At 60.1% G+C, this 230,686-nt stretch carries 196 protein-coding genes, 1 tRNA gene and 2 pseudogenes (1 of these 199 cut by a window edge); 126 read left to right on the top strand and 73 right to left on the bottom strand.

Annotation, left to right across the window (positions count from 1 at the left end):
• On the top strand, window positions 1–797 hold the 3' portion of the coding sequence (locus M0814_RS16260) for a TonB-dependent receptor (RefSeq protein ID WP_247868509.1). The gene continues 1,444 nt to the left of window position 1, outside the view; only the last 797 of its 2,241 coding nucleotides appear in the window; its start codon lies off the left edge, out of view; the stop codon is at window positions 795–797.
• 26 nt (window positions 798–823) lie between these two features.
• On the opposite strand, the gene M0814_RS16255 is transcribed toward M0814_RS16260, so the two are convergent.
• Window positions 824–1,573, bottom strand: coding sequence for an SDR family oxidoreductase (locus tag M0814_RS16255; protein ID WP_003224937.1), 750 nt, complete (start codon window positions 1,571–1,573; stop codon window positions 824–826).
• 100 nt (window positions 1,574–1,673) lie between these two features.
• Here M0814_RS16255 and M0814_RS16250 point away from each other — a divergent pair, with 100 nt between their 5' ends.
• Entirely contained in the window at window positions 1,674–2,054 is a 381-nt protein-coding gene (locus tag M0814_RS16250; protein ID WP_103483455.1) for a helix-turn-helix domain-containing protein, read from the top strand.
• A gap of 16 nt (window positions 2,055–2,070) precedes the next feature.
• On the opposite strand, the gene M0814_RS16245 is transcribed toward M0814_RS16250, so the two are convergent.
• Window positions 2,071–3,366, bottom strand: a complete 1,296-nt coding sequence (locus M0814_RS16245; RefSeq protein WP_103483454.1) for a divalent metal cation transporter — start codon at window positions 3,364–3,366, stop codon at window positions 2,071–2,073.
• Window positions 3,367–3,730: 364 nt separating this feature from the next.
• Between M0814_RS16245 and M0814_RS16240 the strand changes: the two genes are divergently transcribed.
• The 16 genes from M0814_RS16240 (at window position 3,731) to M0814_RS16165 (ending at window position 24,441) form a co-directional block, all read left to right on the top strand.
• On the top strand, window positions 3,731–4,264 hold the full coding sequence (locus M0814_RS16240) for a fimbrial protein (RefSeq protein WP_103483453.1): 534 nt from the start codon (window positions 3,731–3,733) through the stop codon (window positions 4,262–4,264).
• An 82-nt stretch (window positions 4,265–4,346) separates the two neighbouring features.
• A complete protein-coding gene (locus tag M0814_RS16235) occupies window positions 4,347–6,794 on the top strand; it encodes a fimbria/pilus outer membrane usher protein (RefSeq protein ID WP_247868498.1) in 2,448 nt (815 codons plus the stop codon).
• A 30-nt stretch (window positions 6,795–6,824) separates the two neighbouring features.
• Window positions 6,825–7,562 carry a molecular chaperone gene (locus M0814_RS16230; protein ID WP_226499326.1) on the top strand — a complete coding sequence of 246 codons (738 nt, stop codon included), beginning with the start codon at window positions 6,825–6,827 and terminating at the stop codon, window positions 7,560–7,562.
• The gene (locus M0814_RS16225; RefSeq protein ID WP_103483452.1) at window positions 7,559–8,596 is read left to right on the top strand and encodes a fimbrial protein; all 1,038 of its coding nucleotides are present in this window, start codon (window positions 7,559–7,561) and stop codon (window positions 8,594–8,596) included. The genes M0814_RS16230 and M0814_RS16225 overlap by 4 nt, the downstream gene beginning before the upstream one ends.
• A 139-nt stretch (window positions 8,597–8,735) precedes the next feature.
• Window positions 8,736–9,941, top strand: coding sequence for an EAL domain-containing protein (locus M0814_RS16220; protein WP_247868497.1), 1,206 nt, complete (start codon window positions 8,736–8,738; stop codon window positions 9,939–9,941).
• Between the two features lie 139 nt (window positions 9,942–10,080).
• Window positions 10,081–10,707 (top strand): response regulator transcription factor, encoded by a 627-nt coding sequence (locus M0814_RS16215; RefSeq protein WP_103483451.1) that lies wholly within the window; start codon window positions 10,081–10,083, stop codon window positions 10,705–10,707.
• Complete coding sequence (locus M0814_RS16210; protein ID WP_103483450.1) at window positions 10,708–14,349, top strand: transporter substrate-binding domain-containing protein; 3,642 nt, start codon at window positions 10,708–10,710, stop codon at window positions 14,347–14,349. It abuts the gene before it with no gap.
• 281 nt (window positions 14,350–14,630) lie between these two features.
• Window positions 14,631–15,038 carry a DUF4398 domain-containing protein gene (locus M0814_RS16205; protein WP_103483449.1) on the top strand — a complete coding sequence of 136 codons (408 nt, stop codon included), beginning with the start codon at window positions 14,631–14,633 and terminating at the stop codon, window positions 15,036–15,038.
• 10 nt (window positions 15,039–15,048) lie between these two features.
• Complete coding sequence (locus M0814_RS16200) at window positions 15,049–15,822, top strand: OmpA family protein (protein WP_103483448.1); 774 nt, start codon at window positions 15,049–15,051, stop codon at window positions 15,820–15,822.
• Window positions 15,823–16,064: 242 nt separating this feature from the next.
• A complete protein-coding gene (locus M0814_RS16195; protein ID WP_103483447.1) occupies window positions 16,065–16,613 on the top strand; it encodes a fimbrial protein in 549 nt (182 codons plus the stop codon).
• An 87-nt stretch (window positions 16,614–16,700) separates the two neighbouring features.
• Window positions 16,701–17,441, top strand: coding sequence for a molecular chaperone (locus tag M0814_RS16190; RefSeq protein WP_103483446.1), 741 nt, complete (start codon window positions 16,701–16,703; stop codon window positions 17,439–17,441).
• A gap of 75 nt (window positions 17,442–17,516) precedes the next feature.
• Window positions 17,517–20,033 carry a fimbria/pilus outer membrane usher protein gene (locus M0814_RS16185; protein WP_103483445.1) on the top strand — a complete coding sequence of 839 codons (2,517 nt, stop codon included), beginning with the start codon at window positions 17,517–17,519 and terminating at the stop codon, window positions 20,031–20,033.
• Complete coding sequence (locus tag M0814_RS16180; protein ID WP_103483444.1) at window positions 20,030–21,112, top strand: fimbrial protein; 1,083 nt, start codon at window positions 20,030–20,032, stop codon at window positions 21,110–21,112. Before M0814_RS16185 ends, M0814_RS16180 begins: the two co-directional genes overlap by 4 nt.
• A 100-nt stretch (window positions 21,113–21,212) precedes the next feature.
• Entirely contained in the window at window positions 21,213–22,502 is a 1,290-nt protein-coding gene (locus M0814_RS16175; protein WP_103483443.1) for an FAD-binding oxidoreductase, read from the top strand.
• Between the two features lie 13 nt (window positions 22,503–22,515).
• The gene (locus M0814_RS16170; protein WP_103483442.1) at window positions 22,516–23,073 is read left to right on the top strand and encodes a cupin domain-containing protein; all 558 of its coding nucleotides are present in this window, start codon (window positions 22,516–22,518) and stop codon (window positions 23,071–23,073) included.
• Window positions 23,074–23,094: 21 nt separating this feature from the next.
• Window positions 23,095–24,441, top strand: a complete 1,347-nt coding sequence (locus M0814_RS16165) for a glutamine synthetase family protein (protein ID WP_103483441.1) — start codon at window positions 23,095–23,097, stop codon at window positions 24,439–24,441.
• Between the two features lie 114 nt (window positions 24,442–24,555).
• Here the strand turns inward: M0814_RS16165 and M0814_RS16160 are convergent.
• Window positions 24,556–24,666, bottom strand: a pseudogene (locus M0814_RS16160) (phenazine biosynthesis protein PhzF); the annotation flags it as partial.
• A 156-nt stretch (window positions 24,667–24,822) separates the two neighbouring features.
• On the opposite strand from M0814_RS16160, the gene M0814_RS16155 reads away from it, so the two are divergent.
• Together M0814_RS16155 and M0814_RS16150 are read left to right on the top strand one after the other, a co-directional pair.
• Complete coding sequence (locus M0814_RS16155) at window positions 24,823–25,647, top strand: AraC family transcriptional regulator (RefSeq protein ID WP_103483440.1); 825 nt, start codon at window positions 24,823–24,825, stop codon at window positions 25,645–25,647.
• A gap of 72 nt (window positions 25,648–25,719) precedes the next feature.
• The gene (locus M0814_RS16150; RefSeq protein ID WP_103483439.1) at window positions 25,720–26,106 is read left to right on the top strand and encodes a cupin domain-containing protein; all 387 of its coding nucleotides are present in this window, start codon (window positions 25,720–25,722) and stop codon (window positions 26,104–26,106) included.
• A 125-nt stretch (window positions 26,107–26,231) separates the two neighbouring features.
• Here the strand turns inward: M0814_RS16150 and M0814_RS16145 are convergent, their stop codons facing one another.
• Window positions 26,232–26,582, bottom strand: coding sequence for a hypothetical protein (locus tag M0814_RS16145; protein WP_112997816.1), 351 nt, complete (start codon window positions 26,580–26,582; stop codon window positions 26,232–26,234).
• A gap of 283 nt (window positions 26,583–26,865) precedes the next feature.
• Here M0814_RS16145 and yfcF point away from each other — a divergent pair, with 283 nt between their 5' ends.
• Together yfcF and M0814_RS16135 are read left to right on the top strand one after the other, a co-directional pair.
• The gene (gene yfcF, locus M0814_RS16140; RefSeq protein ID WP_103483437.1) at window positions 26,866–27,498 is read left to right on the top strand and encodes a glutathione transferase; all 633 of its coding nucleotides are present in this window, start codon (window positions 26,866–26,868) and stop codon (window positions 27,496–27,498) included.
• A gap of 270 nt (window positions 27,499–27,768) precedes the next feature.
• A complete protein-coding gene (locus tag M0814_RS16135; RefSeq protein WP_103367118.1) occupies window positions 27,769–28,161 on the top strand; it encodes a VOC family protein in 393 nt (130 codons plus the stop codon).
• 129 nt (window positions 28,162–28,290) lie between these two features.
• On the opposite strand, the gene M0814_RS16130 is transcribed toward M0814_RS16135, so the two are convergent.
• The gene (locus M0814_RS16130) at window positions 28,291–28,734 is read right to left on the bottom strand and encodes a GNAT family acetyltransferase (RefSeq protein WP_103483436.1); all 444 of its coding nucleotides are present in this window, start codon (window positions 28,732–28,734) and stop codon (window positions 28,291–28,293) included.
• 227 nt (window positions 28,735–28,961) lie between these two features.
• Between M0814_RS16130 and M0814_RS16125 the strand changes: the two genes are divergently transcribed.
• Complete coding sequence (locus M0814_RS16125) at window positions 28,962–29,498, top strand: AAA family ATPase (RefSeq protein WP_103483435.1); 537 nt, start codon at window positions 28,962–28,964, stop codon at window positions 29,496–29,498.
• A gap of 339 nt (window positions 29,499–29,837) precedes the next feature.
• On the opposite strand, the gene M0814_RS16120 is transcribed toward M0814_RS16125, so the two are convergent.
• From M0814_RS16120 to M0814_RS16095, 6 genes are all read right to left on the bottom strand, one after another.
• A complete protein-coding gene (locus M0814_RS16120; protein WP_103483434.1) occupies window positions 29,838–31,148 on the bottom strand; it encodes a glycosyltransferase family 39 protein in 1,311 nt (436 codons plus the stop codon).
• Window positions 31,149–31,497: 349 nt separating this feature from the next.
• The gene (locus M0814_RS16115) at window positions 31,498–34,119 is read right to left on the bottom strand and encodes an EAL domain-containing protein (protein ID WP_103483433.1); all 2,622 of its coding nucleotides are present in this window, start codon (window positions 34,117–34,119) and stop codon (window positions 31,498–31,500) included.
• A gap of 168 nt (window positions 34,120–34,287) precedes the next feature.
• A complete protein-coding gene (locus tag M0814_RS16110; RefSeq protein ID WP_103483432.1) occupies window positions 34,288–35,226 on the bottom strand; it encodes an AraC family transcriptional regulator in 939 nt (312 codons plus the stop codon).
• Between the two features lie 24 nt (window positions 35,227–35,250).
• Complete coding sequence (locus M0814_RS16105) at window positions 35,251–36,084, bottom strand: oxidoreductase (protein WP_103483431.1); 834 nt, start codon at window positions 36,082–36,084, stop codon at window positions 35,251–35,253.
• A gap of 145 nt (window positions 36,085–36,229) precedes the next feature.
• On the bottom strand, window positions 36,230–36,973 hold the full coding sequence (locus tag M0814_RS16100; RefSeq protein ID WP_103483430.1) for an anti-sigma factor: 744 nt from the start codon (window positions 36,971–36,973) through the stop codon (window positions 36,230–36,232).
• Window positions 36,966–37,478, bottom strand: coding sequence for a sigma-70 family RNA polymerase sigma factor (locus M0814_RS16095; RefSeq protein ID WP_103483429.1), 513 nt, complete (start codon window positions 37,476–37,478; stop codon window positions 36,966–36,968). Before M0814_RS16095 ends, M0814_RS16100 begins: the two co-directional genes overlap by 8 nt.
• A 153-nt stretch (window positions 37,479–37,631) precedes the next feature.
• Here M0814_RS16095 and M0814_RS16090 point away from each other — a divergent pair, with 153 nt between their 5' ends.
• The 8 genes from M0814_RS16090 (at window position 37,632) to M0814_RS16055 (ending at window position 46,062) form a co-directional block, all read left to right on the top strand.
• Window positions 37,632–38,600, top strand: coding sequence for a metallophosphoesterase (locus M0814_RS16090; RefSeq protein WP_103483428.1), 969 nt, complete (start codon window positions 37,632–37,634; stop codon window positions 38,598–38,600).
• A gap of 14 nt (window positions 38,601–38,614) precedes the next feature.
• A complete protein-coding gene (locus tag M0814_RS16085) occupies window positions 38,615–38,923 on the top strand; it encodes a plastocyanin/azurin family copper-binding protein (protein WP_103483427.1) in 309 nt (102 codons plus the stop codon).
• Between the two features lie 267 nt (window positions 38,924–39,190).
• On the top strand, window positions 39,191–39,859 hold the full coding sequence (locus M0814_RS16080) for a GntR family transcriptional regulator (RefSeq protein WP_103483426.1): 669 nt from the start codon (window positions 39,191–39,193) through the stop codon (window positions 39,857–39,859).
• Window positions 39,860–39,938: 79 nt separating this feature from the next.
• Entirely contained in the window at window positions 39,939–40,745 is an 807-nt protein-coding gene (locus tag M0814_RS16075; RefSeq protein WP_103483425.1) for an ABC transporter substrate-binding protein, read from the top strand.
• Window positions 40,746–40,756: 11 nt separating this feature from the next.
• A complete protein-coding gene (locus M0814_RS16070; RefSeq protein WP_003224911.1) occupies window positions 40,757–41,533 on the top strand; it encodes an amino acid ABC transporter permease in 777 nt (258 codons plus the stop codon).
• Window positions 41,534–41,535: 2 nt separating this feature from the next.
• Window positions 41,536–42,315 carry an amino acid ABC transporter ATP-binding protein gene (locus M0814_RS16065; RefSeq protein WP_103483424.1) on the top strand — a complete coding sequence of 260 codons (780 nt, stop codon included), beginning with the start codon at window positions 41,536–41,538 and terminating at the stop codon, window positions 42,313–42,315.
• A gap of 170 nt (window positions 42,316–42,485) precedes the next feature.
• Window positions 42,486–44,096: a gamma-glutamyltransferase family protein gene (locus tag M0814_RS16060; RefSeq protein ID WP_103483423.1), complete on the top strand. Its 1,611-nt coding sequence runs from the start codon at window positions 42,486–42,488 to the stop codon at window positions 44,094–44,096.
• Window positions 44,097–44,202: 106 nt separating this feature from the next.
• Complete coding sequence (locus tag M0814_RS16055) at window positions 44,203–46,062, top strand: ABC transporter ATP-binding protein (protein ID WP_103483422.1); 1,860 nt, start codon at window positions 44,203–44,205, stop codon at window positions 46,060–46,062.
• Here M0814_RS16055 and M0814_RS16050 read toward each other — a convergent pair.
• Both M0814_RS16050 and M0814_RS16045 read right to left on the bottom strand, forming a co-directional pair.
• Window positions 46,053–47,459: an amino acid permease gene (locus M0814_RS16050; protein ID WP_103483421.1), complete on the bottom strand. Its 1,407-nt coding sequence runs from the start codon at window positions 47,457–47,459 to the stop codon at window positions 46,053–46,055. The two genes, M0814_RS16055 and M0814_RS16050, sit on opposite strands and share 10 nt — an antisense overlap.
• A 372-nt stretch (window positions 47,460–47,831) precedes the next feature.
• Window positions 47,832–48,119, bottom strand: a complete 288-nt coding sequence (locus tag M0814_RS16045; protein WP_256616700.1) for a GGDEF domain-containing protein — start codon at window positions 48,117–48,119, stop codon at window positions 47,832–47,834.
• A gap of 153 nt (window positions 48,120–48,272) precedes the next feature.
• Here M0814_RS16045 and M0814_RS16040 point away from each other — a divergent pair, with 153 nt between their 5' ends.
• On the top strand, window positions 48,273–48,728 hold the full coding sequence (locus M0814_RS16040) for a VOC family protein (RefSeq protein ID WP_103483420.1): 456 nt from the start codon (window positions 48,273–48,275) through the stop codon (window positions 48,726–48,728).
• A gap of 116 nt (window positions 48,729–48,844) precedes the next feature.
• Here the strand turns inward: M0814_RS16040 and M0814_RS16035 are convergent, their stop codons facing one another.
• A complete protein-coding gene (locus tag M0814_RS16035; protein ID WP_226499356.1) occupies window positions 48,845–49,102 on the bottom strand; it encodes a hypothetical protein in 258 nt (85 codons plus the stop codon).
• A gap of 984 nt (window positions 49,103–50,086) precedes the next feature.
• Here M0814_RS16035 and M0814_RS16030 point away from each other — a divergent pair.
• On the top strand, window positions 50,087–50,326 hold the full coding sequence (locus tag M0814_RS16030) for a hypothetical protein (protein ID WP_103483556.1): 240 nt from the start codon (window positions 50,087–50,089) through the stop codon (window positions 50,324–50,326).
• A 51-nt stretch (window positions 50,327–50,377) separates the two neighbouring features.
• Here the strand turns inward: M0814_RS16030 and M0814_RS16025 are convergent, their stop codons facing one another.
• The 12 genes from M0814_RS16025 to M0814_RS15970 all read right to left on the bottom strand — a co-directional run bounded on the left by M0814_RS16025 (window position 50,378) and on the right by M0814_RS15970 (window position 64,232).
• The gene (locus M0814_RS16025) at window positions 50,378–51,280 is read right to left on the bottom strand and encodes a bestrophin family ion channel (protein ID WP_103483419.1); all 903 of its coding nucleotides are present in this window, start codon (window positions 51,278–51,280) and stop codon (window positions 50,378–50,380) included.
• Window positions 51,281–51,446: 166 nt separating this feature from the next.
• Entirely contained in the window at window positions 51,447–52,733 is a 1,287-nt protein-coding gene (locus tag M0814_RS16020; RefSeq protein WP_103483418.1) for a carbohydrate porin, read from the bottom strand.
• Window positions 52,734–52,838: 105 nt separating this feature from the next.
• Window positions 52,839–55,244 (bottom strand): glucose/quinate/shikimate family membrane-bound PQQ-dependent dehydrogenase, encoded by a 2,406-nt coding sequence (locus M0814_RS16015; RefSeq protein ID WP_103483417.1) that lies wholly within the window; start codon window positions 55,242–55,244, stop codon window positions 52,839–52,841.
• A 206-nt stretch (window positions 55,245–55,450) separates the two neighbouring features.
• A complete protein-coding gene (locus M0814_RS16010; RefSeq protein ID WP_103483555.1) occupies window positions 55,451–55,894 on the bottom strand; it encodes a TspO/MBR family protein in 444 nt (147 codons plus the stop codon).
• Window positions 55,895–55,953: 59 nt separating this feature from the next.
• Complete coding sequence (locus M0814_RS16005; RefSeq protein WP_103483416.1) at window positions 55,954–58,143, bottom strand: hybrid sensor histidine kinase/response regulator; 2,190 nt, start codon at window positions 58,141–58,143, stop codon at window positions 55,954–55,956.
• A gap of 159 nt (window positions 58,144–58,302) precedes the next feature.
• On the bottom strand, window positions 58,303–59,841 hold the full coding sequence (locus M0814_RS16000) for a cryptochrome/photolyase family protein (RefSeq protein ID WP_103483415.1): 1,539 nt from the start codon (window positions 59,839–59,841) through the stop codon (window positions 58,303–58,305).
• Window positions 59,842–59,855: 14 nt separating this feature from the next.
• Window positions 59,856–60,161 (bottom strand): DUF6482 family protein, encoded by a 306-nt coding sequence (locus M0814_RS15995; protein ID WP_047597295.1) that lies wholly within the window; start codon window positions 60,159–60,161, stop codon window positions 59,856–59,858.
• Window positions 60,162–60,175: 14 nt separating this feature from the next.
• Window positions 60,176–60,886 carry an SDR family NAD(P)-dependent oxidoreductase gene (locus M0814_RS15990; RefSeq protein WP_103483414.1) on the bottom strand — a complete coding sequence of 237 codons (711 nt, stop codon included), beginning with the start codon at window positions 60,884–60,886 and terminating at the stop codon, window positions 60,176–60,178.
• Window positions 60,883–61,425: a DUF3833 domain-containing protein gene (locus M0814_RS15985; RefSeq protein WP_103483413.1), complete on the bottom strand. Its 543-nt coding sequence runs from the start codon at window positions 61,423–61,425 to the stop codon at window positions 60,883–60,885. The genes M0814_RS15990 and M0814_RS15985 overlap by 4 nt, the downstream gene beginning before the upstream one ends.
• A 107-nt stretch (window positions 61,426–61,532) precedes the next feature.
• A complete protein-coding gene (folE, locus tag M0814_RS15980; protein WP_103483412.1) occupies window positions 61,533–62,093 on the bottom strand; it encodes a GTP cyclohydrolase I FolE in 561 nt (186 codons plus the stop codon).
• Between the two features lie 241 nt (window positions 62,094–62,334).
• The gene (locus M0814_RS15975) at window positions 62,335–63,459 is read right to left on the bottom strand and encodes an alkene reductase (RefSeq protein WP_103483411.1); all 1,125 of its coding nucleotides are present in this window, start codon (window positions 63,457–63,459) and stop codon (window positions 62,335–62,337) included.
• A gap of 95 nt (window positions 63,460–63,554) precedes the next feature.
• Window positions 63,555–64,232 carry a type 1 glutamine amidotransferase domain-containing protein gene (locus M0814_RS15970; protein WP_103483410.1) on the bottom strand — a complete coding sequence of 226 codons (678 nt, stop codon included), beginning with the start codon at window positions 64,230–64,232 and terminating at the stop codon, window positions 63,555–63,557.
• A gap of 196 nt (window positions 64,233–64,428) precedes the next feature.
• Between M0814_RS15970 and M0814_RS15965 the strand changes: the two genes are divergently transcribed.
• The gene (locus M0814_RS15965; RefSeq protein WP_103483554.1) at window positions 64,429–65,013 is read left to right on the top strand and encodes a TetR/AcrR family transcriptional regulator; all 585 of its coding nucleotides are present in this window, start codon (window positions 64,429–64,431) and stop codon (window positions 65,011–65,013) included.
• Window positions 65,014–65,060: 47 nt separating this feature from the next.
• Here the strand turns inward: M0814_RS15965 and M0814_RS15960 are convergent, their stop codons facing one another.
• A complete protein-coding gene (locus tag M0814_RS15960) occupies window positions 65,061–65,702 on the bottom strand; it encodes a recombinase family protein (protein ID WP_247868494.1) in 642 nt (213 codons plus the stop codon).
• A gap of 318 nt (window positions 65,703–66,020) precedes the next feature.
• Here M0814_RS15960 and M0814_RS15955 point away from each other — a divergent pair, with 318 nt between their 5' ends.
• Both M0814_RS15955 and M0814_RS15950 read left to right on the top strand, forming a co-directional pair.
• The gene (locus M0814_RS15955; protein WP_103483409.1) at window positions 66,021–67,088 is read left to right on the top strand and encodes a fatty acid desaturase; all 1,068 of its coding nucleotides are present in this window, start codon (window positions 66,021–66,023) and stop codon (window positions 67,086–67,088) included.
• Window positions 67,089–67,142: 54 nt separating this feature from the next.
• On the top strand, window positions 67,143–68,288 hold the full coding sequence (locus tag M0814_RS15950) for a serine hydrolase domain-containing protein (RefSeq protein WP_103483408.1): 1,146 nt from the start codon (window positions 67,143–67,145) through the stop codon (window positions 68,286–68,288).
• 50 nt (window positions 68,289–68,338) lie between these two features.
• On the opposite strand, the gene M0814_RS15945 is transcribed toward M0814_RS15950, so the two are convergent.
• The 6 genes from M0814_RS15945 to kdpF are packed head-to-tail and all read right to left on the bottom strand — an operon-like array spanning window position 68,339 to window position 76,285.
• A complete protein-coding gene (locus M0814_RS15945) occupies window positions 68,339–69,028 on the bottom strand; it encodes a response regulator (protein ID WP_103483407.1) in 690 nt (229 codons plus the stop codon).
• Window positions 69,025–71,724, bottom strand: coding sequence for a two-component system sensor histidine kinase KdpD (kdpD, locus tag M0814_RS15940; RefSeq protein WP_103483406.1), 2,700 nt, complete (start codon window positions 71,722–71,724; stop codon window positions 69,025–69,027). The genes M0814_RS15945 and kdpD overlap by 4 nt, the downstream gene beginning before the upstream one ends.
• 22 nt (window positions 71,725–71,746) lie before the next feature.
• Entirely contained in the window at window positions 71,747–72,319 is a 573-nt protein-coding gene (gene kdpC, locus M0814_RS15935; protein ID WP_103483405.1) for a potassium-transporting ATPase subunit KdpC, read from the bottom strand.
• 15 nt (window positions 72,320–72,334) lie between these two features.
• Window positions 72,335–74,413 (bottom strand): potassium-transporting ATPase subunit KdpB, encoded by a 2,079-nt coding sequence (gene kdpB / locus M0814_RS15930; RefSeq protein WP_103483404.1) that lies wholly within the window; start codon window positions 74,411–74,413, stop codon window positions 72,335–72,337.
• A gap of 10 nt (window positions 74,414–74,423) precedes the next feature.
• Window positions 74,424–76,196: a potassium-transporting ATPase subunit KdpA gene (gene kdpA / locus M0814_RS15925; protein WP_103483403.1), complete on the bottom strand. Its 1,773-nt coding sequence runs from the start codon at window positions 76,194–76,196 to the stop codon at window positions 74,424–74,426.
• The gene (kdpF, locus tag M0814_RS15920; RefSeq protein ID WP_003224886.1) at window positions 76,193–76,285 is read right to left on the bottom strand and encodes a K(+)-transporting ATPase subunit F; all 93 of its coding nucleotides are present in this window, start codon (window positions 76,283–76,285) and stop codon (window positions 76,193–76,195) included. The genes kdpA and kdpF overlap by 4 nt, the downstream gene beginning before the upstream one ends.
• A gap of 274 nt (window positions 76,286–76,559) precedes the next feature.
• Between kdpF and M0814_RS15915 the strand changes: the two genes are divergently transcribed.
• From M0814_RS15915 to M0814_RS15905, 3 genes are all read left to right on the top strand, one after another.
• On the top strand, window positions 76,560–77,687 hold the full coding sequence (locus tag M0814_RS15915) for a diguanylate cyclase (protein ID WP_103483402.1): 1,128 nt from the start codon (window positions 76,560–76,562) through the stop codon (window positions 77,685–77,687).
• A gap of 137 nt (window positions 77,688–77,824) precedes the next feature.
• The gene (locus tag M0814_RS15910; RefSeq protein WP_003224883.1) at window positions 77,825–78,004 is read left to right on the top strand and encodes a CsbD family protein; all 180 of its coding nucleotides are present in this window, start codon (window positions 77,825–77,827) and stop codon (window positions 78,002–78,004) included.
• Between the two features lie 87 nt (window positions 78,005–78,091).
• Window positions 78,092–78,340 (top strand): CsbD family protein, encoded by a 249-nt coding sequence (locus tag M0814_RS15905; protein WP_103483401.1) that lies wholly within the window; start codon window positions 78,092–78,094, stop codon window positions 78,338–78,340.
• Between the two features lie 98 nt (window positions 78,341–78,438).
• Here M0814_RS15905 and M0814_RS15900 read toward each other — a convergent pair whose 3' ends face one another.
• Entirely contained in the window at window positions 78,439–79,098 is a 660-nt protein-coding gene (locus M0814_RS15900) for a carbonic anhydrase (protein ID WP_003224876.1), read from the bottom strand.
• Between the two features lie 390 nt (window positions 79,099–79,488).
• On the opposite strand from M0814_RS15900, the gene M0814_RS15895 reads away from it, so the two are divergent.
• The 3 genes from M0814_RS15895 to M0814_RS15885 all read left to right on the top strand — a co-directional run bounded on the left by M0814_RS15895 (window position 79,489) and on the right by M0814_RS15885 (window position 82,864).
• Window positions 79,489–80,100, top strand: a complete 612-nt coding sequence (locus M0814_RS15895) for a dTMP kinase (RefSeq protein WP_103483400.1) — start codon at window positions 79,489–79,491, stop codon at window positions 80,098–80,100.
• 345 nt (window positions 80,101–80,445) lie between these two features.
• Window positions 80,446–80,520: transfer RNA gene (locus tag M0814_RS15890), tRNA-Lys, on the top strand.
• Window positions 80,521–80,575: 55 nt separating this feature from the next.
• Window positions 80,576–82,864 (top strand): hypothetical protein, encoded by a 2,289-nt coding sequence (locus tag M0814_RS15885; protein WP_103483399.1) that lies wholly within the window; start codon window positions 80,576–80,578, stop codon window positions 82,862–82,864.
• 353 nt (window positions 82,865–83,217) lie between these two features.
• On the opposite strand, the gene M0814_RS15880 is transcribed toward M0814_RS15885, so the two are convergent.
• On the bottom strand, window positions 83,218–83,733 hold the full coding sequence (locus M0814_RS15880; RefSeq protein WP_103483398.1) for a cupin domain-containing protein: 516 nt from the start codon (window positions 83,731–83,733) through the stop codon (window positions 83,218–83,220).
• A 177-nt stretch (window positions 83,734–83,910) separates the two neighbouring features.
• Window positions 83,911–84,819: a helix-turn-helix domain-containing protein gene (locus M0814_RS15875; protein WP_103483397.1), complete on the bottom strand. Its 909-nt coding sequence runs from the start codon at window positions 84,817–84,819 to the stop codon at window positions 83,911–83,913.
• 161 nt (window positions 84,820–84,980) lie between these two features.
• Between M0814_RS15875 and M0814_RS15870 the strand changes: the two genes are divergently transcribed.
• The 5 genes from M0814_RS15870 to M0814_RS15850 all read left to right on the top strand — a co-directional run bounded on the left by M0814_RS15870 (window position 84,981) and on the right by M0814_RS15850 (window position 91,351).
• Window positions 84,981–86,339: a glutamine synthetase family protein gene (locus M0814_RS15870; protein ID WP_103483396.1), complete on the top strand. Its 1,359-nt coding sequence runs from the start codon at window positions 84,981–84,983 to the stop codon at window positions 86,337–86,339.
• 204 nt (window positions 86,340–86,543) lie between these two features.
• Entirely contained in the window at window positions 86,544–87,632 is a 1,089-nt protein-coding gene (locus M0814_RS15865; protein WP_003224753.1) for a polyamine ABC transporter substrate-binding protein, read from the top strand.
• Complete coding sequence (locus tag M0814_RS15860; RefSeq protein ID WP_103483395.1) at window positions 87,629–88,930, top strand: FAD-binding oxidoreductase; 1,302 nt, start codon at window positions 87,629–87,631, stop codon at window positions 88,928–88,930. Before M0814_RS15865 ends, M0814_RS15860 begins: the two co-directional genes overlap by 4 nt.
• A gap of 197 nt (window positions 88,931–89,127) precedes the next feature.
• Complete coding sequence (locus tag M0814_RS15855) at window positions 89,128–90,783, top strand: MlaD family protein (protein ID WP_103483394.1); 1,656 nt, start codon at window positions 89,128–89,130, stop codon at window positions 90,781–90,783.
• Between the two features lie 16 nt (window positions 90,784–90,799).
• Window positions 90,800–91,351: a PqiC family protein gene (locus tag M0814_RS15850; protein WP_103483393.1), complete on the top strand. Its 552-nt coding sequence runs from the start codon at window positions 90,800–90,802 to the stop codon at window positions 91,349–91,351.
• Here the strand turns inward: M0814_RS15850 and M0814_RS15845 are convergent.
• Window positions 91,309–92,622, bottom strand: coding sequence for a HAMP domain-containing sensor histidine kinase (locus M0814_RS15845; RefSeq protein ID WP_103483392.1), 1,314 nt, complete (start codon window positions 92,620–92,622; stop codon window positions 91,309–91,311). The two genes, M0814_RS15850 and M0814_RS15845, sit on opposite strands and share 43 nt — an antisense overlap.
• 424 nt (window positions 92,623–93,046) lie before the next feature.
• Between M0814_RS15845 and M0814_RS15840 the strand changes: the two genes are divergently transcribed.
• The 6 genes from M0814_RS15840 to M0814_RS15815 all read left to right on the top strand — a co-directional run bounded on the left by M0814_RS15840 (window position 93,047) and on the right by M0814_RS15815 (window position 101,005).
• Window positions 93,047–93,619 carry a histidine phosphatase family protein gene (locus M0814_RS15840; RefSeq protein WP_247868493.1) on the top strand — a complete coding sequence of 191 codons (573 nt, stop codon included), beginning with the start codon at window positions 93,047–93,049 and terminating at the stop codon, window positions 93,617–93,619.
• A gap of 296 nt (window positions 93,620–93,915) precedes the next feature.
• Entirely contained in the window at window positions 93,916–95,637 is a 1,722-nt protein-coding gene (arnT, locus tag M0814_RS15835) for a lipid IV(A) 4-amino-4-deoxy-L-arabinosyltransferase (protein WP_103483390.1), read from the top strand.
• On the top strand, window positions 95,634–97,151 hold the full coding sequence (locus M0814_RS15830) for a glycosyltransferase family 39 protein (RefSeq protein WP_103483389.1): 1,518 nt from the start codon (window positions 95,634–95,636) through the stop codon (window positions 97,149–97,151). Before arnT (M0814_RS15835) ends, M0814_RS15830 begins: the two co-directional genes overlap by 4 nt.
• Before the next feature lie 186 nt (window positions 97,152–97,337).
• Window positions 97,338–98,351, top strand: coding sequence for an iron ABC transporter substrate-binding protein (locus M0814_RS15825; RefSeq protein WP_103483388.1), 1,014 nt, complete (start codon window positions 97,338–97,340; stop codon window positions 98,349–98,351).
• Window positions 98,352–98,354: 3 nt separating this feature from the next.
• Entirely contained in the window at window positions 98,355–99,950 is a 1,596-nt protein-coding gene (locus M0814_RS15820) for an iron ABC transporter permease (protein WP_103483553.1), read from the top strand.
• Window positions 99,947–101,005, top strand: coding sequence for an ABC transporter ATP-binding protein (locus M0814_RS15815; RefSeq protein WP_103483387.1), 1,059 nt, complete (start codon window positions 99,947–99,949; stop codon window positions 101,003–101,005). The genes M0814_RS15820 and M0814_RS15815 overlap by 4 nt, the downstream gene beginning before the upstream one ends.
• On the opposite strand, the gene M0814_RS15810 is transcribed toward M0814_RS15815, so the two are convergent.
• Entirely contained in the window at window positions 101,006–101,896 is an 891-nt protein-coding gene (locus M0814_RS15810) for a tyrosine-type recombinase/integrase (RefSeq protein ID WP_103483386.1), read from the bottom strand. It abuts the gene before it with no gap.
• Window positions 101,897–102,329: 433 nt separating this feature from the next.
• Here M0814_RS15810 and arnB point away from each other — a divergent pair, with 433 nt between their 5' ends.
• The 14 genes and pseudogenes from arnB to M0814_RS15740 all read left to right on the top strand — a co-directional run bounded on the left by arnB (window position 102,330) and on the right by M0814_RS15740 (window position 117,971).
• Complete coding sequence (gene arnB / locus M0814_RS15805) at window positions 102,330–103,478, top strand: UDP-4-amino-4-deoxy-L-arabinose aminotransferase (RefSeq protein ID WP_103483385.1); 1,149 nt, start codon at window positions 102,330–102,332, stop codon at window positions 103,476–103,478.
• The gene (arnC, locus tag M0814_RS15800) at window positions 103,475–104,506 is read left to right on the top strand and encodes an undecaprenyl-phosphate 4-deoxy-4-formamido-L-arabinose transferase (RefSeq protein WP_003224732.1); all 1,032 of its coding nucleotides are present in this window, start codon (window positions 103,475–103,477) and stop codon (window positions 104,504–104,506) included. Before arnB ends, arnC begins: the two co-directional genes overlap by 4 nt.
• Entirely contained in the window at window positions 104,503–106,494 is a 1,992-nt protein-coding gene (gene arnA / locus M0814_RS15795) for a bifunctional UDP-4-amino-4-deoxy-L-arabinose formyltransferase/UDP-glucuronic acid oxidase ArnA (protein ID WP_003224731.1), read from the top strand. Before arnC ends, arnA begins: the two co-directional genes overlap by 4 nt.
• Window positions 106,494–107,378 carry a 4-deoxy-4-formamido-L-arabinose-phosphoundecaprenol deformylase gene (arnD, locus tag M0814_RS15790; RefSeq protein WP_103483384.1) on the top strand — a complete coding sequence of 295 codons (885 nt, stop codon included), beginning with the start codon at window positions 106,494–106,496 and terminating at the stop codon, window positions 107,376–107,378. The genes arnA and arnD overlap by 1 nt, the downstream gene beginning before the upstream one ends.
• On the top strand, window positions 107,375–109,024 hold the full coding sequence (arnT, locus tag M0814_RS15785; RefSeq protein ID WP_103483383.1) for a lipid IV(A) 4-amino-4-deoxy-L-arabinosyltransferase: 1,650 nt from the start codon (window positions 107,375–107,377) through the stop codon (window positions 109,022–109,024). The genes arnD and arnT (M0814_RS15785) overlap by 4 nt, the downstream gene beginning before the upstream one ends.
• Window positions 109,021–109,365: a 4-amino-4-deoxy-L-arabinose-phosphoundecaprenol flippase subunit ArnE gene (arnE, locus tag M0814_RS15780; protein WP_003224726.1), complete on the top strand. Its 345-nt coding sequence runs from the start codon at window positions 109,021–109,023 to the stop codon at window positions 109,363–109,365. Before arnT (M0814_RS15785) ends, arnE begins: the two co-directional genes overlap by 4 nt.
• On the top strand, window positions 109,362–109,775 hold the full coding sequence (gene arnF / locus M0814_RS15775) for a 4-amino-4-deoxy-L-arabinose-phosphoundecaprenol flippase subunit ArnF (protein WP_003224724.1): 414 nt from the start codon (window positions 109,362–109,364) through the stop codon (window positions 109,773–109,775). The genes arnE and arnF overlap by 4 nt, the downstream gene beginning before the upstream one ends.
• Window positions 109,772–111,132, top strand: a pseudogene (locus M0814_RS15770) (UDP-glucose/GDP-mannose dehydrogenase family protein). The gene arnF and the pseudogene M0814_RS15770 overlap by 4 nt, the downstream one beginning before the upstream one ends.
• A gap of 15 nt (window positions 111,133–111,147) precedes the next feature.
• A complete protein-coding gene (locus tag M0814_RS15765) occupies window positions 111,148–112,746 on the top strand; it encodes a glycosyltransferase family 39 protein (protein WP_103483382.1) in 1,599 nt (532 codons plus the stop codon).
• Window positions 112,747–112,818: 72 nt separating this feature from the next.
• On the top strand, window positions 112,819–113,337 hold the full coding sequence (locus tag M0814_RS15760; protein WP_103483381.1) for a GNAT family N-acetyltransferase: 519 nt from the start codon (window positions 112,819–112,821) through the stop codon (window positions 113,335–113,337).
• A gap of 116 nt (window positions 113,338–113,453) precedes the next feature.
• On the top strand, window positions 113,454–114,632 hold the full coding sequence (locus M0814_RS15755) for an MFS transporter (RefSeq protein WP_103483380.1): 1,179 nt from the start codon (window positions 113,454–113,456) through the stop codon (window positions 114,630–114,632).
• A gap of 154 nt (window positions 114,633–114,786) precedes the next feature.
• A complete protein-coding gene (locus tag M0814_RS15750) occupies window positions 114,787–115,473 on the top strand; it encodes an HPP family protein (RefSeq protein ID WP_103483379.1) in 687 nt (228 codons plus the stop codon).
• Window positions 115,474–115,709: 236 nt separating this feature from the next.
• Window positions 115,710–116,816: an enoyl-CoA hydratase/isomerase family protein gene (locus M0814_RS15745; protein WP_103483378.1), complete on the top strand. Its 1,107-nt coding sequence runs from the start codon at window positions 115,710–115,712 to the stop codon at window positions 116,814–116,816.
• Window positions 116,817–116,819: 3 nt separating this feature from the next.
• On the top strand, window positions 116,820–117,971 hold the full coding sequence (locus tag M0814_RS15740) for an acyl-CoA dehydrogenase family protein (protein ID WP_103483377.1): 1,152 nt from the start codon (window positions 116,820–116,822) through the stop codon (window positions 117,969–117,971).
• A 106-nt stretch (window positions 117,972–118,077) separates the two neighbouring features.
• Here M0814_RS15740 and M0814_RS15735 read toward each other — a convergent pair whose 3' ends face one another.
• From M0814_RS15735 to M0814_RS15710, 6 genes are all read right to left on the bottom strand, one after another.
• Window positions 118,078–118,851, bottom strand: coding sequence for an enoyl-CoA hydratase (locus tag M0814_RS15735; protein ID WP_103483376.1), 774 nt, complete (start codon window positions 118,849–118,851; stop codon window positions 118,078–118,080).
• A gap of 15 nt (window positions 118,852–118,866) precedes the next feature.
• Window positions 118,867–119,994, bottom strand: coding sequence for an acyl-CoA dehydrogenase (locus M0814_RS15730; RefSeq protein ID WP_103483375.1), 1,128 nt, complete (start codon window positions 119,992–119,994; stop codon window positions 118,867–118,869).
• 145 nt (window positions 119,995–120,139) lie between these two features.
• Window positions 120,140–121,333 (bottom strand): acetyl-CoA C-acyltransferase, encoded by a 1,194-nt coding sequence (locus M0814_RS15725; RefSeq protein WP_103483374.1) that lies wholly within the window; start codon window positions 121,331–121,333, stop codon window positions 120,140–120,142.
• A 12-nt stretch (window positions 121,334–121,345) separates the two neighbouring features.
• The gene (locus tag M0814_RS15720; protein WP_103483373.1) at window positions 121,346–122,107 is read right to left on the bottom strand and encodes an SDR family NAD(P)-dependent oxidoreductase; all 762 of its coding nucleotides are present in this window, start codon (window positions 122,105–122,107) and stop codon (window positions 121,346–121,348) included.
• A gap of 15 nt (window positions 122,108–122,122) precedes the next feature.
• Window positions 122,123–123,787, bottom strand: a complete 1,665-nt coding sequence (locus M0814_RS15715; protein WP_103483372.1) for an AMP-binding protein — start codon at window positions 123,785–123,787, stop codon at window positions 122,123–122,125.
• A gap of 275 nt (window positions 123,788–124,062) precedes the next feature.
• Window positions 124,063–125,079, bottom strand: a complete 1,017-nt coding sequence (locus M0814_RS15710) for an AraC family transcriptional regulator (RefSeq protein ID WP_103483371.1) — start codon at window positions 125,077–125,079, stop codon at window positions 124,063–124,065.
• Window positions 125,080–125,374: 295 nt separating this feature from the next.
• On the opposite strand from M0814_RS15710, the gene efeU reads away from it, so the two are divergent.
• The 4 genes from efeU to efeO (M0814_RS15690) are packed head-to-tail and all read left to right on the top strand — an operon-like array spanning window position 125,375 to window position 129,600.
• The gene (gene efeU / locus M0814_RS15705; RefSeq protein ID WP_103483370.1) at window positions 125,375–126,226 is read left to right on the top strand and encodes an iron uptake transporter permease EfeU; all 852 of its coding nucleotides are present in this window, start codon (window positions 125,375–125,377) and stop codon (window positions 126,224–126,226) included.
• An 8-nt stretch (window positions 126,227–126,234) separates the two neighbouring features.
• Window positions 126,235–127,434 (top strand): iron uptake system protein EfeO, encoded by a 1,200-nt coding sequence (gene efeO, locus M0814_RS15700; protein ID WP_103483369.1) that lies wholly within the window; start codon window positions 126,235–126,237, stop codon window positions 127,432–127,434.
• Between the two features lie 17 nt (window positions 127,435–127,451).
• Complete coding sequence (gene efeB, locus M0814_RS15695) at window positions 127,452–128,750, top strand: iron uptake transporter deferrochelatase/peroxidase subunit (protein ID WP_103483368.1); 1,299 nt, start codon at window positions 127,452–127,454, stop codon at window positions 128,748–128,750.
• Window positions 128,751–128,775: 25 nt separating this feature from the next.
• Complete coding sequence (gene efeO / locus M0814_RS15690; RefSeq protein WP_003224689.1) at window positions 128,776–129,600, top strand: iron uptake system protein EfeO; 825 nt, start codon at window positions 128,776–128,778, stop codon at window positions 129,598–129,600.
• Window positions 129,601–129,751: 151 nt separating this feature from the next.
• On the opposite strand, the gene pssA is transcribed toward efeO (M0814_RS15690), so the two are convergent.
• Window positions 129,752–131,095: a CDP-diacylglycerol--serine O-phosphatidyltransferase gene (gene pssA / locus M0814_RS15685; RefSeq protein WP_003224687.1), complete on the bottom strand. Its 1,344-nt coding sequence runs from the start codon at window positions 131,093–131,095 to the stop codon at window positions 129,752–129,754.
• 205 nt (window positions 131,096–131,300) lie between these two features.
• On the opposite strand from pssA, the gene M0814_RS15680 reads away from it, so the two are divergent.
• Both M0814_RS15680 and M0814_RS15675 read left to right on the top strand, forming a co-directional pair.
• Window positions 131,301–131,864, top strand: coding sequence for a TetR family transcriptional regulator (locus tag M0814_RS15680; RefSeq protein WP_096796073.1), 564 nt, complete (start codon window positions 131,301–131,303; stop codon window positions 131,862–131,864).
• 55 nt (window positions 131,865–131,919) lie between these two features.
• Window positions 131,920–132,399, top strand: coding sequence for a nuclear transport factor 2 family protein (locus tag M0814_RS15675; RefSeq protein ID WP_103483367.1), 480 nt, complete (start codon window positions 131,920–131,922; stop codon window positions 132,397–132,399).
• 122 nt (window positions 132,400–132,521) lie between these two features.
• Here M0814_RS15675 and sfnG read toward each other — a convergent pair whose 3' ends face one another.
• Entirely contained in the window at window positions 132,522–133,622 is a 1,101-nt protein-coding gene (gene sfnG / locus M0814_RS15670) for a dimethylsulfone monooxygenase SfnG (RefSeq protein WP_177434728.1), read from the bottom strand.
• 314 nt (window positions 133,623–133,936) lie between these two features.
• On the opposite strand from sfnG, the gene M0814_RS15665 reads away from it, so the two are divergent.
• Entirely contained in the window at window positions 133,937–134,716 is a 780-nt protein-coding gene (locus M0814_RS15665) for a TSUP family transporter (protein ID WP_103483364.1), read from the top strand.
• Here the strand turns inward: M0814_RS15665 and nudC are convergent.
• The 3 genes from nudC to M0814_RS15650 all read right to left on the bottom strand — a co-directional run bounded on the left by nudC (window position 134,684) and on the right by M0814_RS15650 (window position 137,363).
• Window positions 134,684–135,514: an NAD(+) diphosphatase gene (gene nudC / locus M0814_RS15660; RefSeq protein ID WP_103483363.1), complete on the bottom strand. Its 831-nt coding sequence runs from the start codon at window positions 135,512–135,514 to the stop codon at window positions 134,684–134,686. The two genes, M0814_RS15665 and nudC, sit on opposite strands and share 33 nt — an antisense overlap.
• A gap of 6 nt (window positions 135,515–135,520) precedes the next feature.
• A complete protein-coding gene (locus M0814_RS15655; protein WP_003224676.1) occupies window positions 135,521–136,333 on the bottom strand; it encodes a crotonase/enoyl-CoA hydratase family protein in 813 nt (270 codons plus the stop codon).
• Window positions 136,334–136,589: 256 nt separating this feature from the next.
• Window positions 136,590–137,363 (bottom strand): class I SAM-dependent methyltransferase, encoded by a 774-nt coding sequence (locus M0814_RS15650; RefSeq protein WP_003224674.1) that lies wholly within the window; start codon window positions 137,361–137,363, stop codon window positions 136,590–136,592.
• Window positions 137,364–137,538: 175 nt separating this feature from the next.
• On the opposite strand from M0814_RS15650, the gene M0814_RS15645 reads away from it, so the two are divergent.
• From M0814_RS15645 to pncA, 4 genes are all read left to right on the top strand, one after another.
• Window positions 137,539–138,072 carry a tetratricopeptide repeat protein gene (locus tag M0814_RS15645; RefSeq protein WP_103483362.1) on the top strand — a complete coding sequence of 178 codons (534 nt, stop codon included), beginning with the start codon at window positions 137,539–137,541 and terminating at the stop codon, window positions 138,070–138,072.
• Window positions 138,073–138,162: 90 nt separating this feature from the next.
• On the top strand, window positions 138,163–138,621 hold the full coding sequence (locus M0814_RS15640) for a sigma-70 family RNA polymerase sigma factor (protein WP_247868508.1): 459 nt from the start codon (window positions 138,163–138,165) through the stop codon (window positions 138,619–138,621).
• Complete coding sequence (locus tag M0814_RS15635; protein WP_103483360.1) at window positions 138,618–139,376, top strand: transcriptional regulator; 759 nt, start codon at window positions 138,618–138,620, stop codon at window positions 139,374–139,376. The genes M0814_RS15640 and M0814_RS15635 overlap by 4 nt, the downstream gene beginning before the upstream one ends.
• A 50-nt stretch (window positions 139,377–139,426) precedes the next feature.
• Window positions 139,427–140,053, top strand: a complete 627-nt coding sequence (gene pncA / locus M0814_RS15630; protein ID WP_103483359.1) for a bifunctional nicotinamidase/pyrazinamidase — start codon at window positions 139,427–139,429, stop codon at window positions 140,051–140,053.
• A gap of 158 nt (window positions 140,054–140,211) precedes the next feature.
• Here pncA and M0814_RS15625 read toward each other — a convergent pair whose 3' ends face one another.
• Together M0814_RS15625 and M0814_RS15620 are read right to left on the bottom strand one after the other, a co-directional pair.
• A complete protein-coding gene (locus M0814_RS15625; RefSeq protein ID WP_103483358.1) occupies window positions 140,212–141,513 on the bottom strand; it encodes an ATP-binding protein in 1,302 nt (433 codons plus the stop codon).
• A 4-nt stretch (window positions 141,514–141,517) separates the two neighbouring features.
• Window positions 141,518–142,219 (bottom strand): response regulator transcription factor, encoded by a 702-nt coding sequence (locus M0814_RS15620; protein ID WP_003224662.1) that lies wholly within the window; start codon window positions 142,217–142,219, stop codon window positions 141,518–141,520.
• A 276-nt stretch (window positions 142,220–142,495) separates the two neighbouring features.
• Here M0814_RS15620 and M0814_RS15615 point away from each other — a divergent pair, with 276 nt between their 5' ends.
• From M0814_RS15615 to M0814_RS15580, 8 genes are all read left to right on the top strand, one after another.
• Complete coding sequence (locus tag M0814_RS15615) at window positions 142,496–143,653, top strand: efflux RND transporter periplasmic adaptor subunit (protein ID WP_003224660.1); 1,158 nt, start codon at window positions 142,496–142,498, stop codon at window positions 143,651–143,653.
• Between the two features lie 15 nt (window positions 143,654–143,668).
• Window positions 143,669–146,767 carry an efflux RND transporter permease subunit gene (locus M0814_RS15610; protein WP_103483357.1) on the top strand — a complete coding sequence of 1,033 codons (3,099 nt, stop codon included), beginning with the start codon at window positions 143,669–143,671 and terminating at the stop codon, window positions 146,765–146,767.
• Between the two features lie 176 nt (window positions 146,768–146,943).
• Window positions 146,944–147,585, top strand: a complete 642-nt coding sequence (locus M0814_RS15605) for a DUF1345 domain-containing protein (protein WP_103483356.1) — start codon at window positions 146,944–146,946, stop codon at window positions 147,583–147,585.
• A 166-nt stretch (window positions 147,586–147,751) separates the two neighbouring features.
• The gene (locus M0814_RS15600; RefSeq protein WP_103483355.1) at window positions 147,752–148,777 is read left to right on the top strand and encodes a LacI family DNA-binding transcriptional regulator; all 1,026 of its coding nucleotides are present in this window, start codon (window positions 147,752–147,754) and stop codon (window positions 148,775–148,777) included.
• A gap of 155 nt (window positions 148,778–148,932) precedes the next feature.
• A complete protein-coding gene (locus M0814_RS15595; protein ID WP_103483354.1) occupies window positions 148,933–149,715 on the top strand; it encodes an AP endonuclease in 783 nt (260 codons plus the stop codon).
• Window positions 149,708–150,727, top strand: a complete 1,020-nt coding sequence (locus M0814_RS15590) for a sugar kinase (RefSeq protein ID WP_103483353.1) — start codon at window positions 149,708–149,710, stop codon at window positions 150,725–150,727. Before M0814_RS15595 ends, M0814_RS15590 begins: the two co-directional genes overlap by 8 nt.
• Before the next feature lie 56 nt (window positions 150,728–150,783).
• Entirely contained in the window at window positions 150,784–152,082 is a 1,299-nt protein-coding gene (locus tag M0814_RS15585) for an MFS transporter (protein ID WP_103521730.1), read from the top strand.
• Between the two features lie 14 nt (window positions 152,083–152,096).
• A complete protein-coding gene (locus M0814_RS15580) occupies window positions 152,097–153,074 on the top strand; it encodes a D-glycerate dehydrogenase (protein ID WP_103483351.1) in 978 nt (325 codons plus the stop codon).
• Between the two features lie 143 nt (window positions 153,075–153,217).
• Here M0814_RS15580 and M0814_RS15575 read toward each other — a convergent pair whose 3' ends face one another.
• A complete protein-coding gene (locus M0814_RS15575) occupies window positions 153,218–154,405 on the bottom strand; it encodes an aminotransferase class I/II-fold pyridoxal phosphate-dependent enzyme (protein WP_103483350.1) in 1,188 nt (395 codons plus the stop codon).
• Between the two features lie 232 nt (window positions 154,406–154,637).
• Between M0814_RS15575 and M0814_RS15570 the strand changes: the two genes are divergently transcribed.
• Window positions 154,638–155,369 carry a hypothetical protein gene (locus tag M0814_RS15570; protein WP_103483349.1) on the top strand — a complete coding sequence of 244 codons (732 nt, stop codon included), beginning with the start codon at window positions 154,638–154,640 and terminating at the stop codon, window positions 155,367–155,369.
• 68 nt (window positions 155,370–155,437) lie between these two features.
• On the opposite strand, the gene M0814_RS15565 is transcribed toward M0814_RS15570, so the two are convergent.
• The 3 genes from M0814_RS15565 to M0814_RS15555 all read right to left on the bottom strand — a co-directional run bounded on the left by M0814_RS15565 (window position 155,438) and on the right by M0814_RS15555 (window position 159,842).
• Window positions 155,438–157,063 (bottom strand): methyl-accepting chemotaxis protein, encoded by a 1,626-nt coding sequence (locus M0814_RS15565; protein WP_103483348.1) that lies wholly within the window; start codon window positions 157,061–157,063, stop codon window positions 155,438–155,440.
• Window positions 157,064–157,358: 295 nt separating this feature from the next.
• Window positions 157,359–158,498: a glycerate kinase gene (locus M0814_RS15560; protein WP_103483347.1), complete on the bottom strand. Its 1,140-nt coding sequence runs from the start codon at window positions 158,496–158,498 to the stop codon at window positions 157,359–157,361.
• A 225-nt stretch (window positions 158,499–158,723) separates the two neighbouring features.
• Window positions 158,724–159,842 carry a sugar diacid recognition domain-containing protein gene (locus M0814_RS15555; RefSeq protein WP_103483346.1) on the bottom strand — a complete coding sequence of 373 codons (1,119 nt, stop codon included), beginning with the start codon at window positions 159,840–159,842 and terminating at the stop codon, window positions 158,724–158,726.
• Between the two features lie 171 nt (window positions 159,843–160,013).
• On the opposite strand from M0814_RS15555, the gene M0814_RS15550 reads away from it, so the two are divergent.
• The 4 genes from M0814_RS15550 to rarD all read left to right on the top strand — a co-directional run bounded on the left by M0814_RS15550 (window position 160,014) and on the right by rarD (window position 165,746).
• Complete coding sequence (locus M0814_RS15550) at window positions 160,014–161,324, top strand: MFS transporter (protein WP_103483345.1); 1,311 nt, start codon at window positions 160,014–160,016, stop codon at window positions 161,322–161,324.
• A 124-nt stretch (window positions 161,325–161,448) separates the two neighbouring features.
• The gene (locus M0814_RS15545) at window positions 161,449–162,462 is read left to right on the top strand and encodes an aldo/keto reductase (protein ID WP_103483344.1); all 1,014 of its coding nucleotides are present in this window, start codon (window positions 161,449–161,451) and stop codon (window positions 162,460–162,462) included.
• A 158-nt stretch (window positions 162,463–162,620) separates the two neighbouring features.
• Window positions 162,621–164,696 carry an acyltransferase family protein gene (locus M0814_RS15540; RefSeq protein ID WP_247868492.1) on the top strand — a complete coding sequence of 692 codons (2,076 nt, stop codon included), beginning with the start codon at window positions 162,621–162,623 and terminating at the stop codon, window positions 164,694–164,696.
• 168 nt (window positions 164,697–164,864) lie between these two features.
• Window positions 164,865–165,746 (top strand): EamA family transporter RarD, encoded by an 882-nt coding sequence (rarD, locus tag M0814_RS15535; protein ID WP_003224636.1) that lies wholly within the window; start codon window positions 164,865–164,867, stop codon window positions 165,744–165,746.
• 177 nt (window positions 165,747–165,923) lie between these two features.
• Here the strand turns inward: rarD and hppD are convergent, their stop codons facing one another.
• Both hppD and M0814_RS15520 read right to left on the bottom strand, forming a co-directional pair.
• Window positions 165,924–167,000: a 4-hydroxyphenylpyruvate dioxygenase gene (hppD, locus tag M0814_RS15525; protein ID WP_003224634.1), complete on the bottom strand. Its 1,077-nt coding sequence runs from the start codon at window positions 166,998–167,000 to the stop codon at window positions 165,924–165,926.
• A 245-nt stretch (window positions 167,001–167,245) separates the two neighbouring features.
• The gene (locus M0814_RS15520) at window positions 167,246–168,193 is read right to left on the bottom strand and encodes an EamA family transporter (RefSeq protein ID WP_103483342.1); all 948 of its coding nucleotides are present in this window, start codon (window positions 168,191–168,193) and stop codon (window positions 167,246–167,248) included.
• Between the two features lie 78 nt (window positions 168,194–168,271).
• Between M0814_RS15520 and M0814_RS15515 the strand changes: the two genes are divergently transcribed.
• From M0814_RS15515 to M0814_RS15505, 3 genes are all read left to right on the top strand, one after another.
• Window positions 168,272–169,144 carry a LysR family transcriptional regulator gene (locus tag M0814_RS15515; protein ID WP_103483341.1) on the top strand — a complete coding sequence of 291 codons (873 nt, stop codon included), beginning with the start codon at window positions 168,272–168,274 and terminating at the stop codon, window positions 169,142–169,144.
• Between the two features lie 117 nt (window positions 169,145–169,261).
• Window positions 169,262–170,797, top strand: coding sequence for an EAL domain-containing protein (locus M0814_RS15510; protein WP_103483340.1), 1,536 nt, complete (start codon window positions 169,262–169,264; stop codon window positions 170,795–170,797).
• A gap of 234 nt (window positions 170,798–171,031) precedes the next feature.
• Entirely contained in the window at window positions 171,032–171,397 is a 366-nt protein-coding gene (locus tag M0814_RS15505; RefSeq protein WP_003224630.1) for a histone-like nucleoid-structuring protein, MvaT/MvaU family, read from the top strand.
• A 218-nt stretch (window positions 171,398–171,615) separates the two neighbouring features.
• Here M0814_RS15505 and M0814_RS15500 read toward each other — a convergent pair whose 3' ends face one another.
• Complete coding sequence (locus M0814_RS15500) at window positions 171,616–172,134, bottom strand: DUF4946 domain-containing protein (protein WP_045122752.1); 519 nt, start codon at window positions 172,132–172,134, stop codon at window positions 171,616–171,618.
• 139 nt (window positions 172,135–172,273) lie between these two features.
• On the opposite strand from M0814_RS15500, the gene gloA reads away from it, so the two are divergent.
• Window positions 172,274–172,795 carry a lactoylglutathione lyase gene (gene gloA, locus M0814_RS15495; protein ID WP_003224626.1) on the top strand — a complete coding sequence of 174 codons (522 nt, stop codon included), beginning with the start codon at window positions 172,274–172,276 and terminating at the stop codon, window positions 172,793–172,795.
• Between the two features lie 179 nt (window positions 172,796–172,974).
• Here the strand turns inward: gloA and ahpF are convergent, their stop codons facing one another.
• The 3 genes from ahpF to M0814_RS15480 all read right to left on the bottom strand — a co-directional run bounded on the left by ahpF (window position 172,975) and on the right by M0814_RS15480 (window position 176,308).
• Window positions 172,975–174,537, bottom strand: a complete 1,563-nt coding sequence (gene ahpF, locus M0814_RS15490; protein WP_103483339.1) for an alkyl hydroperoxide reductase subunit F — start codon at window positions 174,535–174,537, stop codon at window positions 172,975–172,977.
• 132 nt (window positions 174,538–174,669) lie between these two features.
• Window positions 174,670–175,233, bottom strand: coding sequence for an alkyl hydroperoxide reductase subunit C (gene ahpC, locus M0814_RS15485; RefSeq protein WP_003224621.1), 564 nt, complete (start codon window positions 175,231–175,233; stop codon window positions 174,670–174,672).
• Between the two features lie 136 nt (window positions 175,234–175,369).
• Window positions 175,370–176,308 carry a site-specific integrase gene (locus M0814_RS15480; RefSeq protein ID WP_103483338.1) on the bottom strand — a complete coding sequence of 313 codons (939 nt, stop codon included), beginning with the start codon at window positions 176,306–176,308 and terminating at the stop codon, window positions 175,370–175,372.
• A 177-nt stretch (window positions 176,309–176,485) separates the two neighbouring features.
• Between M0814_RS15480 and M0814_RS15475 the strand changes: the two genes are divergently transcribed.
• Entirely contained in the window at window positions 176,486–177,502 is a 1,017-nt protein-coding gene (locus M0814_RS15475) for a DNA-binding protein (protein WP_103483337.1), read from the top strand.
• On the opposite strand, the gene gorA is transcribed toward M0814_RS15475, so the two are convergent.
• Window positions 177,499–178,857, bottom strand: coding sequence for a glutathione-disulfide reductase (gene gorA, locus M0814_RS15470; RefSeq protein ID WP_103483336.1), 1,359 nt, complete (start codon window positions 178,855–178,857; stop codon window positions 177,499–177,501). The genes M0814_RS15475 and gorA overlap by 4 nt on opposite strands.
• Window positions 178,858–179,088: 231 nt before the next feature.
• Here gorA and M0814_RS15465 point away from each other — a divergent pair, with 231 nt between their 5' ends.
• Window positions 179,089–179,298, top strand: coding sequence for a hypothetical protein (locus M0814_RS15465; protein ID WP_003224613.1), 210 nt, complete (start codon window positions 179,089–179,091; stop codon window positions 179,296–179,298).
• Between the two features lie 83 nt (window positions 179,299–179,381).
• Here M0814_RS15465 and M0814_RS15460 read toward each other — a convergent pair whose 3' ends face one another.
• The 4 genes from M0814_RS15460 to M0814_RS15445 form a co-directional block, all read right to left on the bottom strand.
• Window positions 179,382–179,879: a GNAT family N-acetyltransferase gene (locus tag M0814_RS15460; RefSeq protein WP_003224610.1), complete on the bottom strand. Its 498-nt coding sequence runs from the start codon at window positions 179,877–179,879 to the stop codon at window positions 179,382–179,384.
• 174 nt (window positions 179,880–180,053) lie between these two features.
• On the bottom strand, window positions 180,054–181,172 hold the full coding sequence (gene zapE / locus M0814_RS15455) for a cell division protein ZapE (protein ID WP_103483335.1): 1,119 nt from the start codon (window positions 181,170–181,172) through the stop codon (window positions 180,054–180,056).
• A gap of 572 nt (window positions 181,173–181,744) precedes the next feature.
• Window positions 181,745–182,704, bottom strand: a complete 960-nt coding sequence (gene speB / locus M0814_RS15450; protein ID WP_103483333.1) for an agmatinase — start codon at window positions 182,702–182,704, stop codon at window positions 181,745–181,747.
• A gap of 16 nt (window positions 182,705–182,720) precedes the next feature.
• Entirely contained in the window at window positions 182,721–183,812 is a 1,092-nt protein-coding gene (locus M0814_RS15445; protein WP_103483552.1) for a polyamine ABC transporter substrate-binding protein, read from the bottom strand.
• A 99-nt stretch (window positions 183,813–183,911) separates the two neighbouring features.
• Between M0814_RS15445 and M0814_RS15440 the strand changes: the two genes are divergently transcribed.
• The 3 genes from M0814_RS15440 (at window position 183,912) to M0814_RS15430 (ending at window position 187,083) form a co-directional block, all read left to right on the top strand.
• Window positions 183,912–184,805: a LysR family transcriptional regulator gene (locus M0814_RS15440; protein ID WP_103483332.1), complete on the top strand. Its 894-nt coding sequence runs from the start codon at window positions 183,912–183,914 to the stop codon at window positions 184,803–184,805.
• A 273-nt stretch (window positions 184,806–185,078) separates the two neighbouring features.
• Window positions 185,079–186,545 (top strand): nucleobase:cation symporter-2 family protein, encoded by a 1,467-nt coding sequence (locus tag M0814_RS15435; RefSeq protein WP_103483331.1) that lies wholly within the window; start codon window positions 185,079–185,081, stop codon window positions 186,543–186,545.
• 64 nt (window positions 186,546–186,609) lie between these two features.
• Window positions 186,610–187,083 (top strand): LEA type 2 family protein, encoded by a 474-nt coding sequence (locus M0814_RS15430; protein WP_103483330.1) that lies wholly within the window; start codon window positions 186,610–186,612, stop codon window positions 187,081–187,083.
• A 135-nt stretch (window positions 187,084–187,218) separates the two neighbouring features.
• Here M0814_RS15430 and M0814_RS15425 read toward each other — a convergent pair whose 3' ends face one another.
• Window positions 187,219–188,142, bottom strand: a complete 924-nt coding sequence (locus M0814_RS15425) for a carbon-nitrogen hydrolase family protein (protein WP_103483329.1) — start codon at window positions 188,140–188,142, stop codon at window positions 187,219–187,221.
• Window positions 188,143–188,226: 84 nt separating this feature from the next.
• Here M0814_RS15425 and M0814_RS15420 point away from each other — a divergent pair, with 84 nt between their 5' ends.
• Window positions 188,227–189,141 carry a LysR substrate-binding domain-containing protein gene (locus M0814_RS15420; protein ID WP_103483328.1) on the top strand — a complete coding sequence of 305 codons (915 nt, stop codon included), beginning with the start codon at window positions 188,227–188,229 and terminating at the stop codon, window positions 189,139–189,141.
• A gap of 7 nt (window positions 189,142–189,148) precedes the next feature.
• On the opposite strand, the gene M0814_RS15415 is transcribed toward M0814_RS15420, so the two are convergent.
• On the bottom strand, window positions 189,149–189,403 hold the full coding sequence (locus M0814_RS15415) for a hypothetical protein (protein ID WP_003224595.1): 255 nt from the start codon (window positions 189,401–189,403) through the stop codon (window positions 189,149–189,151).
• Window positions 189,404–189,556: 153 nt separating this feature from the next.
• On the opposite strand from M0814_RS15415, the gene M0814_RS15410 reads away from it, so the two are divergent.
• Window positions 189,557–189,874: a DUF883 family protein gene (locus M0814_RS15410; protein WP_003224594.1), complete on the top strand. Its 318-nt coding sequence runs from the start codon at window positions 189,557–189,559 to the stop codon at window positions 189,872–189,874.
• 87 nt (window positions 189,875–189,961) lie between these two features.
• On the opposite strand, the gene M0814_RS15405 is transcribed toward M0814_RS15410, so the two are convergent.
• Entirely contained in the window at window positions 189,962–190,999 is a 1,038-nt protein-coding gene (locus tag M0814_RS15405) for an Ldh family oxidoreductase (protein ID WP_103483327.1), read from the bottom strand.
• A gap of 228 nt (window positions 191,000–191,227) precedes the next feature.
• Here M0814_RS15405 and M0814_RS15400 point away from each other — a divergent pair, with 228 nt between their 5' ends.
• Complete coding sequence (locus M0814_RS15400; protein WP_103483326.1) at window positions 191,228–196,033, top strand: DUF6543 domain-containing protein; 4,806 nt, start codon at window positions 191,228–191,230, stop codon at window positions 196,031–196,033.
• Window positions 196,034–196,088: 55 nt separating this feature from the next.
• Here M0814_RS15400 and M0814_RS15395 read toward each other — a convergent pair whose 3' ends face one another.
• On the bottom strand, window positions 196,089–196,358 hold the full coding sequence (locus M0814_RS15395; RefSeq protein ID WP_103483325.1) for a PepSY domain-containing protein: 270 nt from the start codon (window positions 196,356–196,358) through the stop codon (window positions 196,089–196,091).
• A gap of 152 nt (window positions 196,359–196,510) precedes the next feature.
• On the opposite strand from M0814_RS15395, the gene M0814_RS15390 reads away from it, so the two are divergent.
• Window positions 196,511–197,512 carry a FecR family protein gene (locus M0814_RS15390; RefSeq protein WP_103483324.1) on the top strand — a complete coding sequence of 334 codons (1,002 nt, stop codon included), beginning with the start codon at window positions 196,511–196,513 and terminating at the stop codon, window positions 197,510–197,512.
• Window positions 197,513–197,592: 80 nt separating this feature from the next.
• Here the strand turns inward: M0814_RS15390 and M0814_RS15385 are convergent, their stop codons facing one another.
• Window positions 197,593–199,938, bottom strand: a complete 2,346-nt coding sequence (locus tag M0814_RS15385) for an acylase (protein ID WP_103483323.1) — start codon at window positions 199,936–199,938, stop codon at window positions 197,593–197,595.
• 287 nt (window positions 199,939–200,225) lie between these two features.
• Between M0814_RS15385 and M0814_RS15380 the strand changes: the two genes are divergently transcribed.
• Window positions 200,226–200,603, top strand: a complete 378-nt coding sequence (locus M0814_RS15380) for a fe2+ zn2+ uptake regulation protein (protein WP_045122427.1) — start codon at window positions 200,226–200,228, stop codon at window positions 200,601–200,603.
• A gap of 18 nt (window positions 200,604–200,621) precedes the next feature.
• On the opposite strand, the gene M0814_RS15375 is transcribed toward M0814_RS15380, so the two are convergent.
• Window positions 200,622–200,810, bottom strand: a complete 189-nt coding sequence (locus M0814_RS15375) for a hypothetical protein (RefSeq protein ID WP_003224577.1) — start codon at window positions 200,808–200,810, stop codon at window positions 200,622–200,624.
• Window positions 200,811–201,365: 555 nt separating this feature from the next.
• On the opposite strand from M0814_RS15375, the gene M0814_RS15370 reads away from it, so the two are divergent.
• From M0814_RS15370 to M0814_RS15350, 5 genes are read left to right on the top strand one after another with little or no spacing between them, the layout of a single operon-like run.
• The gene (locus M0814_RS15370; protein ID WP_103483551.1) at window positions 201,366–202,622 is read left to right on the top strand and encodes an MdfA family multidrug efflux MFS transporter; all 1,257 of its coding nucleotides are present in this window, start codon (window positions 201,366–201,368) and stop codon (window positions 202,620–202,622) included.
• Window positions 202,623–202,631: 9 nt separating this feature from the next.
• Window positions 202,632–203,762, top strand: coding sequence for an acyl-protein synthase (locus M0814_RS15365; protein ID WP_103483322.1), 1,131 nt, complete (start codon window positions 202,632–202,634; stop codon window positions 203,760–203,762).
• Window position 203,763: 1 nt separating this feature from the next.
• Window positions 203,764–206,166: an aldehyde dehydrogenase family protein gene (locus M0814_RS15360; protein ID WP_103483321.1), complete on the top strand. Its 2,403-nt coding sequence runs from the start codon at window positions 203,764–203,766 to the stop codon at window positions 206,164–206,166.
• A 48-nt stretch (window positions 206,167–206,214) separates the two neighbouring features.
• Complete coding sequence (locus tag M0814_RS15355) at window positions 206,215–207,504, top strand: AMP-binding protein (RefSeq protein WP_103483320.1); 1,290 nt, start codon at window positions 206,215–206,217, stop codon at window positions 207,502–207,504.
• On the top strand, window positions 207,504–208,427 hold the full coding sequence (locus M0814_RS15350) for a GNAT family N-acetyltransferase (RefSeq protein WP_103483319.1): 924 nt from the start codon (window positions 207,504–207,506) through the stop codon (window positions 208,425–208,427). Before M0814_RS15355 ends, M0814_RS15350 begins: the two co-directional genes overlap by 1 nt.
• Window positions 208,428–208,475: 48 nt before the next feature.
• Here the strand turns inward: M0814_RS15350 and M0814_RS15345 are convergent, their stop codons facing one another.
• Entirely contained in the window at window positions 208,476–209,003 is a 528-nt protein-coding gene (locus M0814_RS15345) for a hypothetical protein (RefSeq protein ID WP_003224565.1), read from the bottom strand.
• Window positions 209,004–209,383: 380 nt separating this feature from the next.
• Here M0814_RS15345 and M0814_RS15340 point away from each other — a divergent pair, with 380 nt between their 5' ends.
• The 16 genes from M0814_RS15340 (at window position 209,384) to M0814_RS15265 (ending at window position 230,282) form a co-directional block, all read left to right on the top strand.
• Window positions 209,384–211,375 carry a methyl-accepting chemotaxis protein gene (locus M0814_RS15340; RefSeq protein ID WP_103483318.1) on the top strand — a complete coding sequence of 664 codons (1,992 nt, stop codon included), beginning with the start codon at window positions 209,384–209,386 and terminating at the stop codon, window positions 211,373–211,375.
• Between the two features lie 328 nt (window positions 211,376–211,703).
• Window positions 211,704–212,150, top strand: a complete 447-nt coding sequence (locus tag M0814_RS15335) for a DUF411 domain-containing protein (RefSeq protein ID WP_103483317.1) — start codon at window positions 211,704–211,706, stop codon at window positions 212,148–212,150.
• Entirely contained in the window at window positions 212,150–212,584 is a 435-nt protein-coding gene (locus M0814_RS15330) for a YqaA family protein (RefSeq protein WP_103483316.1), read from the top strand. The genes M0814_RS15335 and M0814_RS15330 overlap by 1 nt, the downstream gene beginning before the upstream one ends.
• A gap of 86 nt (window positions 212,585–212,670) precedes the next feature.
• Window positions 212,671–213,747 (top strand): alpha/beta hydrolase, encoded by a 1,077-nt coding sequence (locus M0814_RS15325; RefSeq protein WP_103483315.1) that lies wholly within the window; start codon window positions 212,671–212,673, stop codon window positions 213,745–213,747.
• Between the two features lie 13 nt (window positions 213,748–213,760).
• Window positions 213,761–214,714, top strand: a complete 954-nt coding sequence (locus M0814_RS15320) for a D-2-hydroxyacid dehydrogenase family protein (protein ID WP_103483314.1) — start codon at window positions 213,761–213,763, stop codon at window positions 214,712–214,714.
• Window positions 214,715–215,309: 595 nt separating this feature from the next.
• Window positions 215,310–216,896 carry a glycogen synthase GlgA gene (gene glgA / locus M0814_RS15315; RefSeq protein ID WP_103483313.1) on the top strand — a complete coding sequence of 529 codons (1,587 nt, stop codon included), beginning with the start codon at window positions 215,310–215,312 and terminating at the stop codon, window positions 216,894–216,896.
• 18 nt (window positions 216,897–216,914) lie between these two features.
• Entirely contained in the window at window positions 216,915–218,717 is a 1,803-nt protein-coding gene (gene treZ / locus M0814_RS15310; protein WP_103483312.1) for a malto-oligosyltrehalose trehalohydrolase, read from the top strand.
• Complete coding sequence (gene malQ / locus M0814_RS15305; RefSeq protein ID WP_103483311.1) at window positions 218,714–220,792, top strand: 4-alpha-glucanotransferase; 2,079 nt, start codon at window positions 218,714–218,716, stop codon at window positions 220,790–220,792. The genes treZ and malQ overlap by 4 nt, the downstream gene beginning before the upstream one ends.
• A complete protein-coding gene (locus M0814_RS15300; RefSeq protein WP_103483310.1) occupies window positions 220,789–223,557 on the top strand; it encodes a malto-oligosyltrehalose synthase in 2,769 nt (922 codons plus the stop codon). The genes malQ and M0814_RS15300 overlap by 4 nt, the downstream gene beginning before the upstream one ends.
• A gap of 27 nt (window positions 223,558–223,584) precedes the next feature.
• Window positions 223,585–223,905: a DUF2934 domain-containing protein gene (locus M0814_RS15295; RefSeq protein WP_103483309.1), complete on the top strand. Its 321-nt coding sequence runs from the start codon at window positions 223,585–223,587 to the stop codon at window positions 223,903–223,905.
• Window positions 223,906–224,154: 249 nt separating this feature from the next.
• The gene (glgX, locus tag M0814_RS15290; protein WP_003224541.1) at window positions 224,155–226,317 is read left to right on the top strand and encodes a glycogen debranching protein GlgX; all 2,163 of its coding nucleotides are present in this window, start codon (window positions 224,155–224,157) and stop codon (window positions 226,315–226,317) included.
• Between the two features lies 1 nt (window position 226,318).
• Window positions 226,319–227,317, top strand: coding sequence for an acyl-CoA dehydrogenase family protein (locus M0814_RS15285; RefSeq protein ID WP_103483308.1), 999 nt, complete (start codon window positions 226,319–226,321; stop codon window positions 227,315–227,317).
• The gene (locus tag M0814_RS15280; RefSeq protein WP_103483307.1) at window positions 227,314–228,087 is read left to right on the top strand and encodes a PIG-L deacetylase family protein; all 774 of its coding nucleotides are present in this window, start codon (window positions 227,314–227,316) and stop codon (window positions 228,085–228,087) included. The genes M0814_RS15285 and M0814_RS15280 overlap by 4 nt, the downstream gene beginning before the upstream one ends.
• Entirely contained in the window at window positions 228,084–228,683 is a 600-nt protein-coding gene (locus M0814_RS15275) for an SAM-dependent methyltransferase (RefSeq protein WP_003224537.1), read from the top strand. Before M0814_RS15280 ends, M0814_RS15275 begins: the two co-directional genes overlap by 4 nt.
• Window positions 228,680–229,366, top strand: a complete 687-nt coding sequence (locus M0814_RS15270; RefSeq protein ID WP_003224535.1) for a glycosyltransferase — start codon at window positions 228,680–228,682, stop codon at window positions 229,364–229,366. Before M0814_RS15275 ends, M0814_RS15270 begins: the two co-directional genes overlap by 4 nt.
• A 157-nt stretch (window positions 229,367–229,523) precedes the next feature.
• Window positions 229,524–230,282 carry a PIG-L family deacetylase gene (locus tag M0814_RS15265; RefSeq protein ID WP_003224533.1) on the top strand — a complete coding sequence of 253 codons (759 nt, stop codon included), beginning with the start codon at window positions 229,524–229,526 and terminating at the stop codon, window positions 230,280–230,282.
• The last annotated feature ends 404 nt before the right edge of the window (window positions 230,283–230,686 follow it).

Raw genomic sequence — 230,686 nt, 5'->3', positions numbered from 1 at the left:
ATGTGAACGATCAGGTGCTGGGCTATGCGTCGCTGTCCCACGGCGAAAAGTCGGGTGGTGTGAACCTCAGCGTCGCCAGTGCCCCGGTCGCCGGTGCCGACTCATTGTTGATCGGCAGCGAAAGGGCCAACGACGCCGAGCTGGGCATCAAAACCACGTTGCTCGATCAACACCTGTTGCTCAACGCCAACCTGTTCTGGACGGTGGTGCATGGCTATCAGACCAATGCCTACGACGACGTCAATCTGACCAGCTATCTGACCAATGCCGGCTCGGTACGCAGTCGCGGGCTGGAACTCGACAGCAGTTGGCGCCCGCTGCGGGGCCTGACGATCAACCTCAATGGATCATGGAACGATGTGCGTTATCTGTCTTACGAGGATGCCCCATGCCCGGCCGAGATCGCCTTGCGTCCGGGGGCGCCGGCGGCCTGCGATCTGAGCGGGCATGCCGTGGTGGGCGCGTCGAAATGGATCTTCAACAGCAACGCCGCGTACCAGTGGAATCTGGACGACGGCTTGCAGCCCTACGTCAGCGGTAGCTACGCGTGGCGTTCCCATGCAGTCGGTACGGTGGATGACTCTGCGCAAGGTCAGTTGCCGGGATACGGCCTGGTGAACGTCGCCACCGGTGTGCGTGGCGACTGGGGCAGGGGGCAGTGGGACGTTTCGCTGTGGCTGAAAAACGCCTTCGACAAGACGTACTACACGACGCTGTGGAACTCACCCAACGGTGCGTATACCGGCGTGCTGGGTACGCCGCGAACCCTGGGAATGACCGCGCGATATGATTTCTGAATGACGTCTGCTGGCGCTGGTTTCAATCACAAATTGCCGACGCCGCCGTCCACCAGCAATTCGGTCCCGACCACGTAAGCCGATTCATCAGAGGCCAGGTAAACGGCAGCTTTTGCCAGTTCCCACGGGGTTCCCATACGGCCGATCGGCACCAGTTGGCGAATCCGCTCGCGCAACGCCTGCTGCTCGGCGGCAGGCAAGCCGAGTTTGTCCAGCGCCGCCGTTTCAGTAGGGCCGGGGCTGAGGCCATTGACGCGAATGCCTCGCTGGATCAGTTCGCCGGAAAGCGTGCGCGCCAGCGACAGCAGCCCGGCCTTGCTGGCGGCATACGCACTGCTTTGCGCGAGACCAATCCTGGCACTGACGGAACCGCAGAGGATCACCGACGACGGATTGGCCAGCAGCGGCATCAGCGCCTGGATCAGGAAGAACGGGCCTTTGAGATTGGTCTGCATGAGCTGATCCCATGCCGCTTCGTCCCAATCTTCGATAGAGCGGTGAGTGACGTCACCGGCGTTGACGAACAGCACGTCCAGCCGCGGCCAGACCCCGGCGAGTTTGCGCGCCAGCGTCTGTTGGCCAACGCTGTCACCCGCATCGCTCTGGATCGCGAGAACGGCATCGCCCAGTTCGTGCCTGACAGCCTGCAAGGCACTTGCGCTGCGTCCAGTGACTGCGACTGTCGCGCCTTCCAGCACAAACTGGCGTGCGGTTTCCAGGCCGATGCCGGAGGTGCCGCCAGTGATCAACGCGAATTTGTTTTTCAGCCTCGACATGTCTTTCGCCTCTGCAACGGGTTGGATAGCCATTCTCAGAGCATTAGTATCCTTTGACCAGTAGGCACCTTTTGCATACCAAGGGACGGACTTGATCCTCATGAACACTCAACAACCGCTGCCAGACACCACGGATTTGCCGCTGAAACCGCTCGCGGGTTGCCCGATGGTCGATTTCGTCAATCTGATTTCCGGCAAGTGGGCCATTCCGATCCTGTACCGGCTGATCGTGCTGGATTGCCCTGTGCGCTTCAGTGATCTGCAGCGTGCGGTGGCGCCCATCACCCAGAAGGAACTGACGCGCCAGTTGCGCCTGTTTGAACAACGCGGGCTGGTGACGCGGACGGTCTATGCGCAGGTGCCGCCCCGGGTGGAATACCGGATCACGGCTCTGGGGAGCACTCTGCAAGGGACGCTGGACTCGCTGGCGCAATGGATGCGCATCAATGCCAATCAGCTTCGCCATCCCCAGTGCGAATAACGCGGATACCCAGGCGCTACGCTGCAAACAGGCCCCAGAACATGCCGATGACCACGACCGCCATCGCCGCTGTGCAACTCCAGCCCAGAACTTTAAGCCCGGGCGCAATGACAAAGGAGCCCATGATCTTCGGGTGCGATGCCATCAACATCATGATGAACATGATCGGCACTGCAATCACACCATTGACGACAGCGCTCCACAGCAACGCCTTGATCGGGTCAATCGGCGCAAAGCAGATCAACACACCCAATAAGGTCGACGCCGCGATGATGCTGTAAAACGCTTTGTCGGCCAGGGGTTTGGCCGACAGGCTGTTGCGCCAGTGAAATGTTCCGGCGACGGCATACGCCGCAGAACCTGCCAGGACGGGAACCGCCAGTAGTCCTGTGCCAATGATGCCGGCGCTGAACAACCAGAAGGCGAACTCGCCGGCAATCGGTCGCAAGGCACTCGCGGCCTGCTCGGACGTCTGGATGTCCGTGAGGCCATGCAGGTTCAGGGTGACAGCGGTGGTCAGCATGATGAAAAACGCGACGATATTCGAGATCCCCATGCCGATCAGGGTGTCGGTGTTGATGCGGGTGAAGTTGGCTTTTGCCTGGTTTGGCGCATCGATCAGTGACTGCGCCTGCGGATCGGCCTCCAGTTCTTCGACTTCCTGGGATGCCTGCCAGAAAAACAGATAAGGGCTGATGGTCGTGCCAAAAATGGCCACCACGATGGTGATGTACGCCGGTTTCCACGACAGCTGAGGCCAGGCGGTGTGCTCAACGACCTGGCCCCAGGGAATGTGCACAGCAAACACGATCCCCACATAGGCCAGCAGCACCAGGGTCAGCCACTTGAGTACGCGCACGTAACGCTTATAGGGAATGAACACCTGCAGCAGCAGGGACACGATGCCGAAGCCAACGGCATAGAAGTGCGGCGATCCACCGATCAACAGCTTCAGTGCCGCCCCCATCGCGGCGATGTCCGCTGCAATATTGATGGTATTGGCAAACATCAACAGCGCGACGATCCCGAACAACAACGGGCGAGGGTAATGCCTTCGAATATTGGTCGCCAGCCCATGCCCGCTGACGCGACCGATCCTGGCACTGATGATCTGAATGCCGACCATCAACGGAAACGTCAAAAACAGGGTCCAGAGGGTATTCAAGCCGAATTGTGCGCCGGCTTGCGAGTAGGTGGCGATCCCGCTGGGATCATCATCCGCCGCACCCGTGATAAGCCCGGGCCCGAGTTTTTTTACCCATGAACCGTGGCTGACAACCGCAGGCTTCTCGAAGGGCGTTTTATTGTTCATTTTTTTCTCAGGGAGAAGGACTGCCACACCTGTTTTGAATGACGTTTTTTTCAACAGGATTCAGAAACGCCTGAAGAGGCGTTGCCACGGGTTTGACTATAGACAGGACGTGCACCGGCCCGGGCAGGTTAAGCGGGAAATTTCCTACAGTTTGCAGTGACGAATCCTACATGTTCGCCAGTGGCTGTCAGCGATCATTTTCAGCGGAACGAAGTACTCGTCATTTCGTCGCCCTGAAAGATTCGCTGTCAGCATCGACCGTTACAAGTCAAACAATCGACGGTGTGTTTTCAATGTATTTCAGGTGCGAACTCAGAAGGGCGAGTAGTTGTTTCAAAAATAACTATCCCATCGAGATTCAGTCATGAAAAAGATTGTCGTTGTTACTGCCGCTACCGTTGTAATGGGTCTGGCTTCCCTGGCGAACGCCGCCACTCCGCCTACTGGCAACCCGGGCACTATTCGCTTCACCGGTGAGATCGTTTCCGGCGCGTGCGGTATCGATGCCAACTCCCTGGACCAGACCGTTCCACTGGGTCAGGTACCTGCCAACACCTTCAAGGCAATCGGCGATCGTTCGAGCCCTGAGAAGTTCGACATCGTTCTGACCGAGTGCGATACCTCGACTCAGAAAAACGCCCGTTTCACCTTCACCGGTGTGCAGGATCCAACCGTTCCAGAGCTGTTCGCTACTACCGGTCTGGCGCAGAACGTCGGCATCCGCCTGCAGGCCAGCGCCGGCGAAATGCTCGACAACGGTAAAGAGCAAGTGGCTCCGGTAGTTCTGCAGAACGGTAACAACACCGTTTCGTTTGCTGCCATGTACGAAGCCACTGCGGCCACCGTCACTACCGGTGAAGCCGACAGCGTTGCCAACTTCACCGTGGCTTACAACTGATACGCCCGTATCAGTGAGGTAAGAGAAAGGGGTGCAAACCCCTTTTTTTATTGCGCTTGAATCATTCGATAGGGTTTCTCCCTTGTATCGTCGCACTTTCATTCTGTCCTCTCTTTGGTTGGCAATCAGCCAGGCACAGGCTGTCGAGTTCAATTCGGACTTTCTGAATATTGATAACGACAAGAATGTCAGCCTCGGGCAGTTTGTGCATGCCGACTACACCGTGCCCGGCACATACTTGCTCGACATTGCTGTCAACCAACGGTACTTCGGCACGCGCTCGATTGAATTCAAACCCGGCGCTGACCCACAGCAGAGTTATGCCTGTCTGACGCTGGATCTGGTGCAGACCTTCGGCCTCAAGCCGCCACTGCTGGAAAGCTTGCCGCGTACGGCGAACGGGCAGTGCGTGGATCTGGCCAGCGTGCCCGGCGTGAGCATCAAATACCTGAAGAACCTGGCACGCCTGGCAATCAGCATTCCCCAGGCATCGTTCGAGTACGACGACCCCAACTACATTCCGCCGGCAGCCTGGAGCAATGGCTTGAATGGCGCGCTGCTCGATTACCGGGTGATCGCCAACTCGCGTCAGTCATCGGCGTCTGGCAATTCCACTCGTTCGAATTCGGTGCAGAGCTACGGCACGGCCGGTCTGAACTTCGATACCTGGCGCGTGCGTGCGGACTATCAGGCTCAAGTACGCAACGACAGCCAGGGTGATGACATCGGCGACAAGCCGTTTCAGCTGAACCGCTTGTACGCCTATCGCGCGCTGCCCTCGATCCGCTCGAAGCTGTCGGTGGGCGAGGACTACCTGAACTCGGACGTGTTCGATACCTTCGCCCTGCGTGGCGCGACCCTGAGCAGTGACGACCGTATGTTGCCGCCCAATCTGCGCGGCTATGCACCGTTGATCAGTGGTCTGGCACGCACCAATGCCACCGTCACGGTTTCCCAGCAGGGGCGCGTGCTGTATTCCACCACCGTGACCCCGGGCGCGTTCAGCATTCAGGACTTGAACAGCAGCGCCCAGGGCACGCTGGACGTCACTGTGCGCGAAGAGGACGGTACCGAGCAGAAATTTACCGTATCCACCGCAGCGGTGCCGTTCCTCGCCCGTGAAGGCGAGTTGCGCTACAAGCTGTCCGGCGGCCAGCCACGGCTGGACGGCGCGCGCGGGATCGAACCGGGTTTTGTCGCCTTGGAACTGGCGTACGGCTTGCCCCATGACTGGACCGCGTATGGCGGCGTCCTCGCTTCCTCGGGTTATCTGGCTCATGCCGTCGGGCTGGGCAAGGATCTGGGCGCGTTCGGCGCCTTGTCGGCCGACGTCACCACCTCCCGCGCCAAGTTGCGCTGGAACGGTGAGCAAGTCACCGGTAACTCGTACCGCATCAACTATTCCAAGCACTTCGATGGCATTGGCACCGATCTGCGCTTCCTCGGTTATCGCTTTTCCGACAAGACCTTCACCAACTTTTCGCAGTTTATCGGTGACCCCGACTCCTACTCGATGAACGCCGGCAAGCAGCGCTATTCGGTGATCCTCGCCAAGAGTTTCCCGTGGTTGTCCACCAGCCTGTCCTTCGACCATTCCACCTATTGGGATGCGCCGGATGCCGATCGGGTTGGCGTGTCGCTGGCGCGCAGTTTTTCCCTGGGCAACGTCAAGAACATCAACGTCAACCTGTCGGCGTACCAGACGCGCAATGCCTTGCAGAACGACTCGCAGATCTACCTCGGAGTGACCATTCCGCTGGGCGGCAATTCGACGATGTCGAGCAACATCCAGCACAGCGGTTCCGGTGGCTATGCCGGCAATGTCGGTTACAGCCACGACACTGGCGAGGGCGTGAACTATCAGGTTTACGGCGGCGTCGGCGACAACCGCTACGTCAATGCCTACGTCGGCAAACGCACCTCGACGTATCGCGCCAATGCCTCGGTCACCACCGATGGCAGTACCTACAGCTCGGCCACCGGTGAAATTGATAGCTCGCTGGTGGTGACCCGCTATGGCGTGGCGGCCCACGGCAACGGCTCGAACGGCGATACCCGATTGCTGGTGTCCACCGACGGCGTGCCGGACGTGGCGTTTGCCGGTCGTGCCCGAACCAACCAGGACGGTTACGCCGTCATGGATGGCCTGCCGTCGTTTCAGGCCTACGAGGCCCGGGTCAACATGGAAAAGCTGCCGCTCAACACTGAAGTCAGCAACCCTATTCAACGGCTGGCGCTGACCGAAGGCGCGATCGGCTACGTGAATTTCCCCGCGGGGCAGGGGCACAACGCGTTCGTCACGCTGCTGTTGGCAGATGGCAGTGCAGTGCCGTTCGGGGCCTCGATTCAGGACAGCAATACCAACAAGGAAGTGGGCATCGTCGGCGAGGACGGAGTGACGTACCTCTTGGGCGTGAAAACCGACGCTCGCCTTGTGGCGCGTTGGGACGACAGCAAAAGCTGCGCCCTGGCCGAACTGCCCGTCGAAGACATCGTGACCAATGTCTCGCATCCCTTGCGCTGCCTGTAGGGCGGCGCCCTGACTTTCTGGAGATTTCTTATGAATTGCCAACCCAACTTGCAGCGCTGTAAATCGCTGCTCCTGACGCTGTCCATGAGTCTGCCGCTACTGGCCAACGCCGCGGTGGTGCCGGATCGGACCCGGGTGATTTTCGAAGAAGGCGCGCCGTCGGTGAGTGTCACCGTCGGTAATCGCAGCCCGGAACTGCCCTTCGTCATTCAGTCATGGATCGAGGATGAAAGCGGCAAGAAAATCAGCTCGCCATTCATGGTGCTGCCGCCGCTGCAACGGATCGAGGCCAAGGAAAGCACCATTCTGCGCATCGTCAAACTGCCCGATACAGTGTTGCCCACGGATCGCGAATCGGTGTTCTACCTGAACATCCGCGAGATTCCGCCCAAGACTCAGGCGGTCAACGCGATGCAGATTGCGCTGCAATCGAAAATCAAACTGTTCTACCGTCCCAGCGGGGTGAAGAGAGAGCGGGGCGCCGATCTGGCGTTGGGGCTGAACATCAGGATCGACCCGGCCGCCAAGGCGTTGCTGGTGGATAATCCGACGCCGTTTCACATCACCATCGTCGGATTGCAGGCTGGCCCCGAGAAGACCGCGATGCCGATCGATACAGTGATGCTCAAACCGATGAGCAATACCCGTTTTGCGCTGAGTCAAACCGGGTTCAACACCTTGCGTGTGCTGAACATGAACGACTTCGGTGGTCAGACTGATTCGCTGTTCCAGTGCGCCGCCAACGTGTGCAAGGGCGTGCAGAAATGACGGGCTGGCTGCGCCGGCATCGACGCAAGGCGCTGCAAGTGTGCGTCGCGTCGTTGCTGTTGGGGTTTTCCCAGGCGTCGATGGCGCTGTTCTGCAAGTCGATGACCAATGGCGACTATCTGAGCGAATACATCGGTCCGGTCTCGGTGCCCGACAGTGTGCCAGACGGCACGATCATCTGGCGTTCAAGAACCCAGGTGGTGCCGGCGCAGTGCTGGAAGCCGCGCGATATACACTTTGCCGAAGATGATCCGATCTATTTCTACGGCAACCCGGCGCGCCTGGACGCCACGCCATGGGGCATCGAGTTCGGTCTGGTGTACCGAGGCGTCACGGCGTGGGACGGCGACTGGAGTTCCAACCCGGCGATGGGCGTCAACACCGGGTTCGTCTCTCCGGGATGTCCGACGGCGGGCACCGCCGATGAGGTTAAAGCCTGTTCGATGGTCTACCCCAACATCGCGTTTCAGGTGGTGATCCGCAAACGCGGACTGCTACCGTTGCAGCGTCCGACGCAGGATACCTACGACGTGTTCCAGTTCGACGGTCTATACGGTCTGAACGGCGGGCCGTCCAACCCGTTCGGCAACTTCCGTTATCAGCTCAGCGGTTTGCAGAACATCGTCGGCACTGCCTGCACGGTTGATGTCACCGTGACGCCGGAGCCGGGCATCGTCGACTTCGGCGTGGTGCAGAAAACCAGCACCGGTTTCTCGCCGCCCAACCCGACCAAACCGTTCAGCCTGGCGCTGGACAAGCATTGCAGCACGCCGGTCAATATCGGTGCGACGTTCGTGACGGCCAACCAGCAGGGCGCATACAACATTCTGCCCGCGGCGGACAGCCAGTTCGCGATCCAGATCCGCGATGCGAAAAACAACTTGCTGCCGATCAACGAACCGTTCGACCTGGCCAGTTTTGCCGCGGACGTGAGCCATATCGACGTGCCATTGAGCGCGTCCATGGTGTCGCTGGGTGACCCGCAGGTCGGGCCGTTCAATGCCATCGTGGTGGTGCAGGTCGTGTATCACTGATCGCGACGGCTCGGGCACAGAGGACGCCGGAACAAGTCTTGGGAAATTTCCTACATGACGCAGAGATAAATCCTTCCTCGAAAGGCCCGCCTAACCGCCATCATTGTGCCTTCAGGTTTGCAAAATAATGGAGGTGACGATGACCACCCCACGTGTTCTGGTGATGGAAAAACATGGGTTCGAGCGCAATATTCTGGGCAGGATGTTGCGCCAACTCGGCATACATGACGTGCTGCAAGCCGAAGATGCCGAGCAGGCGATGATCGCCATGCAACGCAGCGGCGGCGTCGATATCGTTCTGTGTGACCTCGGGGGCAAGGGGCTCGACTGCCTGGAGCTGTTGCGTTATGCCAGTCCGATCGGACTGGTCAAAGCCGTGGCCCTGTTCAGCGAACACCAGCCGGAATTGCGTCGTGCGGTGGGGCAGATGGCGAGTCTGTCGGGCCTGCAATTGCTCGGTGTTCTCGATGTGCCGTTGCAATTGGGTGTGTTGAGCCGGCTGCTCAAGCGTTACCGTTGTCCGCCGCCGCCTCTATTGCAGGCGTTGGCCGTCACCGAGTTGCCCAGCGAGGAAGAGGTGCGCCGGGGCCTGGCCATGGGCGAGTTCCGTGGCTGGTTCCAGCCCAAGCGTGTGATGAGGGACGGCCGACTTGCCGGTGCCGAGGCATTGGTGCGCTGGGAACATCCTGAAAAAGGACTGTTGTTACCCAAGGACTTTCTCGCTGCGGTGCTGGCCTACGACTTGATTGACGAGATGTTCAAGCAGTTGTTCGAGCAGGGGCTGAACATTCTCGGCATTTTGCGCCGACAGGGAATTGCCCTGGAAATGGCGTTCAACCTGCACGCTTCGCAATTGTCCAGCCCGAGTCTGATCGAGCACATTCAGCGCACCTTGCAGCGTCATGGCATTTGCGGGTCGGCCCTGATGTTCGAGCTGGCGGAGAACGGTCTGCTGGATCTGCATACCCAGGTTCAGGAGAACCTGCTGCACATGCGCATGCTGGGGTGTGGTCTGTCGATCGATGATTTCGGCTCGGGTTTCTCGTCACTGAAGCTGTTGTGCCAACTGCCATTCAACCAGATCAAGCTCGATGGCCAGTTCGTGCATAACTTGAGTGAACCGCGAAATCGCGCCATGGTGGCCAGCACACTGGCACTGGCCCGGTCGCTGGACATGACCCTGGTGATCGAAGGTGTCAGCAGCCGGCAAATTCGTGATGCACTGGTCGCCATGGGCTGCCAGATTGGCCAGGGTTTTTACCTGGCCAGGCCGATGTCCGGGCACGACCTGCTGCAATGGTTGCACCAGGCAGCATTCGAGGCGCAGAACGTGCCCTCAGATTAGGCGGACGCTTTCCAGAAATTTCCTACAATTCAGTCGGGTTCGTGTACTTTTGTTGAGCTATCGACTGGCCGACGGGTTCATCGTTGCACCATGGACGTCTTGTCACCGGAGTCATCCGGCGTGTCTTACAGGGGTTTACATGTATAAAGCTTTGATTGTGGATGACCATCCGTTCATTCGCTCTTCGGTCAAGATGCTGTTGCAGCATGAGCAGTTCGAAGTGGTCGCCGAGGCTGACAACGGTGCCGACGCCGTGCAACTGGCCCGCGAACACTTGCCGGATCTGATTATTCTCGACATCGCCATCCCAAGGCTCGATGGGCTTGAAGTGCTCAGCCGTATCGCCGCATTGCGCCTGCCCAGCAAGATTCTGGTGCTGACCTCGCAGTCAGCGCTGTTCTATTCGATGCGCTGCATGAAGGCCGGCGCCGCCGGTTTCATTTCCAAGACCAATGAGCTGGATGAGTTGGTCAAGGCGATCAAGACTGTGATGGACGGCTACACCTTCTTCCCCAATCTGGCCAACAGCTCGGTGCGCCGCAGCGATGTCGAAGCGACCGATCTGGAGTTGATCCAAAGTCTGTCGGACCGCGAGCTGGTGATTCTGCAGCAACTCTCCATGGGGCTGACCAACAAGGAAATAGGTGACGCGATGCTGATCAGCAACAAGACCGTGAGCACTTACAAAACCCGCCTGATCGAAAAGCTCAACGTCAAGTCGGTGGTGTACCTGGCTGACTTCGCCAAGCGTAACAACCTCATCTGAATGAACAGACTTCTGAAACGTTGCCTGGCAGGTGCGGTGCTGTTCTGTTCGCTGGCCGGCGGCCTGGCCTGGGCAGATCCGCCACAAACCCTGCACCTGCTCGGACGCTCCAGCGTGGACGATTACAGCGTAGGCCTGGATGAGGCCGACTGGAGCTGGCTGCGCAGCAAAGGCGTATTGGTGTTGGGGTCAGCCGCGCCGGATTATCTGCCCTTCAGCATCACCAGCAACGGTCGTGATTACGAAGGCGTCACGGCCGACTATGCGCATCTGCTCGGCGAGCTGTTGCACGTCAAGGTCAAAGTCCAGCGCTACAAATCCCGGGCCGAGGTGTTGGCGGCGCTCAAGTCAGGCGAGATCGATCTGCTGGGCAACTCCAACGAATTTGAAGCCGCCGACCCCGAACTGGTGCTGTCCGAGGCCTACGCCGAAGATCAGCCGACGCTGGTCACCCGGGTGGGCGATAGCCAGAACCTTGATCCGGAACTGGCCGACAAGCGTGTCGCCATGCTCTATCACTACTTGCCGCCAGAGACCGTCGAAGCCTTTTATCCAAAAGCGAAGCTGCAGCTGTATCCGTCAACGCTCAGCGCTCTTGGCGCGGTGGCATTCGGGCAGGCTGATGTGTACCTCGGCGATGCGATCAGTGCCAATTACCTGATCAACAAGAACTACCTGAACAACGTGCAACTGGCTGACTTTTCGCGGATGGAAGTGAGCAACTTCTCGTTCGCCCTGAGCCGCAACAATCCGCGTCTGCTGCGCATCATCAACGCCGCGCTGCTGGAGATTCCGGTCACCGAACGCATGACCATTCTGCGCCGCTGGAGCGCCGGCGGCGCAAGCATGCCGGGCCAGCATCAGTTGCATTTCAGCGTCAGCGAACAGCGCTGGCTGGACAAGCATCCACGGCTGCGCGTGGTCGTCGACGACAGTTTTCTGCCGTTGTCCTTTTACACCGATGAGGGCGAGTTTCGCGGGATCAGCGCTGACGTGCTGTCCAAGGTTTCGTTGCGCACCGGGTTGAAGTTCGATGTGCAGCGGGTGAACTCGGTCGGCGAAATGATCGAGTCTGTGGTCAGCAACAAGGCTGACCTGCTGATTACCTTGACGCCCAGCGCCGAGCGCGAAAATATCCTGCGTTTCACCCGACCGTATCTGGCCACGCCATTTGTGCTTGTCAGCCGCACGACGCCCGGCAGCCCGAGCACCCTGGATGACATGGCGGGCAAACGTCTGGCGGTGATCACCGGTAATGCCACGCGCGACATGCTTACCGAGCAATACCCGAACATCCACCTGGTCGATGCCGATAACGCTCAGGACGCGATGGCCATGGTGGTCAACGGCGAGGCCGACGCGGCCGTCAATTCGCTGATTACCGCGCGTTACATGATTTCCCGCCAGTACCGTGATCGCCTGCGCATTACCAGCACCGTGGGGGTGATCAATGCCCGCGTGTCCTTCGCTACCGCCCGCGGTTCACTGGAGCTGTATTCGATTCTGGACAAGGCCCTGTTGAGCATCGCCCCGGAAGAAATGGACGAATTGACCAACCGCTGGCGCAGTGAAGTGGTGGTGGGCGACAGCTATTGGCTGCGTAATCGCACGGCGATCATTCAGGGCTTTGTCGCGGCTGCCGCACTGTTGTTGATTGCGCTGGGCTGGATCGCCTACCTGCGGATGCTGATGCGCAAGCGCAAGCAGGCCGAGCAGGCGTTGAACGATCAGGTCGAGTTCATGCGGGTACTGATCGACGGCACGCCGCATCCGATTTATGTGCGCGATCGTGAAGGGCGCTTGTTGATCTGCAACACCGGTTATCTGCAGGTGTTCGGTGTCGAGCGCGAGCAGGTGATCGGCAAGACGGTACTTGAAGGCGTGCTGGGCAATCCGGATGAAGCGGCGACCTATCACCGCGATTACCAGCAGGTCATGCAGGATGGCTTGCCGCAGATTCAGGATCGTAGCCTGAGCATGGTCGACGGTCGGGTGCTGACCATTTACCACTGGATGCTGCCGTATCGCAGCAGCAATGGCGACGTCAGCGGAATGATTGCCGGCTGGATCGACGTCAGCGAGCGCCAGCGTCTGCTCGCCGAGTTGCGCGAAGCCAAGGAGGGGGCCGATGACGCCAACCGCGCCAAGACTACGTTCCTCGCGACCATGAGCCATGAAATCCGTACACCAATGAATGCGGTGATCGGCATGCTGGAACTGGCGCTGAAAAAAGCCGATCAAGGGGTGATGGATCGCTTTGCCATCGAAGTCGCCTCCGGCGCCGCTCGCGGCTTGCTCGATTTGATCGGCGATATCCTCGACATTGCCCGCATCGAATCCGGGCGCCTGTCGCTGGCGCCGGAGCGCGCCAACTTGCGCGAGTTGCTCGAATCGGTGGTGCGCATTTTCGAAGGGCTGGCGCGGCAGAAGCATCTGCAACTGCAACTGGATCTGGATGCGCGGGCCAATCGTGATGTGCTGGTCGATCCCTTGCGCTTCAAGCAGATCATTTCCAACCTGTTGAGCAACGCCATCAAGTTCACCGCCGAAGGGCAGGTGCGCCTGAGCGTGCGGGTCGAGCCTCAAGCCGATGATCAGCACCTGAGTGTGGTCATCCGGGTCGAAGATACTGGGCACGGGATCAGTGAAGAGGATCAGAAACGCCTGTTCAGTCCGTTCACCCAGGCCGCCAACCACAACCAGTCCGTACGCAGCGGTTCCGGCCTGGGCCTGATGATCAGCCGCACGCTGTGCGAAATGATGGGCGGCCAGTTGACGCTGACCAGTGTGTTGCACAAGGGCACGCAGATCGAAGTCACGCTGGATCTGACCACCCTCGAACCGCTGGCGGAACTGCCGCCGGCAGAAACCGAGAACCGTGGATCCGGGCAAAGCCTGAATATTCTGGTGATCGACGATTACCCGGCCAACCGTCTGTTGCTGTCACAGCAATTGAGTTATCTGGGGCATCGGGTGGTTGACGCCGAAGACGGTGCTCACGGTCTTCGGGCGTGGCGCAACGGCAACTTCGATGTGGTCATCACTGACTGCAACATGCCGATCATGAATGGCTACGACCTGGCCCGGGCCATCCGTGACGATGAAGCCGCGCGCGGGTTAAAGCCAAAATTGATTCTCGGTTTCACGGCTAATGCACAGCCGGAGGAAAAGGATCGCTGCCGCGAGGCGGGGATGGATGATTGCCTGTTCAAACCCATCAGCCTGAAGAACCTCACTGCGCGGCTGAGCCAGGTGATGGGCGCCGAAACGCCGGTGGAGGTCAGTGCCGAGCCGGTTCCCGAATCCACCGAGGTGATGGATCTTGCCAGCCTGGAGCAACTGACCCGTGGCGATGTAGCGTCGATCAAGAGTCTGTTGGGCGACCTGGCCAGCAGCAACAGCGAAGACATGGCGCGACTGATGCAGTTGTTCAGCAAACATGATTTGCCGGGGCTGGCCGACCTGGCCCATCGGGTCAAGGGCGGGGCACGCATTATCAAGGCCCACGCGCTGATCCACAGTTGCGAGGCGCTGGAAACCGCCTGCAACGGCGCGGACTCTGTGCAGGTGACCGAGGCCGTGGATGCATTACATCAACACATGGATCGCCTGGCCGAGCACCTCGAAGACTATCTCGCCTGATCCATCGTAACGCCAAGGGCGGCGGGCCATTGCCTGTCGCCCGCGCTCTGTACTTCCCAGCACTTTCCCCTCAAAACACCGGCCTTATGCCTGAGGCCGTTTGCTGGCAGTCCTGCGTGCAAATTTTTTGTTTTTCAAAGCGTTGCTTGGGAAACGTCCTACAGAGCGGCTTGCAGCCTTCGGATAGTTTGTCGGCACTGACTGTGCACAGGCAGTTCCACAAGCATCAATCCGCAGGGGAGAGGTTGCCCCGGGATTACTTTTTCAGGCTGGAGCAGTAGATGACGAATACACAACGGGTAGGTACGTGGGCAGCGTTGCTGGCACTGGTCGCTGCGCTGAGTGCCTGCGCCAGCGCGCCGGCACCGGACGATCAGATTGTCCTGGCGAAAAACGCTGTCAATCGTGCCGTTTCGGCAGACGCCACGCAGTACGCGCCGCTGCAAATGAAAGCCGCTCAGGACAAGCTGTTCCTGATGGAACGGGCCATGGGCGAACGTAACTTCGTACAGGCGCGGACTCTGGCCGAACAGATTGAGGTCGACGCCAACCTGGCTGAACGCCAGGCACGTGCAGTGAAGTGGCAGCAACAATTGCAGCAGTCCCGCGCCGGCATCCAGGTGCTCAAACAGGAAATGCTGCAGGCCCCGGATACGGGTTTCACCCCATCGGCCAATGCCGGCGAATAAGGAAAAAAACATGCGACATTCAGTACGTATTCCTGCCGTTTCGCTTTTCGCAGTCTTGATGGCCGGTTGCGCCGCACCACCGCTCAACAGTCATCTGCAACAGGCGCACGCGCAGTTCAGCGCGCTGCAAGCGAAGCCGCAATCGAACACGTTGGCCGCACTGGAAACCAAAGACGCGTTCATCGCCCTGAACAAGGCGGACGCCGCGTCGAACAACGATCGTCGTGATCCGGCCATTGATCAGTTGGCGTATCTGGCCAGTCAGAAAATCGAGTTGGCCGAGCAGACCATCCTCGGTCGCGAAGCCGAAGCGAGCCTGAAGAACATCGCCGCCGAGCGCACTCAGGTGCAGCTGGACGTGCGCACCCAACAACTCAAGGCGTTGCAGGCGCTGAAGGCGAAGCCCACCGAACGTGGCCAGGTCATCACTTTCGGCGATGTGCTGTTCGATACCGGCAAGGCTGATCTGAAGTACGGCAGCCAGCGCAACTTCCAGCAGTTGGCGGATTTTCTCGCGGCCAACCCGGAGCGCAAGGTGCGCGTCGAAGGCTTCACTGACACGGTCGGCAGCGATGAGCTGAACCTGCGTCTGTCCGAGCGCCGTGCTAACTCGGTGGCTTCGGCCTTGGCGCAATTGGGCGTCGACAGCCACCGCATCATCACCGCCGGTTACGGCAAGCAGTATCCGATTGCCGATAACAACAGCAGCCATGGCCGCCAGTTGAACCGTCGGGTTGAAGTGATCGTGTCGAATAGCGCCGCAGTGGTCGGCACTCGCAATTAAGGCTGGATTCAGCCGCTGAAACGCCCGCTTTCCGCCTGTCGGTCAGCGGGTTTTTTGTGCGTGAAGCCAGCGCTCACGCAAGGAAATTTCCTACAACGCGACGGGCGTGTTCCTACAGGGTTTGTCCTGTCGCATCTCGATAATGAACCTCGTTGAAAGGCAAACCGCAACCCGGTGAGCCATTCACCAGTGGATGAAGCCCGAGCGGGTTTCCCAAGCCTCCTCATTATCTGGATAACGTTATGAACAAGTTTGCGCTCAAAAGTCTGGTTGCTGCTGTCGTTCTCGCCGCGGGTTCTCAAGCTGCCATGGCGGCTGACGGCGAAATCAATTTCGTCGGCACCGTGACCGACAACACCTGCCCGGTGGTCGTGACTGACCTCAACGGCTCGGCCGGTGCCGGCGATGTTGGCCTGGGCAACGTACCGAAAACCGCACTGGCCAATGTCGGCGACGTCGCTGGCGGCGGTGCCTTCACCCTGACCATTGACACCAACGCCCCAGGCTGCAGCGTCACCGGTAAAAGCGCCACGGTGAAGTTCCTGTCCCTGAGCGGCAACGCCGGTTCCAGCGGTCAGTGGATCGGCATCACCCCGGACGCCGGCGCCGCGACCAACGTCGCCGTACAGATCAAGGACGCCACTGGCAAAGACGTGCAGTTGGGCCTTGAGTCGGCTCCGTACCTGGACCTGACCCAGCCGCTGCGTTTCACCGCCAACTACATCGCCACCGGTGCTGCGACTTCCGGTCCGGCCAACGCCAAAGCGGCGTTCACCGTCGACTACGAGTAAGCCCTGTTGATGCGCCGCTGCTGTCCTGGATGGCAGCGGCCATCCCCTCGCTCGTGCCAGTGGCCGGGCGGCCAGAGGATGATCGAAATGAAAAAACTGACTTCCCCCTTCAAAACCGCATCGGCCATCGCGCTGCTGCTGGGCAGCACATTGCTGAGCAGCGTCAGTCAGGCCGGTGTGATGCTCGGCGGCACGCGGATCGTGTTCGACGGCAGCAAGCGTGATGCGTCCATCACTGTCAGCAACACCACCTCGCAACCGTACATGGTGCAGACCTGGGTCAACACCGAGGCGGATGACATGACCACGGCGACGCCGTTTGTCTCGACGCCACCGTTGTTTCGCCTTGATCCGCGCAAAGAACAGATGGTGCGGATCCAGAAAGTCGCGGGCAATCTGCCGACGGATCGCGAATCGGTCTTTTACTTCAACGCCCAGGAAATTCCGGTGGCCAGTGAGGGCAATGCCAACACGTTGAAGATCGCCATGCGCACCCGGGTCAAGCTGTTCTATCGCCCGACGGGCCTCAAGGGCACCGCGCTGGATGCCGCGTCGCAGTTGCAATGGAGCCTGACGCAGGAGCAGGGCCAGGCCGTACTGGTGGTCAACAACCCTTCGCCGTACCACGTGTCGTTCATTGGTGTGACAGCCAAGTCGGGTGCACAGAGCGTTGAAGTCGCCGAACCGAAAATGGTCGCACCGATGAGCAGCCAGCGTTATCCGCTGCCGGGCTTCAAGGGCACCAGCGGCGAAGTGGTGTACTCCGCGATCAACGACTACGGCGGCTACACCGATCCCAAGAGCGTTGCGCTGAGCGGCGCCCGCTGACGCTTCATCCCTTTTCCCTGCGATTGAATCGGCGTGCCACACCTGTGGCGCGGCGGCAGAGTAGTGAGTATTGCCATGCGAATCGAAGCCTCCTCCAGCTCCCGTTTTTCCGTGCCGTTTGCGCCGCTGCCGTTGTGGGTGGCCGTCGTGGCCGCGTGCCTGAGCAACGTCGCCCACGCCGGTGAACCGGCGAAGTTCGATGCAGGTTTCATGCAGTCGTTTGGCGGTGCCAGTGCCGGTCCGAACCTGGACCTGGACGCCATCGGCAACAGCGGCAGCATCGGCCCGGGCACCTACCCGGTGGTGATTCGCCTGAACCAGAGCTTCTTTGATCGTCGCGACATGACGTTCGCCAAAGACGAGGCCAGCGGCGAAGTGCGCGCGTGCCTGTCGCCTGCATTTCTGCAGGAGCTGGGGGTGAAGATCGAAGCCTTCCAGGTGCCCGGCGAAATCCTGCCTGACTGCATGGATCTGGCGGCGCTGATCGACGGTGCGTCGGTGAGCTTCGATGCCGGTCACCTGGCGCTGGACATCAGCGTGCCGCAGATCGCCTTGCGCCGCGATGCGGCCGGCTATGTCGCACCTTCGGAGTGGGATCGCGGGATCAATGCAGCGATGCTCAATTACCAGTTTTCGGCCGCACAGACCCACAGCGATGCGCGCGGTAGCGGCAACCAGTACAACCTCTATGCCAACGGTGGCTTCAACCTCGGCGACTGGCGCTTTCGCTCCAGCTCTTCGTTCCGTCAGGACAAGGAGGGTGGCAGTGACTGGCAGCGCAGCAACACCTATGCGCAGCGCGATATCACCTCGCTCAAGGGCACCTTGACCCTCGGCGAAAGCTTTACCCCGGGCGATGTGTTCGACAGCGTTCCGTTTCGTGGCGTGCAACTGGCCTCGGACATGGGCATGTTGCCGGACTCGATGCAGGGCTATGCGCCGATCATTCGCGGCATTGCCGAAACCCAGGCCAAGGTCGAAGTGCGCCAGAATGGCTATTCGCTCTACACCACCTACGTGGCGCCGGGTGCCTTCGAGATCGACGACCTCAACGCCGCCTCGGGCAGCGGTGATCTGGAAGTGATCATCACCGAAGCCGACGGCCGCGAGCGGCGCTTTACCCAGCCGTACGCGACGCTGGCCAACATGTTGCGCGAGAAAACCTGGCGCTACAGCGTCACGGCCGGTGAGTACAACGCGGCCAACGGCGGCGAGCGCCCGATGTTCGGCCAGGCCACGGCGGCGTACGGTTTGCCGTTCGACCTGACGTTGTACGGTGGTTTGCTGGGTGCCGACTTTTATCGCGCCGGCACCGCCGGTATCGGCAAGAGCCTGGGCAGCCTCGGTGCGGTCTCGGTGGACGTGACGCAGGCGCAGACCGATGTGCCGACGTCGGTCTCGGCCAAGGGTGAAAGCAAGAAAGGCCAAAGCGTCGGCTTGCGCTATGGCAAGGCATTCGAAACCGGCACGTCGGTGCGTTTCGCCGGTTATCGCTACTCCACCGAAGGTTATCGGGATTTCGCCGAGGCCGTGGATCTGCAGCAACCCAACGAATACAGCCAGTTCTCCAAGCGCAGCAAGGTCGAGGCCAGCATCAACCAGGCGCTGGACAACTATGGCTCGTTCTACCTGAACATGAGCAAGCAGAACTACTGGGGCACCTCGCGCGAAGACAAGCAGATGCAACTGGGCTTCAACACCCAGTACAAGGGCGTGACCTATGGCGTGTATGCCAGCAAGACCCTGACCGACTCGTTCGGTGACAACAACCAGTTGGTGTTCACCGTCTCGATGCAGCTGGGCCAGTCGCGCAACACCGGTACGTTCAGCGTGACCCGCAACAACGATGGCAGCCTCGATCAGCGTGCCGGTCTGAGCGGACGCGACGGCAACCTCAACTACAGCGTCAACGCCAACCGCGTCGAGAACACCGGCAACAACGGCTCGGCGATGGTCGGCTATCGCGCACCGTTTGCCCAGTTGGGCGCGGGGGTCAGCGTCGGTCAGGGTTACAAGCAGACGTCGGTCAGTGCCGCCGGTTCGGTGCTGGCGCACAGCGATGGCCTCGAGTTTGGCCAGACCCTCGGTGAAACCGTGGCGCTCGTCGAGGTCAAGGACACGCCTAAGGTCGGCGTGCTCAACGCGCCGGGCACCCTGACCAACGACAAGGGCTACGCGCTGGTGCCGTACGTCACGCCGTACCGCAAAAACCGCGTGGCAGTCGACACCAGCGAGCTGGACACCAGCGTCGACATCGCCGAAGGCGTGACCAACGTGGTGCCGCGTCGCGGCGCGGTGGTCAAGGCGACGTTCGCTGCGAGCCGTTCGGAAAAAATCCTGCTCAACGTGCGTTTGCAGGACGGCAAGTTGCTGCCGTTCGGCACCACGGTACATGACGAGCAGGGCGCCAGCGTCGGTGTGGTCGGTCAGGCCGGTCAGGTGCTGCTGTCCGCCGGCAGCGGCAAGACCTACACCATGAAGTGGGGCGAGAAAGCCGCACAAACCTGTGAAATTCAACTGGATATCGGCAACACCCCGGCTACTGATGGTTACCGGGTGATGGATGCCGTGTGTCGAGGAATTCGTCCATGAAAAACCTGAAGCAAACATCGGCCCGTCGTGACATCCGCCGGCAAGTGGTTCTGAGTGTGCTGGCGCTGGCGACTGCGGCACTTTCGCAGATCGCCTCGGCGGATTGCTCGGCAATGGCGCCGACTCAGAGCGTGCACTCGGTGGGTGAGCTGTTCATTCCTCAGGATGCCCCAGTAGGCTCGACCATCGGCCTGGTGAAGTACACCCGCTATCCGTTGATCACTTGCACCACCACATCACCTTTTACTGTGCAGTTCACCATGCTCGGCGCCAAGAGTCCGACGATCCGTGCAGCCATTGGCGCGACGCAAGGTGGAGCACTTTATACAACCAATGTACCGGGTGTCGGCGTGGCGGTGATCAACGAATCGCGTCCGTCCTACATTTGTCGCACGTCTGCCGACTGGTTCTTTCCGCTGACTTTCACCGGCTGCAATAGCGGCGGTTATACGCAGCAACTGAACAACAGCCTGATGCTGATCAAGACCGGACCGATTCCGGCGGGGACCAACGATTTCGGCGATCTGCAGGTCTACACCGCGGACACCAACAACAACGGCGTGATTCGTAACTGGATCACCGGCCGCCTGACCGGCAGCGTGACCGTGGCCGGGTGCAGCATGCCCGAAGGCGTGGGCAGCATCATCGACGTGCCGATGAAAAACTGGGAGCGCCGCGTATTCAACGGGCCCGGCAGTGTGACCGAGACCCAGGGCTTCAACATCACGCTGAACAACTGCATCGCTGGCACCTACACCGGTAACCCGAGCTGGAACTATTTCAGCGGCAACAACGCCAACATCCGCCTCGACGGCGCCAAAGGTTCGATGATTGTCAACGGCACCCAAGGCGTACTCGGGCTCAACTCCGAAGCCACCGCCAGCGGCGTTGCCGTGCAGGTGTTGAAGAAGGACGGCACGCCGATGCCGCTGGGCGTCGATGTGCCGGTGATGCCGGTGCAGGATGGCAACACCGTGCTGGAGTTTGGCGCACGCTACATCCAGACCGCTGGCAATTCCACTGGCCCACAGCCTGGCAGTGCGACGGCCACGGCAAACTTCACCATTACCTACAAATGAAGGCGTAGAACCTGCGCAGATTCATGTCAGGGTTGTTGGCGTGAAATTATTCGTATAGATTTTCATGAAATTATAAAAACATAATTTCATGAGGCGCCGAATGTTTCAGCAGTCCCAGCAGCATGTCGCCAGCTATTACGCCCACAGTTGCGCCGATATTCTCAGCACACGGCCCGTTCTGGAAGGTGAGCACGACACCGAAGTGGTGATCATCGGTGCCGGTTTCAGTGGGCTGCACACCGCGTTGCGCCTGGCCTTGGCCGGCAAGCGTGTCACCGTGCTGGAAGCCAGTCGTGTGGCGTGGGCCGCGTCGGGGCGTAATGGCGGGCAGGCGATTCTGGGCTGGTCGTGCGACATGCCGCCGCTGGAAGCCGCGCTCGGTCATGAGCGCGCCCGGCGTCTGTGGGACGGCATGCGTTGGGCCGCGCAGGAACTGCGTGAACTGCCCGGGCGGCATGGCTTCGATTGCGACTATCGCCCCGGCCATTTGTGGACGTCGGTGATGCCGCGTCGCGTCAGCCTGCTGACTGAATGGCAACACGAGGCCAGTCACAAATGGGGCCACGACGACCTGCAGTTCATTCCCCGCGAAGACCTGCCGCAATGGGTCGCCAGTGAACGCTATCAGGCCGGCCTCTACGACGCCGAAGGTGCGCACCTCAATCCGCTGAAACTCGCCCTCGGGCTGGCTGCCGCCATCGAGCGTGCCGGCGGGCGTATTCATGAGCAAAGCAAAGCATTGAGTTATCAGCAGGAGGGCAACGGTTTCCGGGTCAATACCGAGCGCGGTTCGGTGAAGGCCGACGTGCTGGTGCTGGCCTGCAACGCCTATCTCGATCAACTCGACCCGCAACTCTCCAGCTGCATCCTGCCGGTCGGCACCTACCAAGTCGCCACCGCACCGCTGACGCCGGAGCAAGCCACTGCGCTGCTGCCGAGCAACGTCTGTGTGACCGACAACCAGTTCGTCCTCGATTACTTCCGCCGCACACCCGACAACCGCTTGTTGTTCGGTGGCGGCTGCACTTATCTGGGCGGTATGCCCAAGGACATTGCGGCGGCGACTCGGCCGTTTCTTGAACGGGTGTTTCCGCAGCTTAAAGGCGTCGAACTGCCATTCGCCTGGGGCGGGCACATCGACCTGACAATCAAACGCACGCCTGACGTTGGCCGCGAAGGCGATCGCTATTGGCTGCAGGGCTACTCGGGCCACGGCGTGCTACCGACGCTGGCCGCCGCCCGCGCCGTGTCCGAGGCGATTCTCGGCAAGCAGGATGAATTGGCGTTGTATCAAGGCCTGAGCAATGGCCGTTTCCCCGGCGGCAAATACTTCGCCGCACCGCTGGAAGCGGTCGGCAAGGCCTGGTATCGGCTGCGCGACAGCATTTGATGAGATTTTGACCATGAACAAGCAAGAAGAAATCGCTGCGCTGGCGATCCTGATCCACGACCTGCGCAAGCACAAGAAATACACCCTCAAAGAGCTGGCCGACAAAATCGGCCGTTCGGTGGGGTTTCTCTCGCAAGTCGAACGCGGCCTGTCGCGCCCGACCGTGGCCGACCTCACGGCGATCAGCGAAACCCTCGGCGTGCCGACCACCTATTTCTACAGCCTGCCCAAAGCCAGGCAAGTGCCATGGGTCACCCGTCCGGACGAGCGCCGCACGCTGTATTACGCCAACGGCATCACCGACATTCTGGTGTCGCCGCAGATGCGTGCCTCGTTCTCCATGCTCGAAAGTCATCTGGAACCGGGCTCAAGCAGTGGCGACCGGCACATGAGCGACAGCTCGGAGCAGGGCGGCTATGTGCTCGAAGGCGAATTGACTTTGTGGCTGGGCAATGACGGCGAGCCGGTGACGTTAAGGGCCGGCGACAGTTTTCAATTCGACAGTCACACCCATTGTCGCTACGGCAACCTCACCGGGCAGCTCACCCGTGTGCTCTGGGTCTACACCTGATAACAACAAAGGATGAACACGATGGACGCTGTCTGCTCTGACCTGCTCGCCGAAGTGCGCGCGTTTCGCCAACGCTACCCCGAGGTGCGTTATGTCGACCTGATTGCCCTGGACATTCCGGGGCACTTCTACGGCAAGCGCTATCCGGTGGACATGCTCGAAAAAGTCGCGGCGGGCAGTGCACTGAAACTGCCGCAAAACTGCGTGCTGCTGGGCGTGCAGGGCGGTCTGTTCAAGATTGGCGATTACTGTTTCAACGACGGCGACCCGGACGCCGTGCGCCGGTTGGTCCCGGGAACGCTCAAGCCCGTGACCTGGGAAGCGCAGCCCCTGGGGCAGATGCTGATTACCTCCGACGGCACCGCCAAACCCATCGAGTTCGAACCCCGCGAAGTGCTGGCACAAGTGCTGAATCGACTGGCCGGCAAGGGCATTCACCCGGTGGTGGCCTTCGAACTGGAGTTCTATCTGTTCGACAAAAAACTGCGCGACGGCCTGCCGCAATTCCCTCGGGACGCGCTGACCGACGACGCCGATGATCAGCCGAACATGCACATCGAGCGCCTGTCGCGCTTTGCCCCGGTGCTTGATGAAATGGTTGAGGCGACAAGGGCTCAGGGTATCGACGCCACGGTGATTACCGCCGAGCTGGGGCCGGGCCAGTTCGAGATCAATTTCGGCCATCTGGACGACGGCTTGCGTGCCGCCGACTGGGCGGCGCTGTTCTGTCGCAGCACCCGTGGGGTTGCGCTCAAGCACGGCTATCGCGCCAGTTTCATGGCCAAGCCGTACGCGGAGCATCCGGGCAGTGGCATGCACGTGCATGTCAGCCTGTATGACGCGGCCGGCAACAACCTGCTGGCCGCCAATCACCAGCAAGCGCTGCGTCATGCGGTGGCCGGCTGCCTGGACTTGCTGCCGCACAGCATGCCGATCTTCGCCCCGAACCAGAACGCCATGCGCCGCTTGAGCGGCACGGTGAACACCGCGACCCAGGCGAGCTGGGGTTACGAGGATCGTGACGCCTGCCTGCGCATTCCCGAATCGGACACGAAAAACCTGCGCATCGAATACCGGCTGGCCGGCGCCGACGCCAACCCGTATCTGGTGCTGGCGGCGATTCTGGTGGGCCTGGAACATGGTCTGGAATCAGGCAAGGAACCGATCCCGCCACTCAACGACGACCGCAACAGCGGCATCGCTTTCCCCACGGAAATTCTCGAAGCGGTGCGCGCTCTGCAGCATCAGCCGCAACTGCGGGCGGGACTGGGCGCCGAGTTTGTCGACGTGTATTGCGAGAACAAACGTCAGGATCACCTGGCATTCATGCAGGAGATCAGTGCGCGGGAGTATCGCTGGTATTTGTGATTGCTGTTTCAACACACCACTCGAATCGGGTGCAGGGGCCCGCGATGACCGGATGGAATTCAGCGCCGGTGAATTCCATGGTTCATCAAAAGACCACCCGGCCCGAGACACAGTGCTTGCATTGAGGCTGCCAGTGACCGAGTCCTCGTTGCATTCTTCCCCCACGAAGGCTCTGACTTCCACGTCGGTTTCGGCCTGCGGGCCGTTCCATGGCGCGATAACCCCGCTAGTCGTTGCACGGTAATAATTAAAGAATGCGTGGATTCTGGGGATGTCCACCGCAGATGGGTTTCGGCCAAAAGCAGACATCCAAATACTGCACTTGTATATTCCCGACAGGGTCTTCATCAGCACCGTGCAGAATCGGGAGGCGACAAATTCATGGATCAGAAAAAAGGCCAGCCTGGCGGCGCCGACTGGATCATCCGCAGTGTTCAATCCGAAGGGATCGAGTGTATTGAAGCGTGGTTCGGCAGCCACGGCTACGATCCCCATCGACACGACACCTACTCGATCGGCCGTACTTTAGCGGGCGTCCAGAGTTTCCACTACGCAGGCTCGCTGCGCCATGGCGTTCCCGGCAACACACTGGTGCTTCACCCCGATGAACTCCACGATGGTATGGCCGGCACCGATGCAGGCTTTCGTTACCGTATGGCCTACGTTGATCCGGCATTAATCCAGAACATCCTGGGGGGAGAACCGTTGCCCTTTATCGCGGGGGGAATTTCCAGTGATCCGCGTCTGTTCCATGCTAGTGCGGCGTTCGTACAAGCAGTGGATCATCGACTGGAAACACTGGAGCAGCAGGACGCGCTCTATGACTTGGCAATGGCATTGCGTGCCGTCGGTGGTAAGCCGCGCGGGCGCAAGCGCCTGGATTACCGCGCGGCCGAGCGCGCCAGAGCGTTTATTCTGGAACATCTGCATTCATCCATTACGCTGGAGATGCTGGAGCATGCCAGTGGACGCGAATGCTGGAGCCTGTCACGCGACTTCAGAACGCTTTACGGCACCAGCCCATACCGATTTGTCACCCTGCGCCGCCTGGATCGGTTCCGCGCCTTGGTGCTTGAAGGGTTCACCCTCGTGGATGCGGCCCTCGTCGCGGGTTTCCACGATCAAAGTCATATGACGCGACACTTCACCCGCTGCTACGGAATACCGCCCATGCGCTGGCTGGAACGTTTGCGAGCTGCGCGCTGACTTGCAGGATCGTACAAGAACCCTCTGCTCAATGCTCTATAGGCTGACGACTTCAACCACAGAGGATCCGTCATGTCAGAGCTGCGTCATCAACACTCATCGTTTCCTGTAAACCTGGCACATAAGGCTTCGCTCATCGAACAGCAATGGAGCCCCAGAGTTGTTGCGGAAATGAATGACTACCAGTTCAAGGTTGTGCGAATCGAAGGCGAATTCATCTGGCACTCACATCCTGAGACCGACGAAGCATTTCTTGTCCTGGAAGGCACCTTGCGCATCGACCTGCCGGAAGGCTGCGTCTATGTGAATCCGGGTGAACTGTATGTGGTGCCCCGTGGCGTTAAACATCGCACGGCTGCCAAAGGTGAAGCAAAACTGATGATGATCGAGCCACGAGGTATTTTGAACACCGGGCATGAAGAGGGCGAAAGAACAGCGTTGAACGACGTCTGGATATAAACCAGCGCCATCCCGTGCAATGTCTGCGTCGAGTTGAAAATGGTGGGCTTTGGCTGGCTGCTATCGGCCAAAAGCAGCCCTTAGGGAGAGGCGGACCTCCAACGCAGGCACCGCCTGCCATCGGATCACGTTCGCTTGAGTTGAAACGCAATCTTAATCGCGGCTCCAGCTTGCCCAGCGAGCAAAGCTATTTGCGCGGGGATGAGAACCTCACCCCAAGACAAATTCGTCGCGACGGACACTATCAAATGCAGCTCGTAATGGCGCCCGTTTAACTCGGTTTTGACCCAAGCAAGAGTGCTACCTAGAGTGCCAACTGTTACTGGGATAGAGATAAACCTGCTTTGGTCCGTCGGTCGCACACCGCCGCGACGACATTCAAAGTGAACAGCCATCCGTTCATAGGTTTGAGCGTCAATGCCATGCACGACGACGAAATAGTCTGAGCAATCATCTTGATCCACCGTCGTAATCATAAATTTACAGTCCATTGCAGAGACCAATCTGCTGTTGAGATCTAAGCAGCTAAAGTTTTCTTGGGGCTGGTTTCTGCCATTATCCATTATTGACCGACTGCGTTGGATCCGTAAGCAGCCGACCGCGAACGACTGCTTTTGGCCGAAAGCAGACGTCCAGTTTTCGCCGAAGGACTGTCTTCAACTTGGTATTCCGGTCAGGAATACGCCCATGAAAATCATGAATTTTATTTATAGCTTTCGATCTCGTAGCGTGTCTCCTTCTGCATAAGGAGATGGCCCTGTGAATAATTCCCGCCTGCGCTTGTATGTCGACGCTCAATTTTCCAGCCCCTATGCCATGTCGGCTTTCGTGGTACTCCGCGAAAAGGGCATCGAGTTTGAAATGAGCCCGCTAGACCTCGACGCATATGAAAACCAGTCAGAGGGCTATGCCAGCCTCTCTCAGACCCAGCGGGTACCCACACTTGTCCACGGGGACTTCGCCTTGTCTGAATCGTCGGCGATCACTGAGTACCTGGAAGACGTTTTCCCTCAGGTGCCGGTGTACCCACAAGACCTTCGGCTGCATGCAAAGGCACGACAAGTCCAGGCATGGGTGCGCAGTGATCTGTTGCCCATTCGGCAGGAGCGATCCACATTGGTTGTGTTTTATGGACTCAAATCAAAGCCCTTGTCGCCAGCTGCCGAGTCGGCAGCGCGCAAGCTGTTTGATGGCGCACTGACGCTGCTTGCCGACAATCCCGAATACCTGTTCGGCCAATGGTCGATCGCCGATGTGGATCTGGCTTTGATACTCAACCGGCTGATACTCAATGGTGACTCCGTACCCCCCATGCTGGTGGAGTATGCGCAGCGTCAATGGCTACGACCGACCGTACAGGAGTGGGTCAAATTGCAACGTTCCCCGATGTAGTCGGCACACGTATTATTTTAGGGAGAGTGGCGTGTTTTTAGAGAGGGGGTCAGGCTCGCTTAAGAAAATAGGCCTGGGACCCTTCTCGATCGCCGGATGTCATGCCAGCAGCTTCGGGCATAGGTACAAAGCGCCGATCGAAAAACGCTTTCGATCGGCGGTATGTAAAAACAGCTTCCAGGATCGACGGAGTCTGTATAAGGCAGGCGTTGAAAACAGACTGGAAATTCTTGGTATGGTGCGAGAAGGCTTCCAATTTTCAGGACAAAAATGATTTCGCATGTATTCATCGCAGTGAATGACTTCAATAGAGCACTGGTGTTTTATCAAGGGCTCATGCGGATACTCGGACTTGATCTCAAGTTCATAGACGATAAACGCCCATGGGCTGGCTGGAAACACCCCGACACTGCGCGCCCTCTTTTCGTGGTGGGCAAACCGTTCGACGGCGAATCTGCGACGCTGGGCAATGGCCAAATGATTGCTCTGCTGGCACCTAATCGACAGATCGTACACAACGCCCATGCTTTGGCGTTGGTCTTGGATGGAACATGCGAAGGCGCTCCGGGCCTACGACCCGAATACCATCCACATTTTTATGGGGCGTACTTTCGAGACCCTGAAGGAAACAAACTTTGCGTCTGTTGTCACGATCCGGAATGACTTAAGTGTAAGGTCTATTTTTGGCTGAACTCGTGAGAAAACATTGTCGAGAAACGAAATCAAATTACCGTTTTTGGCCGGCTGCCGCCCTTTGTGATAGTCAGCAACCAGCCAGCGGACGCTCTTTAACTACCGCTCTAGTGTCGCGATATTCGATTCGACCTTTTTCCCCATGCTAATGCGCGGTTCGGTCGAATAGCCAAGAGATTCGTAGAAGGTTTTGACGCTTTCATTGGTGCTGACGATTTGCAGGTTGATTTTCATGCAGCCGCGCAAGGTCAAGGCGCGCTCAGCATGATTAACGAGTTGTGCGCCCAAACCCTTTCTGCGATGTGCAGGGTGCACAGCAACTGAATATAACCAGCCACGATGACCGTCATATCCCGCGAGAACGGTACCGACTACGTCATTTTTGGACAGTGCGACAAAAAAGAGGCCGTCCTCGACAGCCAGTTTCTTGTCGATAGCAAGGCTCGGCGTGTTGTGCGCGGTTTCGTAACCGAAGACGGTTTCCCACAGCGCCATGACAGGAATTCGATGGTGTTCGTTTGAGTAATCGGCAATAACATCCATGGAGCAGCCTCTTGATTAAAGGACGACGCTAACGCCGTGTGAAGGTCGTTGTCCACTGACTGCTCCTGGCCGCAAGCAACCGCTTAACGACGGCGACACGTTGCCCCGGCCTGCAAATAGCAAAACAGCCTGCAAAAACTTACGTCGATGGCGCGGTTGTCCATCAGTCTTTAACTGACCCTGCAAAAACCGCACAATTGCCGGCTTTTTCTCGACAGGGAGTTCCCATGCAACGGATTGTAATTCTTGGCAATGCCGGTAGCGGCAAATCTACCCTTGCCCGTGCCTTGGGCAGGCGTCTCGGTCTGCCGGTGGTGCATCTGGACACCCTGTTTTGGGAACCCGGCTGGATCGAGCCAGACGCCGAGCAGTTTCGCGCACGCGTCAGAGAAGCGATATCAGCGGATGCCTGGATCTGTGAAGGCAACTATGCCCGTCGCACATTCGACCTGCGCCTGCCTCGTGCCGATCTGATCATTTGGCTCGATACGCCGCGGCTCACCTGCTTCACTCGGGTGATCCTGCGCAGCGTATTGAATCGACCTCGTGCAGACCTTGCTGCAGGTTGTTCAGAGAAGCTTGATCGGGCGTACCTGACATTCCTGAACTTCGTATGGAATTTCGATCGTGGCTATCGCCCTGGTATCGAGGCGGTGCGTCAGGCCATTGGCCCGCAGATCCCGACGGTGCACTTGCGATGCAAGCGCCAGATTGGCGCATTTCTGGATAGCTTGCCCGCATCACCTGAAGTCTGCCTGATGTGACAGCGGCTGCACTGCCAGGTGTGGTGTTTCACCGAAGTACTCGATCAGCAGTTCAGTGAGCACACGAATCGGCCTTTCTGGGCGTATTCGAGAACTTCGACGGGTTCAACGCTGAAAAAGCGCTGGAAGAGGCGAGCAAGATGGCCTGATTAGCGGGCAGTGGATGAAGGTGTCGTTCGCGAAAGCGGGCGCCACCTTTATTTTTTTCCTGCTGCAAACGACTGCTTTTGTGCCGGCCCCGCCGCCGATTCAGTACCCTGAATGCGTCATGACCCTGTCAGATAGCAACATATGGATACTGGACAGTCGTGTCGCTGACTCATGAATCAGGAAGAGGCTTCACCAAAACCAATACGGCAGAAACTTCGGCGTGGGTTCGATCATGAGTTCCAAGTGGTAGGTGATTGGGTTGAAGAAAAACATATCCAGTATCAGAAATGCCGCTACCCCAAACGAAAGCGTCAAGAACTCGCGATAGGGATGTGCGACGAAGTACTCCTGTTTAACATGATAGAAGCTCAACAACGCGGACAGCCCCAAGCCTGCGCCGAGGTAGTTGGGCTGTAACGGGACATTGGCGAAGTTGTTGTAGACCAGCACCGCCACCAGCATCCCCAACCCCAGCATGGGCAACTTCAGGCAGAAGTTCAGCAGGCCGTTTCTGGCGCGTACGAAGACGGCTTCCTTGCTGACGAAGAGGTACGCGGCCAACAGCGAAATGGCCGGGGTGATTGCCAGGATGTAGCGCGCTTTCTTGGAACTGGGAACAGTGAACAGCACCAGCAGCACCAACAGCCACCCGCTCAGATAGAGCAGCAGGTCGATGTCTTTATCGCGGGTTGGGCGAAAGAACAGTTTGTACTTCCTGAGAATCACGTTGATGGCGTAAAACACCGTGATGCCGTAGGTCAGCAGGCCTGCGGAGAAGTAGAAGTAATAGCGTGGCGCGTGGTCGGAACCGAAGCGTCCGATGCCTTGCATGTTCAGCACTTCCTCGAGGAACGCTTGCCCCCCTTGCAAGTAGGCCGCCCATGCCAGCAACACAACCCCCACCGCCAGAATCACGCCCGAGAGCAATGAAAACAGCAGCAACAGGCGCCACTGCCGGCTCAGCAAGTAATAAGCGCCAATGACACTCGCAGGTCCGATCAAGCCAATAGGCCCGCGAAACGCGAATCCCAGCGCCAGGCCGAGGTACAGAAACACCAGGCGCCGCGGGTCCTTTTTCATTTCCGCCGAATAGGCAAAATAGAAGCACATCACCGTTAACAACGCCGGATAGATATCCAGTGCCAGCGAGTTGACGCCGTCAAGAAAGGCCCAGGTCAGCAGGCTGAAAAGAACGCCATACGCACCCCATTTTTTGCTGTGCAGCGCCCCCAGCCGATAAATGAATACCAGCATCAGCGACGCGGCCACGCAGGACGGAAAACCCATGGAAAGAACGGACACCCGGCCGAACGGCAAGGAAACCAGATAGACCAACAACGTATTGAGGACCGTGTAGTCGGGATAAGGCTTGAGGTCGTCGGCAATCGGGAACAGCGTGACACCGTGCTGCAACATGTACTCGGCAAAGTCGACAAAGCGTGTTGTGTAGTTGAGGACAGCGGGTTTGTACTGCAATGCCATGAACACGGCCAGTGTCATGAAAAAAATGCTCAGGCAGGGATTTCTCGTAATCAGTCCCGTCAACATTCCAGCCCGCGAAGTGCGCTCTACAACAAGCGGGGCATCATATCGATCCATCGTTAACCCTTTAGTGAAGTTGTTCTTTTGACCGCAATCCTGACAGTCCGGTGACGCTTGCATTGAACTTGAGTGTGGCGCGAGATTAACTTCGAGCCTAGCCCGCAACGAGGACTATTCAAGCATGACGGCCCTAAACACACCCTGAACAGAACCGATTAAAGTCAACAGGAAAACCGCATTAACGAAGCGTGTTGAAACGGGCTTTGTGCATTTCAATGATTGAATATTGACAGTGATGTACGGCCGGCTAAATGACGCGTCCTTTCTTGGGTGACGGATGATCGGCCGGCTCGGTCCTGACGCTTTTCAACAACTGTGCAAACGCGGTCTTGTCGATCGGCCGACTCATGAAGTAGCCCTGCACCTCGTTGCATTGATCCTTGCCGAGAATCTCCAGTTGTTCCTCAGTCTCGACGCCCTCGGCGGTCACGGTCAGGCCCATGGCTTTGCCCAGACCGATGATCGCCTGCACCACCGCGCGATCATTGGCGCCGAGGCTGATCGAGGCGATGAAACGCTTGTCGATCTTGATCCCGTCGAACGGGTAGGCGCGCAGGTAACCGAGGGACGAGTAGCCGGTGCCGAAGTCATCCATGTTCAGACGCACGCCGAGTTGCTTGAGCGCATTCATGGTGGCCAGCGCGCCGTCGGTGTCGACCAGCATCACGTTTTCGGTGATTTCCAATTCCAGGCGACTGGCCGGCAAACGCGTCTGCACCAGCACTTCGCGCACGTCTTCGACGACATCGCTGAGGGCAAACTGCGCCGGCGACAGATTGACTGACAACAGGATGTCCGCCGGCCAGGTGAGGGCGGTTTCACAGGCTTCGCGCAGTACCCAACGCCCCAGCGGCACGATCAAGTCGGTCTGTTCCGCCAAGCCGATGAACAGATCCGGCCCGAGCAGGCCCTTGGTCGGATGCTGCCAGCGCACCAGAGCTTCGACGGAGACGATGTGCTTGCCGTCGACCGTATAGCGCGGCTGGTAATGCAGGACGAATTCGTCATTATTCAGCGCACCGCGCAAATCACTTTCCATCTGCCGGCGTGTCTGGATCTGGTCGCTCATGTGCGCTTCGAAATAGCACCAGGTGTTCTTGCCCTCGGACTTGGCCTGATACAGCGCGATGTCGGCGCAGCGGATCAGCTCGCTGGGCACGAAGCCCTGACGCCGGCTCAAGGCGATGCCGATGCTGGCGCCGACGTGCAGCGGGTGATGTTCGAAGACCATCGGCTGATGCAGGCTCTCGACCAGCCGGGTACAAAAGCGGTCGACCTCTTGCCGAGTGTCCATACCATTGAGCACCACGACGAATTCGTCACCGCCCAGGCGGGCGACGATGTCGAGCTCACGGGTGCATTCGCGCAGGCGACTGGCGACTTCCTGTAACACCGCATCGCCGGCCGGATGGCCGAGGGAGTCGTTGATCGGCTTGAAGTTGTCCAGATCGATCACCAGCAGCGACAGCGCTGGCGCATGTTCCTTGAGTTGCAGCGCATCATCCAGATAACGCGCCAACTGGTTGCGATTGGGCAGGCCGGTGAGGGCGTCATGCATCGACAGGTGCTGGATCTGCGCATGGGCGGCGACTTCGTCGGTGATGTCACTGGCGGTGCCGCGATAGCCGCTCACGGTGTGCTTGTCGAGGATCGGGCGTGCCGACAACCGGCAGTGGCGTTGCTGCCCGGCATGATCGCGGTAGGTGCAACGCAGGTCGCTTACATTGCTGTCTTCGGTAAGTTTCTTCAGCCACAGCTCCAGCGGTGTGGTATCGCATGACACCAATTGCCCGATGCCTTGGCCGATCCATTGGGTTTGCGGGTAACCGGTCACTTCGCTGAAGCGCGCCGAGAGATAGGTCAGGCGCAGTTGATTGTCGACCTCCCAGATCCAGTCCGACGCCGCTTCGGCCACGGCGCGAAAACGTTCTTCACTGGCCTCCAGCGCATGATTGGCCGCCTCCAGCGCCTGATTCGAGGCCTGCAAGGTGCTGAAGCTATGGTCGACGTAAGTGGACGAGCGCAAGGCGTAGCGCAGGAAATACGCAGTCAACAGCATCAGCACCACCAGCACCGCGCCGAGTGATGGTAGCAATGACCACAACAATTGCTGGCCGGGGCGTTCCAGATCCGCCATCAAGCTGTAACCGGTGCTGTCCAGCGGCACGCGCGGTTGCGTCTTGGCGAGTTGATCATCCTGGGTCAGCATCAGGTTGTTCAGGCCATAGGCCGTGCCGAGTGCCTGTAGTTTGCTGGGCGTGAGCTTGTCGACGAACACCAGTACCGAGGTTTGTTTGGGATCGCCCACCGGACGCTCATCGTTAGGCAGGATGGCCGCCGCCGTGACCAGTGCCGGCCAGCCGTCGAACAGCGAATAGGTGCTGATGGGCACGGTCAGATCAGCCTGGCTCTGCACCTGATCCACCAGCGCGGCGGCGGTGACCTTGAGCCAACGCGAGAGGTCGCCGTTTTCTTGCTCGCCTTGCACCACAGCGTATTTGGTGCGTTGCCGATCCAGCACGAACACGCCGTCATAACCGTCAGTGGTGAACAGCGTCTTGCCGATGTTCTGCTGGGTATAGGCCCAGTCGGTGTCGACTTGGGCGTGTAGGTGTTCGTAGGCCGTGGTCCAGTCGGCGTAGCTGGTGATATAGCTTTTCGACGCGCTGATGCGATTTTCCAACGCACGGGCGGTATAGAACCGCGTCTCCTCGACATCCTCGCGATCCAGTCGAGTAGCGATGCTGAGCAAGGTGCCGATAGTGGCAATCACCCCAACGACAAACAGCGCGCCGACCGCGAAGGCCAGACGGCGAGTGATTGCACTTTGCTGAGGTGGAACCGGCGTTGCAGGAGCGAAAACATCCATATGCTCGTCCTTGAATCTGTAGCTGAATCATCTGGAACAGCGGCCCACGTGCAATGTTCAATGTGTTTGCCGGGTTTGCACCGAGGCGGATTTCCCAAGCGTAGTGAATGCGCGGGGATTTTGCCTTGAGACTGCGGCGGGCGTGCGATGGCCGGGAGCGATCAGTGCTCAGTGCGAAGACACATACGGGGAGGGCGTGGCGGACGGGGGCAGGGCATACGTGGCCTTCATCCACGCGACCTCGGCCAGCGGCGTGCGGCCGAAGAAGCGCTTGAACTCGCGGCTGAACTGCGAGGCGCTTTCATAACCGACGTTGAACGCTGCCGTCGCGGCCGGCATGGCGCCACGCAGCATCAGCAAGCGCGCCTGATGCAGGCGGGTGGCCTTGAGGTATTGCATCGGCGATGAGTCGGTGACGTTGCGAAAATGCACATGAAAGCTCGGTACGCTCATCCCCGCTTCCTCGGCGAGGGACTCGACATCCAGACGTTGCTCATAGCTGCTGTGAATCCGCCGGATCGCCCGGCTGACCTTGCCGAAATGCCCTTGCTGCTGGAGTGCCGCACGCATCGAACCGCCCTGGGCACCGGTCAGGATCCGGTAGTAGATCTCCCGAACCAGCGCCGGCCCGAGGATCTGCGCGTCGCCCGGATCGCTCATCGCTTCGAGAAAACGCAGGGTCGAGGCGCGTAATGGATCATCCATCGGCGAGGCGTACATGCCCTTTGGCGGAGCGTCGCTCGGCCCGAACACCTCGTCGACCTGCAGCATCAACTCGCTGGCCAATGGCAGGTCGAGGCGCATATACACCGCGAGCATCGGTTCAGCCGCACTGGCCTCGGTTTCCATGGTGAACGGCACCGGCACCGACACCACCAGATAATGCTGGGCGTCATAGACGTAGACGTCATCGCCCAGATAGCCGCGCTTGCGCCCCTGACAGAGAATCACGATGCCCGGGTCATACAGCACCGGAGTGTTGCTCAGCGGTCGATTCGAGCGCAGAAAACGCACGTCTTCCAGCGCACTGAGGTTGTAGCCCTCCAACGGCGCGAGCTGTTCGAGCAACTGCACCATGCGCGCGGTGTACGGATCGGATGGACTCATGGGCATTGATCTCTGTGCCTGGACTCAGCCATCGGTCGAGCGGGTCAGGGTTTCCCATTGCTCGATGTCGCTGAGGCTGCGTTGCAGTTTATCGCGCACCAGATTCAGCGCATCGCTGCCCAATAGCAAGTGTGCGGGTGGTGCGGCGCTGGCGATCAGTTGCAGCATGGCCTGCGCAGCCTTGCGCGGATCGCCCAACTGCTTGCCGCTTTTCTCTTCGCGGGCCTTGCGCACGGGGTCGAAGCTGACGTCATAGTCGGCAATGCTACGCGCCGTGCGCTGCATCGAACGACCGGCCCAATCGGTGCGAAACGAACCGGGGGCTACCGCCGTGACAAAGATGTTGAACGGCTGTAATTCCTTGCTCAGCGTATCGGAGAGCCCTTCAAGGGCAAACTTGCTCGAACAGTAATAGGCAATGCCGGGCATGGTGATGGTGCCGCCCATCGAGGTGATATTCAGAATGTGCCCGGCTCGCCGCTGTCGGAAATACGGCACGAACGCCTTGATCATCGCCGCCGCGCCGAACAGGTTGACGTCGAACTGACGCCGCATCTCCACCAGCGGTGACTCCTCGAAAATGCCCTCATGTCCGTAACCGGCGTTGTTCACCAGCACATTGACCGGACCCAGTGTGGCTTCGACGTCGGCGATCACCCCGTCGATGCGTTCGAAATCGGTGACGTCGAGCAACACCCCGTGTGCCCGATCCGCGGACAGGGCCTCGAACGACTTCAGATCGGTGTCATTGCGCACGGTACCGATCACTCGGTGACCGGCGTTGAGCGCTTCTTGCGCGAGGGCGCTGCCGAAGCCGCTGCTGACACCGGTGATAAACAGGGTTTTGCTGCTGTGCATGGCAATCTCCGACGGATAAGTGAGAGGCCATGGTAGGCAGCGCGCAGGGGAAGGGGTATGCCGGTTTGTCTGAGAGGATTGCCTGTTCCTATTGGCAGACCGGTGAAGCGCTCTGAAACGTGGTGTTGATTCGGCGCCGCCCGGATCAGGAGCCATTCCTGAGCAACTGCCCCAGTGCCTCCAGCTCAGCTTTCTCTACATCGGAAACCAAGACGAAGCGCATGTGACCGGCCTGCCATGACACCACATTAAAGCCGCGAACCGTCTGGCTCTGCGTTGCCGTGTCAGCCTCAGTCGTGGGCAAGATGAACACGTTGATGATGTGCTTGGCATGCCCGTAGCTCAGGGCGGCGGTGGTCTGGTGTTGCAGGTAATCCAGACGCCCGCCGAGCAGAGGGAAGCCTTGCGCCGTGTAGTCGAACACCGGGGGTGAGAAGTCGAGTTTCCCGGTGAACCAGGGCTTGACGGTGTGGCGATCGGACGACACCACATCGTTCAGATGCTCGCCCATCAACGAACGAACGTGGCTGGAAACGGCCTCGTCGATCAGTGGTTGCTCGCTGCCGGGAGTGGCGATATACAGCACCATCGCCAGGGCCAGCGCTGTGGCGGAAAAGGCCGGGGTCAGCCATTTTTGCCAGCGCTGGATGAACCCCGGCGCGGGTTTGTCTGCGGCGAACACGCTGGCCACCAATGAGGCGGGGGCGGGGTAGTAGGGCGCATGGCGCTTCACGCTGAGCTTGAGCAACTTCGCTTGATCATGCAGCCGCGCGCACTCGGCGCAGGCGCTCAAGTGCGCTGCCACCTGCGCAGCTGTCGCCGGATCAAGTTCCTGATCCAGATAGCCGTGCAGCTGTGTCTGGCAAACCGTGCAGTCGAGTTCATTCATGGTCGTGCAACTTCAGTAATTCGAGCTTGAGCATGGCCCGCGCCCGGGCCAGCCTGGACATGACGGTACCGATGGGAATATCGACCACCAGAGCGATGTCCTTGTAGGGCAGATCTTCGAGTTCCTTGAGCACAATCACCTCGCGAAACACCGGCGGCAGGGCGCTCAGCGCTTGTTGCAACAGCGCGGCGTTTTCAGTGTGAATCGCCAGCAGCTCCGGGGTCTGACTGTGGCTCAACGCGCCCTCGGTTTCTTCTATCTCGTCATCGAATGCGACCCAATGCCGTCCGGCCGAAGCTTTAAGCCAGGTGTAGCTTTCATTGCGCACAATGGTCAGAAACCACGCCTTGGCGTTGCCATCGGCGAAACGCTGCAAAAACCGGAAAGCGCGCAGGGCGCTTTCCTGCACGACGTCGCGCGCGGCGCTGTCGTTGCCGGTCAGCCAGCGCGCAAGGTTGTAGGCCGCGTCCAGATGCGGCGCAATCAGTTCCTCAAATCGCTTCATGGTGGGTTCCGCACTGTCACACCCCTATAACCGTGCTGCGCCGGGTTTTATTCCCGAAAAACAATTTGTTTTGCGACGTGGAATAAACCCTCGCGTCGCAAGGTTTACCTCGTGTCAGCTACCTCACTGTAGTCCGCCCGCGAGGACCTACCGATGGACATTCAAGCAAAACACCCATTGCGCACCGACGGCTTGCTCAACCCGGACCGGCGCACCCTGCTCAAATGCTCGGCGTGGGCCGGGGCCGGGGTCATCTGGGCCTTGAGCGGCGGGGTTCCCAAAGCCTTCGCGCTGGACGAGGCGGGCAACGTCAGCGATCCCAAGGCCCTGGCCAGCACCTTTCACTTCGTGCAGATCAGCGACTCGCACATCGGCTTCAACAAGGAAGCCAATCCGGAACCGGTGAAGACCCTGCAAGTGGCGATCGACAAGGTCATCGCGCTACCCAAACGTCCCGCACTGATTCTGCACACCGGCGACATCACGCACCTGTCCAAGCCTGAAGAATTCGACACCGCCGCGCAGTTGCTCAAGGGCCTACCATCCACCGTGCATTACGTGCCCGGTGAACACGACACCCTCGACGAGGGCGGCGGCAAGCTTTACCTGGAGCGCTACGGCAAAGGCACCAAAGGCAACGGCTGGTACAGCTTCGATGATCACGGCGTGCACTTCATTGCGCTGATCAATGTCTTCAACTTCCAGGCCGGTCACGAAGCCACCCTCGGCGCCGATCAACTGGCCTGGCTGGCCGATGATTTGCGCGCGGTCAGCAGCAGCACGCCCATCGTCGTGTTCACCCACATCCCGCTGTGGACCATTTATCAGCCGTGGGGCTGGGGCACCGAGGATGGCGATCAAGCGATCGCGATGCTGCGCAAGTACGGCTCGGTGACCGTGCTGAACGGGCACATCCACCAAGTCATCCAGAAAGTCGAAGGCAACATCACCTTCCACACCGCCCGTGGCACCGCCTATCCGCAGCCGGCACCGGGTGCCGCACCGTCGCCGGGGCCGATGACGGTAGCGGCCGATCAACTGCGCAATTACCTGGGGATCACCGACGTGCGTGCGACCCAGGGCGATCACCCGCTGGCACTGATTGACTCAACACTGGTTTAACCGAGGACACGCAAATGAAAAGGCAACTGTTGGCGCTGGTGGGCCTGCTGCTGGCGATGCCGGTGTGGGCGACGGAAGTGAAGATCGACATCAAGGAATTCATGTTCGGCCCCAAGGACTTGACCGTGGCCGTCGGCACCAAGGTGACGTGGGTCAATGACGATCAGATTCCGCATACGGTGGCAGAAACCCACAAGGTGTTTCGCTCAGGGGCGCTGGATACCAACGACAGCTTTTCCTGGGTGTTCGATACACCGGGGGAGTTTGAGTATTTTTGCGTATTGCATCCGCAGATGATCGGCAAAGTGGTGGTGACGCAGTGAATGCGATTCGCTGGAAAAACTTGCTGAAAAACGTACCGGAAGGGTGCTGCTGGCCTGAGTGTTACTCAGCTACCAATCTGCACCTTTCCGGGACTCGCAATGAGCTATTGGGTAGCACGTCCCAAGTTCGGCGTAGCAGGAGCTGATCGCCGTTTTCCGCTTAAATCATTCAAATCAAGCGCTTGGCACGGTGCGGAGAAATCTGGCATGCATCGTGCTTTTTTGTATTCGTGGATAATTGGATACAAAAAGACAAAAGGTGCTGCCATGCAATTTGCTCCCGCCTATGACCAGCGTCAACCGATGACCGCCGAGGAGGAGGCCTACAACTTTCTGTTGGAAGGCATCTGCGGCGGTCGTTATCGCAAGGGTGACCGGTTGATTGCCGAGGACATTGCCAGTGAAATCGGCATGAGCCGCATGCCGGTGCGCGAAGCCTTTCGCCGCCTCGATGCGCAGGGCCTGGTGACGCTGCGGCCCAACCGCGGCGCGGTGGTCAGCGGTCTGGATGTCGAGCAAATGCATGAAGTCTTCGAGATGCGCAGCGCCTTGGAAGGACTGGCGATTCGTATCGCCGTGCCCAAGATCAGCGAGCGTCAGTTGACGGCGCTGGAGCGGCTTCTCGATGAAATGGATGACTACCGCGAGGAGAGTGCGGCGTGGGTCAGTCGCCATCGCAAGTTCCATGAGTACCTGTGCAGCCTCAGCGATCGCCCACGGCTGCTGAAGCAGATCAGCGCCCTCTACGCGCTGATCGAAGCGCCCATGCGCCTGTGGTTACAGCACATCGAAAAGCCCCTGAGTGCGCGCCAGGAACATCAGATGATCCTTGATGCGATTCGCGCCGGCGACGCCCACAAGGCCGAGGCCGTGGTGCGTGAACACATCGAAGGCACGGTGCCCGAGCTGATCAAGTTTCTGCAATCGGAAAAATAACCACAGAGCGGAACCCGAATCCGCCGATGTTTTGACTTTGAGTACTGCCCCGTTACTAACCGAACTGGAGTGTCTGGTCATGCATACGTCTCGCCTGTTACTGGCTGCAATTTCCCTCGGGCTCTGTTCGCAGTGGGCGCTTGCCGCACCGACGGTGCCGGAGCGTCTGGTCAAGGTCGACAAACTCACCTATTGCTCGGGCATGGACTCGCCGCCGCTGGTGTCCTTCGATGAAGCGCAGAAGCCCAAAGGCCTGACCGTCGACCTGGGCCTGGAAATCGCCAAGCGTCTGGGCGACAAGAAGGTTGATTGGCGGGTGATTCCGTTTTCCGGATTGCTCCCGGCGTTGCTCGCCAAACAGTGCGACATGATCGTCGATCAGTTGTTCGACAAGCCCGAGCGCCGCGAGGTGATCGACATCGTCAACTACATGTATTCCAGTCAGGCGGTGGTGGTGCCCAAGGGTAATCCGAAGGCGCTGAAAACCCTTGCGGATCTGAGCGGGCACAAGATCGCGGTGCTCAACGGTTCGACCATCAAGACCTTGCTCGATACCGAGAATGAAAGCCTGACCGAGGCTGGCAAGCCGCCGATGAAACTGGTGGTCTACAACACCGACACCGATGCCTTTCAGGCGCTGCGCATCAGTCAGGTCGACGCTTACGGCACCACGGTGGAAACCGCCGGTTATTACGCCGCGATGGCCCCGGATCTGTTCGAGGAAGGGGTACCAGCCTTCAGCCGGATCCTCACCGGTCTGGGCATTCGCAAGGACGATCCGCAACTGAGCGCTGCGGTGCAGCAGATCATCACCGACATGCGCAGCGATGGCAGCTACAACCAGCTTCTGAACAAGTGGCACGTCTCCAGCGACACACTCGATTGAGGTAAGCGTTGATGAACTTCAATTGGGATGTGTTCTGGCAATACCTGTTGCAGCCCAGCGGCGTGTACCTCACAGGGCTCTGGCTGACCTGCCTGATCAGTGTGTTGGCGATGTTGCTGGGCTGTGTATTGGGGCTGGCCGCCGCATTGTTGCGCTTATCGAAGAACCCTCTGCTGCATCTGCCGGTGCGCTTTTATGTGTGGCTGATGCGCGGCACGCCGTTGCTGGTGCAAATCGTCTTTCTCTACACGGCGCTGGCGGCGGGCGGGATTTTTCGCTTCGAAGACATTGAGCTGTTCGGGCTGGTGATCCCCGGCAACATTCAGGCGGCGATCATTGCTCTGGGCCTCAACGAAGGCGCATACATGGCCGAGATCATCCGCGCCGGGATCGGCGCCGTGGACAAGGGCCAGTACGAGGCCGGGCGCTCGCTGGGCATGACCTTCGCCAAATTGATGCGCCGTATCGTCCTGCCGCAGGCGTTCCGGGTGATCGTGCCGCCGCTGGGCAACGAATTCAACGTGATGCTGAAAAACACCACGCTGGTCAGCGTGATCGGCGTGCAGGAGCTGTTGCTCAGTACGCAGATGGTCACCTCGGCGACTTTTCGGGTGTTCGAGTTGTACCTGGTGGTGGCGATTTATTTCCTGTTGCTCACCACGCTGTGGGGCTTCTTTCAGCGCTGGCTGGAGAACCGTTTCGGCCAGTCCGACAGACCTTCTTCGCCGCCGCCGGCCTCCAGCCGGATGTTCGGGCGCAACACGCTGAAACTGCTGAGGGGACGCTAATCATGGCGCATCAAAGTGACGAGCTGATCATCGAGGCGCTGAACATTCACAAGTCCTTCGGCGATCTGCAGATTCTCAAGGGCATCTCGCTGCAAGTACGCCGTGGCGAAGTGGTGGTGCTGATTGGCGCTTCAGGCTCGGGAAAAACCACGTTTATTCGCTGCATCAATCTGCTCGAAGACATTCAGGCTGGGGAAATCCGCGTCAGCGGCCGGCCCATGGGCTATCGCACGCGGGCTGACGGCAGTCTGGTGCGCGACTCGGAACGCAGCATCGCTCGCCAGCGCCGGGACATCGGCATGGTGTTCCAGCGCTTCAATCTGTTCCCGCACATGACCGCCCTGGAAAACATTATCGAAGCACCGATTCAGGTGTTGGGTGTGCCGCGCCAGGCTGCGCTGGAGCAGGCGCAGGCACTGCTCAAACGGGTCGGGCTGGCGGACAAGGCCAGTCATTACCCGTCGATGCTTTCCGGCGGTCAGCAGCAACGGGTGGCCATTGCCCGAGCGCTGGCGATGAAGCCTCAGGCGATGCTGTTCGACGAACCCACCAGCGCCCTCGACCCGGAAACTGTCGGCGAGGTTCTGCAAGTGATGAAGGAGTTGGCCGAGGAGGGCATGACCATGGTCGTGGTCACCCATGAAATGGGTTTTGCCCGCGAGGTGGCCGACCGGGTGGTGGTGCTCGATCAGGGCGAACTGATCGAACAAGGCCCGCCGGAACAGATTTTCAGTCGCCCCACCCATCCCCGTACCCAAGCCTTTCTCAGCCGCGTGCTGTGAACTTCACAAGGATTTCGACGATGCGTTTATCGAGCTTGTTCGCGGCGCCGCAGCCCCGACACGTTGCAGATCTTCGAGAAGACTGCCGGAAAACATCCAGCGCCTGATCACCCGCGAATGGAACCGGATCAAGTCCGGCCAATGAATTGCTGATTTGAAGAGCCTCTGCCATGTTGAAATTTTCTGCTCACGAATATCCCTATCCGTCGCAACGCCAAAGCGTGTTTGCCCGTCGTGGCATGGTCGCGGCGTCTCAACCTTTGGCCGCACAGGCCGGCATCGAAATGCTGCAAAAGGGCGGCAATGCGATCGACGCCGCCATCGCCACGGCGGCGGCCCTGACCGTGGTCGAGCCTACGGGCTGTGGCCTGGGCGGTGACGCGTTTGCGCTGGTCTGGTTCAAGGATCAGTTGCATGGCCTCAATGCCAACGGCCATGTCCCGGCGTCGTTAAGTATCGAAGCGGTCAAAGCGGCCGGCCATGAGCAAATGCCGTTGTATGGCTGGACGCCGGTGACGGTACCGGGATGTCCATCGGCCTGGGCCGAGTTGTCGCAACGCTTTGGCGTGTTGCCGTTCGCCGATCTGCTGCAACCGGCGATCAGTCTGGCCAGAGACGGTTTTCCGCTGTCGCCGGTGGTTGCCCATCAGTGGCAGATCGCGCTGGATGAGTTCACTCCCCATCGCGATCAAGTGCTACAGGCCTGGTTCGATACGTTCCTGATTGACGGTCGCGCGCCCAAGGCCGGCGAGATTTTCCGTAACCCGGCTCAGGCGCGAACCCTTGAAGAATTGGCGGCTACCCGTTGCGAAAGTTTGTATCGCGGCGCGTTGGCGCAACGCCTGGATGCGCATTCACGAGCTACCGGCGGCTATCTGCGCGCCACGGATCTGGAGCATTACCGCGCGCAATGGGTGGAGCCGATTCACGTCAATTACCGTGGCGTGGATGTCTGGGAAATCCCGCCGAGCGGGCAGGGTCTGGTCGCCTTGATGGCGCTGAAGATTCTCGAGGGCTTCGACTTCGATCACCGTGACAGCCAGCAGACCTGGCACCGGCAACTGGAGGCAATGAAACTGGCCTACAGCGATGGTCTGCACTACATCACGGATCCGCTGCACATGCGCGTGGCCGTGGATGATCTGCTGAGCGACGAGTACAGCGCCCGCCGCCGCGCTCAGATCGGCGAACAGGCGCAGCCGCCGAAGCCGGGCGATCCTCACGCCAGCGGCACGGTGTACCTGGCCACGGCGGACGGGCAGGGCAATATGGTCTCGTTCATCCAGAGCAATTATCACGGCTTCGGCTCAGGCGTAGTGCTGCCGGATAGCGGCATCGCCCTGCAAAACCGTGGGCAGGAATTCAGCCTTGATCCCGAGCATGCCAACGCGTTGGCTCCGGGCAAAAAGACCTTCCACACGATCATTCCCGGCTTCCTCACCAAGGATGGCCAGGCGCTTGGGCCGTTCGGCGTGATGGGCGGCTACATGCAGCCGCAGGGCCATGTGCAGATGGTCATGAACCTGGTGGATTTCGGCTTGAACCCGCAATCGGCACTGGACGCGCCGCGCTGGCAGTGGCTTGGCGGGATGAAGGTCGGCATCGAACAGGGCGCTTCAAGGGATCTGGCCAATGCGTTGGCGCGTCGCGGGCATGAGGTGCAGATCGCCAGTGATCTGACGGATTACGGACGAGGGCAGATCATTCTGCGTGATCCGGTGACGGGTGTGTTGTGTGGGGGGACTGAGCCGAGGGCGGATTCGCATATCGCGGTTTGGTAGATACGGCAGGTACTCGCCAGGTCAGGAGCACACACTTTTTCACAAAGACCTCCCGGGATCCAATCGGTGGCAGAATCTCCCTGACTTGACTGTTTTGGAGAACACCATGCTTCGTGTGTTTGAACGAAGACTCGACCCTTTCCCGCCTGACGAGGTGCCACCGCCGCCCAACGGTCTGGCTAAATTCCTCTGGGCCTGCACCCGGGGCGCACGCGGCTACATCCTGGCGCTGGCGCTGCTCAGCGCCGCCGTGTCGATTTACGAAGCGTGGCTGTTTTCGTTCCTCGGTCAGGTCGTGGACCTGCTTTCGACGTGGCAGGCTGGCGGCGAAGCGGCTGTGCAGGAGAGCCGCGTGCTGTGGGGCATGGGCATCGTCATGGTGCTCAGTGTCGGGCTGGTGGCGTTGCGCACCATGGTTCAGCATCAGATCCTGGCGATTAACCTGCCATTGCGCCTGCGCTGGGATTTCCACCGGCTGATGCTGCGGCAAAGCCTTTCGTTTTTCTCCGATGAGTTTTCCGGTCGGGTCACGACCAAGGTGATGCAGACGGCGCTCGCCGTACGCGACGTGCTGTTCACCATGATCGAGATCTTGCCCGGGATCGGTGTGTACTTCATCGCGATCATCGCCCTGGCCGGCGGCTTTGCGCTGAAACTGATGCTGCCGTTTCTCGCTTGGGTCGTGCTGTTTGGCCTGGCCATGTGGTACTTCGTGCCGCGCCTGGGCAAGGTCGGACAGGAGCAGGCCAATGCGCGGTCGATGATGACCGGGCGTATCGCCGACGCGTACACCAACATCACCACGGTCAAGCTGTTCTCCCATTCCAATCGCGAAGCGCACTTCGCGCGGGCGGCGATGGAGGATTTCAAGCAGACCGGTTTTCGCCAGATGCGTCTGGTCAGCCTGTTCGAGATCGTCAACCAGGCCCTGGTGGTCGGGTTGATCATGTCCGCCGGAGGCTATGCCCTGTGGCTGTGGCACCAGGGCGATGTCGGCGCCGGTGCGGTGGCGGCGATCACTGCCATGGCGTTGCGGATCAATGGCATGTCGAACTGGATCATGTGGCAAATGACCTCGCTGTTCGAAAGCATCGGCACCGTCCAGGACGGCATGGCCACGCTGACTCAAGGCACCAAGGTGCAGGATGCGCCGAATGCCGGCGTGCTGGTGACCTCCGGCGGCGCGGTGACGTTCGACAAGGTGAAGTTCAACTACGGCGGCGAACGTCAGGTGCTCGATGGCCTGAGCCTGAGTATTCGCCCCGGCGAAAAAATCGGTTTGGTAGGGCGCTCCGGCGCCGGCAAGTCGACGCTGATCAACCTGCTGCTGCGTTTCTATGACGTCGACAGCGGCGAGATCCGTATCGACGGCCAGAACATTGCACACGTGACCCAAGACAGTTTGCGCAGTGCGATCGGCATGGTCACCCAGGACACTTCGCTGCTGCACCGTTCGATTCGCGACAACATCGCCTACGGCCGCCCCGATGCCACCGACGCACAGATCCGCCGCGCCGCTGCCAACGCTCAGGCTGATGAGTTCATCAGCCAGTTGAGCGATCGGCAAGGACACAGCGGTTACGACACCTTGGTGGGCGAGCGCGGGATCAAACTGTCTGGCGGCCAGCGCCAACGTGTGGCGATTGCCCGAGTGATGCTGAAGAACGCGCCGATCCTGCTACTCGACGAAGCCACCAGTGCGCTGGACTCGGAAGTCGAAGTGGCGATTCAGGAAAGCCTCGATGAAATGATGCAGGGCAAGACCGTGATTGCGATAGCCCATCGACTGTCGACGATTGCGGCGATGGATCGGCTGATTGTCATGGATGACGGGCGCATCATCGAGCAGGGCACCCATTCCGAATTGCTGGAGAAGAATGGTGTTTATGCGCGGCTGTGGGCGCATCAGAGCGGTGGCTTCCTGGGTGAGGACAAAGGTGTGATCGAGACGTTGGATCAGGCCTGACCCACAGACCTTGCCCGTGCCGCCGGGGCAGGGTGACGGGACGTCATCAGGCCGATAAACGAGATTGCCAGCGCCAGGCCAATGGTCGTGGTGACTTCGGTGCAGTGCTGCGGGGTGATCATCATGACCGCCAGCGCCGCGCAGATGAAGCCGATCACCAGCCACGTCAGCCATGGGAACAGCCACATGCGAAAGGTCAGCTCGACCTTGCGCTGTTGCAATATCCGCCGCATGCGCAGCTGCGACACTGCAATCGCCAGGTACACCAGCAAGGCAATCGCCCCGGAACTGGCCAGCAGGAACTCGAACAGCCCGGCGGGCATGAAGTAGCTCCACACGGTGATCGACGCACCCAGCACGGTGCTGGCGATGACGGCTGCCCGTGGCACACCGGCCGCGGAAGTCGCCTTCAGCGCTTTTGGTGCATCGCCCCGGCGACCCAGCGAGAACAACATGCGCGAGGCAATGTAGATCGAGGAGTTCATGCAACTGGCTACGGCGATCAGGACGACGACGTCGACCATGAACTTGGCGTTTGGAATATTCATGATTTCCAGGGCGCGCTGATACGAGCCCACCGAGGCCAGCAACGGATCATTCCAGGGCACCACGGAGATGACCACGAAGATCGACAGCAGGTAGAACACGCCAATGCGCCAGATCACCGAGCGGGTGGCCTTGGCGATGTTCTGCGCCGGGTTATTCGATTCGGCGGCTGCGATGGTCACCGCTTCTGTACCGATGAAGCTGAACATGATCGTGATGAAAGCACCGACCACCGCGGACAAGCCGTTGGGTGCAAATCCGCCGTGCTCGGCCATCAAGCCGCTCAAGCCGCTGACTTCGCGGTCGGGCACCCAGCCCATCAACACCGCAAAACCGACACCGATGAACCCGATGATCGCCACGACCTTGGCCATGGCGAACCAGAACTCGAATTCACCATACTTGGACACACTGAACAGGTTGGTCACCACCAGCGCAATGATCGATCCCAACGCGAACAGCCAGGCATCGACCTGCGGAAACCATTGGTTCAGCACATGCCCGGCCGCCAATGCTTCGATGGGAATCACCAGCACCCAGAACCACCAGTACAACCAACCGATGGTAAAACCGGCCCAGCGGCCGATGGCCTGGTCGGCGTAGGTGGAGAACGAACCGGTGTCCGGATTGGCCACAGCCATCTCGCCGAGCATGCGCATGACCAGCACGACGAGCAAACCCGAAAACAGATAAGCGAGAAGCACCGCCGGCCCTGCAGCGGCAATGGCGTGTCCTGAACCTACGAACAAACCGGCGCCGATAATCCCGGCGATGGACAGCATTGTGACGTGACGAGGCTTGAAGCCCTGCGCCAATTGGCTACTCGAATCCATGGAGTTCGGGCTGATCATCGGTATTTTTATTCTCTGCTGATCGACATTCAAGCAAGTTGACCGGGCACACGATCGATCACCATCGTTGCCTGCTGAAACTCCCGAAAGAAGCCCGTTCAACCGCCGCAGTTCTCATCAACCCCATGATCCGAGCAGGGCTGTTTTGATACGAAGACACGGCACCTTAGCCGGCCTTGCCGCCGATTCAGTAGGCTGATTGCGCCATGATCGTGTCTGATATCGACATGCGAATACCATGAGGTCGTATTGGAGACCTATCGGTCACAGAAGGCTCAGGCAATCTTCGCGGCTCGCGAGCATTCCTCCAGCAATCTCAGGGAGGCGAGTTGGACAGTGGGGGGGAGATGATCTGAAGGCGGAATGCGGCTGCTAAACAGCGGCAAGTTGAACCTGATCTCTGCCGCTTTGTTTAGCGCTGTACATCGCGGTATCGGCACGCTGAATGAAGGCGTCAAACGATTCTGCTGGAATCCATGTCGCAACGCCGAAGCTACAAGTCACCTGTCCAACATCATCAAAGGGCACAGTGCTTATCAGTGCTCGAAGCTTTTCTGCCAGCAGCCTTGTATCGTTCAGTTCGGTATCCGGGCAGATCAATGCAAACTCTTCTCCACCTGTTCTGCACAGTAGATCGGTTTTGCGTGTGGCCGAACGTATCTACGAATCTCTCGGCTATTCGACCGAACCGCGCATCAGCATGGGGAAAAAGATCGGTTCGAATATCTCGACATTAGGGCGCTAGTTTTAGCGTCCGATGGCTGATAGCTGATGGCTGACTATCGATGGGCGATTTTGGACAGGAGCTATGCAATGGATCTGAAGTTCAGTCACGTAGATGTACTGGTCAAGAATCTTGAGGAAGCCTGTGCTTACTACGCACACATACTAAACGCCAGGATTTCCAAAACGCTTGTCTGGGAGCGGGGTGGTCTGCATGTCCACTACGCGATTGCACTGATCGGTCAAGAGCGTTTCATGCTGGTGCAACCGTTGGCGGGCAATCTGAAGGAGCTTTTGGATTCTTCGGGTGAAGGTATGATTTACCGCCACTGCTACTCAACGAAGGATATCGAAAAAGCCTATGACGAGTTGATGGACGCTGGTGTTCAGCCTCAAGACGAAAATGGAGAGCCATTGGCTCGCGCGAATCTGCAATCCCCGGCCGGCGCACGCATTCTCTGGTTACCAAAGCGCTTCGGGCACTTCTCTATCGAGATACTCGAAGAAAAGGCGCTGGAAGCGTTTATCGAGACTGCGTTTATCTAAAAAATATAGAGGCCGTTCACCACAGGCTACTTTCGGCCAAAAGCTGACGGTGGTTATAGACAGAAATCGACCCACACCTGCCTTCTAGATCAGTTGGGATCTTTGTTAGAGCGGGCTTACCCGTAAGGAGGCTGCTTGAGCAACGCACATACTCTTCGAGCAATGTCATCTGCGCTATCGGGAATGTCCACTGAAATGCCTAAATAGTGTTCAAGGTGCAGGGTAAGCGTGTGTTCATCCACCAACAGATCCCAATAGCGTTGGTCCGGACCATCAAGCCTCTCTTTCCAGCAACCGCCCAGCCCTTGCTCAATAACCCGGGCCAAGTCCTCGAAAAGCTTCCAGTTGGCTTCCTCTGATACTTCAATCCTCACTATGTGTCACCTCACCACCAACAGTCCTCCGATTGTGGTGGCTCCTACGAATGGCCGCAATGGGTCGACACCTAACGGTGCAGGATGACCGCTTCTGGCCGATCTGTGCCGTTCGTGGAGGGCAGAAAACGGCCAGAAGCGGTCCTTTGAAAGCGTCTACGGAAGAAGGACCGATTCAGTACTGTGAAAGAACGACGGGCATTCCTTCAGAGTGGTTGCCACTAATGCCAACAAGCTGCTCCACTCGACGGGCATGATTGGTCTCCAAGATGGGCTAGAGTGCACCCTTTAACCAAACAGTAGAGCCACATCACATGCATTTCGTCCGCCACGGAGAGTACCTTGCCGCTTCACGTATTACTGGGCCTCGGCATAATCTCCTGCAACTGCGCATAGGAGTTGGTGAGCAGCATGAGCCGATCTGTGAGTGTCTCCCGCCGCAGGGGGCATGTAATCACGAACCATTAGTTGAGGCTGATATCGTTGCAAGCGTACTCGAAGGAACATCGGAGGCGAATCGACGCTTTGGCACCTCACATGTCGTTACCCACATCCGGTACGTCCGAAATGACACCAAGCCTGAAGTGGTCTATGGCCTCTTGGCTCTCAAAATACTTGAGCAGTTGCATGTCGGCGGCACATTCGTTGAGGGCAGCAATACTATTTAGTCCTTACCTCAAGCAGACTTCTGGGCAGGTAGTTAAGAGGACGAGTACAGCGCGGCCCTAGGGTGGAGTTGCATTGAGTCGTCCCCAATTTCAGAGAGCCTCTCAGGCCTCAAGGATGTCTATCAAGTTACTGTGAGAATGTCAGCTTCTGACCAATAGCTGCCGTTCAAGAACCAACGCTTGCCGCTCTGGACTCAACCGATCAACGCCTCCAAATAATCTGAACCCCGTCCGAACGCGTACGCCTAATGATCAACCTGTGATCAATTGCACAGGCGCTGTGCCAATACCGGCATATTCCGAGAGGTGGTCAAACGTGGCTAAAGACGAGAAGAAAAGCAAAGATGACGCTTCGAAAGCCAGCAAGGATTTGAAAGACAAAAAGTCCTCGCCGGACAAGAAGTCAGCTGCAGCTTCGGCGCTTTCAAAGTCTTCCGACAAGAAAGACAAGAAGAAAGACGCCGAACCGAAGAAGTCTGCAAAAAAAGCCGATAGCAAGCCGGAAAAGGCCAAGGATTCCAAAAAGGCAGACAAGCCGGCGAAAAAGAAAAAGTGATCGCTGCAACTCGCTAGGGCTCTATGCCCTAGCTTCCCTCCAAGCTTGTCTTCAAGCCGTTTGTTCAACCCTGCGCGCATCCCCCAACGAATCACGCTGCATCGACTGCAGGTTTTTCTCGATGGTTTCGCACAGGGCTTCCATCTGGATCTGGTGCTCGCTGTGGCGAAACGGGCTCTGCAGATCGGTGCCGATGCGTTCGATGGCCAGCAGCATGAAGCCCACCACGGTCGAGGCGAGCGGGGTGAACCAGCCCAGTGACTCGACTAGCCCTACTGGCACAATCAGGCAGAACAGCGAGATAAACAGGCGCGGGAAGTAAACGTAAGGGTAGGGCAGCGGAGTATTCGCGATCCGTTCCATTCCGCCCTGGCTGTTGGACAGCTCGACCATCGTCGATTCCAGCCGTGCCAGACGAATGCTGTCCAGGCGCCCGGCCTTGTATTCCCGGGCTAGCAGGGATGCCGAACCGGTAAGGATGTCGTTGGCAAAGTTGTTGGTGGTGCCGCTGCGGGCGAATTCATCTGCCGGGATGAACGCGCGGACTTCCTCCGGGCAAGGCTGACCGCGCAAGTGCGCTGCTAGGCAATTGACGTACGCCACATGGCGGCGCAACAGCGTCGCTTTCAGCGGATTCACTTCGTTATTGGGGTCATCCAGCAGCGTCAGCACCTGCCGGGCGAAGCTGCGGGAGTTGTTGATCATCATGCCCCACAGCGTTCGCGCTTCCCACCAACGGTTGTAGGCGCTGCTGTTGCGGAAACTGATCAGCACCACCAGCGCCGAACCGAGCAATGTCAGTGGCATCAGCGGCAGGTTGATCTTGGCGTTGAGGAACAACATGAAATCGACGGTGACGGCGATGTCCCAGAGCAACAGCCAGAACAGCGACCAGCCCACATAGCCCATGGTCTTGATGATCAGACGGTATTTTTTGACGATGGCAGCTTTCAAACGGGAACCTCGCGGCGAGCGGTAAGCGTTAACGCCTTAGCTCGGACGCTGGTTCGGGGGTAAAGGTTCGGTGTTGACCGAGCAACTTGGTTACGACAATTTGCGGGCCATAAAAAACCCGGCAGTCACGCCGGGCTTTTTATTGCCTGAAGTTTCGCCAGAAGGCTCAAAGTGAGGCTTTAACCTGCAAGCCAAACACCAACGCATTGTCGATGTTCTGCCCGGAAAACGCGCCCGGTTCGATGATGTATTGCATGTTCGGGCGCAGCGTCAGCCACGGCGTGGCCTGATAGCCGTAGCCGAGTTCGATCAACTGCTCGCCACTGTCCAGGTTCGGGAACTGCGTGCCGTTGGCCATGGCGGCGTCCTGTTGCACGTCGCGGCTGCGGGGGTTAGGCACAGCGCGGCCGTAGCCAAGAGCGACGGTGTCACGCGGCCGACCTTCGAACGGTTTGTACAACACCAGACCCGTGCCGTACCACTTGCTGAATGGCGAAGCCGCTTCGCTGGCCGCCGAGTATTGGCCGAAGGCGTGCAGACTGCGCCCCTCGGACGTTGGCGAACTCCAAACGGCTTGATCGATCAGCAGGTAATGCCCGCCACGACCGGACACTTCTTTGTCGCTGCCGATGCGTTTTACATTGGAGCTGTCGTAGTAGTAACCAACCTTGTACTCACCGGGCAATTCACCCGCGTGCTTGTACACCAACTCGATCGGCACCACGGTGCCGGTGGTGTGTTTTGGGCCCAGATGCCAGGCGCGGCTGGAGTTGCCGTTGCTCTCGGGATCGACATTGAATGCCGCCACGCGCAACTGCCACGAGGACGACAAGTCGTATTTCACCCGCACACCCAAGTGCGCGTTGGGGTAGTTGGTCCAGCCGCTGCCGCCGGACATGTTCAGCGGATGGCCGCAGAAACCAGCGTTCATGAAGTTGCACAGAATGCCGCTGTCGAGGCCGCCGAGGTCGTTGCCCATGGCCATGTAACCGAGCTTCACGTTGAGCGCCGGGGTGAACAGGCTGCGCTCGTAGCTGAGTTCGGTCAGGCGAGTATAAAGGCCGCCGTAGTTTTCCTGGATCGGCAGACGGTTGCCGACCAGGTCTTCCGAGGCGCTATTGCCGCGGCGGTCGTTGATGGTCAGTTGGACCTTGCCGGCGTTCTCAACGCCATACAACTTGCTCAGGTCGAACTGCGCGCCGAGCTTGATGTTCTGCGAGTAACGGCCGGAGCGGTGCAAGCCGCCATCGGCGTTGTAAGCCATTTCCCCGGTGTAATCGCCGGTGAATTTGATCCCGTCTTCGTCCATCTGATGCCGCAGACCGCCCCAATCGCCGGTCAGGGTGTTGCGGGTCAACAGGTTCGAATCGGTATCGGCGAAGGCGGGCAGGGTGGTGCAGGTCAGGCCCAACAGCACGCCGTTGACCCAGCCGTTACGAGTAAAACCAAACATGGAGATCTTCCTGCTCAAATCTGTAGCGCTATCGGAAAGCGGCGCGGCACCCTCAGGTGCCGCGCGCAAAAAGAAAGCGCCCGTGTTCAGCACGGGCGCTGCGGCTTACGGCAAGGCGTAGGCCATCACGTAGTCGCCGCGATCGGTCGACTGACGTGCACCACCGGCGGTGACGACGATGTACTGCTTGCCGGTTTTCGGCGAAACGTAGGTCATCGGGCCGCCCTGACTGCCCACCGGCAGACGCGCTTTCCAGATTTCTTCGCCATTGGCGCTGTTGAAGGCGCGCAGGTAGAAGTCCTGGGTGCCGGCGATAAAGATCAGGCCACCTTGCGTCGACAGGGTGCCGCCGAGGGTCGGCAGACCGATCTTGATCGGCAGGTGCATGCGGATGCCCAGGGGACCGGTGTCTTCAACGGTGCCGACCGGAACCTGCCAGGCGACTTTCTGTGTCTTCATGTCAATGGCGGTCAGCGTGCCGAACGGTGGAGCCTGGCAAGGAATGCCGGCCACCGACAGGAAGCGGTTTTTGTTCACCGCGTATGGCGTGCCTTTGAGCGGTACCGCGCCCATGCCGGTGTTCAACGCCTCGCCACCAGAGGAGGCCTGCGCCTTGTTCTGCGACGGGATCATCTGAATCCACAGACCCAGGCGCATGTCGTTGACGAAGATGAAACCGTGCACCGGGTCAGTGGAGATGCTGCCCCAGTTCATGCCACCCAGCGAACCCGGGAAGCTCAGCGATTTGTCGGTACCCGGCGCGGTGTACAGACCGTCGTAACGCATGGATTTGAAGTCGATGCGGCACAGCAACTGGTCGTACGGGGTAGCGCCCCACATGTCCGATTCAGTCAGGTGCTGGGCACCGATCTGCGGCATGCCCACCGATTTTGGCTGGGTTGGCGAGTACGGCTCGTTCGGGATGTTGGCGGCTTTGACCGGTACTTCTTTAACGTCGGTCAACGGCTTGCCGGTGGCACGGTCAAGCACGTAGATCTGCCCGGCCTTGGTGCCGATGACCAGCGCCGGAACGGTTTTGCCGTCCTTGGTGAAGTCGATCAGGCTCGGCTGCATCGGCAGGTCGAAGTCCCAGAGATCGTTGTGCACGGTCTGGAACACCCAGCGTTCATCACCGGTGGTGGCGTCCAGCGCGAGGATCGAGGCGCCGTAGGTGTGATCGAGTTTGCTGCGCTCGACACCATAGATGTCGGTGGACGAGCTGCCCATCGGCAGGAACACGGTGTTGGTCGCCGGATCGTAGGACATCGGCGCCCAGCTGTTCGGCGTGCTGCGCACATAGGTGCTGCCTTCGGCCGGGGCCTTTTTATCCTGCGGGTTGCCCGGGTCGAAGGCCCAGCGCATGGCGCCAGTGATCACGTCAAAACCACGGATCACGCCGCCCGGCATGTCGGTCTGTACGTTGTCGGCTACACGGCCGCCCACCACCACGGTAGTGCCGGCCATCAACGGAGCGGAGGAGAGCTGGTAGTAGCTGTCCGGCACATCGCCGAGACCGGCCTTCAGATCGACCTGGCCGTTGTTGCCGAAACCCTGGCAGAACTCGCCAGTGTCGGCATCGACCGCGATCAGGCGGGCATCGATGGTGTTGGTCAGCAGACGGCGCTGGCAATTGGCAGCCGGCGCAGGCTTGGCTTCGATGATGCTCGAGTTGCTTGGCTGAGCGATGCTCTTGGTCGCATCGAAATAAGCCATGCCACGGCAACGCTGCCAGACTTTGGATTTGGCGTTGATCGCGTTCTTCCACAGCTCTTTGCCGGTGTCGGCATCCAGCGCGATCAGGTTGTTGTGCGGGGTGCAGATGAACACCTTGTTGCCGATCTGCAACGGGGTGAGCTGGTCTTCGGCACCGTTGCCATCGCTCTCGGCGACGTCACCGGTGTGGTAGGTCCACGCCACTTTCAGCTTGTCGACGTTGTTGCGGTTGATCTGGTCCAGCGCAGCAAAACGGCTGCCGCCTTCGGTATTGCCGTAGTGCGCCCAGTCTTTTTGCGCCTTGTCTGGCTCAACCGGGGTCAGGCCCGGGCCAGTGCCGGTGGCAGCGACGGTCGGGTGCGCAACGAACATGTTGCCGGCAGCCACCGCCAGTCCCACGGCCAGGACAGCGGCAACGCCGTAAGCGCCACGACCCGGAACACCACCGTTGGCACGTTTGAGCAGCGGGTAGACCAGCGTCACCGCCAGACCCACGGCGCTGAACATGAACAGACGCGAGAATACTGGCCAGAACACCAGCCCGGCATCGCTCACCGCCCAGATCGCTGTCCCCACCAGAAATGCCGCGAACAGCCAGGCGCCGGCAGTCTTGTAGCGAGCGATCAGCAGACCGGAAACGGCCATCACCAGACCACCCACGAGGAAGTACCACGACCCTCCCAGGCTGACCAGCTTCACTCCGCCAGCCGCAAGTGCCAGGCCGAGCAGGGCGATGATCACCCCCAGCCCGACCAGAATGAATTTTGATATGCCCGAGAGGCGTTGACTCTGCTTCACGTTGAATGTCCCGTTGAAATGAGGCGTGCATTATATAGATAGGTAACTACCTAGTTAAATCACTAATTCAGTAATGAACTGTTGTTCATTGCGAAATCCCCGTCCTGAGCGGGGACCTGTGCTTTCAAGGGCCTGGAAAGATATTTTGAATGCCTGCAAATAAGCCTTTTTGTCAGAAAAAATGGGAGTTATGACAGCTGTCGCCATCAACCACGATTATTGCGCAGAATCGAGAAATTCAACGCCGCCGCCACACACAGCCAGGCCAGATACGGAAACAGGATCAACCCGGTGATCAAATCCAGGCGCAACGCCATAAACACCATCACCGCGACCACCAGCCATAACAGCAGCAGAATCACCATGGCAGCTGCCACCTGATGCGCGCCGAAGAAAACCGGCGTCCACAACGTGTTCAAGGCAATCTGCGCCGCCCACAGCGCCAGTACTGTCTGACTGCCAGGAATCAGGCTCAAGCGATAGCCGGCCCAGGCCAGCAATAGATAGATTATTGTCCAGGCCACCGGAAACGCCCAGTTGGGTGGGGTGAATCCGGGTTTATTGAGCCCTTCGTACCATTGACCGGGTTTGAAAATCACCCCGGTAGTTGCTGCAGCGCCGCACGCGATCAGAAAAATCAGAAAAGTCACCATTTATCACTCCTTGGCCGCAGCCACTCTGTCTGGGGTTATAGCGTCGCAACGGTCGCTCATTCGGATTTCATCGCCATCAGGTCACTGACCCGCGCCACCAGCGTGTCGACGGCAAACGGCTTGGTCAGCACCTGCATGTCCGGGCCCAACTGACCGGCGCCAATCACCGCGTTTTCTGCGTACCCGGTAATGAACAGGGTCTTTAGATTCTGGCGGATTTCCCGGCCGGCATCGGCCAGTTGTCGACCGTTCATGCCACCCGGCAAGCCGACGTCGGTGATCAGCAAGTCGATGTGAATGTCCGAGCGCAACATCTTCAGCCCGACCACACTGTCAGCGGCCTCTATCAAGGTGTAGCCCAGATCACCGAGTACATCCGTCAACAACGCGCGCACCGTAGGCTCGTCGTCCACCACCAGAATCGTTTCGCCGGCCTTGGGTAATGCCAACGGAGCAGTATCCCGGTCATCGTGGTTCGGCACCGGTTCACCATGGTAACGAGGCAGGTAGATGCACATCTCGGTGCCATGGCCGACCTGCGAATGCACACGCACCTGGCCACCGGACTGCTTGGCGAAACCGTAAATCATCGACAGCCCCAGCCCGGTGCCCTGGCCCAGCGGTTTGGTGGTGAAAAACGGGTCGAAGGCTTTGGCGATGACATCCGCGGTCATGCCGGTGCCGGTATCGGTCACGCACAGGCACAAGTATTGGCCTTCGGGCATGTCCAGCGCGCGGGCAGTCTCGGAGTCCAGCGTACGGTTGGCCGTTTCGATGGTGATGCGGCCGCCGTCCGGCATGGCGTCGCGGGCGTTGATGCACAGGTTCAGCAGGGCATTCTCCAACTGGCTGGCATCGACCAGCGTTGGCCAGAGACCTGACGCGGCGCGGGTTTCCAGGACGATGCTGGGGCCGACCGTACGCTGGATCAGTTCGGTCATGCCGGTCATTAGCGTGTTGACGTCGGTTGGCCGCGGATCAAGGGTCTGGCGTCTGGAGAACGCCAGCAGACGGTGGGTCAGGGCTGCTGCACGTTTGACCGCGCCCTGTGCGGTCACCATGTACTTATCGACTTCACCCAATCGGCCTTGGCTGATCCGCGCGCCCATCAACTCCAGCGCGCCGGAAATGCCGGCCAGCAGATTGTTGAAGTCATGCGCCAGGCCCCCGGTCAGTTGGCCGACGGCTTCCATTTTCTGTGACTGCCGCAGTTTCTCTTCGGCTTGCATCAGTTCTGCGGTGCGCGATGACACGCGCTGCTCCAACGTATCGTTGAGCGCACGCAACGCTGCGATGGCGCGGTCGCGCTCCGCTTCGACATTGCGCCGTTCCTCGACGTCGATCAGCACGCCGGGAAAGCGCAGCGGGGTTCCATCATCGGCACATTCAACACGCCCGTTGGCCTCGATCCACTGATATTTGCCGTCTGTGCGGCGCACACGGTACTGGTGGGAGTAGGCGCCACCACGGCCGATGGCTTCGTTGATCGCGGTGGTCAGTCCATCCTGGTCTTCGGGATGTACGGTGACCATCACTTGTTCGAGGCTGAGCCCTTCGCGGCCCAGCGCCGGGTCGAGGTCAAACACCCGGGCGAACGCTTCGTCCACGGCAAAACGGTCGGTGAGCAGGTCCCAGTGCCAGGTGCCGATGATCGCACCGGCGGCGAGCGCCAGTTGCACACGCTCGACGTTCTCCCGCGCCAGCGCTTCACTGGCTCGCAAGCGCTCCTCGGCGTCGCGCCGCTGAGTGACGTCGTTGAACAGGATCGCAATTTGCCGGTCGGCCGGATCGCCGACACGCACCGCGCGCACGTCGAACCAGCGTTCAAAGGTGTTGGCGTAGTTCTCGAAGTTCGCCGGTTCCCCAGTCTTGGCCACGTGGCCGTAGGTTTCGAACCAGAAGCTTTCCAGATTGGGCGCGAACTCTGTCACCCATTTGCCGCGCAGGTTGACCCCGCACTGGCGTTCGAATGCCGGGTTGGCTTCGACGAAGTAGTAGTCGACGGGTTTATCGTCGGCGTCGAATTTGACTTTGACGATGGCGAATGCCGATTCGATGGTTTCCAGAATGGTGATGAAGCGTGCCTCGCTGCGGGCGAGCGCATCCCGACTGGCTTGCAGTTGCGCCGCCATGTCGCGATCGAGGTCAACGACCTGCGTGTCGACCAGGGTGCTCTGAAGCGCCGCGCGCAATCGCCTTACCTCTGACTCAAGCGCTTCGCGACTAAGGTGTTCAAGGGTATCCATGTGACCTGCTTTATTGAATGTTCAGGGGCTGGCTTCATAGAGCGCGTAGGCACAACGCGAGCAGTGAACGTTGCACTCGCAGGGGACTTGAGCGCCGATCATCCGTTGACCGGGCGCGCTGTGCTTAAGTTTCACCATCTGCGTAAGCGAGCGTTCATTTCAGATCGACTCGCCATTATCCAGGCGCGCCAACAGGTTCTGCCCGCGCTGCCACAGCGCATCCTGCTTGGCTTGCGGCATGCGGTCCAGGTTCTTGTACATCATCGCCATGCGCTGATTGCCGCGCAGCAGATCACCGTGGCGCATCAGGAAATGCCAGTACAACGCATTGAACGGACAGGCATTGTCCGCCGTGCTTTCGCTGACCTTGTAGGCGCAACCTCGACAGTAGTCGGACATGCGATTGATGTATTGGCCACTGGCGCAATAAGGTTTGGAACCGAGATAACCGCCATCGGCGTGCATGACCATGCCCAGCGTGTTGGGCAGCTCGACCCAGTCGAAGGCGTCCATGTAGATGGCCAGGTACCACTCACAGATCTGGCTCGGCGCGATCCCGGCGAGCAGGGCAAAATTGCCCGTGACCATCAGCCGCTGAATGTGATGCGCGTAGGCATGCTGCAGACTCTGGCCGATGGCCTGGCGCATGCAGTTCATCTGCGTAGCACCGGTCCAGTAGAACTCGGGCAATGGCCGGCTGTTGCCGAATGCATTGCCCAGTGCGTAGTCCGGCATTTTCAGCCAGTACACGCCGCGCACATATTCCCGCCAGCCGATCAGTTGCCTAATGAAGCCTTCGGCGGCATTCAGGGCAATCCTTCCTGACCAATAGGCCGATTCGACATCGCTGCACAGCTGTCGCAAATCCAGCAGGCCAATGTTGAGTGCGGCGCTGATCCGCGCATGAAACAGGAACGGTTCATCACTGGCCATGGCGTCCTGATAGTCGCCGAATCCTGCCAGACCATAATCCAGAAAATATGCCCACAGCGCCTGCGCGTCGGCATGGGTGACCGGGTAGTTGAAGTCGTCGAGTGCGCCATAGTGCTGGCTGAAGCGCGCCTTCACCAACGCAAGCACTTCACGGGTGATGGCGTCGTTGCTGAAGCGGGCCGGGTAGGGCTCCTTCACGCCTTTGGGCAGGGCCTTGCGATTCTCCGCATCAAAATTCCACGCGCCGCCCACCGGCGTGCCGTCGCCGTTGAGCAGCAAGCGACTCTTGCGGCGCATCTCGCGATAAAAGAACTCCATGCGCAACTGCTTTTTGCCGGCAGCCCAAGCCGCAAACTCGGCGCGACTGCACAGAAAACGCGTGTCGGCATGCCAATAAACGAGAAGACCACAGTCCTTGATCGACTGCTCCAGTCGCCAGTCCCCGCACTCGGTGATGTGCACTTCTTCGGCCTGCAGCCGCTGTTGCCAACGCTGTAATTCCCCCGGCACTGAACCGCTGTTGTGCGGATCATCCAGGCTCACATATTCGACACGAACACCCTGGTCTCGCAGTGCCTGGGCAAAATGACGCATGGCGCTGAAGATCAGGGCAATCTTTTGCGGGTGGTGCGGCACATGGCTGGCTTCTTCCATGACCTCGACCAGCAGCACGGTGTCGCGCTCGCTATCAAGTGCCTGCAATGAAGCCAGGTCGAAGGACAACTGATCGCCCAGCACCAGGCACAACCGACGGTTCTGGTTCATTCACAGCATCCGTTTCATAGCGGTGTGGTCAGCGAAAACGGAATCCGCAGCTCTTCGACGGGCCCGCTATCACGCCCGCACATTTCGTCGTGCACACATTGCTGCACCAACACGCAAGGGAATGCCGGCACGGTCTGCAGCAAGTCACGCAGATGGGTGATCGAGCGCAGGTGCATCGGTTTCGCCGCGTCGTCGAGCAGGGTGAACTGGCCGTGATCCAGGCGGATGCGGGCCAGATAAAAACCACCTTCAAGCGACAGCAACTCCAGCTCACGTATTTCGCTGTTGGCCGCACGCTCGGTCAGGGTTTGCAGATTCATGCTTCACTCCTTGCCTACCAGGGCAGGCGTTGTCCATCGTAGGCAAAGAAATGGCCGCTGTCGGCCGGCGTCAACTGGTCAATCAGGTTCAGTAACTGGTCTGCGGCAACGTCTGCCGGGCGGGCGCTGGCAGCGCCGCGAAAAGGTTGCGACAACCCCGACACGACCGTGCCCGGGTGCAGACTCAGCAAGCGGCTGTGCGGGCGGGTGCGAGCGAGTTCGATGGCGGCGGTCTTGATCAGCATGTTCAGTGCTGCCTTTGAAGCGCGATACGAGTACCAGCCACCCAAACGGTTGTCGCCGATGCTTCCGACCTTTGCCGAGAGCATCGCCATTGCTCCTTGAGGATCGAGCAGCGGCAAAAAATGCCGCAACACCAATGCCGGTCCCAACGTGTTCACTTGAAACACGGCTTGCAGCGCATTCGCTTCGATCGCGCTGTAGCTTTTTTCCGGCTTGATCCGGTCGCGATGCAGCAACCCGGCGGCGTGCACGATCAACTGATAAGGCGCCCCTGCAGACAATTCGGCGGCGGCGCTGGCGATCGTTTCCGGTTGCTCCAGATCCAGTGCCGGAACGCTATTGCGCCCCAGCTCGCGAACCGCGGCACATCGCGGGTCCTGACTGAGCTGTTCGCAAAATGCGCGACCAATGGCTCCACTCGCGCCGATCACCAGCGCGCGATAACCGTCGCCCAGGGAGGCCATGGTGAACCCGCTGTTCACTGTGTTTCCCACGCGCCCTGGCGACGGAAGAACAAGGTCACCTGGCCGACTTCAACACCGAGCTTGGACATGCTGGTGCGGTTGATCAGCGTGTCCTCGTCCATCTGGTACATCCAGTCGTCCATGCTCATTTCATAGGTCGAGCCATCGACCGGCAGATTCAGGTGATAACGCCAGTGCAACGCATTGCCGGCGACCTGGCCTGTGGCGACACCCACCACGTCACCCGCACGACCGCTCCAGCGTCCCTGGCCCTCCGGCGTCAGGGTCCAGACGCGACGTTGGCGCGTGCCGTCGCTGTACAGGAAGTGCTCATCGAGAATCAGGTTGTCGCCTTCACGATGGCTGACGATGTTGACCTCGAAACGCTTGACCACTTCCCCGGAGCGCTTCTGAAACATCCCCCAGGCTTTCACGGGTTTGCTGAAAAAGCGCTGCAGATCCAGCGCCGGTTGCTGATCCGCATAGCGGGCGACATCCACGCTGCCGCAGCTTGCAACGCCGAGTACCAGAGCCAGTAAGAGCACAAGTCGGGCCATTGCCGTTCTCCCTGAGTGCACAGGTATGGAGAGTGAAGTTGGGAATATCGTGCTTGTACAGTGGGTTTGCCGTGTACAGGTTTATCGCACCTGTCGAAGGTCGGAAATCAACTTCGCCGCCCGATCAATTGCAGGAACTCCTGGCGCGTCGTGGAGCTGTCACGGAAGGCGCCGAGCATCACCGAGGACGTCATGATCGAGTTCTGCTTTTCCACGCCGCGCATCATCATGCACATGTGTCTTGCTTCAATGACCACGGCCACCCCGGCTGCATCGGTGATCTGCTGGATCGCCTCGGCGATTTGCCGGGTGAGGTTTTCCTGGATCTGCAGACGACGGGCGAACATGTCCACCACGCGCGCTACCTTCGACAGACCCAGCACTCTGCCGGTGGGGATGTACGCCACGTGCGCCTTGCCGATGAAGGGCAGCATGTGGTGCTCACACAAGGAATAGAGCTCGATGTCACTGACGATGACCATCTCATCGCTCTGCGACTCGAACAGGGCGCCGTTGGTGACGTCTTCAAGGCTCATCGTGTAGCCATTGCACAGATACTGCATCGCTTTGGCCGCACGTTTGGGCGTATCCAGCAGGCCTTCACGCTCGGGGTCTTCGCCGACGCCGATGAGGATTTCACGGTAATGGCTGGCAAGTAGAGGATTCATTCAGGGTTCTCGCGGCGGTGCGGTGCGTGAGGGCCAATCCATAGCGGAAGAGTTGTACGCAATGAAGTGCTTTGTATAGGTTTTATTCAAGATAGGCTGAAAAAATCCACCTGACAATGAATCGGAGATCTTTTTTGTGCAGATGCGAGAACCTCACATCGCAGCGCGTGAGGTTGCGGGTGTAGCGGGGAGGAGAGGATGCGCTCCCGGGGAAATGGGAGCGCGGTGCGAATTAGCTGAATTATTCGCTGTAAGTCGGGTAATCCACATAGCCTTCGGCGTTGCCGCCGTAGACCGTGGCGGGATTCAACGGATTGAGCGGCCAGCCATTGGCGATGCGCGCCGGCAGGTCCGGGTTGGCCATGAACGGACGACCGAAAGCCACCAGATCGGCCAGTCCCGACTCAAGCAATTGTGCGCCGGACTCAGCGTTATAGCGCCCGGCATAGATGATCGCGCCACTGAAGGTGTCGCGCACTGCACGGCGGAAGGTCTGCGGCATCACTGGCGCGTCGTCCCAGTCAGCTTCGGCGATTGACAGGTAGGCAATGCCCACATCCTCAAGCACCTTGATCGCTTCGATATAAGTGGTGTGCGGGTCTTCTTCCACCATGCCCAGATAGGTGCGCGCTTCATCGGTGGTGGTGAACAATGGCGCGAACCGCACGCCGACTTTCTCCTTGCCGATGCACTCGGCGACACCCGATACCACTTCGCGCAGAAAACGCAGGCGGTTGTGCAGCGAGCCACCGTACTGATCGGTGCGCACATTGCTGTGGGCAGAAATGAACTGGTTCACCAGATAGCCGTTGGCACAGTGCAGTTCGATCCCGTCGAAGCCGGCGTCCATCGCATTGCGCGCCGCCTGAATATAAAGCTGAACCAGTTCCTGGACTTCATCGGTGCTCAGCGCTCGCGGCGCGGAGGGTGTAACCAGCTCGCCAGCACCCGGCGCGGTTTCGATGAATACGCTGACACGCTCGGTGGCGATGGCAGAAGCTGAAACGGGGGCCGCGCCATCGGGCTGCAACGCGGTGTGGGACACACGTCCGACGTGCCAAAGCTGCGCGAATATCACGCCGTCCTTTGCATGAACTGCTTCGGTGACTTTGCGCCATCCGACAATTTGTTCAGGGGTATGAATGCCAGGCGTCCAGGCGTAGCCCTGACCACGAGGCTCGATCTGCGTACCTTCGGTGACCAGCAGACCGGCGCCGGCACGTTGCTGGTAATACTCGGCCATCAAGGCGTTGGCGACATTGCCCGGTTGTGTGCTGCGCTGGCGGGTGAGGGGAGGCAGGACGATGCGGTTTTTCAAGGTGTGCAGGCCCAGGGTGACGGGGGTGAAGTAAGGGCTGTTTTTCATGTAATTCCTGTTTTGGCCTTATTAGACCAGTCGACTAGTAATGCAGTAAAAAAACACCGTGCGTCACGCGCACGGTGTTTGGGGCGCTGGAGGGCTCAGGCCAACAGTTTCAGCAGTTTTTCAGCGACGGCTGCCGAGCTGGCAGGGTTTTGACCCGTCACCAGTTGACCATCGGTCACCACGTGAACCTGCCAGTCAGCCACTTTGGAGTAACGCCCACCGAGACGCTGAAATTCGTCCTCGATCAGGAACGGCACGACATCCGTCAGGCCCACAGCGGCTTCTTCAGCATTGGTGAAACCGGTGACGTCCCGGCCTTGAATCAACGGTTTGCCGTCGGCAGCAACGACGTGACGCAGAACGCCCGGTGCATGGCAGACAAAACCGTGAGGTTTGTTGCTGCGGTCGAAGGCTTCGATCAAGGCGATCGAGTGTTGGTCTTCGGCCAGATCCCACAGCGGGCCATGGCCACCGGGATAAAACACGGCATCGAAATCGTCAGCGCTGACATCCGCCAGGCGCCCGGTATTGGCCAGCGCCTGCTGAGCAGCAGGGTCCTTGCGGAAGCGGTCGGTTTCAGCGGTCTGTGCATCGGGCTCATCACTTTTCGGATCGAGCGGGGGCTGGCCGCCGGCCGGCGATACCAGGGTGATCTGCGCACCGGCATCCTTGAAGGCGTAGTAGGGAGCTGCGAACTCTTCGAGCCAGAAGCCGGTTTTCTTGCCGGTGTTGCCAAGTTGATCGTGGGAAGTCAGAACCATCAAGATTTTCATAGAGCGCCCTGTGTTGGTCTGGTGTCCTCGACGGGTTCGTCTGCGACACCTCGGAAGGAGTGACGGGCACAGAATAGATTTATATTAGACCGGTCGTCTAGTAAATTTTTGCGGCCGTGTTCCCGAGCGGTCACTGTGGCAAACTGCTGCTCATCAGAAATATACGACTGGTCTAATGTTTGGTATTTTGCGCCCCATGAAACCGACCTACGACGATACCCGCCAACACTTGCTCGACACCGGCCACCGCATGATGGCCGAAAAGGGCTTCACCAGCGTTGGCTTGAGCGAGATCCTGCAGACCGCCGGTGTGCCCAAAGGCTCGTTCTATCACTATTTCAAATCCAAAGAGCTCTACGGGCAGGCGCTGCTCGAGGATTACTTTGTCGGCTACCTCGCAGACATGGAACGACGCCTGACCCTGCCTGGGCTAAGCGCTTACGAGCGGCTGATGGATTACTGGCAGGGCTGGCAGAATCGTTGCACCCTGGAAGGCCATGGCGATGAGTGCCTGGTGGTGAAGTTGAGTGCGGAAGTCGCCGACCTGTCCGAGTCGATGCGACTCACGCTGCGAGATGGTGCCGAGCGCATCGTTGCGCGTATCACGACGTGCCTGGAAGAAGGGCAACTGGATAAAAGTCTGCCGGATACCGACGCTCGCCAACTGGCAGAAACCCTTTATCAACTCTGGTTGGGCGCCAGTTTGTTGAACAAGCTGCAGCGCACGGGGCAATCGTTGCAGACGTCGATGGTGATGACGAAACGGCTTCTACAAAACTGAGGACAACAAAGGCTTATAGCGATTTAGCCACGCGCACGCCTGCATCGTTACGAGCAGGCCGTGTGGTCGGCTTCGCCATGATCTTTGTCCTCAGTTGCAATACGCTGACGACCGTCTGAACCGTTGTGAATGGAATTCAAGTACCGATAAAGCGTCTGCCGGCTGATATCAAAGTCACGCGCCAATTTGGATTTACTTTCTCCGGCGCGGGCTCGGTGAATTAAACTGACAACCTGATTGTCAGACAGTTTTTTCTTGCGACCTCTGTAGGATCCGCGAATCTTTGCGGTGGCAATTCCTGCTGCCTGCTTTTCCCTCGTCGCATTGCGCTCAAACTCTGCGAGCCGCTCCATTACCGTAATGATGGGTTCCACAACTTCAAGGCAGTCGTGCCGGAAAATCAGGTTTTCTTGAAGAAACTCCAGCGTTACCTGCTTTTCAATCAACCGGCGAATGATGGTGCACAGTTGCTCGGTACTGGTAGTGAGCGATGCCATGCTGTCCACTACCACAGTGTCCCCGCATTGTATGTAGCGAATCAGCCTTTCAAGGCCTGCGCGATTCACGCCATTGTCTGCTGCGTTATCGCAAAACGCTGCGTCAAATACATCTTGGCTCGTTAGTTTCTCTAACGTGTCCTTGGAATTTGCTAGAGAAAGCCGGAAATATCTGATGCGGTGCAGTCTCATGGTGCCTCCTTGGCAATACTTGTACGCAGCCCTTCTGAACTTGTACAAGCTGTAACTAAATTATTAATTCCTTACACAAATAACTGTAACGCTGAACCCGCCCAAAATACACAGTTGCAAAGACCTGAACTTACCTTATTATTTTGAAGCCTGGAATGATTCTAGCAATTTTTTTGAAAACAGTCGGCTTCGCATCTCTTGAATGAAGTGCGTGAACTCGCGCACCTAACTTGAATGCCTGGTTTTTAGCGTTCAAACCACTGATTTGTCCGGCTTGACGAGGCTGGCAATACCCCGACGCAAGCAGAGGATGAATTGATGAGTGTCTTGAAGAAAGCCATCGAAATTGATCGCCTGAATACCGATCAGGAAAAAATTGATGAAGTAACCCGGCGAATTACCGAACACGGAAATTACCTGCGCAAGCGCTATCCGCTCCTGCAGTATCAGAATGCTCTGGGGGCGAGTGTCATGGCGTTTTCCTTGGTGGGGATGGCCGTTACGGGAGGCCTTTACCTGAAGGGTTTCATCCCAGGATGGACGTGTATTTTAATCAATGCGCTGCTGACTTCGTTCATTCATGAAATCGAACATGATTTGATCCATCGGCTTTATTTCAGAAAACAACCGCTGGCTCATAATGCCATGATGTTTTTGTGCTGGCTGGCCCGGCCGGGAATGCCCAGCCCATGGTTAAGACGCGATCTGCATTTTCATCACCATAAGGAGTCCGGAACTGCTTCGGATGTCGAGGCGTGGATCACGACCAGTGGCAACCCTTGGGGAATACTGCGGTTATTGAAACTGATCGATGGATTTCTGTTTGGTTTTCTAAATGCGATTTTAGCGCCGGGATGGCGGCAAAAGGTAGGATTGTTAGGCAAGATTATTCGACTCAATACACCGTTCGGTCTGTTGTATTGGGGATGTTGGTATGTATTCCTCGGCTACCATCTGTATATCGGGCTTGGGTCAATCATGGGGGCGGAAGTTTACAGTTCTGCCGCGACGCTGGAATTAATGGATGTCGTCAATAATGCAGTGGTCATCCTTATTGCGCCAAATATGATACGGCAGTTCTGCCTGTTCTTTATTAGTTCAAATATGCACTATTATGGTGACGTTGCTCCGCGCAATGCGTTACAGCAAACACAGGTAATGAACCCTTGGTGGTTGTGGCCGTTTCAGATGTTCTGCTTCAACTTCGGCAGCACTCACAGCATTCACCATTTCGTTGTGCGAGACCCGTTCTATCTGCGTCAGATGACGGCACCTTATGCGCATAAGGTCATGGCAGAGGCGGGGGTCAGATTCAATGACTTTGGCACATACAAACGGGCGAATCGTTTTTCCATGGAGCACTCTCAAACCCGGTCGCGTGGTTGAGTTCTTTCACAAACATCATTTGTTTGAAGCATTTCAAAGACGAGGATTCCTGATATGAGAGCGCAAGGGATGTGTGCGAAGCCGTTCGAAGCGGTCAAACAGGCTTTCGAGGACATGTTTGATGATCCGCAGGAGCGTGGGGCCGGCCTCTGCGTGCAGGTGGGCGGAGAAATGGTTGTCGACCTCTGGGCCGGCATGGCGGATCTGGAGGGCACGAAGCCTTGGGCCCGCGATACGCTCGCCAATACCTTTTGCGTCATAAAACCCTATGTCGCCGTGGCGGTTCTGATGTTGGTCGAGGAGGGCAAGCTGGAGCTGGATGCGCCCGTGGCCCGTTACTGGCCTGAGTTCGCCCAAAGCGGGAAAGCAAAGGTCACCTTGCGTCAGGTAATGAACCACACCGCAGGCCTGCCGGCGCTTCGAGCACCCGACCATAACGCCAGGATGTATGACTGGGAGCACATGGTGCAGGTCTTGGCGGCCGAGCCGCTTTGGTGGGAACCGGGAACAGACCTGGGGTACGGCACCACCACCTTCGGCTGGATTCTCGGTGAGTTGATTCGTCGGGTGGACGGACGAGATCCATGCGTCTTTATCCACGAGGAGATTCTGGATCCCCATGACCTCGACGTTCACCTTGGCGTGGAGGAAAAACACTTTCACCGTATCGCGCGATTCGACAGTGCCACGGGGCGAGTCGGGGACCCTTACTCGCAAGCGTTGCGCACAGTGCTGAAAAGCGAGCCATCGCACATCGCGACATTCGCCTTCACCAACCCCGGAATGGTACCTAGACGAACCAGTGACCCGCGCTGGTGGGCCTATCGGCAACCGGCTGTATGCGCACATGGGACGGCTCACGGCCTGGCCGGTTTTTATAGTGCATTACTGGCGGGAAACTTTATCGGTCGCGAACTGCTCAGTGAGTTCACTCGAGAGCACAGTCATGGCATGGATCGGGTATGGATGCGCCCAATGCGTTACGGATTGGGCTGCATGCTGGAGCAGCAACGCGACCCCGCGGCTTCCCACGCAATGGGCCCGGGCACCTTTGGTCATATCGGCCTTGGCGGCCCGATCAGTTTCGCCGATCCCGAAACGCAAGTGAGCTTCGGTTTTGTCACCACGACGTCGGGCAGTCATTCGATGATTGATCCGCGCCCTGGCCGGTTGTCATCCCTCGTCTATGCGGCGCTCTGAGCGAGAAAGCAGACGCCCCACAATGACCGCTGAACAGCAACTGGCCCATCTCAAGGAATAAAGCGATAACCCACCCCTGTTTCCGTCACCAGATGCCGTGGCCGGGACGGATCCACCTCGACTTTTTTGCGCAAACCGCCCATGAATACACGCAAGTAAGGGGTGTCGGTGGTATGCGAGGGGCCCCATACCGCCTTCAGTAATTGCAGGTGGGTCAGGACCCGATCAGGGTGCGAGCACAGATGCACCAGCAAGCGGTATTCCAGCGGGGTCAGATGCAATGGCGCGCCGTTGCGTTCGACGACACGTCGTTCAACATCGATGCGCACTTCGCCGAAGCTGAACACCGAGTTGTTTTCGGCATCCTTGGCTTGTCTGCGCAGCAACGCCCGGACGCGGGCCAGAAGCTCTCCGGTGCCGAACGGCTTGACCAGATAATCGTCGGCACCGGTGTCCAGGGCCAGGATCTTGTCGGACTCCGCTCCGCGCGCCGACAGCACGATGATGGGCACCGGTGACCAGTTGCGCACATCGCGAATCAGATCGATACCGTCACCGTCGGGCAAGCCAAGGTCGAGCACGATCAGATCGGGGCGGCGCGTTCCCGCGTCGACGAGACCTCGGTGAAAGGTGTCGGCCTCATGCACTTCCAGACCTTCGGCTTGCAGGGCCATACGCACGAATCGGCGTATTTCCTTCTCGTCTTCAATGATCAGAACACGGGGCAATGATTCGCTCATGGCTGCTCCTCGTCACTGCGTTGCGCAAGGGTTTCGATATCCGGCGGCGTTTCAAGGGGCAGGCGCAAGGTAAAACAGGCTCCGCCTTCAGGCCGCGTCACGCCTTCGATCGTCCCGCCATGGGCGTGCGCAACGGCCCTGCAGATGGCCAGGCCCAAACCGACACCGGGGATCGCACTTTCCTTTTTGCCGCGCATGAATTTATTGAAAATGTCTTCTTCGTGGCCGTAGGGCAAACCCGGCCCCTTGTCGGCAACCCAAAGCTCGAAGTGGTCTGACGTGGCCCTGGCCCCCAGATCAATGGGGGTGTTGGCTGGCGTGTATTTGATGGCGTTCTCGATCAGGTTGATCAGGATGCGCTCGATCAGCACCGCATCGATGAAAACGGGGGGCAGATCGTCGTCCAGTGCGACGTGCACCGACCGTTCGCCAAGCGTCGGCGCAATGGCTCGCAGCGCGCTACCGACCACGTCTTCAATCAGCTGCCACTGGCGATTCAACTGGACCTTGCCAGACTCGAGGCGGGCCATGTCCAGCAGGTTGTTGACCAGCGTGTTCATGCGCAGCGCCGATTCGCCCACGGCGCTGGCGATCTCGGCTGCTTCGGCGGGCAGCGGAGGATGAGTCAGCTTGAGCGCTTCGGCCAACCCGACCATCACCGAAAGCGGGGTTCGCAGATCGTGAGAGATAGCTGACAGCAACGAATTGCGCAGCCGTTCGGACTCCATTTGCACCGTGGTGTCCTGGGCGACGTGAATGTAGTGAATGCGCTCCAGCGAAATCGCCAGCAGGGAGGCGCAGGTGTCGAGCAGTCGTCGCTGCTCCGGTACCACCAATCGCGTAGTGTCACGCGGTTGCACCGCCAGCACCCCGCGTACGCGCATGGGCGCCGAGAGCGGCAGGTACAGGGTCGGGCTGGAGGGCAGGGTGTCGGTGCCGTACCCGGCCGGTTCGGATTTGTCGAATGACCACTGGGCGATCGCAACGTCCACCAGTGGCGCCTCCCCGGTGATCAGCGGTGCCGCCAGCTTGTCGTGGTCATCGGCGACCAGCAGTGCCGAGCGGGCGCCGAATTCGGCGGAGAGAAATCGCGCGCCGATCTCGGCAACTTGTTCGGTCATCAGTGCCGCAGACAACAAGCGTGACATGTCATACAGCGCACGCATCCGGTCTTCGCGTCGCTGCGCAACCCGCGCCTGATACGTCAGGCCCGCAGTCATCTGGCCGATGACCAGCGCTACGACGAGCATGACGCTGAAGGTCACCAGATATTGAGCGTCAGCGAAGGCGAACGAAAAGCGCGGCGCGACAAAGAAAAAGTCGAACGAAGCCACCGAGACAAACGCCGCCAGAATCGCCGGGCCGCGTCCCAGGCGAACCGCCACCGCGACCACCGCGAGCAGGAAGACCATGACGATATTGGCTTGCTCGAACACATGCAGCATGGGCAACGCAATCACAGTCGTCGCCGCGCAGATCAGCACGCTCCAGGCGTAGTCGCGCCAGACGACAGGGCCGCTGCCGGTCTGGGTGCGAGTCTCGGTTGGTGCGTGTCGGTTGGCCGGAAGCGATATTTGAATCACATCAAAGTCAGCGCCCAGCTCACCGATGCGCTCGGCCAGCGCTTTGCGCCAGAGTCGCCGCCGAGGATGTTCGTCGCGGCCCACCACGACTTTCGAGAGGTTGTACTGCCGGGCATATTTGACCAGTGTTTCGGCGATGTCCTGACCGGCCAGCGTGGCGATCTGCGCGCCCATCTCCTGTGCCAGCTTCAGGGTTGCCAGCATCCGCCGCCGCTTGGTCTCGGGCAGGCGCTGCAAGGCAGGCGTTTCGACGGTCACGGCGTGCCACGGCACATTCAGCTGAGCCGCCAGACGGGCCGTTGAACGAATGATTTTCTCGGCCTGTTCATGCGGGCTCACGCAGGCGAGCAATGAGTCGCGCGTGCCCCAGACCGGTTTCACCGAACTGCTTTGGCGGTACTGCAGCATGTCGCTGTCGACGCGGTCGGCCGTGCGACGCAGCGCCAGTTCACGCAGGGCAATCAGGTTGCCTTTGCGAAAAAAATTCTGCACCGCGCGCTCGGCCTGTTGCGGCAGGTACACCTTGCCTTCTTTCAAGCGCTGCAACAGATCATCGGGCGGCAAGTCGACGATGACCACTTCGTCGGCGTTGTCGAAGACATGGTCGGGCACGGTCTCCCAGACACGAATGCCAGTGATGCCACCAACAATGTCGTTGAGGCTTTCCAGGTGCTGGACGTTCATGGTTGACCAGACATCGATCCCGGCGCTCAGCAACTCCTCAACGTCCTGCCAGCGTTTTGGATGACGGGAACCGACCACGTTGGAGTGAGCCAGTTCGTCAATCAGAATCAACCGGGGATGACGCTCAAGTGCAGCATCCAGGTCGAACTCGGTGACGGTACGCTGCTTGTCGACAACCTGTTTGAGCGGCAGCCGATCAAGCCCTTCGGTCAGTGCCTCAGTGTCGGCGCGACCGTGGGTTTCGATCACACCAATCAGCACCTTGCTGTCCTGCAGTTTGACCGCATGCGCAGCAGCGAGCATGGCGTAAGTCTTGCCCACCCCGGCGCTGGCACCGAAGAAGATCTTCAAGCGGCCGCGTTCGGCTTGCGCGGCTTCTTCGCGAATCCGCGCCAGCAGCAGGTCGGGGTCAGGGCGTTGGTCGGCCATCAGGCTCACCGTGTGTCAGCGTTCAATGAGCGGCGTCGAGTGCCAGGTTCAGGGCTAGGACATTAACCCGTGGTTCGCCGAGAAATCCAAGGAGCGGGGTTTCCGACTGTTCAGCGATCAACTGATCAACCCGTGCAATGGGCAGGTTGCGCACCCGTGCAATCCGGTTCGCCTGATACTTTGCGGCGGCAATGCTGATGTGCGGATCCAGCCCACTGGCGGAACTGTAGACCAGGTCGGCGGGGATCGTCGCGGTATTGCCCGGATCGGCGGCGTGCAGGGCGTCGATCCGGCCTTTCACCGCGTCCATCAATGCCGGATTCAGTGGCCCCAGATTGGAGCCGCCCGAGGCCTGTGCGTTATACGGCATGGGGCTGGTGGCAGACGGTCTGCTCCAGAAGTATTTCGGGTCACTGAAGCCTTGACCGATCAACAGCGAACCCACGGGTTTACCGTCTTTTACGATCAGGCTGCCAGAGGCTTGCGCTGGAAAAACCAGTTGCGCGATGCCCGTGGTCAGCAGTGGATAAGCCAGGCCGGTGACCAGTGACAGCGCAATCAACAAGGTCAACGCTGGACGCAGTAGAGATGTCATGACAGTAATCCTCGCTTAAACCAGGCCGACGGCGGCCAGTGCCATGTCGATGATCTTGATGCCGATGAAGGGCACGATCACGCCGCCCAGCCCATAGATCAGCAGGTTGCGGCGCAACAACAGGGCCGCACCGACCGGGCGGTACTTCACGCCTTTGAGGGCCAGCGGAATCAGGAAAATGATGATCAGCGCGTTGAAGATCACCGCCGACAGCACCGCCGAATTCGGGCTGGTCAGCCCCATGATGTTCAGCGCGGCGAGCTGCGGGTAGGTGGTGACAAACGCGGCGGGGACGATGGCGAAATACTTGGCGATGTCGTTGGCAATCGAGAAGGTCGTCAGCGAACCCCGGGTCATCAGCATCTGCTTGCCGGTTTCCACCACCTCGATCAACTTGGTCGGGTTGCTGTCCAGATCGACCATGTTCCCGGCTTCCTTCGCCGCTTGTGTTCCGGAGTTCATCGCCACGGCAACGTCGGCCTGCGCCAGTGCCGGCGCGTCGTTGGTGCCGTCGCCGGTCATGGCCACCAACCGGCCTTCAGCCTGGTAGCGGCGGATCAGTTCGAGTTTCTGCTCGGGCGTGGCTTCGGCAAGAAAGTCATCGACCCCGGCTTCGGCGGCAATGGCTGCTGCGGTAACGCGGTTGTCGCCGGTGACCATCACAGTCTTGATGCCCATGCGCCGCAATTCGACAAAGCGCTCCTTGATGCCGCCCTTGACGATGTCCTTGAGCTCGATCACGCCCATCACTTTCGCGCCGTCGGCCACCACCAAGGGTGTGCTGCCGCGACGGGACACTTCTTCAACGATCGATTGCACCGCTTCGGGAAAGTGTCCACCCAGGCTCTGCACATGGCGCAGGACTGCTTCGCCGGCGCCTTTGCGCAGTTGCCGCTCGCCGAGGTCGACGCCGCTCATGCGGGTCTGTGCAGAAAAGTGTACGAAGTGCGCATCGAGGGCGGCGATGTCCCGTTCACGCAGGTTGAAGCGCTGTTTGGCCAGCACCACGATGCTGCGTCCTTCGGGGGTTTCATCGGCCAGCGAAGCCAACTGGGCCACATCGACCAGATCCGCTTCCTTGACGCCCGGCGCCGGCAGGAACGCCGAAGCGTGACGGTTGCCCAGGGTGATGGTGCCGGTTTTATCGAGCATCAATACATCGACATCACCGGCGGCTTCCACGGCGCGCCCGGAGGTGGCAATCACGTTGGCCTCCATCATGCGGCTCATGCCCGCCACGCCCACGGCCGACAGCAGTCCGGCAATGGTGGTGGGAATCAGGCAGACCAGCAGCGAGATCAGCACCGTTATCGACACCGGCACGCCGGACTTCGCCACCGCAACGCTGTACAGCGAGAAGGGCAGCAGCGTTACCGTCACGCCGAGGAACACGATGGTCAGCGCCACCAACAAGATCGACAGGGCGATTTCATTGGGGGTCTTTTGCCGCTTGGCGTTTTCGACCATGGCGATCATGCGATCAACAAAGGTTTCGCCGGGGTCGGCGGTCACGCGTACGACGATCCAGTCCGAGAGCACCCGGGTGCCGCCGGTGACGGCGGAGAAGTCGCCGCCACATTCGCGGATCACCGGGGCCGATTCACCCGTAATGGCTGACTCATCCACCGAGGCCGCGCCTTCGATCACCTCACCGTCGGCGGGGATCATCGAGTCGGCCAGATCGCCGGCTTCCACCAGCACCATATCGCCTTTGCGCAGATCGCTCGATTGCGCCAATTGCCATTCCGAACCGTAGCGCGGTTCGCGCAGTTTCTTCGCCCAGGTTTCCTTTTTCAGGTTGCGCAGGGACGCCGCTTGCGCCTTGCTGCGGCCTTCGGCCAGGGCTTCGGCGAAGTTGGCGAACAGCACGGTGAACCACAGCCACAGGGCGATGGCGAGGATGAAGCCGCTACTGGCTTCACCCTGGCCGCGCAGAGCCTGAACCCACAGGGCAGTAGTGATAATCGCGCCGATGTAGACGACGAACATCACCGGGTTGCGCCACTGGATTTTCGGACTGAGTTTACGCAGGGACTCGACCATGGCCGGGGCCAGCAGGGTCGGGTCGAACAAGGAGAACGATTTGCGAGTCATGGCCGTGGTCTCACTTGATCATCATGAAGTGTTCGACGACTGGCCCCAACGCCAGGGCCGGCACGTAGTTCAACAAACCGACCAGCAGCACCGTGCCGATCAGCAGCACCACGAACAGCAGTCCATGCGTGGGCATGGTGCCGCCGGTCACGGCCAGACGTTTCTTCGCCGCCAGGCTGCCGGCCACCGCCAGTACCGGCACGATCACCCCAAAGCGCCCGAACCAGACGGCGATCGCCAGCATCACGTTGTAGAACGGGGTGTTGGCCGACAGGCCGGCGAAGGCGCTGCCGTTGTTGTTGGCCGCCGAAGTGAAGGCGTAGAGGATTTCCGAGAAGCCATGGGCGCCGGGGTTGGCAACGCCGAGTTGCCCGGCCTCGGCCATGACCGCGATCGCGGTGCCGAACAACACCAGCAACGGCGTTGCGAGGATCGCGATGGCGACCATCTTCATTTCGTAGGCTTCGATCTTTTTGCCCAGGTACTCGGGCGTCCGGCCAATCATCAGCCCGGCGATGAACACCGCGAGAATGGCGAACACCAGCATGCCGTAGAGGCCCGATCCGGTACCGCCAAACACCACCTCACCCAATTGCATCAAAATCAGCGGCACTGCGCCGCCCAGTGGCGTCAACGAGTCGTGCATGGTGACCACGGCGCCACAGGATGCTGCGGTGGTGATCGCGGTGAACAGACTCGATGCGCTGATGCCGAAGCGCAGTTCCTTGCCTTCCATGTTGCCCGCCGCCGTGTCGATTCCCAGGCCCGAGAATTGTGGGTTGCCCAGTTGCTCATAATGCGTGACGGCCACCACCGCGATCACGAAGATGATCGTCATCGTCGCAAGCAACGCCCAGCCTTGCCGGATGTCACCGACGATGTGGCCGAAGACAAAGCACAGCGCCGTCGGGATCAGGAAGATGGCGAGCATCTGAAAGAAGTTGCTCAGGGCCGTCGGGTTCTCGAAAGGGTGGGCCGAGTTGGCATTGAAGAACCCGCCGCCGTTGGTGCCGAGCATCTTGATGGCTTCTTGCGAAGCGACAGGGCCCATCGCGATGGTCTGCTTGTCGGTGCTGGCCGCTGTGGTCAGAGGATTGCCTTTGGCGTCGAGGCTTGGCTGCCCGGCATCATTGAGCACCGGCGCCTGGTATTGCATGACCTCCATCGTCGTGACTTGTTTGTAAGGTTGAAGATTCTGGATCGCGCCCTGGCTGACGAAGAACAGCGCGAAAATCAGCGACAGCGGCAGCAACACCCACAAGGTGACACGGGTCAAGTCGACCCAGGCGTTGCCGATGCTGGCGGCGCTGTGGCGAGCGAATCCGCGAATCAGCGCAACCGCCACCACAATCCCGGTGGCCGCCGACAGGAAATTCTGCACGGTCAAGCCGAGCATCTGCGTCAGGTAACTCAGCGTCGCCTCGCCGCTATAGCCTTGCCAGTCGGTGTTGGTGACGAAACTGGCGGCGGTGTTGAACGAAGAGTCGGGCGTCACCGCGCCAAATCCCTGGGGATTGAACGGCAGCACACCCTGCAGTCGTTGCAGCGCATAAACCGCGAGCATGCCCAGCGCGTTGAAGACGATCAGCGCGAGGGCGTATTGCAGCCAGCTCATTTGTGCTTCAGCACTGACGCCGGCCAGTCGATACAGCGGCGACTCGATGCGTGAGCCGAGGCGAAACCGGCCCTCCATCACTGCGGTCAACCAGCGCCCGAGTGGCCAGGCCAGAACCGCCAGTACCAGCAGAAAGACTCCGAGCAGAGTCCAGGCTTGAGTGGTCATAGGAAGTCCTCCGGGAGCAGAAGCGCGGCAACCAGATACACCAACAAACCGGCGGCGATGATGCCGCCAAACACATAGAACCCTGTCATGACCGCCTCCTGTTGAGCGCCGCACAACCGCGTGCCAGCCCGATCAAGCTGATGAAAAACACTGCACCGAGTATCAAATAGACGAAGTCCATGGTGTTTCCTCCCGTGTTGAGGAAAGCCTAAGCGTGAACCTGGAAAGTTGTTAAAAGGATTGGAGGCAGGGGTATAAAGATCTTATAAAAAGCGTTATTCGCCTTGCTCGTTCTCGATTGTTTGCGCTGGCGGCGAGGTGCCACAATTTGTCCTGTCGATTCATCATGTTCAGGCGGACTCAATGGATGATCTTGAGCTAAGAAGTGATCAGGGCTCGGAAATAGCCGAACAGGTTCGAACCGATCGCTTGCAGCAGTTATTTCGGCAATCCGGCGCTGCCGTTTTCGGCAGTTACATGGCGGCAATCCTTCTTTGCTGGCTGTGTTGGGAGCGGTTTGATCACGGTGTGGTTATCGGTTGGATAGCGGTATTAACGCTGTCGACGTTGCTGCGTATCTCAATGTTCATTGGCTATTTTCATAGCCACGTCAGTGAACGCACGCCACAGCGTTGGGAACGCAGATACTGGTGCACGCTTATGTTGTCTGCAGGGATATGGGGGGCGGGCGCACTCGCGGTCATACCGGTCGACGACCTGTTGGCTCAGGCGGTGGTCATGCTCTTCACTGTCGGCATGTCTGTCAGTGCGGTGTCGTGTTACTCGGCTTACAGGAACATGACGATGGTTTCCATCGGACTGGTTTTATTGCCGTGCTCAATATGGCTGCTGTTTCAACCGTCAACGTTGCAGGTCGGCATGGCGCTCGCGGTTTTTGTGTTCGCATCGTTTGTAGCCAGCGCCACACGCAAGATGTCCGATGCGCTGGAAACTGCATTTCGCTTGACCCGAGAGTTGGAGCGGGAAAACCGGCTTTCTGTCAGAGCCGCCAGAACCGATGAGCTGACCGGCCTGAAGAATCGCCGTGCGTTTTTCGATGATGCTGATCAGCTTTACCGTGAATGCAAAAGCAAGGGTTCCGTGCTGTGCGCAGTCATGCTCGATATGGATCACTTCAAGCACATCAATGACTCTTACGGTCACCAGGTGGGGGATCAGGTGCTGCGTCAGGTGGGGGCGGTGATCACTGCGTCTATCCGTGAAACCGATGTTCATGGCCGACTGGGAGGCGAGGAGTTCGCTATTTTGCTTCCTGACACCACACTGGACGTTGCCATGAGCATTGCCCAGGAACTGATCGAGGCCATCTCCAGACTCAAGGCTGAGCCAGCTGATCGCATAACTGCCAGCCTTGGCGTAGCGTCATCGGACTTTAACGAAGAAAGCCTTTCTAGCTTGATGAACAATGCAGACAGAGCGCTGTACAAAGCCAAGTCGTATGGACGAAATCAAGTTGCTGTCGCGGATTGATGGGCTGTTGCGACCTTGGGAGGACGCCAGTACGTTTCTTTCCAGCACCCACAGCATAAAAAGTGGAACTCCTACTCACACCCACCAGTCAATTTTTCTGTCCAGACAGGGCGCCTATTCCTAAACGGGAGAAAATCATGAGTGGCACATCAGACAAAATCAAAGGCCTGGCCAACGAAGCGATCGGTAATGTGAAGCAAGGTGTTGGCAAGGTCACAGGCAGCGAAAAACTGCAGGTCGAAGGGAAGATCCAGGAAAAGAAAGGCGAGGCTCAACAGGTGGTTGGCAAAGTAAAAGATGCCGTAGACAAAAAGTAACTCCAGGCGGCAATTGCTTTCCCTACGATGGCTGCCATCGCAGTCGGCTTATTCAGAGCTTCCCACTTACACGAAGGTTTATGAATCATGAAGAGTGAACAGGTAGAAGGCGTAGCAGAAAAGTTGGCCGGCAAGGCGCAGAGCGCGGTCGGGAAACTGATTGGTGATTCGAAGATGGAAGCTGAAGGTGCCGGACATCAAGCGGCTGGACAGCTGACTAAATCCTACGGCGATGCGCTGGATAACGTGTCGACTTTCGTCAAAGAAAAACCGATAGCTGCAATCGCGATAGGTGCTGCGGCGCTGATCCTGATCAACCGAATTTTTCGTCGCTGAAGACGTTTCCATGTTAACAACGAGGCGATCGACAATGTGAAGCAAGGTGTCGACAAGAAGCCGCTCCAGGCGGCTTCTTCCTCATCTTTCTTTCGCTATCACATCTGTCTGCCGTTACGCGCTGCAATCGCAACGGTGGTCGGCGAATCAGCAAGTGGAACGAATTGTCGTGTCGCGCCATCAAGTGCATCGATGCATCCCGCCTCGATGTCGTAAACCCAGCCGTGCAGATTCATGCGCCCTTGCTCGAGCGCGAGGGCCACGGATGGATGTGTGCGCAGGTTCGCCAGTTGCGCGATCACGTTTTCGCGCACGAGGCCGTCGAGCTTTGCGCGGGGCGTGTCGAACTCGTGCGCCGCGTTAATCGCTTTCGCGGCATCCGCGTGACGTAACCAATTAGCAACTGCCGGAAGGTGATCCAGGCACGTGCAGCGTGAAATCGCGCCCATCGCCCCGCAGTCCGAATGGCCGCAGATCACAATGTCCTGTACGCCAAGCACGGCGACCGCATATTCGACGGTTGCCGACACACCGCCCGGTTCAGGGCCGTAAGACGGCACAATGTTGCCGGCGTTGCGAATCACGAACAGTTCACCGGGTTCGCGCTGCGTAAGGAGTTCCGGCACAACACGACTGTCCGAGCAGGTGACGAACAACGCCTTCGGATTTTGTGCAGTCGCGAGCTGCTTGAACAGCTCGACGCGTTGCGGATAAACCTCGCGCTGAAAGCGCAGAAAGCCGTCAATAATGTCACGCATGAAGTCCTCCAAACCCGAGTAGCGGATGTGGGCACGAGCACTCGATATGCCTTCGCGCCGCTGTGGTCGGCATTATCGCAGACGTCGCACGTGTTGGCAGTACTCGAACAACGATGTACTACAAGCCAAGTGATGTTGACGCCGGAGCCGCAAGGAGCTGATACCTGATCACCTATAAGCTGAGCCAAAACTCGCACAGGTAAGCAGAAGAGGGTGGTCGGGTCAGGCGGGGTCATGTCATTGGAAATGAGAGTTCAGCGATTGGAATGCTCAAAATGCGGTTACAGTGGTAGTCCATGTCTGTTTTTGTCTGTTTTCGCGCACTTGCACCAAGCGGTTCAAGCGACTGTACAGAGGCAGAAAACCGCGAATCCGTCGTTTATGTGAACTATGAATCGTCCGCTGTTTGTTTCTCTGGATGGGCCCAAGGGCACCGGCAAAACCACGCTGTTGGAGGCCGTTACGAAGGAACTGAGGGCCAGCAACAAAAAAATCATTCGGCTTTGCGAGAGAAAAAGCGATCCTTTCAGGGGTGAAACCATGACCCTGATTAACACGCTTGCCAGAAATCCTTCCCAGGATCTGGAATGGGCTGTGTGCCAGCGCCTGGCTGATAGTCGACGCTGGATTTCCCGAAACGTGCTGACGGAGCAGCCGCTGGACAGCATTATCCTGATCGATCGCTGGTATCCGTCTGATGCAGCGTTTCGCCAAACCATCCCGTTTGCCGACATTCTCCAATTGAACCTGGATCGAGACGTGCGAGTGCCGGACCTGCATGTCGGCGTTGTCACCGATCCGGATATTTCATGGACAAGGGCTGCGACACGCGCGCGAGGATTGGGCGGCACTGTGATCCAGATGCACGCAGAGCATGTGGCATGTACGGAGATGTTCGAGCAAGCGGTTAAGGAGCACGGTTGGGTTCTGTGCCGTAATGAGGGACCAATCGAAGACGCTACGATGCAGATTGTTTCTGAGATCCATAGGGTGCTGGGGTGATTGTTGGAGCGGAGACGGGCGTTGGTGCAGGAAGCGCATAAGGTAATAAATGATTTAACAAGTGGGCGATGTCAGATGTTCATGGCTCCAATAAGACTTTTTAAATTAAGGGTTTGGATTAGAAAAACAAAGCGCATGCTCTCCAAAACTTGTTCATGACCGACTGTTCAAACCGCAGCGGTGCAAACAGCGGTTATCTGCGCAAATCCAGTTGCCTCTGGCATTGCAGCGGGGGGGGAGGTTACGCCAATATTTTCGAAGGGGAGTAATCTCTATATGCGTCACGAACGGCAACCTTTTCAATCTTCACATTCGTTCGTGGCGAGTAGACAATGCGCGCTCTGTTCCGGGGTAGTTCAGCGGTAGAACACTCGGCTCTTAACCGGGTGGGCGCTGGTTCGAATCCAGCCCCCGGACCCACTACATCGCAGGGTCAGAAGGACATATGTCCAGGCACGATAGGGAATCGGATGCAATGGCCGGCATAAACGCCGGTTATGCGGTCTTTCAGTTATCTCGAGCATTGAACGAATCGGGTCTAGACACTGAGAAAGCGCGCGAACGGATTGAGCGCTGGCAGCAGGTGGTCGAACACATGGTGCAGGGCACCGCGTTGTATGGCTCGCGTATACCACTCGTGGATGTGCCTGAATGGGTCACACTGGAGGTAGTCACGGGTGGTTTGGCCACTGGACAGTATATGGCCGGTGGTGCACTGACCGAGTACGAGCGGCGGCTGGCCGCCTCAATCCCAGGCATCCGCCCTGGTTTTGAACGACTTGATCTCAACACCTGGTACCTTACGGATGAGGGGATCGAAGCACTGCAAAAGCAACTGGTGAACAGCGACTATCGGATCGATGTACCAGAAGAGGCAGCGCTACTGTACGTGGCTTGGCTGCTGGGACAGCAGCGCACGGAGGAAGCACGCAGACTGATTGAGTCAATCGCAACTTTTTTTGAGCAACTGCGTTTCTTTCCAATGGCTTCAGACGGGCTACCGCTCGCTGCGGTGGAAGTGCAGATCTTCGATGTCGGCGATATCAAAAAGCTGCTTTCAAGACTCCCTGCGCAGCAGCGTCTGGCAGTGCAAAAACATGTAGTCGTGACTCGGTTGCCTTTCTACGATGCAGCTATCTCGCTATTCCTCTTAACGTACCAGGATGATTGGCCTTGTCGGCAATATCCTGAAGGCTGGCTTGAGCAGGCGAATGAGTTAAGTAGTCAGTTCGATGCCACCGGTAGCAATGACATTCTCAACGTTGAACCTTTCAGGGGCCGGGTAGGGGAGTTGTACACGTTGCTAAGGCTCTGCTCCCGTGACCCAACCTCGCTGACAGGGCGTCAAGTCGGACGTATTCGGCGGATAGTCAATGATTTCGTGTGCAAACATGGTTATCCCGAATCCGAAGATCATCTACAAAGCCGAGCCATGCAGCGCCATCAGGTGGACGCGCCCGAGCATCATCTGATCGCCAAGGCGGTTTCAGAGCGTCTGAACAGCTATACGAGCTCGGAAGGAATCTCTGATTTTTCGTCCCTGTTGGAACCGATTACCAGTGAGGAGGCGAAGGTATATTCGCTGAAAGCAGGTGTCGCCATTCCACCAGCAGTTCGCCGACGCCTCGAGCGCTGTCGAAAGGGAACCATCAGTCAGTTGATTGACAAGGGATTGATCACATCTGGAGATACCGTGGCGCGAGTACTGCCAGCGATGACGGCCGAAATCTGCAGTGCTGGATTTCGCGATACGACACTGCGCACGTTGTCTATCGCAACGTATCGTGCTTTTCGGAGACGCCGTTCATTGCTGCTGCTCAACCTACAGAGCCAAGTCAAAATCAGTGAGTTGCCTTGGGTGGCGGCCGTTGAAGGTGAACGAGAGGCACACACTGTCGCCGTTGAGGGAGCCAGACAAGCCTTGATAGAGTCCTCGGCAGCAACTCTCGCTGCTTTCCCTCAGGCTATCCTTCCGAACAAGCTACTTCAGGAGTTTGGTTCGCTTGCTGTCACGGCTAAGCTGGATCTTCCTTTTGTGGAGGAGGTCGCGGCGGACATTTTCATGGGAACCTTTTCGAATAAATTCGTGGAAACAGCCAGGCGAGCGGCCTCGTTGATAGATGGCACCCTTTACGCCCATTATTACGACATCGACACGAACCAACTGGCGATCCTTCCCGATAAACCGAAATCAAAGAGCAGAAACTATCTCCAGCGTGACTTGGATACCAGTGATGCATTGGCAAACCTGTGCGCACAGCGGGCTAATGCCCCCTTGAGTGAATGGCATTCAGCAACCAACGGCAGGATCATCGAGCAACAACAGATTTTGACGACGCAAAACCTTTCGCTTCTATTTGGTGATCTCGGTCTGAAAGCGCTGCTACATCATCGCTTGGGTTCACTTGCTCAGGAGTGCTTCCAATGGATATGCATGCGGCAGCAGATGAGAATCAAGCTCTATCACTCAAGCTTGGTGATGCTCAAAAATACCGCTTATGCCTGGCGCCAGATGGTGTTTTATTTATCCATGCAGGATGACGCCGAGAGGCGTTGCGCAATCGATAGCATCGAAGCTCATTTCGCGGCTCAACCCATTGCATTCCGGGAGAGATTTCTACCGGCAATTATGGGGTTGCGTGTGGCAGCTTCCGGGCTCCCGTTGACCCTGAACCGCCAGAAAAGTGAGGGGGCTCAGGTTTTTCTCGGATGGACCACCGAACGACATTGGTTGTTACCGCCGCAAACGAATGACATCAGTTAAACGCTCGGCTGTATCGATGAGGCGTGCTTGAACGCCTCAAAAGCGAAATCTGTATATCCGGCTCGAATTCTTGTACTGACGGGGCAAAACTTTCATGCATACATCAGGGACCGAAGTCAGGAAGGACGTCCAACGAGAAGAGCCTGGACGTCTGCAAAAATCGGAAAGTGGTGGCGCGTGACCTCAAGCACAAGCATAGAAAGTTCCGTACAGACAAATAATTTAACATAATATACATTACACGTAACAAGATGTTTCAGGATTAACCCGGTTGCACGCCAGATTTCAATCCAGCGTCTTTTCCATGAAACCTCACTTTTCACAACCACGGCCTTGCCGGAAACTGGCGACCCTCAATCAGCATCCCGCGTCAGCTTTTCAATCAGCGTGCGATGCTGTGGAAATCGCGCAATCAGTTTCCGTCGATCAGCCATCTCCATGTCCGCAAAATCAAATCCCGGCGACACGGCTTCGCTGATTAATCCAAATCCGTGCTCACCCTCAAGCAATCGCGAAGCTTTCCAGATTCCACCAGGCACGTGCATTTGCAAATGCTGGCCTGCCAGAACGTCGCTACCCATCACCAGCGTTCGTAACTCACCGTCACTGAGGATCATGCTGTACTCGACAGGATCGCCCAGATGATAGAAATGCAGGATGTCCGATTGGTTGAAATGAAATTGGCCCACTGGCGAATCTTCAGTCAGCAAGTAATAGATCGAGGTCATCAGGTAACGTGGACCACCGGCGGTTTGCAGCATGGCGCGCTGATCTGCTTGAAAAGTCCTGCGAAAATAGCCGCCTTCGACATGAGGCTGCAGATCCAGCGCCGTAATCACATCCTCGACGCTTGTTTTCCCTCGATTCATGGCCCACTCCATTGATTTAAGGACAGATGCGACGATAGCTCTACTAAACGGCTATTTAGTGGAGTTAACAGTAGATCGGCGGATTTCGAAGGAATTACCCTTCTTTTTAGCGCCTATTTATTCAAGAAGGCAATTCAGAAGTCTACCGTTGCCAAATCCGCTATTTAACTAACATCTTCAGGCGCTGTTCTTACGCTTCAGCGTCTCGCTCGGCAGCTCTTTGAACAGTGCCCGATAACTGCTGGAAAACCGCCCCAGATGCCAGAACGACCAGTGCATCGCCACTTCGGCAACCGTGGTGTCTGTGGGCGCACGCTTGAGTAATTCGCGATGTGCGCTGTTCAACCGGCGCAGGCGCAACCAATGGCTTGGCGTCATGCCGGTGAAGTCTTTGAACGCATGCTGCAATTGGCGCAGCGAGACGCCCGCGACCTGCGCCAGTTCCAGCAGATTGACCGTTTCTTCCGGTGAATCTGCGACCCACTCCCCTACTCGCTTCATGATCGTCCGCTCTTCGCTACGGCGCTGCAAACCGCCACGATCCAGGTGCACGCGAGCGTTGTCGAGGATGAACAGGCAGTCTTCCAGTAATTGCTGAGTCAGGGCCTCTTTACTTGGCTGATCAAGGGGTTGCGACAACTTCGTGAGCGTCGAGCTTAACCAGCGACTGAACAAGGCGTTCTGTCCGCAGTTAAGCGGCGCCATGAACAATCCCTCGAGCCTCGCCACATCCAGACCGTGCTGACGGACAAATTCCGGGCCGAACACCACAGCGATTTCCTGGTAGTTCTCCGGGGTAATCCAGATGTTGCGGCTGTCTTCATTGAGCAGATACAGCGCGTTATCGCTGCGATCGAAACAGAACGCCAAGGCACCCGATGGCGCGCTGAACGTCTGCTCGACACGGGTGTTCATCTGCTCTTCGTAAACCTGCACGCCCTGCAGATCCAGATAGCGAATCTGCCCGGCGAAATGCCCTGGGGACATCTGCTGGTAATGCTGGACCCAACCCGGCGTGGCGCGGATCTGTTCGGTGACATCAGCGGTATTGAAAGCCTGAACCTGTAGCGGATTACACGTTGTCATGGGAGACCTTGCGCACTCTTTTGGTGCGCTTTGGTGCTGCTTAAAGTGGATAGATGGAACTGCAAGGCTCGCCCAAGATAGTCGTCAACGCGCCACAGGGGAAGGGGCGGAAGATGAAACCCGCCCTCCCCGGCGTCTATAAAACCAATAACGAGGTCTTTATGAATGCCCCTTTCGATCAGCTGTTCACTTGGCTGAAAGATCACAAGATTACCGAAGTTGAATGTGTGGTCAGCGACCTGACCGGCATCGCCCGCGGCAAGATCGCACCGACCAACAAGTTCCTGCATGAACGAGGCATGCGCCTGCCGGAAAGTGTGCTGCTGCAAACGGTAACCGGGGATTTTGTCGACGACGACATCTACTACGACCTGCTCGACCCGGCCGACATCGACATGGTCTGCAAACCGGTGAGCGACGCCGTGTATGTGATTCCATGGGCGATCGAGCCGACCGCCATCGTCATCCACGACACCTTCGACAAGTTCGGCAACCCGATCGAACTGTCGCCGCGCAACGTGCTGAAAAAGGTCCTGCAGCTGTACACCGACAAGGGCTGGAAGCCGATCGTTGCGCCGGAAATGGAGTTCTACCTCACCCAGCGCTGCGAGGACCCGGACCTGCCGCTCAAGGCGCCACTGGGCCGTTCGGGCCGTGCCGAAAGCGGTCGGCAGTCGTTCTCCATCGATGCTGCCAACGAATTCGATCCGCTGTTCGAAGACGTCTACGACTGGTGCGAGTTGCAAGGTCTGGATCTGGACACGCTGATCCACGAAGACGGCCCGGCGCAGATGGAAATCAACTTCCGTCACGGCGATGCACTGGATCTGGCCGACCAGATCACCGTGTTCAAACGCACCCTGCGCGAAGCGGCGCTCAAACATAACGTCACCGCAACGTTCATGGCCAAGCCGATTGGCGACGAGCCTGGCAGCGCGATGCACCTGCATCAGAGTGTGGTCGACATCGAGACCGGCAAGCCGATCTTCGCCGATGCCGACGGCAAGATGAGCGAGCTGTTCCGCCATCACATCGGCGGGTTGCAGAAGTACATCCCGAAAGTGCTGCCGATGTTTGCGCCCAACGTGAACTCGTTCCGCCGCTTCCTGCCGGACACTTCGGCACCGGTCAACGTCGAGTGGGGCGAAGAGAACCGCACTGTCGGCCTGCGTGTGCCGACCTCCGGCCCTGAATCCATGCGCGTGGAAAACCGCCTGCCGGGCGCCGACGCCAACCCGTATCTGGCGATCGCCGCGAGCCTGCTGTGTGGCTACATCGGCATGGTCGAAGGCATCGAACCGAGCGCCGCCGTCGAAGGCCGCGCCTACGAACGCCGCAACCTGCGCCTGCCGATCACCATCGAAGACGCGCTGACACAAATGGAAGAGTGCACAACCGTTGCCGAGTACCTGGGCAACAAGTTTGTGCGCGGCTACGTCGCGGTGAAACGCGCCGAGCATGAAAACTTCAAGCGCGTGATCAGTTCGTGGGAGCGCGAGTTTCTGCTGCTGAGCGTCTGACTCCAGCACAAATCCCCTTCCTCCATGGCATGGCTTTTTGTGGGAGGGGGCTTGCTCCCGAAAGCGGTGTATCAGCCAGCTGTAATGTTGGAGGTACCGGCCTCTTCGGGAGCAAGCCCCCTCCCACAAAGAGCAGGGGAACAATGATCCATCTGAAAATCCAGAACCACCCGAAAAACTCCAATAATTCCAAGAGGTGTCGATATGCGTCTATTGAAATCCATGGTTCCCGCCGCACTGGCGCTGTTGTGCAGCACCGCAGCCCTGGCCCAGCCCCAGGTCTCCGTCTACAACTGGACCGACTACATCGGTGAAACCACCCTCGCCGACTTCCAGGCCAAGACCGGGATCAAGGTGATCTACGACGTTTTCGACTCCAACGAAACCCTGGAAGGCAAGCTGCTTGCCGGCCGCACCGGCTACGACGTGGTCGTGCCGTCCAACCACTTTCTCGCCCGCCAGGTGAAGGCCGGCGCGTTCCTCAAACTGGATCGCGAGCAGTTGCCGAACTGGAAAAACCTCGACCCGAAACTGCTCGCGCTGCTTGAAAAGAACGACCCGCAAAACGCGCACTCGGTCCCTTACCTGTGGGGCACCAACGGCATCGGCTACAACGTCGACAAGGTCAAGCAAGTGCTGGGCATCGATCACATCGATTCCTGGGCGGTGCTGTTCGAACCGGAAAACATCAAGAAGCTGTCGCAGTGCGGCGTGTCGATGATGGACTCGGCCGACGAAGTGTTCCCGGCGATCCTCAACTACATGGGCATGGACCCACGCAGCGAGAACCCGGAAGACTTCAAGAAGGCTGAAGCCAAACTGCTGAGCATCCGTCCGTACATCACCTATTTCCATTCCTCGAAATACGTGTCCGATCTGGCCAACGGCGATATCTGCGTGGCGTTCGGCTACTCCGGCGACGTGTTTCAGGCCGCCAACCGCGCCAAGGAAGCCAAGAACGGCGTGAACATCGCCTACGCGATCCCGAAGGAAGGCGCCAACCTGTGGTTCGATCTGTTAGCGGTTCCAGCCGACGCCGCCAATCCCAAGGAAGCCCACGCCTTCATCAATTACCTGCTTGATCCGCAAGTGATCGCCAAGGTCAGCGCTTCGGTCGGTTACGCCAACCCGAACCCGCCGGCCAAGCAGTACATGGACGTGGCACTGGTGAGCAATCCAGAGGTTTACCCACCGCAGGAAGTCCTCGACAAACTGTATATTTCCACCACCCCGCCCCAGTCGATCATGCGTCTGATGACCCGTTCCTGGAGCAAAGTGAAGTCGAACAAATGAATCAGTACAGCAAAGAACACGCCCGCTCCTATTACGCTGCTTCGGCCCGGGCAAGTACGCCCTGGCCGGTGCTCGACGGTGATCTCAGCGCCGATGTCTGCGTGATCGGCGGCGGGTTCACCGGGGTCAACACCGCGATTGAGCTGGCGCAACGCGGGCTGTCGGTGGTGTTGATCGAAGCCCGGCGCATCGGCTGGGGGGCCAGCGGACGCAACGGCGGTCAGTTGATTCGCGGCATCGGTCATGAGGTCGAGGGCTTTGCACGTTACGTGGGCAACGACGGCGTGCGCTATCTGCAACGTGCCGGGATCGACTCGGTGGACCTGGTGCGCCAGCGCATCACTGAAAACGATATCGAGTGCGACCTGCGCTGGGGCTTCTGCGAACTGGCCAACACCCCGGCGCAGTTCGCGGCGTTCAAGGACGAACAGGTCAGCCTCGACGAACTCGGCTATCAACACCAGACCCGCCTGGTTGGCCCCGAGCAGATCCGTCAGCAAGTGGTCAACGCCGACGGCTACGCGGGGGGGCTGATCGACATGGGCTCCGGCCATCTGCATCCACTGGATCTGGTGCAGGGCGAAGCGCGTCTGGCGGCGTCCCTCGGTGTACGCCTTTTCGAGCAAAGCCCGGTGCTGCAGATCATCCACGGCGAAACCGTTGAGGTGCGCTGCGCCACTGGCAGCGTGCGCGCCGGCAGTCTGGTGCTCGGTTGCAATGCGCATCTGGATGAACTCGAACAGCAACTCAGTGGCAAGGTGTTGCCCGCCGGCAGTTACATCATCGCCACCGAGCCGTTGTCCGAAGCTCGAGCCGCGCAACTGATCCCGCACAACCTGGCGTTGTGCGACCAGAAAGTCGGACTCGATTACTACCGGCTCTCGGCGGATCGACGGTTGTTGTTCGGCGGGGCTTGCCACTATTCCGGCCGCGATCCGGCGGACATCGCCGCCTACATGCGCCCGAAGATGCTCAAGGTCTTCCCGCAACTGGCGGATGTGCGCATCGACTATCAGTGGGGCGGCAAGATCGGCATCACCGCCAACCGCTTCCCGCAGGTCGGCCAGCTCAAGCAGCAGCCGAACGTGTTCTACGCTCAGGGTTATTCCGGTCACGGTCTTAACGTCACGCACTGGTGTGCAAAGCTGCTGGGCGAGGCCATTCACGCCGGCCATAGTCAGGGCATGGACGTGTTCAGTGCCGTGCCGCACATGACCTTCCCCGGCGGCCCGGCGCTGCGTTCGCCGCTGCTGGCACTGGGGATGTTCTGGTATCGCCTGCGCGAACTTGTCGGCTGAACGCATCCCCCCTGTAGGAGCTGCCGCAGGCTGCGATCTTTTGATCTTTAAAAATCAAGATCAAAAGATCGCAGCCTGCGGCAGCTCCTACACGTAACCAGCTCCTCGCTATTTGCTCTATCGCCAAGCACTTCTATATTGATGGAGTGCTTTTGCGTTCCTGACGCTCAGCATCCACAAAACCGAGGGGGACATGGATGAAGTCGTCAGCCGCCGATGAGCCACGAGCACCGGGCCAAGCGCCGATCAAGACGCGTCGTTTCAGCATTTCACTGGTGTGGATCGTGCCGATCGTGGCGGTGCTGGTCGGTATTTCGCTGGTGGTGCACAACCTGCTGCAGGAAGGCCCGACCATCGTCGTCAACTTCAAGACCGGCAGCGGTCTGACCGCCAACAAGACCGAGGTCAAGTATCGCAACGTGGTGATCGGTCAGGTGACTGACGTCGAGTTGAGCGCCGACCAGAAGAGCGTCGACGCCACGATCAAACTGGCCAAGCAGGCCGAAACCTTTACCCGCGAAGACTCGCACTTCTGGGTCGTGCGCCCGCGCATCGGCGCCGGTGGCGTTTCGGGCATCGACACCCTGCTCTCCGGCGACTACATCGGTGCCGATATCGGCCAGGCCGACAGCCGCGCCAAACACTTCAAGGGCCTGGAAAATCCACCGCCGATCACTTACGGCGAACCGGGCAAGCGCTTCATGCTGCACGCTCCGGATCTCGGCTCGCTGGACATCGGATCGCCGGTTTACTACCGCAAGATTCCGGTCGGCCAGGTCGTCACCTACACCCTCAATCCCGAGGGCAAAGGCGTGGACATCGAGGTGTTCATCCATTCGCCGAACGACGCGTTCGTCACCGAAAATACCCGGTTCTGGAACGCCAGCGGCATCGACATCAACGTCGGCGCCAACGGCTTCGCAGTAAAGACCGAATCGCTGTCGACCATGCTGGTCGGCGGCATTGCCTTCCGTGCGCCGGATTACAGCCCCAACGACGTTGCTGCCACGGACGACAAAGACTTCGAGCTGTTCGCCGATCAGCAGACCGCCCTCGCCCCGCCCAACGGCAAGGCGCAATACATGGTGCTGCGTTTCGATCAGTCGCTGCGCGGACTCAAGGTCGATGCACCGGTAGAGTTTCTCGGCATGGAGATCGGCCGGGTCGTCGGGATCAACCTGGACTTCGACGCGAAAAAACGCAGCTTCCCGCTTAACGTCGGCATCGTCATTTACCCGCAGCGCCTGGGCCAGGCCTACAAAAAGATGCTGACCGAATTCAAGCACGATCCCAACGACGAAGCCGCCGGTATTCGTCTGCTCGGCACCTTCGTCGATAACGGTCTGCGCGCCCAGGCCCGCAGTGGCAACCTGCTGACCGGGCAGCTGTACGTTGCACTGGATTTCTTCCCGAAAGCCGAGAAAGTTGCGTTTGACCCGACGGCCCGGCCGGTGGTCTTGCCCACCGTGCCCGGCAGTCTCGAACAGTTGCAGGAAAAACTCGAAGCCGTGGTCGACAAGCTCAACAAACTGCCGGTCGAACGGATTGCCGGCAACCTCGACAGCAACCTCGTGGAGCTGCGCAAAGGCCTGCAACAGTTCAACGCGAAAACCCTGCCGAGCGTGCAGACCACCCTGGCCGACGTCAGCAAGACCTTGCAGTCCGCCAGCTCGACGCTGGCCGAAGATTCGCCGCAGCGCGAGAAGCTCACCGAGACCCTCGACGAACTCGGGCGCATGTCGCGGTCACTGCGTGAGCTGTCGGATTATCTCGGTCGCCATCCGGAATCGCTGATCCGCGGTCGCCCCGACAACGCCGCGCCGCTGGATCTGAAAGGACCGCCACGCAATTGAGCACAGGAGCTACCCCATGGCTTTACCGCTGAAGATCACCGTGCTCGCTGCGTTCATGCTGCTGGGTGCCTGCCGCAGCGAGCCGATCAACTTTCACACCCTGACGCCGGTGCAACTGCCGGCGTCCCGGGCCGGTGCGCAAATTCCCATCGAGGCGATCAGCGTGCCGCCACAGGTCGACCGCCCGCAAATCGTCATCCGTCAGGGCAACAATGGCCTGGCGATTCTGGAAACCCAATGGTGGGGGGCGAGTCTGGCGGATGAGTTGCGCAGCGCGTTGAGCGATCAACTGAGCAATACCGGCAGTCGCGGCAATGTTTCGGTGCGCATTGATGTGCAGCGTTTTGACTCTATCCCCGGACAATACGGGCTGATCGACGTCAAGTGGCGCCTGCGCCCGAGCGGTGCGGCGGACAATGCTCTGCTGACCTGTCATTCAACCTTGCAAACACCGTCCGGCCCGAGCATCGATGACCTGGTAGCCGCGCAACAGAACAACGTCAAACGCCTGGCTGCCCTGATCAATCAAGCGGCGGGCAATTCACGCACCTGTCCATCGGCGTCCTGAGTCGCCGCCGGTAGCGTGACGGTGAAACGGCAGCCGTTGGGTTCGCGAGTCACCAACTGAACCTGCCAGTGCTGATGGCTGCAGATCCGCTGCACCAGCGACAACCCCAGGCCAAGCCCTTCACCGCGCTGTTCGTCACCACGCACGAATGGCTGAAACATCGCCTGGCGTTTCTCTTCCGGAATACCGATGCCGCTGTCCTCGACCACGAAACTGTCCTTGAGCAGAGTCAACCGGACAAAGCCCTGATCGGTGTAGTGCCAGGCGTTGCGCAACAGATTGCCCATGACCGATTGCAAGAACGTCAGGTCATAACGCGTGGTGCCCGCCAGTTGCGGCTCGTAGATAAACTCCAGACCTTTTTCGCGAATCAGTCGCCCCCAGATGTCCACTTGGGCGTCAGCGATAGATTTGAGTGTGCAGGTGGATTCGGTGCCAAGCTCTTCCGGCTTGCGCGCCAGCATCAAAAAGGTTTCGACCAGTTGGCGCATTTCAGCGCTGGCCCGGGCAATGCGGTTGACCTGCTCAGTGGAACGCCGATCCAGCGAGGGGTTGGCCAGCAACAGCTCGCAGGAGCTGGCCAGAATCATCAGCGGTGTGCGCAGTTCGTGGCTCACGTCACTGGTGAAGAGCTTTTCCCGGTTCAGGGTCTCGCGCAACCGGCCGAGTGTCTGGTCGAAAGACAGCGCCAACTCCCCTACTTCATCATCGGCGTAATCCGGATGCAGGGCCGGCGCCAACGCGATCAACTGATCGCGATGACGTACCTGCCCCGCCAGGCGAATCACCGGCGCCATGACCTGCCGCGCCAGCAGCCTGCCGAGCGCGACAGCCAACATGACACTGAGGATGAACCCGACAATCACCACGAAGAACAGCAGGTGCTCGCGTTGCTCGAAGCTTTCCTGATTGCGCAGCAACACATATTTGCGGCCGCCGACTGCCTCGACCATGGCGTAAAAGTCATCACCGTTGAAGGTGATCTCCTGAAACCCCAGGGGCAGTTTTGCCAGTTGCGGCGTCAGCGCCATGGGCCCCGGACCGTTCTCGAAAAAAAACAGTTCGCTCTTTTCCGGCTCATGGCGCCACTGGTTGATGTCGTCCATCGCCAGCAACCGGCGCAGTCCGCCGCTCAGGGCCGTCATGGTCAACTTGTGCTCGACGACATGCACCGTGGCCACAATGCCCATCGCGAAGACACCGGCTACCACCGCGCTCATCAAGGCGAACACAATCACGATCCGATTGGCGAGGCTTTGCTTGAGGTCCATCCGGTTCAATGACTCCAGTGCTGATGTCAGAGCTGCAAGGGGCGGCGCGACGACGTTGTCCAAAGCGCGCAGCTTCGCCTTGCCCGGCGCAGTTGTTAAGTGCTTCAAGCAAACAAAACAGCTATTTGAGTTTAGTTATCAAATAGACTATTCCGCTGATATCTGTGCTTCTCTCGCAAATTTTTCACATGTTCTTCACTACGCCGCCACGACTCTGAACGTAGTGTTCAGCAGCCATTCAAGCAAACCGCCGTAAAGTAACTAAACTCCTGGAGCTTACGTTGCACTTTGCGTGTGGACTGAATGGAACTCGGGAATGACAAGGGGCAACGTCGTGGTTGAATTAGTACAAATACAATCAGCACCCAAGAGATCGTACCTCTCTCGTCCGCGGGCCTGGGTCGCCATCGCTGCCGGCGTGCTGGTGATCACCCTGATTTGTGGCTTCGTCTGGCTGCAGCGTTCACCTGCCAACCTGCGTTATGTCAGCGACTCTACCACCCAGCAATGGGTGAAAGCCTGGCAGGCTGGCGAGGTCGTCGCACTGGTGCGCCACGCCGAACGCTGTGACCGCTCGAGCAACATTTGCCTGGGGCCGGCAGACGGTATCACCCAGGCAGGCAGTGTCTCCGCAGCCTCCGTAGGTCGTGCCTTCACGCAATTGGGAATGCAGCAGACCCAAGTGTTCACCAGCCCGCTGACGCGCACTGCGCAAACGGCTCATTACATGTTCGGTCGCGACGCAGTGGCGGCAGAATGGCTTGAAACCTGTGGTCCGACGATGCGTGATGAGTTGGTGGCGCACAAGACCCCGGGGCAGAACATGATCCTCGTGACCCACAGCGGCTGCATCGCCGATTTCGAAAGGCAAACCGGTTACCCGCGCGCGGTCGCCGCCGAATATGGCAGCGCGGTTTTAGCCCGTGTAGATGCCCAAGGCAAACTTGAAGTCATTGGCATCATGAACCCCGAAGGCTGGCAGCGATTGGCCAAGTAACCAGCAAACTTAATCAAGCACTAAACAGCTCGGCCAATGCTCTGGCACAGGGTATTGGCGCGCATGAAATTGTAATAAGAAATGTTTTTCAGACTGAAAAACTGGAAATATTTCATTTTAAAGCTTGTCTTCCCAAGGAGAACTTAAAGCTGGAAGCAGACCCGTTCTCTGAATACAGGAGCACGTCCATCGGACGTGCTCGCCTCTGCATTCATTCAACCCAGTGCCGCGCCTGCAACGGAAATCGCCAGGCGCTTCACTGAAACGCACACTTTGTACTGCACCAAGGTCCAGTCATGACGTCTGAGAACAAACCGCTGCACCATGCAGCGTTGAATTTGCCGCGCCTCCACCAGAGCACCCTGGTCGAGCGCTTTGCGATACCCGGGCTGGTGCTGGCATTCGTGGTCTTTTATCTGCTGCCACTGATGACCCACGGTCTGTGGATTCCCGATGAAACCCGTTATGGCCAGATCAGCCAGGAAATGCTGCTGAGCGGCAACTGGGTGGCGCCGCATTTCATGGGCATCCGCTACTTCGAAAAACCGATTGCCGGCTACTGGATGATCGCCATCGGCCAGGCCATTTTCGGTGAAAACCTGTTCGGCGTACGCATCGCCTCGGCGCTCAGCACCGGCGTAAGCGTGTGGCTGGCCTACGTATTGGCCCGTCGCCTGTGGAACAACCCGCGAATCAGCGCAGCGTGCGCCCTCCTTTATATGAGCTTCGGCCTGATTGCAGGTCAGGCCGGCTATGCCAACCTCGATCCGCAGTTCACCCTGTGGGTCAACCTCAGCCTGGTGGCGATCTGGTTTGCCATCGACAGCACCACCCCGCGCGCGCGCCTGGGCGGCTGGGCATTGTTGGGCCTCGCTTGTGGCATGGGCCTGATGACCAAAGGTTTCCTCGCCCTGATGCTGCCAGTGCTGATCGCCCTGCCCTACATGATCTGGCAACGACGCTTTGGCGAGCTGGTGCGTTATGGTCTGGTCGCCGTTGTGGTGGCCGCCCTGGTCAGCGTGCCTTGGGCACTGGCCGTGCATTACCGTGAACCGGATTTCTGGCGGTTCTTCTTCTGGCACGAACACATCCGCCGCTTTGCCGCCGGCGAAGACGCACAGCATGCACGGCCATGGTGGTTCTATCTGCCGCTGCTGTTTGCCGCCACCTTGCCATGGGCATTGCTGCTGCCTTCGACGCTGTTGCGCACCTGGCGCGAAAAGCGTGACCCGAAAATCGCCTTCCTGGCTTTGTGGTTCCTGCTGCCCCTGGCGTTTTTCAGCGCGAGCAGCGGCAAACTGCCGACCTACATCATGCCGTGCCTGCTGCCATTGGCCCTGTTGATGGGCTACACCGTGATGAACTGGCTCGCTGACCAGAACGGCCGCGTCTTGCGTACCAACGGTGTGGTCAACGTGGTGCTGGCCGGCGCTGCACTGGTGGCGCTGATTTATCTGCAAGCGACCCGTGAAATCTATGCAAACACCGAGATGTTCAGCCTGTCGCTGGCCTACATCGTATTGCTCGGCTGGATCATTGCCGGTTCGCTGCAAGCCTTGCGACCTCTGACGCTGTGGGCGATGCCGGCGCTGGGCATCGGCCTGCTTGTCGCGCTGCTACCCGCTGCAATGCCGGCGACCATCGTCAACAGCAAGATGCCGGATCAGTTCATCGCCGAGCATCAGCAGGAACTCAGCCAGACCAGCTCTTTGCTGAGCAACGACCTCGGCGCGGCTTCTGCTTTGTCATGGCGCTTGCGCCGCCCGCAGGTCGACCTGTTCAACACCGTTGGCGAGCTCAAGTACGGCCTCGATGACCCGGCCATGGCTTCACGCAAAGTCAGCCTGGAAGGTGTTGGCCAATGGATGACCGAAGCGCGGAAAAAAGGCTCGGTGGGCGTGGTGATGCGCGTCAACAGCACATCGGACGCGCAACAACTTGAGCTGCTGCCAATAGACGGCAAGCACTACCGCCGTGGCCAAATCGAAATCCTCATCTTCAGTCAGAGCCAGCCATGACCCAGACCAGGACTGAACGGAGGCAGTTGCTGCTTCTGCTGGCAGCGACTGCCCTGCTTTTACTGCTCGGCCTGGGCAGTCGTGAGCTGTGGGGGCCGGAGACCCGTTGGGCCAACATCGCGTTGCAGATGCTGCAAAGCGGCGACTATTTCGACCCCTATCTCAAGGGCAGCCCCTACTACGACAAACCGTTGCTGTCGTACTGGCTGATCACCGCCACCTCGTGGTTCACCGGCGGACTGGGGCATTGGTCGTTGCGCCTGTCATCGGTGATTTCCGCGTGGTTCAGCGTGTGGCTGGTGTACCTGATCGGCGAGCAACTGTTTCGCAAAGGCACCGGGTTGATCGCCGGCTGGATGCTGGCGACCACGTTCTACTTCGTGTTCTGGGCGCGAGTCGCCACCGCCGACATCCTCACCGTTTGCGGTGTACTGGCGGCCGTCTGGTGGTACTGGCGTGGCCCGGATGACACGCGGTTCTGGCGCTACGTGGTGTTCTTCGGTCTGCTGTCGCTGACATCGCTGTTCAAAGGCCTGATCGGTTTCATCCTGCCCGGCCTGGTGCTGCTGCCGCACCTGCTCAGCGAACATCGCTGGAAACGTCACCTGAACCTGCGACTGCTGGGTGCTCTGCTGATCGCCGGGGCGTTCTACATGACGCCGTTCCTGTTGTCCCACCTCTACGGTGCGCCCAACTACGAACAGAGCGGCCTCGGCCTGGTGCTGCGCGAAAACGTCGTGCGGTTTTTCCAGCCGTTCGATCAATTCGGGCCGATTTACACCTACTTGATCTACCTGCCGGTCTACACCCTGCCATGGGCACCGTGCTGGTTGATCGCCTTGTGGGTGGCCGCGCGCAACTGGAAGCACATCGAACCGGACACCCGCTGGCTGATTCAAGGGCTCGCGTTGCTGATGCTGTTCTTCACCGCGTGTGGCAGTCGCCGCAGTTATTACGTCCTGCCGTTGGTGCCCTTCGCGCAACTGCTGGGTGCCTGGTGGGTGACCCGGCGCATGGCCGCTCGCAACAGCGCAGGTCGTGGGCTGAAGATCGGCTTCGCTGTCACCACGGTGTTACTCGCCGCGATCCTGGGGGTGCTTTACCCGTGGACCAACAGCGGCGGCGGTGTTATCCGCTTCGGCGAGCAGGTTCGCGAACAGGCCAGTCAGCAGGCACCGTTGAATCAATGGCGCATGGTCATGATCGAGGTCGACAACAAAGTGCCGATGTACCTGCAAACCGGTGGTGCACCGTTCTACTACGTGCCGGAAACGATCCAGGACTTCCCGCACAATGGCGACACCGCGACGCTGATCGCCTGGCTGGAAAGAACCAGCGGGGAACATTGGGATCCGCAACGCACGATTTTCGTCGCGCAATACCGTTCCGGTGATGCCGTGCCACTGGATGCGCTGAAGGCTGATCACCAGGTCATCACCACCACGCCCACCCGTGGCGAGCAGCTATTCCACGGACGTGAAGACCAGAGCGTGGCCTACATCCCCCACTCCTGAGCAATGACGTTAAGACAAAAGTGGAGAGTCGCGGTAAATTTGAATGGCAATGAAAAGTATTAACGGCTTCTTTGACGTTTTTTTCTCATTTGCCACCCTACATTGCCGCGACTCGACACTTGCAAATCGTTCGCATTGTTTCCTGCGAGGGTTTGCTCATAACGTCTAAAAACAGGAGCTGCCCGAATGAATCCACGCCTTCCATCCTTCTTCAAGCGCGCATTGCTGGCTACCGCATTGCTCGGCACCGGGCACGCGTTTGCCGCCGACTCGGTGGGTCTGGTGGTTTACAACGCGCAGCATGAAACGCTGACCAAGGCCTGGGTGGCCGGTTTCACCGAAGAAACCGGGATCCCGGTGACCATTCGCAACGGCGATGACACCGAGATGGGCAACCAGCTCGTGCAGGAAGGCGCCGCCTCGCCGGCAGACGTATTCCTCACCGAGAACTCCCCGGCGATGGTGCTGGTGGACAATGCCAAACTGTTCGCCCCACTGGCGCCCGCGACCCTTGAGCAAGTCGATTCCGCTTACCGCCCGGCCCATGGCAATTGGGTCGGCATCGCCGCCCGTTCCACCGTGTTTGTCTACAACCCGAGCAAGCTGCCTGAAAAAGACCTGCCCAAATCCCTGCTCGACCTCGCCACCCCGGCATGGAAAGGCCGTTGGGCCGCCTCCCCGGCTGGCGCGGATTTCCAGGCGATTGTCGCCGCCGTCCTGCAACAGAAAGGCGAAGCCGCCACCCTGGAATGGCTCAAGGGCATGAAGACCAATGCAACCATCTATCGCGGCAACAGCGCGGTGCTCAAAGCGGTGAACGCCGGGCAGATCGACAGCGGCGTGATCTATCACTATTACAGCTTCGTCGATCAGTCGAAGACGGGCGAAAACAGCAACAACACTCGCCTGTATTACTTCAAACATCAGGATCCGGGCGCATTCGTCAGCACCTCCGGCGCCGGCGTCCTGGCATCGAGCAAGCATCCGGAGCAGGCGCAGGCGTTCGTCAAATACATCACCAGCAAGGAAGGTCAGGAAGTTCTCGAAACCGGCACCTCCTTCGAATACGCCGTGGGCAAAGACGCGCCGTCCAATCCGAAGCTGACCCCGCTGAAAACCCTCGATGCGCCGAAAGTCGATGCTTCGACCCTCGACAGCAAAAAAGCCGTCGAGCTGATGACCCAGGCCGGATTGCTCTAAGTGATGCCCGAAACCTTGCCTGCACCGGCCGTTGCGACGGCCCCCGCCAGCCTTCTCCACCCTGCCCGCAGGCTTGGCGGGCGCGGCGGCTCGTGGGTGGTGACCTCGGCGGTACTGGTGTCATTGCTGTCACTGCTGCCGATTGCCTTCGTGATCGGCGTGTCGTGGTACACCGGTTGGGCAACCATCGAAGCCATGATATTTCGCCCACGGGTCGGCGAATTGCTGATCAACACCGTGCTGCTGGTGCTGATCACCCTGCCACTGTGCATCGTGCTCGGGACAACCCTGGCCTGGCTGACCGAACGCAGCAACCTGCCCGGCCGACGCTTGTGGTCAGTGCTGGCGGTCGCACCGTTGGCCGTGCCGGCGTTCGTCCACAGTTACGCGTGGGTCAGCCTGATTCCATCGATCCACGGCCTGCCCGCCGGTGTACTGGTGTCGGTGATCGCGTATTTCCCGTTTCTGTATTTGCCGATTGCGGCGACCTTGCGTCGTCTCGATCCGGCGATTGAAGACGTTGCGCAATCCTTGGGACTAAAGCCGTGGGCAGAGTTCTTTAGGGTAGTGTTGCCGCAATTGCGCTTGGCAATCTGCGGTGGAGCCTTGTTGGTCGGTCTGCATTTGCTGGCCGAGTATGGCTTGTACGCGATGATCCGTTTCGACACCTTCACCACGGCGATCTTCGATCAGTTCAAATCGACCTTCAACGGCCCGGCCGCCAACATGCTCGCCGGGGTTCTGGCGCTGTGCTGTCTGGCGATGCTCACGGCTGAATCCGCCGCCCGTGGCCAGGCGCGTTATGCGCGAGTCGGTTCCGGCAGCGCCCGGGATCAGCGCAGCGTGCAACTCGGGCGCGGCGCGACATCTTTGGCGTTACTCCTGCAAGCGCTGACCTGCCTGCTGGCGCTCGGTGTGCCGTTGCTCACGCTGGGCCGCTGGCTGGTGGCCGGTGGTGTGCAGGTCTGGCAAGGCGACGAGTTAATGCCGGCCCTGCTGCAGACGTTGTCGTATGGCGTGGCCGGCGCGTTGCTGACCAGCGTTGCGGCGATTCCCATTGCATGGCTGTCGATCCGTTCTCCGGGCAAACTGCAGCGCTTGCTGGAAGGCTGCAATTACATCACCAGTTCGCTGCCCGGCATTGTCGTTGCGTTGGCGTTGGTCACCGTGACCATTCATTTCGCCCGGCCGATCTACCAGACCACCATCACCGTGCTCTTGGCCTATCTGCTGATGTTCCTGCCGCGGGCGCTGGTCAGTCTGCGCGCCGGTTTCGCGCAGGCCCCGGTCGAACTGGAAAACATCGCGCAAAGCCTTGGCCGCTCGCCGTTGCGCGCATTGTGGCTGATCACCGTGCGCCTGGCAGCTCCCGGCGCGGCGGCAGGTGCAGCCCTGGTATTTCTGGCAATCACCAATGAACTGACCGCGACCCTGCTGCTCGCGCCCAACGGCACGCGCACCCTCGCCACTGGCTTCTGGGCGATGACCAGCGAAATCGATTACGCCGCCGCAGCGCCCTACGCGCTCTTGATGATCCTGCTTTCTCTGCCGCTGACGGCCATTCTCTATCACCAATCCAGGCGTACCGCTGGCCGATGAACGCTCTCGAACTGCTCAACCTCAGTAAAACCTTCGGCGCACAAATGGCGCTCGATGACGTCAGCCTCAACGTGCCGACCGGCAGCCGCACGGTGATCGTCGGCCCCTCCGGTTCCGGCAAGACCACGCTGTTGCGGATGATCGCCGGGTTCGAGTTTCCCGACAGCGGCAGCCTCACGCTCAACGGCCAGACGCTGGTCGACCGCAGCCACGCAGTGCCGGCCTATCAACGGCAGATCGGCTACGTACCGCAAGACGGCGCGTTATTCCCCCACATGACGGTGGCGGCGAACATCGGTTTCGGCCTGGCCCTGACCGGTGCGGCCCGCACCCAGCGCATCCTTGAGTTGATGGACAGCGTCGCGCTGGACGCGAACATGGCCAACCGTTGGCCGCACGAATTGTCTGGTGGTCAGCAACAGCGCGTATCCCTGGCCCGGGCACTGGCGCAACAACCACGGCTGATGCTGCTCGATGAGCCGTTCTCTGCCCTCGACACCGGTTTGCGCAGTGCCATGCGCAAAATGGTCGCGCGCCTGCTCGAAGACGCAGGCGTCACCACCATTCTGGTGACCCACGATCAGAGCGAAGCGTTGTCGTTTGCCGATCAATTGGCGGTGATGCGCAGCGGCCGGCTGGTGCAATCCGGGCATCCAATGGATCTCTACCGCTTTCCGAATGATGAGCAGACTGCGCACTTTCTCGGCGAAGCCGTGGTGCTGCCCGCGCGGATCGAGGCGGGTTGGGCGCACTGCGATCTGGGTCAGGTGGCGGTGAACAGCAACGGCTTCAGCGGCGCCGCGCAGATCATGCTGCGCCCCGAACAATTGCAGATCGCCGAAGTGGCGTCTGACAGTCAAGGCTGCCAGGCGCTGGTCACCGACCGCGATTTCGCCGGCAATACCTGCACCTTGACGGTTGAACTGAGCTCATCCGCGACTCAGGATCCGGCCCGTTCGATTCTGGTGCGCAGCTCGGGCATGCACGCACCGCCCGCCGGCAGCGCGGTGCAACTGTCGGTGCTCGGTGCGGCGCATGTGTTTGGCCTGAATTGATCAAAGATCGAAGCGATCCACCGCCCGCCGCCGCTCGTTGTCATCGCGCACATCGTAGTTGGCGGTGGTCTGGATGTTGCTGTGATGCGCCAGTTTCTGCGCGATCGACAGGTCGTGCTCCTCGATCACCCGGGTGATGAACGAGCGACGGAAATCGTGGGGCATGATCTTCACCCCGACCTGCGTCCCGCGCTGACGGGCGATGTAATAGATCGCGTGCTTGGTGATGCGCTCGCGGGTGATGTGGCTGCCACGGCGGATGCGGTTGAACAGGAAGGCATCGTCGCTCTCGCCTTCCTTGAGCTGTGAACGGCGCAGTTCGAGCCAGGCATTGAGCTTGCTGAACGCCCACGCCGGCGCGTATTTGATCAACTGCTTGTTGCCCTTGGCGGTGACGCACAGGCTGCGCTCGCTGAACTCGACCTGATCCAGGTCCAGATCCACCGATTCCGACTTGCGCATGCCGGTCCCGTACAGCAGCGCGATGATTGCCGCATCTCGCAGGCCCTGTGGGCGTGGGTCGGCGGCGCAGACTTCCATCAATTCGTGAATCAGCGTGCGCTTGAGATTGCGCCCCTGAGACAGCCGCGTGCCGGCGATGCCCTTGACCGAGCGCATTTTCAACAGATGTTCCTGGCTGATCAGGCTCATGCGCCAGGCCTCATTCATGACCCCGCGCACCGCATTCACATACAACGAAGAAGTGTTGGGTGCGTAGTTGTCTGCGCGCAGTGCCGCGACAAGACCCACAACATCTTCGGGTTGTAACGCATGCCAGGGAATCTCTTCGACATTCATGTCTTCAAAGCCCAGACGGTCAGCGGCGTCCTGTAAAACGTAACGCATGGTTAATTGGCTCGAAGGTGCCAAACGCGCCAAATACAAGGACATAGGATTGTTTTTTACAATGCTTGAAGGTAAAACGGGTGAGTCTGTCAAACGAAAGGCCTTGATTAAAAACTGTTCAACTCTGCAACTAACAATCGCAATCCACTTAATAAAAGAAGAGTAATTCAGTCGGACTTTTTCTAAAAACCGGCGATTACCCGCAGAAGACTGAACAGTGGCTGTATGAATTGCAGATAAACGAATCTCCGACCGGTTTTTCATATTCCTTTCACAAAATCGGGAATAACCTTGGCGCCGATAGATTCTCTGTTCGATAGGTCCCAACCTGCCGGGCGGCGTCTGAAAAGTCAACCAGCCCCCGACGTTGTGTATTTTTAGCAACTTCTTGATGCAAAACCTTTTTTTGCGTCTACGCTTGGGTTGGATCCGATAATTTTCGGAGAGTCTGTCTATTATTTTTCGTATCGAGGTGCCCATGAGTCAGGCGTTTCTCCCCTTCTCCCGCCCCAGTATTGGCGATGAGGAAATTGCAGCTGTCGAGCAGGTTCTGCGCTCAGGCTGGATCACGACGGGGCCGAAAAACCAGGCACTCGAAGAGCAGTTTGCGCAGTATGTCGGTTGCAAGCACGCGGTAGCCTTGTCTTCGGCCACCGGCGGCATGCACATCACGCTGCTGGCCCTGGGCATCGGCCCGGGCGACGAAGTCATCACCCCGTCGCAGACCTGGGTCTCGACCGCCAACATGATCTCCCTGCTGGGCGCCAAACCGGTGTTCGTCGATGTCGACCGCGACACGCTGATGACCGACGCTGCGCGCATCGAAGCGGCCATCACCCCGCGGACCAAGGCAATCATTCCGGTGCACTATGCCGGCGCAGCGTTCGATCTCGATCCGCTGTATGCCCTCGCTGACAAGCACGGCATCCCGGTCATCGAAGACGCCGCCCACGCTGCCGGCACCCGCTACAAGGGACGTCACGTCGGCTCGCAAGGCACGGCGATCTTCTCGTTCCATGCGATCAAGAACATGACCTGTGCCGAAGGCGCGATGTTCGTCACTGACGACGAAGCCCTCGCCAGCCGTGTGCGCATGCTCAAATTCCACGGCCTGGGCGTCGACGCCTATGACCGTCTGACCGGTGGCCGCAAGCCGCAGGCGCAAGTGATGGAGCCGGGCTTCAAGTACAACCTCGCCGACGTCAACGCCGCGATTGCCCTGGTGCAATTGCAACGCCTGGACGAAATCAACGCCCGTCGCACCGAACTGGCCACGAGCTATCTGCAGAAGTTCGAAGGCTTGCCAGTGCAACCGCTGGCGCTGCCCGACTACGCCCAGCAACACGCCTGGCACCTGTTCATCCTGCGCATCGACAGCGAGCGCTGCGGCATGGATCGCGAAGCCTTCATGAAGGCTTTGCAGGATCAGGGCATCGGCACCGGTATCCATTTCATTGCCACCCACCTGCACACCTGGTATCGCCAGCGTGACCCCGACCTCTACCTGCCCAACACCGAATGGAACTCGGCGCGGCTGTGCTCGATTCCGCTGTTCCCCGACATGACCGATCAAGACCTTGACCGTGTTGTCGGTGCCATCGCACAAATCATGGAAAAACGCCTGTGAAACCTTATCCAATCCGCAGTGTGTCGATCGTCATCCCGGTCTACAACGAGCAGGAAAGCCTGCCCGAGCTGCTGCGTCGTACCGAGGCGGCCTGCCGCCAGTTGCATCACGACTTCGAAATCGTGCTGGTCGACGACGGCAGCCGCGACGAATCGGCGAACATGCTCGAAGAGGCCGCCGGGCGTGAAAACAGCCCGTTCGTGGCGGTCATTCTCAACCGCAACTATGGTCAGCACGCCGCGATCATGGCCGGTTTCGAACAGTGCAAGGGCGACGTGGTCATCACCATCGACGCCGACCTGCAGAACCCGCCGGAAGAAATCCCACGGCTGGTGGCCGAAGCCGAAAAAGGTTACGACGTGGTCGGTACCGTGCGCGGCAATCGTCAGGACTCGGCGCTGCGCCGGTATCCGTCGAAGCTGATCAACCTTGCCGTGCAGCGCTCCACCGGCGTTGCCATGAGCGACTACGGCTGCATGCTGCGCGCCTACCGCCGCAACATCATCGACGCGATGCTCGCCTGCCGTGAGCGCAGCACGTTCATTCCGATCCTGGCCAACAGCTTCGCCCGTCATACCACCGAAATCGTCGTGGCACACGCCGAGCGTGAACACGGCGACTCGAAATACAGCCCGATGCGCCTGATCAACCTGATGTTCGATCTGGTCACCTGCATGACCACCACCCCGCTGCGTTTGCTCAGCATCGTCGGCTTCGCCATGGCCGGTCTGGGTGTGCTGTTCGCCGTCGCACTGATCATTCTGCGTCTGGCGTTCGGTGCCGGCTGGGCGGGTGGCGGTACCTTCGTACTGTTCGCCGTACTGTTCGTGTTCACCGGTGGCCAGTTCATCGGCATGGGGCTGCTGGGTGAATACCTGGGCCGCATGTACAGCGATGTGCGCGCCCGTCCGCGTTTCTTCATCGAAAAGGTGTTGCGCAGCCAGCCGGCCGATCCGGCCCCTGCCGTCACCGTTGATGGTCTTTCTTCTACCGCTACTTCTTCCACTTCCGATCAGGTTCTCTCATGAGTGCAAAAACTGTTGTCTTCGCCTACCACGATATTGGCTGCGCCGGCATTGAAGCCCTGCTCAACAGCGGCTTTGACATTGCAGCAGTGTTCACTCACGCCGATGATCCGAAAGAAAACGCGTTCTATGCGTCGGTTGCACAACTGTGCGCGAACAAAGGCATTCCGGTACACGCGCCGGAAGACGCCAACCACCCACTGTGGATCGAGCGCATCGCCAAGCTGGACCCGGAGTACATTTTCTCCTTCTACTACCGCAACCTGCTGAGCGAGCCACTGCTGGCACTGGCGAAAAAAGGCGCGTTCAACCTGCACGGTTCGCTGCTGCCACGTTATCGCGGTCGCGCTCCGGCAAACTGGGTGCTGGTCAACGGCGAAACCGAAACCGGCGTCACCCTGCACCGTATGGTCAAGCGCGCTGATGCTGGCGCGATCGTTGCCCAGCAACGCGTGGCCATCGAGCGCAGCGACACCGGTCTGACCCTGCACGCCAAATTGCGCACAGCCGCCAGCGACCTGCTGCGCGACACCCTGCCGAACATGCTGCAAGGCAAGATCACAGAAACCCCGCAAGACGAATCCAAAGCCACCGTGTTCGGTCGCCGCACCCCAGCGGACGGCAAACTGGTCTGGGCCAAACCGGCCGAAGAACTGTTCAACCTGGTGCGCGCCGTGACCCGTCCTTACCCGGGCGCCTTCTGCGCCGTAGGCGAGCACAAACTGATCGTCTGGAGCGCTGAAGTCGTCAAGGGCAACGAAGGCCAGGCGCCAGGTCGCGTGATCAGCGTCGATCCGCTGCGCATTGCCTGCGGTCAAGACTCGCTGGTAATCAACGCCGGTCAGCGCAACGACAACGGTCTGTACCTCAGCGGCCCGCAACTGGCCAACGAACTGGGTCTGGTGGATGGCTCGTTGCTGCGCGGCGCCGAATCCGGTCGTGCGCCACGTCGTACTCGCGTACTGATCCTGGGCGTCAACGGTTTCATCGGTAACCACCTGTCCGAGCGCCTGCTGCGTGACGACCGCTACGAAGTCTACGGTCTGGACATCGGCTCCGACGCCATCGAGCGTCTGCGCAGCCACCCGAACTTCCACTTCGTCGAAGGCGACATCAGCATTCACTCCGAGTGGATCGAGTACCACATCAAGAAGTGCGACGTGGTCCTGCCGCTGGTGGCCATCGCCACCCCGATCGAATACACCCGCAACCCACTGCGCGTATTCGAGCTGGACTTCGAAGAAAACCTGAAACTGGTTCGCTACTGCGTCAAGTACAACAAGCGCGTGATCTTCCCGTCGACTTCGGAAGTCTATGGCATGTGCCAGGACAAGAACTTCGACGAAGACAGCTCGAACCTGATCGTCGGCCCGATCAACAAGCAGCGCTGGATCTACTCGGTCTCCAAGCAACTGCTGGACCGCGTGATCTGGGCTTACGGCGCCAAGGGCCTGAACTTCACCCTGTTCCGTCCGTTCAACTGGATGGGCCCGCGTCTGGACCGTCTGGATTCGGCGCGTATCGGCAGCTCCCGCGCCATCACCCAGCTGATTCTGAACCTGGTGGAAGGCACGCCAATCCGTCTGTTCGACGGTGGCGAGCAGAAGCGTTGCTTCACCGACATCGCTGACGGCGTCGAGGCGCTGGCGCGGATCATCGACAACGACAACGACGTGTGCAACGGCCAGATCATCAACATCGGCAACCCGGACAACGAAGCCAGCATCCGTCAGTTGGGCGAAGAGCTGCTGCGTCAGTTCGAAGCGCACCCGCTGCGTCACAACTTCCCTCCGTTCGCCGGTTTCCGCGACGTGGAAAGCAAGGCGTTCTACGGTGCCGGTTACCAGGACGTGGAACACCGCAAGCCAAGCATCGCCAACGCCAAGCGCCTGCTGAACTGGGAGCCGACCGTGGAAATGCGCGAGACCATCGGCAACACCCTGGACTTCTTCCTGCGTGAAGCCATGCTCGAAATCGCGGACAAGAAGTAATGCAGGCAGGTCTTCGTATCGATGTCGACACCTACCGTGGCACCCGTGAAGGTGTGCCGCGGCTGCTGGAGATGCTCGACGAGGCGCAGGTCAAGGCAACGTTTTTCTTCAGTGTCGGCCCAGACAACATGGGTCGGCATCTGTGGCGCCTGATCCGCCCGCAGTTCCTCTGGAAAATGCTGCGCTCCAACGCTGCCGGCCTCTACGGCTGGGACATTTTGCTGGCCGGCACTGCCTGGCCCGGCAAACCGATTGGCCGTGATCTCGGGCACCTGATGCGTCAGGCCCGGGACGCCGGTCACGAAGTCGGCCTGCACGCCTGGGATCACCATGGCTGGCAGGCCAACGCCGGGCGTTGGAGCGATGCCCAACTGATCGAACAGATTCGTCAGGGCGTCGACACGTTGAGCGACATCCTCGGAGAAAAGATCCAGTGTTCGGCCGCCGCCGGTTGGCGTGCGGACGAGCGCGTGATCGAGGCCAAACAGACGTTCGGCTTTCGCTACAACAGCGATTGCCGCGGGCAGAGCCTGTTCCGTCCGCTGCTGGCGGACGGCACGCCGGGGACTCCGCAGATTCCGGTGGACCTGCCGACCTTCGACGAAGTCGTCGGCCCGCACGTGGCGGCGAAGGACTTCAACGCCTTCATCCTCGACCGGTTCCAGGCGCAAGCTCTCAACGTCTACACCATTCATGCCGAAGTAGAAGGGATTCTGATGGCTCAGGATTTTCGTCAATTGCTGGCCGATGCACGCCAGCGCAACATTGACTTCAAACCCTTGGGTGACTTGTTGCCCGAGTTCTTCAACACGTTGCCCGTAGGCCGCGTACAACGCGGTGCGCTCGAAGGCCGTGAAGGCTGGCTGGGAGTGCAAGGCGCATGACCAGACGCTGGGCACTGCCGCTGTTGATCGGTCTCTGTCTGCTGGCCTATCTGTTGCCGTTGCACACCCATGGCCTGTGGATCCCCGACGAAACCCGCTACGCACAGATCAGCCAGGACATGCTGCTCAGTGGCAACTGGGTATCGCCGCATTTCATGGGGCTGCGTTATTTCGAGAAACCGATTGCCGGCTACTGGATGATTGCCATCGGCCAGGAATTGTTCGGGCAGAACCTGTTCGGCGTGCGCTTCGCGTCGGCCCTCAGCACCGCTTTGAGTGTGCTGCTGGCCTACCTGGTCGCGCGCAGGCTATGGAACGATCCGCGCAAGAGCTTCGTCTGCGCCCTGCTCTACATGAGCTTCACGGTCGTCGCCGGCCAGGCCGGATACGCCAACCTTGATCCGCAATTCACCTTCTGGGTCAACCTGAGCCTGGTGGCGCTGTGGTTTGCGCTCGACGGCCGCAGCACCGGGCAACGTCTGGGCGCCTGGGCGGTGTTGGGGCTGGCCTGCGGCATGGGTTTCATGACCAAGGGCTTTCTCGCCTGGTTGTTGCCGGTATTGATCGCATTGCCGTGGATGCTCTGGCAGAAACGCTGGCGTGAACTGCTGGTGTTCGGTCCGGTGGCGATTGCCATCGCGATCATCGTCAGCTTGCCGTGGGCATTGGCGGTGCACGCGCAGGAACCGGATTACTGGCGGTTCTTCTTCTGGCACGAACACATTCGCCGCTTTGCCGGTGACGATGCGCAGCACGATGCACCGTGGTGGTTTTACCTGCCGCTGCTGGTGGCGTTCAGCCTGCCGTGGGTCGGTCTGTTGCCGACCGCGTTCAAGCAAGCCTGGCAAACCCGTGCCCAGCCGAAAATGGTCTTCCTGCTGCTGTGGCTGTGGCTGCCGCTGGGCTTTTTCAGCCTGAGCAACGGCAAGCTGCCGACCTACATCCTGCCGTGCCTGCTGCCATTGGCACTGCTGCTGGGCAATGCGCTGGCTGATCGCCTGCGTCTTGAACAAGGTCGGGCGCTGGGGATCAACGGTCTGCTGAACCTGCTGCTGGGTGTGGTCACGCTGATCGCACTGGTTTATCTGCAACTGAACAAACCGGTGTACGACCACGAACTGCACAGCATGGTGCTGGTGTTCATCGCCCTGATCGGCTGGATCATCGCCAACCTCGCGCAAGCGTTCCTGCCGTTGCAGTGCTGGGCGGCTCCGGCGCTGGGCAGTCTGTTGCTGGCCGGGATCCTGCCGGCGGCGTTGCCCAAGTCGGTGGTGGCCAACAAGGCCCCGGATCAGTTCGTCCGTCATCACGTCACTGAACTGTCCGGCGCCACGCATCTGCTGAGCAACGATCTGGGCGCGGCGGCGGCACTGGCCTGGCGCATGAAACAACCGGAGGTCGCGCTGTACAACACAGTCGGCGAACTCAAGTACGGTCTTTCCTACCCGGAAGGCGCTGAACGCCGACTCACCAAGGACAACGTTCAACAATGGGTACGCGAAGCGCGCCGCAGCGGATCGGTCGGTGTGCTGATGCGCGTCAAGGGCCAGGACGAGCTCGAAGAGCTGGACCTGCTGCCCAAGGACGGTACCCGTTACGAATCGGGCAATCTGGTGATCATGGTGCTGCCCAAGGATCCGTCATGAGTTGGTTGCTGTTACTGACGGCGTGTCTGCTGACGTGCCTGGGGCAAGTCGCGCAGAAATTCGCCGTGGAGAGCTGGCGCGGCGTTGATTCGTCCTGGGCCGACAAACTGCGTTCGCCATGGTTGTGGCTGGCGCTGGTTTCTCTCGGCAGCGGGCTGCTGGTGTGGCTGCTGGTGTTGCAACGTCTTGAAGTGGGCATCGCTTACCCGATGCTCAGCCTCAACTTCGTGCTGATCACCCTGATTGCCCGCTTCGTCTTTCGCGAGCCCATCGACCGCCAGCATTGGCTGGGCGTGGCGCTGGTGATCGGCGGCGTGGTTTTACTGGGGCAACAGTCATGAACAAGGCACGTGGTATCGGCTTCGCCCTCGCCAGCGTGGGGTTGGTCAGCAGTGCCCAACTGGGCATGCGCTGGAGCATGACGCGCCTGCCGCAGCCGGAACAATGGCTGACCGCGCTGAGCGCCGGCAGTGTCGATCTGTCGGCACTGGCGGTGGTGCTGGTGGCAATTTTCGCCTACGCCCTGTCGATGCTCTGCTGGCTCGCGGCATTGCGCGATCTGCCGCTGGGCCGGGCTTATTCACTATTGAGCATCAGCTACGCGCTGGTGTACCTGCTGGCGGCCAGTCTGCCGCTGTTCAACGAATCGTTCAGTTTCACTAAATCGCTGGGCGTGGCACTGGTCATGCTCGGGGTCATCACTATTAACACTCGTCCGTCTCGTGCGCCCGAATTCAGGAGTGCTCCATGAAAATCACAGTATTTGGTAGCGGTTATGTTGGCCTGGTGCAGGCCGCCGTGTTGGCCGAAGTCGGTCACGACGTCGTGTGCATGGACATCGATCAGAAGAAAGTCGAACTGCTGCGCCAGGGTCACGTCAGTATCTTTGAACCGGGCCTGTCGAGCCTGGTACGCGAAGGCCTGGACTCCAGCCGCCTGCATTTCACGTCCGATGAAAAACTTGCCGTACAACACGGTCGCGTCGCGTTCATCGCCGTGGGCACACCGTCCAGTGAAGACGGTTCGGCCGATCTGAAATACGTGCTATCGGTGGGTGACGCCGTGGCGCGCCACCGTGAGCAGCCGCTGATCCTGGTGGAAAAATCCACCGTGCCGGTCGGCACCGGCGACACCCTGCGTGCACACATTCAAGCCGCGCTGGACAAGGCCGGTCGTGAGCTGCAGTTCGATATCGTGTCCAACCCGGAATTTCTCAAGGAAGGTTCGGCGGTGTCCGACTGCCGTCGTCCGGACCGCATCGTCATCGGCTGCGAAGGTGACGAAGTGCGCGACGTGATGCGCGACCTGTACTCGCCGTTCAACCGCAACCACGACCGCATCATGTTCATGGACCTGCGCAGCGCCGAGCTGACCAAATACGCCGCCAACTGCATGCTGGCGACCAAGATCAGCTTCATCAACCAGATCGCCGAACTGGCCGAACACCTGGGCGCCGACATCGAGTCGGTCCGTCAGGGCATCGGTGCCGATACGCGCATCGGTTACCACTTCATCTACCCAGGCTGCGGTTACGGCGGTTCGTGCTTCCCGAAAGACATGCGCGCGCTGATCCACAGTGCCGAGCAGGCGCATTGCTCAAGCGACCTGCTGCAAGCGGTCGAGGCGATCAACGAGCGGCAGAAGCACAAGCTGTTCGACCGCATCAATGCGTTCTACAAAGGTGATCTGCGCGGCAAGACCTTCGCCCTGTGGGGCCTGGCGTTCAAGCCGAACACCGACGACATGCGCGATGCGCCGAGCCGCGTGCTGCTCGACTCGCTGTTCGCCGCTGGCGCCAGCGTTCGCGCGTTCGACCCGGAAGCGATGCAGGAAACCCAGCATCTTTATCCGAACGAAGAAAAACTGATGCTGATGGGCACTCCGGAATCGGTGCTGTCGGGTTCCGATGCGCTGATCATCTGCACCGAATGGCAGCAGTTCAAGGCGCCGGATTTCGACTTGATCGAGCAGCGCCTGAAAGCCCCGGTGATCTTCGACGGCCGCAACCTGTACGACGCCGAGCGTCTGGCCCGCAACGGCTTCAAGTACTTCCCGATCGGCCGTGGTGATTCGCGCAAACTGCCGATCCCGCTGCAACAGTGGCCTAACAAAGCGGACGTCGCTTGATCACGTTGTCGCCTGTCATCCGCCGGCAGTCCCTGATCGCAGGGCTGCTGGCGCTGTTGCTGTTCATAGCCGGGGTTTACGGACAGGCTCCCATTGGCTTCGATTCACGGTTCGTACTGTTTGCCCAGGAAATGCTGAGACACGGGCCGACCGTATTCCCGACCACTTACGGTCAACCTTACGCCGACTATTCAGCGCTCTCGACGCTGTTCATCTGGCTGTTGTCGTTGCCCTTCGGCGCGATCAATACCCTGACGGCATGGCTGCCAAGCGCCATTGCCGGCGGCGTGATCGTGACGTTGATGTATCGCTTGCTGGCGGTGCATTCGCAGCGTTGGGCCTTGATCAGCATTGCGCTGCTGATGCTCACCAGCACCTTCGTCACCGAAGTGCGCGCCGTGTCGCAAGACCTGATGCTCGCCGCCGTGGCGCTGTCGGTGTTTTACCTGGGCTACGCGCACGACCATTTCGGCTCGCGCCGTCGCTGGCCGCTGATCTTTATCCTGTTGTTGCTGGGCTTCGGTATTCGCGGGCCCATCGGCCTGGTGGTGCCGACCGGCATGCTCTGCAGTTACTACTTGCTCAACCGCGAGTGGAAACGCCTGTTCGTGTTCGGTGTGTTGGCGTCGATCCTGCTCGCTGCATGCGTTGGCCTGCTGTTGTGGCTGGCTAAACTCAGCGGTGGCGAGGCGTTCCTGCAAGACGTGATTCGTATGCAGTTCATGGGGCGCATGGACGGCAGCGAAGGCGTCAGCGGTTCGCTGTATTACTTCACCAGTTCCATGGGCAATTACGCACTGGCGTATCCGCTGGCGATACTGGCGTTGGCCGCGACCTGGCTGAGCAAGCCGCATCAGCGCGGGCCGGCCTTGCGTCTGGTGCAATACTGCGCGGCCGCCGGGCTGATCGTCATGGTCGGGCTGTCGATTCCACAGGCGAAGAAGGCGCGTTACCTGCTGCCGATGTTGCCGATGGCGGCGATCATTGCGGCGTACCCGTTCCAGGTTGTGCACGGTCGGGTGTTCCGCGTATTGCGTGGGGTAATTCAAGGCATCTGGCTGGTGACGCCGGGGCTGTTGATGGTGGCCCTGCTGGTTGCCAAGCGCCGCTTTCCCGAGCAGCTCGACGGCATCACCCTGGTACTGGTCGTGCTCGGCGTTCTGCAATTGCTCGCGTTGTCGCGTCTGATGATCCCGCGCTGGCGTGCCGAAGTGCTGGCGCTGTGTTCGGTATTGGCGTTGTGGACGGTGTATGCCGCGGTGTTCGAACCGGTAGAGCGGCGTCTGTACGACACGCAGGCGTTCAGTCGCGCTGCTTTCGCGCAGGTGCAGCAGAACCCGGCACCGCTGGTGCTGCACGGCATGGGCAAAGACGCCAAGGCGATCAAGTTCATGGTCAACGTCGAGCAGGATCTGCAACCGCAGTTCACCGAAACAGTCCAGCAACTCGAAGCCCTCAAGGGCCCGGCCTGGCTGATGATGGACAGCAAGGACCTGCAATCGCTACAGGGCACCCCGCTGGCCGGCTTGCAACCCGTGCTGACGGGGCGTTTCGACAAGAACGATTACGTGCTGTTGTACCTGAAGCCCTTGTAGACCTTGTCGAAGGCTGCGATCTTCTGATTTTGGATCGCAGCCAGCGACAGCGCCTACAGGGATTTCTTGACCATGAGTTTTGTTGTACGCCGGGCGCGGCAGAATGATGCCGCCGCCCTCCCCGCCATCGAACGCTCGGCCGCCGAGCTGTTTCGCACCGATCCAACCCTCGCCTGGCTTGCCGATACCGACGTGGCAAGCGCCGCGCAACACCGCCAAACTATCGACAATGCCCACGTCTGGGTCGCCGAAACCACCTCGGCGCAACTTGCAGGGTTTATCCGCGCGCTGGATTTCGACAACTTGCTGCACATTGAAGAACTGTCGGTCAGCCTCGCGTTTCAGGGACAGGGCGTGGGCCGGCAACTGCTGCTGGCCGCGATTGAACATGCCCGCTGCGAGCAAATGCGCGCGGTGACCCTGACCACGTTTCGCGACGTGCCGTGGAATGCGCCTTTTTATCAGCGGATGGGGTTTGTGGAAGTCGCACCCGGTGAGCACGAAGCGCATTTGCTCGATGCTCTGCAGAAAGAAAGCGAGCATGGCTTTGCCGCCGAGCGACGCTGCGCCATGCACCTGCCCCTCTATTGATAACACCGCCGCTCCCACAAGGGGATTTACGCTGTGTCAGGTTGACCGCTGAGCGGGACCCGGTGAGGATGGCAAGGCTCACCCGCGCATTCTGAAATAAGGACATTGATCTCTTCGTGGCCACCTACTCCCGCCTGATCCGCCGACTGATGATCACCTCGCTGAGCATCGTCATCAGCCGTGCCCTGATCAGCCCGCTGCTGACCCTGTTTCTCAGCAACAAACTGGGCCTCAACCCACAGGATGTCGGTCTGCTGTTGGGCATCGCCGTGTTCAGTGCCACGCTGTTGTCGCTGTACGGCGGCTACATCATCGATCGCCTCGACAAGCGTCAGCTGTTGATCCTGACCATGCTTTCCAGCGGTGTCGGCCTGATGCTGCTGACCTTCGCGCAGAATCTGTACCTGGTCACGCTGGTGCTGATCATCAGTGAAACGGCGTCGGCGCTGTTCCTGATCTGCTCCAAAGCGATGCTCAGTGAAAACCTGCCGGTCGGCCAGCGGGTCAAGGCGTTTTCGCTGAACTACACGCTGACCAATATTGGCTACGCCGTGGGCCCGATGATTGGCGTGGTGATTGCCGGCGTTCAGCCTTCAGCGCCGTTTATTGTCGCGGGGCTGATTGCCACCGGCAGCGTTTTCCTGCTGCTGGGCGTGTCCCGCGAGGCCAGTCCGCTGTCGCAGGTCAGCCAACCGCAGAGTTTCCTGAACACCCTGATCATCCTGAAAAACGACCGCACGATGATCCTGTTCACCTTTGGTTGCCTGCTCAGCACGCTGGTTCACGGGCGCTTCACCCTGTACCTGTCGCAGTACCTGCTGGTGACCCACACGCAGGACCAGACACTCGACACCATGGCCGCCCTGCTCGCCTGCAACGCGATCACGGTGATCCTGCTGCAGTACCAGATCGGGCGATTCCTCAAACGTGAGCACCTGCGCTACTGGATTGCCGGCGGCACCGCGTTGTTCATCGTCGGTCTGATCGGCTTCAGCCTGGCCGACAGTCTGGTCGGCTGGTGCGTGGCGATGTTTATCTTCACCCTCGGCGAGATGATCATTTACCCGGCGGATTTCCTCTTCGTCGACACCCTGGCCCCGGAAGAGCTGCGCGGCAGTTATTACGGCGCACAGAATCTCGCAGCACTGGGCGGCGCGGCGAGCCCGGTGATGTGCGGGTTCCTGTTGATGCACACGCCGGCGCCGAGCATGTTCTACGCCTTGAGCGCTTTGGCGGCGCTGGGTGGGTATCTGTGTTTTGTCAGTGGACGCCGCGTGGCGATAATTCAAAAATAATGCACTGAAGCAGCATTTATATGAATTTGTCAGCATCGACTTTGCACGGCACACTGTGCGCGTTCCTCCCCCAATAGTTGGAACACTTCGAGGACTTTCCGAAACGGACAAGTCCTTTTTTTTGCCCCGAATTTACCGCAAGGACCCGATGTACATGCTCGCTCGCTGGTTGCCCGCCGCCATCAATACTCGCCCCACCGAATGGAGCCGCGCCGCGATCGGCATGGCGCTGGGCACCTTGTTCAGCGTCTGGGCATGCAGTCAGGTATTCGGCATTGAGGTGGCGTATCACCTGATCGGGCCGTTGGGCGCCTCAGCGGTGTTGCTGTTTGCCGTCTCTTCGGGCGCCCTCGCTCAACCGTGGTCGATCATCGGCGGCTACCTGTGCGCCAGCGTTGTCGCGCTGCTGGTCGCCCACGTCCTCGGTCGCACCTTGGGCAGCGCCTGTCTGGCGGCGGGCATCGCGTTGATTCTGATGTGCTGGCTACGTTGCCTGCACCCACCCGCCGGCGCCCTGGCGTTGACGCTGGTACTGGCCGATCCGGCCACCATCGCAATGGACTGGAAAGCCATGGAACCGGTGATGCTCGCCGCCGCCTGCATGCTGCTCAGCGCGCTGGCCTACAACAACCTGACGCGCATCCGCTACCCGAAGCGCCCGGCCGAACCTGCGCCGCTGCTGGCTCCCGTCGACAGCCAGTCAATAACCGCCGAAGATTTGAAACGGGCACTGGCCGACATGGAAGCCTTTATCGACGTCACCCCCGAAGACCTCGAACAATTGATTCATGCCAGCGAGCTGCATGCCAAACGCCGCAGCATCGGCGAAGTCTTCTCCTGATACCCCACACTCCCTGTAGGAGCTGTCGAGTGCAACGAGGCTGCGATCTTTCAAGATCAAAAGATCGCAGCCTTCGGCAGCTCCTACACCAGCAGATGTCGATTCTCCCCTAAGGCAAAAACGCAAACTCCCCCTGCACATATCCCGGTTGTACACGGCAAATTTGCACTGTTACGATCCGTCAACGCTCGCGCGCGAGCTTCTCGAATAAAGACAATAAAAGCAGGGAGTTAGTGATGACTGCTCAGGCTTCATCCCCGCGGACGCCGTCCATGGATGCCACACAAAACGAAGTGCTGGCCGAGGTTCGCAATCACATCGGTCACCTGACCCTCAACCGCCCCGCCGGTCTCAACGCCATCACCCTCGACATGGTTCGTCAGTTGCAGCAGCAACTCGATGCCTGGGCCACTGACCCCAGCGTGCGCGCGGTTGTGCTGCGCGGTGCCGGTGACAAGGCTTTCTGTGCCGGTGGCGATATCCGTTCGCTGTACGACAGCTTCAAAAGCGGCGACACGCTGCACGAAGATTTCTTCGTCGAGGAATACGCCCTCGACCTGACGATTCATCATTACCGCAAACCGGTGCTGGCCTTGATGGACGGTTTCGTCCTTGGCGGCGGCATGGGCCTGGTGCAAGGTGCGGATCTGCGGGTGGTCACCGAAAAGAGTCGTCTGGCGATGCCGGAAGTGGCGATCGGTTATTTCCCCGATGTCGGCGGCAGTTATTTCCTCTCGCGGATTCCCGGTGAACTGGGGATCTATCTGGGCGTCAGCGGCGTGCAGATTCGTGCGGCCGATGCGTTGTACTGCGGGCTGGCCGACTGGTTTGTCGACAGCAGCAAACTGGCGAGCCTCGACGAACAACTCGATCACCTGGAATGGCGCGATACGCCGCTCAAGGATCTGCAGAGCCTGCTCGCGAAAAATGGCGTGCAAACCCTGGCCGATGCACCGCTGGAGAAACTGCGCCCGGCCATCGACCATTTCTTCGCCCTGCCGGACGTGCCGAGCATTGTCGAGCAACTGCGCGCAGTCACCGTCGCCGACAGCCATGAGTGGGCGACCACCACCGCCGACCTGCTGGAGACCCGCTCGCCACTGGCGATGGCCGTAACCCTGGAAATGCTCCGTCGCGGTCGGCACCTGAGCCTGGAACACTGTTTCGCCCTCGAACTGCATCTGGATCGCCAGTGGTTCGAACGCGGCGACCTGATCGAGGGCGTGCGCGCCCTGCTGATCGACAAGGACAAGACACCACGCTGGAACCCGCCGACCCTCGCTGCGCTGGACGCCGGGCATGTCGCGAGTTTCTTCCACGGTTTTACTGAGAGCGGGAGCTGAGCCATGCACGATCTCGAACTGACTGAAGAACAAGTGATGATCCGCGACATGGCCCGAGACTTCGCCCGCGGCGAAATCGCGCCCCATGCGCAAGCCTGGGAAAAGGCCGGCTGGATCGACGACGCGCTGGTGGCGAAGATGGGCGAACTCGGTTTGCTCGGCATGGTGGTGCCCGAGGAATGGGGCGGCACCTACGTCGATTACGTGGCCTATGCGCTGGCGGTGGAAGAGATTTCTGCCGGCGACGGTGCCACCGGTGCCTTCATGAGCATTCACAACTCGGTGGGCTGCGGCCCGGTCATGAACTACGGCAGCGAAGCGCAGAAACAGACCTGGCTGGCGGATCTCGCCAGTGGCCAGACGATTGGCTGCTTTTGCCTCACCGAACCGCAGGCCGGCTCCGAGGCGCACAACCTGCGCACCCGTGCCGAACTGCGTGACGGCCAGTGGGTGATCAACGGCGCCAAGCAATTCGTCAGCAATGGCAAACGGGCGAAACTGGCGATCGTGTTTGCGGTGACCGACCCGGATCTGGGCAAGAAAGGCATTTCCGCGTTCCTGGTGCCCACCGATACTGCGGGTTTCATCGTCGATCGCACCGAACACAAGATGGGCATCCGCGCTTCCGATACCTGCGCAGTGACGTTGAACAACTGCAGCATTCCCGAAGCCAATCTCCTCGGCGAGCGCGGCAAGGGCCTGGCGATTGCCTTGTCCAACCTTGAAGGCGGCCGCATCGGCATCGCTGCGCAAGCCTTGGGCATCGCCCGGGCGGCGTTTGAAGCGGCGCTGGTTTACTCCCGCGACCGAATCCAGTTCGGCAAGCCGATCAATGAGCACCAGAGCATCGCCAACCTGCTGGCCGATATGCACATGCAAATCAACGCGGCGCGACTGATGATCCTGCACGCGGCGCGTCTGCGCACAGCGGGCAAGCCGTGCCTGTCGGAGGCCTCACAGGCCAAACTGTTCGCGTCGGAAATGGCCGAGAAGGTCTGCTCCTCGGCGATTCAGATTCATGGCGGGTATGGGTATCTGGAGGACTATCCGGTCGAGAAGTACTACCGCGATGCGCGGATTACCCAGATCTATGAAGGCTCGAGCGAGATTCAGCGGATGGTGATTGCTCGGGAGCTGAAGAACTATCAGTTGTAACGCCAAAAGCTTCGCGAGCAAGCCCGCTCCCACATTGGATCTGCGTCGTACACAAATCCCATGTGGGAGCGGGCTTGCTCGCGAAGGCGTCAGTCAGGTCAGCGCATTATTTGCCCTGAAACTCCGGCGTCCGCTTGGCCACAAACGCCGCCATCCCTTCTTTCTGATCCTGGGTGGCAAACGCCGCATGGAACACCCGGCGCTCGAAGCGTACGCCTTCAGTCAGGTTGACCTCAAAGGCGCGGTTGACGCTCTCCTTGACCATCATCGCAATCGGCAGCGATTTGCTGGCGATCACCGCCGCCACTTTCAGCGCCTCGTCGAGCAGCTCATCGCTCGGCACGATCCGCGCGACGATGCCGCAGCGCTCGGCTTCCACCGCATCGATCATCCGCCCGCTGAGGCACATTTCCATGGCCTTGGCCTTGCCCACGGCGCGGGTCAGGCGCTGGGTGCCGCCCATGCCCGGGAGCACGCCAAGGTTGATTTCCGGCTGGCCGAATTTGGCATTGTCGCCGGCCAGAATGAAGTCGCACATCAGCGCCAGTTCACAGCCGCCACCGAGGGCGAAGCCGTTGACCGCAGCGATGATCGGCTTGCGTCGATTGGCCACGCGGTCGCTGTCGCTGAACAGATCATCCATGTAGATCTGCGGATAGGTCAGTTCGGCCATTTCCTTGATGTCGGCGCCGGCGGCGAAAGCTTTCTTCGAACCGGTGATGACGATGCAACCGATGTTCGCATCCGCTTCCAAGCCGTCGAGGGCGTGGTTCACTTCACTGACCAGTTGCGCGTTCAGGGCGTTCAGCGCCTGTGGTCGGTTCAGCGTGATCAGGCCGACGCGGCCGTGGTTTTCCAGCAGAATCGTTTCGTAAGTCATGGGCAAGATTCCTTGTCAAAGATTGCGCGAAATAACCATGCGCTGAATGTCGCTGGTGCCTTCGTAGATCTGGCAGACGCGCACGTCGCGGTAGATGCGTTCCAGCGGGAAATCGTTGAGGTAACCGTAACCGCCCAGCGTCTGCAACGCCATCGAGCAGACCTTCTCGGCCATTTCCGAGGCGAACAGTTTGGCCATTGAAGCCTCGACCAGCGCCGGCTGACCGCTGTCACGCAGGGCAGCGGCGTAATGCACCATTTGCCGGGCGACGGCGATCTGCGTGGCCATGTCGGCGAGACGGAAGGCCACGGCCTGGTGCTCGATGATCGGTTTGCCGAAAGTGTCGCGCTCACGGGCGTAATCGCGGGCCGCTTCGAACGCGGCACGGGCCATGCCCACCGCTTGCGAAGCGATGCCGACGCGTCCGCCTTCGAGGTTGGCCAAGGCAATCTTGTAGCCTTCACCCTCCTCACCCAAGCGGTTGGCGACCGGCACTTTCACGTCTTCAAACAGAATCTGGCAGGTGTCCGAAGCATGCTGGCCGAGCTTGTCTTCGACCCGGGCGACTTTGTAGCCCGCAGAATCGGTCGGCACGATGAACGCGGTGATGCCGCGTTTGCCGGCACTCGGGTCAGTCACCGCAAACACGATCACGATCCCCGCATTCTGCCCAGAAGTGATGAACTGTTTGCAGCCGTTGAGCACGTAGTGATCGCCTTCGAGGCGCGCGCGGGTTTTCAGGCTGCTGGCGTCGGAGCCGGCCTGCGGTTCAGTCAGGGCGAATGCGCCGAGCATCGCGCCGCTGGCCAGCGGTTTGAGGAAGCGCTCGCGCTGATCGTCGTTGCCGAACTTGAGGATCGGCACGCAGCCGACCGAGTTGTGCACGCTCATGATGGTCGAGCAGGCGCCGTCGCCGGCGGCGATTTCTTCCAGGGCCATGGCGTAAGCCAGGTAGCCGGTATCACAGCCGCCCCACTGCTCCGGCACCAACATGCCGAAGAAGCCCAGCTCGGCCATCTCGCCGATGGCTTCCTTGGGGAAACGGTGCTCGCGATCCCACTCGGCGGCGAACGGTTTCAGTCGTTCCTCGGCGAACTGCCGAGCCATGTCGCGAATCTGGGATTGGTCTTCGTTGGGAATCATGGTGAATCCTTAATTCTGGTAACACCACCCGTTCATTGTGGGAGGGGGCTTGCTCCCGAAGAGGCCGGGTCAGTCAAATAACTTCTGAATGACACACCGCTTTCGGGAGCAAGCCCCCTCCCACAAGGACAGTCAGATGTTGGCTTCAGTAGACGCATTCCACGGCCATCGCCGTGGCTTCACCGCCACCGATGCAAATCGCTGCGATCCCGCGTTTCAGGCCCTTCTGGCGCAGGGCCGAGAGCAAGGTCACCAGAATCCGCGCGCCCGAGGCACCGATCGGATGGCCCAGCGCGCAGGCGCCGCCATGCACGTTGAGCTTGTCGTGGGGGATTTCCAGATGGGTCATCGCCGCCATTGCCACCACGGCGAACGCTTCGTTGATCTCGAACAGATCGACCTCGTTCAGCGCCCAACCGGTCTTCTTCACCAGCTTCTTGATCGCGCCAATCGGTGCCACCGGGAACAGGCCCGGAGTGTCGGCAAACGCCGCGTGGCCGTGAATCACCGCCAGTGGTTTCAGACCGAGTTTCTGTGCCTGCGACTGGCGCATCAGCACCAGTGCCGCCGCACCGTCGGAGATCGAACTGGAGTTCGCTGCCGTCACCGTGCCGCCTTCGCGGAACGCCGGTTTCAGTGAGGCGACCTTGTCCAGTTTGGCTTTCGGCGGCTGCTCGTCGTTGCTGATCAGCACTTGTTCCTTGCCGACGGTCACGGTCAGCGGGACGATCTCGGCCTTGAAGCTGCCGTCCTTGATCGCCTGCTGGGCGCGGGTGGTCGAAGCGATAGCAAAGGCATCCTGGGCTTCGCGGCTGAAGTCGTTGGTTTCGGCGCAGTCTTCGGCGAAGGTGCCCATCAGACGGCCCTTGTCGTAGGCGTCTTCGAGGCCGTCGAGGAACATCGAGTCGAGCACCCGGCCATGGCCCATACGGTAACCGGCACGGGCGCGATCCAGCAGATATGGCGAGTTGGACATGCTTTCCATGCCGCCGGCGATCACCACGTCGGCGCTGCCGGCCAGCAGCATGTCGTGGGCGAGAATGGTGGTTTCCATGCCCGAGCCGCACATCTTGTTGACCGTGGTGCAGCGCGTCGATTTATCCAGCCCGGCGCCCAGTGCTGCCTGACGGGCCGGTGCCTGACCGAGGCCGGCGGGCAATACGCAACCGAACAGCACTTCGTCGACCGCATCGCTGGCGACGCCTGCGCGTTCAACCGCGGCCTTGATCGCCGCAGCACCGAGTTGCGGCGCGGTAAGGCTTTTCAGTTCGCCCTGAAAACCGCCCATCGGGGTGCGGACGGCGCTGACGATGACAATTGGATCGTTGGAAAGGCTCATGACAAATCCTCCTTACTTGGCGGCCATGCGCAAGGCGCCGTCGAGACGGATCACCTCACCGTTGAGCATGCTGTTTTCGATGATATGCCGAACCAGCGCGGCATACTCGGCAGGTTTCCCGAGACGCGGCGGGAACGGTACGCCGGCGGCCAGCGACTCGCGCACTTCCGGGGTCATGCCGGCCATCATCGGGGTTTCGAAAATACCTGGAGCGATGGTCATCACGCGGATGCCGAAGCGCGCCAGTTCGCGGGCGGCCGGCAGGGTCAGGCTGGCGATCGCGCCTTTGGAGGCGGAGTACGCGGCCTGGCCGATCTGGCCGTCGAACGCTGCGACCGATGCGGTGTTGATGATCACCCCGCGCTCGCCGTCAGCATTCGCCTCGCTCTCGGCGATCGCCGCTGCGGCCAGACGCAGCATGTTGAAGCTGCCGATCAGGTTGACGTTGATCACTTGGGCAAAACTGGCCAGAGCATGCGGGCCGTTCTTGCCGAGGATCTTCTCGCCCCGCACGATGCCGGCGCAGTTGACCAGACCGTTAAGGCTGCCAAAGGCTTTGAGCGTGGCCTGCACGGCGGCTTCGGCAGCGGCTTCATTGCTGATGTCCGCTACCACGCTGTGCGCGCCGAGGCGCTGGGCCTGGGCGGCAAGCGCTTCGGCGTTCAGGTCCACCAGCATGACTTTGGCGCCGGCATTGACCAGCAACTCAGCGGTGGCCGCGCCCAGGCCGGACGCGCCGCCGGTGACGATAAAAACCTTGTTCTCGATCTGCATGACTGACTTCCTGATTCAAGCTGAAACGTTATGCGCCGCGGCCTCTTGAGCCTTGGCGATTTCCTGGTTGCGCAAGATGAAGCGCTGCAATTTGCCGCTTGGGGTTTTCGGCAATTCGCTGACAAATTCGATTTCACGCGGGTACGAATGCGCGGCCAGACGTTTGCGCACGTGTTGCCGCAACTCTTCGGCCAGCGCCGGTTCGGCGCGGTATTGCGGGTTGAGCACGACAAAGGCTTTGACCAGTTCGGTGCGTTCAGGGTCCGGCTTGCCGACCACAGCGGCTTCGACCACCGCCGGATGTTCGATCAGCGCGCTTTCGACGTCGAACGGGCCGACGCGGTAGCCCGAGGTGGTGATCACGTCATCACTGCGACCGACGAAGCTGATGCTGCCGTCCGGGTTCCACTCCACGGTGTCGCCGCTGAGGTAGTAATCGCCGACGAAGGCTTTGGTTGTCACGCCTTGGTAACCGCCGAACCAGCACATCGGCGACTGTGTACGGTCGATGGCGAGGATGCCCGGCTGGCCAACGCCGAGTTCGTTGTAATTTTCGTCGAGCACCACGATGCGATGGCCCGGCGAGGCGAAACCGGCGGCGCCAAGGTGGATCGGGTGCTCCAGACCGTGGTGGTTGCACAGGACCATGCCCAGTTCGGTCTGGCCGTAATGATCGTGAATCACCACACCGAGGTTGTCGGCGAACCAGCGAATCACTTCCGGGTTGAGCGGCTCGCCGGCGCTGCTGACGATGCGCAGCTTGCCCTTGATCGACTTGGCGAACTCGTTGCCACCGGCAATCAGCAAGCGGTACGCGGTCGGCGAGCCGGTGAGATTGGTGATGCCGTATTTGTTGATCACCCGGCAGGTGCTTTCGAGGGTGAACGGGCCATCGTAAAAGGTGATCGGGTGACCCATCGACATAGGGCCGGTGACGCCGAAATAGATGCCGTAGGCCCAGCCCGGATCGGCGACGTTCCAGAACGAATCTTCAGGACGCAGATCCACCGCGTCGCGGGTGTAGCTCTGGAACGCGACGATGGCCTTGAGCGGCACCGACAGCGCTTTCGACGGACCGGTGGTGCCCGAGGTGAACATCAGCAGGAACGGCTCTTCACCCGTCAGCAGCACCGGCTCGCAGAGATTGGAATAGTTGGCCAGCTCGGCCCAGAAACTGAAATCGCCACGGACGATGCCCTGACCCTTGGCGCCGCCGACGGTGACGATGGTCGGGCAATCGTTGACCTCAGCGAGTTTCGGCCGGTTGACCGCATCGGTGACCACCACTTTGGCCGCGGAGCTGTTCAGCCGATGTTCGATGGCCTTGGGGCCGAACGCGGTGAACAGTGGCTGATACACCGCGCCGATGCGCCAAGTGGCGAATACGGTGATGAGCAATTCGATGTTGCGTGGCAGCAGGCCGGCGACCTTGTCGCCCTTCTGCACGCCCTGGGCGAGAAGGAAATTGGCGAAACGTGCGGCTTTGTCTTGCAGCTCGCTGAAGGTGTACGTGGCACTCGCGCCGTCGCGGCCCTCCCAGAACAACGCAATGCGCCCCGGCAAGGCATGGCGGTCGCAACATTCGACGCAGGCGTTGAGCGCCTCCAGCGTGCCGCTGAGCGCAGCGTCCACGGTGTGCTGATAGTTGAACTGTTCGGTGGCAGACAAGTAATCGCGCATTGCCAGAATCCCTCTGTGTTTTTATTAGGCTGGGAACCGTAAACAACACAGGGATAGTCGCGCTGCGGCGCGGAGGCGGCAATGGTCAAAGCTGTCAATCTGGCTGATTGGTTTGGCCATGTTTGCATAATTGCAAACATGGCCCTGTAGGAGCTGCCGCAGGCTGCGATCTTTTGATCTTGTTTTTAAAAATCAAAGTCAAAAGATCGCAGCCTGCGGCAGCTCCTACAGGTTGTGCGTTTCAAAATGTGGGAGCGCGCCTGCTGGCGATGGAGTCAGACGGCTTCGTTGAGGATCAACGTACGGTAATGCCCCGGATTCGACCCCGACCACTTGCGAAACGCCTTGTAGAACGAACTCGCATCGGCAAACCCCAGCCGCGTCGCGATTTCGACGAAGCTGATCGACGGCTCGGCCAGCCAGGTGATTGCCAGTTCCTTGCGCACGCTGTCCTTGAGACCCTGATAGGTCTGCCCCTCCTCGGACAGCCGCCGGCGCAGGGTCGAGGCGGACATGCACAGTTGTTGCGCCAGCGCCTCGGTCTCCGGCCACTGTTCGGCGGGCAATTGCCGCAGATCCTGCTTGATCCGGCTGGCAAGGCTTTCCGGGTCGCGGTACTTCACCAGAATGTTTGCCGGCGCATGGGCCAGAAAGCGTTTCAGCTCTTCAACCGTACGCTTGATCGGCAGATCGAGGCAGTCAGCAGCGAAGATCATCCGCGTGCGCGGACGGTCGAAGCGCAGGTTTTCCGAGAACATCACCCGGTAGTCGTCGCAGAAGTCCGGCTCGGCGCAGCGCAACTCGATCGCCAGAATCGGAATCCGCCGCCCCGCCAGCCAGCACGCCACGCCGTGGACGATCATCCAGTAAGTGAAATAGGTGAAGGCCCGGCGGGGTTCGGGGTCGTCTTCGAGCAAGACGATTTCCGCCAGACTTTGCTGATGCAGCAGTTGCGCCGGAATTTTTTCCAGCATCAGCGAGAGGAAGTTCAGCCCGCTGTTGAGCCCGGCGGCCAGCGTCGGTTGCGCCATGGCGCTGCGACAGAGGAACTCAAGACTGCCGGACTTGAGCTTGCGCGGATCCATGCCGAAGAACTCGTCATCACCGCGCCGGGCCAGCAATCGCCAGAGTTTCGCGTATTGCGAGGCCGGCACCCGGCCCTGTTCGCTGTGCAGCAGGGCCGGGGCAATCCCGACCTTGTTCAAGACTTCATCCGTGGCCACGCCCGGGGCACAACTTTGCAGCAGCGCTTCACGCACCAGTTGAACGGCGATGGTGTCTTTTTCCGACATGGAGCGAGGCAGACCTTGTTGTTTTCGAGTGAGGGGCATCTTAACGCAGGATGCGAATTCAGCACGAATCCCCCTGTGGGAGCGGGCTTGCTCGCGAAGGCGATGTCTCAGCAACATCCTTATCGACTGACGCGCCGCCTTCGCGAGCAAGCCCGCTCCCACAGTTGGATCTGAGCAAGGCCAAGATAGGTACCGTTCAGCGAATGTTCAGGTAAATGTCAACCATCCCCATTTGGGAATGAGTGTCATTATGTTACAACTTAGCCACCTATCTAAATCACTCGTGGTTGCCTGAATGCTCGTTCCCTTTCTGATCATGCTGCGCGAAGGCATTGAAGCCGCGCTGATCGTTGGCATCATCGCCAGCTACCTGCAACAAACCGGCCGTGGCCAGTGGATGCCTGCCGTGTGGATCGGCGTGTTTCTCGCTGCGGCCCTGGCGTTGCTGGTCGGTGGTGGCCTGGAACTGGTGAGCGCCGAATTCCCGCAGAAACAGCAGGAGTTGTTCGAAGGCATTGTCGGACTGGTCGCGGTGGGCATTCTCAGCTCGATGGTGTTCTGGATGCGCAAGGTCGCGCGTTCGATCAAGCATTCGCTGCAAGCCTCGCTGGATCACGCCCTGACCTCGTCAAAGCATCAAGTGATCGCGCTGATCGCCATGGTGTTCTTCGCCGTGGCTCGCGAAGGTCTGGAAACCGTGTTCTTCCTGCTCGCCGTATTTCAGCAGAGCGAAGGCCCGGGCGCGCCGATCGGTGCCCTGCTCGGCCTGGTGCTGGCAATCATTGTCGGCTTCCTGATCTACAGCGGCAGCATGCGCCTGAACCTGTCGGCGTTCTTCAAGTGGACCGGGTTGTTCATTCTGGTGGTCGCCGCCGGGATTCTTGCCAACTCGGTGCAGGCGCTGCATGAAGCCGGGGTGTGGAATCACCTGCAAACCGTGCTCTTCGACTTCAGTGCGACGCTACCGATGGATGGCCCGCTGGGCTCGGTGCTGGCCGGCATGTTCGGCTATCAGGATGCACCGACCGTCAGCACCCTCGGTGCCTATCTGATCTATCTGGTGGTAGCGCTGGTGATGTTCTTCTACCCCGCCGCGCCGGTCAGCACTAAAGCTGCTGCCAAAACGACTTCCGCTTCCAGCCAATAAGGGCATCCATGTCAAAGCCTAATACTCCTCAGGCCTCCCCTCCCCGCGCCTTGCGCTGGGCGGTGGCCGGTTCGGTGGTCGTGATGATCGCCGCCGGTGGCTTGTTCTACTACGCCTCGAAAATGGCCGCGGCCAAGCGGCAGCACAACCATGATGAAGTGGTGGTGAACATCAACGCGCACAGCTGCGATCCGAACGAGCTGACGGTTCCCGCCGGTCGCGCCAGTTTCCGCATCGTCAACCGCTCCGACCGGGCGGTGGAATGGGAAATCCTCGACGGCGTGCTGGTAATCGAAGAGCGCGAGAACATCGCCCCCGGCCTGAGCCAGGTGATCAACGCCAATCTGCAACCCGGCGACTACGCGATTACCTGCGGTCTGCTGAGCAATCCGCGTGGCGTGCTGCACGTAACGCCGACTGCCGCCTCCGATGAGGCCGCCAAGGCCAAACCGTCGATGGTCGCGTTCGTCGGGCCGCTGTCGGAATTCCGCGTGTATCTGGCCACTCAGGGCAGCGCGCTGATCAAAGCCGTGACCGCGCTGAATCAGGCGATTACCGGCGGCGACCTGGCCCAGGCACAGGCGCTGTACCTGCCGGCCCGTGCCGCTTACCAGCGTCTGGCACCGGCCGCGCAACGCCTGGCGGAACTGGACAACAGCATCAATGCCCGCGCCGATTACTTCGAAAAACGCGAACAGGATCCAGCGTTCGTCGGTTTCCACCGGATCGAATACGCGCTGTTTCAGCAACGCAGCCTCGACGGCTTGAACCCGGTGGCCGAGCGTCTGCTGGCCGACGTCACCACCCTCAAACAGCAACTGCTGGCCCAGTCGCTGCCGCCGGAGCAACTGGTGAGCATCGTGGTGCGCAACCTCAACACCCTGGCCGACGTGCGCGCCGCCAGCGGTGAAGAGGAACGCTACAGCCACGGCGACCTCAACGGTTTTGCCGGCAACCTGGAAACCGCACACAAAGTGGTCGAGCTGCTGCGGCCGATGCTGACCAAGTCAGCGCCGGATCTGCTGCCGAAAATCGACGCGGCGCTGAGCGATTTCGACAACGTATTGAACAGCTTCAAGGTCAAGGACGGCTACGCCACTTACGACACGGTCAGTGGCGAACAACGCAAACAGATCGCCGACAAGGCTCAGGCCTTGGCTGACGCTCTGGATGGCATCGATCCCGCCCTCGGCCTCTCCGGCCTGTAAGCAGAAGACGAATACCGATGAAAGATTTGCAAAACCTCGATCTGCAACGTCGCCGCCTCCTGATGGGCATGGGCGTCGCTGGCGTCGCCCTGGCCGGTTCGGCCCTGAGCTGTCCGGCGATGGCTGCGGCCCCGGCACAAGTCACCGAAGCCCCGAGCAGCGACAAGACCGAAGATCGCCACGACTTCCACGGCGTGCACCAGACCGGCATCGTCACCCCGCGGCCGGCGGCCGGCATGTTCGTTTCGTTCGACGTACTGGCCAGTGATCGCGAAGACCTGGAGCGGCTGTTCCGCACCCTCAACGAACGCATCGCGTTCCTGATGAAGGGCGGCCCGGTGGCGCAGATCGACCCGAAACTTCCGCCGCCGGATTCCGGCATTCTCGGGCCGGTGGTGACCCCGGACAACCTGACCATCACCGTCTCCGTAGGCGAATCGTTATTCGACGAGCGCTTCGGTCTGGCCGACGCCAAACCGAAGCGCCTGCAACGCATGGTCGGTTTCCCCAACGATGCGCTGGAAGCCGATTGCTGCCACGGCGACTTGAGCCTGCAGTTCTGCTCGAACACCGCCGACACCAACATTCACGCCCTGCGCGATATCGTCAAGAACCTGCCGGACCTGCTGCTGGTGCGCTGGAAACAGGAAGGCAGCGTGCCGCCGCAAGCCCCGGCCAAACCGGGGGTGCCGGCGCAGTCGGCGCGTAACTTCCTCGGTTTCCGTGATGGCTCGGCCAACCCCGATTCCAACGACGCCAAAGCGATGGACAAGATTGTCTGGGTGCAACCGGGCAGCGATGAGCCGGCGTGGGCGGCCCACGGCAGCTATCAAGCTGTACGGATCATCCGCAATTTCGTCGAGCGTTGGGACCGTACACCGCTGCAGGAACAGGAAAGCATCATCGGTCGGGTCAAGACCAGTGGCGCGCCGATGGGCGCCAACCACGAAACCGAAGTCCCGGATTACAGCAAAGACCCGGAAGGCAAGCTGACCAAACTCGACGCGCACATTCGCCTGGCCAACCCGCGTACCGCTGCGAGTCAGGCCAATTTGATCCTGCGACGGCCGTTCAACTACTCCAACGGCGTGAACAAGAACGGCCAGCTCGACATGGGCCTGCTGTTCATCTGCTACCAGGCCGATCTGGAAAAAGGCTTCATCACCGTGCAGACCCGCCTCAACGGCGAGCCGCTTGAGGAGTACCTCAAACCGGTCGGCGGCGGTTACTTCTTCACCCTTCCGGGTGTCACCGGCGACAAGGATTTCATCGGTCGCTCGCTGCTCAACGCCACACAACCCAAAACAGCTGCATAACCATAAAAACCTTCGGAGCCGCTCCATGAAAAAGTCGCCACTCGCGTTACTGCTGACCCTCGGTTTGCTCAACACCCCACTTTCGGCGTTCGCCGCGACGGCGCCACTGGATCTGGTCGGCCCGGTGTCGGACTACAAGATCTACGTCACCGAGCAATTGGATCAACTGGGCACTCACACCAAACAATTCACCGATGCGGTGAAGAAAGGTGATCTGGCCACCGCGCAGAAGCTGTACGCGCCGACCCGCGTCTACTACGAGTCGATCGAGCCGATCGCCGAGCTGTTCAGTGACCTTGATGCGTCCATCGACTCCCGCGTCGACGACCACGAAAAAGGCGTGAAGGCCGAAGACTTCACCGGCTTCCATCGCATCGAATATTCGCTGTTCTCGGAGAAGAGCACTCAGGGCCTGAACGACCTGGCGGACAAACTGGACAAAGACGTCCAGGACCTGCAAACCCGCGTCGCCGGCCTGACCTTCCCGCCTGAGAAAGTCGTCGGTGGTGCTGCCGCGCTGTTGGAAGAAGTCGCCGCGACCAAGATCTCCGGTGAAGAAGACCGCTACAGCCACACTGACCTGTATGACTTCCAGGGCAACATCGACGGCGCGAAGAAAATCGTCGACCTGTTCCGTCCGCAGATCGAAAAACAGGACAAGGCATTCGTCGCCAAAGTCGACAAGAACTTCGCCACCGTGGACAAGATCCTTGCCAAGTACAAGACCAAGGACGGTGGTTTCGAGACTTACGACAAAGTGAAGGATGCAGACCGCAAGGCGCTGGTTGGCCCGGTCAATACTTTGGCTGAAGATCTGTCCACGTTGCGTGGCAAGCTCGGTCTGAACTGAGTTTTTGTAGCGCCTGATCCGGCCCCTTCGCGAGCAAGCCCGCTCCCACATTAGGCCTGTGTCGATCACCTTGTTTGTGGTCAACACAGCCCCCTGTGGGAGCGGGCTTGCTCGCGATAGCGGTTTTAACCGCACCGAATAATCTGAAGGGTTACAAAATCCGGTAGAGCAACCGCTCAATCCGCACCCGACTCACCCGTTTGAGAAACTTCGCCACCCCCGCCGGGTACTCCGGCAGTGTCTCCAGGCTCTGGAAGCTGGCAATCCGCGTGGTATTGCGGAAAATCTCTTCCTGCTCCTTCGCCCGTGGCGCCAGCCACTCGCCTTGCGGATCATCGATCAGCAGCGCGTTTTCCAGGTCCAGGCGAAACGCTCGTGGATTGAGGTTGTTGCCGGTCAGCAGCGTATAACGCTGGTCAACCCACATGCCCTTGAGGTGATAGCTGTTGTCGCCGTCACGCCACAGATGCAGGTTCAACTGGCCGCTGTCGATGTTGCGCTGATGCCGCTTGGCGAAGCGGCGCAGGCTGATTTCGTACAGATACGGCAGCGCCGCAATCACCTTGAACGGTTCGCTCGGCGGAATGTAGAAGTCGTTTGCCGTCTTGTCGCCAACCACGATGTCGATCTTCACCCCACGGGCCAGTGCGCGGTTGACTTCGCGGATGATCGGCAGCGGCAGATTGAAGTACGGGGTGCAAATGGTCAGTTGCTGTTGCGCGCTCGCGATCAGCTCGACAATCACCCGATTCAACGGGTTGTTCTTGCCCACGCCCAGCAACGGACTCACCGACAGGCCGGTATGCGCCGTGCTGCCGGCACTGGTGTCGTACGCCGCATATTTGAGACGGCTGCGCAGATCGCCGATGTCGTTGCGCAGGCTGCGGGTGGTCGGCAGGTTCGGCAGATCGAGGCGATGCACGGCCTTGGATTCGATCAGACCGTGCTTGACCAGATGCTGCATCGAGTCGGCCAGTTCGCGGTTTTCGATGACGTGATAGCGGTCGAACCGGTACTTGTCGAACTTGTGCAGATAGACATTGTTCAGGCTCGCACCGCTGTAAACCACGCAATCGTCGATCACGAAGCCTTTCAGATGCAGCACGCCAAACAACTCGCGGGTCTGCACCGGAACGCCGTAGACCGGCACTTCGCTCTGGTGTGTGCGGGTCATTTCCTGGTACCACGCCGAGTTGCCCGGCTGTTTGCCGGCACCGATCAAGCCACGCTGGGCGCGCAGCCAGTCGACGACCACGACGATTTCCAGCTCCGGACGCTTGAGCTTGGCGGCGTGCAAGGCATCGAGAATTTCCTGACCGGCCTCGTCGTGCTGCAGATACAGCGCAACGATGTAGATGCGTTGAGTCGCCTCGGCGATTTTCTCCAGCAGGCAACGACGGAACTCGGCGGCGCCAGACAGAATGGTCACGGCCTCGGCAGTCAGCGGAAAGCTGCGCAGTTTGGGCAGCAAAGAGCGTTTGAAAAGCAACGGCATAGGGCTCGCAATGGGTCGAATCCGAAGAACCCGAGAGCTTACACCATCAACCGGTTCGGGTCTTGTTACTGTCTGTAATGACGCCTTCGCGAGCAGGCTCGCTCCCACATTCGAACGCATTCCCATGTGGGAGCGAGCCTGCTCGCGAAAGCAATCTGAAAATCACTGCTTGACCAAGAAGAACGATCGTTCTACTGTTCGCCACATGAACGAAATCACTGACACCTCGACCCGCGACATCATTCTGGATGTCACCGAAAAGTTGATCTACAAAAGTGGCATCGCCGCCACCGGCATGGATCTTCTGGTGAAAACCGCCGGCGTCTCCAGAAAAAGCATCTACCGCTACTTCGCCAACAAGGAGGAGTTGACCGTCGCGGCCCTGCAACGCCGCGATGTGCGCTGGATGCACTGGTACCGCAGCGCGGTTGATCAGGCCGAGACCCCGGCCGACCGCCTGCTCAACCTGTTTACCGTGCTCAAAAGCTGGTTCGCCTCGGAAGGCTTTCGCGGCTGCGCCTTCATCAATACCAGTGGCGAAACCGGCGATCCCGAAGACCCGGTGCGCCAGGTCGCCAAAGACCATAAACAGAAACTGCTCGACTACCTGTGCGAGCTGTGTACCGAACATGGCGTCGAAGATCCGCAACGTCTGGCCAGACAATTGCTGATCCTGATTGACGGCGCCATTACCGTAGCGTTGGTGATGGGTGATCACAGTGCCGCTGATAATGCGCAATGCATGGCGCGTAAGTTATTGGACCTGTAACGCCTTAAATCAGCCTGAGCGTTGTTTAATCGTTAATTAGATCGGGAGACTGAAAATGTCGACTGCTGCCCAAGTGCGTCCGCCTTTACCGCCGTTCAACCGTGAATCGGCTATCGAAAAAGTACGTCTGGCCGAAGATGGCTGGAACTCCCGCGATCCCGAGAAGGTGTCGCTGGCCTATACCGTCGACACAAAATGGCGCAACCGCGCCGAGTTCGCCAACAACCGCGAAGAAGCCAAGGCCTTCCTGACCCGTAAATGGGCCAAGGAGCTGGACTACCGTCTGATCAAGGAACTCTGGGCCTACTCCGACACCCGCATTGCCGTGCGCTACGCCTATGAATGGCACGACGATTCGGGCAACTGGTTTCGCTCCTACGGCAATGAAAACTGGGAGTTCGATGAGCACGGGCTGATGTTTCAACGCTATGCCTGCATCAACGACATGCCGATCAAGGAAAGCGAGCGCAAGTTCCATTGGCCGCTGGGTCGGCGTCCGGATGATCATCCGGGGCTCTCCGATCTCGGTCTCTAAGTTCACATAGTTCCAATTGTAGGAGTGAGCCTGCTCGCGATAGCGGTGTGTCAGTCAGCCTGAATATTGACTGTTCATACGCAATCGCGAGCAGGCTCACTCCTACAGGTTTTTGTGGTGTTTCAGGCTACTGCGGCAGTCCTTTCAGCCTCCAGCTCGCGCACCAACGGCAACACACGTTTGCCGAAATACTCCACCTCCTCCTGAAAGTGCAGAAACCCCGCCAACACCAGATCCACCCCCACCGCTTTCAACGCCACAATCCGCTCGGCAATCTGCTGTGGCGTGCCGATCAGGTTGGTCTTGAAGCCATCGTTGTACTGCACCAGATCCTCGAACGTCGATTTCGCCCAGTTGCCCTCGCCCTCCGGGGACGCCCTGCCCGCCTGTTTCGCGGCGTCACCGAAAGCGTTGACCGCGTCCGGGTCAGCCTGGTCGATGATCTGTGCCAGTACCGCGCGCGCCTCTTCTTCAGTGTCGCGGGCGATGACGAAAGCGTTGACGCCGATCTTCACCGAATGATTGTTTGCCGCCGCTTTGGCCCGAATGTCATCGACCTGAGCCTTGATCCCCTCGACGCTGTTGCCGTTGGTGAAATACCAATCCGAAACTCGCGCCGCCATGTCTCGTGCGGCACGGGAGCTGCCGCCCTGAAAGATTTCCGGACGCCCGAGCGGTTTCGGTTTGAGGGTGTAATGGTCGAAGCGGTAGAAGTCACCGCGAAAGCTGAAGTCGTCCTGACTCCAGATTCCGCGCAACGAACGGATGAATTCCTCCGAGCGCCGATAGCGCTCGTCGTGTTCCAGCCAGTGCTCGCCGATGGCCTGGAACTCGCCCTTGAACCAGCCGCTGACGATGTTCACCGCGATCCGGCCGTTGGTGAGTTGATCGATGGTCGCCAACTGCTTGGCCGCCAGCGCCGGTTGCCAAGGCCCCGGCAGAATCGCCGCGATCACCTTGAGCTTGCTGGTGGCAGCCAGCAGCGCATGACTGAAAGCCACCGATTCATGCTGGAACTCGGCACCGTACCCGGCGGTGAAACGGATCTGCGTCAGGGCATATTCAAATCCGGCCGCCTCGGCGAGTTGCGCCAGTTTGCGGTTGTAGTCGATGCCCCAGTCGGTGCGCTGCTCGATCTTGCTGACGACCAGACCGCCACTGACGTTCGGCACCCAGTAGGCGAATTTCACGGCTTGCTTGCTCATTGGCGTGTCCTCGGACATTGGGAAGGTCAGTGAGGTAGAGCAGCAAGCGTGCCATCGCTCAGAGGCCTGGTTTTATTGGGTTTGAAGCTGATGGAGTTGCATTCTTGGAGGGTAATTTGTTGTCGAGGTGTTGGGTGGGCAACAGTTGAACAGTCGGTGCCTGAGCTGGCCCCTTCGCGAGCAAGCCCGCTCCCACAGGGTGAACGCATTCCAGAGTGTGGGAGCGGGCTTGCTCGCGAAGGCGTCCGACGGGTCGCCGCAAAAGCCGGATACAGGTAACATGTCAGCCCTTCCCCGCAGCCCCTCTGCGCCCTGCCGAATAAGCCGATTCCATGCCTTTCGAACTCAGCGTTGACCTCACCACCCTGGCCATCCTCGCCCTCGTCGCTTTCATTGCCGGTTTCATCGACGCCATTGCCGGCGGCGGCGGTCTGTTGACTACTCCGGCGCTGCTCACCGCCGGCCTGCCGCCGCATCTGGTGCTGGGCACCAACAAACTGAGTTCGACGTTCGGCTCGGCCACCGCCAGTTTCACTTTCTACCGACGCAAACTGTTCCACCCTCGGCAGTGGATGCACGCGATCGTCGGCACCCTGATCGGTGCACTGACCGGTGCCGTCGTCGCCCACTACCTGCCGGCGGAATGGCTGAACAAGATGCTGCCGGTGATCGTCTTCGCCTGTGGCCTGTATCTGTTGTTCGGCGGCACGCCCAAAGCGCCGCTGGACAGCGACGCCCCGATCAAGAAGAAATGGCAATCGACCCAAGGCTTCAGCCTCGGTTTCTACGACGGCGTGGCCGGCCCCGGCACGGGTGCATTCTGGACGGTCAGCAGCCTGCTGCTCTACCCGATCGATCTGGTCAAGGCCAGCGGGGTGGCGCGCAGCATGAACTTCGTCAGCAACATTGCGGCGCTGTCGGTGTTCGTGTTTTCCGGGCAAGTGGACTGGATCATCGGCCTGAGCATGGGCCTGTCGGTGATGGTCGGCGCATTCTTCGGGGCGCGCACCGCGATCAGCGGCGGCGCCAAGTTCATTCGTCCGGTGTTCATCACCGTGGTACTTGGCTTGACCGTGCGCCTAGCCTGGCAACACTGGTTCAGCGTGGCCTAAGCGGCGCGCCACGTAGACGTCGATCAGGTACCGGGCAATCGATTTTGACGCCGGCAATGGCGGCAAATCGTGCACGTTGAACCACTGGGCGTCTTCGATCTCGTCTTCCTGGCAGATGATTTCGCCACCGGCATATTCGGCATGGAAGCCGAGCATCATCGAGTGCGGGAACGGCCAGCACTGGCTGCCCATGTACTGGATGTTCTTCACCTCGATACTGACTTCTTCGCGCACCTCGCGAATCAGGCAGTCCTCCGCCGACTCGCCCGGCTCGGCGAACCCGGCCAGCGTGCTGTAGACCCCGCTGACGAAACGCGGTGAGCGCGCCAGCAGGATCTCATCACCACGGGTCACCAGCACGATCATGCTCGGCGAAATGCGCGGATAACTGCGCAGGTCGCACGGCTGGCAATACATCGCCCGCTCGCCCGGCACCTGTGTCATCGCCTGTCCGCAGTTGCCGCAAAACCGATGCTCGCGGGCCCAGGTGCCGATCTGCGCGGCATAGCCCAGCACTTTATAGACGGTGTGATCGCCTTCGAGCATGAATGCCCGCAGGCCTTTCCAGTTGCAGCCCGGCACCTCGCTGGAACGGTGCAATTCCAGCAGATACACCGGCTCGCCATCGAGATGGCCGATGCCGTGTTCGGCGAGGATCGACAAGTCCTGGCGCTTGAGCCATTCCCGCGGGAACAGCGCGCCGTTGTCATCGAACAGAAAGCCTTCGGGGCTGCGCGCCACGGCCCAGCCGCCGGGTTGATCGGTGTCCAGTACTGCAGTGGTCCAGCGAGCTGTCATGGTTTCTCAATCCAGAAATTCGGGTTTCTGTTTACTCATATGGGCGGCCATGGCCACGCGCAAGTCGGTGGATTGCAACATGGCGGCGTTCCAGGTGGCAACGTATTCGAGACCGTCATCGATGCGATGGTCGCGCATGTAGCTGATCATTTCCTTGGTACCGGTCACCGCAATTGGCGATTTGCTGGCGATGTCACGGGCAATGTCCATCACGCCTTCGAGCAGCAGCTCCTTGTCGCCATACACGCGATTGACCAGGCCGATGCTGCGCGCTTCTTCAGCGCCGAAGGTGCGGCCGGTGTAAGCCAGTTCACGCAGCATGCCGTCCCCGATGATCCGTGGCAACCGTTGCAAAGTGCCAACATCGGCAGCCATGCCGATATCGATTTCCTTGATCGAGAACTGCGCGTCTTCGGCGGCGTAACGCATGTCACAGGCGGCGATCAGGTCGATGGCGCCACCGAGGCAATAACCTTGAATTGCCGCGAGCACCGGTTTGCGGCAGTTGTCGACAGCGTTGAACGAGGCTTGCAGGGTGAGGATCTTGCGCCGCAGCAGGCGTGCGTTACGGCCGACGTCCTTGCCCAGTTCATTGGCGACGCCGGCGAGCATCATCAGGTCGATGCCCGAGGAAAAGTGTTTGCCGTTGCCGCTCAGTACCACCACCCGCACTTCGTCGGTGTCATCGATCCACTGGAAAATCTCGACGATCTCGCTCCAGAACGCGGCGTTCATCGAGTTGATCTTTTCCGGACGATTGATCTGCACATGAGCGATGTTGTCGGCCAGTTCGACGCTGAAGGCGGTGTATTGAGTCATGGCAGTGATCCTTTACCGGGCAAAAAATGAAGCCCGAACTATAACAAGGCATCACGATGGCGGTTCGGCCAAATGCGGGACTGAGTCCAACAAGGAGATTTTTGCTGCGCCTTGATCTCTGTAGGAGCTGCCGAAGGCTGCGATCTTTTGATCTTGAAAGTCAAAAGATCGCAGCCTTCGGCAGCTCCTACATGGATTGATGACACCCACTTGCCCCTGTGGGAGCCAGCCTGCTGGCGATGAAGTCACCGCCGATCTAACCGCCCTTCACCGCCACATAAGCCGCCGTCTCATAAGGCACCGTCAGCACATGCCGCCCACGCAACGCCGGCTCCGAAGCAATCAACGCGCGGATCTGCTCATCGACCTTGTCCCGTTGCGCCTGCGGCAATGCTGCAATGAAGCTGGTGGAGCGTACCCGATTGAAAATCACGTCCTCCGGCGAGCCGGTGTGACTATGGTGAAACTTCTGCAACAGCAGCGGTCCGAACGCCGGATGCGGGAACGCCTGACGCCACTGGCCGGTGTAGTAACGCGGCGTGTCACCCTCCAGCGCGTTGACCAGGGCATCGAGTTTCGGTACCCAGCTCACCTGCGTGTCGCGCAGGTTCCAGATCAGCCCGAGTCTGCCGCCGGGCTTTAGCACGCGGGCGATTTCGTTCAAGGCTTCGGGAGTGGCGAACCAGTGAAACGCCTGCGCGCAGACCACCGCATCCACCGACGCGTCGGGCAATGGCAGATCCGTGGCGGTGCCGCTCACCGCCAGCACCTGCGGCCAGGCGGCGGAGAGTTTTTCCAGCATCTGCGCCACCGGTTCCACGGCGATTACCTGCGCGTCGGTCGCCACCAGCCGTCCGGTGAACTTGCCGGTACCGGCACCCAGATCGATGACGGTCTTGTGACTGTCCAGACCCAACGTCTGGGTCAACCACTGGCTGACCTGCGGCGGGTAATCGGGGCGACCTTTGACGTAGGTGTCGGCGGCAGTCCTGTAGCCGGCAGCAGCGGAATGATGGACCTGATCTTTCATGGCAGTTCCTCGTGTGTCAGCGCTGGGTCATGGCGAAGCGCTGGATGGACGGCAGGCGTTCCTGAGCATAACCGCGCTATTTGCGCGTACCTTGAACAGAGCCTGACAAAGCAATGAATAAATTGCCGTCCTGCGGTGTTCAAAGTGATACATAACCCTCTGTGGAGCCTTGCCCATGACTATCCGTTCCGTTATGTTCGCCGCCCCGTTGCTGCTGGTGGCCGCGTTGTCCGCATCGATGGCGTTTGCCAACGGTGATGAAGACGCTCCCGTGCAGAAGCCCAATTGCCCCAAAGGCCAGGTCTGGGACAGCAAATCGCAGAAATGCGTGATGCAGACCAGCAGCGCCGTGCCGGATGCCGATCGGACCGATTACGCCTACAGATTGGCCAAGGACGGTCGATACGAAGAAGCCCTGGCCCTGCTCGACACCTTGAAACAACCGAACACCGCCAAGGCCCTCAACTATCGCGGTTACGCCACGCGAAAACTGGGGCGTACCGACGAGGGCATCGGCTATTACCTGCAATCGGTGAAACTCGATCCGCAGTACGCGCAAGTGCGCGAATACCTCGGCGAAGCCTACGTGATCAAAGGCCGCGTCGATCTGGCGCAGGAACAGTTGCAGCAGATCAAATCGATTTGCGGCACCTCCTGCGAGGAATACCAGGACCTGGCTGAAGCCATCAACGATTCATCGAAAACCTGAAATAAATAAAGGAACGCCATCATCGTCAGCGATCAGGCATTCAGAGCGGAACTCGGACAGCATCTGGCGCGACTGTGGCGCTACGGTCTGCTGCTGTCGCGCAATCGGCACGTGGCCGAGGATCTGGTGCAGGCCACGTGTGTGCGGGCGCTGGAGCGTGCCGGACAATATGTGGCCGGCACGCGCATGGATCGCTGGCTGCTGAGCATCCTGCATTCGATCTGGCTCAACGAAGTGCGTGCCCGCCGGGTGCGTCAGGGCGCCGGTCAGGTGGATGCCGACGGGCAACTGGCCTTCGATGGCGAATACGCCGCGCAGACTCATGTGATGGCGGCGCAAGTGATTCGCCGGGTCGATGCGTTGCCGGAAACCCAGCGCGAAGCCGTGTATCTGGCTTATGTCGAAGGCCTGTCCTACCGCGAAGTTGCCGAGATCCTGCAAGTGCCGATCGGCACGGTGATGAGTCGTCTGGCCACCGCGCGCCTGAAACTGGCTGAATACCCGCCCCTGCAAGCCGTGCCGAAAACCACCGGAGGTGACCGCCCATGAACAAGCCCTCCGACGAACAACTGGTGGCCTATCTCGATGACGAGCTGGACCCCGCGTATCGCAGCCAGCTCGACAGCGCCATTGCCGACGATCCATTGCTCAGCCTGCGCGTGCAATGGTTCGAACGCAGCAGCCTGCCGTACAAAGAGGCCTACGACGAACTGGCGCAACAGGCCCCCCTGGAACGTTTGCAGGCGCGCCTCGATGCGATTCCCTCCCCCCAACGGCCGGGCCTGAGTCGGCGCTGGTTTATCGGAGCGGCCGCCGCGAGTCTGCTGGCTGGCGGCGTATTGGCCGATCGCCTGTTCATCGCCTGGCAATCACAGCAAGCGCATAACTGGCGCGCCTTGGTCGGCGACTATATGGCGCTGTATGTGCCGCAAACGCTCGATCATTTGCCGAGCGACGAAGCCAGCCAACGCGCGCAATTACGCGCGGTGGACGCGCGGCTCGGCCTGAACCTGTCACCAGCGCTGCTGAAGTTGCCGGGCGCCGAACTCAAACGTGCACAAATGCTCGAGTACGACGGCGTACCGATCGCACAACTGACCTATCTGGACGCGAAACATGGGCCGCTGGCCTTGTGCGTGACCCGCACCAATAGCGGCAGTCGGCCGCTGGCGCACGAAAGGCGCCATGAAATGAACGTGGTGTACTGGACCGAAGGTGAGCATGCGTGGATGTTGATCGGGCACAACCCGGCCCCGGCGCTGGAAGACCTCGCCAGACATTTGATCGAACGGTTGAGCGCATGAGTGCCGCTACCACTATGCTGAGCGCGTGATTATCCAAGGAGGAAGCACCGATGCAGATTTCACCCCGCACTGCCCTGTTGGTCATCGACGTGCAGAATGACTTCACCCCCGGTGGCCAACTGGCCGTCCCTGAAGGCGATCTGATCGTACCTCTGATCAATCGCCTCAGCGGTCTGTTCAAGCAGGTGATCATTGCCCAGGACTGGCACCCGACCGGGCACGCGTCTTTTGCCTCGAGTCACCCCGGGCGCAAGCCCTACGATGTGATTCAGTTGCCCTACGGCGAACAGACGCTCTGGCCGGATCATTGCGTGCAGGGCACTGCCGGCGCCGAGTTTCACCCAAAGCTGGATCTGCCTCACGCGCAACTGATCATCCGCAAGGGCTGCAACCCGGACATCGACAGCTATTCGGCGTTTCTCGAGGCGGACCGGCGCACCACCACCGGTCTGGCCGGTTACCTGAAAGAACGCGGGATCGACACGGTGTACATGGTCGGCCTGGCGCTGGATTTCTGCGTGATGTACTCGGCGCTGGATGCGCGGGCGGCGGGGTTCAATGCGTTTGTGGTGCTGGATGCCTGTCGCGCCATTGACATGGATGGATCACTGGCGACGGCGATGGAGCGGATGCAAACGGCCGGGGTTGGGTTGATTCAGTCGAACCAACTCATCTGACACAACAACCGCATCCTTGTGGCGAGGGAGCTTGCTCCCGCTCGGCGGCGAAGCCGTCGCAAAAACGGCAAATGACGCCTGGCTGCGGATTGCCTAGGGCCGCTTCGCAGCCCAGCGGGAGCAAGCTCCCTCGCCACAGTTTTGTTTCTTCACTTTATTCAGGCAGTAGTAGGCAACCACAACCTGAACCGCGCCCCCCCCAGCGGTGAGCTTTCCACCGTCAGCGTCCCGCCCTGAGCCTCCAGCGCCCGGCGGCTGATCGCCAGGCCCAGGCCAAAGCCACCGGTGGCCCGGTCGCGACTGCGATCAAGGCGATAGAACGGTTCGAAAATCCGCTCACGCTCGTCATCCGGGATGCCAATGCCGTCATCGTCGACCCAGATCCCGCAGCCATCGGCGCTGACCTGCACGCCAATCTGAATGCGTTTTTCGCAATAGCGCATGGCATTGCGCAGCAGGTTCTGGATCGCCCGGGCGGTCAGGCGCGGATCCAGCGAAAAGCGTTCGAGCTGGCCATGCAGCAACACATCAATGACGATGTCCGGCGATTCCAGCTCTTCATCGACGCTGCCCAGAATGCTGTCGATGAACTCATCCAGCGACACCTCTACCTGTTCCGGTAATTGCGCCGGATTCTGCAGGCGGCTGTAAGACAGCAACTCCAGCACCAGCTCATCCAGTTCGCGTATGTGCGCGACCAGCCCTTGCAGGCGCTCGCGACTGGTCGCCGGCAAATCATCGGACAGCGCCAGGGCCAGACCGAAATCCAGCCGGGTCAGCGGCGTGCGCAATTCGTGGGACACCGCATTGAGCAGGTCGCGCTGCTGATTGAGCAGGTCCTCGATGTCGCCGGCCATGGTGTCGAACACGTTGGCCAGGCTGCCGATGTTGGAGCTGGCCGGGATCTGCGTGCGCTCGCTCAAGTGGCCCTTGCCGAAGCGTTCGGCGGCGCCCTTGAGCCGCTCCAGGTCGCGCCAGTGCGGACGAATCCACAGCAGCAGGCAGGCGAGCATGCTCGCGCCGATCAGCACGTTGATGCTCCAGTACAACAGATTGACGTCCAGCGGATCCGGTGGCACCACCATTTGCACGGCGACGTCATCGTTCAGCGGCGTAACCGCCAAGGTGCGCCATCCCCAATCGCCAATGCGCACCACGTTTTCCCCAGCGCGCAGACGTGCCTGCTCGGGGGCGGTGAAATCGGCGTCGTCGATGCGCGCCAGGGCGATGTGCAACGGCAGGAAGTCCTTGTCCATCGACTGCGCCAGCGCTGGCCACTGGTCTTGCGGCACTGCGTGAAACTGGCGGGTGATCAGCGATTGCAGGCCTCGCGAGTAGTCGAGGTTGTAGGTGATGAAGCGCTCGCGGAACGCCATGATCACCAGGTCCGGCACCAGATAGATCGCCGCGCTGTAGGAGACGATCGTCACCAGATACAGGCGAAACAGGATTCTGAACATCAGCTCAGCATTCCCACTCGGAACGGCTGAACAGGTAACCCTTGCCCCACACGGTCTTGATCTTGCGCGCCTCGCCGGCGTGATCGTCGAACTTGCGCCGCAGCTTGGAAATCGCCACGTCCACCGAGCGATCAGTACCGTTGAACTCGATGCCGCGCAGACGTTGCAGGATTTGATCGCGGCTCAGCACTTCCCCGGCATGCCGGGCCAGCACCACCAGCAAATTGTATTCGCCGCTGGACAGCTCGACCGGCTGCTCGCGCCAGGTCACGGTGCGCTCGGACAGGTCGATGCACAGATTGCCCATGACGATCCGGTCATTGACCGTCATCGGTTCACCAAGGCTGCTGCGCCGCAGCAAAGTACGCACCCGGGCCAGCAGAACCCGTGGTTCGCAGGGCTTGGTGACGTAGTCGTCGGCCCCCATTTCCAGGCCTAGCACCTGATCGTGGCTGTCGTCACGGGCAGTCAGCATCAGAATCGGCAGGGTTGCCGAATCGGCGCGCAGCAAGCGGCAGACTTGCAGGCCGTCGAGACCCGGCAGCATCAGGTCGAGAATCACCAAGTCCGGCGGATTGATCCGCGCCCGTTCGCGCACATGGTCGCCGCGCCCGATAACGCTGACGGAATAGCCGTTGCGCTCCAGGTAGCTGGAAATCAGTTCGGCGAGGGCGGTGTCGTCTTCGACCAGGAGGATGTTGGGCATGGGGTGTTCCAAGGAAAGTGCAGTGGCGACTGTTCGGGCCTCATCGCGAGCAGGCTCACTCCTACAAGGTTCGTGTCTGGCACAGTTCCAATGTAGGAGTGAGCCTGCTCGCGATGGCGGTTTATCTGTCGCAATAAATTTCAAGGCGTAAAGGATATACGCCCTCACCCGTCCCTGAGTAAAACCCTTACACAATTTCACACAGCGCCTACAAAGCTTCACCGCTACCCTCGGCGTCTGGCCTTAGGATGCGGGCTTCAATATTGGGGGTAGTACATGTCGAAAAATCTGCTGGCCGGGCTCGGCCTCATCGCCGTTGCGCTGTTGCTGGGCGCCTGTGATTCGTCTTCGAAGGCTGAAGAGGAAGCGCCGCCGGCCACCGTGCGGATCGAGACCATCGAGGCCCGCCCCCTGTCGATCAGCAGCGAACTGAGCGGGCGCATCGCTGCGCCACGGATCGCCGAGGTGCGTGCCCGGGTGGCCGGTGTGGTGCTGCAACGCACCTTTCGCGAAGGCAGCGACGTGAAAAAGGGCGACGTGCTGTTCCGCATCGATCCGGCACCGTTCAAAGCTGACCTGGACAGCGCTGAAGCCGCGCTGCGCAAGGCCGAAGCCAATGCGTTCCAGGCCAAGCTGCAGGAGCAGCGCTACGCGCAGTTGATCGACGACAAGGCCATCAGCGCTCAGGATTACGACAACGCCCGCGCCAATGCCCGGCAAACTGCCGCCGACGTGGCGGCCAATAAAGCAGCGGTAGAGCGTGCGAAGTTGAATCTGGGCTACGCCACCGTCACCGCGCCGATTTCCGGGCGGGTCGGCCGTGCGCTGGTCACCGAAGGTGCGCTGGTCGGGCAGAACGAAACCACGCCACTGGCGCTGATTCAACAGCTCAACCCGATCTACGCCGACCTTACCCAGTCGACCCGTGAACTGAATGAACTGCGTCGCGCGTTCCGTTCCGGGCAGTTGCAGGAAGTCGGTCAGGATCAGGTCAAGGCCACGCTGATTCAGGATGACGGCAGCCTCTATCCGTTACCGGGCAAACTGCTGTTCAGCGACATCAGCGTCGATCCGGGCACCGGCCAGATCATTCTGCGCAGCGAATTCCCCAACCCTGACCTCGACCTGCTGCCGGGCAGCTTCATCCGCGTTCGCCTGCAACAAGCGACGGTGCAGAACGGCATCACCGTGCCACAGCGTGCGGTGCAGCGTGACAGCGCGGGTATCGCCCAGGTGCTGACCGTCGACGAGCAGATGCGCGTCGCCCAGCAGCCGGTGCAACTGGGCGCGGTGCAGAACGACCGCTGGATCGTCACCGGCGGCCTCAAGCCCGGCGACCGCATTGTCATCGAAGGCCTGCAACACGCCCGTCCCGGCGAAAAGGTGCAGATCGACGACACCCCTCTTCCACTTGCCCAGACCTCTGGTCAGTAAGCAGGACGTTTTCATATGCCGCAGTTCTTTATCGATCGCCCGGTGTTCGCCTGGGTTGTCGCCCTGTTCATCCTGTTGGCCGGTGCGCTGGCCATCCCGCAATTGCCGGTGGCGCAGTACCCCGACGTCGCGCCACCGCAGATCGAAATCTACGCCGTGTACCCCGGTGCCTCGGCGCAGACCGTCGATGAAAGCGTGGTCAGCCTGATCGAGGAAGAGCTCAACGGCGCCGATCACCTGCTGTACTTCGAATCGCAAAGCAGCCTCGGCAGCGCGACGATCAAGGCCACCTTCCAGCCCGGCACCAACCCGGAACTGGCCCAGGTCGATGTACAGAACCGGCTCAAAGTGGTCGAGTCGCGCCTGCCGCAAGCGGTGAACCAGCAAGGCTTGCAGGTGGAGAAAGTTTCCGCAGGCTTCCTGTTGCTGATCACCCTGACGTCCAGCGACGGCAAGCTCGACGACGTGGCGCTCAGTGATTATCTGGCGCGCAACGTGATGAACGAGATCAAACGCATCGACGGCGTCGGCAAAGCGCAGTTGTATGGCGCCGAACGGGCGATGCGGATCTGGATCGACCCGCAGAAGCTGATCGGTTTCAATCTGACCCCGGCCGACGTCAACGCCGCCATCGTCGCGCAAAACGCCCAGGTCTCGGCGGGCAGCATTGGTGACTTGCCCAATCCGTCCTCGCAGGAAATCACCGCGACGATTCTGGTCAAGGGGCAGTTGTCGACGCCGGAAGAGTTCGCCGACATCGTGCTCAAGGCCAATCCGGACGGCTCCACCGTGCGGATCGGTGATGTGGCGCGGGTCGAGATTGGCAGCCAGGAATACCAGTTCGGCACACGTCTGAATGGCAAGCCGTCGACCGCCGTCGGCGTGCAGCTGGCGCCGGGGGCCAATGCCTTGGCGACCGCCACGTTGATCCGGGCGAAGATGGACGAGCTGTCGCGCTACTTCCCTGCGGGTGTGGAATACAAGATTCCGTATGACACCTCGCCGTTCGTCAAAGTCTCGATCACCAAAGTCGTCTACACCCTCGGCGAAGCGATGCTGCTGGTGTTTGCGGTGATGTTTCTGTTCCTGCAGAACATCCGCTACACGCTGATCCCGACGCTGGTGGTGCCGGTGGCCCTGATGGGCACTTTCGCCACCATGCTGGCGCTGGGTTTCTCGATCAACGTGCTGACCATGTTCGGCATGGTGCTGGCCATCGGCATTCTGGTAGACGACGCCATCGTCGTGGTGGAAAACGTCGAGCGGATCATGGCCAGTGAAGGCTTGTCGCCGAAAGAGGCGACGCGCAAGGCCATGAAGCAAATCACCGGGGCGATCATCGGCATCACGCTGGTACTGGTGGCGGTATTTATCCCGATGGCGTTCATGCAGGGTTCGGTGGGCGTGATTTACCGGCAGTTCTCGCTGTCGATGGCGACTTCGATCCTGTTCTCGGCATTCCTGGCCCTGACCTTGACCCCGGCACTGTGCGCCACGCTGCTCAAGCCGATTGCCAAGGGCGAGCATCATGAGAAGTCGGGGTTCTTCGGCTGGTTCAACCGCCGCTTCGAGCAACTGACCGATCGCTATCAAGGCTGGGTCGGCTACGCGCTGAAGCGCAGCGGGCGTTATCTGCTGATCTACGGCGTGCTGCTGATCGGCATGGGCGTGTGCTTTGCGCGCCTGCCCTCTTCGTTCCTGCCGGTCGAGGACCAGGGTTACACCATCACCGACATTCAACTGCCGCCGGGCGCGAGCAAGAACCGTACGGTGCAGGTGGTCGAGCAGATCGAGGCGCACAACGCCAGTGAACCGGGTGTGGGCGACAGCACGGTGATTCTCGGCTTCAGCTTCTCCGGCAGCGGGCAGAACGCGGCGTTGGCGTTCACCACCCTCAAGGACTGGTCTGAACGCGGCCATGATGATTCCGCCACCTCGATTGCCGATCGCGCCAACATCGCCCTGAGCCAGATCAAGGATGCGGTGGCGTTCGCGGTGTTGCCGCCGCCGGTGGATGGCCTCGGCACGTCGAGCGGCTTCGAATTCCGTCTGCAGGATCGCGGCGGCCTCGGTCACGCCACACTGATGCAGGCGCGCAGCGAACTGCTCGCCGCCGCGGAAAAAAGCCCGGTGCTGATGAACGTTCGCGAAAGCGCGCTGGCCGAAGCACCGCAGGTGCAACTGGAGGTGGACCGCAAGCAGGCCAACGCGCTGGGCGTGTCGTTCGCCGACATCGGCAACGCGCTGTCCACTGCCATCGGCTCTTCGTACGTCAACGACTTTCCCAACCAGGGCCGGATGCAACGGGTGGTGGTGCAGGCCGAAGGCGATCAGCGCAGTCAGGTCGATGATCTGCTGAAAATGCACGTGCGCAACAACGCCGGGCACATGGTGCCGCTGTCGGCGTTCGTCCAGGCGAAATGGACCCAAGGCCCGGCGCAGTTGACCCGTTACAACGGTTACCCGGCGATTGCGATTTCCGGCGAGCCATCGCCCGGGCACAGCACCGGCGAGGCCATGGCGGAGATCGAACGGCTGGTTGCCCAAGGGCCGAAAGGCCTGGGTCAGGAATGGACAGGGCTGTCGCTGCAGGAACGTTTGTCCGGCAGTCAGGCGCCGATCCTGCTCGGTCTGTCGCTGCTGATCGTGTTCCTGTGTCTGGCGGCGCTGTACGAGAGTTGGTCGATTCCGACCTCGGTGCTGCTGGTGGTGCCGCTGGGCGTGCTCGGCGCAGTGCTGGCGGTGACCTTGCGCGGAATGCCCAACGACGTGTTCTTCAAGGTCGGGCTGATTACCATCATCGGTCTTTCGGCGAAGAACGCGATCCTGATCATCGAGTTCGCCAAGAGCCTGTATGACGAAGGCCATGACCTGATCGATGCGACGTTGCAGGCAGCGCGCCTGCGTCTGCGGCCGATCATCATGACCTCGCTGGCATTCATCCTTGGCGTGGTGCCGCTGGCCATCGCCACCGGCGCCAGCTCGGCAAGCCAGCAGGCCATTGGCACCGGGGTGATCGGCGGGATGATCACCGCGACGCTGGCGGTGATCTTTGTGCCGTTGTTCTTCGTGGTGGTCATGAAGCTCGTACAACGCTTTACCAAACACCACTGATCCCTGTGGGAGCGGGCTTGCTCGCGAAGGCGTCGTGTCAGTCAATACTCATCTGGCTGACACACCGCTTTCGCGAGCAAGCCCGCTCCCACAAGGTCATTCGAACAGTCAAGTCAGTGGTCACCCAGGACGTCGCTGGGCTAAGGTGTAAGGACATCCTGGCCCATCGAGTCTCCATGCGCTTCCTCGCCCGCACCCACCCTCGCCTGTCTGCCGCCGCTCTGATTGGCCTTGCCACCGGTCTTCTGGTGCCTGCCGACTCCGTCGTCAGCAAAATCCTCATCGGCTGGAACGCCGGCGTCTGGACCTACCTGATCCTGATGTTCTGGCTGACCGTTCGCGCCAAAGCGCCAGACGTCAAGCGCATCGCCGTCGTCGAGGACGAAAACGCCGGACTGGTGCTGTTCGTGGTGTGTATCGCGGCGTTGGCCAGCCTGGCCGCCATCACCCTGGAGCTGGCCGGCACCAAGGATCTGGATACCCATCACAAACTGCTGCATTACGCGTTCACCGCAGTCACCGTGGTAGGTTCGTGGTTGCTGATCGGTGTCATTTTCTGCGTGCACTACGCCCGTCTGTTTTACACCTGGGATGGCAAGGAACCGGCTCTGCGTTTCGCTGAAGGTCTGACCACGCCCAATTATTGGGACTTCCTGTATTTTTCCTTCACCATCGGCGTGGCCGTGCAAACCGCCGATGTCGGCGTCGGCACCCGAGACATGCGCAAAATCGTGCTGGCGCAATCGTTGATCGGATTCGTCTTCAACACCGCTATTCTGGGCTTTTCGATCAATATTGCTGCGGGCCTGTTTGGCTGACGAAGGCGCAGACATTTCAATAACGCTGAGCGCCGCCCGTCGGCGCCAAGTTGAAGTACCACGCGCATTCACTTGACGGAGTGTCGGCTTCTGGTGTTTCCTGAAACCGGTTTCAGCGCCATCGAGGCGCCTGATACGGATAAATCCAATAACAAGGTTTCAGACCGTGAATGACTTTTCCGCCGCCCAGCGCAGTCGCGTGACGATGCTTGATGTCGCTGAACACGCCGGCGTCTCCAAGGCCAGTGTCTCGCGCTTTATCGGCGATGACCGTGCGCTGCTCTCTGATGCCACTGCCCTGCGCATCGAACAAGCCATCGCCGAACTGGGCTACCGCCCGAACCAGATGGCCCGTGGCCTGAAACGCGGGCGCACGCGCCTGATCGGCATGCTGGTGGCCGATATCCGCAACCCCTATTCGATTGCCGTCATGCACGGGGTGGAAACCGCCTGCCGTGCGCATGGCTACAGCCTGGTGGTATGCAACACAGACCGCGATGACGAGCAGGAACGCCAACACCTGGCGCTGTTGCGTTCGTACAACATCGAAGGGCTGATCGTGAACACCCTCGGCCATCACCGTGACGAGTTGCACGAACTGCACCGGGAAATGCCGCTGGTGCTGGTGGACCGCAAGGTCGAAGGACTCGACAGCGACATGCTCGGACTGAACAACCCGCAGGCTGTCGAGATGGCGCTGACGCACCTCGAACAGCGCGGCTACCGCGATGTGTTGCTGGTGACCGAACCTTATGACGGCACCAGTTCGCGGATCGAGCGGGTCAGCAGTTTTCAGACACAGATCGCCCAGCGCTCCGGGTTGACCGGGGCGGTGCTGGAAACCGGCGACGCACTCGCTACGCATCTGCAAGACTTCTTGAACTCGACGGCTACCGGCCCCAAAGCACTGTTCTGCGCCAACGGCGTGGCGGCGCTGGCCTGCACCCTGGCCTTGCGCGAAGTCGGTTGCCGCTTGTTCGAAGATGTCGGGCTGATTGCCCTGGACGATCTGGATTGGTATCCGCTGGTAGGCAGCGGGATTACTGCCCTCGCCCAGCCAACGGCCGAGATTGGCGCGCGGGCATTTGATTGTTTGCTCAAGCGCTTGCGGGGGGATGTTGAGCCCACCCGCAGACTGGATTTTGCGCCGGTGTTGGTTGAGCGCGGGTCTACTCAGGGATCTTTGCGGTGACTGTTATGGCGCCATCGCGAGCAGGCTCACTCCTACATTTGGAATGCGCTCCCCCTGTAGGAGTGAGCCTGCTCGCGATGGCGCCCGAACGCCCGACAAAGATCCATCAGATTTTTTTTGAACAAAAATGAAACCGGTTTCAGAGGTAGATAACAATGAATAAACCCGCCGTTTCCATCAGCCTGTCCAGCTACGGCGCCGAACTTGTGCGCCAACGCGGCCAGGACTTCTTCATCGACGTGCTGGCCGCGGCCGGCGCCGATCGCATCGAGTGGCGCGAAGAGCTGCTGACCCGCGAAGTGCCCGCGCAACTGAATGCCGCTACCCAGGCGCAGGGCCTGCAAAGCATCTATTCGTCACCGAGCGAACTGTGGCTCGCCGGTCAGGCGCGGCCCAATCCCGAGCTGATCAACGCCCTGCAACACGCAGAGGCGTTCGGCTCGAAATGGCTGAAAGTCTCGCTCGGTTACTTCACCGACAACTGTGATTTGCAGGTGCTGAAACAGCTGCTCGGCGCCAGCCCGGTGCAACTGCTGGTGGAAAACGACCAGACTTTGCAGGGCGGCCGCATCGAACCGTTCCAGCGTTTTTTCGCGGCGGTCGAGCAGCACAACTTGCCGATCAAGATGACTTTCGATATCGGCAACTGGCAATGGCAGGATCAATCCGCCACCAACGCCGCACGCCTGCTCGGGCGCCATGTCGGCTACGTGCACTGCAAAGCCGTAGCCCGCCGCGCCGACGGCAAACTGGTGGCGGTGCCACCGGCCGTCAGCGATCTGCATTTGTGGGAACAACTGTTAAGGCACATGGCCCAAGGCGTTATGCGTGCCGCCGAATACCCGTTGCAGGGCGATGACCTGGTGGCGTTGACCACCGAACACGTCGCCGCCCTTGCCCGCCTTGGCCAATCGCGCCTGGAGCCTGCCCATGTCTGACATCGATATTCTGTCGTTTGGCGAAACCATGGCGATGCTGGTCGCCGAACAAACCGGTGATCTGGCCGAAGTCGAACACTTTCACCGGCGCATTGCCGGCGCCGACAGCAACGTGGCGATTGGTCTGTCGCGTCTGGGTTTCAACGTAGCCTGGCTGAGCCGCGTTGGCGCCGATTCGCTCGGGCGCTTTGTGCTGGAAACACTGGCCAGCGAAGGTCTGGATTGCAGTCATGTCGCGGTCGACAGCGCACATCCGACCGGTTTCCAGTTCAAGTCGCGCACCGACGATGGCAGCGACCCGCAGGTCGAGTATTACCGTCGCGGTTCGGCGGCCAGTCATCTGTCCGTTCATTCGATCAGCGAAACCCTGCTCAGCGCGCGTCATCTGCACGCCACCGGGATTCCACCGGCGCTGTCGGCCACTGCTCGGGAAATGTCTGTCGAGCTGATGACACGCATGCGCCAGGCCGGGCGCAGCGTGTCGTTCGACCCCAATCTGCGCCCAAGCCTGTGGGCCAGCGAGCAAGAGATGATCCGCGAGATCAACCGCCTCGCCGCCCTCGCCCACTGGGTACTGCCGGGTTTGAGCGAAGGTCGGCTGCTGACCGGGTTCGAAGACCCGGCGGACATTGCGGCGTTTTATCTCGATCAGGGCGCTGAAGCCGTGGCGATCAAGCTCGGACCGCAAGGTGCCTATTACCGCACGCAACTGGATCAGGGGTTTGTCGCCGGGGTACCGGTGGCCAACGTCGTCGATACCGTGGGTGCGGGTGATGGCTTTGCGGTCGGCATGATCAGCGCCCTGCTGGAGCATCAGAGTTTTGCCGAGGCGGTGCAGCGCGCGAACTGGATTGGCAGTCGGGCGGTGCAGAGTCGCGGGGATATGGAGGGGTTGCCGACCCGGTCTGAACTCATCGTTGAATTCGAAACCGCCTTCGCGAGCAAGCTCGCTCCCACATTTGAAATGCATTCCCCTGTGGGAGCGAGCTTGCTCGCGAAGAGGCCCGCTTGATCACCGCAAAAATTTGAACCTGCTGCGACAAAAACAACAAGCTCAGGAGCAACACCATGAAAACTGCAACCCTCGCCGCCCGCCGCTGGTGGTACATCATGCCCATCGTGTTCATCACCTACAGCCTGGCGTATCTGGATCGCGCCAACTACGGCTTTGCCGCCGCGTCCGGCATGGCCGCCGACCTGATGATCACCCCGGGCCTGTCTTCATTGCTCGGGGCGCTGTTCTTCCTGGGCTACTTTTTCTTCCAGGTGCCCGGCGCGATCTACGCGCAGAAGCACAGTGTGAAGAAGCTGATCTTCTTCAGCCTGATTTTCTGGGGCGGCCTCGCCACGCTGACCGGGGTGGTCTCCAACGCCTACTGGCTGATCGTGATCCGCTTCATGCTCGGCGTGGTCGAAGCCGCAGTGATGCCGGCGATGCTGGTCTACCTGTGCCACTGGTTCACCCGTGCCGAACGCTCGCGGGCCAACACCTTCCTGATCCTCGGCAACCCGGTAACGATGCTGTGGATGTCGGTGGTCTCAGGCTATCTGGTACAGCATTTCAGTTGGCGCTGGATGTTCATCATCGAAGGCTTGCCGGCGGTGATCTGGGCGTTTATCTGGTGGAAACTGGCCGATGATCGTCCCGCTCAGGCCAAGTGGCTGAGTGAGCAGGAAAAGCACGATCTGGAAAGCGCCCTCGCCGCCGAACAGGTCGGGATCAAAGCGGTGAAGAACTACGCCGAAGCGTTCCGTTCGCCGAAGGTAATCATTCTGGCGCTGCAGTTTTTCTGCTGGAGCATCGGCGTCTACGGCTTCGTGCTGTGGCTGCCGTCGATCCTCAAGGCTGGCGCGCAGATGGACATGATCGAGGCCGGCTGGTTGTCGGCGCTGCCGTATCTGGCGGCGGTGATCGGCATGCTCGCGGTGTCGTGGGGTTCGGACAAACTGCAAAAACGCAAACGCTTCGTCTGGCCGCCGCTGCTGATCGCCTCCATTGCGTTCTACGGCTCTTATGCTTTGGGCGCCGAGCATTTCTGGTGGTCGTACACGCTGCTGGTAATCGCCGGTGCTTGCATGTACGCGCCGTATGGGCCGTTTTTCGCCATCGTTCCGGAGATCCTGCCGGCCAACGTCGCCGGCGGTGCCATGGCGCTGATCAACAGCATGGGCGCGCTCGGCTCGTTCGGCGGCTCGTATCTGGTCGGTTACCTGAACAGCTCCACCGGTTCGCCCGGCGCTTCGTACCTGCTGATGAGCGGCGCGTTGCTGCTGTCGGTGGTACTGACGATTTTTCTCAAGCCTGGCGCCAGTGACCGCGTCGTGGCCAAAGCCGTTGTCACGCGTCCCGTGCCGGCGCATTCCTGAAGAGATTTTTGTTCATGAAAAAACATGTCGTGCTGTACAAAAAACTGTCGCCAGCGCTGATGTCGCGTCTGCAGCAACAGTGTGAAGTGACGCTGATCGAAAGCCTCGACGCCGACGGCCTGATGAAACTGCGTGACGCCCTGCCCGGCGCCCACGGTTTGCTTGGCGCCAGCCTGAAACTCGACGCGGCGTTGCTCGACCTGGCGCCGCAACTGCAGGCGATTGCCAGCGTTTCGGTGGGCGTCGACAACTACGACATCGATTACCTGACCCGGCGCAAGATCCTCCTCAGCAACACCCCGGACGTGCTCACTGAAACCACCGCCGATACCGGTTTCGCGCTGATCCTCGCCACGGCCCGGCGCGTAGTCGAGCTGGCGAATATGGTGCGCAGCGGCCAGTGGCATCGCAACATCGGCCCGGCGCATTTCGGCACCGATGTGCACGGCAAGACCCTGGGGATCATCGGCATGGGGCGCATCGGCGAGGCGCTGGCGCAGCGCGGGCATTTCGGTTTTGGCATGCCGGTGCTTTACCACAGTCAGTCACGCAAACCGGCGGTCGAGGCGCGCTTTGCGGCGCAGTATCGCAGTCTTGAAGCGCTGCTGCAAGAGGCGGATTTCATCTGCCTGACCCTGCCGCTGACTGCGCAAACCGAAGGCCTGATCGGCGCCGAGCAGTTTGCGCTGATGCGCCCGGAAAGCATCTTCATCAATATCTCTCGCGGCAAAGTGGTGGATGAGCCAGCGCTGATCGACGCGTTGCGCCATCAGCGGATTCGCGCGGCGGGGCTGGATGTGTTCGAGCGTGAACCGCTGAATCATGATTCGCCGTTGTTGCAGCTGAACAATGTGGTGGCGACGCCGCATATGGGTTCGGCAACGCATGAGACGCGGGAGGCGATGGCGAGCTGTGCGGTGGACAATCTGTTGCAGGCTTTGGCTGGGGAGAAGCCTGCAAACCTGGTGAATCCGGTGGCTTGGCAGGGCTGAAAAATGTGCTGAATGGCAGATTGCATTCGCGAGCAAGCCCGCTCCCACAGGGTTCGGTGTGTACAGATAACATTATGTACACACCTATCCACTGTGGGAGCGGGCTTGCTCGCGAAGAGGCCAGTTCAGGCAACACAACACTGTCAGGCACTACGCGCCTGCAACAGCTGCACCGCACACAACGCAATCCGCGCACAGGCATCGGCCAGTTTCACCCGGTCCAGCACCAGCCCGATGCGAATATGCCCCGCCGCACTCGGCCCGAACGCTTCGCCGGCCAACACCGACACGCCGTAACCCTCCAGCAACCGCTCGGCAAACGCCTGCGCGCCAAAACCGGTCTGGCGCACATCGACCATCACGAACATCCCACCATCCGGGCGGATCGGCTGCAGCCCCGGGCAACCACGCAAGCGCTCGCACACCAGATCGCGGCGCAATCGATACTCGTCGCGCATCTGTGTCACCTCCGGCAGATCGCTTGCCAACGCGACCTCCGCTGCTTTCTGCACAAAATCCGGCAGACCGAAGAGCATGCTCAACGACAGGTTCACCAGATGCTCGGCCAGCACCTTCGGGCCGATCGACCAGCCAATGCGCCAACCGGTCATGGCATGGGATTTCGACAGACTGTTGATGGTCGCCGTGCGTTCGGCCATGCCCGGCAGGCTCGCCGGGCTGATGTGCTCGCCTTCGTAGAGCAGATCGCTGTAGACCTCGTCACTGATCAGCCACAAGTCGTGGCGCACGCACAGCGCCGCCAGCTCTTGCCAGATCAGCAAGGAAAGGCTTGCGCCGGAAGGATTGTTGGGGCTGTTGAGCAACAGGGCACGGGTTTTCGGCGTGATTCGTGCCGCGACATCGGCGGGATCGACTCTAAAGCCGTTTTCCGGCCGTACAGGCACCGGCACCACCGTCGCACCACAGGCACCGAACACACCTTCATAAGTCACGTACATCGGCTCGGCGACGATCACCTCGTCCCCCGGGTCCAGCAGACACTGAGCCACCGAATACACCGCGCATTGCGCGCCGGGCAGCACGATCACGTGCTTGGCATCCACCACCTGACCGCTGCGCCGCTGGTGGCGCGCGGCAATCAGCTTGCGCAGCGCCAACCGGCCACGCACTTCGGAATAATGCGTATCGCCCGCCAGCAGGCTATCGATGGCGCCGTGGATGATCGGCAGCGGCGTGTCGAAATCCGGATCGCCCACGCTCAGCAGCAGGATATCGACGCCCTCGGCGCGCAACTCCAGCGCTCGGTCGTGAATCTGCCAGGCCGCTGCTCCCTCCCCGGCGATTCGTTGGGTCAAGGCTGAATAGCGCATGCACGTCTCCTGATTGCGCGGTCTCCAGCCTTCACCCTATCTCAAATCACAAAACGCGCCAGCCGCTTTGTCCTCTGGATGAATTTAAAGAATAACTTCGTACTGTGGTCGATTAGCGGTCGACTGACTACCTGTCAGAGTTGACAGTAGACCCACTTCACAAACGCTCGCTTAATCAACATGAGGAAACAACTGCGGCCCCCTCTAATCGAAACGACGGAGTGTTGAAACGATGACGAATCTGAATGAAAAAATCCTCTTATTGGACGCACCGGAAATCCCCGATGCGCTACCCGATTTCCCTGGCAGTCAGGTTAACCTGTTGCCATTGAGTGCATTGGGATCTCCCCTGAAGGTGTCAATTCCAGATTGGCAGAATTCACCTTTTGAACCAGGCGTGCCCGTACGGTTAATACTGTTGTTAAACGAGAACAGGGTGGCGGACTATCACTTTACGACACCCATCGACCCAGGGCTTTTCCCATTTGAGGCCCATATTCCTGAGACCTACCTGGCACAGGAAGGCGAGCACGAGGTTTCATACACCGTCAGTATTGGCGGGAATCTAGAGAACGCCGCGAGCACGCCGATTACGGTCGATCTAACGGCTCCCAACTTCGGCAATCCGGGAGAGCCTCCGCAATTTCCACCAGAAATCGACAGTGAGGGGATCACACAGCAGTATCTCGCCGCCCACAATGATGAAGTTCTGGTAACCATTGCCACCTATATGCAGCAGCGAGCCTGCGACAGCATCGAATTTCACTTTGGCTCACTTGCGGCGGAGCCAGTCATCATTAAAACGGTGCATGACGCAACTTCACCTACCGTTATCAAACTGAGTGGCGCGATTATCCGTGGGATAGGTTCCGGCAACTTGTTCGCGTTTTACAGGCTGCGCGATCGTGCAGGAAACCGTGGGCACCTATCTTCGTTTAAGCAAGTCAAAGTGGACCTGTCTTGAAGCGGTGACTCTTCGAGGTGAGCCGAACACTCATCTGGTTCGGCCCACTTCAGGCAACTGCGTATTTCTCAAATCACAAAACGCGCCACCATGGCATTCAAATCCACCGCCAGACGCGACAACTCATGGGTCGCGGCGCTGGTCTGGTTGGCCCCGGCAGCCGATTGCGTGGCCAGATCACGGATGTTGACCAGGTTGCGGTCGACCTCACGCGAGACCTGCGCCTGTTCTTCAGAGGCACTGGCGATGACCAGGTTGCGTTCGTTGATCTGGTGGATCGACTGGGTGATCTGTTCCAGCGCCACACCGGCAGCGCGGGCCATTTCCAGGGTGGTCTGGGTGCGCTGGTTGCTTTGCTGCATCGACGAAACCGCTTCGCCGGTGCCGTTCTGGATGCCGGCGACCATTTTTTCGATTTCCTGGGTCGATTGCGCGGTGCGATGAGCCAAAGCGCGCACCTCGTCCGCCACCACGGCGAAACCGCGTCCGGCCTCACCGGCACGCGCCGCTTCGATCGCGGCGTTGAGGGCCAGCAGGTTGGTCTGCTCGGCGATGGCGCGGATCACGTCCAGCACTTTACCGATGTCGCGGCCCTGCGCGGCGAGGCCTTCGATCATTTGCGCGGTGCTCTGCACGTCATGGGTCATGGTCTGGATCGCGTCGACGGTCTTCACCACTTGATCGCGACCTTCACGAGCGGCCTGGGTCGACTGGTTCGACGCTTCGGACGTCGACACCGCGTTGCGTGCCACCTCTTCCACGGCGGCGGTCATTTCGTTGACGGCGGTGGCGGCCTGTTCGATTTCGTTGTTCTGCTGTTGCAGGCCACGGGAGGCCTCCTCGGTGACAGCGCTCAACTCTTCGGCCGCGGCGCCGAGTTGGGTGGCGGAACCGGCGATCTGTTCGATGGTTTTGCGCAGGTTGATCTGCATCGTGGACAGGGCTTGCAGCAGTTGGGTGGCTTCGTCTTTGCCATCGACTTCGATGGTTTTGCTCAGGTTGCCACTGGCGATGGTTTGTGCGGCTGCCACTGCACGATTGAGCGGTGTGACGATGCTGCGAGTCAGCAGTAAGGCCAGCAATACCGTAGCGAGCGCAGCGACGACAGCAACGATAACGATGCCGGTCACGGCACTGTCGTAGTGCTCGCCGGCCTGACCGGAGACGGTTTTCGCGTCAGCGGAGTTGATTGCGATCAGTTTGTTGAGCTGCTCGCCCATCTGATCGGTGCCGTCCTTGATGCGCGTGTTGATCAGAGTGCGCATCTCCTCGATCTTGTCCTGACGCGACAGCTCCATCATCTGGTTTTGCGCTTGCAGGTAGTTGTCCAGTGTCACGGCGAAGGCCTTGTACTGCGCCAATTCTTCACCACCGGCAGGCAGTGCGGCGTAGCTGGCCTGGGCGCTGCGCACTTTGTCCACCAGCTCGTTGATACGGCCCTGAGCATCCTGCAACGCTGCCGGCTCACGATTGATCAGCACACGGAACGAGAGAATCCGCAGACGCAGAACGTTTTCAGTCACTTTGCCAAGGTAGGCAACGCTGGGCAGTTGATTGGTCTCCATGTCGATAGAAGCCTGGCGGATGGTCGACATGCGGTTGACGGCGAACACACCAAGGACAATCACCAGCAAGGCGATAAAGGCAAAACCGAGGAAGGCACGGGGCGCGATATTCAGGTTACGCAAGGACATGGTTGGACTCTCGGATAGAGGTAGCTGCGAGCGTCCTTGCCGTCATCACTGACCCCTGGGGCGGGCTCAGTCCGGCGTCACCATTCGAGGGAATCTGTGTGCGCCTGATCTCTGTATCGGCTGGGCTTTAGGAAGATTTCGTGTAAAGCGAAAATATTTTTCAAGGTGTTTCACCACTGAAACACCTTGCGATCCCCCTGTAGGAGCTACCGAAGGCTGCGATCTTTTGATCTTGTTTTTTTTTGAACATCAAAATCAAAAGATCGCAGCCTTCGGCAGCTCCTACAGGGTTTGCTCAGGATTTCGCTGCCAGTTGCCAAACGCGGGCAATGTCAGTCGCACGTTCACGCAACAAACGCGGAGCCTCGGCGCAGGCCTGTTCGAGGGTCATCGGGCCGTTGGTCACGGCGAATGCCGCATCGATACCGTGCTCGTAGAGTTCCTGATAACCCTCGCCCAGCGTGCCGGCGATGACGATTACCGGGACATTGTGTTGCTTGGCGATTCGCGCCACGCCGAACGGGGTCTTGCCGCGCAGGGTTTGCGCGTCGAACCGCCCTTCTCCGGTGATCACCAGATCGGCGCCGTTGACCGCTTCGGCCAGCCCCACCAACTCGGCCACCACTTCAACGCCGGCCTGAAACTGCGCTCCGAGAAACGCCTTCGCCGCAAAGCCCAATCCACCTGCCGCACCGCTGCCCGGTTCATCTCGAACGTCCTTGCCCAACGCTTGCGCGCAGAGCTCGGCGAAGTGTCCCAGCGCCTGATCCAGTTGCTGCACCTGGACCGGTGACGCGCCCTTTTGCGGGCCGAAAATCGCCGAGGCACCGTGCGGCCCGCACAGCGGATTGTTGACGTCGGCGGCGATGTCGAAGCGCACTCGGGCCAGACGCGGATCCAGCTCGCCCAGGTCCAGCCGCGCCAGTTGCGCCAATGCCAGACCGCCCGGCACCAGCGCTTGGCCTTGCGCATCGAGCAATTTCACCCCGAGCGCCTGCATGGCCCCGGCGCCGCCGTCGTTGGTGGCGCTGCCGCCGATCGCCAGAATTACCCGTTGCGCGCCGGCATCCAGCGCGGCGCGAATCAGTTCGCCGGTACCGAAGGTGCTGGTGATGCAGGCGTCGCGCTGCCCCGTAGGCACCAGTTGCAAACCACTGGCCTCGGCCATTTCGATGATCGCGGTGTGATTGCGCGGCAGCCAGCCCCATGCGGCGTCGACCGGCGTACCCAGCGGCCCGCGCACCCGGGTGCGGCGCAGTTCACCTTCACACGCGGCAAGAATCGACTCCACTGTGCCCTCGCCGCCGTCGGCCATCGGGCATTTGATCAGCGTGGCGTGCGGCCAGACTTGCGCCAGCCCCAGCGCAATGGCTTCGGCAACGCCTTGGGCACTCAGGCTGTCCTTGAACGAATCGGGGGCGATGACGATTTTCATGCGAATTCTCCAGTTCCAATGCTCATCATGCTGCCAGTCGGCATGCGCATTGACGCCTGTCCGCTGCACAAGCGGGGTTGGCGATTGTTGTTCATTTATACAAAAGCCCAGCGAGATATGCGCTGGATGTACCGGCCTCTTCGCGAGCAAGACCGCTCCCACCCTGGAATGCGTTCCTCCTGTGGGAGCGGGCTTGCTCGCGAAGGCGTCGGTGAAAACACCCAATCAACCCGGATCAGTCTGCGGCAACAACTGTACGCCAAGGTACAACGCCAACATCCCGTCCAGCCGCAACGGATCAACCCCGCTCAACTCGGCAATCCGCTCCATCCGGTAACGCAGACTGTTGCGATGAATGCCCAGCGCATCGGCACACGCCTGACTCTGCCCATCATGTTCACACCAACTGCGCAGGGTCGCGAGCAACTGGCCGTTGCTGTCCTTGGCGATGACCTTGCGCAACGGTTTGAGCAATTCATCCAGCGCATCATCGTTGCGATGGCGCCAGAGCATCACCGGCAGACGATAGCGATTGAGGGTCAGCAAGCGCGAGTGCGGCAACACGTCCCGGCCATAGGCAAGCAGATCGCCGACCCGCCGATAACAGCGGCGCAACCCTGCCAACCCGTCCGCCTGCCCGCCCACGGCGATGCGCAGAATGTTCCAGCCCAGGCCATCAAGCTTTTCCAGCAGACGATCATGCTCAACCGTCTGCCCCGCTGGCCGACACCACAGCAGCGATGACTTGGCCGAACTCACGCACCAGCTGTCCGGATACCGCGAGGTCAGCCATGCGCTCAACGCCTCGACGGTCTGCCCCGGCCCATGCTCCAGACCCAGTTCGAACAGATACGGCACCCGGGTCAGTTGCGGTTTGAGGCCCAACTGCTGTGCCTCATCGACCAAGCGTGGCGAGTCCCCCGCTTCGCTCAACAGCAACGCCAGCAGGTCATCGCAACGTTGCCGCCGCCATTGCTGCTCGGCCTGCTGGTTGCGCTGACCGACGAGCATTTCCGCAGTCATGCGCACCAGTTCGGCGTAGGTGCGCAGTTGCTCCGGTTCGCCGGTAATGCCAAGCACACCGATCAAGCGCTGATCGAGCAACAGCGGCAGGTTAATCCCCGGCTGCACACCTTTCAGATGCACGGCGGTTTGCGCGTCGATCTCCACCACCCGACCGTTGGCCAGCACCAATTGCGCACCTTCGTGACGGGTGTTGATGCGCTCCGGCTCGCCACTGCCGAGGATCAGGCCCTGGCTGTCCATGACGTTGACGTTGTACGGCAAAATGGCCATGGCCCGGTCGACGATATCCTGGGCAAGATCGTGATCGAGTTCGAACATAACGACTAGAATCCTTTAAAACAGGCGCGGACGGTTGTTCACCCGCACAGGGTCTGGCGGCAAACCCTGTGCTCAGGCACAAAGACAATCCGGTCACAGGTGGCCGAGACTCTCAGGGCGATCAACGTTAACCTGTGCATCGCAAAAAATCATAATAAAGAGAGAGCCGCCATGTCGCAGAGCGCCGCAGCTACCCAGACCATCGACGCCGGTAAAAACGCCGTCTACAAACGCATCACCCTGCGTTTGATTCCCTTCATCTTCATCTGCTACCTGTTCAACTACCTCGACCGGGTCAACGTTGGCTTCGCCAAACTGCAGATGCTCGACGCGCTGAAGTTCAGCGAAACCGTGTACGGCCTCGGCGCCGGGATCTTCTTCATCGGCTACGTGCTGTGCGGTGTACCGAGCAACCTGGCCCTGACCCGATTCGGCCCGCGCCGCTGGATCGCGCTGATGATGATCACTTGGGGCACGCTGTCGACCTGCCTGCTGTTCGTCACCACCCCGACCCAGTTCTACACCCTGCGCCTGTTTACCGGTGCGGCCGAAGCCGGGTTCTTCCCGGGCGTGGTGCTCTACCTCTCGCAGTGGTTCCCGACGTTCCGCCGTGGGCGGATCATGGCGCTGTTCATGTCGGCGATCCCGGTGTCGGGCCTGCTCGGCAGTCCGTTTTCCGGCTGGATCCTCAACCACTTCGCCGCCGGGCAAGGTGGACTGGCGGGCTGGCAGTGGATGTTTCTGCTGCAAGGTATTCCGACGGTCATCCTCGGCGCGCTCGCCTATTTCCTGCTGAGCGACAGCTTTGCCAACGCCAAGTGGCTAAGCCCGCATGAACGCGCGGTGCTTGAGGCGGACCAGGCCGAAGACCTGGCGAACAAGCCGAAAACCACCTCTGACTCGCTGATCGCGGTGTTCAAGAACCCGGCGATCTGGGCCTTCGGCCTGATCTACTTCTGCATCCAGAGCGGCGTGTACGCAATCAACTTCTGGCTGCCGTCGATCATCAAGAACCTCGGCTTCAGCGACAACCTGGTGATCGGCTGGCTGAGCGCGATTCCGTATCTGCTGGCGGCGGTGTTCATGCTGCTGGTCGGGCGTTCGGCGGACTTGCGCAAAGAACGTCGCTGGCACCTTGTTGTGCCGATGCTGATGGGCGCCATCGGCCTGGTGATTGCGGTGAATTTCGCCGCCAACCCGGCCATCGCCATCCTCGGTCTGACCATTGCCACCATGGGCGCGCTGACCGGTCTGCCGATGTTCTGGCCGGTGCCGACCGCGATGTTGAGCGCGGGCGCGGCGGCCGGAGGTCTGGCATTGATCAACTCGATGGGGCAGATGGCCGGTTTCCTCAGCCCGTACCTGGTGGGTTGGGTCAAGGACAGCACCGGTTCGACCGATGCCGCGTTGTATCTGCTGGCGGGGGTGATCGTCGGCGGGAGCTTGCTGGCGCTGCGCATGACGCGCACGTTGCGGGCGTAAACACGCTGCGATCTTTTTTGCCCTTGTTTATTGCAGGCGGATTGCTCAGCCGATAATTCACTTTGCCCCGTGGGATGCTTCTGGTATTTGATTGGAGTTTTCCCACCGACAAAAGGATTTCGGCATGAGCTACCGCACACTGGGGCACTCGGGGTTGCAGGTGTCCACCCTCACCCTCGGCACGATGATGTTTGGCGAGCAGACCAGCGCAGAGGATTCGCTGCGCATCATCCACAAGGCCTGGGATCAGGGCATCAATTTCATCGACACCGCCGACGTCTACACCAATGGCCGTTCGGAGGAAATCGTCGGCGAGGCGATCGCCCGACACCGTCACGAATGGGTGCTGGCGACCAAGGTCGGATTCGGCCCGGCGGACGGCGTACCGAACCGCAGCGGCTTGAGCCGCAAGCACATCTTCAATGGTCTGGAGGCCAGCCTGACGCGCCTCGGCACCGACTACCTCGACATCTATTACCTGCACCGCGAAGACCACAACACGCCGCTGGAAGTCACCGTGTCGGCGATTGGCGATCTGATTCGCCAGGGCAAGATTCGCTACTGGGGCCTGTCGAACTATCGCGGCTGGCGCATTGCCGAGGTGATTCGTATCGCTGACCAGTTGGGTGTCGATCGCCCGGTGATCAGCCAGCCGCTGTACAACATCGTCAACCGCCAGGCCGAGACCGAGCAGATCACCGCTGCGCAAACCTACGGTCTCGGTGTGGTGCCTTACAGCCCGCTGGCCCGTGGCGTGCTCAGCGGCAAATACGCACCCGACGTGACCCCGGACGCCAACAGCCGCGCCGGGCGCCAGGACAAACGCATTCTGGAAACCGAATGGCGGGTGGAATCGCTGCGCATTGCCCAGCAGATTCAGCAATATACCCAGGGCCGTGGGGTCGGCATCGTCGAGTTCGCGATTGCCTGGGTGCTGAACAACAGCGCCGTGACTTCGGCGATCGTCGGCCCGCGCACCGAACAACAGTGGGACGCGTACACCAAGGCGCAAGCGGTGAAAATCACGGCGGAGGATGAAGCGTTTATCGATTCGCTGGTGACACCGGGGCACGCGTCGACACCGGGGTTCAACGATGTGAGCCATTTTGTGTCGGGCCGTAAACCGCGCCAGCCATAAGTTTTTCCCTCGTTGTACAACAGCCGATACAATCGGCTGTTTTTTTTCATTGAACCAAGTGCGATCAAATGGAAAACGCTGATTGATCGTGTGCAAATGGCCCGGGATAAATGATGTTCAACCGCCCTCTTCAGTTAGCGTGCAAGCCTCTGCGCGGGATGCTGTTCAAAGTAATTGGCAACAAGGACGCATCGACCACGCACGCTTCGCCGCTGGCAGGGGCCGTCTCCGGAGATGGGAAACCTTCACTGCAATACCGTGCGGATGTCGACGGCCTGCGCGCAATCGCTGTGCTGCTTGTCTTGATTTTTCACGGCGGCCTGGCGTTGTTTCCGTCGGGTTTTATTGGCGTCGATATCTTCTTCGTGATCTCGGGCTACCTGACGACCTCGATCATCATGAAGTCGCTGGACAACGGTACATTCAGTTTTGCCGGGTTTTACAACCGGCGCATCTGGCGCCTGCAACCGGCGGTGATTGCACTGCTGATTGCCACACTGATCGCCACGACATTGCTGTACTTGCCCAATGACTATGTCGAATTTCTCAAGAGCGAAAAGTACACCTCGTTAATCATTTCCAACCAGTACTTCTCAAAAGTCACCACCGGCTATGCCACACCCGATGCCGCAAGCTTGCCGTTGCTGCACACCTGGTCACTGGCCATCGAATGGCAGTGGTATCTGGCCTTGCCGCTGGGTATCTGGCTGCTCGACCGGTATGTGGCGAAAAGCGTGTTCAAGGCGACGGTATTGGGCTTGACCCTGGCGGCGATGGCGCTCGCGCTCTATCTATCCCGCGCCTACCCCGACAAGAACTACTACTTCTTCACCGCTCGAATCTTCGAATTGATGATCGGCTCCTGCGCCGTCATCTTCAGTGCGCAAAACTTCAGGCTCAATCGCACAAGTGCCACGTTGGTCTGTGTGCTGGCGCTGGCCACGATCTTCTACTGCGCCACCCGAGAAGGCATCCTGTCTGGCTTTCCCGGTTACCACGCCATTGTCGTGTGCCTCGCCACCGCAGTGCTGCTCTTTCGCGGTATCGGCGATAACAGCCTGACCTCCAGGTTATTGGCGTTCAAACCGCTGGTGTTGATTGGCACGCTCTCGTACTCGCTGTACTTGTGGCACTGGCCAATCCTCGCGGTGATGAATTACATGGGCCTTGCCCTGACTCCGCTGCTGACGACCGTTTATTTCATCGCCACCTTCATCATCGGCTACGCCTCCTATGTGCTGGTTGAAAACCGGTTTCGCAGAACACGCGTACGGTTTGGCAAGACACTGCTCTGGTTGATGGTCCTGCCGGCGGTCAGCCTGTCGTTGTTGCACGCAGCGGGCGAGAAACATGACGGTTGGCCATTCCGCTTCGGCCACGCCTACGGCAGCCAGTTCGACACCCTGAGCGCCGCCATTCCGCCTGCCCGGGAGGGTTGCCTGGGTGTCAGCGACGGTGCTGATCCCGGCTGCGTATTCGGTGCTGTGCGGGACACGCCCAACGCGTTCCTGATGGGGGATTCCTATTCGAACCAGTATTGGGGTTTTGTCGAATCACTGGCCAAAGATGCCAACCTTTCAGTACTCGCCCAGGCTTACCCGGCGTGCCTGACGATGCCCGGTGTCTATTTGTACAACTGGTACAAATACAAGAACGCGCTGTATCAAAAGTGCCACGATGCCACGCAACGTTACTACGACATCGTGGCCAGCCATCACTTTCAGTACGTGATCATCGGCCAGATCTGGGAGGCGTATCTGAGCGACGCCGTTGTTACCCGCCTGGATGACCCTCGCAGCCTTGAGTTATCTCATCAACGCTTGGGGGTGGCGATCCGCGAAGCACTGGACATTATCGTCAAGTCAGGTGCAACTCCGGTCTTTTTGCTGAGCACGCTGCCAATGCCGGCGGGGATCAACGAATGCCTGTCGAAGCAGGTCAAGTTGCGCGGCACGCTGGGCAGTACCGAGCAAAGCCGCGCCTGCGCCACGACACCCTGGTCAGGCAGTGAAGAACCGGTATTGGCCAGGCTGTTGAATGAATTGAAGTCCGAATACCCGAGCTTGCTGGTGATCGATCCGAAAAGCGTGCAATGCGCGCAGGCCGATTGCGCGACGACCGTCGACGGCCTGCCGGTCTACCGTGACATCGGCCACTTGACTGATTACGCCTCTTACCGGTTTGGTCAGATGTACATCGAGCACTTCGCAAATCCGTTGAAAGCACAACAGTAATGCCCGCGAACCCGCTAAGGATTTCGGGCTCTGCCCGAATCCACTGACTACGCTGGTGAGGGGGCGGCGCCAATGTGCATGTTGGAAATAATGAGCACTCGGCCAATATTCAGCACAAAAACCACGTATCCTGCGCGCCCTGTTTGATCACCCACCCGCGAGGACAGTTTGTCTAAAGGTATCGCTCTATCGGTTTCAGCCTCGGTGCTGTTTGCCGTCATGTATTACTACACCTCGCTGCTCACCCCGTTGAGCGGCGTAGAGATTTTCGGCTGGCGGATGCTGCTGACGGTGCCGTGCATGACCGTGTTCATGCTGGTGTCCGGTGAATGGCGGCGGGTACTGGAGCTGCTGCGGCGGGTTGCGGGCTATCCGAAGCTGATCGGCGGCCTGATCGTTTCGGCCGGTTTGCTCGGCGTGCAGTTGTGGCTGTTCATGTGGGCGCCGCTCAATGGCTACAGCCTCGACGTGTCGCTGGGTTATTTCCTGTTGCCGCTGGCGATGGTGCTGACCGGGCGCATTGTGTACGGCGACAGCCTGTCGTACCTGCAGAAAATCGCGGTGTTCTTTGCAATCCTGGGTGTGGCGAACGAGCTGTATCAGGTCGGCGGTTTTTCCTGGGCGACGCTGGTCGTCGTGGTCGGGTATCCACTGTACTTCGTGCTGCGCAAACGCTTGAAGACTGACAACCTTGGCGGTCTATGGGTCGACATGACGCTGATGCTGCCGGTGGCCTACTGGTTTGTGCGCGGTGGCGAGCAAGGCTTTGGCGTGTTCGATCAGTATCCTGGCCTGCTCTGGCTGATTCCGCTGCTCGGCCTGATCAGTGCTTCGGCGCTGGTGGTCTACATCATTGCCAGCCGCTTGTTGCCGTTCAGCCTGTTTGGTTTGCTCAGTTATGTGGAACCGGTGCTGCTACTCGGTGTGGCGCTGTTGCTCGGTGAAAGCATCAAGGCCGGCGAGTGGCTGACCTACATTCCGATCTGGCTCGCCGTTGTGGTGCTGATCTTCGAAGGCTTCAAACACCTGATGCGGCAACGCCGCCCTTAAAAGCAACACAAAACTACTGTGGGAGCGGGCTTGCTCGCGAAAGCGTCAGGTCAGTCAACAAAGACCTTGAACGAAAGACCGAATTCGCGAGCAAGCCCGCTCCCACAGTTTTGCTGACGCAAAAAAATCCCGGCTGTGCATGACTGCAAGCCGGGATTTTTTCATTCTAGTGGCGGATTACTCGGTGGTCAGCACACCACGACGCACCTGATCACGCTCGATCGATTCGAACAGGGCCTTGAAGTTGCCCTCGCCGAAACCATCATCGCCCTTGCGCTGAATGAATTCGAAGAATACCGGGCCCATCAGGGTTTCCGAGAAGATCTGCAGCAGCAGGCGCTTGTCGTCCGGGTTCGACGAACCGTCGAGCAGGATGCCCCGCGATTGCAGTTGATCCACCGGCTCGCCGTGATTCGGCAGGCGGCCTTCGAGCATTTCGTAGTAGGTGTCCGGCGGCGCGGTCATGAAGCGCATGCCGATCTTCTTCAACTGATCCCAGGTCTTGACCAGATCGTCGGTGAGGAACGCCACGTGCTGGATGCCCTCGCCGTTGAACTGCATCAGGAACTCTTCGATCTGCCCGGCGCCTTTGGACGACTCTTCGTTCAGCGGGATGCGGATCATGCCGTCCGGAGCGGTCATCGCTTTCGAGGTCAGGCCGGTGTATTCGCCCTTGATGTCGAAGTAGCGGATCTCGCGGAAGTTGAACAGCTTCTCGTAGAAGTTGGCCCAGTAAGCCATACGCCCGCGATACACGTTGTGGGTCAGGTGGTCGATGATCTTCAGGCCGGCACCGACCGGGTTGCGATCAACGCCTTCGATGAACACGAAGTCGATGTCATAGATCGAGCTGCCTTCGCCGAAACGGTCAATCAGGTACAGCGGCGCACCGCCGATGCCTTTGATCGCTGGCAGGTTGAGTTCCATCGGGCCGGTTTCGATGTGGATCGGCTGGGCGCCGAGTTCCAGCGCGCGGCTGTAGGCCTTTTGCGAATCCTTGACGCGGAACGCCATGCCACACACCGACGGGCCGTGTTCGGCCGCGAAATACGAAGCGACGCTATTGGGTTCGTTGTTGAGGATCAGATTGATCGCGCCCTGACGGTACAGGTGCACGTTCTTCGAGCGGTGGGTTGCGACCTTGGTGAAGCCCATGATCTCGAAGATCGGCTCCAGGGTGCCAGGAGTCGGCGATGCGAACTCGATGAACTCAAAGCCCATCAGGCCCATTGGGTTTTCGTATAAATCTGCCATGGTGACGCCTCATCATTCTTATCAATTAACCAGGGTTATTTGTCAGTAATGCTGAGATCGCTGGGTGGTGCGCAGGAGATGCCTCGCACACTGCGGGCGAGGAAGTCACCGTAGATCAGTTGAAACCCGAATATCTTCATTGTCGACCCAAGGCTCTTGCGGGCGAGGCTTCTGCTGCCAGAAGACGATTATTATTGTATGCGTAACCCGATTCTACACAGCGTAAATAGGGTTGTCTGCCCTCTCTATAAAATCCGCCTTTTTCGCATCGGTGCAAGGGGTTTGTTGCACAGGTAAATCCCCACCAGCACCAGGCCGCCTCCCAGATACAGGCTCAACGTCAGTTGTTCGCCGAGCAGCAGCGCGCCGAGAACCACGGCTGTCAGCGGATTCAGAGCGATGAACACGCCGGAACGGGTCGCGCCGATTTTGCGGATACCGTCGTAGTAGCCGATGTAGGCCAGCGCCGAGCCGAGCACACCCAGGTAGATCAGACTCAACCACTGCGGCGTACCGAGGCTGATCAATGCGACCCAGCTTACCTCGCCGCGCAACGCCGCCAGCGTCCAGAGCATCACTGTGCCGATCATCACGGAAAGCGTCACGGTCTGCACCGGGCCGAGTGACTGGTTCAGCCCCCGTGAAAACAGCGAGTAAACGCCCCAACCCAATACACAACCAAGAATGAACAGATCGCCGATCCACGCGTCAGGCGTCGCGGCAAGCAATTGCGGATTACGGCTGACGATCACCAGGCCAGCGCCAGCGATACAGATCGCAATACCGGCGACTTTCATCCGCCCCATGCGCTCCTTGAACAACAACCACGAGGCCAGACCGATCACGGCCGGATTCAACGCAACAATCAACGAGGCCCGTGAAGCGTTGATGTATTGCAGGCCATAAAAGAAGCACAGGTTATAGAAGAAAATCCCGAAGAACCCCAGCAACAACAGTTGCAGCCATTGCCGGGACGTCGGTCGTGCCAGCGGGATGCGTGCCAGCCACAGGAACCCCAGCAACGCCGCACTGGCGAGCAGGAAGCGCAGGCTGGCGGCGAACAGCGGGCTGAGACTGCCCGCCAGAAAACGCCCGGCGACAAAGGTCCCGCCCCAAATCATGGTCACCGCTGCCAGAGTCAGATAAACCGGCCGCTCGGAGGTCGTTGCGTGGATTTGCTCGAGGTTGCGCATGATGCTCCAGGTAATGCAGCTGGAAAGATGGCGTATCATTCACCTCATTTAACGTCATCGTAAAATGAGCAAATACTCATGACCCTCACTCAACTGGAGATATTCTCGCTGGTCGCTGAACTGCGCGGTTTCACCCTCGCCGCCCATCGTTTGGGAATTTCGCAGTCAGCGGTGTCGCACGCGATGAAGTCGCTGGAGGAGGAATTGGGCGTCGAACTGCTACACCGCCATCAGTCGCAAGTCGAACTCACCGACATCGGCGAGCAATTGCTCCAGCGCGCACGGGCCATGCTTGGTCTGGCCAACACCCTGCGTCAGGAGGCGGCCGATGCGCGGGGCATGAAAAGCGGCACGTTGCGCATCGGTTCGTTCGGCCCGACGTCATCGATCAAGTTGCTGCCGACGATTTTGCAGCGCTATCGCCAGGCGCATCCGGGCATTGAAGTGCACATAGATGAGGGGCCGGACAGGCAGGTTATTCAGTGGTTGGAAGAGCGGCGGATCGACATCGGTTTTGTGGTGTTGCCTCAGGAGCGTTTCGACACTTTTGCCTTGGCAGAAGACCAGATGGTTGCCCTGCTGCCAGCCGATCATCCATTGGCAGGACGCACCGCGCTGAGCCTCAAGGATCTGTGTGCCGATCCGTTTGTGCTGACCGAAGCCGGTTCATCGGAGCTGGTTTCGCGCCTGTTCACTGCCGCGCGCCTGCAACCGAAGATCCGCTATCGCTACTCGCAATTACTCAGCACGCTGAACGTGGTAGGTCGTGGCGATGCAATTACCGTCGTGGCCGAATGCTCGTTGCCGGACGATGCGACGCCGCGTTACGTGAAGAAGCCGCTGGTACCCGCTGTGCAACGCCAGATCGGCCTCGCCGTGCTCGATCAACGTCAGGCTTCGCCGGCGACGTTGGCCTTTATCGAACTCGCCACGCAGCTCAACTCGCCTTGAGCAGCGCAAGCGCCAACGGCCATCTATCATGCCTCTTGACTCCGCGGTGTTTCACAGGCGCGCCGTTGCCAGGCCTGCATTTGAGAGTTTCCCCTTCCATCGCAACAGGATGTGCCCATGCCGTTGACTGTCAGACCCCGCCGCAAACGTAGCGTGCGCATGATTGTGACCCTGCTTTGCGCCCTGCTGCCGGTGCTTCTGGGCACAGGGATTCTGTATATGCAAGCCGAGCGCACCTTGCAGCAGAGCACACAAAATACCGCCGATGAGGCGTTGCGTCAGGTCGAACTGATGCTCGACAACACCGCCCAGGCCGCCAGCGATCTGCTGCCATTGGCCGGCCAGCCCTGCGACAGCGTCAAACTGGCGTTGCGTGAACAGGTGACCCGTCGGCCTTTCGTGCGCTCGACCAATCTGGTATGGGACAACAATCTCTATTGCAGCTCGCTGTTCGGTGAGTACAAGGAAGCCGTGAACCCGGGCGACTACACCCAAGGCAAGCTGTGGTTGATGAACGGCAACCCCGTTACGCCCAACACCGCGCTGCTGGTGTATCGGCTCAGCGAAGGTCGCGGCGGCGCGCTGACCACGCTCGATGGCTATCACCTGAGCAACGTCCTGCGCCTGATTGGCCGACAGACGCTGCTGTTGCTGCAGGTGGGCGACAACTGGCTGTCCGCCGATGGCAAGGTGCATCAAGGCAACCTGCCGCCGTTGCCGGTGGCACAAAGTATGTTGGTCTCTTCGCGCTATGCCTTCAGCGTCGCCGCAGGCTTCCCGCAGGGCGAAACCTGGCGTTATATGGCCGACGAATACCCGCCGCTGTTCAGCCTGCTGATTTTTTTCGGGATCATCTCGGGTGCTATCGGCCACGTCCTGCAGCGGCGCTCCACCTCACCCAGCCATGAAATGCTGCGCGCTCTGGAGGCAGGCGAGTTCATCCCGTATTTCCAGCCAGTGGTGCATGGCGACAGTAAAAAGTGGTCCGGCGCTGAAGTGCTGATGCGCTGGAAACATCCGAAAGAAGGTCTGGTGCGCCCGGACATGTTTATCCCGTTTGCCGAACATTCGGGCCTGATCGTGCCCATGACCCGCGCCCTGATGCAGCAGACTGCCGCCCTGCTCGGCCCGTTGTCTGCAGGTTTCAACAAACCGTTTCACATCGGTATCAACATCACCGCCAGTCACTGTCACGATCTGCAACTGGTCGAAGACTGTCGCGAGTTTCTCGCTGCGTTCGCACCCGGCAGCATCAGCCTGGTGCTGGAGTTGACCGAGCGTGAGCTGATCGAGCCGAGCGACATCACGCACCAACTGTTCGAGCAGTTGCATACGCTGGGTGTGATGATCGCCATCGACGACTTTGGCACCGGGCATTCAAGCCTGGGTTACCTGCGCAAATTCAATGTGGACTTTCTCAAGATTGATCAAAGCTTCGTCGCGATGATCGGGATCGACGCATTATCGCGACATATTCTGGACACGATTATCGAGCTCTCGGCCAAGCTCGATCTGGGTATTGTTGCCGAAGGTGTAGAAACTCAGGCACAGGCTGACTATCTGACTGCACACCACGTCAACTTCCTGCAGGGCTATCTGTTCGGAAAACCCATGCCCGGCGCCGACTTCATCGATGCATTAAGTCACCATTAACTAAAAACAAATTAACCCCGGCACTGCGATCGGACGCACCAAATTGATACAAAACACCACTGTTGTTACATGACGACAAGATCAGGATTTACTCTTGGCGCATTAACTACTACAATTTTTTCAGCCTGTGCAAGATTGGCAGGTGAGCCATTATCACCGAGTCGCTTCAAGGCTCTTGGCTTATAGCTTTGTTTGCGGTTGGTATCAGCCAAACACACTATTGGAGTAAAGATATTGTCCAGACTCGCTGAATTTCGTGCAGCTGAAAAGGCCCTTCAGGAACAGCTCAAGCAGCTGGAATCGCTGAAGAACGATGCCGGGCTCAAGAAAGAAATCGAATTCGAAGAAAAGCTCCAGGGGCTGATGAAAACCTACGGCAAAGGCCTGAAAGACATCATCGCCATCCTCGATCCGAACCCGTCCAAGTCCGGCTTGCAAGTGTCCGCCGCACCAAAAACCCGCCGTGCTCGCGTGGTCAAGGTTTATCAAAACCCGCACACCGGTGAACTGATCGAAACCAAGGGCGGCAACCACCGTGGCCTGAAAGCCTGGAAGGAACAGTACGGTGCAGCTACCGTTGATTCCTGGTTGCGCGGCTAATCTTGCGTCAACAACCAAGCCCTGCTTTATGCGGGGCTTTTTTTTCGACAATATCTAACAAAAGCAACGATTTCCCCCGCGCTAGTTATCAATCCGCCTTAACACACACAAGCCGCGAGGCTAAACATTTTGCGCCGGAATGTTGCAACCGTAATCGCCGCTAAACTTTGTGCTTAATTCCTTCGGGTATCTAAACCGGACGGGGTGCAAACAGACGCTTAAAGTTTCAAGCTGTTTCTCACTGCGACTATTTCCTCGGCGCTTGCCTTATAAACCTCGGCCTGCCCAGCGTAAGAAAGTACATAAGCCTTATCCGCTGCGGCCGCAGCAACCAAAGTTTGCGACAACACATGTCGACCGTTTTCAGTGATCGTGCAGGTGGTTTCCTGCGCGTCCAAAGAGCCGAGCTTCGCCGGGTGTACCTTGTTGCAAACACTCTGATAGCCGCCCTGGAAGAAATCCTTCTGTATCGATTTGCGCATCTCCAGCAGAACGCCCGCCACATTGACCTGATGACCTGCCTCCACCTGAGTCATGGTCAACTCCATCACCATGACCTGATTGCCGTCGGTGTCGGTTTTCACCGCGCGCTGGCGCGAAACCTGAGGGGCTTGATCGGGCAGCGCCTCCACTTCCCAGCCAGCAGGCCAAGTGATACTCGGCTGGTCCGCCAGCGCAGGAGCGGCAAGCAAAGACGAGAAAAGGCAAACGAACAGCGCTTTGAACGGTCGGATCATTACCAGAGGCACTCGCAGATTGAGCTGCAAAGTCTGAGGCCCGGCCGTCCACAGAGCAAGCCGCGCATTCGGTTTGGCGATGCCGCCCCGCATGCGTATCATTGCGCCCATTCACTCGCCCCATTGTTACGGAGGGCCTATGAGCCTGCACGAACTGAACACTTTCCCCGGCGTCACCGCCACTCCAGACAGCGCAACCCGCAACTTCGTCTTCAACCACACCATGCTGCGCGTGAAGGACATCACCCAGTCGCTGGACTTCTACACCCGCGTGCTGGGTTTCTCGCTGGTGGAAAAACGTGATTTCCCGGAAGCTGAGTTCAGCCTGTACTTCCTCGCACTGGTCGACAAGGCGCAGATCCCGGCCGACGCTGCTGCCCGCACCGAGTGGATGAAGTCGATTCCCGGCATCCTCGAACTGACCCACAACCACGGCACTGAAAACGATGCCGACTTCGCCTATCACAACGGCAACACTGACCCGCGCGGTTTCGGCCACATCTGCATCTCGGTTCCGGATATCGTTGCGGCATGTGCACGTTTTGAAGAACTGGGCTGTGATTTCCAGAAGCGTTTGACCGATGGCCGCATGAAAAGCCTGGCGTTCATCAAGGACCCGGATGGCTACTGGGTTGAAATCATCCAGCCTGCGCCGCTGTAACTGACTGCATAAAAAGCCTTTGTGGGAGCGGGCTTGCTCGCGAAAGCGGTGAGTCATGCAACGCAGGTGTTGGCTGACAGGACGCTTTCGCGAGCAAGCCCGCTCCTACAATTGGATTTGTGTCAGGCATAAAAAAACCCATGATCGCTCATGGGTTTTTTCGTTTCAGCGACTGACGTTTACGCCGGAGCCGAAGTGCGGATCAAGTGATCGAACGCGCTGAGAGATGCCTTGGCGCCCTCGCCCACCGCAATCACGATCTGCTTGTATGGCACAGTGGTCACGTCGCCCGCCGCGAAGATTCCTGGGATCGAAGTTTCGCCACGGTTGTCGACGATGATTTCACCGCGCGGCGACAGCTCGATGGTGCCTTTGAGCCAGTCGGTGTTCGGCAGCAGACCGATCTGTACGAAGATCCCCTCCAGCTCGACGCTGCGCAGTTCGTCAGTCTTGCGATCCTTGTAGCGCAGGCCGTTGACCTTCTCGCCATTGCCGGTGACTTCAGTGGTTTGCGCACTGGTGATCACGGTGACGTTCGGCAGGCTGTGCAGTTTGCGTTGCAGTACCGCGTCGGCACGCAGTTGTACGTCGAACTCCAGCAGGGTCACGTGGGAGACGATACCGGCCAGATCGATGGCCGCTTCAACGCCGGAGTTACCGCCGCCGATCACCGCCACACGCTTGCCTTTGAACAGCGGACCGTCGCAGTGCGGGCAGTACGCCACGCCTTTGTTGCGGTATTCCTGCTCGCCTGGCACGTTCATTTCACGCCAGCGTGCGCCGGTCGCCAGAATCACGCTCTTGGCTTTCAGGGTCGCGCCACTGGCGAAGTGGACTTCGTGCAGCTCGCCGTTCTTGCCCGGGATCAACTTGTCGGCGCGTTGCAGGTTCATGATGTCGACGTCGTACTGTTTGACGTGCTCTTCCAGCGCCGTGGCCAGTTTCGGGCCCTCGGTTTCCTGCACGGAAATGAAGTTCTCGATGGCCATGGTGTCCAGCACCTGACCGCCGAAGCGCTCGGCCGCGACCCCGGTGCGGATGCCTTTACGGGCGGCATAGATAGCGGCCGAAGCACCGGCCGGGCCACCGCCGACCACCAGCACATCAAAGGCTTCTTTGGCACTGATCTTCTCGGCTTGACGCTCGATGGCGCCGGTGTCGAGCTTGGCGAGGATTTCTTCCAGACCCATGCGGCCCTGGCCAAAGTTCTCACCGTTGAGGTAGATGCTCGGCACAGCCATGATCTTGCGATCGTTGACTTCGTCCTGGAACAGCGCGCCGTCGATGGTGACGTGACGGATGTTCGGGTTCAGCACGGCCATCAGGTTCAGCGCCTGAACCACGTCCGGGCAGTTCTGGCACGACAACGAGAAGTAGGTTTCGAAGCTGAACTCGCCCTTGAGCGAGCGGATCTGCTCGATCACTTCGGCGCTGGCTTTCGATGGGTGGCCGCCGACTTGCAGCAGGGCCAGCACCAGCGATGTGAATTCGTGGCCCATCGGGATGCCGGCGAAACGCAAGCTGATGTCGGCACCCGGACGATTGATCGAGAACGACGGCTTGCGGGCATCAGTGCCGCTGTCGATCAAGGTAATCTCGCTCGAAAGACTGGCAACGTCTTTCAGCAGGTCAAGCATTTCCCGGGATTTCGCACCGTCGTCGAGGGAAGCAACGATCTCGATCGGCTGGGTGACCCGTTCCAGGTACGATTTCAACTGGGCTTTAAGATTGGCGTCCAACATACGGGCGATCTCCTGTGTCTTTATTCGAGGCGAAAAAAAGCCCGAGCGAATCTCGCCCGGGCTTTTTTAATGGGCGGTGCAGCTTACTGAAGTAGGTGCGGAGTCCCGCCCTGTGTTGCGTGCGTCACAGACTTAGATCTTGCCGACCAGGTCCAGGGACGGAGCCAGAGTGGCCTCGCCTTCTTTCCACTTGGCTGGGCAAACTTCGCCTGGGTGAGCAGCAACGTATTGAGCAGCCTTGATTTTGCGCAGCAGCTCGGAAGCGTCACGGCCAACGCCGCCATCGTTCAGTTCAACGATTTTGATCTGGCCTTCAGGGTTGATCACGAAGGTGCCACGGTCAGCCAGGCCAGCTTCTTCGATCAGCACGTCGAAGTTGCGGGAGATGACGTGGGTCGGGTCGCCGATCATGGTGTATTCGATTTTGCCGATCGCTGGCGAAGTGTTGTGCCAGGCAGCGTGAGCAAAGTGGGTGTCGGTCGAAACGCTGTAGATTTCCACGCCCAGTTTCTGGAACGCAGCGTAGTTGTCGGCCAGGTCTTCCAGCTCGGTTGGGCAAACGAAGGTGAAGTCGGCTGGGTAGAAGAACACTACGGACCATTTGCCTTTCAGGTCAGCGTCCGAGACTTGTACGAAGTCGCCGTTTTTGAACGCGGTAGCTTTGAACGGTTTTACTTGGCTGTTGATGATAGGCATTGATGACTCTCCGTCAGGGTTGTGAATTCGATGGGTGAATCCTACCCATTCACTCGACGGATGGCTCATTGGCAAACCTGATGCTGCTGATTTGTTTTCGCTATTAGCTGACTGTATTAATAGAAGAAAACGATATCTACGACGAAGCCGGCTTGTCCGTAATCCGAGCCATCCCGTGAAAGGGGCTGGCTTCAACATAGCGCATGGCTGACTTCATATCCTTCCAGCCAACGTAACTCATCAACGATTTCAGATCCCAGCCGCTTTGATGCGCCCAGGTGGCGAAGCCGCGGCGCAGGGAATGGCTAGTGTAGCGCTCGGCCGGAATGCCGGCGCGTTCCAGCGCCTGACGCAGCAGTGGAATGATGCTGTTGGCGTGCAAGCCCTCATCGCTCAGATGTCCCCAGCGGTCGACGCCGCGAAACACCGGACCGCGTACCAGCGCCGCCTCGGTGATCCAGTCGATATAGGCCTGCACCGGGCACAGCTTGAGCAGCGCCGGCGCCTGATACGTCTGCCCGAGGTTGTCGCGGTCGCCCTTGCTGCGCGGCAGATACAGAGTGATGCCGCTGCCGGCGTGCGCCTGCACATGCTCGATCTGCAGACGACACAACTCATCACTGCGAAAGCCACGCCAGAACCCCAACAGGATCAGTGCCCGATCGCGATAGGCCTTGAGCAACTGCGGGCGATCCTGATTTTGTCTGGCATTGCTGGCTTCCTGCTCCAGCCAGTCGACCAATTGCTGCAGATCGTGCAGCTGCAGCGGTTCGGCCTGTTTTTCCTGCGCCGGATGCAGCGCCCGAATGCCTTTGAAGACCTTGCGCACCACCGGCGCCTTGGTCGGATCGGCAAAACCCTGACTGTTGTGCCACTGCGCCAGCGCCGACAAGCGCAGCTTCAGCGTATTGATCGACAGCACGCCGGCGTGCTCGACCAGATAACGCGCCACGCTGTCGGCCGTCGCCGGCAGGAACCCGCCCCACTTCACTTCGAAATGCTCAATCGCCGAACGATAACTGCGGCGGGTGTTGTCACGGGTGGCGGCTTGCAGATAGCGATCGATCTCGCTCATGGGCAGTGTTCTCGCAGGCGTACTGATTTCGGGATGAAAAAACCAATTCAGGCATCTGACATTGGGTAATACCAGTATATCCCGCCTTTGATTAATCAAGCATTTAACTTTATTTTCAGCGTGGTACACTGCGTACTTTGGTGGCATGTACCACAGTACGAAACGGTAGGAGTTCACATGGCCCGTGGTGGCGTAAACAAAGCAGTGGTGCAGATCGCGCGTGCAGCGATTCTGGCCCGGGGCGAACACCCCAGCATCGATGCAGTACGCATCGAACTGGGCAACACCGGTTCGAAAACCACGATCCATCGCTATCTGAAAGAGCTGGATGACGGCAGCCAACCGGTCGAAGCGTCTGCCGAACCGATCAATGACGAGCTGACCGCACTGGTCTCGCGTCTCGCCCAGCGCCTGAAAGAACAGGCGCAAGAGCCGATCGAACAAGCGCGCGAGCAGTTCGAGGAGCAGCGCGAAACCCTGGAAGCGGAACTCAAGCAGGTGCGCCAGGCACTCGAGCAACTGGAACAACAGCACGACATTCAAGGCGCAGCACTGGCACGGGAATCCGAGGCACTGAAAGAAACCCGCTCGATGTTGCAGACCGAACAAACCCGCAACGCCGGACTCAATCAGGCACTGGCCGATTTCGAGTTGCGCCTGCAGGACAAGGACGAGCAGATCCGCTCACTGGAAGAGAAACACCTGCACGCCCGCGATGCCCTTGAGCATTACCGCAACGCCAGCAAAGAGCAGCGCGAGCAGGAACAGGCCCGTCACGAAGGGCAGCTCCAGCAATTGCAGATGGAATTGCGCCAGGCGCAACAAAGTGCGCTGGTACGTCAGGACGAGATCACCCAGTTGCACCGTGACAACGAGCGCCTGCTCACCGAAAACCGTGGCACCCAGCGCGAGCTGAGCCTGGTACAGGATCAGCTCAAGCACAGCAATCAGCGTCAGGATCAGTTGCTGGAGCAAGCGACTCGCGTCGACAACGAACGCACCCTCCTCCAGGAACGCTTGCGCGTGGCCCTGCTGGAAAGTCAGACGCTGAAACAGAACATTGACGAACAGCTGTTGCTCAATCAGTCACTGGAAAAGGAACTGACCAAGACTCAGACCAGCCTCGAGGATAGCTTGCGTCTGGCCGCTACCGTTGCGGCAGCGCCAGACACAGCCAAAGCGAAGGAAACTTAAGCGCCGACCGGCGTACGCATGGTGACGAACTCTTCGGCGGCCGTCGGGTGAACCCCGATCGTGTCGTCGAAGTCACGTTTGGTCGCGCCAGCCTTCAGCGCGATCGCCAAGCCTTGGACGATCTCACCCGCGTCGGGCCCGACCATGTGGCAGCCGAGAACTTTGTCGGTCTTGCCGTCGACCACCAGCTTCATCATGGTTTTCTCCTGACACTCGGTCAGGGTCAACTTCATCGGGCGGAAGCGACTCTCGAAAATCACCACCTCGTGGCCCGCCTCCCGCGCTTCCTCTTCGGTCAGACCGACAGTGCCGATGTTCGGCAGACTGAACACGGCAGTCGGGATCATCTTGTAATCCACCGGACGGTACTGTTCAGGCTTGAACAAGCGCCGTGCCACCGCCATGCCTTCGGCCAGGGCCACTGGCGTCAGTTGCACGCGACCAATCACGTCACCCAGCGCCAGAATCGACGGTTCGCTGGTCTGGTACTGCTCGTCGACCTTGATGAAGCCCTTGTCGGTGAGCTGCACATCGGTGTTTTCCAGGCCCAGGTTGTCCAGCATTGGACGCCGCCCGGTGGCGTAGAACACGCAGTCGGCTTCCAGTACGCGACCATCCTTTAGAGTCGCCTTCAGGCTGCCGTCTGGCTGTTTGTCGATACGCGCGATGTCGGCGTTGAATTGCAGATCCATGCCGCGCTTGGTCAGTTCTTCCTGCAGATGCTTGCGCACCGAGCCATCGAAGCCACGCAGGAACAGATCACCGCGATACAGCAGTGTGGTGTTCGCACCCAGACCGTGGAAAATCCCGGCGAACTCGACAGCGATGTAACCACCACCGACCACCAGCACCCGCTTCGGCAGCTCTCTAAGGAAAAACGCCTGATTAGAACTGATCGCGTGTTCGTGCCCCGGAATTTCCGGAATCTGCGGCCAGCCACCGGTAGCAATCAGAATGTTTTTCGCGGTGAAACGCTCACCATTGACCTCGACCTCGTGCGGGCCGACGATCTTCGCGTGGGCTTCGTGCAGGGTCACGCCACTGTTGACCAGCAGGTTGCGATAAATCCCGTTGAGGCGATTGATCTCGCGGTCCTTGTTGGCGATCAGCGTCGCCCAGTCGAAATTCGCTTCACCCAGGCTCCAGCCGAAGCCGGACGACTGCTCGAAGTCTTCGGCGAAATGCGCGCCGTACACCAGCAGTTTTTTCGGCACGCAGCCAACGTTGACGCAGGTGCCTCCCAGGTAACGGCTCTCGGCTACCGCCACTTTCGCGCCAAAACCGGCGGCAAAACGCGCAGCGCGTACACCGCCGGAACCAGCACCAATCACATAAAGGTCAAAATCGTAGGCCATTTCTATCTCCTCGGCAGGCCATCAGCATACCCGCCGCCGTTCATTGGGCAAACGTTGCGCGCAGCTTTTCACCGAGGTCGGTGCTATCGGGGAACATTTCCTGCGGTTGAATGCCCACGCCATCGGCGCGAAGAGCGTCGCTTAACCCCGAGTTAATTTCCACCCGGGACACTGTGCTTCGAGATCTGCTTCATGGACGAACGGCTCCCACGTTTTTCAGTAGGAGGCACCATGAAAACCACCACCGCTATTCTCGCCGGGCTACTCGCCCTCGGCTCCGCCAGCGCCTTTGCCGAAGGCGGCGCCGAACGCATGCGACATTACTACGACAACTTCCCGGTCCACCACGCGCAAAACGAACAGCAGAGCGATAGCAAAGCTGCGGAACTGAAGGTTCCGAACGACCAGACCGCGCAAGTCACCGAGTCTTATCGCAACTGATTCATTGAGCAACCGATGGACCTCCGATGGCTCCGCTCTGGCCTCGGAGATGACAGTTGGGCGCCCTGACCGGGCGCCTTTTTTTATGTCGGCAGATTCTTGATCCAGAACAGCATGCGGCCATGATCCGGGTCGAACATCCCCGGGGCGAAACCGAACTTGCTGTAGGCATTTTGCGCCACCGCATTGCCTTCCAGCACCTCCAGCGTGATCTTGCAGCAGCCGCGCTGACGGGAAATTTCCTCGACCTTTCGCAGCATCTTCTGGCTCAGCCCGAGGCCGCGAAATTTGTTCACCACTGCCACGTCGTGAACATTGACCAGCGGTTTGCAGGCGAACGTCGAGAAACCTTCAAAACAATTCACCAGCCCTGCCGGCTCACCGCCGACGAACGCCAGTACGCTGAACGCGTGCGGCCTGCGCGCCAACTCTTCAGGCAGGCGACGCAGCAGCTCGGGGGCAATCGAATGGCCGCCGCCCATGGGATCTTCCGCGTAATGATTAAGCACGATGCCGATGGCTTCGGCGTGCACTGGATTGGTGTAGCTGGCTTGCAGCACAAGAATTTCTGTGGAATCCATTTCCATCCCCGGTCGTGGCCCCGGCGTGCAAGGTGCGCACCTGAAAGGCTGCTCGACCTTAACGCGAGCCTGTTGTGGGCGACAACCCGGGAAGAACAAAAAGGGCGTCACTGCTCGCATATCAGTGCCTTGGTTCGGCCTGGTCAAGCGAGGTGGTGAGTGCGCCCTCCTCACTCAGGCTTCGGCAAAACGCTGCAGTTGCATCTCCTGCAAACGGCTGAGGGTGCGCCGGAACGGGAATTCCAGGTAACCCTCGGTGTACAGCGCTTCCATCGGCACCTGAGCCTCGATGTACAGCGGGACCTTACGGTCGTAGCACTCGTCGACCAAGGCAATGAAGCGGCGTACACCGTCGTCGTGCACCGACAGCTGCGGCAGTTCGCGGTCACCGGCCACCACCTGCGCCGAGCCGTCTTCGGTACCACGGGCGATTCGCCCTTCGCGTTTTTGCGCACTGAGGTTCGGCACGTCGCTCAACAGAATAGATCGATAGCTGTCGCACAGCGCGATGAAGTCCATTGCGGCAAACGGTTGCTCGCAGAGATCGGCATAGCGGCACCAGAGCACCGTCGCACTGGCCTGCACCACGTTCAGCACTCGATGGCCGACGGGCACCGGCTCGGCGCTGGCGGACTGCCCGGCGTTGAGTGACTGGAAGACCTGCTCCAGAGCACTGCCCTGTCCCGGCGCAGCGACAAAATAGCGCTGCTGACCCGCGCCCGGATGCAGGCGATGATCCTCGGCACCGTTCACCGCCACCACTTGCATGTGCGCCTTGATCGCGGCAATCGCCGGGACAAACCGATCACGGTTGAAGCCATCGGCGTAGAGCTCGTCCGGCGGCAGGTTGGAGGTACAGACCACCACCACGCCTTCGTCGAACATCACCTGAAACAGCCGCCCGAGAATGATCGCGTCGCCGATGTCATTGACGAACAGTTCGTCGAAGCACAACACCCGTACTTCCGCCGCCAACTCTTTGGCCAATGCCCGCAACGGATCGGCGATGCCAGTGAGCTGGAACGAGCGCTGATGCACCCAGCCCATGAAATGATGAAAGTGTTGACGTCGGGCCGGCACCCGCAGGCTCTGATAAAACTGATCCATCAACCACGTCTTGCCGCGCCCGACCGGGCCCCACAAGTACACGCCCGTGACCGAACGGGCGCCGGCGTGCAAGGCTTCATGGCATTTTTGCAGGGCCCAGACCGCGTGCTCCTGGGCTTCATCCTGGATGAAACCCTTGTGCTCGATCGCGTGTTGCCAGGCGCTTAAGGGAGAGTCGAAAGTCATGCGCGGCAGTATGCCACGATGTCCCTGAAAAACAGGTGCCCTTTTGTGGAAGCGGGCTTGCTCGCGAAGGCGTTGGGGCAGCCAACATCTTCGTTGAATGACGCACCGCTTTCGTGAGCAAGCCCACTCCCACATGGGCTTTGTGGGGGGGCAAAGATCGACTGTATATCTCGCAACCTCAAAACAGCGTGCAGCAACTGCCTGGAATACAACCCCCTGTGGGGAGTCGAAGATCGACTGCATATCTCGCAACCTCAAAACAGCGTGCAGCAACTGCCTGGAATACAACCTCCTGTGGGAGCGGGCTTGCTCGCGAAGGCGCCAGGGCAGCTAACATCATCGTTGAATGACACACCGCTTTCGTGAGCAAGCCCACTCCCACGTGGGCTTTGTGGGGAGTCGAAGATCGACTGCATATCTCGCGACCTCAAAACAGCGTGCAGCAACTGTTTGGAATACAACCCCCTGTGGGAGCGGGCTTGCTCGCGAAGGCGCCGGGGCAGCCAACATCATCGTTGAATGACACACCGCTTTCGTGAGCAAGCCCACTCCCACTTGGGCTTTGTGGGGTGTCAGCGGTCGACTTTGTGTCGGGCGGCGTAGAGGCAGAGCATTTCCATCGCCAGCGTTGCCGCTGCGAGCGATGTCACGTCTGCATGGTCATACGCCGGCGCCACTTCCACCACGTCCATGCCCACCAGATTGATTCCGCGCAAACCGCCAAGAATTTCCAGTGCCTGCACCGTGCTCAACCCGCCACACACCGGAGTGCCGGTACCCGGTGCAAAGGCCGGATCCAGGCAGTCAATATCAAACGTCAGGTACACCGGGTGGTCGCCGACCCGTGCGCGAATCGCCTCGACAATCGCCTCGCAGCCACGTCGATGCACTTGTCGGGCATCGAGCACCGCAAACCCCTGGTGATCGTCATTGGTGGTGCGCAAACCGATCTGCACCGAACGCGACGGATCCACCAGCCCTTCCTTGACCGCATGCCAGAACATGGTGCCGTGATCGACGCGCTTGCCGCCCTCGTCCGGCCAGGTGTCGCTGTGCGCATCGAAGTGGATCAGCGACAGCGCACCATGTTTGCGTGCATGAGCCTTGAGCAGCGGATAGGTGATGAAGTGGTCGCCGCCAAACGTCAGCATCGCGCTACCGGCATCAAGAATGCGCTCGGCGTGGGCCTCGATACTTTCCGGGATGGTATGCGGCGAGCCGTAATCAAAGTCGCAATCGCCGTAGTCGATCACCGCCAGATGATCGAACGGATCGAATGTCCACGGCCAATGCCGTTCCCAGGCAATCCCGGTGGACGCGGCGCGAATTCCCCGTGGCCCGAAGCGTGCGCCCGGGCGGTTGCTGGTGGCGGTGTCGAACGGCACCCCGCTGACCGCCACGTCGACGCCGCGCAAATCCCGGCTGTAGCGGCGACGCATGAAACTGGTGATCCCGGCGTAGGTGCTTTCGGCGGCAGTGCCGTACAGGCTGTCACGGGTCAGGGCTTGGTCGTTGAGCATCGGCACGTCCATCGGTGTGCTCCTTTTGTTATTGATGGCTACGGAAAGTGGTCCACAGACGCGTGCGCTGACGCATGTCCTTGAGGCTCATGCTGCGGTCGGCGTACAAGCGCTCACGCATCTCGGCGGGCGGATAGATGTCCGGATCGTTGCGCACCGCCTCATCCACCAGCGGCGTCGCGGCCTGGTTGGCGGTGGCGAAAAACAGCGTATTGGTCAGCTCGGCGACCGACTCGGGGCGCAGCATGAATTCGATGAACGCCCGCGCCGCTTGCGGGTTCGGCGCGTCCTTGGGAATGGCCAGATTGTCCTGCCAGATCAACGTGCCTTCGCGGGGTATCCGGTAGGCGACTTCGTACGGTTTGTTGGCCTTGTGCGCCTGATCGGCCGCCATGCTCACATCACCGTTGTAGGTCAGCGCCAGACAGACACTGCCATTGGCCAGGTCGTTGATCTGCCGGCCGGTGGCGACATACAGCACCGAAGGCTGGAGTTTCTGCAACAAGGCTTCGGCGGCTGCCAGATCATTCTTGTCAGTGCTGTAGGGATCTTTACCCAGGTAATGCAGCGCCAGACCAATGACTTCCTGCGGCGAATCGAGCACGGCAATCCCGCAGTCCTTGAGTTTGCTCGCGTACTCGGGCTTGAACAGCAGATCGAGGCTGTTCAGCGGCACATCCGGCAGGCGCTTTTTCACCGCCTCGACGTTCAACCCCAGCCCGAGCGTGCCCCACGTGTAGGGCACGGCGTAGCGATTGCCGGGATCGACGGCAGCGAGTTTCTCCAGCAGATCGGGATCAAGGTTGGCGTATCCCTTGAGGCCTTCGTGGGGAATTTCCTTCAGTGCGCCCGCTGCCAAGCCACGGGCCAGCACGCTGGACGACGGCACTACCACGTCATAGCCGCTGCCGCCGGTCAGCAGTTTGGTTTCCAACACCTCGGAAGTATCGAAGGTGTCGTAGCGCACATGAATGCCGGTTTCTTGCTCGAAACGCTGCAGGGTCTGCGCCGGCACGTAATCGGCCCAACTGTAGAGGTTGAGGGTTTTATCCTCGGCCTGTGCCTGGATGACCACGGACAACAACAGCGCGGGAAAACACAGTTTGAACACGGGAGCCATGACGAACACCTGACCGGAGGAAGTGGTGGCAGGATGCGCCGTCGGATACATTGCAGAAATATCAAGTTTGTTAACCTGACTTTATCCCGGAGTAATGTAATGCTCGGTCAGCTTCACGACGTCGATTTGCAGTTGCTGCGCCTGTTTGTGCGGGTCGCGGAATGTGGCGGCTTCAGTGCGGCGCAAGGTGAACTGGGCCTGAGTCAGTCGAGTATCAGCCAGCAAATGGCCAAACTCGAAACCCGCCTCGGCTATCGCCTGTGCAGTCGCGGCAAGGGCGGTTTCAGCGTGACGCCCAAGGGCGAACAGTTGCTGATCGCCATTCGCACGCTGTTCGAATCCATCGAAACCTTCCGTCATCAATCCAACGGCGTTGCCGGACGCTTGATCGGTGAGGTGCGGCTGGGCTTGTCCGAGGCGGTTGATCAGTCGGTGCTGCTGCGGGTGGCGGATGCTATCCGGCGCTTTCGCGAACGCGATGAGTCGGTGCGCATCGAGTTGATCAGCGCAATGCCCGGGGAGATGGAGCGTCTGCTGCTGCAACAGCGCCTGGACCTGGCCATCGGTTATTTCTCACAAGTGCAGAGCGCTTTCGATTACCGCGAACTGTTCAGGGAAACCCAACATTTGTATTGCGCGCAGGGGCATCCACTGTTCAGTGTGGATGAGCCGGATGACGCGGCGTTGCAGGCCTGCGACCGGGTGGATCATCCGTATCGGTTCATGCGCAGTGGCGAGCCGTTTCCGGACAAGCGCTTTTCGGCGCGCTCGGAACAGGTCGAAGGCACCCTGGCCTTTATTCTTTCCGGCAAGCATGTCGATTATCTCCCCGATCACTACGCGCGCGTCTGGGAGGACAAGGGCTTGCTGCGCGCGCTGCGGCCTGGGGAATTGAGTTTCGAAGTGGCGTTTCATCTGGCCCGTCATCGGGCGCAGGTGCCGGGGGATGCGCAGAAGGCGTTTGAGGAGGATTTACTCAGCGCGTTTACATGACTTCTAAGCTTTGGTGGCGAGGGAGCTTGCTCCCGCTGGGTTGCGAAGCAGCCCTCTGCATTATCCAGTCAACAGTGTTTTACGACTGCTACGCAGCCGAACGGGAGCAAGCTCCCTCGCCACAACAATGTGTGTCAGTGCGCGCGGGTACCGCCAACACCAATAAAACCTGACCTTTCAGGCAATTTTTGCTCGTTGCCCTCGCCGCCCTCTTCCGGCATCCTGCGCCTCCATTTTCTGACCCGGCCCCGCCTCACGGCGCGCAAAATCACCATGACCGCCTCTGAAAAAGTCCCGCGCAACAACGATCTGATCTACGGCCTCGACGACCGTCCGCACCTCACCGCCACCGTGTTCGCCGCGCTGCAACACGTGCTGGCCAGCTTCGTCGGCATCATCACCCCGACCCTGATCATGGGCGGCGCCCTGGGGCTGCAGAGCGAAATTCCGTACCTGATCAGCATGGCACTGTTCGTCTCGGGCCTCGGCACGTTCGTTCAAGCCAAGCGTTTCGGCCCGGTCGGCTCCGGTTTGCTGTGCCTGCAAGGCACCAGTTTTTCCTTCATCAGCGTGATCCTCAGCGCCGGTTTCATGGTCAAGGCCCGGGGCGGCGGCACCGATGAAATTCTCTCGACGATTTTCGGCGTGTGCTTTTTCGCCGCGTTCATCGAAGTGGTGTTGAGCCAGTTCATCGGCAAACTGCGAATGCTGATCACCCCGGTGGTCACGGGCACCATCATCACCTTGATGGGCCTGTCGCTGATCAAAGTGGCGATGACCGACATCGCCGGCGGCTTCGGTGCGGCGGATCTGGGCGCGGCCAGCCATGTGTTTCTGGCGGCGTTGGTGATCGGCACTATCGTTGTGCTGAACCGTGTCGACGTGCCGTTTCTGCGCCTGGGCGCGATCGTCATCGGCCTGACCCTCGGCTACGTGGTCGCTTGGCTGATGGGCACGGTGGATTTCGCCTCGATGCCCGAAGTGCCGCTGGTCAGCGTGCCGGTGCCGTTCAAGTACGGTTTCAATTTCGACTGGGTGGCATTCGTGCCGGTGGCGGTGATCTTCCTCGTTTCGCCGCTGGAAGCGGCCGGTGACCTGACCGCCAACTCGATGATTTCGCGGCAACCGGTCAAAGGCCCGCTGTACATCCGCCGGATCAAATCCGGGTTGCTCGCCGATGGCCTCAACTCGGCCATGGCGGCGGTGTTCAACAGCATGCCGATGGTGACGTTCGCGCAGAACAACGGCGTGATCCAGCTGACCGGCGTAGCCAGTCGCTACGTGGCCTTCTTCATCGCCGGCCTGCTGGTGTTGCTGGGGCTGTTCCCGATGATCGGCGCGGTGCTGCAACTGATGCCCAAACCGGTGCTCGGCGGCGCCGAACTGGTGATGTTCGGCACCGTGGCCGTGGCCGGGATCAAGATCCTCGCCGAGGCCGGCCTGCATCGGCGCAACATGTTGATCGTGGCGATCTCGGTCGGCATGGGCCTGGGCATCGCCGCCGTGCCGGAAGTGCTGCGAGAACTGCCGCAAGCGCTGCGCAACATCTTCGAATCGCCGATCACCGTCGGTGCGTTGTGCGCTATCGTGCTGAATATCTTCCTGCCGGAAGAATTCATTGAGCTGGAAGAAGACGATTTCGATCCGGAAGCGTCGATTCTGCAGGTCATGGAAAACCCCGATATGCCGGCCAAAGCTGAACCTGCACCAGCTGCGGCGGTCGCACAGTTGAACCGCTGACGCTGCGCCATGAAAAAGGGCTGAGCCGGCAACGGTTCAGCCCTTTTTTGTTGAGAGACTGTTTATGCGCCGCGTCCACGCCGTCATCCTGTCCCTGCTGCTGTTGTCCCTGAGCGCCTGCGCGCTGTTTCCCAACCGAGATCCGGTGAACATCAACGTGGTCGGCCTCGAACCGTTGCCGAGTCAGGATCTGGAAGTGCGTTTCGCCCTCAAGTTGCGGGTGCAGAACCCCAACGAAACCGCGATCGACTACACCGGCATCGCCCTGGATCTGGAGGTCAATGGCCGTCCCTTGGCCTCGGGCGTGAGCGATCAGGTCGGCTCGATCCCGCGCTTCTCGGAAACCGTGGTCAGCGTGCCGGTCAGTGTTTCCGCGTTCTCGGTATTGCGCCAGACCCTCGGCCTGAGCCAGACACAAACCCTCGACAACCTGCCCTACGTGCTGCGCGGCAAACTGGCGGGCGGGTTGTTCGGCACGATGCGGTTTGTCGACAGTGGCAAGCTGAGTTTGCCGAAAGCCACTGCTGCGACGTGGTAACCCAATAAACACACAAGTCTCCCCTGTGGGAGCGGGCTTGCTCGCGAAAGCGTCAGATCAGCCAACATCATCGCTGAATGTGACACCGCATTCGCGAGCAAGCCCGCTCCCACAGGGTATGTGTCAGTTCTGAAGTTATGCGGTGAAGCGTACCCCCGGTCTGGCCCGCTCATCGACACTCAGCTCAAACACATCCGGCCGCGCATAGTGGCCGACCACATCGTAGTCATAGCGCGCACGAACCAATTCACCGGTATCAATCTCCGCCGTGAGCAACCCCGCCTCGCCGCGCAATGGCCCGGCCAGCACATCGCCCATCGGCCCGACAATCACGCTGCCCCCGGCAATCAGCGGACGATCCGCCGGCCAGTTGGCAATCTCCACGCCGAGCGCGTTCGGCGAGGCCTGCACCTGACAGGCGCTGACCACAAAGCAGCGGCCCTCGTGGGCGATGTGGCGCATGCTGACCTGCCACATCTCGCGCTCGTCCACGGTCGGCGCACACCAGACTTCAATGCCCTTGGCGTACATCGCCGTGCGCAGCAGCGGCATCATGTTTTCCCAGCAGACCACGGCGCCAAGGCGTCCGACCTGAGTGTCGAGCACCGGCAGCGTCGAGCCATCGCCCTTGCCCCAGATCAGCCGTTCGGTGCCGGTCGGCATCAGTTTTCGATGCTTGGCCACCAGCCCCGCTTGCGGATCGAAATACAGCGCCGTGCAATACAAGGTGCTGCCGGCACGCTCGATCACGCCAATCACCAGATTGGCCCCGGTGCGCGCCGCCAAACCGGCCAGCGCCTCGGTTTCTGCCCCCGGCACGTCAATCGCGTTGGCGAAATAACGGGCGTAGGCCTCGCGCCCCTCGGGCAAGCGATAACCCAGTTGCGTGCCGAAGCCCTCGCCTTTCGGATAACCGCCAAGCAACGCCTCCGGCATGACCACCAGCGCCGCGCCGGATTCGATGATCGCGCTTTCCCAACTGAGGATCTGTTCCAGGGTTTCACCCTTGCCACCGGGCAAGGCGCCGATCTGCAGGGCGGCGACGATTGATTTGGGCATTGCAGTCACTCCATCGGGTTCATGTGTTGCCGATTCTGCGGCGGCACGGGATCATGAATAAAGTCCGATTCACTGCTGAATGATATGAGCCAAATGAATATCGCAACCGTCGACCTCAACCTGCTGAAAGTCTTTGAAGCCTTGCATGAAGAATCCAGCGCCAGCCGTGCGGCGCTGCGTCTGGGCGTGACGCAATCGGCGGTCAGCGCAGCGTTGCGCCGGTTGCGCGAGGTGTATGGCGATCAATTGTTCGTGCGCACCGGCCGGGGACTGGCGCCAACGCTCAAGGCCAATCAACTGAAACCGGTAGTCAGCGAGGCACTGAACAAATGCCGGCAAAGCCTGGCGATGGTCGATCCGGCGGCTCATCACTACGACGGCCGGTCGGTCACCGTGGGCCTGTCGGATGATTTTGAAATTGCCTACGGTCGGCGCCTGATCGAAGCCATCGCTCGCAGCGCGCCCAAGCTGCGGCTGATCTTCCGCCAAACCCACAGCCAGATCGTCGCCCGCGCGCTGATGGAGCGCAGCATCGACTTGGCGATCACCGCCGGTGGATTCGCCGAACGTCTGCTCAGCCGTCAGGTATTGGCTGAAGGGGATTATGCGTGCCTGGTCGATCCGGGCAGTCTGGCGCATGGCCAACAGAGCATCGATTTGCCGGAGTTCGTTGCCCGCGAGCACATTCTGGTGTCTTCCGGTGGTTTTATCGGCATCACCGATGAAGGCCTGGCGGCGCTGGGCCTGAGTCGGCGGGTCTGCGCGTCGACCACGCACTTTGCCGCGTTGCCGCACCTGCTCAAGGGCAGCGGCGCGGTGGCAACCATCCCGAGCCATGCCGCCAGAGCCATTGCCGAGCTCAGCGGGCTGGCGCTGCTGCCCTGCCCGCTGGCGTTGCCGCGTTACCCGATCGAACTGGGCTGGCGCACCAGCACGCAGATCGATCCGGTGGTGATCAAGGTGCGCGAGGCGATTGTCGGGTGTTTCAACAGCGACTGACGCGCTGTTACTTGTTGGCCGCCATCAGTCGATTGACCTCGCTGCGTACCATGTTGGCGAATTCCGGCGGGGACATGCCATCAAGCTCGGCGCGTACCCACTCGGCCCATTTGCCCTTGCGCTTGGAGCGTTCGCCAAACAACCGCGCGGCTTCGCCTTTGGCTTTGCCCAGATTGTTCTGCCAGAGTTCGAACAGACGGGATTTCTCGTCTTCCAGCGCAGCGCGCTCGGCGAGGGATTTGTCGGCCAGATTGAAACTCATGGGGAAATACCTGCTGCGTAAAATGGCGACATCTTACACGCTCAGCGGAAATCTCCCGCGCAGGTTTTTCTTTCGCACCTAAAATCAGTGCAACTTTTCAGTCAGCGCCACACTCCATTAATCACTGTTCATCCATCTGCAAGGAGTAACCCAATGGCCCGCAAATCCCGCGTGCAAGCTGCCGAAGACCAAATCAAGGATCAGGCATTCAGCGAACTTCAGGCGCTGATCGAAGAGTCCGACAAACTGCTCAAGAGCAGCGCCTCCCTGGTCGGTGAGGAAGCCGAGACCCTGCGCGGCCAAATCGCCCTGAAGCTGCAACAGGCACTGGATTCCGTGTCGAGCGTGCGTGAGCGCACCAAACCGGCAGTCGAAGCAACTGAAAGCTACATTGGCGGCCATCCGTGGCAAACCGTGGCGATTTCCGCCGGTTTTGGCCTGGTCGTAGGTTTGTTGCTCGGTCGTCGCTAAGTGACATTTGCCTGATCCCATTCTGTGGGATCAGGCAGTAAACCTGTGGCGAGGGAGCTTGCTCCCTCGCCACAGGTTTACTGACAATTATTCCCCGGCCAACTCCCGCAACTGCCCCAGCGTCTGCTCATCCAGCACAATCCCTTCCGCCAGCGACCGCGCGCGCTGCAAATGCCGACGATCACCCGGCAAGCGCTTCAACCCCACCCCATGCATCTGCCGCACCAGCTCCTGACTGCGCTCGGCAAAACTCTGTCCGGCGGATTTGCTCGGATCGATGACGATCAGCAGTTGCCCGGTCCACGGAGTCTTGGCGCCGGGATAGTTCGACCAGTCGAACTCGAAGGAAAAATTGCCGCCCGTCAACGCAGCCGCCAGCAACTCGACCATCATCGACAGCGCCGAACCTTTGTGGCCGCCAAACGGCAATAGTGCGCCCCCCTCGAGAATCGCTCTCGGATCCTGGGTCGCCTGACCGAGACTGTCCACGCCCATCCCGGCAGGCAAACGTTCACCCTTGCGCGCCGCAATCTGTACGTCGCCATGAGCGATAGCGCTGGTCGCCAGATCGAAAACAATCGGCGCGCCACCGGCCCGGGGCGCAGCGAAGGCAATCGGATTGGTGCCGAACAGCGGCCGGTCGGCGCCATGCGGCACCACGCAGGTCATGCTGTTGACCACGCTGAGCGCCACCAGCCCCTCATCCGCGAAAGGCTCGACATCCGGCCACAGCGCCGCAAAGTGGTGGGAATTACGAATCGCCAACACCGCGATCCCGGCATTGCGCGCCTTTTCCACCAGCAGCGGCCGAGCGGCGGCCAGCGCTGGCTGGGCGAAACCGTTGCCGGCATCGACCCGCACAAAACCGGGAGCAACGTCCTCGACTTGCGGCACCGCCTGACCATTGACCCAACCGCTGTTGAGCGTCGAGACATAGCCGGGAATGCGGAACACGCCATGACTGTGCGCACCGTCGCGTTCGGCACTGGCGCAGTTGGCAGCCAGGGTGCGGGCGACGGACGCCGACGTTCCATGGCGCAGAAAAATCTTTTCAAGCAGATGCGTCAGCGCTTCGAGCGAGAGCGTGGACGCAGGAGAAGACACGGATTCGTGTGGCGCAGACATCTGAAGCTCCAGACTAATTATTGGAGGGAACAACAGCGTACGAACAGCTTGCTCACCGATTAACCACGTCCGGTACGGGTGCTGTCAACCATTGCGGTGCAGCGCGACGCAGCCAGCACATTTGCATGTCGCCTGTGCGGTAACTATGTACCACCTTAGTCGCCCGTTCGGCTTTTAGGCTGGCGTCTCAATTCACCGGTGCCCCAAGGGTGCCCTGATCGAGACGCGATGATGCCCGTACCTGCTTCCCCGCTGCTGTTCTGCTCTTTTTTGGATTCACCTGGACTGTGGCCTGCGCTGGGCACTGCCCATGGGCTGTCGTCGCAGGATTTCCGGTGGCTGACGCACGCGCAACTCTCGACCCATCTGTTACGCAACCAGCAAACCCCGCCGATGCTGGCTCACCGCATCCTGCTCGACAGCGAAGACCCGCCCAGCGTAACCCTGGCCGGCAGTTTCATTCTCAGCCCCACGCCGGAGGATCGCGGCTTCATGTTGTACACGCCGTTCGACGGCCTGAAGAAATTCGACACCTTCCGCGCCGTGACCGAACACCTCGAACAGCGAGTCAATCAGGCCGACGAAGCGGATCGATTGCTGGCATTTCTGGCCGTGTCACAGCGCAAGCGCCTGCTGGAGAAAGGCCGTATCAGCGTGAATTACCAGCTCATCGAGGGCGACATATTCGACGAGCAACGGAGCGCCATCGAGCACTGTCAGCAGCTCAACGCCCAGTCCTTGCTCCATGAACTGCTGAATCTGCCTGGCTTGGGAACCTTGCTTGAAACGCTTCTCGACCAGCAACTGAGCCCCCGGATGCCCGGCGCGGATCAAGCACAAACGCAGGTCAGCTTCTACACCGGCGCCGCTCCCGGTGATCCGGGACACCGGCTCGACACCTTGTCACTGGCCAACGCGGTGCTCCGGCACTATCGTCACCCCGGCTGGGCGCAGGGCCAGACGCACAGGTTTTCCAACCCGCGCCGACCTGCGCTGGCCAGCGATCAGACGCATTGGGAACAGGCGGTCAATACCGTCTCCGGCAAACTGCTGGTGCTGCTCTATCAACACCTTGAGCAATACTGGAATGACGCTTGCGCAGACGGCATGCCGCGCCGCAGCCTGTTCAGTCAAACGATCCGGCAACAGGCCCTGGCCGACATTCTGCTCAAACGCGAAGCCGGGATCATCGAGGCCGAAAAATTCGACAGTTTGCTGACCTGGATCGAGGCCAACGAGCACCCCGGGCGGCGTGCCACCCTGGAAACGGTGCGTCTGTGGGAATACCAGGCCAACTTCGTCGAACTGGCCGGCTCGCTCATGATCAGCCACACCGATGCCTGCCTTTACACCCCTTCCCATGGCTTGCAGATCCTCAAGGACTACGGCGATCTCAAGGACACCTTGCTCGCCAAATTCGCCAGTACCGGGCACGAAGACGAGCTCTATGGCTTGCTGAACCTGGAGGAGCGCCAGCGTTTTCTCGGCTTCGACAAGCCCCATGTGTCCGGCGAAATGATCGCCGGCGACATCTTCAGCGTGCTGTTCGAAGCGATCATCACCAAGCAGCGACAGAACATCGAATATGCCTTGCAGGTGTTCCGCCACAGCGACGACGCGGTGAACATTCCCGCGCTGTTCGACAAGGCGCTGGACATCCGCTCGATGATCCATGATCGCTTGCTGGCCCTCGATACCCGTGGGCGCTGGAGCACCCGGCCAGTGCTCGGCGGCAGCCAGTTACCGTCAATGCTGCTGGCCGACGCTGCTGCAGCCGAAGTCAGGAAATTCGCCAGTATCCTGCCGTCAATCAGCAGCCGTTTCGCCGCGCAGCCAATCGGCTCGCAAGTCCTGCAACGCCGCTATCTGCAACAGCTCATGCAGCAGTTTGCGCACACGCTGTTCGTCGGTGTCTGTGGTGAGGCACGCTTGCGTGTACTCGACGGCAGCCTGAGTCGCCAGGTCCAGGCCATCGTTGACACCGTATTCGACCCCGCTCAGGCGGATCGCGCCCAACGCCGAGGACTCAATGGTTTCCGCCCCGATGCCTGGTCGCTGACTTTGTTCGGCAGTGGCCAGACAGAGGCGCTGCCATTGGCCAGTTGCGTTCTGCTGACGGAACGCGGCGGCCTTGATGAGCAACACTCGGGATGTGCGGTGCTGTGGACGCCGGCGATGGGCCTGGAAGCCTTCAGCTCCGTTGACAGTGCCCGCAAGGCCCTGGACCGGCGCTTGCGCAATCCGGAAAAACGTCAGGTACTGCTGGAAAACCTCTCGCCGCTGCATGAGGGTTTGCATCAGGACTATCGCCTCGGCCCTTTGCACCTGATTACCGGCAATGTCCTGCAGGATCGCGTGCAAACGGCGATCAAGCAGTTTCTCGAGCGCTGCGATCGGCTCCGACAATTGAAGTTGTCCGCGCTCAAGCAGGAGCAGGCGCTGAAATCCCTGGCCGAGATCCCGATCAACACCAATCTGGAGCGGGCCAGTGCGTTGGCCCGGGCGCTCGGCGAGCGGCACTCCCTGCCCGGCTGGCTGGGCATGGCCTCGCTTGAGGAGCAGCAGTTGCACCTGGAGCTGCTGGAGCAATGGCGCGCCAGCGTCAGCGATGACAAGGATTACCTGCATGCCTTGCCGACCGTGCGCGGGCACATTCAGCAGACCCTCACCACCCTGCTCGGCGCCCGGTTCCAGGCGCACAACCTCGATCCCGAGCAAGTGCGGATCATCCCGGCCCTGACCCTGGCCGGCCCAAACATGAGCCTCACCGATTTCGCCTTGAACTACAGCCACATCGCCCAGCACATCGCGTTTACCGTGGCGTCGAACAGCACCGCTGCGCTGCCGACTGGACTCGACCGTCAGGCAGTCAGGAGCCTATTGCTGTCCCTGGACATTCCCACGACATTCGCCAGCAAGATCACGACCGCCCTGTCCACCACCGACACCGAGGCCGAACAGCGCCAACAGCGTTTTCTGCGCCAAGTACCGTGGCAACTGCTGCAGCATGCCCATCAGTTGAAACTGCAGCAGCGTCTGTCTGCTGCCGCCTACGGGCTGATCGCCCAAGTGCTCGACATGCCGGACGCCATCGCCCGCGCCACGGTGCAAGGTGCCCATGCGCTGATCCGCCCGCTGGAGCTGATCAAAACCGGCGGCGCGGCGGCGGTCAAAGCCCTGGGCATGTACCTGATCGGCCCGGGCGCCGGCCATGTCGGACCGTTGGTGCTCTATGCGCCGTATCACGGTGAACAGGCCTTCAGCGAGTTCGAGAACGAAGCCGCGCTGATCGCCGCACTGAACATTCCGAGCGCCCTGCAAGACTTGTTGTTACGGCGTTTGCCGCAGGCTCAGCAGTCGATCTTCAAGGCGTTATTCAGCAGCAGTGTCGGCCAGACCAGTGAAATGACCCTGGCGTCGAATCCGATTCAGGGCAACCTGCTGCGGCAGCTGTTCAGCGACAATCTCGCGTTGCTGCCCAAATTGCTCGCCAGCCACGCCCAGCCTTCGGCGCAGGAAGACTGGGAGGCGGCGAAAAACCTGTTCAGCCAGGGGATCAAACTGATCTGGGGCCTGCTGCCGGGCAAACTGGCCTATGTGCAGTTTCTCTGGCAAAGCTTCAAGGACTTCATGACCTCGGCCGAGGCGTTGCAGGATCACCACTGGAAGCTTGCACTCGAGGCGTTCATCGCTGGCACAGTGCAGATGGTTTCCCTCGGGCGCCTGTCACTGGAGTCGACCCTCGAGGCCCGGGCGCTGACGCCGTCGGCTCCACAGCCCAGCGTGCTCGGTGCGCCGGATCTGCAACACATTCACACCACTGACCCGCTACGCACTTCGCTGCAACCCTTCGAGGCAACGGACGTTGCGCTGAAAGACCTGACGCCGGTGGCGGCGAACGGCACCTATACCGATCTTGCGACGCGGCAGACCTACGCGCCTGTGGCCGGCAAGGTCTATCCCGTGGAGAAGCCGGGCGCGGTCTGGCAAATCAAGGGCGCGGAACAGCCAGGCCCGGTGCTGCAACACACCACGTCAGGCAAACTGGTGCTGGACTCGGATCGACATACGGTGCATCTGGGCAAGGCCATGTCGAAAATGTACAACCGCTACGCCAACGATCGCGAACGCCGGATCTGGCTGAACATCGAGGCTCAGGGCATGGAACAGATCCGCGCCCGCCACCCGGACAAGGCACGCATGCTCACCGAGGCCGTGGATCTGGCGCGGTTCTACGCGTTTAACTGCCTGCACAATCTGGCGCAGCAAAGGCACCAGGGCAGCGGCACTCGCCTGGATACGTTTCTCAAGTCGTTCTTCGATGCGCAACAGATCGATACCGCCATTCTCGACAAGCTCAAACAGGCCATCGTGCCGGTCTGCAAGGCGTTGGTGGACCCCACCGAGGATCTGCTGGACGGTGATCGGTTTGTCGTCGGCTCAAACCGCTATCGCAATACCGGCCTGATTGCTTTTGTGCTGGATGACGACTCGCGCAAGCAAGTGCATTTCACCGAGAAGTTTTTCCATCAGGATCTGGACTGGTACAAGGTCGGCCTGACTGAGCCGTTCAATGTCGAAGGGCATGCACGGGCTTCGACGTTGATCCATGAACTGGCCCATCAGGCCAACAAGGCCGTGGACATCGCCAGCCTTGAGGCCCGGCGCCCGTTCGTTGACCTGATTTCCACGGTGACCGGCTACGGCGCGGCCATGAAGCACAACCAGACCCGATTCCAGCGCGAGGCCTTGTCACTGGGTACGCCGCGCGAAGAGCTGTTCTCGCGCTGGAGTGACGAATTTCAGGAGTGGCTCAGCCTGGATGAAATCCCGGGCCTTGCGCATGTCGGCAAGGAAATCCTCAAGGTCACGCGCAGTCCCACCATCGAGGAGGCGCGAACGGCATTCCTCGACCCGGCGAACCCGCACCCGCGCATCGACACGATCTTGCGCAACGCCGATTCGATCGCCTTTCTGATTTGCGAGATAGGACGGCAACTCGACCCGGTCGCCAACCCCGGCAGCGTGCCCTGAAAATGAAAAATGCGCAGGCCTGTGCAGCCTGCGCATGGTTTATTGACCGTGGAAATCAGTCTTTCTGATCGCGCAGTACGTTGCCCGACGCGCCATCGATACGGAATTCATAAACGGAGCCATCCGCCTTGCGGCCCTCACCTTTCCAATAGCCATCGTTGTCCGCTTCGATCTCATAGACTTCGACGTAACCGGCCTTGGTCTTCACGATCTCGATCGCCTTTTCGATGGTGACCCAGCCCGCACCGGGACGATCGGCCATCGCGGCACCGGCACTGAACAAGGCAGCAGTGGCAACAACAGCGGCAAAGGTTTTTTTGATCATTTTTTCACTCCATTTGTGGATGATGTTCGTCGGATGTCCTGTTTTTGGGCGTCTGACGGAAAAATAAGTTCCACTTTGATGGGCAATTGCCATGATGGATGTTCTCGGCGCGTTGCCCGCAAGGTTAGAATGCAGCAAATCAGGACGAGTCAATGACCCAAGAATCCCTCTCGGAAGCCGAATACGATGCGATCACCGATGCCGCCGCGCACTGGTGCATGCGTCTGCACGCTGCCGACTGCTCCGCCGAGGAGCATCTGGCTTTCGAGCAATGGCGCGATGCTCATCCGCTGCATGCGTTCGAATATGAAGCCATGCTGGAAATCTGGGACGTTGCCGAACTCTTGCCGCGTCCGCAGCCGCCCCCGAGTGTGCCGCTGAACAAACCCGTCCCGGCCTGGCGTCGCTATGCCATCGCCGCCAGCGTCTGCGCCCTCGCATTACCGCTGGCCGCCTACAGCGGCTGGAACCTCGGCTGGCTGCCCAACAGCTATCAGCACTTCGAAGCCAGCGACAATGTTCGTCAGGTGACCCTGAAGGACGGCAGTCAGGTCGAACTCAACCTCAACACCGAACTGACCTTCAGCAACTACAAGGATGAGCGCCGGGTCACGCTGAAAAAGGGCGAAGCGTTTTTCGAAGTCAGCCACGACCTCAGCCACCCGTTCGTGGTCCGAGCCGCCGAAGGCAAGATCCGCGTGACCGGTACCCGCTTCAATGTCTGGCTCTATGAAGATCAGGTGCGGGTCAACCTGATCGAAGGCTCGGTACTGGTCACCAGTAACACGGCATTGCCCGGCGACGGCCTGCGCCTCGGCCCGTCGATGCAGGCGCAGTACCGGCATGGCGACTACACGCCACAGATCAGCCAGACCTACGACAATGACAGTTCACTGGCCTGGCGCAGCGGCAAACTGGTACTCGACAACCTGGCACTGAACGACGCCTTGCCGCTGATCAATCGCTACCTGAACAAACCGCTGAAACTGGCTGACGCCAACACCGGCGCCATCCGCGTCGGCGGCGTCTACAACATCAAAGAACTGAGCGGCCTCGTCAACACCCTGCCCAAAGTGCTGCCGGTGTACCTGACGCGCAACACTGAGGGGGATCCGGTGATCAACTCGATGCCACGAAACCCGCCGAAAACCTGAAGCTTGGGATCACGCGTTTCGGGCAATAAAAAAGCCGCTGTCCCTGTTCAAGGAGCAGCGGCTTTTTCGTTCAGGATGACTTACTGCGCAACCACCTCTGCACTCTTGCCGGCAGCATCACGCACGGTCTGCACCTGATATTGCGGATCAGCCGTGATCTGTTGCTCGGTAAACGGCAGCACGCTCCACTGTTTCTTCGAGAAGGCCTCGGTCTGGTCCCGGGAGTATTTCGACTCTGGGTCACTGGACAGCGAGAACGCCAGCAGCCCCTGAGCGTGCGGGCCTTTGTCGTCGAAGGTCACCACTTGCAGGTAGCTCGTGCCGCTGACCACTTCGAGTTTGCCGTCTTCGCGCGGCACGCTCTGAATCGCGTTGTAGATCCCCAGCGTTCCAGGTCCGCCGTGAATCGCGGTTTGCTGACCGCCGCTGCTCACCACCTGAATGTCGCCCCAGCGGGCGTCCGCTTTCAGGCCAATTTTCGTGGTGGTTTGCAGCGACGCCTGCATTGCTTCACGCAATGCCTTGCTCACCGCCGGTTGCTCGATCGCCAACCCGCGCGGGGTGTGTTGCGGGTCTTTCGGATCGAACGCCACGCGCCAGACATCCGGCGACTTTTGCAGGGTTTGCATGATGTTCTGGAAATGGACCAGGCCGATACCCGAATCCAGATTCGCCCGGCCATCCCAGCCTTTGAGGCTGACGCAAACCGGCTTCAACGAAGCCGCGTCCGCACCAAGATCCGCAGCGCAGAATTTCAGCAGATCGGGCAGCACCTGATTCGCCAGATAGACGTTGTCATCCATCACCATCTGTTGCAGATCCTTCACCGCCATCGGGCCTTTTTTACCCAGCGTGCTCAGGCGCTCCAGTGCGAACCGCGAACGCAGCCCAAGCGGCTGACCGTCCTGGCTGATCAGTGGGGAGAACCCGGTCAGTGGTTGTGCCGGGTTCGCCAGCCACGCGGAATCGTTGGAGTGCTGGACGAAGTCCTTGCGCAACAGTTGCGGTAACTGGCTGGCGGCATAAATGCCCTTCTGCGCGGCTTGCGGATCGATATCCCACGCGCAGGCGCTGTTGGCGCCATCCAGCACGATCATCTGCAATCCGATACGCGGGTCGCTGCACTTGGCCAGTTTGTCGGCGCTGACGTTCGGCACCACCGACAGGTTCATGTACAGCGTCTGCCCCTTGTCATCCACGGCCAGGGTGTTGACCCACGGGATGCCCTGGATCTTGTGCACCGAATCCTGCAGATCCTTGAGGCTCGAGGCCTGGTTCATCGCGTACCACTGCGTCAGCACGCGATCATTTTCCAGGTTGGCGTCGCGCAGGCTGTAAGCGTACTGATGGTCCCAGTCGAGCTTGCCCGGCCATTGCACGATCGGGCCGAACTGCGAGCTGTAGACATCGCGCGAAACCGGCACCACCTGCCCGTCCGCCTGTTTGATCTGCACGGTCACTGTCTGCTTGCTCAGCGGCAGCGATTTGCCATCGAGCAGGTAGCGCGTCGGATCTTTGGGATCGAGTTGCAGGCGATACAGGGTGAAGTGCTTCGACGAATCCACCGTGTGGGTCCAGGCCAGATGCTGGTTGAAACCGATGTTGATCACCGGCAGCCCCGGCAAGGCGGCGCCCATCACGTCGAGTTTGCCGGGGATGGTCAGGTGCATCTGGTAAAAGCGCATGCCGCCGACCCACGGAAAATGCGGGTTGGCCAGGAGCATGCCGCGCCCGTTGAACGAACGCTCGCTGCCGACCGCCACGGCGTTGCTGCCGCGATCCAGGGCGAAGCGCTGCATGCGCGCGTCCGCCAACTGATAAGCCTGCGCATGGCTACCGACCTGTGCCGTGGCTTGCGGCGGCGTCGCACCGGCCAGTGCTTCGGCGAACTGCCCGACCCCGCCTTCAACCAGCAAGCGGCGGGTGAGCTTCACCAGATCCTCGGCGGCGATATCACGCACCCACTCCCCCTGGCACTGCTGCGGCAGGCCTTGCTGGCGGCGCTCGGCCAGATAGCGGTTGTAGCCTGCTGCATAACCTTCCACCAGATCGCGCACCTGAGCAGGCTGCGCGTCCCAGAAGGCCTTCACCGCTGCGGGGGTGTTGAGCCAGGTGAAGAACAGGTCGCTGACGCGATTTTCGCGTTGTTCGACGGTGAACTGATCCGGCCCGAAATAACGCGAGCGCTGGCCATTGACCGTGACAATCTCGTTGGCCAGCAGGCACAGGTTGTCCTGCGCATAGGCGTAACCGATGCCGAACCCGAGTCCGCGCTCGTTTTCCGCGCGAATGTGCGGCACGCCAAATGAGGTGCGGCGAATATCAGCATGGGTTTGTGTGGCGGGACTTAACGCATGGGCCGACAGACTGAGTCCGAGAAACGCGCCGGCGAGGGCCAGCCCGGTTAACTGCCTGGAAATAATCACACTCGCTCCTGATCGATGGGACACGAATCGACGCCTGCGTTGCGCGAGCGTCAGACCCGGTCTGAAGTTGATTCCTGCGCCCGGGCGCAAGATGGCTGTTCAGGAAACGAATACAGTAAAAAAATATTTAGCTGTTTGCCCAAGCGACCGGCCGGCGATGACGGGAAAACAACGAATAAGCGACAAAATTTCTACATATTTTCTTTCATGATTTGTCGTGCTGAAACGTCTTGTTTACTGAGAGCAGCCAAAACGTTTCCTGACCAGGCTCTGAAAGGAGTAATCCCATGTACAACTCGCAACTACCAACGGACGGTAGCCAGGCGTCACAAGGAGCTTCCATGAGTCCCCGCGCGAGCAGTTTCGCACCCAGCCCCGAGCGACAAGGCAATGAGCGCATTCGCCTGCTGCTCAAAAGCTTCGGTCTGCGCACCAGCCTGATTCGCCTGAAAGTCATCGACGCCTTGCTGGTCGCCGCGCAAAGCGAACGGCGCCTTGGTGTGCGCGGCGTGCACAGCCAGTTGCTGGACCTGGATATTCCGTTGTCCTTCCTCAGCGTGCGCGAAGTGTTGAAGCGTCTGTGTGCCGAAGGTGTGGTCACCTTCAACCCGGACAAGAGTTACAGCCTGCATCCACAGGCTGCTGCCGTGCTCAATCACGATTGAAGCGTCCCGCGATCGCCGTCAGGGTTTGACCTTGCGGCGCATCACCGCGTTGATCACCACCACGACCACCGCCACACCGATGGCGATGTACTGGAACATCTTCTGACTGATCATCCCGGCGTTCTGCAGCCAGGACAGGCCGAGCATGATCGCCAGCACCGACAGGGCGATCAGGATCGAGTATTTCAAACGTTGCTTCTGAGTCATTGCGGGTTCCTGAAACTTTCAAATGTATCCGGTTTGTATCCGGTTGCATGCCATGCACATACCGTGTTGCGGGGATGGGCCGGGGCGAACGCGGTCTCATGTTACAGCCGATGAAGAGTTTTGGCTTCATGACGGCGTAACCATGAGGATTTTGAAATGTTCCGTCGAATCACCTGGCTGATTCCCCTCCTTGCCATCCTGACCTTGAGTGGCTGCTTCTTTTTCCCTCACGGAGGCTGGCATGACGACCACCATCGCTACCAGGAAGGTCCCGGTTATTACCATCGATAGAACAGGATTGTTCGCATCTCGGTGTGTCTGAAAGCACCGGAAGAGCAGCGGTAAAAGTCTTTTCAGAGCAAACCATGCCCGCCCGCCAGCGGGCATTTTTATTGGCACGCCAACCGGCCAGTCGCGGCTGTTCGACACGCGTATTGATTCACTTAAATACGCTGTAAGTATTTGAAATTTCATGTCGCAGCAAAGCATTGGATGCTGCGACGACTCTGCCTCTAGTCTCTGCAAACTTTCTCGCTCACTGGAACAGGGATGTTTATGCAGAGAACCTTGATCGTAATGGCGCCCGTGCAGACAGTTGGATTCTGCCTGGCCATTACCGCTTTTGAACTGCTCACCTACATGGCCAGCGACATGATCATGCCGGCCATGTTGACGGTCACTGAGGAGTTCAACGCCGATGCCCGTCACGTACCCAATGCGTTCAATCTGTATCTGATCGGCGGCGTGTGCCTGCAATGGCTGATCGGCCCGCTCTCTGATCGTTACGGCAGACGTCGCTCGCTATTGCTCGGCTGTGCGCTGTTTGGCCTGGCGTGCAGCGCCGCGGTCATGACGCAGCGCATTGAAGCGTTCAATGTGCTGCGTCTGATACAAGGCATGGGCCTGGGATTCGTCGTCGCCGTCAGCTACCCGGCGCTGCAGGAAGTATTCTGCGAAGCCGATGCGGTGCGGCTCATGGCACTGCTGGGCAATGTGGCGCTGCTGTCGCCGCTGCTTGGTCCGTTACTCGGCAGCCTGCTGCTGGAATGGCTGAGCTGGCGGCAGATGTTTCTCGGTCTGGGAGCGGCCAGTGCCTTTGTCTGGCTCGGTCTCTTGGCCTGGATGCCGGAAACGATCGGCGTCACGCGCCGCGACGGCCAGCAACAAGCCCCTGCGGCGTTCTCGCTCAGGCAAATCCGTCGGGGTTACTTCGCGCTGCTGCGCAATCGCCGATTCGTCGGCAGCAGTCTGGCGTTGGGCCTGATGAGCCTGCCATTGATAGCCTGGATCGGTCTGGCGCCGGTGTTGCTCATGCAGCGTCTGGAGCTGTCTGCGCTGGAATACGGCGTGTGGCAGATCCCGGTGTTCTCGGCGGTGATCGTCGGCAATCTGCTGCTGGATCGATTGCTCGCCGGGCACACACTGGTTCGGGTGATCGGTCTGGCATTGTGGCCATTCTGTCTCGGACTGCTGACGCTGATCGGCGCGGCCCTGAGTCCGACTTCCCTGGCACTGACCGTCGCCGGTCTGGCCATGTATGCGCTGGGGCTGGGCATGAGTAACGCCGCACTGTACCGGCTGGCGCTGTTCTCCAGCCCCGATGGCAAAGGTCTGGTCTCGGCCATGATCGGCATGCTGTCGATTGCCGTGATGGGCATCGGCGGTTCGCTCATTGCCATCGTTGGCGGCGGCGACAACCTGCAATCCTTCTGCCTGTGGGCAGCCCTCGGCGGCCTGCTGTGCCTGCCCCTGCTCTACCGTCTTCTGCGCCACAACCCTGCGACACCCGCGGCGCCCAACGCACATCAATAAGGATATTCGATGACTCGATTCCCCCATGGCGACGCGCTCTGCGCATTGCCGAAGCCCTATTGCCCGGACTCCGTACCCACGGGTCTGTTCAATCAGGCCATGAGCGAAATCACCCGGTTCCACGCTCGCCATACGCCTGGCTACGGCCATTGGCTAAGCGCCCACTCAATCGATGTCGATGATCTCGACACACTGGACGACTGGTCGCAACTGCCACCGATTTTCGCCAATTTCTTCAAACAACACAGGCTGCTCAGCCCGACTGGCGCGGACGCTCTGGAGCTGACCTCTTCCGGCACCAGCGGGCAGAAAAGTCGCATGCGCTATGACGCCCGCAGCCTCGGCGCAGCGCAGTTCATGGTCGAGCGGATATTCGCGCAGTACGGCTGGATAACACCGCACGCACCGTGCAACTACTTGCTGCTGAGCTACGAGCCAGAACAGACCAACACCCTGGGCACGTCCTTTACCGATCAGTTCCTGTGCGGTTTTGCTCCCGCCAATCGGGTGGTTTACGCCTTGCGTCGTAACGGCGATGGTCACCAGTTTGATCTGTTCGGTGTGATCGCGGCCCTGCAGGCATTTGCCGAAGAAGGCCTGCCGGTGCGTATTTTCGGCTTCCCGGCGTTTCTCTGGGAGACCCTGCAACGCATGCGCGCCACGGATGTGGCGGATGTGCAGTTGCCGGCAGGCTCCCTGGCATTTTTCGGCGGTGGCTGGAAAACCCGTGCCGCCGAAGAAGTCCCCAAGCAAGCGTTGTACGCGCGCATCCAGCAACAACTGGGCATCAATACCCGGGACTGTCGCGACGGCTATGGCGCCGTCGAACACGCGGTGCCTTACATCGAATGTGCCCATCATCGCTTTCACGTCCCGGTCTACGCGAAAGTTTACGTGCGCAACCCCGTGGACTTTTCAGTTCTGCCCTATGGGCAATCCGGCCTGCTGAGTCTGGTCTCACCCTACATTTCCTCAAGCCCGGCCCACGCGGTGGTCATGAGCGACCTGGCAACGCTGCATCCTGGAACAAGCTGCGGTTGCGGTCTGGCGAGCGACTGGTTCCACCTGCATGGCCGCGCCGGCACCGCAGCCGCCAGAAGCTGCGCCATGGCCGCTTCCGAACTGCTGGGGAGGCACTGACATGTACTTGATCAACGGAAAGCTGCACACCGACTGCAACCTCGAAAGCGCCTTGCAGCAACTTCACCTGGAGCTGCCCGATCGGCTGCAGACCCCCCTTGAAATCAGCACGCTGCTCGCAACTGCCGAGGCATTCGCCAAACGCCTGCAACGTGAAGAACCGGAACTGCCACTTGATGCCGGACAACGCCAGGCCCTGATCGATTTCTGCCAGCCCGCCACGCTGCAAACCAAGCTTGATCGCGAGCTCGGCCTGCAACCCGACTCTCTGCGCCGCATCGACTATCGCCAGTCGCGTTTCGAACGCTGGAGCCCGTTGGGCCTGGTGGTGCACATCACGCCCGCCAATGCGCCGCTGCTGGCGTTTTGTGCGGTGATCGAGAGTCTGCTGAGCGGTAACGTCAACTGGCTGCGCCCCAGCAGCAGCGACGGCGGCTTTACCGCACGCTTGCTCCAGGCGTTTCTCGACTGCGACCCGAGCGGGCAACTCAACGGTCACGTGGCAGTCCTGCCGACGAGTACCGGACAAATCGGCCAACTGTGCAAGCACGCCAACGGCGTTGCGGCCTGGGGTGGCGAAACCGCGCTGCAAGCCATTCGCCAACAGGTGCCGCCAGGCTGTCGCTGGATCGACTGGGGGCACCGCATCAGCTTCGCCTATCTGACCCCGGACGCGCTCTCGCCCGCCGTACTCGATGCCATCGTCGATGAGGTCTGCCGCCTCGATCAGCAAGCCTGCTCCAGCCCGCAATGGTTGCTGGTGGACAGTGACGATGCAGCGGTGTTGAGCGACATCGGTGCACAACTGGCCGTCGCGTTCGAGCGTCGCGCCGGGCAGTGGCCGGCCCTCACACCGACGCTTGAAGAGGCTTCGCAAATCACTACCTGTACGGCAATGGCGCGGCTGGCCCAGAGTTTTGCCGGGCACACCGGCCGGGTCTGGAGCGCGCCGGGGTGGCGCGTGATCTGGAGCCATGACCGCCAGCTCGAACCGTCGGCGCTGTTTCGCAGCCTGTTGCTCAAGCCCCTGCCCCGCGAGCTGCTGACCGCGACGTTGCTGCCATGGCGCAACGTGCTGCAAAGCTGTGCCCTGCTGTGCCCGCAGACGCAGATCGCCGAGCTTTCGCAGACACTGATCGCCGCCGGTGTTACCCGCATCGTGCCGATCGCCGCCATCCACGATGGCTACGACGGCGAACCCCATGACGGCGTCTACGCCTTGCAGCGTCTGAGCCGCCGAGTGTCGGTCAGCCTGACGCCGAATTCACTGGCGCACCACGCCACGCTGGATCGCCAGCCATCGCCGCCGCCCTTGGCCGGCGTGCCGATCATGGACAAGGACACGTTCATCGATCGACCGCCGCACCCGCAGGCGCAGCTGTATTTTCGCTCCGGGGGCAGCAGTGGCGCCCCCGTGCTTTCGGGTTTCAGTTACGACGATTTCCAGCGTCAGATGCGTGCCGCCGCCGATGGTTTGCTGGCAGCCGGCCTGGCCCCGGCGCGGGACCGCGTGATGAACCTGTTCTTCAGCGGCGGGCTGTACGGCGGCTTCTCCAGTTTTGCCAAGATGCTGGAGCAACTGCAAGCCCGGCACTGGCCAATGAGCGCGCCAGCGGATGACGATTACCGGGAGATCGCGCAGATGATCGAGCAACAGCAGATCACCGTGCTGATCGGCATGCCCGCCACCCTGCACCGGCTGTTCCTCAACGAACAGCAAACATTGCGGCGCTATGGCGGCATCGAAAAAGTCTTTCTCGGCGGCGAACACCTCAGTGAGCCAACCCGCGAATTGCTGCAGAGCTGCGGTGTGAGCCTGATCCGCTCGGCGATTTACGGCAGCGTCGATGCCGGCCCCATCGGCCATGCCTGCCAGGCCACGACAGATGGCGCGTTTCACCTGATGAGCGAGATTCAGCATCTGGAAATCGTCGATTTCGATCAGGACACGCCAGTCAGTAATGGCGAACCCGGGCGTTTGCTGGTGACCACTCGGGCACGTCAGGGCCAGTCCGTGCAGCGTTATGACATCGGTGACAGCGGGCGCTGGCTCCCCGGCCCGTGCGCCTGCGGCCTGACTTCGCCGCGCTTCGAACTGCTGCAACGCCACGGCAAGCTGCTGCGCATCGGCACCGACTTCATTTCGCTGGCGACGCTGGCGCAGCACCTGCAGGCGCCGTTTCAACTGATCCTCGATCATGGCCCGGATGGCCTGGAACGCATGCGCCTGCGCTGCCCGCTGGCACCGGAACAGGCGCGGCAACAACTGCAGAATTACCTGACGCTGACCACGCTGATGCAAAGCGGATTGCTGACGGTCGACATCGAGCAATGTGAAATTGAGCAATTCGCCCGAAACAGGCACAGCGGCAAGACGCCGTCAGTGATTGATACGCGCCGCTGACAGCAGAGAACTGCACGCGGCCACCCGCCACTTTTATAAGAAAAAACCATGAACACGACCGTTGAATTGAACACCTTGCTCGGCTACGTCCGCCGACATTCCGCGTATTACCGAGAACACCTCAAGGCAGTCGCAATGCCCATCAGCGCCTTGAGCGAACTGCCCGAGATTGACCCTGAGCAATACTGGCTAGGTAGCCAGAATCCGCAGCAATGGCCGGTGCTGACAGGCCCGCCGAACGATGCGCTGATCTTCAAGACCGGAGGCACCACTGGCGCGGGCAAACTGTCGCTATTTACCCGCGCAGAATGGCAAACCCTGGTACGCGATTTCGGCAGCCACCTCACGGCGCAACTGAACCACGGGGACCGGGTTGCCAACCTGTTTTTCGTCGGGGATCTGTATGCCAGTTTCATATTCGTCCACGACGCCCTGGCCCATGTCGAGACAGCCGTCAGCGAGTTTCCCTTCACCGGAGCCGTCGACAGCGCGGTACTGGTCGACTCGATCGTTGCCTACCAGATCAATGTGCTGGCTGGCATACCGGCACAACTGTTGAAACTGGCCGCTTGGCTTGAGCGTCAGTCACTTGTGCTGGAGGGTATCGAAACCCTGCTCTACGGCGGTGAAAGCCTGTTCGCCGCGCAACTGCAATTGCTCCATCGGGTGTTCCCGAACGCGCGTATCGCCTCCATCGGCTACGCCAGCGTCGATGCCGGGCTGATCGGCATCAGTGCCCGCGATTGCGCCTTGGGCGAACACCGGATGCTGGAGCGGCACAATCTGCTGGAGATCATCGATGAAGTGAGCGGTGAGGTCATCGAAGAATGCAACCGCAACGGCAGGCTGGTGGTGACCAACCTCACCCGTCGGCTGATGCCGGTGATCCGCTACCCCGTCGGCGACCTGGCGTGCTGGCGCGAACCGAGCGGAACCCCGATGCGCAAATTCGCCCTGATGGGGCGCGGCATGAGCAGCCAGCGTGTTCGAGTAGGTGTACTGAGCCTGGACACGGGTGATATTGGCGATCTGGTGCAAAGCGTCGGCACCAGCGACAACTGGCAACTGGTCATCGAACAGCAGGGGAAAAAAGACCTGCTGAGCCTGCGCTGGGTGCCGGGTACGCTAACGCATGACATTTCCCTGACAACCTCAAGACTGCGCCGTGCGCTGATCGACCAATACCCGCTGATCGGGACTCTGCACAACGATCAGTTGCTCGATCTGCACGTCATCGCTTGTGCAGGCGATGAACTGACTTGTCATCCACGTTCCGGCAAGCGTCAGCGGGTCGTAGACCGGCGCGATTATGAAAACCCGCGCCCGAGGCGAGAATGATGGACACGGTAACCCTGCGACGCTACCGCATCGCTGACGCACCGGCCGTCAGTCGCCTGTTCGAGGAGGTCTACGGCGATCATTACCCTCAACCGCACGTGTATCTGCCCTGCATGATCAGCCAGAACCACAACGACGGTCGCTGGCACTCGCTGGTAGCGGTGGTGAACGAGAAAATCTGCGGACACGCCACGTTGTTTCGCCAGTCTGCCAGAAGCTTTCTTGCGGAACTGGCACTGACGGTGGTGCACCCGGACACTCGCGGGCAAAACATCGCCACACAGTTGGGCCAGCAGTTATTGATTCATGCGCAGGCGCTTGATTGCCAGGGCGTCACGATCAAACAGGTCACGCACCATCCCTACACACAGCGCATGGCCGCCGGTCTCGGGTTCCACAGTATTGGACTGTTGCCGGACTACGCACCCTCTCCATTCGGCGGGCCGGGGCGTGAGACGATCGTTGTCGGCCACCGCACCATAGACGGCTATCGTCGCCCGCTGCCGGCACTGGCCTGGCCGCAGGATTGCCGCGATTTGATGTCGCATCTGGAATCAGCTTTCGGGACCAGCGATAAAGCCGTGCCGTGGAAAGGTCCGAGGGTGCATTTCGAACGTGCATTGGGGCGTTATGACATGGTGCTCAAAGAGCTCGATGACAGCTTGCTCAAGCAAGTGGTGCAACTGCCAGCGCACTGGCTGATTTCGATCCGGCTCAGACTCGCCCAAGGGTTTTCCAGCTCACTGGAAAAACTCGCGGCTGCAGGTTTCGCCTTCAGCGGGATTGTCCCCGATGAACGCAGCGAAGGCTGGCTGGCGCTGTTTCATCGCGGCTGTCAGCCGTCCACGCTGACGTTGCACTGCCCGCACATGCAGCGTTTGCAGGATCATATTCGGCAGACCGGCGAAGGGTTTCAGGGCTAGAAACGAAAACGGCCCACCCAGCGTATGGGTGGGCCGTTTTTGATCGGCTTATGCTTTGGCTTTGACGCCTTGGTCCACAGGCTTCGGCGCGTTGCCTTCACCGTAGGTTTTCAGGTTCTGCAGCACGTAGATCGCCTTTTTGTATTCGGGGATCAGGTTCTTGCCGTACGCATTGCCATTGAGGCCATTGGTCTGGATCGCGTCGAGCTGGGTGGCGAAATACTCCAGCGCATTGAACTTGGCATCGACGTCTTTGGTCACGCCGAACCGGTCGAACTTGTCGCCGGCGTTCATCAACGTAAAGGAGGTGATCTCCGAAATCAGCCCGCGGCCACGCAGGAAGGCACTCAGATTGCCCAGTTGCTTGACCGAGGTGTTCGCCGGATCAAAGCCCTTGATGTTCTTGCGCAGGCCCTGCTTGTCCATTTCAGCGGTGTTCAGCGCGTTCGGATCGTTGCCGACCATGGTCAGCATCTGTTGCACCTTGACGCTCTGCGCCACCTGCTTTTTCGCGCCTGTATTGCGAACCAGCACCCCTGCCTTGCTCTCCCAGCCGCCGACAATGCCGATCGTCATGAGAAGACTCCCTGTGAAATAACCATGAAATGTCCTTGCTGGACCACTCGAATGCCGGGAAGTATCTACCGGCCCAGTGATGGCACCAACCCTTTTAGTGCGGTCGCTTACAATTTCTGTACATTCTCGATACAAATCGCCAGAGGTTCACTGTGACGCGGCTTCATGGCAGTTTGACGATGGCTGCCGATTCCCTTTTCACGCCGACTGACGTTCCGGTGAATTCATTTGTATCGAGGTCGATACGCCCTTCTGTCAGCCCATCGCTTTCTTGTACGGAAGTACCTAAAGCTTCGCCGTTCGCCGACGATACGCTGGTGTAATCCCGCCGTTTTTCCCTCGACCCACAATAAAAAATCGCAGCTCAAGGACCGGTATCCATGCCCGCATTCCGCACCATTCAGGCTCGCTACACGTTGTTTCTGGTTCTGTTCATCCTGCTGCTGTCGGTGCTGACCGTGGTCGGTATCAGCCAACTGGTCGCGCCCAAGCTTCGCCAGACTGAAGAACAGGTAGTGCTCAATCGCATCGCCGAAGTCGCCGAACAGATTCAGGGCGAGTTGAACAAAGTGCAGTCACAGCAGCGCAGCATTACCCAGACCATTCCGCTGCTCGACAGCGCGGCCATCGATACGGTGCTGCCGGGGCTGGTGGATCAATACGGCGAGCAGAAAGTTTTCGGTGGCGGGATCTGGCCATTGCCGGGCCAGCGCGAGGCCGGGCGCAACAAATTCAGCACCTTCTGGCACCGCGACGCCTCGGGCAAACTGGCGGTCAACACTTTCTGGAACAGCGACGCCGCCCCCAACTACTACGACCAGAGCTGGTACAAGGGCGGCATGCAGACCCCGCGCGGCCAGTGCGCCTGGGCTGCGGCCTATAAGGATGATGCGAGCGCCGAACCGCGCACCAACTGCGCCATGGCGATCCAGAAAAACGGCGCGGCATGGGGCGTATCGACCATCGACGTGACGCTGGGCTTCTTCAATGATCTGGTGGCGCGCAAGGAAAAAGACCTGAACGCCGAAATGCTGATCGTCGAGGCCGACGGCAAGATCATCAGCAACAGCTCGCGCATCAGCGGCCCGATCGTGCTGAAGAACATCAGTGAACTCGCCGCCAGCTCGACCTTCGCCAGTCAGGTCAAGGCTGGCCTGCAAAACCGTGAGCAGGCGCAACGCGTCGAGTTCGACAACAACGGTGAAGCCAGCACCTTCTTCATGCGCCCGATCGAAGGCACGCCGTGGTTCCTCGCCACTGCCCTGCCGACCAAGATGCTCACCGCCCAGCGCGACGACGTGCTCAGCAGCCTGAGCCTGTTGCAGATTCCGCTGGTGATCCTGCTGGTGCTGTTGCAGGTCTACGCGATCCGCCAACTGGTTTCGCGGATGAAAGCCCTGAAGGCCAACATCGACTCGCTGTCCAGCGGCGATGCCGACCTGACCCGCCGCATCACCATCCGCGCCGAAGACGAGCTGGGCGCCATCGGCCACTCGGTCAACACCTTCATTGCCTACCTGCAAAACATGATCGGTGAAGTGACGCAGGCCACCGGTGCCATGGCCTCGAGCCTCGATGACCTGCAGCGTACGTCGGCCAACACCAGCCAGATCCTGCTGCGCCACGCTTCGGAAACCGATCAGACCGTCACCGCCATCACCGAGATGAGCTCGACCGCCGAAAGCGTTGCGCAGAACGCCGCTGAAACCGCAGCGTTCACCCAGCGCGCCAACGAAAATGCCGATCGTTCGCGGGTGGTGGTCGGGGAAGCGACCAACAGTGTGGTGGCCTTGATCGACGAGGTGGCCAGTGCCACCCAGAAAGTCGAAAACATGCAGCAGGATGCGCAGCGCATAACCGAAATTCTCGGGGTGATCGGCGCGATTGCCGGGCAGACCAACCTGCTGGCGCTCAACGCTGCTATTGAAGCCGCGCGCGCCGGTGAACAGGGTCGCGGCTTTGCCGTAGTGGCCGATGAAGTCCGCGCCCTCGCCGCCCGCACCCAGGCCAGCACCTCGGAAATCAACGAAATGTTGACCCGACTGACACAGGGCGTGAGTTCGTCGGTCGCCGCCATGGAAAACACGCAGGCCAGTTGCCAGTCCGCCGCTGACGCCACGGCCCGGGTCAACTCGGGCCTGGATGAAATGGCCGGTTCGGTCAGCCACATCAACAGCCTCAGCACGCAAATCGCCACCGCTGCCGAACAGCAGAGTGCGGTCACCGAAGAGATCAACCGCAGCATGGTGCAGATCCGCCACATGGTCGAAGAACTGGTGCACAGCGGCCAGGCCAGCGAACTTAACACCCGCCAACTGCTGGAAGCCAATAACCGGGTGAGCGCGATCATGGGGCGGTTCAAGGTTCGTTGATTCCGCTACCAGTCTATTGTGGCGAGGGAGCTTGCTCCCGCTGGGTCGCGAAGCGGCCCCAACTCTGGCAGCGCAATAAACAGGAAGCCGAAATTGACCGATTGGCGACTGCTACGCAGCCGAGCGGGAGCAAGCTCCCTCGCCACAGAGCGCATCTCCATTCTGCCTGACAGATTTGTAATCTCCCTCTCAGCAGGCTGTCAGGCTTGATCCATGATCATCCTGCCAGCCTGCCTTGTATCAACTTGAAACACTCGGTTGATGCCCGGCAGGAAAATCCGGTCAAAATACTTTCCTTTTTGAACGTCATTCTTGTCGAGAGCCCACCATGCGAACCTCCCTGCGACTGACCGCCCTCAGCGCCCTGCTCCTGTCCTCCCTGGCCCAAGCCGCCGAGCTGATCCCGATCGAGGTGCATCGCGACGCCAATTGCGGCTGCTGCAAGAAATGGATCAGCCATCTCGAAGCCAACGGCTTCAAAGTCGAAGATCACGTCGAAAGCGACATGAGCAGCTTCAAGCAGCAACACGGCGTGCCACCGCGCCTCGGCTCGTGCCATACCGCGCTGATCAACGGCAAGTTCGTCGAAGGCCATGTGCCGGCTGAACAAGTGCTGGCCCTGAGCAAGCGCGACGATCTGCTGGGTATCGCCGCTCCGGGTATGCCCATGGGTTCGCCGGGCATGGAAATGGACGGTATGAGCGATGCCTATCAAGTGATCGGCCTGAAAAAGGACGGCACGGATGTGGTGGTGGCGGACTACCCGGCCCACTGATGGCTGCCGGTTACGTCGGGCTGTTCGCGGCGGCGTTCGGCGCTGCGACGCTGTTGCCGCTGCAATCCGAAGCGCTGCTGGTCGGTCTGATCGCCAGTGACCGTTACTGGCTCTGGGGCCTGCTGGGCGTGGCGACGCTGGGCAATGTCCTCGGTTCGCTGGTCAACTGGTGGCTGGGACGCGGCCTCGAACGCTTTCAGAATCGACGCTGGTTTCCCGTCAACCCCAGACACATGGCCACCGCGCGCAAACATTATGAGCGCTACGGACATTGGTCGCTGCTGCTGAGTTGGTTGCCGGTGATCGGCGATCCGCTGACCCTGATTGCCGGCGTCATGCGCGAACCGCTGGGGCGCTTTCTGCTGATCGTCACGCTGGCCAAAGCTGCGCGCTACGCCGTGGTGGCGATGCTGACCCTGGGCTGGCTCGGTTGAACATTCACGCCACGGCGTTGCCTGTGGTTAACGTCGCCCTAATCCGGGCGTTCCAGCATCGGTCGATTTCCATGGAGTTTGCCCTTATGTCCGTCACGCTCACACGCTGGCTGCCCGGCCTGTTCCTCAGCGCAGCGCTGCCGCTATTGGCCCAGGCGGCCGTGCCCGGCGAAGCGGCGCCCGACAACGCCCCGAACGACGCCCCGACCTATGGCCCGACCTATGGCCCGGAACTGCAAGGTTTCCAATACCCCTACACGCTCAAGCACTTTGCCTTTGAGTCACAGGGGAAATCCCTGCAGATGGGCTACATGGACGTTGCCGCCCAAGGCAAGGCCAACGGTCGCACCGTGGTGCTGATGCACGGCAAGAACTTTTGCGCCGCCACCTGGGACAGTTCGATCAAGGCCTTGAGCGAGGCCGGTTACCGGGTCGTCGCGCCGGATCAGATCGGCTTCTGCACCTCCAGCAAACCTGACAACTATCAATACAGTTTCCAGCAACTGGCGACCAACACTCATCGCCTGCTCAAGACGCTCGGCATCCAGAAAGCCTCGCTGCTCGGCCACTCCACCGGCGGCATGCTCGCCACGCGCTACGCGCTGCTGTTCCCGGATCAGGTCGAACAACTGGCGCTGGTCAACCCGATCGGCCTGGAAGACTGGAAGGCCCTTGGCGTGCCCTATCGCACCGTTGATCAGTGGTATCAGCGCGAACTGAAAGTCACCGCCCAAGGCATTCGCGACTATGAGCGCACCACCTATTACGACGGCCGCTGGAAACCCGAATTCGACCGTTGGGTCGACATGCTCGCCGGCCTGAGCAATGGCCCGGGGAAAACCCGGGTGGCGTGGAACTCGGCGCTGATCTACGACATGATTTTCACCCAGCCGGTGTACTACGAGTTCAAGGACCTGAAGATGCCTACCCTGTTGCTGATCGGCACCTCTGATACCACGGCCATTGGCAAGGATCTCGCTTCCCCCGAGGTCAAGGCGAAAATCGGTCACTATGACGTGCTCGGCAAGCAGGTCGCCAAGCTGATCCCACAGTCGACGCTAGTGGAATTCCCCGGCCTGGGCCACGCGCCGCAGATGGAAGAACCGGCAAAATTTCATCAGGCCTTGCTCGGCTGGCTGAACAATTCCAATCCCGTTCGTTGATGAGGTAAGGCTGATGGCGGTGCAGATTGCAGTAATCGATGACTGGCAGGACGTGGCACGGGGCGTGGTCGACTGGTCGGTGCTCGACAGCATCGGCGAAGTCAGCTTCGTGCATGAGTACCCGGCGGACAACGCCGTGCTGGCCGAACGACTGGGCAAGTACCAGGTGATCTGCGTGATGCGCGAGCGCACGCGTTTCGACCAGGATCTGCTGCAGCGCCTGCCGAACCTCAAGCTACTGGTCACCGGCGGCATGCGCAACGCGGCGCTGGATATGCAGGCGGCCGCCGGCCTCGGCATCAAGGTCTGCGGCACCGACAGCTACAAGCATGCGGCACCGGAACTGACCTGGGCACTGATCATGGCCGCCGCGCGCAACCTGGTGAATGAAGCCAACTCCCTGCGCGCCGGTGGCTGGCAGCAAGGGCTGGGCGGCGACTTGCATGGCAAGACCCTGGGCATCCTCGGTCTTGGCAGCATCGGCCAGAAGGTCGCGCAATTCGGTCAGGTGTTCGGCATGCGTGTGATTGCCTGGAGCGAAAACCTCACCCCCGAGCGCGCGCAGCAGGCCGGCGTGACCTACGTCAGCAAGCAGGAATTGTTCGAGCAGGCCGACGTGCTCTCGGTGCACCTGGTACTCAGCGAGCGCAGCCGCGGGTTGGTCGATGCGCAGGCGCTGGACTGGATGAAACACACCGCGTTGCTGATCAATACCGCGCGCGGGCCGATCGTCGATGAAGCGGCGCTGATCAAGGCATTGCAGAAACACAAGATCGCCGGGGCGGCGCTGGATGTGTTCGATCAGGAGCCGCTGCCTGAACTGCACCCGTTTCGCACACTGGAGAATGTGTTGGCCACGCCGCACGTGGGGTATGTGAGTCGGCAGAACTATGAACAGTTCTTTGCGCAGATGATCGAGGATATTCAGGCTTGGGCGGCGGGGAACCCGCTGCGCCTGTTGAACTGATCGTCATTGCTGGACGGCGGTGGCCCGACTGACGCCTTCGCGAGCAAGCCCGCTCCCACATTGGAAATGCGTCGTACACAAATCAACTGTGGGAGCGGGCTTGCTCGCGAAGGGGCCTTAATAGACAACACATCAACAAACTACCCGCACCACAACAGTGCAACCCCCTTCCCCGCTAGCACAGAAACGTGACCGACCAGTCACCGTTTTGGCCCTTCCATAGAAAAAAACCTGCACTTCGTCGGTGCGTTCAGCCCTGCACACCACGTCTTTCAATGCCTGCAAACCGATTGTCGAACAATTTACCCATTTGCTCTCGCCCGCTCTAGGATCTGGCCTAGACTGATTTTCGCGGGGTTAGACCAGTCGGTCACTGCACGTAAAAAAAGTCGAAACTTTTGCGTGAAGCGGCGGGTCATCTGCAACACAGGGGCAACGTGACTGGTGCAATCCTTGCAACGCCCCCTTCACCCATTCTGCTTGCGCGTGTTGGGTAGCGTTTGCTCACCGATGCGTGGCGCGTTTGCGCCCGGCCACAGGATTTGGCCACAGCTTGTTCGATACAAGAATCAGATCAACGACACGGGAGATTCATATGATCAGTGCGGCATTGGATATTCAGGGAGAGCGTGCTCAGCAGTCGGTTGGCGAATCGAGCACGGTGAGTCTTCCCGGCAGCCGGTCGATCAACGTCCCGGGCACCAAAACGCTGACGCCGGTCGCCAGCCAGAATCCCAACAAGAAGAAAGTGTTGTTCGTGACCTCGGAAATCGCCGATCTGGTGAAGACCGGTGGTCTGGGTGACGTCTCCGCCGCCCTGCCCCGCGCCATGGCGCACCTGCACGATGTGCGCGTGTTGATCCCCGGTTATCCGCAGGTGATGCACAGCGAGAACCCGATCCACATCATCGGCGAACTCGGCGGCCATGCCGCGTTGCCCCCGTGCAAGATCGGCCGCATGGACATGCCGGACGGGCTGGTGATCTATGTGCTGATCTGCCCTGAACTCTATGAACGTGAAGGTTCGCCGTACGGTGCCAATAACGGTCGCGACTGGCCGGACAACCATATTCGTTTCGCCCGCCTGGGCTTGGCCGCTGCCGACATCGCCGCCAACCTCGCACAAATTCACTGGTGCCCGGATCTGGTGCACGCCCACGACTGGCCTGCCGGCCTTGCCCCTGCTTATATGCACTGGCGCGGGCAGCGCACGCCGACCCTGTTCACCATTCACAACCTGGCTTATCAAGGCGTGACCAGCCTCGGCTCGTGCCCGGAACTCGGCATCCCGACCCATGCCCTGCAACAGGAAGGCATGGAGTTCTACGGCAAAATGTCGTTCCTCAAGGCCGGCATGGCCTATTCGAGCCACATCACCACGGTCAGCGCCACCTACGCCCAGGAAATCACCACCCCGGATTTCGGCTGCGGTCTGGATGGCTTTCTCGCCGCCAAGACCCAGCAAGGCTTGCTCAGCGGCATTCCCAACGGCATCGACGAGAGTTGGGACGCGGCCACTGATCCGCACCTGTTTGCTCCGTTCGCCATCGGCGACTGGGAAGGCAAAGCAGTCAACGCCGCCCATGTACGTGAACTGTTTGGCTTGAAAGATTCCACTGGCCCGCTGTTTGCCGTGGTCTCGCGTCTGGTTTATCAGAAAGGCCTGGACCTGACCCAGGCAGTCTCCGAGTACATCGTGCAGAACGGCGGCCAGATCGCGATCATCGGGCGTGGCGAGCCGGAAGAAGAACAGGCCATGCGCGAACTGGCGCTGCGCTTCCCCGGGCAGATCGGCGTGCGCATTGGCTTCAATGAGACCGATGCCCGGCGCATGTTCGCCGGCAGTGATTTCCTGCTGATGCCGTCGCGTTATGAACCTTGCGGCCTGAGCCAGATGTACGCCCAGCGTTTCGGCTCGCTGCCGGTGGCGCGCAACACTGGCGGCCTGGCCGACACCATCGAGAATGGCGTCACCGGTTTCCTCTTCGACGAATCCACGGCCGACAGCTACCGCGAAGCCCTGAGCCGTGCGTTCAAGGTTTTCGCCTTCCCCGACTTGCTCAATGCCATGCGCTGCCGGGCGATGGCCGCGCCGTTCAACTGGTGCAAAGCGGTCGAACCCTATGCCGAGCTCTACGAACAACTGGTCGCCAAGGCGCTGGGTAAAGCCGGCCACAAATAACTCACGGAGCTTTTCACGATGCCGTTACGGACCCAAGAAAACTGGCCCCACGGCGCGATCATGCAGGACGCCGAACACACTCAGTTTGCGCTGTGGGCACCGGATGCGTTTTACGTCAGTGTCGAACTTGAAGATGGCCAGTCACTGCCGATGTTGCCGCAGACCGATGGCTGGTTCGTGATCAAGACCCGGTGCCCGGCGGGCACCCGTTACCGCTTCAACATCGACGGCGAACTGGAGGTGCCCGATCCGGCCTCCCGTGCTCAGGACGGCGACATTGACCGCTACAGCGTGGTGGTCGATCCGCTGGCTTATCAATGGCGCCACACCGCCTGGCATGGTCGGCCGTGGAGCGAAGCGGTGATTTACGAGTTGCACGTCGGTGCACTCGGCGGCTTTGCCGAAGTCGAACAGCATCTGGCGCGCCTCGCCGAACTGGGCATCACCGCTATCGAATTGATGCCGCTGGCGCAATTCCCCGGCACCCGCAACTGGGGTTACGACGGCGTGTTGCCCTTCGCTCCGCAAGCCTCCTATGGCACCCCGGAACAGCTCAAGCACCTGATCGACAGCGCTCATGGCCATGGTCTGGCGGTGATTCTCGACGTGGTCTACAACCACTTCGGCCCCGACGGCAATTTTCTTGGCCGCTACGCCAAGGGCTTTTTCCGCGAAGACAAACAGACCCCATGGGGCGCGGCAATCGATTTTCGCCGTGATGAAGTTCGCGAGTTCTTCATCGAAAACGCGCTGATGTGGCTGTTTGAATATCGCTTCGATGGTCTGCGTCTGGACGCGGTGCATGCGATAGAAAGTCCGGACTTCCTGCCCGAACTCGCCCAGCGTATTCGTCAGCAGACTGATCCGGCTCGCCACGTCTGGCTGACCGTGGAGAACGAGCTCAACCAGTCGAGCCTGCTCGAATACGACTACGACGCGCAATGGAACGATGACGGCCACAATGCCTTGCATGTGCTGCTGACCGGCGAAACCGACGCCTATTACGCCGACTACGCGCTGCAACCTACGGAACAACTGACGCGCTGTCTGAGCCAGGGTTTCGTGTTCCAGGGCCATATCACCCGCCACGGCGAACCCCGGGGCGAACCGAGCGAACACCTGCCCTCCACCGCTTTCGTGCTGTTCCTGCAGAATCACGACCAGATTGGCAACCGTGCCTTCGGTGAGCGCCTGCATCACCTCGCCGATCCACGGGCACTGCGGGCTGCCACGGTGCTGTTGCTGCTATCGCCGATGATCCCGCTGATGTTCATGGGCGATGAATACGCCGCCGCTCAACCTTTCCTGTTCTTCACCAGCCACCACGGCGAACTCGCCGAATTGGTGCGCGAAGGACGTCGCAACGAGTTTTCCGGGTTCGCCGCGTTTACCGATCCGCATAAACGCGAGCAGATCCCCGACCCGAATGCCGAGGAGACCTTCCACGCCTCGCAGCCCCGACTGATTGGCAGCGGCACCGCAAAACAGCAGGAAACCCTCGCGTTGTACCGGCAACTACTGCAATTGCGCCACCGCTACATCATTCCCAATCTGTCCGGCACCCAGGCGCTGGGCGCGCACATGCTCGGCTTCGGCGCGGTCACTGCGCGCTGGCGCCTGGGCGATGGCAGTCAGCTGCGAATTGACCTGAACCTCAGCGATACGCCAGTGGTCAACCCTGCACAGACCGACGCCGTGTGGTTGTTTCAGCAGCCGCCTGCAGACGATTTGTCGGAACCGGGCATCCTCGCCCCGTATTGCGCGCTTGTCAGCCTCACGGCCGCAACCCCCTTGCAACCTCTGGATGGAGAGCGCCTATGAGCGATGCGCAACTGGAAATACTCGCAAGCCGCGCCGGCCTTGCCGTCGACTGGATCGACGCCAACGGCCGTCCGCAGAAAGTCGCCCCGGCAGTACTGCGCAATGTCCTCACCGGCCTGGGCCATCCGGCCAATACCGCCCAGGAAATCGACGCCAGCCTGTTGCAACTGCAACAGGTGCAGCAGGATCGCCACCTGCCCCCCCTGCTGACTGCAGACGTTGGCGTCGGCGTTGATCTGGCCCGCTACTTCGAACCTGAAACCCCGTGCGAAATCCATCTGGAAGACGGCTCGCGGCTGAACCTCAAGCTCGACGCCGAAGCCGTGCTGCCGGGGCTGATCCCGGTCGGCTATCAACAGGTGCACATCGCCGATCAGTATTTCACCCTGGCCGTGGCGCCGGAGCGTTGCTTCAGCGTTGGCGATGCGGTGGACAATCCGATCCCCCGTGTGTGGGGCCTGAGCGCGCAACTGTACGGTCTGCGCCGCCCCGGCGACGGCGGTTTCGGCGACACTCAGGCATTGGAAGAGCTGGCCCGAGTGGCCGGCGAACGCGGCGCCGATGCGCTGGCGATCAGTCCGTTGCATGCGATGTTCAGCGCCGACACCGGGCGCTACAGCCCCTATTCGCCGTCCAGCCGGCTGTTCCTCAATTCCCTGTATGCCGCACCGGGCGCGATCCTTGGCGAACGGGCGTTGCGCGATGCGATCGACGCCAGCGGTCTGGCCGAGCAATTCAGGCAACTGGAAGACCTCAAACTGATCGATTGGCCCGCCGCCGCCGATGCCAAGTACAAATTGCTGCAAGCCTTGTACGACGGCTTCGTCGCGGGCGAGCATCCGTTGCATGCCGACTTCGCCAGTTTCCGCCATGCCGGTGGTGAAGCGCTGGAAAATCACTGCCGCTTCGAAGCCATTCAGGAAATGCGTGCCGACCGTGGCGAAAGCCTCGACTGGCGGCAGTGGCCGGAGCACTGGCACGAACCGCGTGGCGCCGCCCTCGAAGCGTTTGCCGAAGAATACGCCGAGCGCATCGGCTACTTCGCCTTTTGCCAATGGCTGATCCATCGTTGCCTGGAGCGTGCACAAACCGCTGCGCGCGGCGCCGGCATGCGCATCGGCCTGATCGCTGATCTGGCAGTCGGTGCCGACGGCGCTGGTAGCCAGGCGTGGAGCTTTCAGGACGAACTGCTGGCCTCGCTCACCGTCGGTGCACCGCCGGATATTCTCAACCGCTCCGGTCAGGGTTGGGGGATTTCCGCGTTTTCCCCCGAAGGCCTGATCCGCAACGGCTTTCGCGCTTTCATCGACATGTTGCGCGCCAACTTCGCCCATGCCGGCGGGCTGCGCATCGACCATGTGATGGGCCTGCAACGCCTGTGGGTGATCCCCAACGGCGCCGCCCCGGCCGATGGCGCTTATCTGTATTACCCGTTTGACGATCTGTTGCGGCTGCTAACCCTCGAATCCCATCGGCACCAGGCCATTGTCCTCGGTGAAGACCTCGGCACCGTGCCCGACGGCCTGCGGGAAAAACTCAGTGCGCGCTCGATACTCGGCATGCGTGTGCTGCTGTTCGAACAGGACAACACGCGTTTCAAACCGATTCTCGATTGGCCGGATAACGCCCTGGCGACCACCACGACCCATGACCTGCCGACGCTCAACGGCTGGTGGCATGGCCGCGACATCGACTGGAACTCGCGTTTGGGCTTCGTCGATGCCAACGGTGAAATCGAATGGCGCCGCCATCGCCAGCGTGAACGCGAAGGCCTGCGCGGTGCGCTGAGTCAAGACCCGCAGAACTTTCGCGAAGAGTCCCACGAAGCCGATCAAGTGGTGGATGCCAGCGTGCGCTTCCTCGGTCACACCCGCGCGCCTCTGGTGCTGCTGCCGCTGGAGGACGCGCTGGGCATCGACGAACAGGCCAACCTGCCCGGCACCATCGACAGCCACCCGAACTGGTCGCGGCGTTTGCCCGGCAACAGCGAAGCGTTGCTCGATGGCGTCGACGCTGCGCGGCGTCTGGAACTGCTGGCCTGCGCCCGCCTGCAAGCTGCCGAGCGTGACCAATGAACCAGACGCTCATCCAGCCACTGCGCGCGACCCTGCGCCTGCAATTTCACAAGGGCTTCACCCTGGAACAGGCAGTGCCGCTGGTGCCGTACTTTGCCCGGCTCGGCATCAGCCACATTTATGCCTCGCCGCTGCTCGCGGCCCGCGCCGGTTCGATGCACGGCTACGACGTGGTCGACCCGACCCAAGTCAACCCGGAGCTCGGCGGCGAGTCGGCGCTGCGGCGTCTGGTCAGCACCCTGCGCGAACACAACATGGGGCTGATCCTCGACATCGTCTCCAACCACATGGCCGTCGGCGGCAGCGATAACCCTTGGTGGCTCGATCTGCTGGAATGGGGCCGACTGAGTCCTTACGGCGAGTTCTTCGACATCCAGTGGCACTCGCCGGACCCGTTGATGGAAGGCCAGTTGCTGCTGCCGTTTCTTGGCAGCGATTACGGCATCGCCCTGCAGGAAGGCACGCTGAAATTGTGCTTCGATGCGCAGCAAGGACGCTTCCACGTCGAGCATTACGACCACCACTTCCCGATCTGCCCGAATGACTACGGCGAGCTGTTAAAACCAGTCGAGGCGCTGCAATCCCTGGCCGATCGTTTCAGTACCCTCAGCTACCAGACCGACGCCCATGCGTTGGCGATGCCGCTCAAGGAAGAACTGAAAGAGCTGGCGAGCGATCCGCAAGTCCTCGCCGCGATCGAGGAAAGTCTCGCGCATTACGACTCCACCACCGCAGAAGGCTTCGACAAGCTGCACCAGTTGCTTGAGCGCCAAAGCTACCGTCTCGCCAGTTGGCGCACCGCAGCGGATGACATCAACTGGCGGCGCTTTTTCGACATCAACGAACTCGGCGGCCTGCGCGTCGAACGTCCGGCCGTGTTCGAAGCGACCCACGGCAAGATCTTCCAGCTGATTAGCGAGGGGCTGGTCGACGGTTTGCGCATCGACCACATCGACGGCCTCGCCGATCCGCGTGGCTACTGCCGAAAACTGCGGCGGCGCCTCGACTTTCTCGCGCCGGGCCGGCACTTGCCGATCTACGTCGAGAAGATTCTCGGCGCCGGCGAAACCCTGCGCACCGACTGGGCGGTGGATGGCAGCACGGGTTACGAGTTCATGAATCAACTGTCGTTGCTGCAACACGATCCCGATGGTGAATACGTGCTCGGCGATCTGTGGCAACGGCGCACCGAGCGCCCGGCGGCATTTATCGAAGAAGCGCAACTGGCACGCCAGCAGATCCTCAACGGCTCGCTGGCCAGCGACTGCGAAAGCGTTGCCCAGGCGCTGCTGCAAGTGGCGCGCGACGATTTGATGACCCGTGACCTGACCCTCGGCGCGATCCGTCGGGTGTTGCAGGCGCTGATCGTGCATTTCCCGGTGTACCGCACTTACATCAGCGCGCTCGGTCGCTCGGCGCAGGATGAACAGTTCTTCCAGCAAGCCATGGACGGCGCGCGGCAGACGCTGGGCGAAGGCGACTGGCCGGTGCTTGACTGCGTGGCGGCCTGGCTCGGTGGCACGCCCTGGCGGCACAAGCCGCGCGGGCGCTCGCGCAAGATCCTCAAGCACGCCTGTGTACGCTTCCAGCAACTGACCTCACCGGCAGCGGCCAAAGCCGTGGAAGACACCGCGCTGTATCGCTCGGCGGTGCTGCTGTCGCGCAATGACGTCGGCTACAACACTGAGCAGTTCAGCGCGCCGGTCAGCGACTTCCATGCGGTCAATCAGCAACGGCTGGCGGCGTTCCCCGACAACCTGCTGGCCACTGCGACCCACGATCACAAACGCGGCGAGGACACTCGCGCCCGCCTGGCGATTCTCAGCGAACGCAGCCACTGGTACGCCGAGCAGGTCGAGTTATGGCGCGCCCTCGCCCGGCCATTGCGCGACGATGATCAAGTGCCGTCGTCCGGCGATGAATTGATCCTTTATCAGGCGCTGCTGGGCAGTTGGCCGCTGCAATTGCGTGATGACGATCAGTCAGGTTTCAGCGAGTACGCCGAGCGCATCTGGCAGTGGCAACAGAAAGCCCTGCGCGAAGCCAAGCTGCAAAGCAGCTGGAGTGCGCCCAACGAAGCCTACGAAAACGCAGCGCAGACGTTCACCCAACGACTGCTCACCGGTGCAGAAGGCGAGCTGCTGCGCGCCGCGCTGAGCAAGACGGTCAACAGCATCGCTGCGGCCGGCGCCCTCAACAGTCTGGCGCAAACCTTGCTGCGCATGACCGTGCCGGGGGTGCCGGATCTGTATCAGGGCAACGAGTTCTGGGACTTCAGTCTGGTCGATCCGGACAACCGCCGGCCGGTGGATTACGCCGCGCGCGAGCAAGCTCTGGACGGACACGCGCCGCTTGAGGAACTGCTGGCGAACTGGCGTGACGGGCGCATCAAGCAAGCATTGATCGCCCAGGTGTTGAACCTGCGCGCCGCACACGCCGAGCTGTTTCGACGTGGCACGTATCAGGCCCTTGAGGTGCTGGGCGGGCAGGCGCACAACGTGCTCGCGTTTGCCCGTGAGCACGAGGGCGACTACGCCATCGTGATCGTGCCGATCCGCTGCGCGACGTTGCTGGAAAACAGTGCCGTGCCGCAGGTGGATGCGCTGCGCTGGGGCGATACGCGAGTGGTTTTACCGTTCGCCGCCTCTGACACAAACCTGAAGGGACTTTTTCACAGCCGCGCAGTCACAAAAAACAGGGAGCTGAACGTCAGCGCCGCGCTGGGGGATTTCCCGGTCAATCTGTTTATCCAACTCTTTACGTAACGACGAGTTCAGTTCAGGAGCATTGCGATGAGTACCGACGATAAACGCATCCGCGAGTTTGCCTATCAGATCTGGGAATCCGAGGGCAAACCTGAAGGTCATGAAGCGCGTCATTGGGAAATGGCGCGCAAACTGGCCGAAGCCGAGGCTCTGGCGCCGAAGAAGTCGCCCAAAGCCGCTGGCAGCAAAGCCGCCGGCAAAGGCCCCGACAGCAAGGCCCCGGCGGCCAAGCCCAAGCCTCCGGCGGCGGCCAAAGCCAAACCGGCCGGTGCCGCCAAAGTCGTACCGCCGGGTGAAAAGCCCGCCGAGAAAAAACCGCGCGCCTCACGCAAGCCCCCGGCCAACTGACCCACCCGGAATATTGAACTGAATCACCGTGTGGCGAGTTCGCTCGCCACCGAGGGCCAACTCGTCCTCAAGAAACCCCAAACAACCCCTGTCAGGGAGAGATGTCTGTGGTGAGGGGATTCATCCCCGATCGGCTGCGAAGCAGTCGCAGGGCCGCTGCGCGACCCATCGGGGATAAATCCCCTCACCACAGATTCTGTTCCCACAGTTGATCCGTTATCCGAACCAACCCGTTTTGCAGGAGCAATCATGTCCAGTCCAAAAAAAAAGGCCGAGCCCGCAGCGCACGCTGAGCCATCGAGAATCCGTGAAGGCCTGCCCTTCCCGCTCGGCGCAACCTGGGATGGTCTGGGGGTGAACTTTGCGCTGTTTTCCGCCAACGCCACCAAGGTCGAACTGTGCATCTTCGACGATGCCGGTGAAGTCGAACTCGAACGTATCGAACTGCCGGAATACACCGACGAGATTTTCCACGGCTATCTGCCCGACGCCCATCCGGGGCTGATCTACGGCTACCGCGTCTATGGCCCGTATGACCCGGCCAATGGTCATCGCTTCAACCACAACAAACTGCTGATCGACCCTTACGCCAAACAATTGGTCGGCCAGTTGAAATGGTCCGAGGCGTTGTTCGGCTACACCATCGGCCACCCCGACGCCGACCTCAGCTTCGATGAACGTGACAGCGCGCCGTTCGTGCCCAAGTGCAAGGTCATCGACCCGGCGCACACCTGGGGCAACGACCATCGGGTCAGCGTGCCGTGGGACAAGACGATCATTTACGAAACCCACGTACGCGGCATCAGCATGCGTCACCCCTCGGTGCCAGAGAACGTGCGCGGTACATTTGCCGGTCTGATGGTCGATGACGTGCTTGAGCACATCCGCAAGCTCGGCGTATCGAGTGTGGAATTGCTGCCGATCCATGCCTTCGTCAACGACCAGCACCTGCTGCACAAGGGCATGACCAACTACTGGGGCTACAACAGCATCGCCTTCTTCGCCCCGGATCCGCGTTATCTGGCCAGCGGCAAGATCGCCGAATTCAAGGAGATGGTCGCGCACCTGCACGAGGCCAATCTGGAAGTGATCCTCGACGTGGTCTACAACCACACCGCCGAGGGCAACGAGCAAGGCCCGACCCTGTCGATGCGCGGCATCGACAACGCCTCTTACTACCGCCTGATGCCGGACGACAAGCGCTTCTACATCAACGATTCCGGCACCGGCAACACCCTCGACCTCAGTCACCCGTGTGTGCTGCAAATGGTCACCGACTCGCTGCGCTACTGGGCCAGCGAGATGCACGTCGACGGTTTCCGCTTCGATCTGGCGACCATTCTCGGGCGCTATCACGACGGTTTCGACGAGCGTCACAGCTTCCTCGTCGCCTGCCGTCAGGACCCGGTGCTGCGTCAGGTGAAAATGATCGCCGAGCCTTGGGACTGCGGCCCCGGTGGTTATCAGGTCGGCAACTTCCCGCCGGGCTGGGTCGAGTGGAACGACAAATTCCGCGACACCGTGCGCGCGTTCTGGAAAGGCGACGACGGCCAGGTTGCCGACTTCGCCAGCCGCATGACCGCGTCCGGCGAGATGTTCAATCAGCGTGGACGGCGGCCGTACTCGTCGGTGAATTTCATCACCGCCCATGACGGTTTCACCCTCAACGATCTGGTGTCGTACAACGACAAGCACAACGAGGCCAACGACGAAAACAACCAGGACGGCAGCAACAACAACCTGTCGTGGAACCACGGCGTCGAAGGCCCGACCGACGATCCAGAGATCAACGCACTGCGCCACCGGCAGATGCGCAACTTCTTCGCCACGCTGCTGCTGTCACAGGGCACGCCGATGATCGTCGCCGGCGACGAATTCGCCCGCACCCAGGACGGCAACAACAACGCCTATTGCCAGGACAGCGAGATCGGCTGGGTCAACTGGGATCTCAGCGAGGACGGCAAGGCGCTGCTCAAATTCGTCAAACGCCTGATCAAGCTGCGTATGGCCTATCCGATCCTGCGCCGTGGGCGTTTCCTGGTCGGCGAGTACAACGAGGACATCGGCGTCAAGGACGTCACCTGGCTCGCGCCGGACGGCACCGAGATGACCACCGAACACTGGCACGACGCGCACAACCGCTGCCTGGGCATGCTCCTCGACGGTCGCGCACAGGAAACCGGGATTCGCCGCAAAGGTGCCGACGCAACGTTGCTGCTGGTGGTCAACGCCCATCACGACATTGTCAATTTCAGTCTGCCGGAAGTGCCGGAAGGCAGTTTCTGGACCTGCATGGTCGACACCAATCAACCGGCGGTTCGCGGTCAGGAACGCTTCGAGTTTGGCCATGAATATTCGGTCACCGGCCGCTCGTTGCTGCTGTTCGAACTGCAACGCGAAGAAGAAGACTGATATGGACCTGCAACATTATCTGGCGCGCCGCCCGCCTGATTATCCTGACACCGCCGCACTCGGCCATTGCCTGCGGGCGCTGGTCGAGGCCGGTCTGGATCGGTTGCCGTTACCGGGCAGCGGTCGCACGCTGGAGCGCTTTCAGCATTTGGCCGAAGTTGGTGGGCACGATCTGGGCCTGTGCAAACTCTACGAAGGCCACACCGACGCATTGGCGATCATCGAACAGCTCGGTGGTTCGCCAACTCCGGGCAGCACCTGGGGCATGTGGGCGGCTGAACCGCCGCAGGCGCGGGTGCAGGTGCGACCGGCCGGGCACATGGTGCGCCTCGACGGGCGCAAGGCCTGGTGTTCTGGCGCGGCGGTGCTCAGCCATGCATTGCTCACCGCGTGGGACGCCGAGGATCGTCAGCAACTGGTCGCCGTGGCGCTCGATCAACCGGGGGTGACCATTACCAATGAGGGCTGGCAAGCGGTCGGCATGGGCGCCACCGGCAGCGTCGAAGTGCTGTTCGACGCTGCCGAAGCCCAAGCCATCGGCAATCCCGGCGACTACCTGAATCGTCCGGGCTTCTGGCAAGGCGGGATCGGCATCGCGGCGTGCTGGTACGGTGCGGCGCGGCAGATCGCCGAAGCACTGCGGCAACACTGCACGCAACGCCAGGAGCCGCACGCCCTCGCCCATCTCGGTGCGGTGGATTCAGCGCTGTACGCCGCCGCCAATGTGCTGCGTTTCAGTGCGCTGCACATCGATGCGCACCCTGAAGCCGATGCCGCACTGTTGGCGCGGCGTGCCCGCGCCGTAGTCGAGCAATCCGCTGAGCAAGCGATGCGCGACGTCGGGCGTGCGCTGGGTGCCGGGCCGTTCTGCAAGGATCGGCACTTCGCCCGGCTGATCGCTGATCTGCCGGTGTTCCTGCGCCAGAGCCATGCCGAGCGTGACCTCGCCGCGCTCGGCCAATCGCTGGCCGAACACCCCGAGGAGGCCTGGACGCTATGAATGCCGCGAACAAACCCGATCCGATCATCGGCCACCGGGGTACTTCCCTGCTGCAATGGCAACACTCCCGGCACCTGGCGGCGCTGGACAGCGTCGATGTCCTAAGTCTGGTGCCTCCGGGTGCCCGCGCGGTGATAGTCGCCCCGCACCCGGACGACGAAGTGCTCGGCTGCGGCGGGATGCTGCAGTTGCTGGCCGCCGCCGGGCGTCAGTTGCAACTGATCTCGGTCACGGATGGCAGCGCCAGTCATCCCGGTTCCGAGCGCTGGCCGGTGGAACGCCTGAGCGTGGTGCGGCCGCAGGAATCGGCCGAAGCCCTGCGCCGCCTCGGCGTGCCGCTGCACCGGATGAAATGGCTGCGCGGCGGTTTCACTGATAGCCAGGTCGCCGCTGATGAGTCGTCGCTGGTCGCGTTCATCGAACGCCACTTGCGCCCCGGCGACGTGGTGTTCAGCACCTGGTGCGAGGACGGCCACTGCGATCACGAAGCCGCCGGCCGCGCCAGTATCGAAGCCGCACGACGGGTCGGCGCCACCTGCCACGAATTGCCGGTATGGACCTGGCACTGGGCCTCCCCCGAAGACGCCTCGGTGCCGTGGCAGCGCGCGCGCAAGATTCTGTTGTCCGCCGAGCAAGTGGCGCGCAAACGCCACGCGGTGCATGCGTTCGCCAGTCAGCTGGAAGGCGACCCGCAAGCCGGGCTGCAACCGGTGTTGGCGCCGTACGTGCTGGATCGTCTGCTGCAACCGTTTGAAGTGGTGTTCCTATGAGCGTCGATGATCGTTACTTCGAAGGTCTGTTCAGCGCCAACGATGATCCCTGGGCGTTCCGCGAACGCTGGTACGAACAGCGCAAACGCGCGATCACCCTCGCGGCCCTGCCCCGCGCACATTATCGGGCGATCTTCGAACCCGGTTGCGCCAATGGCGAACTCAGCGCCGAACTCGCTGGCCGCTGTGACCGTCTGCTGTGTTGCGACACCGCCAGTGCGGCGGTGAATCTGGCGCGTACCCGATTGAGCCTTTTTGACCACGCCGAGGTGCGCCAAAGTCGCCTGCCCGGCGACTGGCCGGAAGAAAAATTCGACCTGATTGTATTTAGCGAAATCGGCTACTACCTCGATGCCCAGGATCTGACAGAAGTGATCCGGCGCATCAGTGAATCCCTGACGGCTGACGGGCAATTGCTGGCCTGCCACTGGCGCCCGCCCATCGACGGCTGCCCGCTCAATGCCCGTCAGGTGCATGACCTGATCCACGAGCAACTGCCGCTGCCGCGTCTGGCGCTGCATCAGGAAGCGGATTTCATCCTTGAAGTCTGGAGCCGCGAGCCGCGCTCGGTGGCCGCACTGGAGGGCCTGCGATGATCGGTATTCTGATTCCGGCGCATAACGAGGAAGACCTGCTTGAGCAATGCCTGAGCGCAGCGCTGCGCGCCAGCAAACACGGGCTGCTGGCCGGCGAACCGGTGGAGGTGCTGGTGGTGCTCGACAGCTGCACCGATCGCTCGGCGCAGATCGTCAGCGGTTTTCCGGTGCTGAGCCTGCACATCGACGCACGCAATGTCGGCCAGGCCCGGGCCGCCGGCGCGCAGATCCTGCTGGAACGCGGCGCGCGCTGGATCTCCTGCTCCGACGCCGACAGCCGGGTGGCCGATGACTGGCTGGTGGCGCAGCTCGGGCTGGGTGCCGACGCGGTGTGCGGTACGGTGACCGTCGAACACTGGGATCAGTCGTTCGACGAAGCCGCGCAAATCCGCTATCACAGTCACTATCAGGCCCGTGACGGACACCGGCACATCCACGGCGCCAACCTCGGGGTCAGTGCCGACGCCTATCGCTGGGCGGGCGGCTTCCCGCCGCTGGCCTGCGACGAGGACGTGCAACTGGTGCGGCGACTGGAGCGGTGCGGTGCCGACATCGCCTGGAGCCATCGCCCGCAAGTGCGCACCAGCGCCCGTCTGGACAGTCGCGCACGGGGTGGATTTGGTGACTATCTGCGAAATCTGGCACAGCTTGGCCAAAAAAAAGCGGATCAGATTGATCTGTGACGCGACGAATCGGCTGGCATGAGCAATACTCTGCTGCGCGGCAATCCAGGGTTCGGAGCGTCGCACGGCAATCCATCCGCCTTCACGGGTCGAGCGCGCCTGCTTTTCCACGGTGCAGATACGACTGAGGGCCAGAGACGACAAGGACGTAACACCCATGAAACCGTTATTCCTCAGCGAAACCCCGCTGCCGGCGCAGATATGGAACAGTGCCCCGCAGCTCGACAACATTCCCGTCATCAATACCCACAGTCTGGTCCCCCCCGGGGCCCGAGCCGTCGTCGTCGCCCCGCATCCGGGTGATGAAGTGGTGACCTGTGGCGGGCTCCTGCAATTGCTCGCCAGCCTCGGCCATCCGCTGCAACTGCTGTCGATCACCGACGGCAGCGCCAGTCATCCCGGCTCGCGGCAATGGTCGGAAAAACGCCTGAGCGTATTCCGTCCCCAGGAAAGCGTCGAGGCCCTGCGCCGTCTCGGCTTGCCGATGCACAGCCTGAAATGGGTGCGCGGCGGGTTTACCGATAACGCCCTGCTCGACCGCGAGGCCGACCTCACCGACTTCATCGCCCGCTACCTGCGTCCCGGCGACGTGGTGTTCAGCACCTGGCGCGACGATCGCACTGACGACCACGAAGCGGTTGGCCGCGCCAGTGCCAAAGCGGCAGCGCAAGTCGGCGCGACATTCCATGACGTACCGGTCTGGGCCTGGCACTGGCCGGAACGCGATCAGAACCTGATCCCCTGGGAACGCGCTCGCAAACTGCGACTCGACACCTGGACTGTGGCGCGCAAAAGCCACGCCACCCACGCCTACGCCAGCCAGCTCAAAGGCGAACCGGCGATCGGCATCGCGCCGCTGCTGCCACGCGTAATCCTCGAGCGGATGCGCTTGCCCTACGAAATCGTCCTCATCTGAAGAAATACATTCCCCCCTGTGGGAGCGGGCTTGCTCGCGAAAAGGTCGTGTCAGGCACTTAAGGTGTTGGCTGACACACCGCATTCGCGAGCAAGCCCGCTCCCACATTGGCATGCGCTGAGCTAATAGTTATGGCAGCACCCGGTTAAAACTGTGGGAGCGGGCTTGCTCGCGAAGAGGCCGGTACGGCTGGCAACCATCTCATTCAAGCCCTGCAGACACTGCCGGCGACACGCACAGAAGGCGCCGAGTGATGCCGGAAAGCGTCTTTTTATCCGTCGGGCCGTGCCTTACCACTCGTCAGAAAACAGCGCCTACCTGTAATTTCTGACAGTAGCCAGAGCCGTCATCTTCAGCGCTGAATAACTCCACGCCTTTTGTCCCCCGACAGTTCGCACGGAGTG

The sequence above is a fragment of the Pseudomonas sp. MWU12-2020 genome (genome assembly GCF_023100605.1).
GTDB classification, from domain to species: Bacteria; Pseudomonadota; Gammaproteobacteria; order Pseudomonadales; family Pseudomonadaceae; genus Aquipseudomonas; species Aquipseudomonas fluorescens_H.
This window is presented reverse-complemented; position numbering and strand designations above follow the sequence as displayed.

Bases quoted from the DNA above. Each gene is read 5' to 3' on its own strand.
- M0814_RS16115 (WP_103483433.1), bottom strand. From the start codon at position 34,119: ATGGATGTTTTCGCTCCTGCAACGCCGGTTCCACCTCAGCAAAGTGCA.
- M0814_RS15390 (WP_103483324.1), top strand. From the start codon at position 196,511: ATGACCCAAGAATCCCTCTCGGAAGCCGAATACGATGCGATCACCGAT.
- M0814_RS15415 (WP_003224595.1), bottom strand. From the start codon at position 189,403: ATGAGTTTCAATCTGGCCGACAAATCCCTCGCCGAGCGCGCTGCGCTG.
- M0814_RS16135 (WP_103367118.1), top strand. From the start codon at position 27,769: ATGATTTCGCATGTATTCATCGCAGTGAATGACTTCAATAGAGCACTG.
- M0814_RS15425 (WP_103483329.1), bottom strand. From the start codon at position 188,142: ATGCCCAAATCAATCGTCGCCGCCCTGCAGATCGGCGCCTTGCCCGGT.
- M0814_RS15855 (WP_103483394.1), top strand. From the start codon at position 89,128: ATGAAGTCGTCAGCCGCCGATGAGCCACGAGCACCGGGCCAAGCGCCG.
- M0814_RS15575 (WP_103483350.1), bottom strand. From the start codon at position 154,405: ATGCGCTATTCAGCCTTGACCCAACGAATCGCCGGGGAGGGAGCAGCG.
- M0814_RS15270 (WP_003224535.1), top strand. From the start codon at position 228,680: ATGATCGGTATTCTGATTCCGGCGCATAACGAGGAAGACCTGCTTGAG.
- M0814_RS16055 (WP_103483422.1), top strand. From the start codon at position 44,203: ATGCTTCGTGTGTTTGAACGAAGACTCGACCCTTTCCCGCCTGACGAG.
- M0814_RS15590 (WP_103483353.1), top strand. From the start codon at position 149,708: ATGTCTGACATCGATATTCTGTCGTTTGGCGAAACCATGGCGATGCTG.
- arnB (WP_103483385.1), top strand. From the start codon at position 102,330: ATGAGTCAGGCGTTTCTCCCCTTCTCCCGCCCCAGTATTGGCGATGAG.
- M0814_RS16105 (WP_103483431.1), bottom strand. From the start codon at position 36,084: ATGCACAGCAGCAAAACCCTGTTTATCACCGGTGTCAGCAGCGGCTTC.
- M0814_RS15375 (WP_003224577.1), bottom strand. From the start codon at position 200,810: ATGACTCAGAAGCAACGTTTGAAATACTCGATCCTGATCGCCCTGTCG.
- M0814_RS16075 (WP_103483425.1), top strand. From the start codon at position 39,939: ATGCATACGTCTCGCCTGTTACTGGCTGCAATTTCCCTCGGGCTCTGT.
- M0814_RS16100 (WP_103483430.1), bottom strand. From the start codon at position 36,973: ATGAATGAACTCGACTGCACGGTTTGCCAGACACAGCTGCACGGCTAT.
- M0814_RS16150 (WP_103483439.1), top strand. From the start codon at position 25,720: ATGTCAGAGCTGCGTCATCAACACTCATCGTTTCCTGTAAACCTGGCA.
- M0814_RS15360 (WP_103483321.1), top strand. From the start codon at position 203,764: ATGTACTTGATCAACGGAAAGCTGCACACCGACTGCAACCTCGAAAGC.
- M0814_RS15300 (WP_103483310.1), top strand. From the start codon at position 220,789: ATGAACCAGACGCTCATCCAGCCACTGCGCGCGACCCTGCGCCTGCAA.
- M0814_RS15970 (WP_103483410.1), bottom strand. From the start codon at position 64,232: ATGAAAATCTTGATGGTTCTGACTTCCCACGATCAACTTGGCAACACC.
- M0814_RS15340 (WP_103483318.1), top strand. From the start codon at position 209,384: ATGCCCGCATTCCGCACCATTCAGGCTCGCTACACGTTGTTTCTGGTT.
- M0814_RS15510 (WP_103483340.1), top strand. From the start codon at position 169,262: ATGCCGTTGACTGTCAGACCCCGCCGCAAACGTAGCGTGCGCATGATT.
- M0814_RS15550 (WP_103483345.1), top strand. From the start codon at position 160,014: ATGTCGCAGAGCGCCGCAGCTACCCAGACCATCGACGCCGGTAAAAAC.
- efeU (WP_103483370.1), top strand. From the start codon at position 125,375: ATGCTCGTTCCCTTTCTGATCATGCTGCGCGAAGGCATTGAAGCCGCG.
- M0814_RS15620 (WP_003224662.1), bottom strand. From the start codon at position 142,219: ATGCCCAACATCCTCCTGGTCGAAGACGACACCGCCCTCGCCGAACTG.
- kdpA (WP_103483403.1), bottom strand. From the start codon at position 76,196: ATGACCACTCAAGCCTGGACTCTGCTCGGAGTCTTTCTGCTGGTACTG.
- M0814_RS16230 (WP_226499326.1), top strand. From the start codon at position 6,825: ATGAATTGCCAACCCAACTTGCAGCGCTGTAAATCGCTGCTCCTGACG.
- M0814_RS15950 (WP_103483408.1), top strand. From the start codon at position 67,143: ATGAGAGCGCAAGGGATGTGTGCGAAGCCGTTCGAAGCGGTCAAACAG.
- M0814_RS15645 (WP_103483362.1), top strand. From the start codon at position 137,539: ATGACTATCCGTTCCGTTATGTTCGCCGCCCCGTTGCTGCTGGTGGCC.
- M0814_RS16125 (WP_103483435.1), top strand. From the start codon at position 28,962: ATGCAACGGATTGTAATTCTTGGCAATGCCGGTAGCGGCAAATCTACC.
- M0814_RS15860 (WP_103483395.1), top strand. From the start codon at position 87,629: ATGAATCAGTACAGCAAAGAACACGCCCGCTCCTATTACGCTGCTTCG.
- arnA (WP_003224731.1), top strand. From the start codon at position 104,503: ATGAGTGCAAAAACTGTTGTCTTCGCCTACCACGATATTGGCTGCGCC.
- M0814_RS16180 (WP_103483444.1), top strand. From the start codon at position 20,030: ATGAAAAACCTGAAGCAAACATCGGCCCGTCGTGACATCCGCCGGCAA.
- gorA (WP_103483336.1), bottom strand. From the start codon at position 178,857: ATGGCCTACGATTTTGACCTTTATGTGATTGGTGCTGGTTCCGGCGGT.
- M0814_RS15830 (WP_103483389.1), top strand. From the start codon at position 95,634: ATGACCCAGACCAGGACTGAACGGAGGCAGTTGCTGCTTCTGCTGGCA.
- M0814_RS15810 (WP_103483386.1), bottom strand. From the start codon at position 101,896: ATGTCCTTGTATTTGGCGCGTTTGGCACCTTCGAGCCAATTAACCATG.
- M0814_RS15355 (WP_103483320.1), top strand. From the start codon at position 206,215: ATGAACACGACCGTTGAATTGAACACCTTGCTCGGCTACGTCCGCCGA.
- M0814_RS15650 (WP_003224674.1), bottom strand. From the start codon at position 137,363: ATGAAAGATCAGGTCCATCATTCCGCTGCTGCCGGCTACAGGACTGCC.
- kdpB (WP_103483404.1), bottom strand. From the start codon at position 74,413: ATGACTCGCAAATCGTTCTCCTTGTTCGACCCGACCCTGCTGGCCCCG.
- M0814_RS15595 (WP_103483354.1), top strand. From the start codon at position 148,933: ATGAATAAACCCGCCGTTTCCATCAGCCTGTCCAGCTACGGCGCCGAA.
- M0814_RS15280 (WP_103483307.1), top strand. From the start codon at position 227,314: ATGAATGCCGCGAACAAACCCGATCCGATCATCGGCCACCGGGGTACT.
- M0814_RS16215 (WP_103483451.1), top strand. From the start codon at position 10,081: ATGTATAAAGCTTTGATTGTGGATGACCATCCGTTCATTCGCTCTTCG.
- M0814_RS15435 (WP_103483331.1), top strand. From the start codon at position 185,079: ATGACCGCCTCTGAAAAAGTCCCGCGCAACAACGATCTGATCTACGGC.
- M0814_RS15870 (WP_103483396.1), top strand. From the start codon at position 84,981: ATGAATGCCCCTTTCGATCAGCTGTTCACTTGGCTGAAAGATCACAAG.
- M0814_RS15985 (WP_103483413.1), bottom strand. From the start codon at position 61,425: ATGGCCCGACTTGTGCTCTTACTGGCTCTGGTACTCGGCGTTGCAAGC.
- nudC (WP_103483363.1), bottom strand. From the start codon at position 135,514: ATGACAGCTCGCTGGACCACTGCAGTACTGGACACCGATCAACCCGGC.
- M0814_RS15475 (WP_103483337.1), top strand. From the start codon at position 176,486: ATGGCCCGTGGTGGCGTAAACAAAGCAGTGGTGCAGATCGCGCGTGCA.
- M0814_RS16060 (WP_103483423.1), top strand. From the start codon at position 42,486: ATGTTGAAATTTTCTGCTCACGAATATCCCTATCCGTCGCAACGCCAA.
- efeO (WP_103483369.1), top strand. From the start codon at position 126,235: ATGTCAAAGCCTAATACTCCTCAGGCCTCCCCTCCCCGCGCCTTGCGC.
- gloA (WP_003224626.1), top strand. From the start codon at position 172,274: ATGAGCCTGCACGAACTGAACACTTTCCCCGGCGTCACCGCCACTCCA.
- efeO (WP_003224689.1), top strand. From the start codon at position 128,776: ATGAAAAAGTCGCCACTCGCGTTACTGCTGACCCTCGGTTTGCTCAAC.
- M0814_RS15750 (WP_103483379.1), top strand. From the start codon at position 114,787: ATGCTCGCTCGCTGGTTGCCCGCCGCCATCAATACTCGCCCCACCGAA.
- M0814_RS15665 (WP_103483364.1), top strand. From the start codon at position 133,937: ATGCCTTTCGAACTCAGCGTTGACCTCACCACCCTGGCCATCCTCGCC.
- M0814_RS16225 (WP_103483452.1), top strand. From the start codon at position 7,559: ATGACGGGCTGGCTGCGCCGGCATCGACGCAAGGCGCTGCAAGTGTGC.
- M0814_RS15915 (WP_103483402.1), top strand. From the start codon at position 76,560: ATGGATGATCTTGAGCTAAGAAGTGATCAGGGCTCGGAAATAGCCGAA.
- M0814_RS15370 (WP_103483551.1), top strand. From the start codon at position 201,366: ATGCAGAGAACCTTGATCGTAATGGCGCCCGTGCAGACAGTTGGATTC.
- M0814_RS15440 (WP_103483332.1), top strand. From the start codon at position 183,912: ATGCTCGGTCAGCTTCACGACGTCGATTTGCAGTTGCTGCGCCTGTTT.
- M0814_RS15400 (WP_103483326.1), top strand. From the start codon at position 191,228: ATGATGCCCGTACCTGCTTCCCCGCTGCTGTTCTGCTCTTTTTTGGAT.
- M0814_RS15560 (WP_103483347.1), bottom strand. From the start codon at position 158,498: ATGAAAATCGTCATCGCCCCCGATTCGTTCAAGGACAGCCTGAGTGCC.
- M0814_RS16040 (WP_103483420.1), top strand. From the start codon at position 48,273: ATGGATCTGAAGTTCAGTCACGTAGATGTACTGGTCAAGAATCTTGAG.
- pssA (WP_003224687.1), bottom strand. From the start codon at position 131,095: ATGCCGTTGCTTTTCAAACGCTCTTTGCTGCCCAAACTGCGCAGCTTT.
- M0814_RS15735 (WP_103483376.1), bottom strand. From the start codon at position 118,851: ATGACTTACGAAACGATTCTGCTGGAAAACCACGGCCGCGTCGGCCTG.
- M0814_RS15520 (WP_103483342.1), bottom strand. From the start codon at position 168,193: ATGCGCAACCTCGAGCAAATCCACGCAACGACCTCCGAGCGGCCGGTT.
- M0814_RS16095 (WP_103483429.1), bottom strand. From the start codon at position 37,478: ATGAAGCGATTTGAGGAACTGATTGCGCCGCATCTGGACGCGGCCTAC.
- M0814_RS16210 (WP_103483450.1), top strand. From the start codon at position 10,708: ATGAACAGACTTCTGAAACGTTGCCTGGCAGGTGCGGTGCTGTTCTGT.
- M0814_RS15720 (WP_103483373.1), bottom strand. From the start codon at position 122,107: ATGCAGATCGAGAACAAGGTTTTTATCGTCACCGGCGGCGCGTCCGGC.
- M0814_RS15345 (WP_003224565.1), bottom strand. From the start codon at position 209,003: ATGACGATCGGCATTGTCGGCGGCTGGGAGAGCAAGGCAGGGGTGCTG.
- M0814_RS15635 (WP_103483360.1), top strand. From the start codon at position 138,618: ATGAACAAGCCCTCCGACGAACAACTGGTGGCCTATCTCGATGACGAG.
- M0814_RS15865 (WP_003224753.1), top strand. From the start codon at position 86,544: ATGCGTCTATTGAAATCCATGGTTCCCGCCGCACTGGCGCTGTTGTGC.
- M0814_RS16090 (WP_103483428.1), top strand. From the start codon at position 37,632: ATGGACATTCAAGCAAAACACCCATTGCGCACCGACGGCTTGCTCAAC.
- M0814_RS16145 (WP_112997816.1), bottom strand. From the start codon at position 26,582: ATGATTACGACGGTGGATCAAGATGATTGCTCAGACTATTTCGTCGTC.
- M0814_RS15445 (WP_103483552.1), bottom strand. From the start codon at position 183,812: ATGGCTCCCGTGTTCAAACTGTGTTTTCCCGCGCTGTTGTTGTCCGTG.
- M0814_RS15975 (WP_103483411.1), bottom strand. From the start codon at position 63,459: ATGAAAAACAGCCCTTACTTCACCCCCGTCACCCTGGGCCTGCACACC.
- M0814_RS15365 (WP_103483322.1), top strand. From the start codon at position 202,632: ATGACTCGATTCCCCCATGGCGACGCGCTCTGCGCATTGCCGAAGCCC.
- M0814_RS16070 (WP_003224911.1), top strand. From the start codon at position 40,757: ATGAACTTCAATTGGGATGTGTTCTGGCAATACCTGTTGCAGCCCAGC.
- M0814_RS15615 (WP_003224660.1), top strand. From the start codon at position 142,496: ATGTCGAAAAATCTGCTGGCCGGGCTCGGCCTCATCGCCGTTGCGCTG.
- M0814_RS15760 (WP_103483381.1), top strand. From the start codon at position 112,819: ATGAGTTTTGTTGTACGCCGGGCGCGGCAGAATGATGCCGCCGCCCTC.
- M0814_RS15655 (WP_003224676.1), bottom strand. From the start codon at position 136,333: ATGACTCAATACACCGCCTTCAGCGTCGAACTGGCCGACAACATCGCT.
- ahpF (WP_103483339.1), bottom strand. From the start codon at position 174,537: ATGTTGGACGCCAATCTTAAAGCCCAGTTGAAATCGTACCTGGAACGG.
- M0814_RS15275 (WP_003224537.1), top strand. From the start codon at position 228,084: ATGAGCGTCGATGATCGTTACTTCGAAGGTCTGTTCAGCGCCAACGAT.
- arnE (WP_003224726.1), top strand. From the start codon at position 109,021: ATGAGTTGGTTGCTGTTACTGACGGCGTGTCTGCTGACGTGCCTGGGG.
- arnF (WP_003224724.1), top strand. From the start codon at position 109,362: ATGAACAAGGCACGTGGTATCGGCTTCGCCCTCGCCAGCGTGGGGTTG.
- M0814_RS15330 (WP_103483316.1), top strand. From the start codon at position 212,150: ATGGCTGCCGGTTACGTCGGGCTGTTCGCGGCGGCGTTCGGCGCTGCG.
- kdpF (WP_003224886.1), bottom strand. From the start codon at position 76,285: ATGACAGGGTTCTATGTGTTTGGCGGCATCATCGCCGCCGGTTTGTTG.
- M0814_RS15900 (WP_003224876.1), bottom strand. From the start codon at position 79,098: ATGCGTGACATTATTGACGGCTTTCTGCGCTTTCAGCGCGAGGTTTAT.
- sfnG (WP_177434728.1), bottom strand. From the start codon at position 133,622: ATGTCCGAGGACACGCCAATGAGCAAGCAAGCCGTGAAATTCGCCTAC.
- glgX (WP_003224541.1), top strand. From the start codon at position 224,155: ATGTCCAGTCCAAAAAAAAAGGCCGAGCCCGCAGCGCACGCTGAGCCA.
- M0814_RS15675 (WP_103483367.1), top strand. From the start codon at position 131,920: ATGTCGACTGCTGCCCAAGTGCGTCCGCCTTTACCGCCGTTCAACCGT.
- M0814_RS15875 (WP_103483397.1), bottom strand. From the start codon at position 84,819: ATGACAACGTGTAATCCGCTACAGGTTCAGGCTTTCAATACCGCTGAT.
- M0814_RS16175 (WP_103483443.1), top strand. From the start codon at position 21,213: ATGTTTCAGCAGTCCCAGCAGCATGTCGCCAGCTATTACGCCCACAGT.
- M0814_RS15420 (WP_103483328.1), top strand. From the start codon at position 188,227: ATGAGCCAAATGAATATCGCAACCGTCGACCTCAACCTGCTGAAAGTC.
- arnD (WP_103483384.1), top strand. From the start codon at position 106,494: ATGCAGGCAGGTCTTCGTATCGATGTCGACACCTACCGTGGCACCCGT.
- M0814_RS15580 (WP_103483351.1), top strand. From the start codon at position 152,097: ATGAAAAAACATGTCGTGCTGTACAAAAAACTGTCGCCAGCGCTGATG.
- zapE (WP_103483335.1), bottom strand. From the start codon at position 181,172: ATGACTTTCGACTCTCCCTTAAGCGCCTGGCAACACGCGATCGAGCAC.
- hppD (WP_003224634.1), bottom strand. From the start codon at position 167,000: ATGGCAGATTTATACGAAAACCCAATGGGCCTGATGGGCTTTGAGTTC.
- M0814_RS16065 (WP_103483424.1), top strand. From the start codon at position 41,536: ATGGCGCATCAAAGTGACGAGCTGATCATCGAGGCGCTGAACATTCAC.
- M0814_RS16250 (WP_103483455.1), top strand. From the start codon at position 1,674: ATGAACACTCAACAACCGCTGCCAGACACCACGGATTTGCCGCTGAAA.
- M0814_RS15965 (WP_103483554.1), top strand. From the start codon at position 64,429: ATGAAACCGACCTACGACGATACCCGCCAACACTTGCTCGACACCGGC.
- M0814_RS15960 (WP_247868494.1), bottom strand. From the start codon at position 65,702: ATGAGACTGCACCGCATCAGATATTTCCGGCTTTCTCTAGCAAATTCC.
- treZ (WP_103483312.1), top strand. From the start codon at position 216,915: ATGCCGTTACGGACCCAAGAAAACTGGCCCCACGGCGCGATCATGCAG.
- M0814_RS16195 (WP_103483447.1), top strand. From the start codon at position 16,065: ATGAACAAGTTTGCGCTCAAAAGTCTGGTTGCTGCTGTCGTTCTCGCC.
- folE (WP_103483412.1), bottom strand. From the start codon at position 62,093: ATGAATCCTCTACTTGCCAGCCATTACCGTGAAATCCTCATCGGCGTC.
- M0814_RS15715 (WP_103483372.1), bottom strand. From the start codon at position 123,787: ATGCGCGATTACTTGTCTGCCACCGAACAGTTCAACTATCAGCACACC.
- M0814_RS15885 (WP_103483399.1), top strand. From the start codon at position 80,576: ATGGCCGGCATAAACGCCGGTTATGCGGTCTTTCAGTTATCTCGAGCA.
- M0814_RS15540 (WP_247868492.1), top strand. From the start codon at position 162,621: ATGCTGTTCAAAGTAATTGGCAACAAGGACGCATCGACCACGCACGCT.
- kdpD (WP_103483406.1), bottom strand. From the start codon at position 71,724: ATGGCCGACCAACGCCCTGACCCCGACCTGCTGCTGGCGCGGATTCGC.
- M0814_RS15710 (WP_103483371.1), bottom strand. From the start codon at position 125,079: ATGTCGGAAAAAGACACCATCGCCGTTCAACTGGTGCGTGAAGCGCTG.
- M0814_RS15325 (WP_103483315.1), top strand. From the start codon at position 212,671: ATGTCCGTCACGCTCACACGCTGGCTGCCCGGCCTGTTCCTCAGCGCA.
- M0814_RS15995 (WP_047597295.1), bottom strand. From the start codon at position 60,161: ATGAATCTGCAAACCCTGACCGAGCGTGCGGCCAACAGCGAAATACGT.
- M0814_RS15565 (WP_103483348.1), bottom strand. From the start codon at position 157,063: ATGTCCTTGCGTAACCTGAATATCGCGCCCCGTGCCTTCCTCGGTTTT.
- M0814_RS15955 (WP_103483409.1), top strand. From the start codon at position 66,021: ATGAGTGTCTTGAAGAAAGCCATCGAAATTGATCGCCTGAATACCGAT.
- M0814_RS16170 (WP_103483442.1), top strand. From the start codon at position 22,516: ATGAACAAGCAAGAAGAAATCGCTGCGCTGGCGATCCTGATCCACGAC.
- M0814_RS15430 (WP_103483330.1), top strand. From the start codon at position 186,610: ATGCGCCGCGTCCACGCCGTCATCCTGTCCCTGCTGCTGTTGTCCCTG.
- M0814_RS15570 (WP_103483349.1), top strand. From the start codon at position 154,638: ATGACGAATCTGAATGAAAAAATCCTCTTATTGGACGCACCGGAAATC.
- M0814_RS16120 (WP_103483434.1), bottom strand. From the start codon at position 31,148: ATGACACTGGCCGTGTTCATGGCATTGCAGTACAAACCCGCTGTCCTC.
- M0814_RS15605 (WP_103483356.1), top strand. From the start codon at position 146,944: ATGCGCTTCCTCGCCCGCACCCACCCTCGCCTGTCTGCCGCCGCTCTG.
- M0814_RS15845 (WP_103483392.1), bottom strand. From the start codon at position 92,622: ATGGACCTCAAGCAAAGCCTCGCCAATCGGATCGTGATTGTGTTCGCC.
- M0814_RS15740 (WP_103483377.1), top strand. From the start codon at position 116,820: ATGCACGATCTCGAACTGACTGAAGAACAAGTGATGATCCGCGACATG.
- M0814_RS15285 (WP_103483308.1), top strand. From the start codon at position 226,319: ATGGACCTGCAACATTATCTGGCGCGCCGCCCGCCTGATTATCCTGAC.
- M0814_RS15555 (WP_103483346.1), bottom strand. From the start codon at position 159,842: ATGTTCGAACTCGATCACGATCTTGCCCAGGATATCGTCGACCGGGCC.
- M0814_RS16220 (WP_247868497.1), top strand. From the start codon at position 8,736: ATGACCACCCCACGTGTTCTGGTGATGGAAAAACATGGGTTCGAGCGC.
- speB (WP_103483333.1), bottom strand. From the start codon at position 182,704: ATGGACGTGCCGATGCTCAACGACCAAGCCCTGACCCGTGACAGCCTG.
- M0814_RS15820 (WP_103483553.1), top strand. From the start codon at position 98,355: ATGCCCGAAACCTTGCCTGCACCGGCCGTTGCGACGGCCCCCGCCAGC.
- M0814_RS15815 (WP_103483387.1), top strand. From the start codon at position 99,947: ATGAACGCTCTCGAACTGCTCAACCTCAGTAAAACCTTCGGCGCACAA.
- M0814_RS15725 (WP_103483374.1), bottom strand. From the start codon at position 121,333: ATGAGCCTTTCCAACGATCCAATTGTCATCGTCAGCGCCGTCCGCACC.
- M0814_RS15825 (WP_103483388.1), top strand. From the start codon at position 97,338: ATGAATCCACGCCTTCCATCCTTCTTCAAGCGCGCATTGCTGGCTACC.
- M0814_RS15335 (WP_103483317.1), top strand. From the start codon at position 211,704: ATGCGAACCTCCCTGCGACTGACCGCCCTCAGCGCCCTGCTCCTGTCC.
- M0814_RS16005 (WP_103483416.1), bottom strand. From the start codon at position 58,143: ATGGATACCCTTGAACACCTTAGTCGCGAAGCGCTTGAGTCAGAGGTA.
- M0814_RS15625 (WP_103483358.1), bottom strand. From the start codon at position 141,513: ATGTTCAGAATCCTGTTTCGCCTGTATCTGGTGACGATCGTCTCCTAC.
- M0814_RS16240 (WP_103483453.1), top strand. From the start codon at position 3,731: ATGAAAAAGATTGTCGTTGTTACTGCCGCTACCGTTGTAATGGGTCTG.
- M0814_RS16165 (WP_103483441.1), top strand. From the start codon at position 23,095: ATGGACGCTGTCTGCTCTGACCTGCTCGCCGAAGTGCGCGCGTTTCGC.
- M0814_RS15405 (WP_103483327.1), bottom strand. From the start codon at position 190,999: ATGTCTGCGCCACACGAATCCGTGTCTTCTCCTGCGTCCACGCTCTCG.
- arnT (WP_103483383.1), top strand. From the start codon at position 107,375: ATGACCAGACGCTGGGCACTGCCGCTGTTGATCGGTCTCTGTCTGCTG.
- M0814_RS16080 (WP_103483426.1), top strand. From the start codon at position 39,191: ATGCAATTTGCTCCCGCCTATGACCAGCGTCAACCGATGACCGCCGAG.
- ahpC (WP_003224621.1), bottom strand. From the start codon at position 175,233: ATGCCTATCATCAACAGCCAAGTAAAACCGTTCAAAGCTACCGCGTTC.
- efeB (WP_103483368.1), top strand. From the start codon at position 127,452: ATGAAAGATTTGCAAAACCTCGATCTGCAACGTCGCCGCCTCCTGATG.
- M0814_RS16085 (WP_103483427.1), top strand. From the start codon at position 38,615: ATGAAAAGGCAACTGTTGGCGCTGGTGGGCCTGCTGCTGGCGATGCCG.
- M0814_RS15380 (WP_045122427.1), top strand. From the start codon at position 200,226: ATGTACAACTCGCAACTACCAACGGACGGTAGCCAGGCGTCACAAGGA.
- M0814_RS15585 (WP_103521730.1), top strand. From the start codon at position 150,784: ATGAAAACTGCAACCCTCGCCGCCCGCCGCTGGTGGTACATCATGCCC.
- M0814_RS15480 (WP_103483338.1), bottom strand. From the start codon at position 176,308: ATGAGCGAGATCGATCGCTATCTGCAAGCCGCCACCCGTGACAACACC.
- M0814_RS15745 (WP_103483378.1), top strand. From the start codon at position 115,710: ATGACTGCTCAGGCTTCATCCCCGCGGACGCCGTCCATGGATGCCACA.
- M0814_RS16190 (WP_103483446.1), top strand. From the start codon at position 16,701: ATGAAAAAACTGACTTCCCCCTTCAAAACCGCATCGGCCATCGCGCTG.
- M0814_RS16185 (WP_103483445.1), top strand. From the start codon at position 17,517: ATGCGAATCGAAGCCTCCTCCAGCTCCCGTTTTTCCGTGCCGTTTGCG.
- M0814_RS16110 (WP_103483432.1), bottom strand. From the start codon at position 35,226: ATGAGTCCATCCGATCCGTACACCGCGCGCATGGTGCAGTTGCTCGAA.
- M0814_RS15460 (WP_003224610.1), bottom strand. From the start codon at position 179,879: ATGGATTCCACAGAAATTCTTGTGCTGCAAGCCAGCTACACCAATCCA.
- glgA (WP_103483313.1), top strand. From the start codon at position 215,310: ATGATCAGTGCGGCATTGGATATTCAGGGAGAGCGTGCTCAGCAGTCG.
- M0814_RS15295 (WP_103483309.1), top strand. From the start codon at position 223,585: ATGAGTACCGACGATAAACGCATCCGCGAGTTTGCCTATCAGATCTGG.
- M0814_RS15945 (WP_103483407.1), bottom strand. From the start codon at position 69,028: ATGAGCGAATCATTGCCCCGTGTTCTGATCATTGAAGACGAGAAGGAA.
- M0814_RS15850 (WP_103483393.1), top strand. From the start codon at position 90,800: ATGGCTTTACCGCTGAAGATCACCGTGCTCGCTGCGTTCATGCTGCTG.
- M0814_RS15500 (WP_045122752.1), bottom strand. From the start codon at position 172,134: ATGATCCGACCGTTCAAAGCGCTGTTCGTTTGCCTTTTCTCGTCTTTG.
- M0814_RS15545 (WP_103483344.1), top strand. From the start codon at position 161,449: ATGAGCTACCGCACACTGGGGCACTCGGGGTTGCAGGTGTCCACCCTC.
- M0814_RS15910 (WP_003224883.1), top strand. From the start codon at position 77,825: ATGAGTGGCACATCAGACAAAATCAAAGGCCTGGCCAACGAAGCGATC.
- M0814_RS16130 (WP_103483436.1), bottom strand. From the start codon at position 28,734: ATGGATGTTATTGCCGATTACTCAAACGAACACCATCGAATTCCTGTC.
- M0814_RS15350 (WP_103483319.1), top strand. From the start codon at position 207,504: ATGGACACGGTAACCCTGCGACGCTACCGCATCGCTGACGCACCGGCC.
- M0814_RS16200 (WP_103483448.1), top strand. From the start codon at position 15,049: ATGCGACATTCAGTACGTATTCCTGCCGTTTCGCTTTTCGCAGTCTTG.
- M0814_RS15880 (WP_103483398.1), bottom strand. From the start codon at position 83,733: ATGAATCGAGGGAAAACAAGCGTCGAGGATGTGATTACGGCGCTGGAT.
- arnT (WP_103483390.1), top strand. From the start codon at position 93,916: ATGACGTCTGAGAACAAACCGCTGCACCATGCAGCGTTGAATTTGCCG.
- M0814_RS15680 (WP_096796073.1), top strand. From the start codon at position 131,301: ATGAACGAAATCACTGACACCTCGACCCGCGACATCATTCTGGATGTC.
- M0814_RS15395 (WP_103483325.1), bottom strand. From the start codon at position 196,358: ATGATCAAAAAAACCTTTGCCGCTGTTGTTGCCACTGCTGCCTTGTTC.
- M0814_RS15320 (WP_103483314.1), top strand. From the start codon at position 213,761: ATGGCGGTGCAGATTGCAGTAATCGATGACTGGCAGGACGTGGCACGG.
- M0814_RS15610 (WP_103483357.1), top strand. From the start codon at position 143,669: ATGCCGCAGTTCTTTATCGATCGCCCGGTGTTCGCCTGGGTTGTCGCC.
- M0814_RS16000 (WP_103483415.1), bottom strand. From the start codon at position 59,841: ATGAACCAGAACCGTCGGTTGTGCCTGGTGCTGGGCGATCAGTTGTCC.
- M0814_RS16050 (WP_103483421.1), bottom strand. From the start codon at position 47,459: ATGATCAGCCCGAACTCCATGGATTCGAGTAGCCAATTGGCGCAGGGC.
- kdpC (WP_103483405.1), bottom strand. From the start codon at position 72,319: ATGACATCTCTACTGCGTCCAGCGTTGACCTTGTTGATTGCGCTGTCA.
- M0814_RS15730 (WP_103483375.1), bottom strand. From the start codon at position 119,994: ATGATTCCCAACGAAGACCAATCCCAGATTCGCGACATGGCTCGGCAG.
- M0814_RS15895 (WP_103483400.1), top strand. From the start codon at position 79,489: ATGAATCGTCCGCTGTTTGTTTCTCTGGATGGGCCCAAGGGCACCGGC.
- malQ (WP_103483311.1), top strand. From the start codon at position 218,714: ATGAGCGATGCGCAACTGGAAATACTCGCAAGCCGCGCCGGCCTTGCC.
- M0814_RS15410 (WP_003224594.1), top strand. From the start codon at position 189,557: ATGGCCCGCAAATCCCGCGTGCAAGCTGCCGAAGACCAAATCAAGGAT.
- M0814_RS16020 (WP_103483418.1), bottom strand. From the start codon at position 52,733: ATGTTTGGTTTTACTCGTAACGGCTGGGTCAACGGCGTGCTGTTGGGC.
- M0814_RS15515 (WP_103483341.1), top strand. From the start codon at position 168,272: ATGACCCTCACTCAACTGGAGATATTCTCGCTGGTCGCTGAACTGCGC.
- M0814_RS15465 (WP_003224613.1), top strand. From the start codon at position 179,089: ATGAAAACCACCACCGCTATTCTCGCCGGGCTACTCGCCCTCGGCTCC.
- M0814_RS16245 (WP_103483454.1), bottom strand. From the start codon at position 3,366: ATGAACAATAAAACGCCCTTCGAGAAGCCTGCGGTTGTCAGCCACGGT.
- M0814_RS15905 (WP_103483401.1), top strand. From the start codon at position 78,092: ATGAAGAGTGAACAGGTAGAAGGCGTAGCAGAAAAGTTGGCCGGCAAG.
- M0814_RS15265 (WP_003224533.1), top strand. From the start codon at position 229,524: ATGAAACCGTTATTCCTCAGCGAAACCCCGCTGCCGGCGCAGATATGG.
- M0814_RS16155 (WP_103483440.1), top strand. From the start codon at position 24,823: ATGGATCAGAAAAAAGGCCAGCCTGGCGGCGCCGACTGGATCATCCGC.
- M0814_RS16205 (WP_103483449.1), top strand. From the start codon at position 14,631: ATGACGAATACACAACGGGTAGGTACGTGGGCAGCGTTGCTGGCACTG.
- M0814_RS16255 (WP_003224937.1), bottom strand. From the start codon at position 1,573: ATGTCGAGGCTGAAAAACAAATTCGCGTTGATCACTGGCGGCACCTCC.
- pncA (WP_103483359.1), top strand. From the start codon at position 139,427: ATGCAGATTTCACCCCGCACTGCCCTGTTGGTCATCGACGTGCAGAAT.